The sequence below is a fragment of the Mucilaginibacter xinganensis genome, assembly GCF_002257585.1.
Classification (GTDB): Bacteria; Bacteroidota; Bacteroidia; order Sphingobacteriales; family Sphingobacteriaceae; genus Mucilaginibacter; species Mucilaginibacter xinganensis.
This window is the reverse complement of the sequence record NZ_CP022743.1, coordinates 4,951,799-5,182,484: the sequence shown is the minus strand read 5'-3', so window position 1 is coordinate 5,182,484 and position 230,686 is coordinate 4,951,799. Positions and strand designations below refer to the sequence as shown.

At 42.7% G+C, this 230,686-nt stretch carries 197 protein-coding genes and 1 tRNA gene (2 of these 198 cut by a window edge); 89 read left to right on the top strand and 109 right to left on the bottom strand.

Annotation, left to right across the window (positions count from 1 at the left end):
- The 12 genes from MuYL_RS22525 to MuYL_RS22470 form a co-directional block, all read left to right on the top strand.
- Positions 1-446, top strand: the 3' end of a protein-coding gene (locus MuYL_RS22525; RefSeq protein ID WP_094572693.1) for a glycosyltransferase family 1 protein. It extends 670 nt beyond the left edge of the window; the window shows 446 of its 1,116 coding nt (coding positions 671-1,116); its start codon lies off the left edge, out of view; its stop codon occupies positions 444-446.
- Between the two features lie 56 nt (positions 447-502).
- Positions 503-1,576: a CgeB family protein gene (locus tag MuYL_RS22520; RefSeq protein ID WP_094572692.1), complete on the top strand. Its 1,074-nt coding sequence runs from the start codon at positions 503-505 to the stop codon at positions 1,574-1,576.
- 103 nt (positions 1,577-1,679) lie between these two features.
- On the top strand, positions 1,680-3,194 hold the full coding sequence (locus MuYL_RS22515) for a hypothetical protein (RefSeq protein WP_157741065.1): 1,515 nt from the start codon (positions 1,680-1,682) through the stop codon (positions 3,192-3,194).
- Between the two features lie 40 nt (positions 3,195-3,234).
- Positions 3,235-4,407, top strand: coding sequence for a glycosyltransferase (locus MuYL_RS22510; RefSeq protein ID WP_094572690.1), 1,173 nt, complete (start codon positions 3,235-3,237; stop codon positions 4,405-4,407).
- Positions 4,408-4,425: 18 nt separating this feature from the next.
- The gene (locus MuYL_RS22505) at positions 4,426-5,583 is read left to right on the top strand and encodes a glycosyltransferase (protein ID WP_094572689.1); all 1,158 of its coding nucleotides are present in this window, start codon (positions 4,426-4,428) and stop codon (positions 5,581-5,583) included.
- Between the two features lie 56 nt (positions 5,584-5,639).
- Entirely contained in the window at positions 5,640-6,854 is a 1,215-nt protein-coding gene (locus MuYL_RS22500; RefSeq protein ID WP_094572688.1) for a glycosyltransferase, read from the top strand.
- 19 nt (positions 6,855-6,873) lie between these two features.
- A complete protein-coding gene (locus MuYL_RS22495; RefSeq protein ID WP_094572687.1) occupies positions 6,874-7,977 on the top strand; it encodes a glycosyltransferase family 4 protein in 1,104 nt (367 codons plus the stop codon).
- A gap of 7 nt (positions 7,978-7,984) precedes the next feature.
- Complete coding sequence (locus MuYL_RS22490) at positions 7,985-8,515, top strand: DapH/DapD/GlmU-related protein (protein ID WP_094573075.1); 531 nt, start codon at positions 7,985-7,987, stop codon at positions 8,513-8,515.
- A gap of 132 nt (positions 8,516-8,647) precedes the next feature.
- A complete protein-coding gene (locus MuYL_RS22485) occupies positions 8,648-9,466 on the top strand; it encodes a glycosyltransferase family 2 protein (RefSeq protein WP_094572686.1) in 819 nt (272 codons plus the stop codon).
- Positions 9,467-9,588: 122 nt separating this feature from the next.
- Positions 9,589-10,857 (top strand): WcaI family glycosyltransferase, encoded by a 1,269-nt coding sequence (locus MuYL_RS22480; protein WP_170309782.1) that lies wholly within the window; start codon positions 9,589-9,591, stop codon positions 10,855-10,857.
- 129 nt (positions 10,858-10,986) lie between these two features.
- Positions 10,987-12,381 (top strand): undecaprenyl-phosphate glucose phosphotransferase, encoded by a 1,395-nt coding sequence (locus MuYL_RS22475; RefSeq protein ID WP_094572685.1) that lies wholly within the window; start codon positions 10,987-10,989, stop codon positions 12,379-12,381.
- 151 nt (positions 12,382-12,532) lie between these two features.
- Positions 12,533-13,144: a hypothetical protein gene (locus MuYL_RS22470; RefSeq protein WP_157741063.1), complete on the top strand. Its 612-nt coding sequence runs from the start codon at positions 12,533-12,535 to the stop codon at positions 13,142-13,144.
- Positions 13,145-13,268: 124 nt separating this feature from the next.
- Here MuYL_RS22470 and MuYL_RS22465 read toward each other — a convergent pair whose 3' ends face one another.
- From MuYL_RS22465 to MuYL_RS22400, 14 genes are all read right to left on the bottom strand, one after another.
- Positions 13,269-13,958: a MarR family winged helix-turn-helix transcriptional regulator gene (locus tag MuYL_RS22465; RefSeq protein ID WP_094572683.1), complete on the bottom strand. Its 690-nt coding sequence runs from the start codon at positions 13,956-13,958 to the stop codon at positions 13,269-13,271.
- Positions 13,959-13,993: 35 nt separating this feature from the next.
- Positions 13,994-15,064, bottom strand: coding sequence for an oxygenase MpaB family protein (locus MuYL_RS22460; protein WP_094572682.1), 1,071 nt, complete (start codon positions 15,062-15,064; stop codon positions 13,994-13,996).
- On the bottom strand, positions 15,064-16,311 hold the full coding sequence (locus tag MuYL_RS22455; protein ID WP_094572681.1) for an NAD(P)/FAD-dependent oxidoreductase: 1,248 nt from the start codon (positions 16,309-16,311) through the stop codon (positions 15,064-15,066). Before MuYL_RS22455 ends, MuYL_RS22460 begins: the two co-directional genes overlap by 1 nt.
- Positions 16,312-16,314: 3 nt before the next feature.
- The gene (locus MuYL_RS22450) at positions 16,315-16,971 is read right to left on the bottom strand and encodes a flavin reductase family protein (RefSeq protein WP_094572680.1); all 657 of its coding nucleotides are present in this window, start codon (positions 16,969-16,971) and stop codon (positions 16,315-16,317) included.
- A gap of 1 nt (position 16,972) precedes the next feature.
- The gene (locus MuYL_RS22445; RefSeq protein WP_094572679.1) at positions 16,973-17,689 is read right to left on the bottom strand and encodes an SDR family NAD(P)-dependent oxidoreductase; all 717 of its coding nucleotides are present in this window, start codon (positions 17,687-17,689) and stop codon (positions 16,973-16,975) included.
- On the bottom strand, positions 17,686-18,369 hold the full coding sequence (gene folE, locus MuYL_RS22440; protein WP_094572678.1) for a GTP cyclohydrolase I FolE: 684 nt from the start codon (positions 18,367-18,369) through the stop codon (positions 17,686-17,688). The genes MuYL_RS22445 and folE overlap by 4 nt, the downstream gene beginning before the upstream one ends.
- Complete coding sequence (locus tag MuYL_RS22435; RefSeq protein WP_094572677.1) at positions 18,366-19,127, bottom strand: lycopene cyclase domain-containing protein; 762 nt, start codon at positions 19,125-19,127, stop codon at positions 18,366-18,368. The genes folE and MuYL_RS22435 overlap by 4 nt, the downstream gene beginning before the upstream one ends.
- Positions 19,124-19,594: a sterol desaturase family protein gene (locus tag MuYL_RS22430; protein ID WP_094572676.1), complete on the bottom strand. Its 471-nt coding sequence runs from the start codon at positions 19,592-19,594 to the stop codon at positions 19,124-19,126. Before MuYL_RS22430 ends, MuYL_RS22435 begins: the two co-directional genes overlap by 4 nt.
- 3 nt (positions 19,595-19,597) lie before the next feature.
- Positions 19,598-20,119, bottom strand: a complete 522-nt coding sequence (idi, locus tag MuYL_RS22425; protein ID WP_094572675.1) for an isopentenyl-diphosphate Delta-isomerase — start codon at positions 20,117-20,119, stop codon at positions 19,598-19,600.
- Complete coding sequence (locus tag MuYL_RS22420) at positions 20,116-20,607, bottom strand: hypothetical protein (protein ID WP_094572674.1); 492 nt, start codon at positions 20,605-20,607, stop codon at positions 20,116-20,118. Before MuYL_RS22420 ends, idi begins: the two co-directional genes overlap by 4 nt.
- Positions 20,604-21,440, bottom strand: coding sequence for a phytoene/squalene synthase family protein (locus MuYL_RS22415; protein WP_094572673.1), 837 nt, complete (start codon positions 21,438-21,440; stop codon positions 20,604-20,606). The genes MuYL_RS22420 and MuYL_RS22415 overlap by 4 nt, the downstream gene beginning before the upstream one ends.
- Positions 21,437-22,957 (bottom strand): phytoene desaturase family protein, encoded by a 1,521-nt coding sequence (locus tag MuYL_RS22410; protein ID WP_094572672.1) that lies wholly within the window; start codon positions 22,955-22,957, stop codon positions 21,437-21,439. The genes MuYL_RS22415 and MuYL_RS22410 overlap by 4 nt, the downstream gene beginning before the upstream one ends.
- A 145-nt stretch (positions 22,958-23,102) precedes the next feature.
- Positions 23,103-24,335 carry an RNA polymerase sigma factor gene (locus tag MuYL_RS22405; protein ID WP_094572671.1) on the bottom strand — a complete coding sequence of 411 codons (1,233 nt, stop codon included), beginning with the start codon at positions 24,333-24,335 and terminating at the stop codon, positions 23,103-23,105.
- A gap of 21 nt (positions 24,336-24,356) precedes the next feature.
- Positions 24,357-24,731, bottom strand: a complete 375-nt coding sequence (locus MuYL_RS22400; RefSeq protein ID WP_094572670.1) for a YciI family protein — start codon at positions 24,729-24,731, stop codon at positions 24,357-24,359.
- Between the two features lie 270 nt (positions 24,732-25,001).
- On the opposite strand from MuYL_RS22400, the gene MuYL_RS22395 reads away from it, so the two are divergent.
- The gene (locus MuYL_RS22395) at positions 25,002-26,129 is read left to right on the top strand and encodes a glycoside hydrolase family 76 protein (protein ID WP_094572669.1); all 1,128 of its coding nucleotides are present in this window, start codon (positions 25,002-25,004) and stop codon (positions 26,127-26,129) included.
- A gap of 96 nt (positions 26,130-26,225) precedes the next feature.
- On the opposite strand, the gene MuYL_RS22390 is transcribed toward MuYL_RS22395, so the two are convergent.
- Both MuYL_RS22390 and MuYL_RS22385 read right to left on the bottom strand, forming a co-directional pair.
- Positions 26,226-26,636 (bottom strand): VOC family protein, encoded by a 411-nt coding sequence (locus MuYL_RS22390; protein ID WP_157741061.1) that lies wholly within the window; start codon positions 26,634-26,636, stop codon positions 26,226-26,228.
- Positions 26,637-26,940: 304 nt separating this feature from the next.
- Positions 26,941-27,028 (bottom strand) — tRNA-Ser (locus tag MuYL_RS22385).
- Between the two features lie 353 nt (positions 27,029-27,381).
- Between MuYL_RS22385 and MuYL_RS22380 the strand changes: the two genes are divergently transcribed.
- The 5 genes from MuYL_RS22380 (at position 27,382) to MuYL_RS22360 (ending at position 31,735) form a co-directional block, all read left to right on the top strand.
- A complete protein-coding gene (locus MuYL_RS22380; protein ID WP_094573073.1) occupies positions 27,382-28,353 on the top strand; it encodes a polyprenyl synthetase family protein in 972 nt (323 codons plus the stop codon).
- Positions 28,353-29,411 carry a TerC/Alx family metal homeostasis membrane protein gene (locus tag MuYL_RS22375; RefSeq protein ID WP_094572667.1) on the top strand — a complete coding sequence of 353 codons (1,059 nt, stop codon included), beginning with the start codon at positions 28,353-28,355 and terminating at the stop codon, positions 29,409-29,411. The genes MuYL_RS22380 and MuYL_RS22375 overlap by 1 nt, the downstream gene beginning before the upstream one ends.
- Before the next feature lie 75 nt (positions 29,412-29,486).
- The gene (locus tag MuYL_RS22370) at positions 29,487-29,969 is read left to right on the top strand and encodes a group II truncated hemoglobin (protein ID WP_094572666.1); all 483 of its coding nucleotides are present in this window, start codon (positions 29,487-29,489) and stop codon (positions 29,967-29,969) included.
- Positions 29,970-30,072: 103 nt separating this feature from the next.
- Complete coding sequence (cdaA, locus tag MuYL_RS22365) at positions 30,073-30,864, top strand: diadenylate cyclase CdaA (RefSeq protein ID WP_094572665.1); 792 nt, start codon at positions 30,073-30,075, stop codon at positions 30,862-30,864.
- A 19-nt stretch (positions 30,865-30,883) separates the two neighbouring features.
- Positions 30,884-31,735: a sterol desaturase family protein gene (locus MuYL_RS22360; RefSeq protein ID WP_094572664.1), complete on the top strand. Its 852-nt coding sequence runs from the start codon at positions 30,884-30,886 to the stop codon at positions 31,733-31,735.
- A gap of 96 nt (positions 31,736-31,831) precedes the next feature.
- Here MuYL_RS22360 and MuYL_RS22355 read toward each other — a convergent pair whose 3' ends face one another.
- The gene (locus tag MuYL_RS22355; protein WP_094572663.1) at positions 31,832-34,624 is read right to left on the bottom strand and encodes a DNA gyrase/topoisomerase IV subunit A; all 2,793 of its coding nucleotides are present in this window, start codon (positions 34,622-34,624) and stop codon (positions 31,832-31,834) included.
- Positions 34,625-34,813: 189 nt separating this feature from the next.
- Here MuYL_RS22355 and MuYL_RS22350 point away from each other — a divergent pair, with 189 nt between their 5' ends.
- From MuYL_RS22350 to MuYL_RS22340, 3 genes are all read left to right on the top strand, one after another.
- Positions 34,814-35,542 (top strand): DUF4184 family protein, encoded by a 729-nt coding sequence (locus MuYL_RS22350; protein WP_094572662.1) that lies wholly within the window; start codon positions 34,814-34,816, stop codon positions 35,540-35,542.
- A 71-nt stretch (positions 35,543-35,613) separates the two neighbouring features.
- The gene (gene murB, locus MuYL_RS22345; protein WP_094572661.1) at positions 35,614-36,633 is read left to right on the top strand and encodes a UDP-N-acetylmuramate dehydrogenase; all 1,020 of its coding nucleotides are present in this window, start codon (positions 35,614-35,616) and stop codon (positions 36,631-36,633) included.
- Positions 36,634-36,899: 266 nt separating this feature from the next.
- Positions 36,900-37,436 carry an RNA polymerase sigma factor gene (locus tag MuYL_RS22340; protein ID WP_094572660.1) on the top strand — a complete coding sequence of 179 codons (537 nt, stop codon included), beginning with the start codon at positions 36,900-36,902 and terminating at the stop codon, positions 37,434-37,436.
- A gap of 148 nt (positions 37,437-37,584) precedes the next feature.
- Here MuYL_RS22340 and MuYL_RS22335 read toward each other — a convergent pair whose 3' ends face one another.
- Complete coding sequence (locus tag MuYL_RS22335; RefSeq protein ID WP_094572659.1) at positions 37,585-39,963, bottom strand: alpha-L-rhamnosidase-related protein; 2,379 nt, start codon at positions 39,961-39,963, stop codon at positions 37,585-37,587.
- 203 nt (positions 39,964-40,166) lie between these two features.
- On the opposite strand from MuYL_RS22335, the gene MuYL_RS23395 reads away from it, so the two are divergent.
- Positions 40,167-40,343: a hypothetical protein gene (locus MuYL_RS23395; RefSeq protein ID WP_157741059.1), complete on the top strand. Its 177-nt coding sequence runs from the start codon at positions 40,167-40,169 to the stop codon at positions 40,341-40,343.
- Between the two features lie 8 nt (positions 40,344-40,351).
- On the top strand, positions 40,352-40,537 hold the full coding sequence (locus MuYL_RS22330) for a hypothetical protein (RefSeq protein ID WP_157741057.1): 186 nt from the start codon (positions 40,352-40,354) through the stop codon (positions 40,535-40,537).
- 45 nt (positions 40,538-40,582) lie between these two features.
- On the opposite strand, the gene MuYL_RS22325 is transcribed toward MuYL_RS22330, so the two are convergent.
- Complete coding sequence (locus tag MuYL_RS22325; protein WP_094572657.1) at positions 40,583-43,222, bottom strand: ligase-associated DNA damage response DEXH box helicase; 2,640 nt, start codon at positions 43,220-43,222, stop codon at positions 40,583-40,585.
- Between the two features lie 103 nt (positions 43,223-43,325).
- Positions 43,326-44,021: a flavin reductase family protein gene (locus tag MuYL_RS22320; protein WP_245845696.1), complete on the bottom strand. Its 696-nt coding sequence runs from the start codon at positions 44,019-44,021 to the stop codon at positions 43,326-43,328.
- Positions 44,022-44,188: 167 nt separating this feature from the next.
- On the opposite strand from MuYL_RS22320, the gene MuYL_RS22315 reads away from it, so the two are divergent.
- Positions 44,189-44,812, top strand: coding sequence for a hypothetical protein (locus MuYL_RS22315; RefSeq protein ID WP_094572656.1), 624 nt, complete (start codon positions 44,189-44,191; stop codon positions 44,810-44,812).
- Here MuYL_RS22315 and MuYL_RS22310 read toward each other — a convergent pair.
- On the bottom strand, positions 44,809-45,330 hold the full coding sequence (locus MuYL_RS22310; RefSeq protein ID WP_094572655.1) for a YfiT family bacillithiol transferase: 522 nt from the start codon (positions 45,328-45,330) through the stop codon (positions 44,809-44,811). The genes MuYL_RS22315 and MuYL_RS22310 overlap by 4 nt on opposite strands.
- Before the next feature lie 89 nt (positions 45,331-45,419).
- Between MuYL_RS22310 and MuYL_RS22305 the strand changes: the two genes are divergently transcribed.
- Positions 45,420-46,754 carry an FAD-dependent oxidoreductase gene (locus MuYL_RS22305; protein WP_094572654.1) on the top strand — a complete coding sequence of 445 codons (1,335 nt, stop codon included), beginning with the start codon at positions 45,420-45,422 and terminating at the stop codon, positions 46,752-46,754.
- A gap of 450 nt (positions 46,755-47,204) precedes the next feature.
- Entirely contained in the window at positions 47,205-49,607 is a 2,403-nt protein-coding gene (locus tag MuYL_RS22300; protein ID WP_094572653.1) for a S9 family peptidase, read from the top strand.
- A 147-nt stretch (positions 49,608-49,754) separates the two neighbouring features.
- Here MuYL_RS22300 and MuYL_RS22295 read toward each other — a convergent pair whose 3' ends face one another.
- A complete protein-coding gene (locus MuYL_RS22295) occupies positions 49,755-51,323 on the bottom strand; it encodes a serine hydrolase (protein ID WP_094572652.1) in 1,569 nt (522 codons plus the stop codon).
- Positions 51,324-51,828: 505 nt separating this feature from the next.
- On the opposite strand from MuYL_RS22295, the gene MuYL_RS22285 reads away from it, so the two are divergent.
- From MuYL_RS22285 to MuYL_RS22235, 11 genes are all read left to right on the top strand, one after another.
- Complete coding sequence (locus MuYL_RS22285; RefSeq protein ID WP_094572650.1) at positions 51,829-52,251, top strand: hypothetical protein; 423 nt, start codon at positions 51,829-51,831, stop codon at positions 52,249-52,251.
- A 170-nt stretch (positions 52,252-52,421) separates the two neighbouring features.
- Entirely contained in the window at positions 52,422-52,886 is a 465-nt protein-coding gene (gene rimP, locus MuYL_RS22280; RefSeq protein WP_094572649.1) for a ribosome assembly cofactor RimP, read from the top strand.
- Between the two features lie 87 nt (positions 52,887-52,973).
- Entirely contained in the window at positions 52,974-54,209 is a 1,236-nt protein-coding gene (gene nusA, locus MuYL_RS22275; RefSeq protein WP_094572648.1) for a transcription termination factor NusA, read from the top strand.
- Positions 54,210-54,271: 62 nt separating this feature from the next.
- Complete coding sequence (gene infB, locus MuYL_RS22270; protein WP_094572647.1) at positions 54,272-57,328, top strand: translation initiation factor IF-2; 3,057 nt, start codon at positions 54,272-54,274, stop codon at positions 57,326-57,328.
- Between the two features lie 336 nt (positions 57,329-57,664).
- Entirely contained in the window at positions 57,665-58,417 is a 753-nt protein-coding gene (locus MuYL_RS22265; RefSeq protein ID WP_094572646.1) for a hypothetical protein, read from the top strand.
- Between the two features lies 1 nt (position 58,418).
- On the top strand, positions 58,419-61,184 hold the full coding sequence (locus MuYL_RS22260; RefSeq protein ID WP_094572645.1) for a TonB-dependent receptor: 2,766 nt from the start codon (positions 58,419-58,421) through the stop codon (positions 61,182-61,184).
- Positions 61,185-61,188: 4 nt separating this feature from the next.
- Positions 61,189-62,382: a DUF4249 domain-containing protein gene (locus tag MuYL_RS22255; protein WP_094572644.1), complete on the top strand. Its 1,194-nt coding sequence runs from the start codon at positions 61,189-61,191 to the stop codon at positions 62,380-62,382.
- Positions 62,383-62,390: 8 nt separating this feature from the next.
- The gene (locus MuYL_RS22250) at positions 62,391-63,545 is read left to right on the top strand and encodes a DUF4249 domain-containing protein (RefSeq protein ID WP_157741055.1); all 1,155 of its coding nucleotides are present in this window, start codon (positions 62,391-62,393) and stop codon (positions 63,543-63,545) included.
- Positions 63,546-63,632: 87 nt separating this feature from the next.
- A complete protein-coding gene (locus MuYL_RS22245; RefSeq protein WP_094572642.1) occupies positions 63,633-65,990 on the top strand; it encodes a hypothetical protein in 2,358 nt (785 codons plus the stop codon).
- A 64-nt stretch (positions 65,991-66,054) separates the two neighbouring features.
- The gene (locus tag MuYL_RS22240) at positions 66,055-67,260 is read left to right on the top strand and encodes a glycoside hydrolase family protein (protein ID WP_094572641.1); all 1,206 of its coding nucleotides are present in this window, start codon (positions 66,055-66,057) and stop codon (positions 67,258-67,260) included.
- On the top strand, positions 67,257-68,042 hold the full coding sequence (locus MuYL_RS22235) for a DUF4350 domain-containing protein (protein ID WP_094572640.1): 786 nt from the start codon (positions 67,257-67,259) through the stop codon (positions 68,040-68,042). The genes MuYL_RS22240 and MuYL_RS22235 overlap by 4 nt, the downstream gene beginning before the upstream one ends.
- A gap of 68 nt (positions 68,043-68,110) precedes the next feature.
- On the opposite strand, the gene pgl is transcribed toward MuYL_RS22235, so the two are convergent.
- From pgl to MuYL_RS22190, 9 genes are all read right to left on the bottom strand, one after another.
- Positions 68,111-68,833, bottom strand: a complete 723-nt coding sequence (gene pgl, locus MuYL_RS22230) for a 6-phosphogluconolactonase (RefSeq protein ID WP_094572639.1) — start codon at positions 68,831-68,833, stop codon at positions 68,111-68,113.
- A 97-nt stretch (positions 68,834-68,930) separates the two neighbouring features.
- On the bottom strand, positions 68,931-70,445 hold the full coding sequence (gene zwf, locus MuYL_RS22225) for a glucose-6-phosphate dehydrogenase (protein WP_094572638.1): 1,515 nt from the start codon (positions 70,443-70,445) through the stop codon (positions 68,931-68,933).
- A gap of 38 nt (positions 70,446-70,483) precedes the next feature.
- Positions 70,484-71,914 (bottom strand): NADP-dependent phosphogluconate dehydrogenase, encoded by a 1,431-nt coding sequence (gndA, locus tag MuYL_RS22220; RefSeq protein WP_094572637.1) that lies wholly within the window; start codon positions 71,912-71,914, stop codon positions 70,484-70,486.
- Positions 71,911-72,543 (bottom strand): HAD family hydrolase, encoded by a 633-nt coding sequence (locus tag MuYL_RS22215; protein WP_094572636.1) that lies wholly within the window; start codon positions 72,541-72,543, stop codon positions 71,911-71,913. The genes gndA and MuYL_RS22215 overlap by 4 nt, the downstream gene beginning before the upstream one ends.
- Positions 72,544-72,549: 6 nt before the next feature.
- Positions 72,550-73,644 carry a transaldolase gene (tal, locus tag MuYL_RS22210; RefSeq protein WP_094572635.1) on the bottom strand — a complete coding sequence of 365 codons (1,095 nt, stop codon included), beginning with the start codon at positions 73,642-73,644 and terminating at the stop codon, positions 72,550-72,552.
- A 109-nt stretch (positions 73,645-73,753) separates the two neighbouring features.
- Complete coding sequence (rpiA, locus tag MuYL_RS22205; RefSeq protein ID WP_094572634.1) at positions 73,754-74,452, bottom strand: ribose 5-phosphate isomerase A; 699 nt, start codon at positions 74,450-74,452, stop codon at positions 73,754-73,756.
- Positions 74,453-74,626: 174 nt separating this feature from the next.
- On the bottom strand, positions 74,627-76,636 hold the full coding sequence (gene tkt / locus MuYL_RS22200; RefSeq protein WP_094572633.1) for a transketolase: 2,010 nt from the start codon (positions 76,634-76,636) through the stop codon (positions 74,627-74,629).
- A gap of 10 nt (positions 76,637-76,646) precedes the next feature.
- Positions 76,647-77,402, bottom strand: coding sequence for an ROK family protein (locus tag MuYL_RS22195; protein WP_094572632.1), 756 nt, complete (start codon positions 77,400-77,402; stop codon positions 76,647-76,649).
- Positions 77,403-77,686: 284 nt separating this feature from the next.
- Positions 77,687-78,880 carry a TIGR03435 family protein gene (locus MuYL_RS22190; protein ID WP_094572631.1) on the bottom strand — a complete coding sequence of 398 codons (1,194 nt, stop codon included), beginning with the start codon at positions 78,878-78,880 and terminating at the stop codon, positions 77,687-77,689.
- Between the two features lie 120 nt (positions 78,881-79,000).
- On the opposite strand from MuYL_RS22190, the gene MuYL_RS22185 reads away from it, so the two are divergent.
- Entirely contained in the window at positions 79,001-80,503 is a 1,503-nt protein-coding gene (locus MuYL_RS22185) for a sensor histidine kinase (RefSeq protein ID WP_170309781.1), read from the top strand.
- Positions 80,475-81,155 carry a response regulator transcription factor gene (locus MuYL_RS22180; RefSeq protein ID WP_094572629.1) on the top strand — a complete coding sequence of 227 codons (681 nt, stop codon included), beginning with the start codon at positions 80,475-80,477 and terminating at the stop codon, positions 81,153-81,155. Before MuYL_RS22185 ends, MuYL_RS22180 begins: the two co-directional genes overlap by 29 nt.
- 131 nt (positions 81,156-81,286) lie before the next feature.
- On the opposite strand, the gene MuYL_RS22175 is transcribed toward MuYL_RS22180, so the two are convergent.
- The 3 genes from MuYL_RS22175 to MuYL_RS22165 form a co-directional block, all read right to left on the bottom strand.
- Positions 81,287-81,964 (bottom strand): metal-dependent hydrolase, encoded by a 678-nt coding sequence (locus MuYL_RS22175; RefSeq protein ID WP_094572628.1) that lies wholly within the window; start codon positions 81,962-81,964, stop codon positions 81,287-81,289.
- A gap of 116 nt (positions 81,965-82,080) precedes the next feature.
- A complete protein-coding gene (locus MuYL_RS22170) occupies positions 82,081-82,380 on the bottom strand; it encodes a YbaB/EbfC family nucleoid-associated protein (RefSeq protein ID WP_094572627.1) in 300 nt (99 codons plus the stop codon).
- Positions 82,381-82,474: 94 nt separating this feature from the next.
- On the bottom strand, positions 82,475-83,683 hold the full coding sequence (locus MuYL_RS22165) for a serine hydrolase domain-containing protein (RefSeq protein WP_094572626.1): 1,209 nt from the start codon (positions 83,681-83,683) through the stop codon (positions 82,475-82,477).
- A 115-nt stretch (positions 83,684-83,798) separates the two neighbouring features.
- On the opposite strand from MuYL_RS22165, the gene MuYL_RS22160 reads away from it, so the two are divergent.
- On the top strand, positions 83,799-84,716 hold the full coding sequence (locus tag MuYL_RS22160) for a tetratricopeptide repeat protein (RefSeq protein WP_094572625.1): 918 nt from the start codon (positions 83,799-83,801) through the stop codon (positions 84,714-84,716).
- 9 nt (positions 84,717-84,725) lie between these two features.
- Here the strand turns inward: MuYL_RS22160 and MuYL_RS22155 are convergent, their stop codons facing one another.
- Both MuYL_RS22155 and MuYL_RS22150 read right to left on the bottom strand, forming a co-directional pair.
- Positions 84,726-85,481: a LytR/AlgR family response regulator transcription factor gene (locus MuYL_RS22155; protein WP_094572624.1), complete on the bottom strand. Its 756-nt coding sequence runs from the start codon at positions 85,479-85,481 to the stop codon at positions 84,726-84,728.
- A gap of 3 nt (positions 85,482-85,484) precedes the next feature.
- On the bottom strand, positions 85,485-87,302 hold the full coding sequence (locus MuYL_RS22150) for a sensor histidine kinase (protein ID WP_211710202.1): 1,818 nt from the start codon (positions 87,300-87,302) through the stop codon (positions 85,485-85,487).
- 215 nt (positions 87,303-87,517) lie between these two features.
- Here MuYL_RS22150 and MuYL_RS22145 point away from each other — a divergent pair, with 215 nt between their 5' ends.
- The 5 genes from MuYL_RS22145 (at position 87,518) to MuYL_RS22125 (ending at position 91,586) form a co-directional block, all read left to right on the top strand.
- Positions 87,518-88,186, top strand: coding sequence for a hypothetical protein (locus MuYL_RS22145; RefSeq protein WP_094572623.1), 669 nt, complete (start codon positions 87,518-87,520; stop codon positions 88,184-88,186).
- Between the two features lie 84 nt (positions 88,187-88,270).
- The gene (fumC, locus tag MuYL_RS22140; protein ID WP_094572622.1) at positions 88,271-89,668 is read left to right on the top strand and encodes a class II fumarate hydratase; all 1,398 of its coding nucleotides are present in this window, start codon (positions 88,271-88,273) and stop codon (positions 89,666-89,668) included.
- Between the two features lie 62 nt (positions 89,669-89,730).
- Positions 89,731-90,252, top strand: coding sequence for a hypothetical protein (locus MuYL_RS22135; protein ID WP_094572621.1), 522 nt, complete (start codon positions 89,731-89,733; stop codon positions 90,250-90,252).
- A 1-nt stretch (position 90,253) separates the two neighbouring features.
- Entirely contained in the window at positions 90,254-91,048 is a 795-nt protein-coding gene (locus MuYL_RS22130) for a S1/P1 nuclease (protein ID WP_245845694.1), read from the top strand.
- A gap of 97 nt (positions 91,049-91,145) precedes the next feature.
- Complete coding sequence (locus tag MuYL_RS22125) at positions 91,146-91,586, top strand: low molecular weight protein-tyrosine-phosphatase (RefSeq protein ID WP_094572620.1); 441 nt, start codon at positions 91,146-91,148, stop codon at positions 91,584-91,586.
- Positions 91,587-91,607: 21 nt separating this feature from the next.
- Here the strand turns inward: MuYL_RS22125 and MuYL_RS22120 are convergent, their stop codons facing one another.
- Positions 91,608-92,102 carry a GNAT family N-acetyltransferase gene (locus tag MuYL_RS22120; protein WP_157741053.1) on the bottom strand — a complete coding sequence of 165 codons (495 nt, stop codon included), beginning with the start codon at positions 92,100-92,102 and terminating at the stop codon, positions 91,608-91,610.
- A 134-nt stretch (positions 92,103-92,236) separates the two neighbouring features.
- Here MuYL_RS22120 and hisS point away from each other — a divergent pair, with 134 nt between their 5' ends.
- Positions 92,237-93,622 carry a histidine--tRNA ligase gene (hisS, locus tag MuYL_RS22115; RefSeq protein ID WP_094572618.1) on the top strand — a complete coding sequence of 462 codons (1,386 nt, stop codon included), beginning with the start codon at positions 92,237-92,239 and terminating at the stop codon, positions 93,620-93,622.
- Positions 93,623-93,625: 3 nt separating this feature from the next.
- Here hisS and MuYL_RS22110 read toward each other — a convergent pair whose 3' ends face one another.
- A complete protein-coding gene (locus MuYL_RS22110) occupies positions 93,626-94,342 on the bottom strand; it encodes a hypothetical protein (protein ID WP_094572617.1) in 717 nt (238 codons plus the stop codon).
- 198 nt (positions 94,343-94,540) lie between these two features.
- On the opposite strand from MuYL_RS22110, the gene MuYL_RS22105 reads away from it, so the two are divergent.
- Both MuYL_RS22105 and MuYL_RS22100 read left to right on the top strand, forming a co-directional pair.
- Positions 94,541-95,254, top strand: a complete 714-nt coding sequence (locus MuYL_RS22105; RefSeq protein ID WP_094572616.1) for an SAM-dependent methyltransferase — start codon at positions 94,541-94,543, stop codon at positions 95,252-95,254.
- Complete coding sequence (locus MuYL_RS22100) at positions 95,255-96,862, top strand: FAD-dependent monooxygenase (protein WP_094572615.1); 1,608 nt, start codon at positions 95,255-95,257, stop codon at positions 96,860-96,862.
- A 174-nt stretch (positions 96,863-97,036) separates the two neighbouring features.
- Here MuYL_RS22100 and miaE read toward each other — a convergent pair whose 3' ends face one another.
- The 9 genes from miaE to MuYL_RS22055 form a co-directional block, all read right to left on the bottom strand.
- Positions 97,037-97,636: a tRNA-(ms[2]io[6]A)-hydroxylase gene (miaE, locus tag MuYL_RS22095; protein ID WP_211710200.1), complete on the bottom strand. Its 600-nt coding sequence runs from the start codon at positions 97,634-97,636 to the stop codon at positions 97,037-97,039.
- A 73-nt stretch (positions 97,637-97,709) separates the two neighbouring features.
- Entirely contained in the window at positions 97,710-98,282 is a 573-nt protein-coding gene (gene nadD / locus MuYL_RS22090; RefSeq protein ID WP_094572614.1) for a nicotinate (nicotinamide) nucleotide adenylyltransferase, read from the bottom strand.
- A gap of 83 nt (positions 98,283-98,365) precedes the next feature.
- On the bottom strand, positions 98,366-98,941 hold the full coding sequence (gene gmk, locus MuYL_RS22085) for a guanylate kinase (protein WP_094572613.1): 576 nt from the start codon (positions 98,939-98,941) through the stop codon (positions 98,366-98,368).
- A 95-nt stretch (positions 98,942-99,036) separates the two neighbouring features.
- A complete protein-coding gene (locus tag MuYL_RS22080; RefSeq protein ID WP_245845692.1) occupies positions 99,037-99,912 on the bottom strand; it encodes a YicC/YloC family endoribonuclease in 876 nt (291 codons plus the stop codon).
- A gap of 130 nt (positions 99,913-100,042) precedes the next feature.
- Positions 100,043-101,059 carry an LLM class flavin-dependent oxidoreductase gene (locus MuYL_RS22075; RefSeq protein ID WP_094572611.1) on the bottom strand — a complete coding sequence of 339 codons (1,017 nt, stop codon included), beginning with the start codon at positions 101,057-101,059 and terminating at the stop codon, positions 100,043-100,045.
- Between the two features lie 164 nt (positions 101,060-101,223).
- Complete coding sequence (locus MuYL_RS22070; RefSeq protein ID WP_094572610.1) at positions 101,224-101,685, bottom strand: MaoC family dehydratase; 462 nt, start codon at positions 101,683-101,685, stop codon at positions 101,224-101,226.
- Between the two features lie 154 nt (positions 101,686-101,839).
- Complete coding sequence (locus MuYL_RS22065; RefSeq protein WP_245845690.1) at positions 101,840-102,919, bottom strand: acyltransferase; 1,080 nt, start codon at positions 102,917-102,919, stop codon at positions 101,840-101,842.
- Between the two features lie 111 nt (positions 102,920-103,030).
- The gene (locus MuYL_RS22060) at positions 103,031-103,642 is read right to left on the bottom strand and encodes an outer membrane beta-barrel protein (protein ID WP_094572608.1); all 612 of its coding nucleotides are present in this window, start codon (positions 103,640-103,642) and stop codon (positions 103,031-103,033) included.
- 98 nt (positions 103,643-103,740) lie between these two features.
- Complete coding sequence (locus tag MuYL_RS22055) at positions 103,741-107,409, bottom strand: CheR family methyltransferase (protein ID WP_094572607.1); 3,669 nt, start codon at positions 107,407-107,409, stop codon at positions 103,741-103,743.
- Between the two features lie 272 nt (positions 107,410-107,681).
- On the opposite strand from MuYL_RS22055, the gene MuYL_RS22050 reads away from it, so the two are divergent.
- Positions 107,682-108,608: a Nif3-like dinuclear metal center hexameric protein gene (locus MuYL_RS22050; protein WP_094572606.1), complete on the top strand. Its 927-nt coding sequence runs from the start codon at positions 107,682-107,684 to the stop codon at positions 108,606-108,608.
- A 53-nt stretch (positions 108,609-108,661) separates the two neighbouring features.
- On the opposite strand, the gene MuYL_RS22045 is transcribed toward MuYL_RS22050, so the two are convergent.
- Together MuYL_RS22045 and MuYL_RS22040 are read right to left on the bottom strand one after the other, a co-directional pair.
- Positions 108,662-109,246, bottom strand: a complete 585-nt coding sequence (locus tag MuYL_RS22045) for a carboxymuconolactone decarboxylase family protein (protein ID WP_094573068.1) — start codon at positions 109,244-109,246, stop codon at positions 108,662-108,664.
- Positions 109,247-109,315: 69 nt separating this feature from the next.
- Positions 109,316-109,861 (bottom strand): peroxiredoxin, encoded by a 546-nt coding sequence (locus tag MuYL_RS22040; protein ID WP_094572605.1) that lies wholly within the window; start codon positions 109,859-109,861, stop codon positions 109,316-109,318.
- Between the two features lie 759 nt (positions 109,862-110,620).
- On the opposite strand from MuYL_RS22040, the gene MuYL_RS22035 reads away from it, so the two are divergent.
- From MuYL_RS22035 to MuYL_RS22025, 3 genes are all read left to right on the top strand, one after another.
- On the top strand, positions 110,621-112,285 hold the full coding sequence (locus MuYL_RS22035; protein WP_094572604.1) for an alpha-amylase family protein: 1,665 nt from the start codon (positions 110,621-110,623) through the stop codon (positions 112,283-112,285).
- A gap of 175 nt (positions 112,286-112,460) precedes the next feature.
- Positions 112,461-113,333 (top strand): ABC transporter ATP-binding protein, encoded by an 873-nt coding sequence (locus tag MuYL_RS22030; RefSeq protein ID WP_094572603.1) that lies wholly within the window; start codon positions 112,461-112,463, stop codon positions 113,331-113,333.
- A gap of 4 nt (positions 113,334-113,337) precedes the next feature.
- Positions 113,338-114,915, top strand: a complete 1,578-nt coding sequence (locus tag MuYL_RS22025; protein WP_094572602.1) for a hypothetical protein — start codon at positions 113,338-113,340, stop codon at positions 114,913-114,915.
- 1 nt (position 114,916) lies between these two features.
- Here the strand turns inward: MuYL_RS22025 and MuYL_RS22020 are convergent, their stop codons facing one another.
- The 4 genes from MuYL_RS22020 to MuYL_RS22005 all read right to left on the bottom strand — a co-directional run bounded on the left by MuYL_RS22020 (position 114,917) and on the right by MuYL_RS22005 (position 117,138).
- A complete protein-coding gene (locus tag MuYL_RS22020) occupies positions 114,917-115,273 on the bottom strand; it encodes a hypothetical protein (RefSeq protein ID WP_094572601.1) in 357 nt (118 codons plus the stop codon).
- A gap of 31 nt (positions 115,274-115,304) precedes the next feature.
- A complete protein-coding gene (locus tag MuYL_RS22015) occupies positions 115,305-116,126 on the bottom strand; it encodes an N-acetylmuramoyl-L-alanine amidase family protein (RefSeq protein ID WP_094572600.1) in 822 nt (273 codons plus the stop codon).
- A 46-nt stretch (positions 116,127-116,172) separates the two neighbouring features.
- A complete protein-coding gene (locus MuYL_RS22010; protein WP_094572599.1) occupies positions 116,173-116,607 on the bottom strand; it encodes a Fur family transcriptional regulator in 435 nt (144 codons plus the stop codon).
- Between the two features lie 102 nt (positions 116,608-116,709).
- The gene (locus MuYL_RS22005) at positions 116,710-117,138 is read right to left on the bottom strand and encodes a MerC domain-containing protein (RefSeq protein WP_094572598.1); all 429 of its coding nucleotides are present in this window, start codon (positions 117,136-117,138) and stop codon (positions 116,710-116,712) included.
- A gap of 141 nt (positions 117,139-117,279) precedes the next feature.
- Between MuYL_RS22005 and MuYL_RS22000 the strand changes: the two genes are divergently transcribed.
- Entirely contained in the window at positions 117,280-117,930 is a 651-nt protein-coding gene (locus MuYL_RS22000; protein WP_094572597.1) for a phosphatase PAP2-related protein, read from the top strand.
- Between the two features lie 60 nt (positions 117,931-117,990).
- Here MuYL_RS22000 and MuYL_RS21995 read toward each other — a convergent pair whose 3' ends face one another.
- The 3 genes from MuYL_RS21995 to MuYL_RS21985 form a co-directional block, all read right to left on the bottom strand.
- Complete coding sequence (locus MuYL_RS21995; RefSeq protein WP_245845688.1) at positions 117,991-118,743, bottom strand: NYN domain-containing protein; 753 nt, start codon at positions 118,741-118,743, stop codon at positions 117,991-117,993.
- Positions 118,744-118,900: 157 nt separating this feature from the next.
- On the bottom strand, positions 118,901-119,683 hold the full coding sequence (locus MuYL_RS21990; protein ID WP_157741051.1) for a DUF3108 domain-containing protein: 783 nt from the start codon (positions 119,681-119,683) through the stop codon (positions 118,901-118,903).
- Positions 119,684-119,726: 43 nt separating this feature from the next.
- On the bottom strand, positions 119,727-120,845 hold the full coding sequence (locus MuYL_RS21985) for a DUF2911 domain-containing protein (RefSeq protein ID WP_094573067.1): 1,119 nt from the start codon (positions 120,843-120,845) through the stop codon (positions 119,727-119,729).
- A 218-nt stretch (positions 120,846-121,063) separates the two neighbouring features.
- Between MuYL_RS21985 and MuYL_RS21980 the strand changes: the two genes are divergently transcribed.
- From MuYL_RS21980 to MuYL_RS21950, 7 genes are all read left to right on the top strand, one after another.
- Positions 121,064-122,083 carry a sensor histidine kinase gene (locus MuYL_RS21980; RefSeq protein ID WP_094572594.1) on the top strand — a complete coding sequence of 340 codons (1,020 nt, stop codon included), beginning with the start codon at positions 121,064-121,066 and terminating at the stop codon, positions 122,081-122,083.
- A complete protein-coding gene (locus MuYL_RS21975; RefSeq protein ID WP_094572593.1) occupies positions 122,080-122,790 on the top strand; it encodes a LytR/AlgR family response regulator transcription factor in 711 nt (236 codons plus the stop codon). Before MuYL_RS21980 ends, MuYL_RS21975 begins: the two co-directional genes overlap by 4 nt.
- Before the next feature lie 101 nt (positions 122,791-122,891).
- Positions 122,892-123,575 (top strand): response regulator transcription factor, encoded by a 684-nt coding sequence (locus MuYL_RS21970; protein WP_094572592.1) that lies wholly within the window; start codon positions 122,892-122,894, stop codon positions 123,573-123,575.
- A gap of 48 nt (positions 123,576-123,623) precedes the next feature.
- Positions 123,624-124,982, top strand: coding sequence for a HAMP domain-containing sensor histidine kinase (locus tag MuYL_RS21965; protein WP_094572591.1), 1,359 nt, complete (start codon positions 123,624-123,626; stop codon positions 124,980-124,982).
- Positions 124,983-125,058: 76 nt separating this feature from the next.
- The gene (locus MuYL_RS21960; protein WP_094572590.1) at positions 125,059-126,339 is read left to right on the top strand and encodes a TolC family protein; all 1,281 of its coding nucleotides are present in this window, start codon (positions 125,059-125,061) and stop codon (positions 126,337-126,339) included.
- Positions 126,336-127,448 (top strand): efflux RND transporter periplasmic adaptor subunit, encoded by a 1,113-nt coding sequence (locus tag MuYL_RS21955; RefSeq protein ID WP_245845686.1) that lies wholly within the window; start codon positions 126,336-126,338, stop codon positions 127,446-127,448. The genes MuYL_RS21960 and MuYL_RS21955 overlap by 4 nt, the downstream gene beginning before the upstream one ends.
- A 122-nt stretch (positions 127,449-127,570) precedes the next feature.
- Entirely contained in the window at positions 127,571-130,708 is a 3,138-nt protein-coding gene (locus MuYL_RS21950; protein ID WP_094572589.1) for an efflux RND transporter permease subunit, read from the top strand.
- Positions 130,709-130,863: 155 nt separating this feature from the next.
- Here MuYL_RS21950 and MuYL_RS21945 read toward each other — a convergent pair whose 3' ends face one another.
- A complete protein-coding gene (locus tag MuYL_RS21945; protein WP_094572588.1) occupies positions 130,864-131,145 on the bottom strand; it encodes an ATP-dependent Clp protease adaptor ClpS in 282 nt (93 codons plus the stop codon).
- 84 nt (positions 131,146-131,229) lie between these two features.
- Between MuYL_RS21945 and MuYL_RS23490 the strand changes: the two genes are divergently transcribed.
- Positions 131,230-132,066 carry a hypothetical protein gene (locus MuYL_RS23490; protein WP_094572587.1) on the top strand — a complete coding sequence of 279 codons (837 nt, stop codon included), beginning with the start codon at positions 131,230-131,232 and terminating at the stop codon, positions 132,064-132,066.
- 50 nt (positions 132,067-132,116) lie between these two features.
- Here the strand turns inward: MuYL_RS23490 and MuYL_RS21935 are convergent, their stop codons facing one another.
- Complete coding sequence (locus tag MuYL_RS21935) at positions 132,117-133,991, bottom strand: CocE/NonD family hydrolase (RefSeq protein WP_094572586.1); 1,875 nt, start codon at positions 133,989-133,991, stop codon at positions 132,117-132,119.
- Positions 133,992-134,224: 233 nt separating this feature from the next.
- Between MuYL_RS21935 and MuYL_RS21930 the strand changes: the two genes are divergently transcribed.
- The 3 genes from MuYL_RS21930 to MuYL_RS21920 all read left to right on the top strand — a co-directional run bounded on the left by MuYL_RS21930 (position 134,225) and on the right by MuYL_RS21920 (position 136,638).
- Entirely contained in the window at positions 134,225-134,974 is a 750-nt protein-coding gene (locus MuYL_RS21930; RefSeq protein ID WP_094573065.1) for an SDR family NAD(P)-dependent oxidoreductase, read from the top strand.
- Positions 134,975-135,072: 98 nt separating this feature from the next.
- The gene (locus MuYL_RS21925; protein WP_094572585.1) at positions 135,073-135,654 is read left to right on the top strand and encodes a TetR/AcrR family transcriptional regulator; all 582 of its coding nucleotides are present in this window, start codon (positions 135,073-135,075) and stop codon (positions 135,652-135,654) included.
- A 171-nt stretch (positions 135,655-135,825) separates the two neighbouring features.
- Positions 135,826-136,638: a sterol desaturase family protein gene (locus tag MuYL_RS21920; protein ID WP_094572584.1), complete on the top strand. Its 813-nt coding sequence runs from the start codon at positions 135,826-135,828 to the stop codon at positions 136,636-136,638.
- A gap of 34 nt (positions 136,639-136,672) precedes the next feature.
- On the opposite strand, the gene MuYL_RS21915 is transcribed toward MuYL_RS21920, so the two are convergent.
- The 10 genes from MuYL_RS21915 to MuYL_RS21865 form a co-directional block, all read right to left on the bottom strand.
- Positions 136,673-138,955: a GH92 family glycosyl hydrolase gene (locus MuYL_RS21915; RefSeq protein WP_094572583.1), complete on the bottom strand. Its 2,283-nt coding sequence runs from the start codon at positions 138,953-138,955 to the stop codon at positions 136,673-136,675.
- Positions 138,956-139,184: 229 nt separating this feature from the next.
- The gene (locus MuYL_RS21910) at positions 139,185-141,365 is read right to left on the bottom strand and encodes a hypothetical protein (RefSeq protein ID WP_094572582.1); all 2,181 of its coding nucleotides are present in this window, start codon (positions 141,363-141,365) and stop codon (positions 139,185-139,187) included.
- 109 nt (positions 141,366-141,474) lie between these two features.
- Positions 141,475-142,230: a DUF3823 domain-containing protein gene (locus MuYL_RS21905; protein ID WP_094572581.1), complete on the bottom strand. Its 756-nt coding sequence runs from the start codon at positions 142,228-142,230 to the stop codon at positions 141,475-141,477.
- Between the two features lie 10 nt (positions 142,231-142,240).
- Positions 142,241-144,151: a RagB/SusD family nutrient uptake outer membrane protein gene (locus tag MuYL_RS21900; RefSeq protein WP_094572580.1), complete on the bottom strand. Its 1,911-nt coding sequence runs from the start codon at positions 144,149-144,151 to the stop codon at positions 142,241-142,243.
- Positions 144,152-144,166: 15 nt separating this feature from the next.
- Positions 144,167-147,319 (bottom strand): SusC/RagA family TonB-linked outer membrane protein, encoded by a 3,153-nt coding sequence (locus MuYL_RS21895; protein WP_094572579.1) that lies wholly within the window; start codon positions 147,317-147,319, stop codon positions 144,167-144,169.
- Between the two features lie 384 nt (positions 147,320-147,703).
- On the bottom strand, positions 147,704-150,283 hold the full coding sequence (locus MuYL_RS21885; protein ID WP_094572577.1) for a Kelch repeat-containing protein: 2,580 nt from the start codon (positions 150,281-150,283) through the stop codon (positions 147,704-147,706).
- Positions 150,284-150,400: 117 nt separating this feature from the next.
- Positions 150,401-151,006, bottom strand: a complete 606-nt coding sequence (locus tag MuYL_RS21880) for an alpha-ketoglutarate-dependent dioxygenase AlkB family protein (RefSeq protein WP_094572576.1) — start codon at positions 151,004-151,006, stop codon at positions 150,401-150,403.
- Positions 150,993-151,238 carry an Ada metal-binding domain-containing protein gene (locus MuYL_RS21875; RefSeq protein WP_094572575.1) on the bottom strand — a complete coding sequence of 82 codons (246 nt, stop codon included), beginning with the start codon at positions 151,236-151,238 and terminating at the stop codon, positions 150,993-150,995. Before MuYL_RS21875 ends, MuYL_RS21880 begins: the two co-directional genes overlap by 14 nt.
- Positions 151,238-151,951 carry a 2OG-Fe(II) oxygenase gene (locus tag MuYL_RS21870; RefSeq protein WP_094572574.1) on the bottom strand — a complete coding sequence of 238 codons (714 nt, stop codon included), beginning with the start codon at positions 151,949-151,951 and terminating at the stop codon, positions 151,238-151,240. Before MuYL_RS21870 ends, MuYL_RS21875 begins: the two co-directional genes overlap by 1 nt.
- A gap of 65 nt (positions 151,952-152,016) precedes the next feature.
- Entirely contained in the window at positions 152,017-152,862 is an 846-nt protein-coding gene (locus MuYL_RS21865; RefSeq protein WP_094572573.1) for a methylated-DNA--[protein]-cysteine S-methyltransferase, read from the bottom strand.
- Positions 152,863-153,250: 388 nt separating this feature from the next.
- Between MuYL_RS21865 and MuYL_RS21860 the strand changes: the two genes are divergently transcribed.
- Positions 153,251-157,432, top strand: coding sequence for a cadherin-like beta sandwich domain-containing protein (locus tag MuYL_RS21860; protein ID WP_094572572.1), 4,182 nt, complete (start codon positions 153,251-153,253; stop codon positions 157,430-157,432).
- Between the two features lie 100 nt (positions 157,433-157,532).
- Here MuYL_RS21860 and MuYL_RS21855 read toward each other — a convergent pair whose 3' ends face one another.
- The 10 genes from MuYL_RS21855 to MuYL_RS21810 form a co-directional block, all read right to left on the bottom strand.
- Entirely contained in the window at positions 157,533-158,891 is a 1,359-nt protein-coding gene (locus tag MuYL_RS21855) for an OmpA family protein (RefSeq protein WP_094572571.1), read from the bottom strand.
- Positions 158,892-159,192: 301 nt separating this feature from the next.
- Positions 159,193-159,663: a phosphatidylglycerophosphatase A family protein gene (locus MuYL_RS21850; RefSeq protein WP_211710198.1), complete on the bottom strand. Its 471-nt coding sequence runs from the start codon at positions 159,661-159,663 to the stop codon at positions 159,193-159,195.
- An 11-nt stretch (positions 159,664-159,674) separates the two neighbouring features.
- The gene (locus MuYL_RS21845) at positions 159,675-160,637 is read right to left on the bottom strand and encodes a hypothetical protein (protein ID WP_094572570.1); all 963 of its coding nucleotides are present in this window, start codon (positions 160,635-160,637) and stop codon (positions 159,675-159,677) included.
- Between the two features lie 121 nt (positions 160,638-160,758).
- Entirely contained in the window at positions 160,759-161,886 is a 1,128-nt protein-coding gene (locus MuYL_RS21840) for a toxic anion resistance protein (protein WP_094572569.1), read from the bottom strand.
- 71 nt (positions 161,887-161,957) lie between these two features.
- Entirely contained in the window at positions 161,958-162,572 is a 615-nt protein-coding gene (locus MuYL_RS21835; protein WP_094572568.1) for a TerD family protein, read from the bottom strand.
- A gap of 3 nt (positions 162,573-162,575) precedes the next feature.
- Complete coding sequence (locus MuYL_RS21830; protein WP_094572567.1) at positions 162,576-163,130, bottom strand: TerD family protein; 555 nt, start codon at positions 163,128-163,130, stop codon at positions 162,576-162,578.
- On the bottom strand, positions 163,120-163,965 hold the full coding sequence (locus tag MuYL_RS21825) for a phosphoribosyltransferase family protein (protein ID WP_094572566.1): 846 nt from the start codon (positions 163,963-163,965) through the stop codon (positions 163,120-163,122). Before MuYL_RS21825 ends, MuYL_RS21830 begins: the two co-directional genes overlap by 11 nt.
- Positions 163,965-164,663, bottom strand: coding sequence for an HAD family hydrolase (locus tag MuYL_RS21820; RefSeq protein WP_094572565.1), 699 nt, complete (start codon positions 164,661-164,663; stop codon positions 163,965-163,967). Before MuYL_RS21820 ends, MuYL_RS21825 begins: the two co-directional genes overlap by 1 nt.
- Before the next feature lie 74 nt (positions 164,664-164,737).
- Positions 164,738-165,415: a TerD family protein gene (locus MuYL_RS21815; protein ID WP_094572564.1), complete on the bottom strand. Its 678-nt coding sequence runs from the start codon at positions 165,413-165,415 to the stop codon at positions 164,738-164,740.
- Positions 165,416-165,425: 10 nt separating this feature from the next.
- Positions 165,426-166,001, bottom strand: coding sequence for a TerD family protein (locus MuYL_RS21810; protein ID WP_094572563.1), 576 nt, complete (start codon positions 165,999-166,001; stop codon positions 165,426-165,428).
- A gap of 260 nt (positions 166,002-166,261) precedes the next feature.
- On the opposite strand from MuYL_RS21810, the gene MuYL_RS21805 reads away from it, so the two are divergent.
- On the top strand, positions 166,262-167,083 hold the full coding sequence (locus MuYL_RS21805; protein ID WP_094572562.1) for a TerC family protein: 822 nt from the start codon (positions 166,262-166,264) through the stop codon (positions 167,081-167,083).
- A 59-nt stretch (positions 167,084-167,142) separates the two neighbouring features.
- On the opposite strand, the gene MuYL_RS21800 is transcribed toward MuYL_RS21805, so the two are convergent.
- From MuYL_RS21800 to MuYL_RS23380, 6 genes are all read right to left on the bottom strand, one after another.
- Positions 167,143-168,309, bottom strand: a complete 1,167-nt coding sequence (locus MuYL_RS21800) for a TlpA family protein disulfide reductase (RefSeq protein ID WP_094572561.1) — start codon at positions 168,307-168,309, stop codon at positions 167,143-167,145.
- A gap of 34 nt (positions 168,310-168,343) precedes the next feature.
- A complete protein-coding gene (locus MuYL_RS23555) occupies positions 168,344-169,495 on the bottom strand; it encodes a TlpA family protein disulfide reductase (RefSeq protein WP_157741049.1) in 1,152 nt (383 codons plus the stop codon).
- Positions 169,496-170,366: 871 nt separating this feature from the next.
- The gene (locus tag MuYL_RS21785; RefSeq protein ID WP_094572558.1) at positions 170,367-172,046 is read right to left on the bottom strand and encodes a vitamin K epoxide reductase family protein; all 1,680 of its coding nucleotides are present in this window, start codon (positions 172,044-172,046) and stop codon (positions 170,367-170,369) included.
- A 244-nt stretch (positions 172,047-172,290) separates the two neighbouring features.
- On the bottom strand, positions 172,291-173,088 hold the full coding sequence (locus MuYL_RS21780) for an NIPSNAP family protein (RefSeq protein ID WP_094572557.1): 798 nt from the start codon (positions 173,086-173,088) through the stop codon (positions 172,291-172,293).
- A gap of 92 nt (positions 173,089-173,180) precedes the next feature.
- On the bottom strand, positions 173,181-174,284 hold the full coding sequence (locus tag MuYL_RS21775; protein ID WP_245845684.1) for an AI-2E family transporter: 1,104 nt from the start codon (positions 174,282-174,284) through the stop codon (positions 173,181-173,183).
- Positions 174,285-174,363: 79 nt separating this feature from the next.
- A complete protein-coding gene (locus MuYL_RS23380) occupies positions 174,364-174,456 on the bottom strand; it encodes a DUF4287 domain-containing protein (RefSeq protein WP_157741101.1) in 93 nt (30 codons plus the stop codon).
- A gap of 83 nt (positions 174,457-174,539) precedes the next feature.
- Between MuYL_RS23380 and MuYL_RS21770 the strand changes: the two genes are divergently transcribed.
- Positions 174,540-174,779, top strand: a complete 240-nt coding sequence (locus tag MuYL_RS21770; protein ID WP_094572556.1) for a hypothetical protein — start codon at positions 174,540-174,542, stop codon at positions 174,777-174,779.
- Positions 174,780-174,808: 29 nt separating this feature from the next.
- Positions 174,809-175,357, top strand: coding sequence for a lipocalin family protein (locus MuYL_RS21765; protein WP_094572555.1), 549 nt, complete (start codon positions 174,809-174,811; stop codon positions 175,355-175,357).
- Positions 175,358-175,394: 37 nt separating this feature from the next.
- On the opposite strand, the gene MuYL_RS21760 is transcribed toward MuYL_RS21765, so the two are convergent.
- Together MuYL_RS21760 and MuYL_RS21755 are read right to left on the bottom strand one after the other, a co-directional pair.
- A complete protein-coding gene (locus tag MuYL_RS21760; RefSeq protein ID WP_094572554.1) occupies positions 175,395-175,859 on the bottom strand; it encodes a hypothetical protein in 465 nt (154 codons plus the stop codon).
- 170 nt (positions 175,860-176,029) lie between these two features.
- A complete protein-coding gene (locus MuYL_RS21755) occupies positions 176,030-176,512 on the bottom strand; it encodes a hypothetical protein (protein WP_094572553.1) in 483 nt (160 codons plus the stop codon).
- 388 nt (positions 176,513-176,900) lie between these two features.
- Between MuYL_RS21755 and MuYL_RS21750 the strand changes: the two genes are divergently transcribed.
- On the top strand, positions 176,901-178,082 hold the full coding sequence (locus tag MuYL_RS21750) for a PAS domain-containing protein (protein WP_094572552.1): 1,182 nt from the start codon (positions 176,901-176,903) through the stop codon (positions 178,080-178,082).
- Between the two features lie 81 nt (positions 178,083-178,163).
- Here the strand turns inward: MuYL_RS21750 and MuYL_RS21745 are convergent, their stop codons facing one another.
- Positions 178,164-180,818, bottom strand: a complete 2,655-nt coding sequence (locus MuYL_RS21745) for a DUF5686 and carboxypeptidase-like regulatory domain-containing protein (RefSeq protein WP_094572551.1) — start codon at positions 180,816-180,818, stop codon at positions 178,164-178,166.
- 545 nt (positions 180,819-181,363) lie between these two features.
- On the opposite strand from MuYL_RS21745, the gene rplM reads away from it, so the two are divergent.
- The 7 genes from rplM (at position 181,364) to MuYL_RS21710 (ending at position 187,476) form a co-directional block, all read left to right on the top strand.
- Positions 181,364-181,801 carry a 50S ribosomal protein L13 gene (gene rplM, locus MuYL_RS21740; RefSeq protein WP_094572550.1) on the top strand — a complete coding sequence of 146 codons (438 nt, stop codon included), beginning with the start codon at positions 181,364-181,366 and terminating at the stop codon, positions 181,799-181,801.
- Positions 181,802-181,827: 26 nt separating this feature from the next.
- On the top strand, positions 181,828-182,214 hold the full coding sequence (gene rpsI / locus MuYL_RS21735; protein WP_094572549.1) for a 30S ribosomal protein S9: 387 nt from the start codon (positions 181,828-181,830) through the stop codon (positions 182,212-182,214).
- An 18-nt stretch (positions 182,215-182,232) separates the two neighbouring features.
- Positions 182,233-183,099, top strand: coding sequence for a 30S ribosomal protein S2 (gene rpsB / locus MuYL_RS21730; RefSeq protein ID WP_094572548.1), 867 nt, complete (start codon positions 182,233-182,235; stop codon positions 183,097-183,099).
- Positions 183,100-183,196: 97 nt separating this feature from the next.
- On the top strand, positions 183,197-184,048 hold the full coding sequence (gene tsf / locus MuYL_RS21725; RefSeq protein ID WP_094572547.1) for a translation elongation factor Ts: 852 nt from the start codon (positions 183,197-183,199) through the stop codon (positions 184,046-184,048).
- Between the two features lie 142 nt (positions 184,049-184,190).
- Positions 184,191-185,306, top strand: coding sequence for an N-acetylglucosamine-6-phosphate deacetylase (nagA, locus tag MuYL_RS21720; RefSeq protein ID WP_094572546.1), 1,116 nt, complete (start codon positions 184,191-184,193; stop codon positions 185,304-185,306).
- 206 nt (positions 185,307-185,512) lie between these two features.
- Positions 185,513-186,217 (top strand): UMP kinase, encoded by a 705-nt coding sequence (pyrH, locus tag MuYL_RS21715; protein ID WP_094572545.1) that lies wholly within the window; start codon positions 185,513-185,515, stop codon positions 186,215-186,217.
- 746 nt (positions 186,218-186,963) lie between these two features.
- Positions 186,964-187,476: a lipocalin family protein gene (locus MuYL_RS21710; protein ID WP_094572544.1), complete on the top strand. Its 513-nt coding sequence runs from the start codon at positions 186,964-186,966 to the stop codon at positions 187,474-187,476.
- Between the two features lie 163 nt (positions 187,477-187,639).
- Here the strand turns inward: MuYL_RS21710 and MuYL_RS21705 are convergent, their stop codons facing one another.
- The 7 genes from MuYL_RS21705 to MuYL_RS21675 all read right to left on the bottom strand — a co-directional run bounded on the left by MuYL_RS21705 (position 187,640) and on the right by MuYL_RS21675 (position 194,919).
- On the bottom strand, positions 187,640-187,879 hold the full coding sequence (locus MuYL_RS21705; RefSeq protein WP_094572543.1) for a hypothetical protein: 240 nt from the start codon (positions 187,877-187,879) through the stop codon (positions 187,640-187,642).
- A 343-nt stretch (positions 187,880-188,222) separates the two neighbouring features.
- Positions 188,223-189,374 (bottom strand): response regulator, encoded by a 1,152-nt coding sequence (locus MuYL_RS21700; protein WP_094572542.1) that lies wholly within the window; start codon positions 189,372-189,374, stop codon positions 188,223-188,225.
- A gap of 3 nt (positions 189,375-189,377) precedes the next feature.
- Positions 189,378-191,705 (bottom strand): ATP-binding protein, encoded by a 2,328-nt coding sequence (locus MuYL_RS21695; RefSeq protein WP_094572541.1) that lies wholly within the window; start codon positions 191,703-191,705, stop codon positions 189,378-189,380.
- A gap of 122 nt (positions 191,706-191,827) precedes the next feature.
- Positions 191,828-193,000, bottom strand: a complete 1,173-nt coding sequence (locus MuYL_RS21690; protein WP_094572540.1) for a type II restriction endonuclease — start codon at positions 192,998-193,000, stop codon at positions 191,828-191,830.
- On the bottom strand, positions 192,993-194,204 hold the full coding sequence (dcm, locus tag MuYL_RS21685; protein ID WP_094572539.1) for a DNA (cytosine-5-)-methyltransferase: 1,212 nt from the start codon (positions 194,202-194,204) through the stop codon (positions 192,993-192,995). The genes MuYL_RS21690 and dcm overlap by 8 nt, the downstream gene beginning before the upstream one ends.
- Positions 194,204-194,434, bottom strand: coding sequence for a helix-turn-helix domain-containing protein (locus MuYL_RS21680; RefSeq protein WP_094572538.1), 231 nt, complete (start codon positions 194,432-194,434; stop codon positions 194,204-194,206). Before MuYL_RS21680 ends, dcm begins: the two co-directional genes overlap by 1 nt.
- Before the next feature lie 62 nt (positions 194,435-194,496).
- A complete protein-coding gene (locus MuYL_RS21675) occupies positions 194,497-194,919 on the bottom strand; it encodes a very short patch repair endonuclease (RefSeq protein WP_094572537.1) in 423 nt (140 codons plus the stop codon).
- 484 nt (positions 194,920-195,403) lie between these two features.
- Here MuYL_RS21675 and frr point away from each other — a divergent pair, with 484 nt between their 5' ends.
- Together frr and MuYL_RS21665 are read left to right on the top strand one after the other, a co-directional pair.
- Positions 195,404-195,967 (top strand): ribosome recycling factor, encoded by a 564-nt coding sequence (gene frr / locus MuYL_RS21670; protein ID WP_094573062.1) that lies wholly within the window; start codon positions 195,404-195,406, stop codon positions 195,965-195,967.
- Between the two features lie 203 nt (positions 195,968-196,170).
- The gene (locus MuYL_RS21665) at positions 196,171-197,925 is read left to right on the top strand and encodes an ABC transporter ATP-binding protein (RefSeq protein ID WP_094572536.1); all 1,755 of its coding nucleotides are present in this window, start codon (positions 196,171-196,173) and stop codon (positions 197,923-197,925) included.
- Between the two features lie 9 nt (positions 197,926-197,934).
- On the opposite strand, the gene MuYL_RS21660 is transcribed toward MuYL_RS21665, so the two are convergent.
- The 6 genes from MuYL_RS21660 to MuYL_RS21635 all read right to left on the bottom strand — a co-directional run bounded on the left by MuYL_RS21660 (position 197,935) and on the right by MuYL_RS21635 (position 210,812).
- Complete coding sequence (locus MuYL_RS21660; RefSeq protein WP_094572535.1) at positions 197,935-198,585, bottom strand: response regulator transcription factor; 651 nt, start codon at positions 198,583-198,585, stop codon at positions 197,935-197,937.
- A 39-nt stretch (positions 198,586-198,624) separates the two neighbouring features.
- Positions 198,625-199,296, bottom strand: a complete 672-nt coding sequence (locus MuYL_RS21655) for a sensor histidine kinase (protein ID WP_157741045.1) — start codon at positions 199,294-199,296, stop codon at positions 198,625-198,627.
- 83 nt (positions 199,297-199,379) lie between these two features.
- On the bottom strand, positions 199,380-200,024 hold the full coding sequence (locus MuYL_RS21650; protein ID WP_094572533.1) for a hypothetical protein: 645 nt from the start codon (positions 200,022-200,024) through the stop codon (positions 199,380-199,382).
- A gap of 9 nt (positions 200,025-200,033) precedes the next feature.
- Positions 200,034-200,459: a hypothetical protein gene (locus MuYL_RS21645; RefSeq protein ID WP_094572532.1), complete on the bottom strand. Its 426-nt coding sequence runs from the start codon at positions 200,457-200,459 to the stop codon at positions 200,034-200,036.
- A 256-nt stretch (positions 200,460-200,715) separates the two neighbouring features.
- Positions 200,716-207,147 (bottom strand): alpha-2-macroglobulin family protein, encoded by a 6,432-nt coding sequence (locus MuYL_RS21640; protein ID WP_094572531.1) that lies wholly within the window; start codon positions 207,145-207,147, stop codon positions 200,716-200,718.
- A gap of 335 nt (positions 207,148-207,482) precedes the next feature.
- Complete coding sequence (locus tag MuYL_RS21635) at positions 207,483-210,812, bottom strand: vitamin B12-dependent ribonucleotide reductase (RefSeq protein ID WP_094572530.1); 3,330 nt, start codon at positions 210,810-210,812, stop codon at positions 207,483-207,485.
- A gap of 354 nt (positions 210,813-211,166) precedes the next feature.
- Here MuYL_RS21635 and MuYL_RS21630 point away from each other — a divergent pair, with 354 nt between their 5' ends.
- Positions 211,167-211,688 (top strand): thioredoxin family protein, encoded by a 522-nt coding sequence (locus MuYL_RS21630; protein ID WP_094572529.1) that lies wholly within the window; start codon positions 211,167-211,169, stop codon positions 211,686-211,688.
- Between the two features lie 393 nt (positions 211,689-212,081).
- Here the strand turns inward: MuYL_RS21630 and pyk are convergent, their stop codons facing one another.
- Together pyk and MuYL_RS21620 are read right to left on the bottom strand one after the other, a co-directional pair.
- Positions 212,082-213,518 (bottom strand): pyruvate kinase, encoded by a 1,437-nt coding sequence (pyk, locus tag MuYL_RS21625; RefSeq protein ID WP_094572528.1) that lies wholly within the window; start codon positions 213,516-213,518, stop codon positions 212,082-212,084.
- A 66-nt stretch (positions 213,519-213,584) separates the two neighbouring features.
- Positions 213,585-214,010, bottom strand: a complete 426-nt coding sequence (locus tag MuYL_RS21620; RefSeq protein WP_245845682.1) for an IPExxxVDY family protein — start codon at positions 214,008-214,010, stop codon at positions 213,585-213,587.
- Positions 214,011-214,157: 147 nt separating this feature from the next.
- Between MuYL_RS21620 and MuYL_RS21615 the strand changes: the two genes are divergently transcribed.
- Genes MuYL_RS21615 through rnc form a run of 3 tightly spaced genes read left to right on the top strand, consistent with a single transcriptional unit; the run spans position 214,158 to position 216,402 of the window.
- The gene (locus tag MuYL_RS21615; protein WP_031266521.1) at positions 214,158-214,394 is read left to right on the top strand and encodes an acyl carrier protein; all 237 of its coding nucleotides are present in this window, start codon (positions 214,158-214,160) and stop codon (positions 214,392-214,394) included.
- A 20-nt stretch (positions 214,395-214,414) separates the two neighbouring features.
- Positions 214,415-215,668: a beta-ketoacyl-ACP synthase II gene (gene fabF / locus MuYL_RS21610; RefSeq protein WP_094572527.1), complete on the top strand. Its 1,254-nt coding sequence runs from the start codon at positions 214,415-214,417 to the stop codon at positions 215,666-215,668.
- Positions 215,669-215,676: 8 nt separating this feature from the next.
- Positions 215,677-216,402: a ribonuclease III gene (rnc, locus tag MuYL_RS21605; RefSeq protein WP_094572526.1), complete on the top strand. Its 726-nt coding sequence runs from the start codon at positions 215,677-215,679 to the stop codon at positions 216,400-216,402.
- Positions 216,403-216,480: 78 nt separating this feature from the next.
- On the opposite strand, the gene MuYL_RS21600 is transcribed toward rnc, so the two are convergent.
- A complete protein-coding gene (locus MuYL_RS21600; RefSeq protein ID WP_094572525.1) occupies positions 216,481-217,239 on the bottom strand; it encodes a hypothetical protein in 759 nt (252 codons plus the stop codon).
- Positions 217,240-217,428: 189 nt separating this feature from the next.
- Between MuYL_RS21600 and MuYL_RS21595 the strand changes: the two genes are divergently transcribed.
- A complete protein-coding gene (locus MuYL_RS21595) occupies positions 217,429-217,887 on the top strand; it encodes a PA2169 family four-helix-bundle protein (RefSeq protein WP_094572524.1) in 459 nt (152 codons plus the stop codon).
- 215 nt (positions 217,888-218,102) lie between these two features.
- Positions 218,103-218,837, top strand: a complete 735-nt coding sequence (locus MuYL_RS21590) for an acyl-CoA desaturase (protein WP_094572523.1) — start codon at positions 218,103-218,105, stop codon at positions 218,835-218,837.
- 93 nt (positions 218,838-218,930) lie between these two features.
- On the opposite strand, the gene MuYL_RS21585 is transcribed toward MuYL_RS21590, so the two are convergent.
- From MuYL_RS21585 to MuYL_RS21565, 5 genes are all read right to left on the bottom strand, one after another.
- A complete protein-coding gene (locus MuYL_RS21585; protein WP_094572522.1) occupies positions 218,931-219,563 on the bottom strand; it encodes an ABC transporter ATP-binding protein in 633 nt (210 codons plus the stop codon).
- A 102-nt stretch (positions 219,564-219,665) separates the two neighbouring features.
- Complete coding sequence (gene lpxA / locus MuYL_RS21580; protein WP_094572521.1) at positions 219,666-220,451, bottom strand: acyl-ACP--UDP-N-acetylglucosamine O-acyltransferase; 786 nt, start codon at positions 220,449-220,451, stop codon at positions 219,666-219,668.
- Positions 220,448-221,857: a bifunctional UDP-3-O-[3-hydroxymyristoyl] N-acetylglucosamine deacetylase/3-hydroxyacyl-ACP dehydratase gene (locus MuYL_RS21575; protein WP_094572520.1), complete on the bottom strand. Its 1,410-nt coding sequence runs from the start codon at positions 221,855-221,857 to the stop codon at positions 220,448-220,450. The genes lpxA and MuYL_RS21575 overlap by 4 nt, the downstream gene beginning before the upstream one ends.
- Before the next feature lie 90 nt (positions 221,858-221,947).
- Positions 221,948-222,988 carry a UDP-3-O-(3-hydroxymyristoyl)glucosamine N-acyltransferase gene (gene lpxD, locus MuYL_RS21570; RefSeq protein WP_094572519.1) on the bottom strand — a complete coding sequence of 347 codons (1,041 nt, stop codon included), beginning with the start codon at positions 222,986-222,988 and terminating at the stop codon, positions 221,948-221,950.
- A 101-nt stretch (positions 222,989-223,089) separates the two neighbouring features.
- Positions 223,090-224,319, bottom strand: coding sequence for an HD domain-containing protein (locus MuYL_RS21565; protein WP_094572518.1), 1,230 nt, complete (start codon positions 224,317-224,319; stop codon positions 223,090-223,092).
- Positions 224,320-224,566: 247 nt separating this feature from the next.
- Between MuYL_RS21565 and porX the strand changes: the two genes are divergently transcribed.
- The 5 genes from porX to MuYL_RS21540 all read left to right on the top strand — a co-directional run bounded on the left by porX (position 224,567) and on the right by MuYL_RS21540 (position 229,716).
- Positions 224,567-226,120: a T9SS response regulator signal transducer PorX gene (gene porX / locus MuYL_RS21560; RefSeq protein WP_094572517.1), complete on the top strand. Its 1,554-nt coding sequence runs from the start codon at positions 224,567-224,569 to the stop codon at positions 226,118-226,120.
- Positions 226,121-226,237: 117 nt separating this feature from the next.
- Complete coding sequence (tsaE, locus tag MuYL_RS21555; RefSeq protein ID WP_094572516.1) at positions 226,238-226,654, top strand: tRNA (adenosine(37)-N6)-threonylcarbamoyltransferase complex ATPase subunit type 1 TsaE; 417 nt, start codon at positions 226,238-226,240, stop codon at positions 226,652-226,654.
- 53 nt (positions 226,655-226,707) lie between these two features.
- Positions 226,708-227,934, top strand: coding sequence for an alanine dehydrogenase (locus MuYL_RS21550; RefSeq protein WP_094572515.1), 1,227 nt, complete (start codon positions 226,708-226,710; stop codon positions 227,932-227,934).
- Between the two features lie 2 nt (positions 227,935-227,936).
- A complete protein-coding gene (locus MuYL_RS21545) occupies positions 227,937-228,617 on the top strand; it encodes a M15 family metallopeptidase (RefSeq protein WP_094572514.1) in 681 nt (226 codons plus the stop codon).
- Between the two features lie 94 nt (positions 228,618-228,711).
- A complete protein-coding gene (locus MuYL_RS21540; protein WP_245845680.1) occupies positions 228,712-229,716 on the top strand; it encodes a YihY/virulence factor BrkB family protein in 1,005 nt (334 codons plus the stop codon).
- A 25-nt stretch (positions 229,717-229,741) separates the two neighbouring features.
- On the opposite strand, the gene MuYL_RS21535 is transcribed toward MuYL_RS21540, so the two are convergent.
- On the bottom strand, positions 229,742-230,686 hold the 3' portion of the coding sequence (locus MuYL_RS21535) for a D-alanyl-D-alanine carboxypeptidase (RefSeq protein ID WP_170309779.1). It continues 375 nt past the right edge of the window; only the last 945 of its 1,320 coding nucleotides appear in the window; its start codon lies off the right edge, out of view; it ends in the stop codon at positions 229,742-229,744.

Genomic DNA, 230,686 nt, shown 5'->3' with positions numbered 1-230,686 from the left:
TGTTAGGTAACAGGTTTCAATCTATAGAAATCGTTATAGCAGGCAGCGGCCCGCAGCTTGATCAGCTGAAAGGGCTAACAGAAAAACTAGGTTTAAGGCATGTAGTCAGTTTTCCGGGATTTTTGAGCGATGCCGGGGTGGAAGATCAATATAATAAGACAGATCTTTTTTTAGTGCCGGCCCGGCAGGGATTCGGCTTACCTGTTTTGGAAGCATTGTATCGCCGGGTTCCGGTGGTGATCAATAAGGAATCGCGCATTTCCGAATTACTTACCGGTAATCCGTGGGTGGCAGTATCAGGCAACAGCGCGCTGGATTTTAAAAATGCAGTGATAAGTCATATTACACAACTCAATGCTTATTATCCCGCTGAAGCAGCGCTGGATAATTTACCTACCGAGCAGGGATGGGCTGCCGAAATAGGGAAAAAATGTAAATGGTGGTAATTGAAGTTCAATTACCGGTTATCCAGCTGCGATGAACCCGCAAAAAAAATATTTTGATGAAAATTGTATTTGTTGCAAATCTTAAAAATCCAAGCGCCTCCGGACGGCAGCGGTTATGGGCAATGCAGCAATGTAATGAAGAGGTATATATTTTAGATAAAAGCCGGTTTTTGCCAAAACTTGGGCGTTTTGCCGGACATGTAGCGAAAGTATTAAAACAGCCGGCTTTAATGCACAACAGCACTGCCGTTGGAAAAGCATTGATTGAACTTTGTACGGATCTTAAACCTGACATAATATGGATTGAATGGGCCACCGACTTAAAGCAGGATGTTTTAAATCAGTTGCATCAACTTAGTCCCCGCCCACTTTTAATCTCTTTTCAGGACGATAATCCATGGGGCGACAGACACGGCGATAAATGGCTTTGGAAAAATTATTTTAAAATAGTTCCGCTGTTTGATTTACACCTGGTAAAGCGCAAAAACGACATGGATAACCTGTCAGCACTTGGGGCAAACAATTTCAGGGTTTGGCGGCATGGGGTTTATAATCCGCTTTTTCATCCGCCAACTACACCTGCAGTCAAAAAATATCCTGTAAGTTTTGTAGGAACCTGTATTGATGAAAGAGCTGAATTGGTTGAATATCTTTTGGTAAATAAAATACCGCTGCATGTTTTCGGGAATCGCTGGCGTCAAAGAAGTAATTTGCCTGAACGATTCCCCGCAAACTTTCATCCAGCTGCAGAAGGCCGGGATTATGCAGAAGTTATTCAACAGTCGCAAGTATGCCTTGGCTTGGTTTCACATTCAAACAAGGATGAATGGACAATGCGCACCTACGAGGTTCCTGGATGCGCCGGAATGTTGCTGATTGAGCGAACGCCCACTCACGAGGTGTTATTTAATGATGATGAGGAGGCGGCTTTTTTTTCAAGTCCGCAAGAGTGCCTGGAGAAGTTGCAAAACTTACTTGCCAATCCCGTCCGCTGCGATGTTATGGGCAATGCGGCATATCAAAAATGTAAGGCAAACCATTGGATGCTGGAAGACGAGATGCAACGGTTACTCAATGAGATCAGGGTTAATAAAGATAAACAAACTTTAACAAGTAGTGCTGTACAATAAACAATATATTCAAAGCTTGGGCCTTGTTCGCAAAACGTTAGTAACAATAGCGATATGTGCTTTTGTTGGTCAAATGCTTTTGGATATAAGTCTTGAAAATATCTTGTCGAATCTACTTGCGCTTGGTGCATTTGTTACCGCCTGCCTGGTTGTTTTCAGCTACCGTAACGTCAGTGTTGGTTCGGCATTATCCGCAACTGTGGTATTTTTGATGATTTCAGCAAATAGCCTCGCACCTATGATTGGTACTTTGCTGGAAGGTAACCCGATAACTGAAACGCTAACAGTTCCGGTAACTGTTTTTACGCACCGTTTGACATTTGCAGTCTGCCTCCTGTTCGCTCATTATCTGGCGGCGTCCTCATCTTCCTTAGCCATTCGCGTAGCAATTAGTCAAATAAGCAGGCGGTTAAAGATAAAAGTATTAATACCTCCTGAAAGTCTTTGGGTTGTTGGTGCTATTGGTTTATTTGCCATCCTGTTAAAATTCTTTCACCCGCCTGTGGTTGTTTCTAAAATTTTAGATGGGTTTGCTTATTTAATGCCCGCCCCGTTTCTTTTAATGTTACCCCCCTATTACAGCAAGGCGCGGATAAAAAAAGAGAAAGTAAGGCTAATTTTATACTATCTGCTGCAGGTTGTTTTTTCGCTGGTTTACAATACCAGGATGGCAATGGTGCTGCCTATTGGAATTGTTGCCTCAGGCTGGTTGCTTACGCTGTTAACAGGTCAAACCATTGTTAATCAAAAAACCATTCAAACCGGGATTATAAGGGGCATCGTCGGGCTCTTTTTAATCGGGCAGTTCGCTGACTTCTCCACTGCCATTTTGATTGAACGGGCACAAAGGGATAACCGCTCCGGCATGGAGCAGCTATCCGCAACATTCAACCGTTTTTTGGATAAAAAAGCGCTGGCAAACTACCATGATGAGCAATTGGAGTTACTTAAGGGTGTTCTGGCCGAACAGGAATGGCAGGAGAATTATGTGAGAAACCCTTTCCTCGCTCGCTTTATCCAGGTAAAATTTGATGACAATTGCTTATACAGGATAGCGTCATTCAGCCAAACGGAACTTGATATTTTAAGGGAGGTAACTATTCAAAAGGTAATGATCCAGCTACCACAACCGGTACTTGATTTATTTGCAATTGATATTGATAAAAAATATATCAGCTCATTTTCCATCGGCGACGAAATTGATGCATTAAGTTCAGGAGCAGAAGGAGGGTTTAAAACGGGCTCAATCCCTTCACATGCATTTGCTTTGTTTTACTGGGCATATCCCGTTGTATTGGTGGTTTTATATTACCTTATTTTTAGTGTATATCATGGTTTTTTTAGCCCTTTTAAAGTAAGATCCATGAAAGGGCGTCAAATTCCTACATTGGCGCTTTTGCTGGGTTTTACAATTTACACTAACATTTCGTTAGACGGCGTTGATGTTTTGGTAGGGACATTGTTAAGAGGCATTATCCAGGTAATTTTAATTTATGCAATTGCATTATGGATAATTAAACAATTAAAATTTCCGGTAAATACTAAAATCAGTAAAACAAAAAGTCAGCCAGATACATCTTCACAGCCGGATGTGGAATTGGATCCATTGTTAACTTAATTGGCAACAAGTACCCGGCAATTTTCTTTAAAGCTTTTAAATGAATTCTACACTTTTGGTTTTTGATTCTCATCCGGTTCAATACCGGGCACCAATCTGGCAAGCTATTGAAAACCAACAGCCGGGTAGTTTGCATGTTGTTTATGCTTCTGATTGTTCGTTACGCGGGCACAGCGATCACGGGTTTGGAAAAACCTTTGCCTGGGATGAGCCGATGTTATCAGGCTACAACAATACAATCTTAAATTGTGAAAATGGAGTGCCGTTGTCTAACTGGCAATCATTAACCGGCAAAGGAGTGCGTAATGTATTAAAACTTCATAAACCGGCAGCAGTTTTACTAACTGGTCTGAATTATAAGTACGATTTGGTTGCTTATTTTAATGCTTTAATTTTAGGCATACCCGTTTGGCTAAGGTGCGAAACACAGGATGAGGCTATGTCACGCACAAAATTGAAAGCCGGTGTTCGCGGCCTGTTATACAGGCTTGCCTATTTGGGAATCGGCCGCTTTCTATTTATAGGCGAATTGAATAAAAAACATTATTTAACACATGGTGTACCGGCAAAAAAACTATCCCCTGCCTTATATGGTACCGTAAATCGCTTCGAATCTTTAAATGGCGAGATGAAACAGGCGTTAAGAAGTAACGCAAGACAGGATGCAAATATTCCGGATCAAAAAATTGTGATTGGCTTTTCGGGTAAGTTTATCAGTAAGAAAAATCCGGCAATATTATTTCAAATGCTTGATTTTTTGCCGGGAGCTACACTAAATAATATTAGTTTTTACTTTATTGGCAGTGGCCCCTTAGAACAGCAATTGCTTGATTTAGCCGATGAGGTATTAAAAAAATGGGGAATAAAAACATACTTTGCCGGTTTTGTTAACCAGTCGAAAATTGCGGCGCATTACCTGGCTATTGATGTATTTATATTACCTTCAAAAAAAATGGGCGAAACCTGGGGCCTCGTTGTTAATGAAGCCCTGCAGGCAGGCTGTTCGGTGATCGTAAGTAGTGCAGTAGGGTCGTCAGTGAATTTTAAGCCGTTACAGCGTTTCCGTATTTTTGAGGATGGTAATGCAAAGCAGCTTGCTCATCGTTTTGAAGAATTGCTGAATTTAAAAAGGGATTTTAATTGGGCTGAAAGCGCGTTAATACCTTATTCAATTGAAGTTACAGCGAAAAGTATAATTAATACACTTCAATAAATTGTTGATTCTCCTTAAATGAAGATTATATTATTCGCTCATCCGTCGTTCCTTGGCCAGCAAAGTATGCCCAGGTTTACCAATATGCTGGCAGAAGAGATGCGCAAACGGGGACATGAGGTGGATATTTACTCGCCTAAAGCACTTTTTTTTAGGGTGCAGTCACCTGCTGTATTAAAAAAGTGGTTGGGTTATATTGATCAGTTTGTCGTTTTTCCGGCAATGGTCAAAAAACTAATTAAACGCCATCATCATACACTCTATGTGTTTACCGATCACGCATTAGGGATGTGGGTGCCTGTTGTTAAACATTTACCGCATGTTGTAATTTGCCATGATTTCCTGGCACAGCGATCGGCAAAGGGTGAAATCGCTCAAAACCCAACAGGCTGGTCAGGTCGAAGGTACCAGCAATTTATTTATGAAGGTTATGCTACGGCCGCCAATTTTATTTCTGTCTCAAAAAAAACCCAGCTGGATTTACACCGGTTCCTGGGGCGCGTACCAGTACTGTCAAAAGTAGTGTATAATGGTTTGAATAAAACTTTTGTTCCTATAGCTTTAAAAACTGCCCGACAAATAATGAGTAAAAAAACCGGTGTTGACACTTCGGGCGGATATATATTGCATGTAGGTGGTAACCAGTGGTACAAAAACAGGGTTGGTGTTCTGGAAATTTACAATGCATGGCGCGCTTCCGGCAATAATAACCTGCCATTGTTACTTATAGGCGTACTCCCGTCGGCAACTTTGAAACTCGAAATCGAAAGATCAGCTTACCGGGAACAGATCCACGTGCTTGCCCAAATTGATGATGAGTATATTAATGCGGCTTATTCGGGAGCGACTGTGTTGCTTTTTCCCTCACTTGCTGAGGGCTTTGGCTGGCCAATAGCAGAGGCAATGGCCTCAGGATGCGTGGTTGTAACTACCGGCGAGGCACCTATGACGGAGGTTGGCGACAACGCTGCAATTTATATTCCGTCACAACCGCTAAGGGAAAGTGAAGGAGTTGCCTGGGCGCAAGGAGCTGCAAAGATTTTAAACCAGGTGATAGATTTGCCGGAAACTGACAGGGTAAAAATGGTACAAAAAGGGCTGGATAATTCACAGCGTTTTAATACTGAAAAAGCGCTGGATGAGTTCGAGAAAATATTCCTGGAAATCCTGGCATAATTAACATTCCCATATTACTATAGTACACTACGGTTTTAATAAAATACCAGATTTAAATGCATTTGCTCCACGTAATAAACAGTATGGACCCGGTGAGCGGGGGGCCTTCCCAGGGGATACGGAATCTTAATAAGGGCATGCAGTATATGGATGTAGTGCGGGAAGTGGTATGCCTGGACTCACCGGATTCGCCTTATTTAGGTAAAGATGATTTCAAAATTCATGCAATAGGGCCAAAAAAGGGTAAATGGAATTACAGTGCCCGGCTTATTCCCTGGCTAACTGACAACCTGGGCCGGTTTGACGTAGTTATTGTTAATGGCTTATGGCTTTACAGCAGTTATGCAGCATGGAAAGCAATCCGTACAATAAAAGGAAGAGGTCCGGGTATGAAGGTACCGCGTATGCTGGTGATGCCTCATGGTATGCTCGATCCGTATTTTCAACGAGCAGAAGCAAGAAAGCTGAAAGCAATAAGGAACTGGGCTTATTGGAAATTAATAGAAAGCAAAGTGGTTAATAGTGCCGACGGCTTGCTATTTACCTGTGAGACGGAATTACTTTTAGCGCGTCAGACTTTTAGCTCTTATCATCCTAAAAATGAATTTAATGTTGGATATGGGATAGAAGCCCCTCCTTTGTATAACCAGGCGATGTCGGTGGCTTTTAATAAACTTTGCCCTGAGTTGAATGGCGAGCCATATATGCTGTTTTTAAGCCGTATTCACCCCAAAAAAGGTGTCGATTTACTTTTGAAAGCTTATATCGATTTACATAAAGAAATTAAATTGGCTGATGGGAATATGCCGAAGCTGGTAATAGCTGGCCCGGGCATGGATACCAGGTTTGGGAAACTGATACAGCAGGAGCTTGTAAACGAAACCGGGGTTAAGGGTGATGTGTTTTTTCCAGGAATGCTTACCGGAGAGGCTAAATGGGGGGCTTTTTACGGATGCGACGCGTTTGTATTGCCAAGCCACCAGGAAAACTTTGGAATAGCAGTAGCAGAAGCGCTGGCCTGCCAAAAAACGGTATTGATAACAAACCAGGTAAACATCTGGCGGGAAATATTGAACGAAGGAGCCGGTATGGTTGATAACGATAATTTAAGTGGCGTGCAAAATATATTAAAGCAATGGGTCCGGCTGACTAAAGAAGAAAAAAAACAATTTAATAACAGGGCATTAATTGCATACCAAAATTATTTTACAATAGATGCAGCTGCTAAAAAGATGTTAGAGACATTTAGTAATTCAACGCCTTTAAACTAATTATTAAAAAAATACCGCATTGAAAATAGTAATTATTCAGGGGGCATTTTTGCCGGTACCACCAATATTAGGTGGAGCGGTTGAAAAAATGTGGTTTTTTTTAGGAAAGGAATTTGCAAAGATGGGTCACGAAGTAGTTCATATCTCCCGGAAAGTCGATTCGTTGCCAATGAATGAAACTATTGAGGGTGTAAACTATTTTCGGGTTGCTGGATTTGCAACTCCGAAATCAGGGCTGATCTTAAAAATCATGGATCTTATTTATACTTTACGCGTTAGGAAACTAATGCCGAAGGATTTTGATATTGTGGTAGGTAATACTTTTTGGACACCTTTGGTATTAAAAAGAAATGCCATTTCGGCTTGTATGGTTGACGTTCAGCGAATGCCAAAGGGACAAATGAAATTGTATAAAAATGCACGTTGCTTAAGGGCCAATTCCAATTCTGTTGTTGAGGCAATAAAAAACGAATTATCCGAAAAGCATCATCACAAAATAGCAATGGTTCCTAATCCATTGCCTTTTATCCCAAAGTATGAGATAGATTTTTCAAAAAAGGAAAAGATAATTCTTTACACCGGGCGTATTCACCCCGAGAAAGGGTTGGATTTATTGATACAAGCCTATAAAAAAACGTCGCAAAACTACAAATTACAAATAATCGGTCCCTGGGAGTTCTCTCAGGGCGGCGGTGGTGCAACTTATCTTGAATCGTTAAAAGTATTGGCAGAAGATGCTGCTGTAGAATTTTTAGAACCGATTTTTGACATTGAAAAATTAAACGACCATTACATAAAGGCATCAATTTTTATTTACCCTTCCATGGCTGAAAAAGGGGAAACATTTGGGTTAGCACCGCTGGAAGCCATGTCATGGGGTTGTGTGCCTATTGTTTCCGATCTGTTGTGCTTTAAAGATTTTATAACGCATGGAAAAAATGGGCTTGTATTTGATCACCGGTCTGACGATGCCATCAGCCACATCGTTAAGCTGGTGCATTTACTGGAGAGTGATAGCAGGTACACAAAAAAGCTGGCAAGTGAAGCCCTTGGTGTCAGAGAAACTCATTCTATTTCAAACATCGCAGGCTTGTTTATAAAACAATTTGAGCAAACTGTATAAATCAGCTATGGATAAAAAGATTTATCAACAAAATTCTCCTTACGACAGCCCCTGGAGTAAAACCCAACGTATTAAAATGGTGCTATGGGAGTATGTTTGGCTCCTGTTATGTTCGTGGACCCCTAAGCCAGCAAATTTTTGGCGATTATTTTGGTTGAGGATATTTGGAGCCCAACTTTTCGGACGTCCATTCGTACACCAAAGGGCACGCATTCAAATCCCATGGAATTTAACGATGCACGACAGGGCTTGCCTGGGCGACAGGTCAAATGCTTATTCTTTGGATAAGATAGAAATTCACGAACATGCCACGGTTGCACAGGAGGTATATATTTGCACCGGCACGCATGATTTTACGCAACCTGCAAAAAATTTGATCACTTCGCCTGTAATAATTGGTGCTCATGCTTTTATAGGTGCCCGCGCATTTATTATGCCTGGGGTTACTATAGGCAAGCATGCTATAATAGGTGCATGCAGTGTAGTTACAAAAAACGTTTTGGCACACACCGTTGTAAAAGGGAACCCTGCTAAATAATATCCAATTAACTAAAATTTCGCTGGCTGTCACCACCGTTATGCTGCACGTTAACTGAAAACAGCGTTAGCGCGGGCATTTGATACCCCTCTTTTTTACTATTATCCTTAATAATTACTATCGCAATTACCTATGGTTTCTGTCCTGATACTCACTAAAAACGAAGAGAATGATCTGCCTGGGTGTCTTCAAACGGTTTCGTGGTGCGACGATATTCATGTGTTTGATTCTTATAGCAACGATTCTACGGTGCAAATTGCCACACTTGCCGGGGCCAGGGTAACACAAAGAGAATTTGATGGCTATGCCACCCAAAGGAATGCGGCATTGGATACCATTGATTATAAACACGAGTGGTTATTGATTCTGGACGCGGACGAAAGAATACCTGAAACGCTCGTAAAGAACATTGAAGAGGCGGTTAGGGTCGCACAATCAGGGGTAAATGGCTACAGGATACAAAGAAGGGATTTTTTATGGGGTACATGGCTTAAGCACGCTCAAATTTCACCCTATTATATCCGGCTGATCCGAATCGGTAAAGCCAGGTACACCCGCGAGATTAACGAAGTATTGGAAGTGGATGGCGTAGTTAAGCCATTGCCCGGTTATTTTGATCACTATCCCTTTTCCAAGGGGATAGCTCATTGGTTGACTAAGCACAATACTTATTCAACCATGGAAGCTAAACGGTGGATAGAAGAAAATGCTGGTGGCGAGAAATTCTCCTTAAAGAAAGCGCTGTTTAGCCGTGATTTTACTTACAGGCGCTATCATCAAAAGGGACTGTTTTACAAGATTCCCGCCCGTCCTTTAATTAAGTGGATGTATATGGTGATCTGGCGGCGGGCATTTCTTGACGGTAAGGCGGGTTTTACCTACGCGGCGCTTCAGTCAATTTACGAGTTCTTTATCGTTATAAAAACCCGGGAGATGTTAAATAATAAGTAAATAATTAAATCAATATACTATATGAATAGAATTTTTTAATGTATCCGGATGTTTAACGGCTTTATAATCCAACCGTTTTTAAAATAATTCCCTAATAATTAAAACTAATTAAAATTAAACCCTTGACACATCCAACAGAATATCCAAAAAACAAAACGATACTGCTGATCAGTCATAATTTTTCTCCGGAGCCAACCGGTATCGGAAAATACAATGGCGAAATGATGAATTGGTTGGCTACCAATGGTTATGATTGTACCATTATTACTACTTTTCCGTATTACCCATACTGGAAAGTACAGGCCCCCCATACCAACCGATGGTTTAAAAAAGAGGTGATAAAATATGAAGAAAGTAACACCTCTATAACTATTCATCGTTGTCCGTCTTATGTCCCCTCCAACCCAACCGGAAAAAGGAGATTAATCCAGGACTTTTCTTTCTGGACTTCGATGTTTTGGAAAGTACTTAACCTAATTATAACCAAACAGAAATTTGATCTGATCATTACCATTGCGCCGCCTTTTCACCTGGCTTACCTTGGTTTGATGCTGAAAAAACGAAATGGCAGTAAATTGCTGTATCATATCCAGGATCTTCAAATAGAGGCTGCACAGGACTTAAACATACTGTCAAGTAAGAAGTTTTTCGACCGTATTTATAGGATAGAAAAAAATATAATAGAAAAGGCCGATTATGTGAGCAGTATCTCTGATGGCATGATCCGTAAAATAAAGGCAAAAGTTGACCGGGAAACTATTTTTTTTCCTAACTGGGTTGATACTTCTTTTTTTTTCCCGCTCCCTGAAAGTGATAAGCTCAAAAGCAACTGGGGCTACCAGCCCGACGACATCATCTTTTTATATTCTGGGGCTATAGGCGAAAAACAAGGGCTTGAAAGTATTCTTTTGGCAGCCGAGGGCCTTATGGATAATCACAGGATTAAATTTATTATTTGCGGATCGGGGCCATACAAGGAAAAACTGATGGAAACTACGCAGAGCAAAAAGTTATCCAACATAAAATTTTTCCCAATCCAGGATAAGGAATTATTTAATGAGTTTTTAAATATGGCTGATTATCATTTGGTGCTCCAAAAAGCCAATGCAAGTGACCTGGTGATGCCATCGAAATTGACGAATATCCTGGCTATAGGCGGCGTTTGTATTGCAACCTCTTCGCCAGGCACATCGTTGTATAATTTAATCAGTGAGCATGATTTAGGTTACATCACAGAGCCTGATAATCACTCATTATTGTCAAAATTGATAAGCGCTTTAAAACCGGACAAATCATTTCAAACCAAAAGAAATAATGCTCTTAACTATGCCAGGCAATACCTGGATATTAATAATGTAATGAATACTTTTTTGACTGATGTTTTTGTTTGATTGTTAACTATTTATGTCTGTTTATTCATAAATGAGCAGGCTAAAGCGGAGCTTATGGTAGCTTAAGGTAAAACTTAAGCTACTCAACTATTAAAAATATGTGTTTAATTCTACTAATAATATTATTTTATGTTTAGTCGCTACATTACGTTTGTAAAAGCTATTAATCAGACTTTTGACTACCTTGTTCTAAACATAAGTATGATGCTGGCGTACTATATGGAAAACGGGGAGCACATTTTATGGTTAAGCAATCATAGGTATTTTTCAATAGTTTTAATTTTTAATCTCACGTGGTACTTAGCAGCCAGCTTAATTGGCTTGTACGAACATACTTTGAATCGAAACTCAATAAAAAATATCGTAAAAACATATTTCTTATTTATCATTTTAATATGTGCCATCCTGATTATGATCGGTACAAAATCATACTTTATCACCGGTGACTTTATACTTTATTCCTCTATTTTGTTCGGAGTTTTGCTTTGCTTATGGAGGCTGATTTTCAGGTTCATAGGCGTTGGGGAAAAATCATTGTTGTTTGATGCCCGGAAGGTGGTAATTATTGGGAATGGAGGGAGCAGCAGTGCCATAGAAGATTTTATAAGCCGCAACCCAAATCACGGGTATCAGCTTGTTGGTTTTTTTTGCGATGATAGTGAAATGGCTAAGGAAAAGGAAATGTACCTGGGCCCGGCAGCTAATTGTATAGATTATGTATTGAATAATAAGATTGATGAGATTTTTTGCACATTAACACCTTCAGAAAATAGTGAAATTGAACGGTTGATGATTAATGCAGATAAACATCTTATTCGCTTTAGATTTGTTCCTGAGTACCATAATTATGGGGTGAAGAAACTGGCCGTGCAGAGTTTTGGGCCCGGTATAGCTGTTATACCTTTAAGGCCCGAGCCACAGGAAGTTATGCTTAACCGGTTTTTTAAACGGGCATTTGATATCATATTCTCGTTATTTGTTATAGTGTTTATTTTTAGCTGGTTTTTTCCATTATTGGCTATTTTAATAAGATTGGAATCAAAGGGACCTGTAATCTTTAAGCAGTCAAGATCCGGGCGCGATAATAAACCTTTCATGTGCTATAAATTCAGAAGCATGCGGGAAAACGATGATTCAGATAAAAGACAAGCACAGCGCTATGATCATCGTATCACCAAAATCGGAGCCTTTATCCGCCGAACAAGCATTGATGAGTTGCCCCAGTTTCTCAATGTTTTAATGGGAAATATGTCTGTAGTTGGGCCGAGGCCACACATGGTGCATCATACAGTGCAGTATGCCCAATTGATAGACAAATATATGACACGCCATTTTTTAAAGCCCGGCATTACAGGCTGGGCCCAGATCCAGGGGTATCGCGGAGAAACGCCAACTACTGAATCAATGTCGAAGCGGGTGGAAGCTGATGTTTGGTATTTGGAAAACTGGTCTTTCCTGCTAGATATTAAAATTATTTTTTCAACCATTTGGATCAGTGTAATGGGAGATGAAAACGCCTTTTAACAAGTATCATTTTGTTATTGTAAAATGATCCGATAAAGAAATTCGGAGCAAGATCACTAAGTTTAAATAAACTGCTAATTTAACAGTTAAATAAATGCTTATTATAAACACGAAAATAGTTCTTTGGAACAGGAAAAGCCTATTTATAGCAATGATGTTCATTGCACAGGGTTTAAAAGCTCAAAACCAATTTCTACAATTGACTTTAGGGGCTGGCGCAGGTATCGTAACAACATATGCCAGTCCAACAACCAAGCCAAATATTGCATTCAATGGTAATGCATGTTATTATCCTTTGTCATATATGAATGTAGAGGTTGAAGGTCAAATTGGAAAATTGGGTGGAGAAACTTTTAATCAATCAGGTAATAACTTTACTAACAAATACCAGGCGGGTATCGTAGTATTAAATTTACAACTCGGAAATTTTCTTGAACGGTCACGTGATCCATTTTCAACGTTCTTAAGAAATGCTTACGTAGGCGCAGGATTCGGTTTGATACATAACCGGGTAACCAGCACAATTAACACTGATTATTATTACCACAACATTATTCCTTTAATCCCTATAAAGTTAGGCTATGAATTTAATTTAAGTAGCGACTTTGGTGCGCCTATATTGAAAATGGATCTCTCCTACAGTTTTAATTCTACTTTAGGTCGAGGCTTGTATGGAGATTATGGCCCTGTTTCGCAACCCGTTAATTCATATGGATATTTCTCGGTAAATTTAAAATATGCAATAAACCTGGAACGGTATTAAATTTATAATCTGTTTATGTTTAATAACCTAAATACACCTATCCCGGCAGAATCGTTATCGGGTATATTAATAATTCTGAAAAGTTTACTCCACTATTTAAACGGTAAATTTCACAACATTACATTCAATTTGCCTGTAAATTTTCACTTGCAAAGTCCCTGAGGTCTGCTTTAGTTAGAATGGTCTTCTTTTCATAGTGTTCAAGATGGAAGTTTTCCAGTTTTTGCAGCAGGTATTGCAAGGTAAATTTTTCGGCGACAGTCAATTTACCTGTTATCATTTTGCCTACATGATTCATATCTACAAATACCCGGAATAGTAACTCCCTTCCCTCATCAGTAATTGCAATATGCTTACTTCTTTTATCCTTTATATCATCCCATTGCCTTACCAGTCCTGAAGCGATCAATCGCCTGATAACTTCTGTGCCGGATGTTTTTTCCTGCAAGTTATGATTAATTAGTTCGCTCTTTGATAATTGGTCATGAGTAAGCAAAATAGCCAGGGCAGTAAAATCCTCGGCGGTTTGTAAAGGTGTTCCGTCCAAAGCTTTTTTAATATAAGATTTTGCGTAACGGCTCATAAAAACAAATAATCGCCCAATGTTATTGTCAAGTTGATAGGCAATATCCAATGCTGCGGTATCGCTATTTCCAAATCTCACTTCATTGTTAACGGTGTGCCCGTTAGTATTACCAACTGTATTCAGCAAAAAACCTGTAAAGTCCTGAATAGAAACTTCCCGCCCCTGGTTTTCTCCTTCCAGTTGTTCTACAAGGTTTATTAATTGATGAATGAGCTGGTATGATTTCATATTTTTAAAAGTAACTACGGCGTAATTGTGCAAATTTAATTTCTTTTATTTAGTTCCGGGTTCTGAATTTTGAACGCGGCATAGGCCTTATGGTAAATTGCTTTACTATTGCCGTCCGGTTTAAAGCTTTTTAGCAAATTTATTGTCCTGATCAGGGTGAGTTTATAGGCCGGCAACTCCGGGGCATCTATAGCAAGCATATTGGCAATTTCTTTTCCAAGCAAATAGCGCATTAATCCCAGTATGTCATTTGCAGTGGCTTTGCTTTTATTAACGGCCAGGATATGTTCTTTCAAAGATTGGGTAAGTTCTTGCCCATGTGTTGATATTGAAAACTGACGTTTTTTAATAGCACTATCCAGTTGCTGCGCCATTTTTGTATTTTGGGGTATGAGGTCTTGATTCAATCCGGTCAAATAACCAATTACAGCCCAAGCGTGCATAAACGCGGCCTGGTCAGTTTGGCTAACACTGTAGCCAAGCATCCGCAACCCGCGAATCACGATCAGGGAGAAAGAAAGATTGGTTCCGGCCATATCTTCCTGGTTAACTGGTAAACCCCACGAGTAATCCCATTTATCCATTTGAAGCGTGTAATAGCGAACTGCAGCGTGCATAATACGCACTTTCAATGCCTCTTCAAATGCTTTTCCATCTTCGCTAAAGGCATCCGGTCCCATTACTTCCCAAACAAAAACAGCTGTATCATAAAGCCGTTTGGTTGTTTGCTTGCGAATTAGTTCAGATAGATACAACACCATTGCGCCGTTAGCGGCAGTATAACAATAGGGTAGTGACAGCAAACCCAGCAAACTCATGATGATCTCAGAATGCCTGGCAAAAAAAATAGAACCGGCGTTCATTAATTTTGGTTCAGCCCATGGTGGCAGCTCAGCAGCTTTATCTATAAAAGTAAAACCTGGAAACGTGGCTTTTAATAAGTTTAAATGTTCCGTTCCGGACTTACCGCTCATCCATTGCTGTAATTGCTTTTTTCTTTCAGGATCTGCAAAAACATGCTTTATAAATTCATCGGCAGGCACGTCGCCTAATAATCTTTTAGCGTCTAAAAATTCGTCATTATAAATTCTGTGGTCGGTCATCATTAACGCATTGTATTTATAATAGCCTCCGCAGCCAGTCTCCCGCTTTTCATAGCTGCATTAATCGAGCCATTCATCAAGTAATCGCCGCAAACAAAACATTGGGCGTCTAACCTCATCGCTTTATAGTCCGGCTCATTGCTCACCTGGTCATCATTTGGTAAGGCATATTTAATATGGTAGGTTTTCAAATGTTTCCAGCTAACAGCTTTCGGATACCAGAATTTTAGTTCCGAGATCACACTTTCCTGCAATTCTATTTCATCCGCTTTGGAATGATCACCGATAAGTGACAACGATATCAGTGCGTCACCATTTTTAGAATAGCCAGGCGAGATACGGTTCATTACCGCAATATTGTTCACCAGTTTTCCTGGTAAAGTATTTAACGTAATTAATGGCAACCTAAAAGGCATCTGCCTGGCAGTAAAATACATATTGCTTACGGAATGGTGCCCTTTAACCTGTTTTGTATCGCTAATGGGCGAATTCAACTGATCGGTAGCTATGAGGATAAAGTCAGCATTGTAAGTTGATCCGCTGGTAGTGGTCGCAACACCGTCTTCGACTGCAAATACGCGCTGGCTAAACAGGATTTCATCCGAAGAAAGGCACGCTGCTAATTGTTTAGGGATCATACCCATCCCTTTTGCTGGTATAGCAGCGTCGCCCCCGCTAAACATTTTAAACACAAATTCAAACATCCGGCTTGATGTACTTAACTGATCTTCCAAAAAAATGCCGGTCATGAAAGGGCGGAAAAACTGATTCATGATTGTTCCGCTAAACCCTTCTTTTTTCAGATAGGCTACGGTCGTGATTTCTTTGTCTGAAAATATATCTTCAATGCTTTTTTGGCCGAGTTTCAGCTTCAGACGTAACATGCGTAATTTATCCGTAAACGTTGCTGCTGATGATAATAGGGTACTCATCAGGGAGCTCGGCTGCCTGATCGGATCGCCTATTCTGGTAATGCCGCTCCTGTTCAGAATTAATGCGCCGGGGTCAAACCTGCAAAGGTCCAGTGCGTTGTAGTCTAAAAAACGCTTTGCTTCGGGGTAAGCAGTCAAGAAAACCTGGAAACCACGGTCAAGCAGGAAACCATCCACTTCATCTGTTCGTACCCTGCCGCCCACCTCGTTGGACGCTTCAAGTACCAAAACCGCTTTGCCAGCCTCCTTTAAGACTTTGGCGGCAGTTAAGCCGGCTAAACCTGCGCCAATGATAATTACTTCAGCATCTTTTTTCATAGCTTATATCAGCGACCTGGTATTATCTTTTAATAAATGAGGTTCAATGCCTGGTTTGGCATAAGCCAGGCGCCCAACGGGTTGCGGAAGAAAATACGTATCTAACCCGGCTGCAGTCATCGTTTCTGCTTTGCTGTGATCTACCGTTCCATCTTCGGCAATCAAAGAATCGTCGGTTAAGATTCGGACAATCTCACCTATAACTATGGTCGTACCATTGATTTCCATATCGATAACCTCGCGAAGTTCAAGACCTATCCGGACATTGGAATTACCAACAAAAGGTGCTTTAAAGTCTTTAACATATTGTTTTTTGAAACCACAGGCATCAAATTCAGACAACCCCGATGGATAACTTGCACTGGTTTGGTGCGCCTGCATGTACCATTCGGGCAGTACGTTGTTTAAAGTATATTGCCCGGTCGATTTTATGTTTCGTAGTGTATCATTATGTTCACGTTCCGGGCGTATCACCAGGCCAACAAGAGGCGGGTTTGCACCCAGGTGAAAAGTGGAGCTAATTAGGCATAAATTAGTGATGCCATCATTACTGGTGGTACCCAGCAGATTTAAAGACCTGTAACCAATTAAGCTGTTGATCAGGCTTATTCTGTATTGTTTTTCCATTTCAGCGATTTGCTCGCCTGTTAAACTGATCATATCAATTTGTTTTTAACTTACCCAAACCACCGTCTAATCCTATCACCTGGCCAGTCATCCAGCTACTTTCGTCTGACAATAAAAACGCGATCAGATTGCCTATATCTTCCGGTCGGCCTATCTTTCCCAAAGGATGTCGTTTGGCAGATACTTCCCGTTTTTCGGGTGAACTTAGCAGGTTTTGAGCCAATGGCGTATCGGTTAATGATGGCGCTACCACATTTACCCGGATCTGCTGAAAAGCCAGTTCGGCGGCCAGTGTGATTGCCATTCCTTCAACTGCCCCTTTTGCAGCGGCAATGCTGGCGTGGTAAGGCATCCCGGTTTTGGCCGCAACAGAACTGATCAAAACAATTGATGATCCGCCGGCATTTTTAAGGGATTTAATGGCTTGCTGAATTATCCGCGCTGCACCTAAAACATTCAGCTGATAATCATTCAGAAAATCTTCTATGGTCAAGCGGTTAAATGGTTTAAGGGTTATGCTGCCAACCGAGTACACCAGCCCGTGTAATTGCTGGGGTAAGAATGTTTCTACAGTATCAATATTACCGGTAACATCTGCCTGCAGGAATTTAACATCATCCGGCCATTCTTCAGAAGCGGACCGCGATATCACATACACGTTTGCATTTTGACGGTGAAGCAGCTTAACTAGTGACAGTCCGATGCCTGAACTGCCGCCCACTACCAGGATATTTTTTCCTTCAAAGTTCATGATGCTATGTGCTTTAAAAATTCATTTTTTGTTTCTGTAACTAAAAATTGCCCGCTGTACTCGGCAGTAAGGGTTGTACTGCCTGCATCCCTGATACCCCGGCTGGATACACAGTGATGGTGCGCATCAACAATCACCGCCACATCCTCCGTACCCAAAGCTTCTTTCAGCATATTGGCAATCTGCATGGTTAGCCTTTCCTGCACCTGCGGTCTTTGTGAGCAATATTGGACAATTCTGTTCAGTTTTGACAAGCCAATAACATGCCCATTGCTGATATAAGCTACATGCGCTTTTCCAACGATTGGCACAAAATGGTGCTCGCAATTGCTAAATACGGCAATGTTTCTTTCTACCAGCATTTGTTTGTATTGAAACGGGTTTTTAAATAATGTTGGCTCGGGCTTATTCGCAGGATTCAGGCCGCTGAATATTTCTTTTACGTACATTTTCGCTACCCGCTTCGGCGTGTCTTTCAAACTGTCGTCGTTCAAATCCATTCCCAGTACCTGCATTATACCTTTAAAGTGTTTAGCGATCATTTCCATTTTGGTATCGTCATCCATTTCAAATGCATCGGGCCGAATCGGGGTATTAAAGGCAGCGTTGTAGTGTTCGTGCTCAAAGTCAGTTATACCCTGCTCAATTGTTAAGTGATTTACTGCATTGTTATTTATCATGAAATTGTGTTAGCGTTAGTATATGATTGATTGGTAGCATTTATAAAAGATCTTCTCCGGCTTTTGCGCTTTTGATATACCCTTGCACTTAGCCCCGAGTAGATCATAATATTCAGCAAGATCAGACCCATCCCGTAAAATATATCTTCAAAAGGAATCGTTAAAATCCGCAGGTTAATAATGTGTGCTGTGTTATACCAAACGATCGGGCTTTCCAGACCTGTTCCTGTCAGTAAGCCATTTACAATTAAAAAAGGCAGCAGCAACACCAGATATGTTACATAAAACTTAAAAATCCAGGTTACCTTTAAAATGTATTGTGCCGTGAATATTAATATCGCCAATGCCGCAAAAGCAGCGCAGGTGTAATCAAGCGTATGAAAACGTATCGCCATAAAGACAGATAAACCTATTAAAGATAAGCTAATGATGGATTGTGCCTTTTTAGAAACACTCACTTTTATCATGCTATTTAAACAGGTATAGGTAAATAAGCACGAATAAGGGATACATAAAAAGAAGAGTACCTCTTCAACAGGCAGGTTTCCAATATATGCTCCGGTTAAATACGCGCTGTTAAATCCCCATATTTTTAAATGGGTAAAATACATGTCCCAGGCTATAAAAATTATACCCGTAGCAATCATAGCAGGAAAAAGCGCCTGCCAGCGTTGGTAGAATTTTAGCCGCGGGTGAAACGAGAATATGAAGGGAACCAATACCGAAAAAAGATCGATCAGGAGATATGTTGATTTCATGACGAACTGTTTTTTTGTGTATTACGGAAGTATTTCATGGAAACCCAAAGCATCCCAAAGCTTTCTCCATTATATTTCCCGGTGTGTTTATGGTGCATTTTATGGGCCCGTCTGATGCTTTTTAAATACCGGTTTTCTGAATTACGAAGCACCTTGATCCGTTGATGAATAAACAGGTCATGCACAAAAAAGTAACAGGCGCCGTAAAGGGTTATACCTGTGCCAATGCAGGTCCATACCGGCAAGTGATAAAAGGTGCCGGCGGCCAGCGAGGCAATACCAGGCACGGCAAATATCAGGAAGAAAAAGTCATTTCGTTCAAGGAAACCATAATGTTCCTTAAGATGATGATCTCTGTGCAGTGGCCAAAAAATGCCATGCATAATGTATTTATGTGTTAACCAGGCTACGCCTTCCATCCCGGTGAAGGTGACTAAAACAATAGCAATGTTAATAAGCAGATTCATATTTTAATTTATTTGATGATAACTTTCTATAACCTTATCCAGGCATAGTTTAAACCAGGCCGTATATTCATTGGGCCGTTCAATTAACTCAAGGACTAAAAGATCGGTATCCATGTATTTAAAACCGGCCACTTCAGCCGGGTCTGGCTGGGGAAGCGTGTCGCTTTTTCCAATGAATACATGATCGTACTCGTGTTCAATGAGCCCGTTATCGAATTCATGGCGGTAGGTAAACTGAAATAGTTCCGTCAGTTCACAATCCATTCCCATTTCTTCTTTTAAGCGGCGATGCGCAGCGTCAGGGGTTGTTTCGCCCAAACGCGGGTGACTGCAACAGGTATTAGTCCATAACCCGCCGGAATGATATTTATCAAGGGCTCTTTGTTGCAGCAACAATTGCCCTTTGCTGTTAAAAATAAATACCGAGAAAGCGCGATGAAGCGTTCCCGTTACGTGAGCGGCCATTTTATCCATTGTCCCCCATGCCTGGCCGTCGGCGTTCACAATCATTACACTTTCTTTCACTTTTTTAGTTGTTTTAATTCTTCCTGTTTAATAACCGGCAGTATGGCCAAATAGTTAAAAATTATCTCTTTCAGTTTAGTGTCTTTATTTTCCCTGGTATTGTCCAGCAAAAAGCGTTTATCCGTGTCAAGTTCATCATTATAGCCTAAAAAAGAAGGCAGGTTGATTTGAATTGAGTAGCGAATAAAACGCATTTCCAAATTCAGTGAATCGCGGCTGAAGGCTTTTTTTATCAGCTCTTTTCCCCTGTTAAATTTTTCGAATTTAGCGAAGGGGTTCAGCGTATATTTTGCCTGGATCATTTCATTTGCACCTTTATAACAAATAAGAACAGGGGCATCCAGGCTATCAACCCGCAGCATTAACTGGTTTAGTTGAAGCGCATCTTTTTTAACCTTTGGTGCTCGCTGGTAAAGGTTACGTATCTCGCCCATGTCAATTGTTTGCACTCCCAATTGCATCAGGCAAAGCCAAAACATAACTTTCATAGTACATTTAATTTGTACCTGATTAGAGAATCAAACATTAAATAAAATTTGTGGCCGTTAGATACCCGTATCCGTTCTGACATCACCCTTTCAGCAGGCACCCTGGCAATCTTTCGAAAAAGCTGTTTGTAATATACATAAGCCAGGTAAACCCCTTTACGGCATGAGCGCGGCAATAGCCTTATTCCGTTTAACGCCTCATTTAGTTCTGTTAAGATATCCTGTTCAATAGCACGCTTGTTTTCATCAGAAAACGCCGAGAGATTAACACCTGGAAAATATGTTCGGTTTAATTCCTGGTAATCCGCATTAACATCCCTAAGGAAATTCACTTTTTGGAACGCCGACCCCAGTTTCATTGCCGGTATTTTTAAGCGTTCAAATTCCTCATTATTTCCATTAGTAAAAACATGAAGGCACATTAAGCCCACAACCTGTGCTGATCCCATAATGTATTCCTCATATTTCTCCGACGTGTATGACTGCTCTCCCAGATCCATTTCCATACTGCTTAAGAACTGACTGATCAAATCGTGCTGTATGCCGTATTGATTTACTACCTGCTGAAACGAATTGAGTACCGGGTTGATACTAATGCCCCGTTCAATAGCCGTAAAGCAATCTTTCTTTAGTTCCGCAAGCATTTGCGATTTTGGATAATTATGAAAGCTATCCACTATCTCGTCTGCAAGCCTCACAAAGCCATAGATAGCATGTATGGGTTGACGGACTTCTTTATTGAAAAAAAATATCCCCAGTGAAAAGCTGGTACTGTATAGCCGGGTAGTTTCCCTGCTGCAGGTAGCAGATAAAGTGTCAAATTTTTTTTTCATTTTTTATTTAGGTATTGTATAAGTAATTGAGCGGATACTTTACCAGATATAATAGAAGGAGGCACTCCCGGTCCTGGTACGGTGAGTTGCCCTGCATAAAAAAGATTTTTTACTTTCTTGTTTTTGATGGATGGTTTCAAATGAGCTGTTTGCATCAGCGTATTGGCTAAACCATACGCGTTCCCTTTAAAAGAATTATAATCGGTTGTGAAATCCTTAACGCAATAGCTTTTTTTATAGTCAAGTGCCGCTCTGATATCCATGCTGCAATAATCCTCCAGGCGGTCCATGATCAGTCCGAAATATTCTTCACGCAGCGCTTCGGTATCTTCAATACCGGGTGCCAGCGGCATGAGTATAAATAAATTTTCGTGCCCTTCCGGTGCCAGGCCATCGTCTGACTTTGAGGGACAGCAAACATAAAAAAGCGGCTTGGTTGGCCATTGAGGATCTTTGTAGATCTCTATAGCATGCAACTTTAAATCGGCGTCGAAAAACAAAGTGTGATGTTCGAGCTTTTCAATCTTACGGGTTACGCCCAGGTAAAAGATCAGGCTTGACGGAGCCATCACCCGTTTATCCCAGTAACCTTCATCATAATTTCTAAGTTCAGCGTCAAGTAGTTGTGATTCAACGTGGTGATAATCTGCAGCAGCAATTACGCCGTCATAACTGCTATCTCCGTATCTGGTACTGATTTTATTGATTTGCCGGTTTTCGACGTGAAGATGGTTCACCGGGGAATTGGTATGGAAAACTACCCCTTGTGCCTCACATACTTTCTTCATGCCATCAATAACTTTACCAAAGCCGCCTTTAGGATACCAGGTGCCAAGTTTTAGCCCGGCATAGTTCATCAGGCTATATAAGGCAGGGGTATCTTCAGGCATAGCGCCAAGAAAGAGAACCGGAAACTCCATTAAAGTGATCAGTCGCGGATCTTTAAAAAAACGCCGCACGTGTTTGCTGAAAGATGTGAATACCTGCAATTTAAATACGCCCCTGATCAAATCCCAGTCAGCAAATTCCAATAGCGAAAGACCTGGTTTGTGAACCAGTTTATTCATGCCCGTTTGGTATTTATAACCAGCTTCATCTAAAAAAAGCGAAAGTTGCCGGGCACTTCCATGTTCAATGGATTCAAACAGGGCTTCCAAAGCGGTATAATCTGCAGGTACATTCATAACATCATCTTTACCAAAGACGATGGTAAATCCCGGATCAAGCTGTTCTAATTCATAAAAGTCTGCCGCCTTATAACCGAAGTCATTAAAGAAATGCTCAAATACTTCGGGCATCCAATACCAGCTTGGGCCCATATCGAAAGTATAACCGTTGTCAATCAGTTGCCGTGCGCGACCGCCTGCTTCAGCGTTCTTTTCATAAACATTTACGCCGTAACCTGCTTTGGCTAGGTATGCTGCGGCACTCAGGCCGGAAAAGCCGGAACCGATTACAGCTACCGACGACTTAGCAGCATCAGGAAAATTAGTAGGAGTTTTATAGGGCTTTGGCATCAACCGCTTGTGGAAACCAGGATAATTTAATTTCCGAAGCAAATATAATGCAATATTGTATTGAATTTAACTTTATAGTATAATATTGCATTAATTTGAAAAATTGCAATCATACTCCCTGGTACATAGTAAATATAGCGGTTGATTATTCCCCTAGCGCATCTATCTTTTTCAGAATGATTTTTTTATCTGCCGGGGTTTTTGAGATAGCGAGTGCTTTTTGGAAATTCGTTTTCGCTTTCTGGTCATCAATGCCTGTATAAAGCTCACCCAACAGGGCAAAATAAAATTGATTGCCTGTCAGGTTCAATTTCTCAGCTTCAACAATCGCTTGCTGCTTACCTTTTGCTTTCGCCAGGGCATAGGTGCGGTTAAGTGCCGCCACCGGCGAATAAGCGATCTGCAAATAACGATTATACAGCTGCAATATACTTTCCCATTTCTCTTTAGTATCAGTCTTTTGGGTGCTCCAGTAGGCGATGGAGGCCTCCAGGTGGTATTTTGAAAGTGTATCGCCACTTGCTGATCTGTGTAAATAATAGCCACCCTTGAAGATCATCTCGGCGTTCCACAAGCTGGTGTCCTGATCGTCATATAAAATAATCCCGCCGGTTTCATTTACCCGCGCATCAAACCGCGATGCGTGAAAATACATCAACGCAAGCAAGGCATTAACCGGGGGCTTGTTCGTGTGCTTATTGGCTGCCAGCATTTGACAGAGCCTGATGGCCTCGAAACAAAGATCCTGGCGAAGAACTTGATTTTGGCTAACCGAATAGTAGCCCTCGTTAAACAGCAGGTAAATTGTTGTCAGTACTGCGTCCAGCCGCTTGTCAATTTCTGCTCTACCCGGAAGTTCTATTTTTATTTGTTCCGTACGAAGTTTTTCCCGGGCCCGGTATAAGCGCTTGTTGATCGTTTCCCTGTTGCTTAGAAAAGCCTCGGAAATCTCATCAATGCCAAACCCGCAAAGGATGCGAAGTGATAAACCTATCTGCGCCTCGGGTGGGATGGAAGGATGGCAAATGGCGAACATCATTTGTAACTGGCTGTCGCTGATGTTTTGCGGCGATAAGTCTATGTCACTTTCATAGCGTTCTGTAAAATTGCTCCTGACTTGCGGCGCTACTTTAGTTTGGAAGGTTAAATCGCGCTGCAGATGATTTTTTGCTTTGTTTTTGGCGACGCCATACAACCACGCAACAGGGTTTTCGGGCAGGCCCTTGCAGCCCCAGGTTTGCGCGGCGGTAAGGAAGGTTTCGCTGGTAATATCCTCAGCTATCTCCAATTGGTCGAATCCAAAGCGCCTGCACAATACAGAGACAATTTTTCGGTATTCCGACCTGAATAAATGTGGTATTAATTCCTGTTGATCCATAAACTAAAAGCCTCCGTGAAGCTACAGCGGCCTTTTAAACTTTTGGTGTGTTCCATCATTTTTGGCGATGCGGCGCACTTCCATCGTGTTCCCTTCGCCTTGCAAAACCGGGCAGCCTTTTGCAAATTCAGCCGCTTCATGTGCAGATTCGGCTTTAACTATAACAAACCCGCCTATCGTTTCCTTGATCTCGCCAAAAGGACCGTTGGTAACCATATTATTTGAGTGTACCACAAGGGCGTCGTCAAAAGGCAGTCCCGTGCCACTAACAAACTTGTTTTGGGCGGCAATACTGCCTATCCAGTCCATTGTTTGTTTCATCCAGATTTGCATTTGTTCCGGCGAGGCGATCTTCGTGCCATCCTCGTGCCTCATAATTAAAGCGTACTCGTTCATTTTCTTAAGTTTTAAGTGTTACTGAATTTATGAATTATAACCCGATAACAATTAAGCTTTTTAAAATTGGACAGGATCCTGGAAATTTATGTTAGTATGCTGTAATCCATAGCAGCAAAGGCAATTTATCGGGTAAATCACAAAGAATAATTATTAAAGGTTAATGAATTTAATTGGGTGTTAATCGCTTTTTTAACCTTGTTTTTAAGAGCTTAAATCTATCATTGCGATACCAGTTACATACTAACCCAATTCAATACTAACTTTACTATGAGAAATTTTTTTTACACTTTATTTTTTATTTTAGGTTTGGCCTTCATAGGCTGTACCAAACCTTATCACTTACCGGCGCCACAATCATTAAAGCCGGTGCCGGTGGTTCAATCAGCAAATTTCACACTTAAGGATGCTGATACCGCATACACCGCTTTCAATAGCTATTTCTACAACCCAACAGCCAGGTTATATTACAATGCCACCGACAAGAGCGGAATTGGTGCAATATGGACCCAGGCCATTTACTGGGATTTAGCCATGGATGTTTACGAACGTACAAAAAGCCCGTCCCAGTTAACAATGGTAAACGATATGTATGCGGGAGGGGCAAACCAGTATGATAATTATAACTGGAACAATCAAACTACCTGGTTTATTTACGACGATATGATGTGGTGGGTAACAGCGTTAGCAAGAGCGAACCAACTTACCGGGAATACAGCTTATCTGCAAAACGCTGTTGCGGGCTTTAACCATGTTTGGGCCGGCTCCTATGATTCCGTTGATGGTGGGATGTTTTGGGATTTTCAACACAGCGGTAAAAATGCATGCATTAATTATCCTACTGTTATTGCAGCGGTACGCCTGTACCAAATTACTAAGGATACGAGTTATCTTGCTAAAGCAAAATCAATTTATGCATGGTCAAAAGCAAATTTGTTTAATGCAACCAGCGGCGAAGTGGCCGATCATAAAATAGGCAATAATCCTCCGGGCTACCAGGATTATACTTATAATCAGGGTACAGCTATCGGCGCCGGTGTGATGCTTTATCAGGTAACAAACGACGCCACCTACCTGGCTGATGCCAAATTGGCCGCCGACTATACCCAAAACAAGATGTGCGTTAATGGGATATTGCCCGCCGAAGGCGATTTTAATGAACAGGGCGTGCTGAAAGCTATATTTGCACAATACCTAATGATGCTGATTAATGACGGCGGACAAAAGCAATATTTGGCCTGGATCCAAAAAAATGTTAATTCAGGCTGGGCAAATCGTGATAAGGCCCGCAATTTAACTTACCGCAACTACGCGGTAGCCTGCCCAACTGGTATCATACAATCCTACGAAGCGAGTAGTGTTGTAACGTTAATGCAGATTTGCCCGCCATCGCAATAAGGTATCATTAACTCACGCATGGCCATTATAGCAGCCAGGCAGATTAAAAAACTTTATAAGTGAAACACAATCCGGTATCCTGTCGGATTGTTTCACTTATAAGATCTGGTTAAACTCCAGCCGCTCACCGTCGGGGCCTGAAATATTAAAGTATTTACATCCGTTTTTCCAAAAGGGAAGAAAAACCGGTGCATCTTCAATAATGAGGAAAGAGGCGTTTTTCAATTCGCTAAATGCCAGATCAATATCATCCACATCAAAAGCAACATGGTCTATATGGCCATCTGCACGGTTTCTTATTTCGTCAAGCACTGTATCCGGCAACTGATAAATTTCAATGATCATTTCGCCTTTTTGCATCATTGCCATTTTACCCCTGCCTCCATTGTGATCAAACCCGGATGCCATTACGTTTTCAAATCCCAGTTTCTTATAAAATGTTTCTGATCTGTTTAAATCAGTTACGGGGATTCCGATATGCTGGATATGGTTGATTTTAAAATTCATAAATAATAGATAACTGGTGTAAAGGTGTAAAGTAATTAAACGTGTAAGGTGCATTTTGAAGAATGCAACCCCTGTGTTAATGCAATTTAAGAAGGCTGACATCCGTTCATAAACCGGGCTGGTTATAAACAACAACCTCAACCATCCGGTTTAATACTTGCGGCGTTTCTTTAAACATTAACGCTACGATGTTGGTTGGCTAGCAGTCTTTCATAATTAAAAGTAGAGAAAGGGCAGAGATATGGCAATAAGAAAGCCTGATATATTGCTAATAAGCTAACTATCAGGCTTTATAAATATTGTGCGGAGAGGGAGGGATTCGAACCCTCGATACCCTTTTGAAGTATACACACTTTCCAGGCGTGCTCTTTCGACCACTCAGACACCTCTCCGTAATTTGGATTGCAAAGGTAAAATAATATTGCTTTTAACAGCAATAAAAAAGCGCCGGGATAAAATGTCCGCGGCGCTTCATGAAAACTTAACTTACACAAAACTATAATCACTCGTCTTTCCAATTTGACGTTGTTAAAGTAATAGAGTGTTTTTAGAGTAAAAGGTTTAATGGCTAATCTTTGACCTGACAGGAAGGGGGACCTCATAAAAGGTCGCGGAATTTTTGCCTGGCAGACAATCGTCATTTTAGCATAATACTATTATACACCACCTGCGAACCAGCAACTTTTTACTTATGTTTGTGCGTAAAGCCCGAAAACAGGCTTCAAATTTTAAAAGCGGTAATTTAATGCTGAGCATCAACGAGATTAAAAAACCTATTGCGGCGGATATAGATGTTTTTGAGGGGAAATTTAAAGCTTCTATGCAAAGCTCGGTTCCTCTGCTTGATCGTATCACCCACTATATCGTTAAGCGTAAGGGAAAGCAAATCAGGCCCATGTTTGTATTTTTTTCGGCCAGCATTTGCGGGGGCATCAATGAGTCAACGCATCGCGGTGCCGCGCTTGTTGAACTGTTGCATACCGCCACACTGATTCATGACGACGTGGTTGATAACTCCTATCAGCGCCGCAGTTTTTTCTCTATCAACGCTTTATGGAAAAATAAAATTGCCGTTTTGGTTGGCGATTTCCTGCTGTCGAAAGGCTTGCTGCTCTCCATGAAGAATGATGACTACAGGTTCCTTAAAATAGTATCTACAGCAATGGAGCAGATGATTGAAGGCGAATTGCTGCAGGTGGAAAAAGTGCGCCGGATGGATATTGAAGAAAAGGTTTATTACGAAGTGATCAGGCAGAAAACGGCCAGCTTGATAGCCAGTTGCTGCGAATGCGGGGCCGCGTCAGCCGGGGCCGCTGATGAAATAATCGAAAAAATGCGCCTGTTTGGCGAAAAGATAGGCATCGCCTTCCAGATAAAGGATGATATGTTTGATTTTGGCACCGATGATGTAGGCAAGCCGCTAGGTATTGATATCAAAGAAAAGAAGGTTACGCTACCGCTCATCTACGCACTTAACAACAGCAAGCCTGATGTTAAAAAGAAAATGATCAACCTGGTTAAAAACCACAATGATGATCCCGCAAAAATTGCGCAGATCATCAGCTTTGTAAAAGAAACCGGCGGACTGCAGTATGCAGAAACCCAGATGAAGAAATATCAGGACGAAGCCTTTGAAATATTAAATACCTTCCCGGCGGGCGAGGCCCGTACCGGGCTGGAACAACTGGTACGCTTTACCACCGAACGCAATAAATAATGAGCAGCGAACTGATCTTTATATCAGGTTTTATCGTTTTCATTTTAATAATGCTCGCCCTTGATTTGGGCCTTTTTGCCACTCCCGAAAAACCTGTTAGCCTTAAGCGGGCCGGCATAATGAGCGCTGTATGGGTGATTTTAGCGCTTGGGTTTTATGTGCTGATATTAAACTGGGGGCACTTGCTTCACCATATCAATAGTTTGGCCGTTCTGCAGAAAGTTAATGCCGCTCATTTTCATAAACTTAAGCTTAATCCTAATGATTTTGCCGGCAGCCTGCAACTTTATCGAAATGCCCTCGGGTTAGAGTTTATTACCGGTTATGTTGTTGAATATGCTTTATCAGTAGATAATATATTTGTTATCGTACTGATTTTTACAGCTTTTAGTGTTAGCCCCAGGCATTATCATAAAGTGCTTTTTTGGGGTATTGCCGGTGCCGTTGTAATGCGGTTTGCTTTTATTTTCCTGGGTTCAACACTTATTGAACATTTCCATTGGATCCTTTACCTTTTCGGTGCGTTTTTGGTTTATACAGGCGTAAGCATGTTCATTAACCGCAACAAAGACGAAAACATTGACCCTGAGAATCACAAGGTGGTTAAACTGGCATCCCGGTATTTTTCGGTGCATCCCCAATTTGAAGGCGACAGGTTTTTTGTAAATATAAATGGCAAAAAAATGATGACGCCGCTTTTCCTGGTTTTGCTCATTATTGAGCTTACCGACCTGGTGTTTGCTGTAGATTCCATCCCCGCTATATTTTCGATCACCAAAGATCCTTATATCGTCTTCTTCTCTAATATATTTGCCATACTGGGTTTGCGCTCCATGTTCTTTTTGTTGGTTAATATTATTGACAAGTTCCATTATCTGAAGGTAGGGCTTGCGGCCTTGCTGGCATTTATCGGTCTTAAAATGCTGTTGGCTGAATATGCTGAACTAGTCGGCCTCAACACCGCGCGGTCGCTGCTGATAATTTTAGCTATCCTGTTAATAAGTGTGGCCGCCTCGTTGTTGTTCCCAAAGAACAAAGAGGAAATAAAAAGAGGCTAGAGCCAGCGAAAAAACGTTGATCTTTCGAAATAACTTTCCAATCTTTAAACATTACAACTATCCAAAGCTAAAATCATGGCAGCAAACCATCACGCAAAAATCCCAACGCTTTATGAATGGGCTGGCGGAATGCCTGTATTTGTAACCCTTTTCGATAATTTTTATGATAAAGTTTTAGCGGACGGGATCCTGGAGCCGGTTTTTAAACATATGTCTGCAGCGCACCGGTTACACGTGGCGCATTTTGTTGCTGAAGTGCTTGGCGGTCCAAAAGTTTATAGTGAATCAGAGGGCAGCCATTTTTTGATGATAAAAAAGCATCTTAAAAAACACCTTACCGAAACCCACCGCAAACGCTGGATGGAATTGCTGCTGGAAACTGCCGACGAACTGGCGCTACCGCCGGACCCGGAGTTTCGCTCTGCGTTTTTAGCCTACCTGGAATGGGGAACCCGGATAGCAGTGATTAACTCAAACACGGATGAAGTAACCGAAGATCCCGATGTGCCAATGCCCAGGTGGGGCTGGGGCGTGCCCGGGGGGCCATTTCAGGGATAGGGGGAGCGTATGTGCGGAAATTTGGAAGAGGCCCCAATAAGTTATTCTGATTTCTGACATCCGGGTTTTTCCGACTTTGGGACTAAAAACCTACCTTAGCTAAATGCAAGCGTTTGATTTCGGCCTTTTAAAAATTACTCCTTTTTCTGTACTGGATATTTTATTGCTGGCCATTATTATATACCAGCTATATAACCTTATAAGGGGAACCATCGCTGCTAATATATTTATAGGGCTTACCCTGATCTATATTCTTTACTTCATTGTTCCGGAAGAAAAGATGCCGCTACTCGCCGGGATCCTTAAAAAGGTGGCCGATGTAGGTATTATAGCGGTTATAGTTTTATTTCAGCAGGAGATCAGGCGGTTTTTGCTGCTGGTAGGTAAAAATGCTTCGTTACAGCGTAACAAGGCATGGTGGCAGTACTTTTTTGGTAAGGCACAAATTGAAAAGGATAACTACGCCCGCATAAAGCCAATAATTGATGCCTGTAAAAGCCTTAAGCAAACCCGTACCGGCGCCCTGATTGTTTTTGCAAAATATTACGACGAACAGTTTTACCAGAATAGTTGTGAAGTAATTGAGGCTAAGATCTCGAAACGTTTGCTGGAGAGTATCTTTCAAAAGAACAGTCCGCTGCATGATGGTGCAGTAGTTATTGCCGAGAATAAAATAAAATCGGCCAGCTGCATATTACCACTTACTGAAAAGACGGACCTTCCCACGCAATTCGGTTTGCGCCACCGGGCCGGTATTGGTGTAACTGAAGCTAATGACGCTACTGCTATAATAGTATCTGAAGAAACGGGAGAAATCTCTTATGCCAAACAGGGCCGCGTTAAAATGAACATCAGCTTTGCCGAGCTTGAGAAATTGCTGAATAAGGATTTTTGATTTTTAACGTTACTACTGTATGCAAGCGCTTTATTCATACGACACTTTAAACGTACTGTTCAATATAAGCATCCGCTACTTGTTGTTTACTGGTTTATTTTACCTGTTTTTTTATGTTTGGAAGAACAAGAAGTACTGGTACTCAAAAATTCAGCAGAAATACCCGGATAAACAGCACATCTTCCGCGAAATAAAGTATTCGTTTTTTACAGTGCTGATATTTGGTTTAATTATAACGCTTACCATAATAGCTGGTGCCAAAGGGTTGACACTGGTATATGCGCCTATAAATAAATATGGCTATGTGTATTATTTTATCAGTATTTTGCTAATGATCCTGTTACATGATACCTATTTTTATTGGACACACCGGTTAATGCACTGGAAGCCACTATTTAAATATGTGCATAAAACGCACCACCTCTCTATTAATCCAACACCATTTGCGGCTTACGCTTTTCACCCGCTCGAAGCGGTGGTTGAAGTCAGTATTATCCCGCTTATTTCGTTTACCATTCCTCACCACGCTTCGGCAATAGTGGTATTCGGATTCTATAGTTTATTGTTAAATGTCGCCGGACATCTCGGCTATGAACTGTTCCCAAAAGGGTTTGCCAGCCATAAAATATTTAAGTGGCATAACACATCAACCCATCATAACATGCACCACCGGCTTGTTAAATGTAATTATGGGCTGTACCTGAATTTTTGGGACAGGATAATGCATACCAATCACCCTGAATATGAAGACAGCTTTAACAGGATTGTTGAACAACGGGAGGAAGGTAAAATTATCCGTGACCAGCTTAAAGAATCCAAAAAAACCGGATTAACTTTTGCCGGGCGGGATGAAGCGCTGCCGGAGCTATAAAGCGATTAACGGATATCTTTGAATTGCTTTACCTGCTAAAATTGCCATTTCAAAACAGGGCCGACGATTTGCCGCCCCGTTTGTATTAAAATTAACTTAAAACAATCCCAACTGCCCGGTATCGTCTATATCAATATCATCAGGGTTTGTTATTTCAAAATCTATTTTTTTTGGCTGCGGTTCCGTTGGTTTTTTGGGCGATTCTGTCAATTGATCAGCTGGTTTTTTATCTTGTTCAGATGAATGGTTAGGTTCTGCTATTTTTATTTCCCGTTTTTCAACCTCAATATCTTTTGTTTCTTCAATGGTAGCTTCAACCTCTTCTTTTTCGCCGGCAGTAGTATCTGCCTCAGCTGGTATTACAGCTTCTTCTTCCGCCTCTATTTCAGCCATCAGGTCAACTGATTTTATGGGATGCTGTGATAAACGGTTACCCATGGCTTTCATTCCCTTAACATCAATCAAAGCGGAAAGATCCAGTTCAAGGGTTTCGGGCGTTTGTTCCTTACCTTTTAGCTGCTGCACTTTTACAATTGGCTGTGCCGCACGCGAGATCATTACTAATTTTGAACCGTTCTCATCGCTAATAATGCTAACCTGTTTACCTATGGCCAGGTTTTCAAATACAAACCTTTTAACCATATAGTTTTTCGATTTGCCATCAATATGAATAACCGAAAATATCCTGGCAGGATCGTATTTTTCAATCACAATCATTTTATCATCAAAGTGATTATTAAGGTCGAAGCTGGTGAGTTCATAAATGCCATTGCTTAACACCGTTAATATTTTATCGTCGCCATCAAATTCACCCAGGTATTTTCCGCGGCCGTCAGCATTCAGTCGTTTCAAAATATCATCATACCAAATCTTTCTTCCTGCCAGTGTTGAAATGCCTTTGCTCTTCAGCAGGATTTTTTTAACAGGATATTTGGTGATGATGTTACCCATAGAGCCACGGCCCTTAATGGTCAATGCGGCAAAGTCTTCGTCAAACTGTAGTTTTTTGAGCTTGCTGTGCGGCTTTAACTGCACATTAACAATTTCAGCCTCGCCGTTCGGATTAGCTGAGAAGTATAATACCCTTGTTCCTTTGGTACCCTTGGTTAAATCGTATTCTTTGTCGCGGGTAACGCCTACAACCGAAAAACGCTTTACGTAACTCACCCCGCTCTGTCCGTCTTTATAAATCATGTTGTAAACGGTACGTTCGTCATTCTTTTTAAATACCGCTACGTGGATGATCTCTTTCCCAACAAAAACTTTATCCTGTACCTTGGTGATCAGGCAGCGTCCATCCTCACGAAAAACAATGATCTCGTCGATATCTGAGCAATCAGTTACAAATTCGTCCTTTTTTAAGCCCGCACCAATAAATCCATCCACACGGTTAACATACAGTTTGGCATTTGCCAGGGCTACCTGGGCTGCTTCTACTTTATCAAAGGTGCGCAGCTCTGTTTTACGTTCGCGGCCCTTGCCATATTTTTCTTTCAGTTTAAGGAACCAGGCAATAGTATAATCTGTTAAATGTTTGAGGTGATGTTTTACCTCTTTTATTTCAGCCTCCAGGCCTTTTATCTGCTCATCCGTTTTCTTTACATCAAAACGGGTGATACTGCTCATTGGCTTATCAATCAGCTTCTTGTAATCTTCGGGTAAAATAGCCCTGTAAAACATTGGGAAGAATGGCTCAAACAGCCTGTTCAAAACTTCAAGCACCATTTCGAAGTTGCTGGAAGTTTCGTAGTCAGGATGCTTGTACATGCCTTCCTGGATAAAAATCTTAAGCAGCGAGCTGAAAAAGATCTTTTCCATTAGCTCTTTCAGCCTGATCTCCAGCTCCATTTTAAGCAGCTGGCGGGTATAATGCGTGCTTTCGGTAAGCATGTCATTAACGCTCATAAAGCGCGGCTTATCGTGCTGAATTACGCAGGTGTTTGGTGAGATAGAAACTTCACAGTCAGTAAAGGCATACAAGGCATCAATAGTTACATCCGGTGAAATTCCGGGTGCCAGGTGCACCACAATTTCCACGCTGCTGGATGTATTGTCCTCTATCTTCTTGATCTTTATTTTACCTTTTTCGTTAGCCGCTACTATACTTTCCATCAGTCCACCGGTAGTGGTGCTAAACGGAATTTCGGTTATGGCCAGCGTTTTTTTATCCCGTTCCTCAATTTTTGCCCTGATCCTAACTTTACCTCCCCGTTGTCCGTCGTTATAGGCGGAGGCGTCAGCCATTCCCCCGGTGGGGAAATCGGGCATTAAATTAGGTAAGTTGCCTTTTAGCACTTCAATTGATGCATCTATCAGCTCAATAAAGTTATGCGGCATTATCTTGGTTGCCAGTCCTACGGCAATACCATCGGCACCTTGTGCAAGCAGTAAAGGGAATTTAACCGGCAAGGTGATCGGTTCGCGGTTACGGCCGTCGTAGCTGGCCTGCCAGTCGGTAGTATCCGGGTTAAAAACAACTTCGAGTGCAAATTTTGAAAGACGGGCCTCAATATAACGCGGCGCAGCAGCGGAGTCGCCGGTTACCGGGTCGCCCCAGTTTCCCTGGCAGTCAATCAACAGGTTTTTTTGTCCTATTTGTACCATGGCATCACCGATGGAAGCATCCCCGTGCGGGTGATATTTCATGGTGTTACCAATAACGTTGGCGGCTTTGTTAAAACGCCCGTCGTCCATCTCCTTTAATGAGTGAAGAATACGGCGCTGCACGGGCTTTAAACCATCGTTAATGTGCGGAACAGCACGGTCAAGAATTACGTAAGAGGCGTAATCCAGGAACCAGTTTTCGTACAGCCCGTCGAGTGAGGTAATGTTGTGGAGTTTTTCTTCGCTATTGGCAGGTATCTCGTCTTGATTTAAATCTTCACTCATTATTAGCTAAAAAATTTTGGATGGGTAAAGATAGCTTAATTTGGAGATTTTGGAATTTGAAGATTTGAAAATATTAAGACGAATTATTAATAACTGAAATACTCTGAACCTGCTGAATTAAAATTTAAGCTTACCCCATAAAAGAATGTCCGTTTAAAAAAAATACCCGGCTAGATTGTATATTTGGGAATGCCTTTCACTTTTTCACATCCTGCTGTTGTTTTACCATTAGGGAGGCTGGCGAAAGGTTTGTCACTTACCGGTTTGGTTATTGGCAGCATGGTGCCCGATTTTGAATACCTTATCCGCATGCGGATGTTGAGCCGCTACAGTCATACCTGGCAGGGCTTTATTTGGTTTGATATTCCATTAGCCTATATCCTGGTTATTTTATACGAGATCTTTGTTAAGGATAAACTTATTACCCATTTGCCCGCAGGTATAAACCGGAGGTTTTTTAGCTTAAGGGGCTTTATAACTTATTACACACTAAAATACTTTTTGGCTATCCTGATCTCCGTTGCCATAGGTGCTGCAACGCATATTTTATGGGATGGCTTTACACATCCCGGCGGTATGTTTGTAAAGCGTTTTGCTTATTTATCGCGTATTGTTAAGGTGCATGGTTACCGGTTCTATATCTATACCCTTTTACAACATGCCAGTACGGCGGCGGGGGCATTAATTATTTTAATAAGTTATTATATGCTGCCCAGGGGCAAACTTACCAGGGCTACAAGCATTGCCGGTTATTGGCTGCAAATAATATTGGTGATGGTAGTGGTGGTAGCTATAAAGCTTGCTACGGGAATGCCATTGCATCAGTACGGAACGTTAATTGTAACGGTTGTTTCAGGGGGAGTGATTGGGCTTATTGTGGCAACGATGCTTGCAGAGCGGGTTCAACCTATGGTATAACTATCTGCAATTTGCACATCTGCACATCAATCCGCACATTTGCACATCCGCATGTGCGCACATCAATAACTATGCTTCAAATCCAGGAAAACATATCGCTTAAAAATTTCAATTCTTTTGGCATTGACGCGAAAGCCCGTTTTTTTGTTGAAATAAACCATAAGGACGATTTGGTTGAGCTTTTTATGGATCCGCAATGGAAGGCTCTTTCGCGCCTGGTATTAGGCGGTGGAAGCAATATGCTGTTTTTGAATGATTACAACGGACTGGTAATCCGCATGAATATCCGCGGCATTGAACACCGCATCAGTAAGGATGAGGTATTTGTTGAGGCCGGTGCCGGCGAAGTGTGGAATGACCTGGTGAACTTTTGTATAGCCCGCGAATATGCAGGTATGGAAAACCTGAGTTTGATCCCGGGCTCAGTAGGTGCATCGCCCATACAAAATATCGGCGCTTACGGCGTTGAACTTAAAGACGTTTTTTTTAGCTGCTGCGCTTTTGAAATAGAAACCGGTACTTTTAAAACATTTACCAAAGCCGACTGTAATTTTGAATACCGGGAAAGTGTTTTTAAAAGTGAGCTTAAAGGCCAATATATTATTGTATCGGTAAAGTTCCAATTGTCACTTACGCCTCGATTTAATTTAAAATACGGCGCTATTGAACAGGAACTGACCAACCGAGGTATTACTGAACCAACTTTAAAAGATGTTTCGCAGGTGGTGTCTCACATTCGCGTGTCAAAGCTTCCCGACCCATCAACCATTGGAAATGCAGGCAGTTTCTTTAAAAACCCCATCATAACCACCAAACAATTTACCCGGCTGCAGGCTAACTTCCCGGAGGTGGTAAACTATCCTGCGGGTGAAGGATTGGTTAAACTAGCCGCCGGATGGCTCATTGAACAATGCGGCTGGAAGGGAAAAACAGTTGGCAACACCGGAACATGGCACAACCAGGCGCTTGTTTTAGTTAACCATGGCGGAGCCAACGGAGCGGAGGTATACAACTTTTCGTCGCAAATCATAGACAGTGTGTACACTAAATTTGGCGTTATGTTGCAACGTGAGGTTAATATTATTAGTTAAATAATTTTATTAAAAATAAATTTCAACACCTTTTCCTAACCCTATAAATAACATTTTTGTTACAGTTTTAAAGTCATCCCAAAGCGTTTGTCTGTGAATTGTTATCCATAACATATTTGTTTTTCAGGTAGTTAAGTTCAATCTAAGTGTGTTTTTTACACTGTCATTTTTTTAAGCAAGGTGTTACAAATTGACAAGGGGTTGCTATTATAAAAGCCGTAAGTGGCACTATGCTTGCCTAAGTGTTAATATAAAACTTTAACATTATGACTAAGATTGAGTTTAACACCCTAGTACTACGTCAGGCAACCTCACTAAGGTCTTATGCCTTACATTTTACCCATGACGCAGATGATGCTAACGACCTTGTTCAGGATACAATGTTGAAGGCCATAACTTATTATAATAAGTTTAAAGAAGGAACAAATTTAAAAGGGTGGTTATACACAATAATGAAAAACACCTTTATTAATAACTACCGCAGGTTTATAAAAATGAACACTTTTGTTACCAAAAGTGATGAGATAAGCTCACCTAACCTGGTATTCAGTTCAACTAAAAACCAGGGCGAAGCTAAGTTTGTAATGGACGATTTGAAAAAAGCTTTAGACAGACTGCCTGCAGATTATTATATACCATTTACTATGTATTTTGAAGGCCATAAATATCACGAAATTGCCGATCATTTAGAGATTCCGATTGGCACTGTGAAAACCCGAATCCACGTTGCACGTAAGCTATTGAAGAAAAGTTTAAAAGCTTATGATAACGGCATTGCGAAACCGGTTTACGCCGAAAATTAAACGCATTTCAGTTACATCTATCTATATAAAAACAGGGCCCGGATTAATCATCCGGGCTTTTTTTGTGCCCGCCTGGCATGTGTTAACGTAAGCACAAGCATAGAATAACGCAGCCTTAAGGAAATAATCTCTTACTTTCAACGCTGTTTCAGATGCTGAACAAGTTTTCGCCGGCCTTCAATAAATAAGTTTTTCCTTTCCAGACTAATATGCCGGGCGTTTTTTGCGGCAGGCTAATCTTTACCTTCCATTGATTGCTATTCAGGGTATAGGCAACCGTCACCTTACCGTTAGGGTGGGGGATTTCGCCGGACGCTGTTTTAAGTTCGCCTAAATGCGGTTCAATTTTCACTTTTGTAAAACCCGGTGCATAGCTGTCAATCCCCAATATGGTCCTGAAAAATTCAATGTTAGGGCTTGATCCCCAGGCGTGGCAATCGGAGCGGCTGTTGGGCAGGTCGCTGATTTCGGCCCAGGTGGTAAGACCCATTTTTATGTTGTCGCGCCAAACGTTTAGCCACTTCAAATAATCGTTGCCTAAGCCGCCGCGCACCAACGCCAGGTGCATATAATATTTAAAGTAAATGGTACATTGGGTTAAAGTGGTATCCGCTAAAATGTTTTTGCTCAATGCCGTGGCTACGGTACCCTTTACCACGCCGGTTAAAATAGCCAGGGAGTTGGCATGCTGCGAAAAAATATTCTTGTCTTCCGTATCGGCATATAACTTTTTAGCCGGGTCCCAATACTTGTTTTGAATGGTTTGTTTTAACTGCGCCGCTTTGGCCCGGTATAAAGCAGCAAATACAGGCATCCCTAATTTACTTTCCATTTCGGCGGCCTGCTGATAAGCGATAAGTAATTGCAGATCGAGAATGGAAGAACCCCCTTTGCTGCCAATAGGCGGCATGCCATAGCCCCAGCTTGATGCCCAATCCACAAACGTCCAGTAAGGCGTATTTTTTAATGATCCGTCGGCTTGCTGGTATTTACTGAAAAAATCAAGCACGGTGCGGGCGCCCTGCAGCTTGTCCCTCACAAAATTGCTGTCGGGCCGGTACATCCAGTAATCGTGCAATACGCCAATATACCACAACGAAAACGTAGAAATGATCTGCGGGCTGTAGGAAGGGTGCCTGCTCAGCGTTAGCCCCTCTGCAATACGCGAATGATCCATCAGGTTAATGGCATTGCGGGCCAGCCTGTCGTCGCCGCTGTTGTAATACGATACCATCATCTGGATGCGCCCGTCGCCAATGTATTGCAGCTGTTCATAATAGGGGCAATCCATATAAGTTTCAATGGCATCCATCCGGGCGGTGCGCCAGCCAATCTCCAGCATTTTCTGCATTTCCGGGTCATCGGTTTTAAGTTTGGCATTTAGCTGAAAAGGGTAGCCTGTGGCCGTGCCATACAGATCATCAATTACCAGTGGTTCGTCTTTAGTGTGTACTATCACCCGTACGTAACGATAGGTGCGCCAGTAAAGGGTGGTAAAGGTTTGTCCGCCGGTGCCATCTGAAATAAGACTGTCTTTTCTCCCGGCAAAATCCTTACCGTCCACATCGTTCCGGTTGCCTTTTCGGGCGTGGTATTTTTTTAGGTTATCAAACAGGGCCTCGGCGTAGGTAAGCGAGATGCCGGCATCTTTTCCTTTACTGAAATTCAGTGTTACGTAAGCATTGGTTAAATAAGTTTGATCAAGCAGCAACGTCGCCGTGGTGTTTGCCGGGATAGTTACGCTTGTTGCTGCTGCCGGGAATGACGGGGGCACCGTAACGCCATCGGCCCTGCGCAATACCGGGATGCGCTGGGCGGTACGTTCCATTTGCGGCAATGAAGACGGTACCAGCATCCAGCCGAAAGCATCGGCCATGCCTTTGGGTTTACCATGATCCATCATGCCGGCATCCGGCCAGTCGGCATCTTTAAAATCGGCGGACATCCAGCCTTTTATCGTTTTACTTTCATCTACCAGCTCGCCGGGGCCGGCAACGTAATAAGCCGGGTAACCAACTCCGGTATTAAGCGGTTGATAAGCTTTATCACGGATGCATTTCCAGGAGCTGTTGGTATTTAAAATTTCTTCAGATGTTGTGTTGCCCTGCAAAATAAAGCCTGTGCGTAACGAGATCTGTGCCTCGGGCCTTAGTTCCGCCTCGTTCCATACAATGGCTGATAACGTGTTTTTTCCTGCAACCAGGTACGGTGCAAGGTCAATTTTTTCATAGTTCCAGTAATAGGTATCCCCGCGGGCAGGGCCAACAGACACCAGGGTGCCGTTTACAAATAATTTATACCGGTTATCTGCCGATACATTAACCAAAAAAGCGGTTGGTTTAGCAACCAGGTCAATACTTTTGCGAAAATAGAAAACGCCATAGTCTCTGCCCGTTTCATTTTTAGCAGCTATCCAGTAAGCGTTCCATTGTTTGGTAAGTACAACCTGACCGGAAGTTTGCGCGGTAACTGTTTTTACCAACAGCAAGCTGCAAATTAATAGTGTGGCAGTAAAAAATGATCTCATTTATATTGGTTTATAAACTACTAAATTAACTTAGTTTAGATTAAATCCATCCTGTTCCGTCCTTTAATTTTTTATGGAATTTAAACGGAAACAATACCGGCTTTTTGAAAAAAAAGGTCCCCAATACTATTTAAAAACTGTACTATTAAATCACCATGTTTTTGAATTAATTTCGCAACGGAATTGAATTAAAAAGAGTCTTAATGAGAAAAGTTTATTTATACCTGTTTATAGGCATAACGGCGATAGCACTGATGACGGTGATCGTATTTAATTTTGATCCGAACACTGAAACATGGGGCAGCTTGTTATTGGGTGCCGCCTTTGGTTACTTATTCGTCAGGATGATCAGAAACAGGAGACAAAAAAACGTAAAATAGATTTGCTCATGTTTTTTAATTTCAGGAATCCTGTAATCCTTTTTATGCTGAGCATCGTCGGCTTAATGATAGGGTTGGCGTTTAAAGTAATGCATTGGCCCGGCGGAAAACTCATAACGGGCAGCATGATTATGGTGCAGGCGATCTCAATCATATGGCTGATCATTATTGTTGTAAAATCGCCAAAGCAGTGAGGGGCTTAAGTCAGGCAGCTTTCATTAAAAACAAACCACTTTTTATTAAAACCCTTTCTTCCTCGTAACTCCCGGCTTCCGTGCCCGCGGGCTTTTTGGACGGTCGGATTTTTCAGCCTCTTCCCACACTTCATCTGCGCCATATTGCCGCGCCATTTTGGCTATCCTTTCTTCCAGTGTTTCAGTGGTTAGCTTTTCGCGGCCCAGGCTGTCAACCATAATCGGGAAGGCAAAGGGGGTTGGGCGGTCAATGGTTTTCAGGATGATGTTTTGTTTAACGATCCGTTGCAGGGCCATCCGCAGCCTGAACTCTTCCAGTTGAAATGCCAGGGCTTCGTTATAAGCCTGCCTCACCAGCAGGTTATCGGGCTCATACTCGCTGAACACGTCGAACAACAGCGAGGTGGAGGCCTGCAGGTGTTTGTTTTTTATTTGCTGCCCGGGATAGCCGGTAAATACCAGGCCGCCAATATGGGCGATATCCCTGAAACGCCGGCGGGCCATTTCATTGGCGTTAAGGCTATGCTGGATGTCTTCCAACAAGTGATCTATCGAAAAAAAAGAAGTATCCTCCAATGCCTGCTCAATAGGAATTTCTTCGTCTGTCAGCAGTTCGAAACCGTAATCATTCATGGCGATAGAGAAGGTGGCCGTTTTTATTTTGCTGAAGCGATAGGCCAGCAGCGATGCCATTCCCTCATGTACCAGCCGGCCCTCGAACGGATAGAATAACAGGTGGTGCCCCTGGCGTGACTTAAACGATTCGATCAAAAATTCGTGGCTTTGCGGTAAGTGCGAGAGCTGCGCCTGCAGTGCGAACAAAGGTTTTAAGGCCACCACTTCTTCGTCCTGCTCAATTCCGTGGGCCACTTCGTCCAGCTTGTCGCGAAATACGGCGGCCAGTTGAGATGACAGCGGCATCCGCCCGCCATTCCAGCTGGGGATCAGGCCCTTTTTTGCGTTAGATTTTTTAACATAAGCCGACATTTCCTTTATCCGGATAAACTCCAGGCTGCGTCCTGCAAACCAAAAGGTATTGCCAGGCTTAAGCTTCGAAATAAAAGACTCTTCGAGTGTTCCCAGGCTGCCGCCGCTCAGCCACTTCACCCTGATGCTCATTTCGCTGGTGATGGTGCCTATACTCAGCCTGTGGCGCATGGCTACACGGCGGCTGTTTACTTTAAATAGCCCGTTCTCTACCTCCACTTTTAAAAATTCATCATATTCTGCCAGTGTTTTACCGCCGGTGGTAATAAAGTCAAGCAGCTGGTTAAACTCATTCCAGGTCAGATCGGCAAAGGCAAAGGTGCCTTTTACCTCTTTAAACAATTCATCGGCGCGAAATCCGTCAGAAACTGCCAGCGTCACCATGTACTGAATAAGCACATCCATGGCCAGCAGCATCGGGTCGCGGCTTTCAAAAATACCTTCCTTTATCGCTTGCTTAAGCGCAGCACCTTCCAGCAACTCCAGTGAATGGGTGGGCACAAAATAAGCTTTGGAAACCTCGCCGGGAGCATGCCCGCTACGACCGGCGCGTTGCATAAATCGCGCCACGCCTTTGGGGCTGCCCACCTGGATCACCGTATCAACCGGGCGAAAATCGACGCCGAGGTCGAGGCTCGACGTGCAAACCACAACTTTCAGGGCTTCGGCATGCAGGGCCTGTTCAACCCAGTTGCGCAGCTCGTTATCCAGCGAGCCGTGGTGCATCGCCATTATGCCTGCATATTCGGGGTAATTATCTAAAATGGCATGGTACCAGATCTCTGACTGCGAGCGGGTATTGGTAAATATGAGCGTGGTTTTGCTGCGGGCCACCAGCTCCATTACCTGTGGCAGCAGTTTCAGGCCGATATGCCCTGCCCAGGAGTAATTTTCAATATTTTCGGGAATGATGGATTTGATCAATAGCTTTTTATTAAGATTGGCCCGCACCATCTTCACCCTTTCGGGCGGGAAAGTGTTGCCTAACAGCACCTCGGCCGCCTGCTCCAGGTTGCCAATGGTTGCGCTGATCCCCCAGATTTTCAGCTGGCGGTTTTCCGTTGGCAGCGGGCAGTCCTCCGCGGGCTGTTTTTTATTTCCGGTACTTTCATCTTTACTGTCTGCAAGCTGCTCGCTGCCAACTGTTGAAAGCGCTTTTAGTCTTGATAAACCCAACTCCACCTGCACACCGCGTTTGGTGCCCAGCAGCTCGTGCCATTCGTCAATTACCACTACCTGCAAACCCTTAAATATTTTAGGATACTCCTTTTGAGCCAGCATCAGGTGCAAACTCTCGGGAGTTGTTAGTAGCACTTCGGGCAGTTTTTTCTTTAACGCCTGCTTTTCAGCGGCTGACGTGTCGCCGGTGCGGGTCATAATGCGCCAGGGAAGGCCGAGTTCGTCGCACACTTCCTGCATGGCCTTGCGGATATCATTTGTTAATGCCCGCAGCGGGGTTATCCAAAGCATTAACAAGCCGTTGTTGCCCTGGGTGGTATACGTATCGGGGTGTTTGTTAATAAAATCAGCCAAAAAAGGCAGGAACAAGGCAAATGTTTTTCCGCTGCCGGTAGGGGCGTTCAGCAAGCCGGAAAAGCCATTTAGGTAAGCCGATTCCATTTCGCGCTGAAAGGCGAATTGCTCCCAGTTTTTTTTCCGGTACCAGTCACGGATAACTTGCTGCCCCTTTGTAATCATGCCAATAATATACAACGGAAAAAGCAATAAGTTAGGGTGGGAATAAAATTAATAAAGGAATTTGCCTGGTTGCTATCACTGCGCAGCCTCTCGCGCAACTGTTCTATCGTTCATCATCCCCGCTCAATTCATAACTTTTTATTGCCCGTTCCCGGTCTAACGTATTATACAATCGTTCGGGGATCTCTGAGAGCGTTGATGCGTGAACTTTATCCCCAAGGCTGTAAAACTGCTGAAAACTCATGATGAGCGGTTTCCATTTGTCCGGGTCAACGCGATTGGGGTGCCCGTCCATCAGGATTGCTTCATGCAGGTAAACTCTTTGAATCCGCAATTCAAACGTTATAATCTTGCCCCGCTGGCCGGCATCATCCGCTGCTAAACCATGGATGGCTTCAACCACGGCTTCCATTTGCACAGGACATTCCTTTACCCGGGGTGCTTTTACAGTTGCTGCATGTTGTTTGGTTAATCCAGCAATAGCGAATTTATCCGCTTCGTACCGGTATCCCTTCAATAATTTACCATCGGGCACAGGGTTTGATCCTGTAGTTTTGGCTAAACGGTTTACCGCAGCCACTTCATTTACAGATGCCAAATTTAAAACACATTGGCGGTTCAATAACAGGTTTTCAGTGGTTTTTGAGGCGGCAGCCAGGCCAATTATGCAGCGCCAGCCGAGCCAGAATATGGACGACATGGGCGCCAGGTTATCGGTACCGTTTGGGTTTTTTGTGCCGATGAGTACCACCGGTGTGCCGAAATATAAAATGGATGGTTCGCTTGCTATATGCATCATATAAGGATGAATGTTGTGATTTGATATAGCAAAACTAAGGTGGTGGGTGGAGCGGAAGAACCCGTTTCTTGCGCAGATTTTTTGGTTTACTTTGGCACGAAGGATTAATTTAAAAACAATTAAGCCGGGTTTTTGCTATAAGATAGGAGCACGAAAGTAAAATACCAATGAAAAAACGCATCATCAAATACGCGCTGTTAACTGCTTTGTCCGGCAGCTTATATAGTTGCGGGCAGCATTCGGGATCAGAAAATACAGCCAATGAAACTGCCGTACCTGCAGGTGAAGATGCTGTTGATACCAGTAAAATTGTACCCGCCGATAAATTGATAGTACCCGGGAAAAGCGCCGGAAAAATTGTGTTGAACGGTAGTGCCGACAGTTTAGTGTCGGTGTTCGGTAAACCCGATTTTTCTGATGCGGGAATGGGCAGCGTAGTGATAACCTGGTATGCAAAGCACGATACCTCGGGGTATAAAATCAGTATTTTTGCAGGCCATAATTTTGGTGCTAAGGATGAATCAGTTGCACACATCCGAAAGGTCCTGGTGACTTCGCCCGATTTTAAAACGGCAGAGGGATTAAACACCGGCCTGGATTTAACCAAATACCAGGAACACTACAAGCTAAAACAAATAAGCAGCTATACGGACAAAGGCAAAAAAGTTAAAGTTTATGAAGCAACCGGCAAAGGAATTGCCTTTGAGGTTGACTCATTATCTAACAAAGGGGTAGCCATAGTGGTTCATCAGCCAAATGACTCACGGGCTACCTACATCAACATGCATTAAAACTTTTTAATGGTTTCGGTTACGTGCGCCAGGTGGTGTTTGCTGTGCCATGCATATAAGGCGAGCGCTTTCTTTAACTGGATGGTTTCGCCGGAAGGGCGTTTAAATGATCGCTCCCATTCGTTTTCGGTAAAGCTTTCAAGCAGGGCAACCCAGTGCTGGTGCATCCCTTCCAGCATTTTTAAAGACGACTCTACGGGCATGCGGTAGTCTGGTAACAACGCCCAATCTGCCTCCTCATAAGGTTTTACCACCGGGCTATCCTCGGTTAAGGCCCATTTAAAACGGAGCAATGAATTCATGTGGCTATCGGCACAATGGTGCACCACTTGTCTTATGGTCCATCCGCCGGTACGGTAAGGTGTATCGAGTTGTTTTTCGTTAAGGTTGATGATGGCCTGGCGTAAACGACCAGGAAATTCTTTAATAGTGGTGATCCATTTACGCAGATCTTCGGCAGTGTACGACACCGGGGCTTTGAAGTCCCCGATCGGAAATTTCATTTGTTCGTCAGTCATGGGCTTAAAAAAAATTTAAATTAGGTATATTTTTAATCATCAACAAGGTTTTGGACTAATTTAGCGTTTTGTACCTTTTACCCCAATCCATGATAAAAAAACTGACGCTGCTGTTACTTATCTGCCATAGCACGATTATATATGCCCAAACTATAAAAACCGATGTGCTGGTGGTAGGCAGCGGCGCAAGCGGAATTGCAGCGGCTATACAATGCGGGCGCAGCAAGGTAAAAACCGTATTGGCTGATGGCGGCTTTAAAATAGGCGGCGGCACTGCCGAAGGGCAAATGCTGGCCGTTGATGCCGGTAACAATATCGCCTCTGGCATCTGGGGCGAATTTCGTAAACATGTAAGGGAGTTCTATCACGAAACCGCAGGTTATGACACCGTTCAAAATCATACTTTGAGGTCTGATCCGGCCACCGCAACCGCAATCCTGAAAAAGATCAGCGACACCGTAAAAAATCTGGCTGTATATCATGATGCTGTGTTTGGCAGTATAAAAAAAGATGGCGACCGCTGGGAAGTAATGCTCACCCAAAATGGCAGGAAACTGATTGTTAAGGCAAGGGTAGTGATTGATGCTACGGAGGCAGGCATTGTTGCCGCCGGTGCGGATGCGAAATTTTACGACGGATTTGACAGCCAGGCGGACAACGGCAATTTGAAATTATACCGTACTTCAATAGCCACCGGCGAATACATCCCGGACCAATCTACCGGGGATCCGGGTGCGGTAAAAAGCAATTATCCGCCATACCCGGCATTTTGCATCCCGGTGCACGCGGTTTTGGTACAGCAGGCAGAGAATATTTTGGTGACTGAAAAAGCGCTGCCCGGTGATAAGAATATCCAGTATTTACCGCTGCAGCTTCAGTTGGGGCAGGGTGTTGCAACGGTTGCTGCATATTGCGCTTTTTTTAAAACCACTACCAAACATTTAAATGTGCGGATAATACAGGGCGAGCTGCTGGATTTTAAAGGTTACCTGCTACCCTTTACCGACATTAGCCAACAGGACCGGGCCTGGCGCGCCATCCAGCAGGTTTGTTCAACCGGGATGTTGAGGGGCGGTGTGCAAAAAGCAAAATTTGTGTTTATGCCGGATTCGGCGGTGAATACGGCCGAAATACAGCCCGTTTTAACCGAGATTTACACCCGGGCGTTTTTATGGTTCAATAAAGAAAAAACGGGTGAAAAGTTTACGGTAGGCAATGCTATTTCATTTATAAGCGACTATACCCTTACCGAACCGCAGTTGCTGACCAGGAGTATGCAGAAGGCATGGAAAACGCAGTATAAATTTAAAGCAGACTTTGATATAAACCGCCCCATAACACGCTATGAGTTTGCGGTGCTGGCTAACCGGTTTTTAAACCCTTTTGCCCGAACGGTTGATTTGAGCGGGCGGCTGGTGAATTAGAAAACAGCACACCACTCCGAAGGCCGTTTTAATGCAGGATAAGGTAGATGTTTACCCTGCATAAGGATTGCGGCTAATTCCTTTATTTAATATTTTCATGAACGCCCTGCCTGTTCACCAAATCTTTAAATTTCCTGACGGTAAAAGTATGGTTGTAGCTTTTAGGCTGCAAGCGTAAAACTACCTGAGCTGTACCGGGCTTTTACGGTATTTGTTGAATGACGTAAGAGCGGGAAGGAAAAAGCGATAATGGGGCAATAGTTCTGCCAAACAATTATGGTGTTCATTCAAAATAAACTGCGGCCTTAAACTTCAATTTTGTAACAAAACAATGCGAAAATTACGAATGATTGCTGAAACCGCTATATTGGTGGTTGATTAAGCCGCATGGATGAACTCCCGTGATTACAGCCGGGAACAACTGTATCAGGCGGGTACTAAAAAAACGATATGAAAAAAATATTTACCCTGTTACTCCTAACTTATTGCACGGGTGCTTTTGCCCAAAAGCTGGGCGCTTTGTCTATTGAAAAAATAATGCGCGACCCAAAATGGATTGGCACCTCTCCCTCCAACATCCGCTGGACCGACGACAGTAAGAAAATCCTTTTTAAATGGAATCCAGCTAATGCCGATCGCGACGAGCTGTTTGCCATAACGCCCGGTAACATTAAGCCTGTAAAAGTTAGTATAGATGAACAAAAGGCCCTGGTGCCTGAGTATGGCAGCTGGAATAAAAAGCGCACGCTAAAGGTTTTTGAAAAAAATGGCGACATCTGGCTTTCTGACCTCAAAACAGGAAAAATTCAACATTTAACCAGTACTGCCGACCAGGAGAACAGCCCTGTTTTTAGTGGTGACGAAAGCAGGATAATATTTACTAAGGGTGATAACCTGTATTCGATAAAGATTAACAGCGGTGAATTGATTCAGTTGACCAACTTTACCCGGGCCGCAGCCGCTACTCCTGTAGCTGCTGCGGGCGCTGGCAGAAGAGGCGGTGCCCGAAAAGCAGCAGCTGAGCCGGTTGCCGGGAACGAACAGGAGCGCTGGCTTAAAAGCGAGCAGTTGGAACTATTTGATATTATTAAAGTAAAGGATAAAGACCGGAAGCTCGACTCGATAGAAAGCAAAGCATTTGAAACTAAGAAACTAAAGGAAATTGCAACCAGCGACCGCTCTGTAGGTGGAGTCCAGCTTAGTCCGGATGGTCGCTATATTACCTATCGGCTTGCAAAATACCCCGACGGTGTAAAAAACGCGATCGTTCCTAATTATGTAACGGCATCGGGCTTTACTGAGGATATTCCGAACCGCACCAAGGTTGGCGGCCCGCAGACAACGTTTGAATCATTTGTTTTTGATACGCAAAAGGATACCGTTTATAAAATTGTAACTGCTGCCATTCCGGGAATTAAAGATGTGCCCGCTTATGTAAAAGACTACCCGGCAGAACTGGAAAAACTTACTAAAAATAACGAGGACCGGCAGGTAAGGATCAGCGGCCCATACTGGAGCGAGGATAGTAAATATGCCGTGGTTGAAGTTAGCGCCCAGGATAATAAGGACAAATGGATTATGAAACTTGACCCGGCCACCGGTGCTTTAAGCCTGCTTGACCGCGAACATAACGATGCCTGGGTTGGCGGCGCCGGCCAGGGGAACTTGGGCTGGGCAGACAACAGTCATTTTTATTTTGAGAGTGAAGCCAGTGGCTATGCACATATTTATATGCTGGATTTGGCAAGCGGAATAAAAAAGCAGCTAACCAGCGGCAAGTGGGAGGTGCAAACGCTGCAATTATCAAACGATAAAAAAACATTTTACTTTACCGCCAATGCGGAGCATCCTGGTATTACGCATTTTTACCGGATCCCGGTAAGTGGTGGGGAGCCTGTAAAAATAACCGGTATGAAAGGTGGTAATGAGGTAACCCTGTCGCCTGACGAAAAATGGCTGGCCATCAGGTATTCCTACTCAAATAAACCCTGGGAACTTTACTTACAGGCAAATAAGCCGGGAGCAAAAGCCGTGCAGGTAACCAATTCGGTTAGCGAAGAATTTAAATCGTACCCGTGGCGCGAGCCGCAGGTGATCACCTTTAAAAACAGGTATGGCAGCGATGTTTATGCACGCCTGTATGTACCGGAGAAACAGGACCCGGCCAAGCCGGCGGTGGTGTTTGTGCACGGTGCGGGTTACCTGCAAAATGTACATTATTGGTGGAGCTCGTACTTTCGTGAGTATATGTTTAACAATATGCTGGCTGATGCCGGATACACCGTGTTGGACGTTGACTACTCAGGGAGTGCAGGCTATGGCCGCGACTGGCGCACCGCTATTTACCGCCATATGGGGGGAAAAGACCTTACCGACCAGGAAGACGGTGTAAAAATGCTGGTTGATAAATACGGTGTTAATCCTAAACATGTGGGGTTATACGGCGGATCGTACGGCGGTTTTATTACGCTGATGGCAATGTTTACTGAACCGGATACCTGGGCGGCGGGCGGCGCTATCCGTTCAGTAACTGACTGGGCACATTATAATCACGGTTATACCAGCGATATTTTGAATGAGCCTTATACTGATGAAAAGGCTTATCGCCTGAGTTCGCCCATTTATTTTGCCGATGGACTAAAGGGTAACCTGCTGATGCTGCATGGCATGGTTGACCAGAACGTGAATTACCAGGACATCATTCGCTTAACACAGCGTTTGATTGAACTGCATAAAGAAAATTGGGAGCTTGCGTCCTACCCGGTAGAGGACCATGGTTTTGTGCAGCCAAGCAGCTGGACGGATGAATATAAACGGATTTTTAAGCTGTTTGAAACTACACTAAGAAAATAAAATAAACAGAGCCTGCTGACCAACAGCAGGCTTTTGTTTTAGCTTATTCTTTAAAATTAGATGGTTATGCACAAAAACGCGCGACTGATTTGTTTTACGGTCACGCATCGGTTACGTTTTACCCACTCCGGCAATCCAAAATAATCTTTATTTCAACAACTCGCCATGTAAGGCTATTTTGTTATTGCCATAATTGAAACTGTACTCCACCTCAGCATTTAATCCACTCCCGTTAAAGTGGCAAATAATTGTTTCGGTGTGCGGGCTTTCTATATAGCGCAGTTTCAACTGCAAATCCTGGCTATCGTTCCATCCGTAACTGCCTACTACTTTATAAGGCTGCAGTATAGAGAAATCTTCGTGTGCGGCGGCAACTAAACCCGGGCCCTGCAGTTCCGTTTGGCCCGGCAGCCATTTTCCGTTTGCAAAATCAAGGTTATAGGTAACAGAATCCTTTTTTAGGGTGAGGTGGCATACACCATTGGCCGAATTAAAAGCAATTGAACGAATGTTTAAAGCGTTCGGCTTAACAGTGTATGTTTTATTGAATATGCCATTGGTGCTATTGCTTGCCCCGGCTGCCGGCGGCAGGGTTAATGCCGCCAAATGTTTGGCCAGCCTATCGTCTGCCGTTGCATTTGCAGGCAACGATTTACGCTGCATGGCTGGCAATAGGTATTTCCATACCAGGTTAAGCTCTCCCTGCATATCGCTTGTTTCGGAGGTTATGGCAATAACAGCATCCTGTTTGGGCATCACAATAATGTATTGCCCAAAAGCGCCGTCTGCCCGGAAGGCATTATTGCGGCAACGCCAAAACTGGTAACAATAACCCTGCATCCAGTCGCTCGAATCTTTTTTACTTTGTGGCGCACCTGGTGCCTGGTCTATCTTAAACGTGGTGGCTTCCGCAACCCAGGCCGCCGGCAGTAATTGTTTGCCCTCCCATTTTCCTTGTTGCAGATACAGTTGCCCCATTTTTGCCAGTGCTTCGGTCTGCACACGCAATCCCCAGCCGCCGGTGTTAATACCTTGTTTGTTTATTTCCCAGTCCATACCGGTGATGCCGAGCGGTGCAAAGAGGCGCGGCTTAAGGTAATCCACCACTTTTTGCCCGGTAACCTTTTGCACAATGGCCGACAGCATAAACGTGGCCAGCGAGTTGTATAAGAACTGGCTGCCCGGTTTATAAGTTATCGGCAGGGCCAGGAAAGCTTTTACCCAATCATCTTTTGCAGATGCGACAGCGAAGGTGGGATCACTGGATTGCCCTACCGACATGGTCAGCAGATCCTTAACGGTAAGTGCAGCTAAATAAGGTTTTATGGTGTCTGGTAAACTGCCCGGGAAAAATGAAACCACCTTGTCACTTACCGAAAGACGCCCCTCGCTCACCGCGAAGCCAATGGCGGTGGAGGTGAAGCTTTTACTGCAGCTGTAAAGGCTGTGCCTTAACTTAGGTTGGTAAGGGTTCCACCAGCCCTGGGCAACTACCTTGCCGTGCCGCAAAAACATAAAACTATGAAAATCGTGTTTGCTTTGCGCCGTTGCATTCAAAAAGCTATCAATCGCGGCAGCTGAAACACCTTCTGCCTCCGGTTTGCTTACCGGCAGGCTGTTTTTTGTTTGCGCGTAAAGCGTAACGTTAGCGAATAAAAGAAAAGCAACTGCGAGCCGCTTATTGGCGCGCAAAAATGATGAAATAAAGGTTTGCATTCAGGTAATTATTAGGCTGATAAACGGAGTGAAAATAAATATTTTTTGGTATAAAACATTTTATTAATAGAATTGAATTGAAAGGGATTGAGACTGCAAAAAATGAAACCCCGGGGTCATAGAAAATCTTTTCCATACCCGAGATAAAAGACCAAGTGTAAACTCAAACCCGGCTTAATCAGTAAAAAGTGTAAACTTTTGCAAAGCTAGACGGTTAAAACCATCAATTTTAATCAGTCAAAAAAATGAAACCCGCTGATTATAAGTAAAATAAGCGAAAAAGCTTAAAAAATACAAATTGTAAAACAGCTGATTATCAGTTACTTGCAATTTTTCTAAAATGGAAACATCTGATAATGAGCATGTTTCACAGCGTTCCACCCGTTCCGTGTGCAGAAATGGAACGCTTGCAGCCCGTTTCGGAAGAAAAAAAACAATTTTAGCCACTGCCACCACTGGTTTTTTATGACATAGAAAGTCAGCCATTATTTTATGATATTTAACCATGAAAAAAAATGGCTGGATTTTACTGTTATTTTGTTTTGCATGTACACAAAAGCCTAAGGGGCCTGTAGTAACTGTCAGCGCGTCAGATAACAACCGCTCGGTTAAATTTAAAGGGCTTGATTACGCCATTCTGAGCGAAATTAACCGCGACACAACGCGTGGGATCTGGGAAAATCTGTTGCCTGTTTACCGGATGCCTGCCGATACAGACCTGAAAAATTATCAGCCTGTTCAGCATGGTTTATATACTGTAATAGATAGTGCGGTGGTATTTACCCCTGATACGCCCTTAATAAAAGGCAAAACTTACTTTATGCGTTATTACCGGTTTAAAGGTGAAAATATTTGGGATTACATTAAAGGTAAAAAAAGGCTGGGCGGGGTAGGGCATACCGATCTGGTAATTAAATTGCAGCGGTAAAAATAAGCAGCGTTACAGTTGGGGGCTTGGCAGTAACTTCAACATTTTCAATCAACAAGTAAAAATACACTTGAGTTTTCCAAATAAAATACCTATATTTGCATTTGAATTAAAAAAGAGGGGGCGATTGTCCCCTCTTTTATTTTATCAATCAAATTATTTGAGAGATAATGAATATTGAGAAAAGAGTAAAGCAACTGGTTGAAGAAAAGATAGCCGATAAGCCAAACCTGTTTTTAGTGGATGTAAAAATGCACAGTAACGGGAAGCTGATGATATTGGTTGATGGTGATAATGGTATTGGCATTGATGAATGTGTGGCCATAAGCAGGCATGTAGGCTTCCATTTGGAAGAGGAGAATGTAATAGAAACTGCTTATAATCTTGAGGTTTCATCGCCAGGAGTTGATTTTCCGCTGGCTTCGGTCAGGCAATATGCCAAAAACATTGGCCGTACATTAGCTATAAAAATGGCTGACGGCGGCAAACGGGAAGGCAAGCTTACCGGCATTACGGAAGACGCAATTATAATTGAAGAAAAAATAAAAGAAAAAGGGAAAAAAGCTGAAACTGTTGAAAGCGTGATCCCTATTGATAAAATAACAGAGGCAAAAGTTTTAATATCATTCAAGTAGGAACCATCATGAGCTGCAGCTTAAAAAACAACTAACAAGCTCATGATAGCTTCATTGCCTTAAATGAAAAAACAATTTTAATGAAAAATGAGCAATATTAATTTAATTGATTCTTTTCAGGAATTTAAAGATTTCAAGAACATCGATCGCCCAACGATGATGAGTGTGCTGGAAGACGTTTTCAGAAGCATGATCAGGAAAAAATATGGCACCGACGAAAATTGCGACGTAATTGTCAATACGGACAACGGTGACTTAGAGATCTGGCGTACCCGAAAGGTTATGGAAGATGGTTTTAGTGAGGATGATGACCTGGAGATTGAGCTTGCGGAAGCGAAATTATTAGACCCAACCCTGGAAGTTGGCGACGAACATATTGAGCAGATAACTTTAGAAAGCTTTGGCCGCCGCGCTATATTAGCAGCACGCCAAACCCTTGTATCTAAAATTTTAGAGCTTGAGAAAGATGAGATCTTTAAAAAATATAAAGACCGCGTTGGTGAAATTGTTACCGGTGAAGTTTACCAGGTTTGGAAAAAAGAAACACTGGTGCTTGATGATGAAGGCAATGAGTTATTACTGCCAAAATCAGAACAGATCCCGGCAGACTACTTTAAAAAGGGCGACAGCGTAAAAGCTGTTGTTGATAAGGTAGATATGATGAACAGCAACCCAAAGATCATTATATCCCGCACCGCACCTGAATTCTTGCAGCGTTTGTTTGAGCAGGAAGTGCCGGAGATTTTTGACGGACTGATCACCATTAAAAAAATTGTACGCGAACCGGGCGAGCGCGCTAAGGTTGCAGTTGAATCATACGATGATCGTATTGATCCGGTTGGAGCCTGTGTGGGTATGAAAGGATCGCGCATACATGGTATTGTACGTGAGTTGAAAAACGAAAATATTGATGTTATAAACTACACCAATAATTTACAATTGTATATTCAGCGTGCATTATCCCCGGCCAAAATCACTTCTATTAAATTAGATGATGAGAAAAAAACGGCCGCTGTTTATTTAAAACCCGACCAGGTTTCGCTAGCAATTGGCCGTGGCGGACACAATATTAAACTTGCAGGGAAACTTACGGGTTATGAAATTGATGTTTACCGCGAAGCGGACGAAACTGATGAAGATGTTGATATTGAGGAATTTACTGACGAAATTGACAGCTGGATTATTGATGAATTTAAGCGTATTGGCTTAGATACTGCAAAATCTGTACTGGCATTAACAGTAGGTGAACTGGTAAAACGCACAGACCTGGAAGAAGAAACTGTAAAAGAAGTGTTATCAATTCTGCAGGCGGAGTTTGAATAAGCGTAATAACCAAAATTAAAATTGTATTTTTGCACAAAATAGCAGAGAAAGAAGTATAATAAATGTCAGAAGACAAATCCATAAAATTATTTACAGCAGCAAAAGAGCTGAATATCGGTACAGGTACTATCGTTGACTTTTTGGCAACGAAAGGGTATAAGGTACAAAAACACCCTACTACCCTGCTTGATGGCGATATGTACGGCGCACTTTTGAAAGAATTTGCTGTAGATAAAATTATTAAGGAGGAAGCTAAGCAGATCAGTATCGGCAAGATACGGAAGGAAGAGCCTGTACAGTTTCCCGAAAAACCAGCAGAGAACCGCCGTTCGCGCGATTTTGAAAATGAAGAGATCCTTATTAAAGGTATCGGCAGTCATTACAACGCGCCGCCACAAACTGAAAAGCCAAAACCTGTTGAGCCGCCAAAGCAACCTGAAAAGGTCGAAGAGCAGCATAACGGTGTTTTGCCTGGCGTTAAGATAGTTGGCAAGATAGACCTTGATAACCTGAATGCTAAACCCGCACCGGTTGAAAAACCTGTTGCTAAAATAGCTGACGAGGTTGTTAAGTCAGAGCCAATAGCAGTTCCTGAACCACCCCAGCCAGAGCCGGTAAAAGAAGTTCAAAAGGAAGTAATTCCTGAAGTTCCTAAAGCTGAAGAGGTTAAGGTAGCTGAAGTTAAGGTGCCGGAGGTTAAGCCGGAGGAGGTTAAAAAGGAAGAGGCACCCGTTGTTGCTGCGCCGGTTGAACCCGTTGCAGTCGCAGTTGAGCCTGCTCCTGTAACTGAAGCACCTGTTGCAAGCGGTGAGCCGCAGGAACCGGAAGTGATTCGTGCAAAGGCCGAACGCTTAACAGGGCCTAACGTTATTGGTAAGATCCAGTTGCCGGTTAATGCGCCAAAACGCAACCCGGTAGCCTCGTCATCAAATACCAATAGTGCAGCAGACCATAAACGCAAACGAAAACGTAAAGATAACCAGGGACCAGGGTTTAATAACCAGGGAAGCCAGCAAAATAATACCGCCAGTCTCCCGCCAAATCCTCCGGGATCGCAGCAGGCGCACGGTGGTAATCGTCCGGATTTCAGGAACAGGGGTAACAACCCAGGTGCCGGCGGCCCTAACCAGGGTGGCGGCGGTAATCGTCCGGATTTCAGGAATAACCGTAATACAACACCAAGTACAGGTCCGAAGGAAGAACCTTCAGAAAAAGATATCCAGGATCAAATTAAGGCAACGTTAGCGCGCCTTAGTGGAGCCGGTAAATCGGGCAAGTTTGCTCAGCGTGCAAAATTCCGTCGTCAAAAACGTGATGATGTAGCTGCAACTGCCGAAGAACTGGCAATGGAGAATGAACTGCAATCAAAAGTATTAAAGGTTACAGAGTTTGTAACTGCTAATGAGTTGGCCTCTATGATGGATGTATCTGTAACGCAGATTATATCTACCTGTATGAGCCTGGGCATGTTCGTTTCCATTAACCAAAGGCTTGATGCGGAAACACTGAGCATTGTTGCCGATGAATTTGGTTACCAGATTGAATTTGTAAAACCACAGGATGAGGAAGGCAGTCTTGACCAGCCGGATGATCCGGAAGATTTGGTTCCAAGGGCACCGATCGTTACCATTATGGGTCACGTTGACCACGGTAAAACATCATTGCTCGATTTTATCCGTAAAACCAACGTTATAGGCGGCGAGGCCGGGGGGATTACCCAGCACATTGGCGCTTATGAGGTAACTTTGCCAGATGATAAAGGAAAAATAACATTCTTGGATACACCGGGTCACGAGGCGTTTACCGCTATGCGTGCCAGGGGAGCCCAGGTAACAGATATTGTAATTATAGTAATTGCAGCCGATGACAGCGTGATGCCGCAAACCCGTGAGGCCATAAACCACGCGCAGGCAGCCGGTGCGCCAATCATCTTTGCTTTCAATAAAATTGACAAACCAGGTGCAAACGCGGATAAGGTGCGCGAGCAATTATCAGCAATGAATATTTTGGTTGAAGAATGGGGCGGTAAATACCAGTCGCAGGAAATTTCAGCTAAAACCGGTTTAAATGTTGACCTGTTGTTAGAGAAAGTATTACTTGAAGCGGAGTTGCTTGAACTTAAAGCTAACCCGAATAAACGTGCAGTAGGTACGGTTATAGAGGCTGCTTTAGATAAAGGCCGTGGTATTGTTACTACTATATTGGTACAGGCTGGAAGGTTAAAAGTGGGAGACCCTATACTTGCAGGCTGTTACAGCGGGCGCGTTAAGGCGTTAACCAACGAACGCGGACAACGCGTTGAATCTGCAGGCCCGTCAACACCGGTACAGGTGTTGGGTATGCAGGGGGCACCAACCGCCGGTGATAAATTTAACGTACTTGAAAGTGAAGTGGAAGCCCGTGAAATTGCGAACAAACGTTTACAATTACAACGCGAGCAAGGGTTACGTACACAAAAACACATTACACTTGATGAAATTGGCCGCCGTTTGGCAGTTGGTAACTTTAAGGAACTTAATATTATTGTTAAGGGTGATGTGGATGGATCAATTGAAGCATTGTCGGATTCGTTATTGAAACTTTCAACCGAACAGATCCAGGTTAACGTGATTTCGAAGGCTGTAGGTCAAATCTCTGAATCAGATGTGTTATTGGCATCGGCTTCTGATGCGATTATTATCGGCTTTCAGGTTCGTCCTTCCGGTGGTGCCCGTAAGCTTGCCGAGGCAGAGCAGATAGACATCAGGCTTTACTCGATCATTTACGACGCGATAAATGAAATTAAGGCTGCAATGGAAGGAATGCTTGCACCAACTTTTGAAGAGAAGATTGTTGCGAATGTTGAGATCCGTGAAACGTTCAAGATCAGTAAGGTGGGCACTATTGCCGGCTGTATGGTTCTTGATGGTAAGATTACACGTAACAGCAAGATCCGCATTGTTCGCGAAGGTGTTGTAATTTATACAGGTGAACTTGCTTCTTTAAAACGCTTTAAAGATGACGTTAAAGAGGTTTCGGCCAATTACGAGTGCGGTTTAAATATCCAGAACTTTAATAACATTGAAGTTGGCGATATTGTTGAAGCCTACGAGAACGTAGAAGTTAAGCGTAAGCTGTAATTTAAAATACTATAACTGAAAGCCCTGTAATTTTATTGCAGGGCTTTTTTATTGGATGGTATTTTTATTAAAACAGTTTAAATACCCGGTAAACCCGGGTGAGGCGCCATGCATTAATAGTTCAATGTCCAACTATCCCGCCCGCCCCGAAAATCTATAAAATACAATCTTCGTTTGTAACATTGTTATAACAATGGCCGTAACTATAGTGTTGGTTGACTAAGATTTTAAACTATAATTATAGTTTTTTTGAAATTTCCAATTTAACTGTTTGTTTATTAAGATAATCTGGCGTAAATTTCAACTTTAACCATTAAACCACTATAACCTAAATTCATGAACAAACTTACCAGCCTGTTTTTAGCAGTATTGGCTTTTTGCGTATTTTTTTGCCAAAATGTGTGTGCACAAGTCGCTTTGGGCGATAGCAGTTCGCAGCAAAATGCCTTAAACAATGCGGTAAATCTTTTTAAAACCTCATTAGGCAATCAACAAGCTATTTATACAGGTCCTGAATACTATTTCTATGATCCGCATATAAAGGGCAATGCTTATTTTAAGGAAGTAAATGGATTTACAAAAGGCTCAATTTATTACGATGGTAGTTTATATAACAACATATCAATGTTGTATGACCTAAATATTGACCAAGTTGTGATTTTGCTTCCTAGTCATGTCTCCAAATTTTCAGTTATAAAAGAGCGTGTAAAAAGCTTTGACTTTTTAGGGAATCACTTTGTAAATATCAATGCTGACTCCGTGAGCAACAACACGATATTAAAATCAGGGTATTATAACCAGTTATATAATGGCAAATGTGAGGTGCTGGGCAAATATTCAAAAAGTATCCAAACCACCACGAGCAGTATTTCAGGGCTGGAGAATTATTTCAGCTTATCAAAAGACTATTACATTAAGAAAGATAACATTTATCGCAGTGTAGGCGGGCAGGGTGCTTTGCTTGATATCCTGAAAGATAAAAAGAAGGAGTTAAAGAAATATATTAAGACCAACAATATAGTGTACCGCGACAACCCCGAAGAAGCGATGGTAAAAATAGCAGCTTATTACGACCAATTATCAAATTAATATGAGAAAAATTTACCTCGCAAGTATTTGCTTCCTGGTTTTTTTACAAGCATTGTCGGCGCAGCAGCGGAATACAAAGGTGTTTAGTGTAAACTTTCAGCAGGCAACCATTGCCCAGGTTGTGAATGAGCTGGAGTCAAAAAGTACTTATCATTTTTACTATGATCCGATGCAATTTGACAGCCTGAGGGTTACCCTTCAACTGGCTGACAAGCCACTTGAAAATATATTAGACCAGGCCTTTAAAAATACAAATTTTGTATATGCTGTTAACCAGCAGCAGGTTTTCTTAACCAGGGGGCGGCAAATAAAAAATGAACTGGCAATGGGATACTCCCGGGTGCAGACAAATACACAATCGCCGCAAACTGAGCCGGTTGCCGATTATACAGCAGAGGCGGATAAGAAAGTTCCCGACGCCACCACCGAGAACAAACTTTATGAAATAGGTATAAAAACCAATAATATAAAACCGGGCAAATCAATATTGAGTGGATATATCAGGGATATCAAGTCGGGCGAGGCCGTTACCGGGGCAAGTATATATGTCGCTAATACAAAAACAGGCGCAGCTACAGATCAGTTTGGATATTTCTCGATAACGCTGCCGCGCGGAAGGCAAACGCTGCTGGTGAGGGGGCTGGGAATGCGCGATAGCAGGCGGCAGATTATCCTTTATTCCGACGGCAAGCTGAACATTGAGATGCAGGAACAGATCAACAGTTTAAAGGAAGTTAAGATCTCTGCAGATAAAGTGGCAAACGTGCGGAGTACCGATTTAGGGGTAACGAGGCTTGATATCAAGAATATTAAACAAATCCCCACAGCATTTGGGGAGGCTGATGTGTTAAAAGTTGTATTAACGCTGCCGGGGGTAACATCAGTAGGCGAAGCTACTACCGGGTTTAACGTTAGGGGTGGGGCTGCCGATCAGAATTTGATATTGCTTGATGGGAATACCATTTATAATCCGGCACACTTTTTTGGCTTTTTTGCCGCCTTTAACCCCGATATTGTGAAGGATATAGAGCTTTATAAAAGCAGTATTCCTGAAAAATTCGGCGGACGCTTATCGTCAGTGCTGGATATTACCAACAGGGAGGGAAACAAAAAGAAGTTTACCGGATCAGCAGGGATTGGTCTGCTCACCAGCAGGTTAAATGTAGAGGGACCGCTAATTAAAGATAAAACTTCGTTTATCTTTGGTGGGCGTACTACCTACTCCGACTGGCTGCTGAAGTTGCTGCCTGAATCGTATAAGCATAGCCAGGCATCTTTTTATGATTTTAATTTGGGCATCAGTCATCAAATTAATGAAAAAAACAACCTGTATCTGAGCGGCTACCTGAGCCAGGATAAGTTTAAGCTGAATAGCGATACCGCTTATTCCTACAGTAACCGTAACATTAATCTAAAATGGAAGCATAATTTCAACAATAAGTTATACAGCTTAATATCTGCCGGTATTGACAGGTACCAGTATGATGTGTCGAGCAGTGCAAACCCTGTTAATGCTTACGACCTGGGATTCAAGGTCAACCAGTCAAACTTCAAAACAGACTTTACGTACTACCTAAGCAATAAACATACTTTAAACTTTGGCTTAAGTTCAATCCTTTATAAAATTAACCCTGGTACATTTGAGCCCAATGGGCCAAAGTCGTTGATATTACCAGATGCGGTACCTGCCGAGAAAGCTTTGGAAAGCGCTTTATATTTAGGTGATAAATATGATGTTTCAGATAATTTAACCATTAGTGCCGGCGTAAGGTTTAATATTTATAATTACCTGGGCCCGCAAACGGTGAACAACTACGCGCCTGAGTTGCCAAGAGAACCCGCCAATATACTTGACAGTACAAAATACGGAAGCGGTAGTTTTATTAAAACCTATATGGCACCCGATATCAGGGTTTCGGCCCGGTACTTGTTAAGCGATAATTTATCAATAAAAGCAGGTTATAATACGCTGCATCAATATATTCACCTGTTATCAAATTCAACTTCAATATCGCCAACAGATATTTATAAGTTAAGTGACCCTAACATTAAGCCCGAACATGGCGACCAGGTATCATTGGGACTTTTCAAGAATGCCAGCGCTAATACCATTGAAATGTCGGTAGAGGTGTATTACAAAAGGTTGAGGAATTATCTTGACTATAAAAGTGGTGCGGTACTGCTGTTGAACCATCACATTGAACAGGATGTAATTAATACAGAGGGCAAGGCATACGGAGCTGAGTTTTTACTTAAAAAAACAGCTGGTAAATTAAATGGCTGGGTAAGCTATACCTATTCGCGTACTTTCCTGCGGCAGGATGACCCATATGCCGGGGAGTTTATAAACAGCGGGAAATACTATTCTGCCAATTACGACAAGCCACATTCCGTTAATTTTAATGGCAATTACCGCTTTACACATCGCTACAGTGTTTCGTTTGATGTTTCATACAGTACAGGCAGGCCTATAACACTGCCAATTGCCAAATATGAATATGCGGGATCGGAACGGGTGTTTTACTCAGACCGGAATGTGTACCGAATCCCGGATTACTTCAGGTCTGATTTTTCGATAATTATTGAAGGAAACCACAAGGTGCACCAGTTAACCCATAATTCATGGACCATTGGTGTTTATAACATAACGGGGAGGCAAAATGCGTATTCCACATTTTTTACAGAGCAAAGCGGCGTGATCAGTGGTTATAAACTCTCGATTTTTGCCGCGCCAATTCCATTTATTAACTATAACATAAGGTTTTGATAGGATGAAATACCAAAACTTTTATATTGTCTTTTACGCATCTGTAGTGTTGGTGTTGAGCTGTAAAAAGCCATATTCACCACCGGTTACTGACACGGCCAACAATTACCTCGTTGTGGAAGGCTTTATAAATAGCGGTGCAGATTCAACCATGATAAAACTAAACCGCACAGTTAAACTTTCGGGTAATGTCAATGTAAACCCTGAACTAAATGCTGTAGTAACAGTTGAAGGGGATGATAATACCACATCCGCTTTGAGAGAAATGCCCAACGGGGTGTATGTATCGGCAGGTTTAAACCTTAACACAACGCATAAATACCGTTTAAGAATAAAAGCTGCCGGTGGCAGAGAATACCTGTCGGATTTTGTACCTGTGGTAAAAGCCCCACCAATTGACAGTATCACCTACAAAGTACAAAGTGACGGTGTAGATATCAATTTAAATACCCATGACGTGGTTACCAACACGCGCTATTACAGGTGGGAGTATGACGAAACCTGGATATTTGTATCAGCTTTTCAATCAGAATACAAATCAAATGGAGATACAGTTTTGCGGCGCGATTTAATAAACGATGAAATTTACACCTGCTGGCGAACCGAACACTCAACTGTGATTACGTTGGGGTCGTCCGCTAAATTATCAGCAAATTTGATCAGCGACGGGCCCATCACTTTTATATCCCGCCACTCTGAAAAAATAAAGCATAAGTACAGTATTTTAATAAGGCAATATGCTTTGACGAAAGAAGCTTATGATTTTTGGCAGATACTTAAAAAGAATACCGAGCAGCTGGGAAGTATTTTTGACGCACAGCCGTCGCAGTTAAAAGGCAATATTCATGCCGTTGATAACGCGCTTGAGCCGGTGATCGGCTTTGTAAGTATAGGTAGCTTTTCGGTGAAACGAGCTTTTGTTGACCAGAGGAATCTGCCTGCCTGGATTGATCCGGACGACAGCGGCTGTAAGGTTAATGCCTATTTGTACGAATATAGGGACCCGGTTACAGGAACGACTGTTAACCAGGTTGATCAATACATTAATTTTAATAAAGCCACGCGCGGGCCTATAATACCGGTTGAAGGAATTCAGCCGCCGGGGGCACCTAAACTTCAGGGTTTTTCAGGCTCGACACCTGAATGTGTTGATTGCACACTGCGGGGCACAAATAAACAACCAGGCTTTTGGCAATGAAACGATATATGAAAAATTGGAAGATATTATTAGCAGGAATCATACTATCTGTGGGGTGTAAAAAGCCATATAACCCACAGGTTATAAACTCGCCTAAAAGTTACCTGGTGGTTGAAGGGGTTATTAACACGAATGATGTAAGCACCATTAAAGTAAGCAAAACGGTTAATCTAACCAGTAGTGTAACAACTAACCCTGTACAGGCTGCCCTGACCATTGAATGTGATAACGGCAATAGTTACAGTTTAACCGAAATTAATGAGGGTGTGTACCAATTATCAGGCGTGATACTGGATAATACCCGCAAATTCAGGCTGCGGATTACAACAATTGATGACCATAAACAGTACCTTTCTGACTACGAACAGGCAAAGACCGCGCCGCCTATTGATAGTATTGGCTTTATTGTGGGGAACAATAAGCTCCAGCTTTATGCCAATACACATGACGCAAATAACGCGACACACTACTATCGCTTTGATTACGTGGAAACTTGGAAGTTCCATTCAAAATATGATTCAGGGTATATTTCTGATGGCTCAGCTATCGTTCCGCGTACCGCAGATCAGCAGATTTATTTTTGCTTTGCAAACAATGCATCAAGCACCATCCTTTTAGGATCATCGGCTAAATTAACGCAAGATGTGATCTTCCAGGCGCCGCTAACTTCCGTTGAGTCAACCTCTGAGAAAATTGAATTAAGATACAGCATACTTGTTCATGAATATGCCCTAACAGAGAAAGCGTACAAATTTTGGGATAACCTGAAAAAGAATACTGAACAATTAGGAAGTATTTTTGATGCGGAGCCAACCCAGCTTATTGGGAATATACATAACACTGCAGACGCAGCGGAGCCGGTTATTGGCTATATAAGCGCAGGCACTGTTACGTCGAAACGGATATTTATTTCCAGCGAACAGCTACCGCAAACATGGTTGCCGGCTTACCCTTATGATTGTGCGCTGGATTCAGCATGGTACGATAATCCTAAAAGCCATTTAAACCAGGTTGCAGCCTATTTGATTCCCCGGATAGAAATACCGGTGACCCCATACTTTGCAAACGGGAGTATATCGCCGGTTGGTTACCTGGCAACGGGAATTGAGTGCGTTGACTGTACGCTTAGGGGCAGCAAGCAACAGCCGGTATTTTGGAAATAGTAGTAATTAAATGTAGCTGTGTGGGCAAATGTCAGCCTGATTCAGCGTAATAATAAGCTTGTTTTTTGAACAATAAATTATTTAATAATGATAAAACCTATACAGTCAATTAAGGCTATGCTGTTAACTTCGGCACTTTTGCTGCTGATGTTAAACAGCAGGGCGCAAGTTATACAGGAAGTGCAAAATAGCTTTAATGCCTATAAGCAAACTGCCTTACAGGAGAAAGTATTTGTTCATACCGATAAAAGCACTTATTTGCCGGGCGAAATTATATGGTTTAAAATTTATTGCGTTGACGGTAATGACCATAAGCCTTTAAACTTGAGTAAAGTGGTGTACGTGGAGGTTTTGGATAACAGCCAGAACCCTATAGCCCAGGCCAAAATTGCTGTTAAATATGGCGTTGGCGACGGCTCTATCTATGTACCTGTTACTGTAAATAGCGGGAATTATAAAATAAGGGCTTATACGAGCTGGATGAAGAATTTTAGCCCGGATTATTATTTTGAGAAAAAGATAACATTGCTTAATCCACTAAAATCACCTGAAAACCTGGGGAAAGATAACGCAAATAGCTACGAGATAGGCTTTTTTCCGGAAGGCGGCAACTTAGTTAGCGGAATTGAGAGTAAGGTTGCTTTTAAAGCGGTTGGCAAAAATGGTCATGGTGTGGCTGTTACAGGCGCAATAGTTAATAATGTTAACGATACTGTAGCAAGGTTTAAGGCATTGAAATTTGGGATGGGCAGTTTTTCATTCACTCCAGCCGCCAACAATACCTACAAAGCCATTATAAAATTCAATGGGGCTTCAGCAACAAAAAGCCTGCCTGAGGTTAACAGCCAGGGATATGTAATGAAACTTACTGACAAAGGTGATCAACTGGAAGTAACTGTAAAGGGAGCCGATGGCAATGTTTATCTTTTTGCCCACACGCGGCAGGTAGTGAAAGCCGCTGAAAGCATGACCATTAATAACGGCATGGCCCGTTTTATGGTGAATAAGAGTTTGCTTGGTGATGGTATTTCAAGCATCACCATATTTAACAGTGCCAAACAAGCGGTTTGTGAACGTTTGTATTTTAAGCGCCCGCCTCAAAAGCTTTTTATCGATGCCGGGTCCGATCAGCAGCAATATGCTTTGCGTAAAAAGGTTAACGTAAACGTTTCGCCAAAAGACCAGGCGGGTAAGCCGGTTTATGCGAATATGTCAATGGCGGTTTACCGTATTGATTCGTTACAGGACATTGATCGCAGTAATATTTTTGACTACTTATGGCTTGGGTCTGATTTGAAGGGAAACATAGAATCAGCAGATTACTATTTGAAAAACACAAACGCCGAAGCTGATGAAGCGTTGGATAACCTGATGCTCACCCAGGGCTGGCGCAGGTTTGATTGGAACCGGGTGCTTGAAAATAAACCGTTGGAGTTTAATTATTTACCCGAGTATAACGGACATATTGTTACCGCAAAAATCACCAATACGTTAACCAATACCCCGGCTGCGGGCATAATGACCTATATTGGTGTACCCGGTAAAAGAGTACAGGTATATGCGTCCCAGAGTGATTCGCTGGGCCATTTATTGTATAGTACAAAGGACTTTTACGGCCCGGGCGAAATAGTAGCGCAAACCAATACCACGTTGGATACTACTTACCGGATAGACGTGCAGAGCCCGTTTTCGGAGCAGTATTCAAAAGTAACGTTACCGAAATTTGAATTTTTGAACGGTTCGCAAAGCGCACTGCAGGCACATAGTGTAGGTGTGCAGGTGCTTAATATCTATTCAGCCAATAATCTAAAGCGTTTTTTCACGCCGGTAGTTGATAGCAGCGCATTTTACGGCAAGCCGTATAAGACCTATAAACTGGATGATTTTACCCGTTTTACCACCATGGAGGAAGACCTGCGCGAATATGTATCCGAAGATAATATCGTACGGTCGAAAGGTAAATTTCATATAAAAGTGCTTAATGATCATGGCTTTTTAGATGGCGATCCGCTGGTGCTGATTGACGGGGTTCCCGTGTTCGACGTCAATAAAATATTTACTGTTGATCCCTTAAAAGTGAGAAAATTAGAAGTTATCCGGGACCGGTTTTACTATGGGCAATCAGCACATGAGGGCATCTTTAGCTTTACTACTTACAAAGGCGACCTTGGCGGCGTTGAACTTGACCCCAAAGCTGTTGTGATTGATTATGAAGGGCTGCAGTTGCACAGGCAATTTTATTCGCCGGTTTATGATTCTGAAACGCAGGCTGCCAGCAGGATCCCCGATTTCAGGAACCTTTTGTTTTGGGCACCATCCGTAAACAATGGGGGTAAGCTGTCATTTTACACATCAGACCAGGCCGGTAAATATGTCGGTGTTGTGCAGGGAATTACCGCTAACGGCGATGCCGGAAGTCAGTACTTTACATTTGAAGTTAAGTAGAACAAGTTTTTTGATTGACGGTATTTAAGCGCATCACTGTAAATTAGCGGAAAGAATACATCTTATGAAAGTAAAGAGCTTGTTTATAATTATTGGCTCCTGTTTGGTGCAATATTGTTTTGCGCAGCCTGTACAGTATTTAAAGCCACAACCGCAACTGCTTAATACCATAAAAAAAAATTTTGCAGATGCAGCCCGGCAATATAAAGCTATAGGGGCCAATTTTCAGCCAGGTCAGTTTCCGCGGAGCTATGATCCTGCGGCCGGTAAATTAATTACCAGCAATTCTGGCTGGTGGTGCAGTGGGTTTTATGCCGGAACTTTATTAAACCTGTATGAGCAGGAGCATGATCCGGCTTTACTAACCGAAGCAAACCGGTCAATGGATAGTTTGGCGAAAGAGCAATACAACACACATACGCACGATTTGGGCTTTATGATGTATTGCAGTTTTGGTAATGCATACAGACTAGATCCCAAGCCCGGCTACAGGCAGATCCTGCTTAATAGTGCTAAATCATTGGCAAGTCGCTTTAATCCTAAAACCGGCTGTATTAAGTCATGGGACTCAAAGCCTTCTGATTTTTTAGTGATCATTGATAACATGATGAACCTTGAGCTGCTTTTTTGGGCAACAAAGGAGACCGGCGATTCCACCTTTTATAAAATTGCGGTAACACATGCCAATACCACCATGAAAAACCATTACCGGGCTGATTACAGCTCTTATCACGTGGTAAACTACAATGCGCAAACCGGCGAAGTGTTGCAGCGTAAAACAGCGCAGGGCTACGCCGATGAATCTGCATGGGTGCGCGGTCAAACCTGGGGGCTTTATGGCTTCACGGTAATGTACCGTGAAACAAAAGATAAGAGGTACCTGCAGCAGGCACAGCATATCGCGGGGTTCATCTTAAACAACCCCAATCTGCCGCCCAATAAAATTCCATATTGGGATTTTAATGCACCCAATATTCCCAATGCTTTGCGCGACGCATCCGCCGGTGCTATTATGGCGTCCGCTTTACTGGAGCTATGTCGCTATACTGATAAAAGAGAGGCCATAAGCTATTTTAACGCTGCGCAAACCATTTTAAGGACCTTATCATCCCCCGAGTACCTGGCAGTACCGGGCGCCAATGGCGGTTTTATTTTGATGCACAGCGTTGGGCATTTTCCGCAAAAAAGTGAAATAGACGTGCCGCTAACATATGCCGATTACTATTTTGTGGAGGCAATGAAAAGATACCAGCAATTTTCGGATAAATGAAACATTGGATTGTAGTCGTCTCTTTTTTTAGTTTATTGGGCTTATGCGGCAGCGCAAATGCACAAAAGGTTACGCTCGACTATTACTTTAACCATGAAGTTCACAAAGGCGCTTCGGGTAACACGGAGCGGTTCCATTATTTGTGGGATGAAAAGGGAAATTCCGGGTTTTCGGTATTTGGCGATGCATTTAAAAAGACAAGAGCAACGCTTGATACGTTGGGTGCCCCGCCAACAACCGCCAACTTAAAAGGTACTGCCATATATATTATTGTTGACCCGGATACAAAAAAGGAAAGCCCGAATCCCAATTATATCAATCGAGATGACATCAATGAAATTGCAGCCTGGGTAAAAAAAGGAGGTGTATTATTAATGATGGCCAACGACAGCGCCAATGTGGAGTTGCCGCATTTTAATAACCTGGCTGGCAAATTCGGGATGCATTTTAACGATGACCTGCAAAACCACGTAACAGACGACAATCATTTTGAAGAAGGTGCCGTTGTTACAGCAGGCAACCCTATGTTTAAAACGGCAAGCAAAATATTTATGAAGGATGTCTGCTCCATAAGTCTGACAGGCCCGACTGGGGCTGCACTTAAAAACAGCGGCGGCGCAGTAATAATCGCTACAACAAAATATGGCAAAGGCACAGTGGTTGCCGTGGGCGACCCCTGGTTATATAATGAATATACAAATGGACGCCTGCCCGCAGGTTTCGAAAATGATAAAGCGGCGAACGATATAGTGGCCTGGTTGATAAAGCAGGTAAAAAAATAAGGTTGTCGGGTCGTTGATCCGGCAACCTTATTATATCGTTTTTGCGCTTTAAAAGACCCGCTTGTTGATTATTTATGCCTTAACAGGGAAGCTGCCGCTTCATCCAAAAACCATTGGATATCGCCAACTATTGGCTCAATCAGCTGGGCCGGATATTCTTCAATATCTTCATCATCTTCTATAACATGGTGTACAGCAATCGCTTTCCCTTCGCCATATACTAAAAAGGCAATGTTTTGTGCCTCGTTAATTAAAGGTGCATTAAGCGTAATGCGGTAAACCTGCTGATCCTGTAAAAAAACTTCACTTACACCGGGAACCCTATCGTGTAATACCGGCGTGTGTGGGAATAGAGAGGCTGTATGAGAATTATCCCCCAGTCCGAGTAGGATCAGGTCGAAGCTTTGTTCATCTTCATCAAAAAACTCCTCAATTTCCTCCTGGTATTTTTTTGCAGCTTCCTTAGGTTCAAGGCTGGTATCAACCGGGAAAATGTTTGCAGGTTCAATCATTAATGGCGCAAATAAGGCTTTTTTTGCCATCAGGTAATTGCTATCCGGGTGATCCTGCGGAACATTGCGTTCGTCGCCAAAAAAGAAATATACTTTTTCCCATTCCACCTGGTCGTGGTAGGATGTGGCCAGCAATTCATAAAGCTTTTTAGGCGAACTGCCGCCTGAAAGCGCAACTGAGAACTTCTTGTTCTTTTTGATAGCCTCGTTGGCCAGGATCACAAAATATTCTGCAAGTGCGGTCAGCACATCATCGGCAGTGTTGAAAACGTTTAGCATTTTTTATTAATTTATTAGCGTTTGGAGGTTAGAGCCTGGTTTGATCAGCTATTTTTTATAAAAAACAACTCATAGCCGGGCGCTAACCTCTGATTAACTATTTTTTTCCGTTAACGGGTATGGTAAACCATGTGAATCCGTCGCGGGCTATTAATGCCTCGGCAGCTTCAGGACCCCATGAGTCAGCAGAGTAATTTGGAAAATTAAGGCTCTTCTTATTTTGCCATGTGCTCAGGATCGGCATTACCAATTCCCACGCCGCTTCTACCTGGTCGCCACGCATAAACAATGTTTGATCACCCAGCATGGTATCCAATATCAGTGTTTCATAAGCTTCCGGGGCCTGGCTGGTATAAGTGCCTTTATAATCAAAAACCATATCAACCGTGTTTAAAACCATATCCAGTCCGGGGCGTTTAGCCTGTACTTGTAAACGGATACTCATTTCTGGCTGAATGCTTATGATGAGCCTGTTTTGTTGCCAGCTTTCGGCGGCTTCAGTAGGGAAGATCAAATGTGGAACATCCTTAAATTGTATGGTAATCACAGACGAAGACTGGTGCATTCTTTTACCGGTACGTAAGTAGAATGGAACACCCTGCCAGCGCCAATTATCAACAAAAAATTTAATGGCGGCAAACGTTTCTGTATTTGAATCAGGGTCAACTTTCGGCTCCTCACGGTAACCGGGAACTTCTTTGCCCTTCATCCATCCGCTGCCATACTGGCCTCTTACGGCAGAGTTTCGTACATCTTCAGGGCTGAATTTGCGCATGGCTTTCAATACGTCAACCTTGCGGTCGCGCACTTCATCAGCATTAAAGCTTACCGGTGGCTCCATAGCTACGTGGCACAGTAACTGTAGCAAATGGTTTTGGATCATATCGCGCATCGCGCCTGAGCCATCGTAGTAATCACCACGCTCCTCTACGCCCAGTTGCTCTGTAACCGAAATCTGCACGTGCTCAATATAGTTCCGGTTCCACAAAGGCTCCATTATAGAATTGGCAAAACGGAATGCCATAATGTTCTGCACAGTTTCTTTCCCCAGGTAATGATCAATGCGGTAGATCTGGCATTCATCAAAAATATTTGAAAGCAGGCTGTTGAGTTCTTTTGCGGTTTCCAGATCGTGGCCAAACGGTTTTTCTATAATGATCCGGACCCTCTTCTTATCTTCGGCCAGCTTGGCTTTTGATATATTGGCGGCTATAATAGGGAAGAAATTAGGCGATACTGCAAGGTAAAAAAGTACGTTTGATTTAGTCTTCCACTCTGCATTGTGTTTTTCAACACGCTTGCCAAATTCTTTATAAGTTTCAAAATCATTAATATCAGAAACCTGGTAATAGATGTTTTTTGAAAATTCTTCCCATTTCTTTTCATCGGCCTTGCCGCTGCGCGAAAACTGGTTGATATCATTATGCAGATTATCCCTGAACTGCTCGTCGGTAAACTTGGTGCGGCCTGTCCCGATAATTGAGAACTGGGCAGGCAGCCAGCCGTCTAAAAATAGATTATATAGGGCTGGTGCAATTTTCCGGGAATTTAAATCGCCGGTGCCACCAAAAATCACGAATATGGTAGGGTCTGATTTAATACTTGTGCTCATCTTAATAAAATTGTAATGGCTAATTAAGTAAAGTAAAATTAATCTTCGCTTTTGGGCGTCCACTGCGTATGGAACACGCCTTCTTTGCCAATAAGCTCGTAAGTATGCGCCCCGAAGTAATCACGCTGTGCCTGGGTTAAGTTCGATGGCATACGTTTGCTGCGGAACGCATCAAAATAACTTAATGACGACGCATAGGCCGGTGTTGCTACACCGGCAGCAACTGTAGCCGAAAGAACTGTTCTTGCGCCAGGTACGGCAGCTTTTATTAATTCTGCAACGCTGCTATCCAATAACAGATGGACCAGTTTGGCATCCTTTTGATAAGCGTTGAAAATGTCATTTAAAAATTCAGACCGGATGATACAACCACCGCGCCAGATTTTGGCGATATCTCCCAAATCGAGCTCGTATTTATATTCTGCCGAAGCCAGTGACAGCAGGTGCATACCCTGTGCATAACTAATGATCATGTTGAAATAAAATGCCTGCTCCAGTGCAATCAGGAACTCATCAGTATTAACGTCTAATTTAATTTCGTCCTTGCTGTAAATGTCGCCGGCCTGTACGCGTAGCGCCTTGTATTTCGACAAATCACGCATGGCCACCGCGGTATCAACTGTTGGAATTGGCGCTTGCAAGTCCATCGCTACCTGCGATGTCCATTTACCGGTGCCTTTTGCTTTAGCTTCGTCTTTAATGTCATCCAAAAGCAGGTGATCTGTTCCCGGCGCTTTGTATTTGAAAATATCTTTGGTAATATCCAGCAGGAATGATTTCAGCCTGCCTTCGTTCCATTTTGCAAATACTTCACCAATGGCTGCATTGTCAAGCTTTAAGCCTGTTTTCATTATCTCATAGGTTTCAGCTATTAGCTGCATAATACCATATTCGATACCATTGTGCACCATTTTAACAAAATGGCCGGATGCACCGGGGCCAATGTAAGTAACGCATGGCGCGCCATCAACTTTGGCGGCAATAGCTTCAAATATGGGTTTCATTACCGCGTAGGCGTCTTTATCGCCACCCGGCATCATGCTCGGGCCGCGACGCGCTCCCTCTTCACCGCCAGAAACACCCATGCCGAAGAAGTGCAACCCTTTAGCTTCGAGTTCCTCAACGCGGCGGTTGGTGTCAGTAAAGTGTGAGTTACCTCCGTCAATCAAAATATCACCTTTGTCCAGCAATGGCGTTAGTTCTTCAATCACGCTGTCAACAATTTTACCTGCCGGCACCAGCATCATGATGGCACGCGGAGTGGTAAGACTTTGAATAAATTCTTTAACATCGCCAAATCCTTTAACATTCTTCTCTTTTCCCTCATCATTCAGCGATGCTACTTTAGCGGCATCTTTATCATGCCCTGCAACAGCAAAGCCATGGTCGGCCATGTTAAGCAGCAAGCTGCGGCCCATGGTTCCAAGGCCTATCATGCCAAAAGCATATTTATCGGTAGTTGCACTCATTTTTTTTGGGGTTGATTTTCTTTTTTTAATTTTTCTAAGATCTTTTTTGTCGATTCGAAATCAGTATGCTGGTAAGCCTGGATGCCCATTTTTTTGGCAGCGTTTACAAACATTATCCTGTCGTCAAAATAAACACACTGGCTCGGCTGTGCCAAAGCAACACCCATCGCCAGGTTAAAGATACCCGGGTCTGGTTTGCGCATTTTAACCTCGCAGGAGGAGATAAAGGCATCAAACAATTCATGCAGTTTGAATTTTTTCACCCTGTAATCATTCAGTTCTTTGCCCTCGTTATTGATGGAGATGATGCGGAAGCCGCAATCTTTTTTCCACTCCTTTAGCCATTTAAGGGTATCAGGCAGTTCAACGCTCTGGCGGAAAATGAATTCTTTGAAGTCTTCGCGGGCAAAATCACGCGGATGGTTAAATACCACGGTATCCAGGTATTCGTCCAATGTAATACTGCCCATCTCATACACATTAAATATGAAAGTGTGGAGCTCTTTTACTTCTTCATAATCCAGGCCGAACTTTTCAGCCGCTTCCCTGCGCGCTTCGTGCCCCCAGCCATTAGTAAGCAAAACGCCCCCAATGTCAAAAAACAGAATTTTTACTGATGTTGCTTCCACGTTTATTTAAACTTTGCTTTTTTGATCTTCAATGGCTTGCAGCAGTTTTTCAAAAGGCTTATTGAATTTCTCAATGCCTTCGTCCTCTAATTGCTGGGTAAGTTTGTCGATGTCTATTCCGGCTGTTTTTAGTTTTTCTAAAATAGCAGTGGCGTTTTCCAAATCTTCTTCTAAAGTATTTGCTGCAACACCATGGTCGCGGAATGCTTCTATCGTTTCTAATGGAACGGTATCAACAGTTGCAGGGCCAATAAGGGCTTCAACGTATTTGGTATCTTTAAAAGCAGGGTTTTTGCTGCTTGTGCTGGCCCAAAGTAAACGTTGTGGCTGTGCGCCTTGTGCCGCCAGTTTTTCCCAGCGCGGGCCGCTGAATACCCTCTTATAAATTTCGTAAGCTTTTTTGGCTGATGCAATTGCAACTTCGCCTTTCAGCTCGCCTAAACCTTTTTCATCAAGCAATGGATCAACCAGCACATCGATACGGCTTAAAAAGAAACTTGCTACAGACGAGATATGGCCAATTTTGTGGCCTGCCGCCAAATGATCTTCCAGACCTGAAATGTAGGCTTCGGTAACTTCTTCATAACGCGGTAAACCAAACAGCAGGGTAACATTAATATTTATTCCTTTGCCAATTGATTCCCTGATGGCCTGTAAACCCGGTTTGGTACCAGGAATTTTGATCATCACGTTTTTGCGGTCAACTTTTTTCCAAAGCTCTTCGGCCTGTTTTGCAGTACCTTCGGCGTCAAGGGCCAAAAATGGCGATACTTCTAAACTCACGTAACCATCTACACTTTTCGAGTCGTTATAGACGCCTTCAAAAAGTTTGGCCGCATTTTGAATGTCGCTAATAGCTAAACCAAAAAACAATTCCTCATTGGTCTTGCTTTCTTTGGCCAATGTGCGGATATCATTGTCATAATCCGAGCTGCTGGTAATTGCCTTTTCAAAAATAGCCGGGTTTGAGGTTACCCCTCTTACACCATCTTCATCCACCAGTTTTTGTAATTTTCCTGATGAAATGATCGCGCGGTCAATAAAATCAAGCCAGATGCTTTGGCCAAAGCTGTGTATTTGTTTTACTTTATTAGTTTCCATTAGTGCGTTATTTTATAATAAATTACCTTACTCAAAATCGAGTGTTATTTGTCCTTGTTGCGACAATAAGCATACCACTTACGGTCAGTTTAATGTAGTATTAAACGGCTTAAGCCATTAAAATTTCCACGTTGTAATTGATGAATAACCCGCTTTCAATTACGCCTGTTATTGATTTTATCCTAAGTTCCATATCCGTTGAGATACTGTCAAACCAGGCGTCTACAACCAGGTTGCCATTTTCTGTAATCACAGGGCCGTCTTTGCCTTTGGCCGGTCGCAAAATAAGTTCCCTGGTCCCCAGTTTTTTCAATTCCCCCTCCACATGCAACAAAGCCTGCGGAAACACTTCAATCGGCACAGGGAACTTGCTCCCCAATTTATCTACCAGCTTCGAGTCGTCCACTATGATATAATTTACCGGGCTGCTGCTGATCAATAATTTCTCTTTGAACATTGCTCCGCCCCGGCCTTTTATCAAGCTGCGGTTTGGGTCCACCTCGTCGGCACCGTCAAACAGCCAGTCGGGCCGGTGCTCGTAAAGGCTGGTCATAGGTATCCCCAGGTTGGTTAACGCCATGCTGATTTCAACCGAAGTTGGAATTGCCTTAATGTTCAGGTTTTCCGCTTTTATTCTTTTCGCTATAGCAAACAGTGCCATAAAAACGGTTGAACCGGAACCAACACCCAGCACATCGCCATCCTTTACTTTTTCAGCAATTTTAGCGGCAACACGTTCCTTACCTTCTTTATTTATGATGGTATCAGACCAGTGCAGGTTGTTTATAAAATCACTTTGCCAGTTCATTTGCTATCTAAACTTTTTTTTTTAAGGCTTTTTTAGTGCTGGCGTATCGCCGGTCTTCTAAAAAATGACAGACTATAAAGTCTTACGCGTTCATAAACTGCTTCTTTACTTTTTATTTAATAGGCTAAACCTCACGGAGTTGTTTAAATTCCGTAAGGTTTGTTTGCTCAATATCTATTTTAACAGGGCCTTCGCTTTGGCCACCACGTTTTCAACCGTAAAGCCGAAGTGCTTGTATAGCTCTTCTGCCGGGGCCGATTCACCAAAGGTGGTCATACCCAGCATATCACCTTCATCGGTAGTGTATTTATGCCAGCCCATAGGGGATGCCATTTCAACTGCTAAACGTTTCCTGCTTGCTTTAGGAAATACAGATTCTTTGTAAGCGGCATCCTGTTTTTCAAACAGCTCCCAGCTTGGCATACTTACCACGCGGGTTGAAATACCGTCGGCTTCCAGTTGTTTCTGCGCGTCCATTATCAATGCAACTTCAGAACCTGTGGCCATCAGGATCAGGTCAGGGCCTTTGCTTCCTTCTGAAAGGATGTAAGCACCTTTTTCAAGATTAGATGCTTTGCCATATTTATCCTGGTCAAGAATAGGTAATCCCTGGCGGGTAAACACCAATACAACAGGGCCATCTTTATGCTCAACGGCAACACGCCATGCATGTGCAGTTTCGTTTGCGTCAGCCGGGCGGATAACTGTAATCCTTGGGATAGAACGTAAAGACGCCAGCTGCTCAACAGGCTGGTGGGTTGTACCATCTTCGCCTAAACCAATACTGTCATGCGTATAAACAAATATCGGGCTGATCTTCATAATGGAAGCCAGGCGGATTGGTGGCCGCATATATTCGGAGAACATGAGGAATGTTGCGCCAAAAGGAATAACCCCCTTTGTTAACGCCATGCCGTTCATTGCTGAGCCCATAGCATGCTCGCGGATACCGAAATGGAAATTGCGGCCTGCCCTGTTTTCAGAAGTGAATGAATCGTATTCTTTTAGGTTTGTTTCTGTTGATGGAGAAAGATCTGCCGAGCCGCCTATCAGGTTCGGTAGTTTTGCCGCAATAGCATTCAGCACTTTGCCTGATGCTTGTCGCGTTGCCATTTTAGGGTCAGAACCTTTAAATACCGGCAACGCATCTTTCCAGCCTTCAGGGAGGCGGCCGCTGCTTAATAGTTCATATTCTGCAGCTAACTCAGGATATTTCGCCTTGTAATCGCTGAATAATTTATTCCATTTTTCTTCAGTTCCGGCACCTTTTGCGCCCGCTTTATGGTAAAAGTCTAATACTTCAGCAGGTACGTTGAATGATTTTTCAGGATCAAATCCGAAGAAATTCTTAACCAGTTTTAACTCGTCAGCACCAAGCGGCGCACCATGTGAACCTGCAGTACCGGATTTGTTAGGGCTTCCATACGCTATTAACGAGCGAACCCTGATCAAGGATGGTTTTTGCGATTCGGATTTTGCATTTATGATAGCCAGTTCCAGCGCGTGGGTATCGTTAACGTCAGGAACTTCCTGTACGTGCCATCCATAGGCTCTGAAACGTGCGCTCACATCTTCGTTAAAGGTAATGTCAGTGCTGCCTTCAATAGAGATGTGGTTATCGTCATATAAATATATAAGGTTGCCTAATTCCAAATGGCCGGCCAGTGAAGCCGCTTCTGATGTTACACCTTCCATCATGTCGCCATCGCTGCAAATAACATATACTTTATAATCAAAAAGGTTAAAGCCAGGCTTGTTATAACGGGCTGCTAAATGCTTTTGAGCAATTGCAAAACCTACGCCATTGGCAAATCCCTGGCCCAGTGGGCCAGTTGTAACATCAATGCCGGGTGCCAGGCCATATTCAGGGTGGCCGGCAGTTTTGCTGTTCATCTGGCGGAAATTCTTTATATCATCTAAACTCAGGTCATATCCTGTTAAATACAAAAAGCTGTACTGCAGCATACAAGCGTGCCCAGCCGAAAGGATAAACCTGTCGCGGTTAGCCCAATCTGGGTTTTTAGGATTGTAATTCATGAACTTTGTCCAAAGCACATGGCCCATGGGCGCCAATGCCATTGCCGTTCCCGGGTGGCCTGAATTTGCTTTTTGTACTGCATCAGCAGATAAGATCCTTACCGTATCAATGGCAAGCGTTTCAATGTCCTGTGTATTTGAGCTCATTGTAGTGTAGTTATTTCTTTTGAATTTTTACTGGTTTGATAGTTTCGGGTGCATTGGTATTTACCCACAGTCTTGCCCCGCCTTTTATCCCGTCCACATTCGAAACAATTTTCATGTTCTTATCAAGCTTAAATGTGAGTTTGTCGGAGTTGCCGCCTCCTATATATAAATAATCATAATTGAATACAGTCTTTAAAACATCAAAAACTTTTTTCATTCGTTTATTCCATTTCTTGTCGCCCACTTTTTCAAGTGCAGCTTCACCAATATATTTATCGTATGAGTCTTCCTTGCCAAAAGGCTGGTGCGAAAATTCCAGGTGCGGTAATAAATTGCCATCCAGCAGCACTGCGGTGCCAAAACCCGTACCCAGGGTAATCACCAGCTCCAGCCCTTTTCCGTCAACTACCCCCAGGCCCTGCATATCGGCATCGTTAACCACTTTTGTTTCCTGGCCCAAAACTTCTTTCAGTTTATTGGCCAGGTCAAAGTCTTTCCAAAGCTCGTTGCTCAAATTGGGTGCAGTTTTAATTACCCCGTTCTTTACAAATCCCGGAAATCCAACCGAAATCTTGTTGTACTCAGGAAAGTCCTTCACCAATGTTTTTATTGAATTTATAACATTCTCCGGGCTTGCCGGAACAGGGGTAGGGGTCTTTTCATATTTTTTTTGCAGTTCCCCTTTTTCGTTAAGGATGGTTCCTTTTATGTTAGAACCCCCAATATCAATGGAGAGTACTTTTAATGGTTGAGGGGTTAATTTCATTAAAATTTGGTATGGCAGAGATGTATGGATAAATGAATTACAGTTTTTCGAGGTGTAAATATCATAATTATATAATAGAAATTATTAATTATGCACACAAATATCGAAGTCAAATTAACAACATTAACCTTAAGGCATTGTTTTTTTTATGTCATGCTTTGGTGGTTTTGACAATGATATTGCAAAAAAGGGTTTAAAACCGAAAAAGGGCAAAAAAGCCCTTTAATTGTTTTAAGATAGAGGTGAAAGTTATTTCCAGACTGTTAATTATCTGATAAAGCTGTTTAGCTTGTCTTTTGATTATAAATCAGCAGTACACCAATTTTGCGCTCCTGTTTTTCCACTCCAAGGCCCATGTCAGTTAGCACCTGTATCAAACTTGCAGGATTTTCGGGTTGGAATGAGAAGTTGATATCAAACTTTTCGGTGTTGCCGGTTTCATCAACTACAGGTAGTTTTCCTAGTCCGTACGATTCCAGGTAGTCAGCAAAATCTGACATCGTTATATTTTGCTCATCTATTGCACCATGGCTGGCGCTGTAGGTTCTTTTACCTGATGTATTACGCAGGTTCTTTTTAAATTTTTCGGGGTCGGTAATTTTTAAAACCCAGGCTGTTTTGCTTTGCTGTTCCACTTGTGCCTGCAGGTCAAATCTTTTTGCCAGCTCTTTTTGCAGCGTGGGTAGCAAGTCTTCTTTTTTAGCTACAATAATGTCAAGGCAATAGGGACGGTCGTTTTTGCTTTTTACGGTTTTATCAAGGATTCTTGAATAAGGAAAATCATTGTTGGCCAACCGGTAAAGAGAGGTAAGTCCAAGATTTAAACAGGTTAACCTCCGGCCGTTAAATGTGCTGTCCATTAGCCAGGTGGTACTGAGCCCTGGTGCACCTTTAATTTCGGGTAGCATGCTAAACCTGCTTTTAACAGTGTCGGCAGCAAAAAAATATTTTTTAATGATCTCCTGATAATCCATCACAACATCCTTCTTTTCAGCAAGGTGTATTTCTTTGTTGTTCAATACACTGTCAATAACTTTTTCGGTAACCAGTTCAGGGCTGGTATTTGCAATTAATTTGCCATCAGCACCAATAAGCACGCTGTGCGGAATGAGCTGGTGCGGGAAAAGGCTGGCAATATCCCTTCCGGTATCTATGGCAAACCATAGGTTTGATGGTTTAACAGCTAAAAACTGGGCGGTGCGCTTAGGTGTTTCGTCGGTTATGGTGATGATCTGTAGCTTACCGGGGAATTTTTGTTGCAGTTGTTTGAGGTGCGGCATGGCTTCAATGCACGATCCGCACCAGGTTGCCCAAAAATCAAGTAAAACAACTTTGCCTTTTAAATTATGTAGCATTGTATTCTTTACAGGGGCATTTAAAATGGTCTGAAAATTTATATCGGGAACTGGTTCGCCATTTTTAACCTGGGCAACTGCGAAGCTGGTTGCCAGGACGAGTAAAAGGGTTATTTTTTTCATGCTGATTTTTTCTTCAAAACAAGGTATAAAATCACAACGTGGAAGTTAACGCGGGTTAAGCACCGTTAATTAGTGTTAACACTTTCTTTATTAAATAGCAGAGGTGTTACTTTTATGCCAATGAAAAAACGGATCGTTTTAATTTTGATACTAATGTCAGCCTGTGTTACAGGTATTACCTTTTTGCAGCTGTACTGGAACTATCAGAATTATAAGAGTACAGTTAAAACTTTTAAGCACGATATTAATGAGGCCCTGGATAAAGCAATTGAGCGGGAAATGGACGCAAGGGAGCGCAAAATAGTTGCCCGGTTTAAAGGCTGGCTGGCTGATACAACTTTTGTAACCATTACCTGTAATAACAAAAACCGCGACAGCAATACTGTTTTTACACTTGCAGATACGCATCCTTACTTTAAAAAGGATCGTGGCGTTAGCTTCAGCATTAATGCTTTTACAGAAAAACTAAGCCATATTACCCCGAAAGCCAAAGCGGTATTTATAAACCACATGGGCGATTCTACGTTGCGGCACGATTTGAAAAACGGGTTTGTGTATTTTTACACGCAGCGGCTGGGCGATAGCCTGGTAAAGGTGGTAGACAAAAGCAGGTGCAATGCAGCGGCGCTGGGTAAATTTTATAAAGACGAACTTTTATTAAGGGATATTGATGCTCCTTTCGTTATCAACCCCAAAAAGCAAAATAATCCCCGCCCTTTCTTAACACGTACACTTAACGCGGGCTTACAAAGGCCGGCACAAAAAGATATGGTATTTGCCGGGTTTGAAAGCCCCAACCTGTATTTTTTAAGGGTGATGAAGTGGCTGATCGTAACTTCGCTGCTATTGATTAGCATCACCATATTTTGTTTTGCCTATACCGTTAAAACGCTGCTATCACAACAAAAACTGGCTGAACTGAAGAACGATTTTGTAAACAACATGACCCATGAGCTGAAAACCCCGGTTGCAACTATTAATATAGCTGCCGAGGCTATCCAGGATTTTAACCTGAGCAAGGCATCGGCTGATGAATACCTTGGCATCATCCGCTACCAGGCCGGCAACCTAACTAATCTTATCGACCAGATACTTAAAAGTGTAATTTCAGAACAGGACAGCGTTAGTCTAAATTTGTCCAAGGTAAATATTGACCAGCTAATAAACGGGATAGTACAGGAATATAAGCCGCAGTCTGATAAGGCCAACGTGATTGTTAACTATAATAATGAAGATGAAGTTTTGCAGGCGATAGCTGATAAACCGCTGCTGAAAAATGCGATAGCCAATTTACTGGATAATGCTATAAAATATGGTGGTCCGGGCTCTGTAATCAATATTGGCCGGCACATTGAAAATGGCAGCATTATAATCTCGGTAACCGATAATGGCCCCGGGATCCCGGCCCAATATCAGGATAAAGTGTTCGACAGGTTTTTTCGCGTCCCCTCCGGCGATATTCATAATGTTAAAGGCTACGGCCTGGGTTTAAGCTATGCCAAAAGTATTATTGAAAAACACAAAGGCACCCTATCATTAACAAGCAAAGAGGGCCGCGGCACAAAATTTATGATCAGCATACCATTTATATACCATGAAACAAGCCAAAGTTCTGTTGCTTGAGGACGAGTTGCAGCTTGCAAAAATAGTAACTGAAACCCTGCGAAAGCGCGATTTCACAGTTACTCATGTACTTAATGGCGTTTTGGGGCTGGAGGCAATTCGTAAAAATGATTTCGACATTTGTATTGTTGATGTGATGATGCCTTTTATGGACGGCTTTACCTTTGTTGAGGAAATTCGTAAGACAGATAAGCAGCTTCCCGTTTTATTTTTAACAGCAAAATCACAAACAGAAGATGTTGTGAAGGGCTACGATTCTGGCGGGAATGATTACCTGAAGAAACCGTTTAGTCTGGAGGAACTGATCCTGCGGCTTAATGAATTGTTGCGCCGCAGGGCCACGGGCAAGGCTCCATCAGCAGTGGCGTTAGGGCGATACACATTTGACATGAACAAGCAGGAGTTATGGTTCGGCGGGCAGTTGTCATGCAAGTTGTCGCACCGTGAAAACGAACTTCTAACGCTGCTGGTACAGCACAAAAACGAGGTGCTTGACCGTAAAGCGGTATTGTTAAAGCTGTGGGGGGATGATAGTTTTTTTAATACCCGCACCATGGATGTTTTTATCACCAGGCTGCGCAAACACCTTCAGCAGGACCTATCGGTAGAGATTATTAATATCAGGGGCGTAGGGTATAAGTTGATTGACTAAAGGTCGTTTAGTAAGTCACGCCGAACTTGCTTTAGCACCTCACAGGACCTACCGAATGGCAGGCCTAAACCTTTCACGTGATTAATTGGCTATGGGGTGCCGAAACAAGTTCAGCATGACGTTTCTTTAAATTACAGCTCTATGCTTTCGCCAATTTGAGGCAGCTTGATATTAATGCCCGCTTTGATGAATTTTTCTTCTGCCGCTTTTTTATCTATAGCAATTACCGGGAACGTGTCATAGTGCATGCCAATTACATTTTTACAGTTGATGAAGCTGGTTGCTTTAATTGCATCATCAACGCCCATAGTGTAGTTGTCGCCTATTGGCAGGTAAGCCCAGTCAAGGTTATCATCAGCAAGCAGTTTCATATCATAGGTAAGCGCGGTGTCGCCGGCATAATAAATGGTTTTTCCATCGGCGTAAATAACAAAACCGGCAGGATTTCCCCCCGGCGAACCGTCAGGCAAGGTGCTGGAATGGATGGCGTTTACCATTTTCACTCGGCCGAAATCAAAATCAAATCCGCCGCCAATGTTCATGCCGTGTGCATTGTTTATACCGTGCTTGCCAAGCCAGTTGGCTATTTCGGCAATGCAGATAATGATGGCGTCGCTGCTTTTCTGGATTGCGAGCAAATCGGCCACATGATCGCCATGCCCGTGTGAAACTAAAATATAATCAGGCTTAAGGCTATCAATATCGATGTCTTTTGCCATCGGGTTTGGGGTAATAAACGGATCAAATAACAGCTTTTTTCCGCCTGTCTCGATCATAAAAGTCGATTGTCCGTAATAGGTAGTTTTCATAGGTCAGTTTTTGTTTTTACAGGTAACCGCTGGTGGAAATACAGTCGGCTTCCTTACATAATCGTCCAAAATTCGGCATTTGGCGTTCTATAATAAAACATCCTAATGTCAATATTCTAAAAAAGGCCACCCATGCCACCAAACATATCTTTGGTTACAGCGGCCATTTCGCTTTGGCTTGCGGTATCTGCCTGGGTCATGGCCTTATTTATGGCAATAACCATGAGCTCTTCCAGCTGCTCTTTATCTGCCTCCTTTAAAAACCCCTCATCAATAGTTACAGACTGGATAACTTTGCTTGCATTAGCGGTAACTGTGATTTTGCCACCTTCGGCAGTGCCCGTTACGGTAATAGCGTCTAATTTTTGTTTCATTGCGCCCGCCATTTGCTGGGCTTGCATTAGTTTATCGAACATAGTTTATTAGTTTATTATGTAGATTTAGTGAGTTGTTGCAAAATTAAAAAACGTAATCAACCTAATCCAGCCCAATCAACCACTCACTTAAATCTTAATCATCACTTGTGTCGCCATTACCGTTGTAGGCACTTTTGCGCACTATTGGCATTCCAGCCGCTTTAAACAAATCATCAAGCTTTAATAAACTGCCGTTTGAAAGATTTGAAAGCAGCACAATGGTAATATCATCTTTAATGTCACGTAAATAAATATGCCTGAAACCATGCCACCAGCCGGTATGGTAAATTACCTGCTTGCCAGGCGCCTCAAATATCCGCCAGCCATAGCCGTAGCTAAAGTGACCATGAACCATAGGGTTGCGGGGCACGTATGCCGAATCCATAGTAGCCTGTTTTAACAAACGGCCGGCGCGCAACGCACGGTCATACAGCCAAAGGTCACCTACTGTACTGTAAATGCCTTTGTCGCCAACCGGCCCGTCTAAAAAGTTTTGTGCGACAGAATATTTCCACTGCCCCCTGTCGTGCCCAACCACATCCACAGGGATCTTATCATAAACCGCCTTTGAATAAACTGCTGTATTCAGCATTTTGGAAGGTTTAAAAATGTGGGTTTGCATAAAATCGGCATAAGACTGGCCGGTAACTTTTTCAATAATGGACCCCAGCACCATAAAATTTGAGTTGTTATACAAAAACCTTACGTTAGGTTTGTTAAACGGGCGGGGTTTGTATTGGGCTATCAAAGCCATTTCTTCCTGGTTGGAGATGCCCTTCCGCTGGTTAAGGTGTTGGGCGCGGTACAAATCGTCGGTAAAATAAACATAATTCATCATGCCCGAACGGTGTGTAAGCAGCAGGCGAATAGTTACCCCATCATACGGAAAATCAGGAAAAAACTTTTTTACATCATCATCCAGCTTAAGCTTTCCTTGCTCCATCAACATCAATATGGCAGTGCTCGTCATAGTTTTGGTAACTGAAGCCAGCTCAAACTTCGAGCTTAACTTGAGGCTGTCGCGGTGAAGGTAATCAGCCCAGCCAATTGCCTTTTCGTAAATTATTTTGCCATTTTTTGCCACCAGCACGTTCCCGTTAAAACCGCGGGTTTTATGCAGTTGCTGCATCACTTCATCAATTTTTTTATCGGCATGCTTGGGGTCGTAACTTAAAAAAGCTTTGGTATCAAACGGTGCCTCGGGGCCGGGCAGCTTGGCGCTGGTATCTTTTTGTTTGGATGAGCAGGCAGTTAAAATAAAAAGAAAAAAAGTAAATATGATGGGGGTGTACACTAATTTCATAAAGTAAAATTCACACTTTGTTAACGGTGGCAAAAGTCAGAAATTATACAGGAGTTATAAAGTAATGTTTTAATTATTTTTTCTTTTAGTTAATAGGTCTTCCTAATTTTAGCAGATGAAATACTTTCAATACCTGCTTATTGGCCTTTTTATAATTGCAGCCAGCCGCAAAACATTAGCCCAGGACAATGATGATGCCCGTGCGCTGGTTAAGCAGGGGGTAAAGCTAAATGATGAAAAGAAATACGCTGAAGCTATTGAAAAATATCAACAAGCACTAAAGCTTGACACCGGAAATTTATATGCCAATTACCAGTTGGCGTATTCTTTATTTTTATCAGATAAAGGAAAAGATGGGATTCCTTATCTTGAAAAAGTAGTGAAGGGCGACGGTAAACTCAACGCTGCCGCTTATGACCTTTTGGGACTGATCCATTTTAAAAGCAAGCAATATACCGAAGCAGAGAAAAATGCAATTGAAGCCATAAAGCTTGATCCAAAACATGCCGGCACACAAAGGATGTATGCCCTGGTTAGTTTTCATCAAAATAAACGGGCACAGGCATTACTTGGTTTCTGCAGCTTTATATTGCTGGAACCCAATACTGCCCGCAGTACTGAAGCCTTTGCAAACATTCAGCATATACTGCAAGGTGGGGCGCTTAAGCCCGAACCGGGCGAATTGGCTCCGGGTGCTATTGATGCAAATACCAGCGCCCTCAACCAGGCAATAACACAGGCCGTTGCTGATTTTAGCAAAAGAAGGTATGCCTCCGCAGCGGACCTGTTAGCGGCAGAACTGACAGCTATTTTTACAAATGTTGGACAGCTTGCAGAAAAGCAAACCGGGAATTATTTTTTCAGAACATATTTAGCCGCTTATTTTTATCGGCTGGCACAATCGCCAAATATGCCGGCAATGGCCAGGCTGGTTAGCAGCAGCACACCCGAAAGCACCAAATGGATAAAAGACAACCAGCAGCCGGTAGCTGATCTGGAAGCCTGGGTTAAGGGAGCCGAGCGGGCCTTTTAAATTTGCGTTTTACAGCTTAAACTGCGAAGCCAGTAATTCCTTAACTTTTTCCCGGTTTAGTTTTGATACCGGCACTTTTACGCCATCAGTTAGCAGCAAGCTGCCGCCATCCTCGCGCAGCCAGCTTTTTATAAACGCGGTATTAACCAGGTGTGATTGATGCGAACGCAAAAAACCATAATTGAGCAACAGCGCGGCGTATTCCTTTAAGGTTTTTGATACCAGGATCTGTTCGCCGCTGTTTAGCAAAAAACGGGTGTAGCTATTGTCGGCTTCGCAACGAATAATATCATTGATATTTACATACCGTGTTTCGCTGAATAGGGGCAAGGCAATACGGGGCTTGCTTTTATTGTCATCCTTTAAATACTCCAGCAGGTAGCCCAAACGCTCGTTTTTTTGTTTTTGATGGATAGCCTTGCGGGCTTTTTCAATTGCCCACCTAAGCTCATCAATGTCAATAGGTTTCAGCAGGTAATCAAGCGCAGCGAACTTTACAGCCTGGATGCCGTACTGATCATACGCTGTTACGAATATGATCTCGAAGTTTATTTCGCTTAATTGTTTAAGCAGGTCGAAACCGGACTGCTGATGCAGCTGGATATCCAGGAAAACTAATTGAGGGCTGTGCGTTGTTATCGCTTTTATACTCTCGTCAACATTCCCTGCGGCAGCGCATACCACTATATCGGGCGCATAGGTTTGCAATAAGTGCAGCAGATTTTCCCGGTTAGAGGCTTCATCATCAACAATAAGCGCTTTCATTTTCTACAGCCAGTTTTTCAGTTCAATGGTTATTAGGGTGCCGTTGTTGCTTTGCACGTTTTTATGCAGCAAGATACTGCTATTTTTATAGATGCCGTTGAGCAGCTTAATCCGCTCTTTGCAAAGTTTTATCCCCATACCGGTTGTGGTTTCCCCGATAAAGCCTCCGCCATTGTCGGCAACGGTCAGAATCAGGTCGGCATTGTTTTTAGCAATGCCAACGGTTATTTTCCCTTTATCTTTTAAGGTTGATACCCCATGTTTAACTGCATTTTCAACAAATGGCTGCAGCAGCATGGCGGGAATCTCAATTTGCTGGTCAATATCATCCACGTTAATATCAAACGCGAAGCCAAAACGCAGTTGCTCCATTTGAAGGTAATCGTTAAGCAGGTCGGTTTCATGCTCAATTGAAGTTAGTTCTTTATTACCGTCGTCAAGTACGTTGCGGGTAATGCGGGCAAAGCGGGCCAGGTATTTATTAGCCAGTTCAATTTCATTTTTATTCATCAGGTTTTGAATGCCAGCCAGCGCATTGAACATAAAATGCGGGTTTAGCTGTGAGCGCACCGATTGCAATTGCAGCGTTGCGATCTGCCTGTTTTGTGCTTCCGCTTCCAAAGTTCGTTTTTGCCGTTGCCGGTAGTAAGTAAACAGCAGAACGATGATAAAAGCGGTGATAAAAGCCATTAATATCACAGCGCGTAAGGGGATGCTGTGCGTAGTATCCAACGCTGGAAGTGTCGTAAAACTGATGGAGGTCGCGAGGTTGTGTAACAGCAGTATAGGTTCGCCGCCATGCTTATGGATCTTAGGCGTAAAGGTGATACTATACTTGCCCGGGTTTTTCCAAAACTCCTTATATAGAACAAGTTTGTCATTTGTTTCGCCGAAGTCTATACTGTCTGTATAACCATCAATCTCCCTTTTCAGGCTGATCCTGTAATTATAAAGCCTTTGGCCGTTTCCTATATCAAAGGATATATTTTGCAGCGAATCGCCGAGCCTTAATTTTATATCATTTGAAGCTGTGGTTTCAATAAAGTTTAGCGAGGCTGGGCGCGTAAAAACCCGTTCTTTTCCAAAGAAGAATGATTTCTTTTTAACAGACCCATGTTTAACCATATTCATAGGATAGCTTATTAGCCCGTTATCCGGAATGTGAAAGTTTCGGCTAATATATTGTATGGTGGCACCTACTTTAGCGGCTTCAACCTTGCGCCAGTCAATTAGCATGGCATCCTGTTGTTTAAAGTTTTTTACATTATAAATTTCAACCTTTAGCACCTGGCCCGGCGCATATTTAAACTGGCCTAAATAAGCATACTTAAACCGCTTATCGCTTGTGTTTTTAAAGGTTGCAGGTACCTTCCAAGTTGTTAGCTCCTGGTTGTCATTTTGTACCACCCGGTAACGATAATCAGCCGCATTTTTTTCAGTAATATCCAGTGCAGCCAGCTCAATTGAGCAGTCGCCATCAATAATTATGCTTTTATAAAACTTGTCGTCGCCCCAGTCCCGGCCTTCGTAAACTTCGCTTTTTGTTTTTCCATCATTGTTAAACCTGATACCCAGGTTACGTGCGTACGGAAAATCATAATAGTAATGATCTTTTGTGAGCTGCTTTATTTTTTGCAGCTGGTGAACTTTTGCCAGTTGATCCGGCGTGGCATGCAGCGTGTCTATCAATTTATAATGATCATACACCTCCAATTTATTATTATGCTCCATGGTGGTTATCTGACCTGCGGCGGCTATACTCATAGCTACCAGGGTGGTAATCAAAGCGATCTTTTGTATCAGCAGTTTCATTGTTTTCATATTTAAATTTCGTTTGCTGATATAAAACTGCATATCCTGCTAAATATACACAAGCAACAAACAGTAAACAATCACTGCCGATTAGTATCCGGAAGCATCGCTTAATAAAAAGGTAATGTATTAATTATATGGCAATTCAACTCAATTGACATAAATCCTTAAATTTACAAAGCCGAATCCTTAACAACATCGGCAAAGCAAACTTAAACCGGCACATGGCATTTATAATAGGCACCATATTTCTTGGGAAGGTACACGAAGTAAAGGATCAATGGATTGAAACTAAATTTATTATTATCGGGGTACCTTTGATGCCGGTTGCGTCAATGCTGGTAACTTCTTCAGCGTTTCGGGGAAGAAAAGGCTTTTCGGTGCCACTCCATCAAACAAGTATTATAGCAGGTTATGCAAGGGTATATGCCGCGATACTTGCAGTAGTTTTTCTTTTTTTAGGGACAAGGAGTGGTGGAGCGCTGTTAACAGGTATCTTATTTTTAGCTGTATGGATTTATTTCTTTTTTGTTTTTGGGCAGGAAAAAAACGAAGGAGTTGAAAGCCGGAATAAAATAGGGAACATAACCGGCTTATTCGCTCCGCCGGAGTGGCTGGATTCGTATGATGCCTATGCGATATACGAAAAAATTGAAAAGAAATATACGCTATTATTTATGGGAAGCGACTGGCTAAATGACTTGCAGCAAGGCGAGATCCCCAGAGAAAAAATACCGCTGCTCTATGCCTTGTCAAGGTATAATTATGCGCTTGGGCCAACAGATGAAAATCGCGAACTGTTTGAAAAGGCGGATGGATTGTACATTGAAGCCGATCATGTAAATCCAAAAAGGAGGGAAACTAATGGTGTAAGATCGCAAACGGAAGACTAGTTTTTGTACCAAAAAGTTTACCCGTTTACGTTTACAAACATTAGATAAAACCCTACCTTTGCGCTGCAAAAAAACATAAATTCCATGAGTTTCAGAACCGAACACGATACCATGGGCGAGGTACAGGTACCTGCCGATAAATACTGGGGAGCACAAACCGAAAGATCACGCAATAACTTTAAAATTGGGCCGGAGGCATCCATGCCAAAGGAAATTATTGCTGCTTTTGCTTACCTTAAAAAGGCTGCTGCATACACCAATACGGATTGCGGCGTATTGCCTGCCGAAAAACGCGACCAGATTGCACAGGTTTGCGATGAAATTCTTGAAGGCGGATTAGCCGGCGAATTTCCGCTGGTGATCTGGCAAACAGGGTCGGGCACACAATCAAACATGAACGTGAACGAGGTTGTTGCCAACCGTGCACACGTGGTTGCCGGCAATAAACTGGGCGAGGGTAAAACTTTCATCCACCCTAATGATGATGTAAATAAATCGCAATCATCAAACGATACGTACCCAACAGCCATGCACATTGCTGCCTATAAAATGGTGATTGATGTAACTATCCCGGGTGTTGAAAAGCTGCGTGATACCTTAAAGGCGAAGTCTGAAGCATTTAAAAGTGTCGTTAAAATTGGCCGTACTCATTTAATGGATGCAACGCCGCTTACTTTGGGCCAGGAATTTTCTGGATACGTATCTCAGCTGGATCATGGCTTAAGAGCATTAAGGAATACGCTTGATCACCTCGCTGAGCTTGCTTTAGGCGGCACAGCCGTAGGTACAGGCATCAATACACCCAAAGGTTACGATGTAAAGGTGGCCGAATACATTGCCAAATTTACCGGCCTGCCTTTTCGCACTGCCGAAAATAAATTTGAAGCACTTGCTGCGCATGATGCTATTGTTGAAAGCCATGGTGCATTAAAACAAATAGCAGTATCATTAATGAAAATTGCCAATGATATCCGCATGCTGGCTTCCGGTCCGCGTTCTGGTATCGGCGAGATCCATATTCCCGATAATGAGCCGGGTTCGTCAATTATGCCGGGTAAGGTTAACCCAACCCAAAATGAAGCTGTTACCATGGTAGCTGCGCAGGTTATGGGTAACGATGTAACCATATCTATAGGCGGTTCAAACGGGCATTATGAGCTTAATGTGTTTAAGCCGGTTATGGCAGCCAACTTTTTACAGTCGGCCCGCTTAATAGGTGATGCATGCACCTCATTCAATGATCATTGTGCGGTTGGTATTGAGCCAAACTATGCCGGGATAAAGAAACACCTTGAAAATTCATTAATGCTGGTGACTGCCTTAAACCCGCATATCGGTTATGAAAATGCGGCTAAAATCGCCAAAAAAGCGTTAAAAGAAAATCTGTCGCTCCGCGAAGCCGCCCTTGGCCTCGGCCTGCTCACCAATGAGCAGTTTGATGAGTGGGTTCGCCCGGAAGACATGATCGGCAGTTTAAAATAAGCGAACTATTACGCCTCACCCTAAATCCCTCTCCTTTGGAGAGGGGCTTTACAATATATTTCATGCAAAAGCCCTTTCGCCTTTCGCTTTTTACTGTTCGCCTGCTGGCTTTCATTCTTTTGCTTTCAGCTTTCAGCTGCCATTTTAATCCCGACATGCAAACGCCGGGGCAGGCTTACTTGCAGGGCGAGTGGCAGCAGGATTCGATAGCCGGGCAAAAGCAATTGCTGAACTATTCATTATATCACCTGAAGTTTAGCTGCGACTCGTTTGTTATGACGATCCATTCCTACAGCAAAGTAAATAGCGGTGGCGATTCATGTACCAGTAAAGGCCAGTGGATTGAATATTGCAAAGGTACCTACATCCAAAAACACGACACCCTGCATATGAAAGGCCTGTTCTGTAATGCTGATTTAACCATAAAGGATGAAAAAAGCTGTTTCCGCTATGGCGATTATGACGAGTATTTTAAGATCAGAAAAAAGGCAGATTCGCTTATCCAGTTTGCCGGCGCCACAAACGTTATCCCTATCAACGCACATTTAATTAAAAGAACCTCCTGTGTTCCAAAACCATTGTAACATGAAAATGAATTTCTTAAAAAAATTAGCTTTAGGTATCGCTATGATGTATGCTCCCCTGCAATCAATGGCATGGGGTACGCAGGGGCACCGCATTTGCGGGCAGATTGCAGATAGTTATTTAACCCCACAGGCCCGGAAAGCTATCAAAGAGATCCTCGGCGATGAGTCGATAGCCATGGCCAGCAATTGGGCTGATTTTATAAAATCGGACCCTGACTATAGTTACCTGTATAACTGGCACTTTATTGATTTTGATAAGGCATATACTTATCCTGAAATGCAGGAGTACCTGGTGCACGATACAAGTGTGGATGCCTACACCAAAATAACTTTTATGATTGCCGAGTTAAAAAAGAAAGACCTGGCAAAAGATAAAAAGCTGCTTTACCTGAGGATGCTGATCCATGTGATTGAGGATGTTCATCAGCCCATGCATACCGCACATACAGATGATAAAGGCGGGAACGACTTTAAAGTGAATTGGTTTAGTACCCCCACAAACCTGCATTCAATATGGGATTCTCAACTGATAGATTTTCAGCAGTTAAGTTACACCGAATATACCAGCGCAATTAACCATACCACGCTGGCGCAGCGTAAAGAATTACAAAAAGCACCTATTGCTCAATGGTTATTTGAATCGAACCAAATTGCTGAAAAATTATACACCGAAATAAAGCCCGGCGACACCCTTAATTATAAATACAACTTTAACCATATTGATACGCTGAACAAGCAATTGTTAAAGGCAGGCATCAGACTGGCCGGGGTATTGAATCAATTATTTAGTTGATTAGGTCGATTAAGTGAATGGTTGATTAAGTTAAAAAACTTAGCCGCCTTCAACTTAGTCAACCTGATCAACCACTCACTCCATCAACTAACTCACAATGAAACTACTAATGGTTTGCCTCGGCAATATTTGCCGTTCGCCGCTGGCGCATGGCATAATGGAGTACCTGGCCAATGAGCGGGGGCTTAATTGGGAAATAGAGTCTGCAGGTACAGGCAACTGGCATGTTGGCCAGGGGCCTGACCGGCGGTCAACCCGCACCGCCCGTGAGCACGGGATAGATATCAGCAATCAGATCTGCCGCGTGTTCAGGATCGGTGATTTCGATTACTATGATCATATTTTTGTGATGGATAAAAGCAACCTAAGTGATGTGCTTGCAATGGCGCGCAATGAGGAAGACAGGAAAAAGGTAAGCTTACTGCTGGGCGATAAAATAGTACCCGATCCGTACTATGACGATACCCAGTTTGAACCGGTTTTTCAAATGATTGAGAAAGGGTGCAAGGAGATATTAAAAAGCCTTACAGAAAGATAAAATAGTTTAGTAACACGCTGTTCAAAGCCTGAACATCGCCAGCTCAATTCCGTTTCTGAAATAATTGCCGTCGCGTTTCATGCCGATTTTTTCCAGCACACGCTGGGATGCTGTGTTTTCAAGATCGGTTACCGCAACAAATTTTGCAGCCGGGTTTACTGTTAGCATGCAGGATAAAAGGGTATCTGTCATTTCTGAAGCTATGCCTTTGCCCCAGTACTCATACCTGAAAGCGTAACCCAACTCAATGTTGTCGCTGCCATCATCAAATAAACGCAGCAGGCACATGCCAATAAAGTCATTATCCTCCGTGTTGAATAATCCCCAGCGACCGGTAACGTCGCCTGCTGGTGCAGCGTTAAGGTGCTCCCTGAATATTTGAATATGGTCCTCCCGGCTGCGGAAAGGCAGGTATTGCATAACCCGGTCATCGTCATAAAGGCTCAGGTACATTTCTTCTTCTGCGGCTTTGAACCGCCTGATGATGAGACGAGGTGTTTGGGTAAGGATATTCATTATCCAAAAATAACTAAGATTAATATATTTTTTTTTGATTTTGCGATTAAAGGCAAGCTGGGTTTTCATCATAGCCATCCGCTAATCCTAAAAATCATGGTTCAGACAATCTTACTTTTGTATCTTTGCGCCCTATGGCATCCATTAAACCATCTGTACCAAAAGGCACCCGTGATTTTTCACCCACCGAAATGGTGAAGCGTAATTTTATTTTTGATACCATTAAAGGTGTGTTTCGTAAATATGGCTATCAACAGATAGAAACACCATCTATGGAAAATCTGTCAACCCTAACCGGCAAGTATGGTGACGAAGGAGATAAGCTGATGTTTAAAATATTAAATAGCGGGGATTTTTGGAATGATGCTGAAAATAAAAAACTAAAAGAAGAGAACTTTGAATTCAATTCAAAGAACCTGGTTCCCATAATTTCCGAAAAAGCCCTTCGTTATGATCTTACAGTGCCTTTCGCCCGCTACGTTGTGCAGCATCAAAACGAGATCACTTTCCCTTTCAAGCGGTTTCAGGTGCAGCCGGTTTGGCGCGCAGACAGGCCGCAGAAAGGCCGCTATCGCGAGTTTTACCAATGCGATGCCGATGTGGTCGGCTCTGATAGTTTGCTTAACGAGGCTGAGTTTGTATTGATTTATGACGAGGCTTTAAGCAAGCTGGGATTAAAAGATTTCACCATAAAGATTAACAATAGAAAAATACTATCGGGTATTGCCGAAATTATAGATAAATCTGATAATATAATTGACCTTACGGTTGCTATTGACAAGCTGGATAAAATTGGCCTCGATGGGGTGATCAAAGAACTGATGGATCGCGGCTTTACTGCGGATGATATCGAAAAAATAAAGCCGGTGATCCTGCTTGAAGGATCAAACGCTGAAAAGCTGGAAAGCCTGCGCAGTGCATTAGCCAATTCGGCTACCGGCTTAAAAGGGTGTGATGAACTGGAAACGGTGTTCAATTATATTGCCGGTTGCCAACTCATAACTGCCAGATTAGAACTTGATATAACTTTAGCAAGAGGATTGAACTATTATACCGGCGCTATCTTCGAAGTGAAGACCAATGAAGTTGCCATGGGCAGTATAGGCGGGGGTGGCCGGTATGATGACCTTACCGGCATGTTCGGGCTAAAAGGATTAACAGGCGTGGGGATTTCCTTTGGTGCAGACAGGATCTACGATGTAATGGACGAACTAAATCTGTTCCCCCAGGCAACAAGCCAATCCACCCAATTACTGATCTGTTGCTTTGATAAGGAAGGTGAACAATTTGCCCTGCCGATATTACAGCAGTTGCGCCGAAATGAGATTAATGCGGAACTTTACCCTGCAGGCGCCAAACTAAAAAAACAACTGGACTACGCCAATAACAAAAATATCCCGTTCACCATTATCATCGGCAGCGATGAAATTGAAAGCGGTTTATTAACCATTAAAAATATGCAAACCGGGGTACAGGAAAAATGTACCGCAAATCAAATCCTTACCGTTATCAGTAAATAAGCATCAGGCGGCATGGCTGATGTACTTTACCAGGCTCCTCTTTGCAACGGGCAATAAGGTTTGTTCCAAAGGGAATGTAATATCGCTTTGCACATAATAAACGGCAGGGTTGGGCAGGTGTTTATTTCGGCGGATCAGGTCGAGTTTTAAAGCTTCAGGGGTATTAGTAATGCTCTGCTCCCAGGTGTCGACATAATTAATGTTAATACCGCGATACTTGTCGTCCTTATTTTCAAAAATGGTGATCTGGAACTCATAAATAAAATTGGTGCGTTCCCCTCCGTTCCTGAGCGAGAAATAGCCATGATAGGGCAATAGCGGCACAATACCTACCGGATCGATATTCAGCCGGCTTTCCACAAAATCATAAATCTCTTTCCCGGTTTGAATAGCCGGATCCATTTTTTGCAGGGCATAGCTAATGATCTGCTCAATTTCGCGCATAGAGTTGTCGTCGTCCACAATTTTCTGATAGGTTAGCTTAACCGCTTCAATATCCGCTTTGGTTAACCGCTGCGGAAATGCCTGCTGCAGCATGGTTTTGTTCTTTTTAAAATACAGCAGGTTGTTGAAATGGAAGATCAGGTCGGTAATCGTTGGATACAGTTTGCTCTTGTCAAAGTGGCGGTTAATCTGCTGCAGGTAATCCAGCAGTACGTATTTTTTATGCTCAAAATCTATCGAGCCTTCTATAAACCAGTTGATACCTAATGACTTCATTATTTCAAACTCCTTTCAAATAATTTTTACCATATAAACCAAACACATTTATTACCTCTCAAAATCTCCTCTTGCGGAGCGGACGCTGTCTTCGCGCTTCCTTTAGAATCCCTCTACTTTGGAGAGCGCTCTGAGTGAGGCTAATAATTCCAAAATCAAACCCACGGTAAATTAAACAAAAAACAGCAATTTTGCAATATGCCTTTAGGAACCCTTTATTTAATCCCCGTGCCGCTTGCAGACGAAGCTGCCGCTAAGTCATTTACGCCTTACCTGGTTGATACTATCAATAGCATTAAGGAGTATATTGTTGAAAATGAAAAAACCGCGCGCCGGTTTTTAAAAGAAGCAGGGCTTAAAACCCCGCAAAGCGAACTGCTGATCCACGATTATGGCAAACACAACCGGGCAGATGGCACCGCTGAGTTTTTTAAAGGATTGCAGACCGGTAACGATGTGGGAATAATGAGCGAAGCCGGATGCCCCGGTATTGCCGACCCGGGTGCGGAGCTTGTTGAAAAAGCGCACCGCATGGGTATAAAAGTGGTGCCGCTGGTTGGCCCAAGCTCAATTTTGCTGGCGCTGATGGCCTCGGGCTTTAGCGGACAAAGTTTCACCTTTAACGGCTACCTGCCTATTGATAAGGTTTTACGCAGCAAAAAGATCAAAGAATTGGAAAATTTGTCGGAACGGAACGATCAGACGCAGATCTTTATTGAAACGCCTTTTCGTAATAACCCCATGCTGGAAGAAATTTTAAAAACAGCAAACCCGAAAACGAGGTTATGTATTGCATGTGATATTACGGCGCCGACGGAATTTATTCAAACCAAAACTGTAGGCGAATGGCAAAAGAAAGTGCCTGAACTGCATAAACGGCCAACCATATTTTTAATTTTCCATAAGTTGTAAGTGACGATCAGCGAAACGCATACCAGGGTATTAATAGTTGGGGCGGGGCCGTCCGGCCTGATGATGGCTGCCCAATTATTGCGGCACGGTGTTTTACCCATAATTATTGATATTAAACAAGGGCCTACCGACGAGTCAAAAGCCCTGGCTGTACAGGCGCGTTCACTGGAAATCTACCGGCAAATGGGGGTTGTTGAACGCGTTATTGAAAACGGGCAACAGGCCGGCGGGATTATTTTTAATGATAATGGCAGCCAGGTTGCCGAATTGCCACTTGACCATTTGGGTGGTGAACAAACGCCTTTTCCATACGTTTTGATGTACCAGCAAAGCAAAAACGAACGCCTGCTGCTGGATTACCTTACGCTTAACTGCTGCCCGGTTTATTGGGAAACTACGTTAACCGCACTAACGCAAACCGCAGAAAGGGTTGAAGTTCAATTAAAAACGGTTGACACCGTTACTAATCTTACCTGCGATTGGGTTGTAGGCGCCGATGGGGCACACAGCGTAGTCCGTAAGCAATTGCAAATCCCTTTTAACGGTGAAACGTACGGGCACAATTTTTACCTGGCCGACGTTGAACTGGCGAATGATGAACTGCGGGATAAAAAGATCCACCTTTATCTGGCGAAAAAGGGGTTTTCTGCATTTTTTCCAATGCCGGAGCTCAACCGCTACCGCGCTTTGGGCAACCTGCCCGACGAGCTGAGCAATAAAGAAGGTTTAACCGTTAATGACATATTGCCGGGCCTGGATAAAACGAGCGGGCTAAACATAAATATAGCGGAGACCTTTTGGTTCACCACCTATAGACTGCATCACCGCATGGCTGATAACTTTAGGGCTCAGCGCTGTTTTTTAATTGGCGATGCCGCGCATATCCATTCCCCGGTAGGCGGACAGGGCATGAATACCGGCCTGCAGGATGCCTATAACCTGGGCTGGAAACTAGCCGGTGTTGCGAACGGAACGCTGGCTCCTAAAATATTGAGTAGCTATGCGGATGAAAGAATACCGGTGGCTAAAAGACTGTTAAGTACCACCGATAGGGTTTTTAGCATGATCATGTCTGACAGCTGGATGGCGGGCCTTATAAAAAGATGGGTAATGCCTGTTGTATTGAAACTGGCCTGGGGCAACGCAAACATCAGGGCGTTTTTTTTAAAACAGGTATCGCAAATCGGGATCAATTACCGCGACAGTAGCATTAACCTGCACGTTAGCCAATCTACCCGGATAAAAGCAGGTGACAGACTACCTTACTTTAAAGTATTCGACGAAAAGAAACAGGCGGAAACCGACCTGCACGAGTGGTGCAGCAAGCCAGGCTTTACACTCATTATACTGGGCAAGCTTGCTGAAATGGACCTGTTCTCGCTGGCCAAATGGATTAGCCAAAAATACCCGGGTATGCTTAACTTCTTCTACCTGCCCAAATCAATCAAAAATCAGGCAATTTTTGATGCATTCGAGGTAAATGAAAATCAGGGTAAATCGCTTATTGTTCGGCCTGACATGTACATTGGTTTTATCAACGATAAAATTGATATGGTGCTGATGGATAATTACATGGGGAATGTAGTCGGTGTAACCCAAGGCCGATAGTATAGTTAGAATAGCCCGAAGCAACTGATTTTATCACAGTCTGCATCCGCCGATTAAGTATTTTCCTGCCTTCCTACCAGCACCAACCGGTTGGTGTCAAAGTTTCCCTTTCATCCGTCCAGGCCGCGTGGAATATAGAATTGAGTGACTATGTGTGCTGGCACTGCGCATCCACTACCCGTGGATCATTTCAGCTTTGCCATAATTTTTTACTACTTGTGCTTCGTAAGCTAAAAATTCGGTCCAGCGTTTTTCAACGTCAATTCCATCTGCGTATTTTTTTGCCAGGCGAATGAACATGGCGTAATGGGTAGCCTCGCTGATCATCAGTTCATGATAAAATGCCGAAAGCTGCCCGTCATTTATATTTTCAGACAATACCTTAAAGCGCTCACAGCTGCGGGCCTCTATCATGGCCGAAAACAAAAGCCTGTCTATTAATTGTACGATGCGGCCGCCTCCTATGATAATGAATTTGCGCAGCTCGTTTACATAATTGTCTTTACGCTCGCGGCCCAAAACAAAGCCCCGTTGTAAAATAATATCGTGAACCCGTTTAAAATGGTCCATTTCTTCCTGTACCAGCATGGTCATTTCCTGCACCAGATCCGATAGGTTGGGGTTTTGTACAATTAAAGTAATGGCGTTGCTGGCTGCTTTTTGCTCGCAAAATGCATGGTCGGTTAAAAGCTCTTCGATATTGCTTTCAACAACGTTTTTTACCCAAAGCGGGTCGGTAGGTAATTGCAGCTTAAGAATTGTTTTTTCGCTCACGCTTGCAAAGATAGTTATTGCTTGTTTGAGTTGGAGCAGCTAGATTTAATTGAAACAATGTTTCCCAAACAAACTACCGGTATAAATTTTTACTGTCAATAAAGTCGAGCACAATATCGGGTACAAAATATTGCACGTTCTTTTTTTGTGCGATAGACTGGCGGATAAATGTTGCGGAGAGCTCCATGAGTGGTGTCATGGTTATGGTTACTGACGGGTGGCTGGCCAAGTCGGTATTTTCATAGCCAGGGCGGGGATAAACATAAATCTGGTAATCGCGCAGGATCAGTTTATAGTTCTTCCACTTGGGTAACGATACCAGGTTGTCAGAACCCATAATGAGGGCAAACTCATGCTGCGGGTATTTCTCTTTCAGGTGGGCCAGGGTGTCAATGGTGTAAGATGGCTGGGGCAATTTCAGTTCCACATCGCTTACTTCCAGGTTGGTTGAATTATCAGTAGCCAGCTTCGCCATTTCAAGCCGGTCATACGTGTTAATAAGGTCGCCGTATTTTTTCAAAGGGTTTTGGGGAGATACCACCAGCCACACTTTATCGAGTGTGGTGTAATTTGCCATGTAATTTGCTATAATTAAATGGCCGACGTGTATGGGGTTAAATGAACCGAATAGTAGTCCTATTTTCATTCGTTAGTTCATGGTTAATAGTTTATGGATCATGGTACTTTTGAATGTTTTAAAATGTTTCGGCTACGAGTACGAACCTTAAACTAAGAAGCTGTCATGAAATTCTTTACTAAATCTTCAGCTTCTGCGCATGCCGTTTGAAGATCGTAATTTTTTAGGATAATATCAAATTGAGGTGCATAATTCAGTTCTTTTTCTGCTTTTATGAAACGTTCAGCCAGTTTTTCCTTACTGTCAGTGCCGCGGCCGGCCAGGCGCTCTTTTAGCACCTCTAATGATGGCGGTTGTACAAATATGGCCAGGGCCTGGTCTTCATACTTGCGTTTCAGGTGCATGCCGCCTTCCACATCAATATCAAATATTACCGTTTTTCCAGATTTCCAGATGCGCTCAATTTCAGTGCGTAGCGTACCATAAAAGGTGCCGGTGTAAACTTCTTCAAATTCGACAAACTGTTTTTTAGCAATGCGGTGTAAAAATTCTTCTTTGCTGATAAAGTAGTAGTCTTTGGCGTGAACCTCTTCTCCGCGTGCTTTACGGGTTGTTGCCGAAATGGAAAATTCAAGCCCGGGGACTGTTTTTAACAGGTGATGTACAATAGTGGTTTTGCCCGCTCCTGAGGGTGCCGAAAATATGATGAGTTTGCCTTCTTTGGTCATTAGTTGTTGTAAAGGTTGTAAGCGTTATAAAGGTTTGAAAGGGTTATAATTTGAATAGCTTTTAACTACTGCAACGTTTACAACCTCTTCAACAATTACAACACATTTAATAACTGTTCTTTAATTTTTTCCAGCTCTTCTTTCATGCCTACAACCAGTTTCTGCATGTTGGCATCATTAGCTTTCGAGCCGATGGTGTTTACCTCGCGGCCAATTTCCTGTGATATAAAGCTGAGCTTTTTGCCATTGGCATCCGCATTTTTCAACGTTTCAATAAAATAGTTGCAATGCGTTCTCAGGCGGATCTTTTCTTCTGTAATGTCAAGCTTATCAATAAAATAGATCAGTTCCTGCTCAAAACGGTTTTGATCTATCGCTTCACGGCCAACTGCATCACTTAAAAATTGGTTAAGGCGTTCTTTTATAACCGGCACGCGCTTAGGTTCTTCAATTTCAACAAGGTCAAGGTTTTTAAGGATAATGCCGATGCGGTACTTTACGTCCTGCTCCAGCACATTCCCTTCGTCGCTCCTGAACTGCTGAAACGCAGCCAGTGCCTGCTGGTAAGCTTTTTCAGCAACTTTCCACTCTTCTTCTGATGCGGTTTCCTCTTCGTATTTTACAACCTCAGGCAGGCCCAGGGCAAGTTGTAATAAATTATTGGTGGGTTCGTTCAAATCAACGCTAACAGCTTTAAGCTGTTGGTAGTAATGTTTAAGCAGTGTAGTGTCAATACCGGCGGCATTTACTTTCGCGCTTGCTTTTTCAACGTTTATTGAAAGATTCACTTTGCCGCGTTCAATTTGCTTGCTGCAATCATTGCGCAGCTGAAATTCTTTTTCGGCAAATGTTTTGGGCAGGCGGAGCGAAAGTTCCAGGAATTTACTGTTGAGCGATTTTATTTCAACGGTATATTTTGTTCCTTCGGAATCAATACTGGCAATTCCATAGCCTGTCATGGATTTTATCATGTGCAAAGATAAGGATTAGAGATTAGAGATCAGAGGCTAGAGGTTAGGTTTTTTAAAGGGGGTGGATCGGACGTTAGAGGTTAGCTTTTTAATAGCTATAAATTCCTAACTAACCTCTGATCACTCGTCTCTAATCTCTAAGCCCAAACTGTTCGGCAAGCAGGCTATAGGAATTGAGCCTGTCTTCAAAATCCTCGGTTATGGTTATAGCAATTATTTCATCAACCTTATAATCTTCGGCCAACCAGGTTAGTTTTAGTTTTATTTCTGAGGGCGTCCCGGCTATTACCCTTGCGCGGTTGTATTTAATGCGATCCATCTCTGCTGCGGAATATTCAACATCTTTTATATCATCGTAGCTTACGGGACTGAGGCCGCCGCCTTTTTCAAACTGGTTAAATCGGTAATCCATTAATGCCTGGTGTTGCCGTATTTTTTCCTTGTCCTCCGAACAAAAAACAAATATGGCCACGTTTGCCTGCGCGGTCGCCTTGTCTGCCGAAGGCTGGAATTTGTCGCGGTACATGGCAACCGCTTCCGGCCCGCCAAACGGATTAATAAAATGAGCGAAAGAAAGGCCCATGCCAAAATGGGCTGCAAACAAGCCGCTTTGCCCGCTTGAGCTCAGCAGCCACATGTCGGGAACGGTTTGCACCTGCGGGATAGCCCTGATCTTTAACTGTGGCGTACCGGGGTCGCCGCGGTCGTGAAAGTAATTGTTGAGTTCGTAAAGCTGTTCAATAAAATCCTGTTCGCGAAACTGGTTCGAAGGATTAAGCATGGATGCGGTGATCCTGTCGGTGCCGGGTGCGCGGCCCATCCCCAAGTCTATTCGTCCGGGTGCCAGCGCTTCAAGCATACGGAAGTTTTCGGCCACTTTTAAAGCGCTGTGGTTGGGCATCATTACACCACCCGAGCCGATGCGGATATTTTTTGTCTGCGATGCCAGGTAGGCCAGCAGCACCTCGGGTGTTGAGCCTGCCAGGCTGCCGGTGTTATGATGCTCAGAAACCCAAAAACGGGTATAGCCTAACTGATCGGTATGTTTTGCCAAAGCGATGGTTTCCTGTATGGCTTGTTCGGCTGTAACACCTTTGCGAATGGGCGATTGGTCCAATACGCTGAGGCGGATGTTGTTTGTGTTCATAGTAAATTAAAACACAAAATTACGGAAGGGGATGTGGAGCGATTGTAAAGTTTTCAGGTAACTCAATCATCGCTTTTCAACCGGTTAATTACCTGTAAAAAACAGATCATTAACAAAACAGAGACGCGAACCATCGCGTCTCTGTTTTGTTATCCTTGAAACTATTAGGCGTTAAAGTGGTACAGGAAAACCACCTCGCCTGTATAGGCAGGTTTTTTCTCATTCTCAATTTCCATGGTTACGCCAATGGTGGCTTTGGTAATGCCTCTTAGGTTAACTATGGCAACAAGTTTTGCGATCAGCCTTACTTTGCTGTTAACTATAACCGGCTGGGCAAACCTGATATTTTCAATACTGTAATTGATCTGCATTTTCAAATTCTGCACGTCGGCTATCTGGTGCCAGAAATACGGCAGCAGTGATACGGTTAAATAGCCATGCGCTATGGTTGCCTTAAAAGGGCTCTCGGTTGCCGCCCTTTGCGGGTCGGTATGGATCCATTGGTGGTCAATGGTTGCCTCGGCAAACATGTTTATTTGTTCCTGGGTTATGGTATGCCAGCCCGAGGTTCCGATCTCTTTACCAAGGTGGGTCTCAAATTCGGCATGGTTTCTTATGATTATCATGTAAGTAAAGTTTGTTAGTGATTGATGCAATTGGTCTGTAAAAATAGTAAACTGCGGGATATTGCAAAATGTTTAAGTTTCGCAGTTTTTTCGAAGGCTTAAACAGGGTGAATCCTGCTTAATCCTAAAATCCTTTAATCCCGGTTCAGACAATTTACCCCACAATCCATTTACTTTTTGGCAGTAAAGACAATAATTTAACCACTATAAAAGTGAGGATGAAAGCGCAAAGGCCCATCAGCGGAATTTTAACCGCGGCGCTGGCAAAGCGATGGTCGAGCAAGGAATGCACTGCGTTTAAAATAAGGATATGAGCCAGATAAATGCCATAGCTTTTGGCGGCAATATCCAGCAGTAACCGTGTAAAAGGACTATCAGGATTTTTTATTTTGAGGTTTTTGAACATCAGGAAGGCCCCGGTTGTCATCATGGCAACGTTTATGGTTTCAAAGCCCCAGGTAAGCGCAAGCTTATTGATAAACTTTTCTGTATCCAGGCGGTGGATAAAGCCATAGGTAGTTATAGCGTAGCCCGCAATTATCAAAATGACACCGGCAGTGTAATTCCAGGGGCGGGGTTCCATGTGGTAACGTTTAATATAGTTTGCCAGCACCACATAGCCTAAAAAGCCTGAAAAATAATACAGCATTGGCGTGCGGTTCCAAAAGGTTTCGCCCCAAATGTCGGGAATCACCAGGTGGATATATGGGATAGTTAGCGTAACGGCCCATAGTACAAGGTAAAACTCCATGCTTTTTCGGCTGGCTGTTTGGATCCAGGGCGATATAATGGGGGCAAACAGGTAAATGCCCAGCAGCATATATACAAACCAGAGGTGTCCAATACGCGCCCCGTAATTGAGCGGGATATTAGCGATATTGGTAAGTGTGGTATTCAAATCTACGTAGCCTTTTGCATAATAATATAGGGCGTAAAATATACACCACAAAACAAAAGGTACCAGGATACGGCTGAACCGCTTTTTAAAAAAAGCCGGGATGTCAGTTACCGGGAAAAGAAAAAGCCCCGAGATCATTACAAACAATGGAACGGATATGATACAAATGGGATTGTACCAGCCTACCCAATAAGCATCCAAAGTATTGGTGATTTTTCCGCCATTGCCTATATAATAAAATTCGCCGGCGTGTGCCTGGATCACCATGTAACAGGCAATCACCCTTAAAATATCAAAGCCGTAATTACGCATTGCTGCAGCGTTGGTCATGCTCATTTAAATAGTAATTGTGAAAGGTACTATTTTTTTAAATATAGGAAAACACGATACCCCCGGGATAGCTGGCTTTATTAACCCATTACCGGGGCTTTGAGGGTATAATTAATTTTAAAATAAGGTAGTGGTGAACCCAATGCTGTAACTCACGTAATCCGGGTTTAAAATATAAGTTCGGCTGTGCTCAAATAAATGGTAATAGCCCGTTTCCATTACTAATGCAAAATGCGGGGCCAGATAATATTCAATCCCTGCAGATATTTTTAACGCCGGGTAGTTTCTGCTGATGCTGTTAACAGCAACGCCTGACGAGTTATTGGTAACCGCATCGTACCCCGAGCTGTTATATCCCGGCTGTATCAGCCCGTAAACACTTATTCCATTTAACTTGCGCCTGTAGCCCGCGCCCACCATGAAAAATGCAGCAGAGAGCTTTCCGCTCGTTACATTTGTGGGGAGCTGGCTTAAAATACTTTTGTAATGGTTGGTTAGGGCATCGTAATTAAATCTGAAAAATATCGCATTGGTATATTGAGGACGGTATTCCATCGCGGTATTAAGCGTAAAGCCTGATCTAATGCTCGTTTGCTGATCTCCCGACGGAATGTTGATCCCTATGGCGCCGGGAAAATAAAGGCGCGACGTGAACTTTTCTGTTTGACAGTTGGCGTTTATTAAAAAAGCCAGTAAACATAATGCAGTTAAAAAATATTTTTTGATCAAAGCCGCTTTTCAAACAGTTTTTCTACCTGTTTTGAAACTAAATTAAGGCCTAATTCTGTAGGTATTATGAAGTACGGTTTATTTCACTCATATCAAGTTCACAAAGGCAGTGTAAACCAAAAAGTGGAACCCTTTCCAACTTCGCTTTGGACGCCAATTTTGCCGCCATGTCTTTTAATAATTTCCGATGAAATATATAAACCAAGGCCCATACCTGAATATTGTCCGCCGCCGTAATCTGCGCGGTAATACCGGTCAAACAAATGTGGGATCTTATCAGCAGATATCCCTAATCCGGTATCTTTAACAGACACTTTAGCCGTATTGCCCTCTTTTTCAACTATAAAATAAATGTTTTTACTTTCGGGGGCATATTTAACAACGTTGTTTACCAGGTTTACCACCACCTGCTCAATTCTGTCTTCATCAGCATCAACCTTGAGTGTTTCATCGCCTTGCACAACAAGTTCATGAACGCCGGCGGCCCTCACATGACCGCAGCAGTCTTTAAGCATACCGGCAATTACAAAAACACTTTTGTTCAACCGCAGCTGTCCTTCTTTCATGCTGTTTACATTCAGTAACTCATCAATAAGGTGGGTTATTTTTAACATACTCCTGTTGGCCTGGTCTAAAAATCTCGGCAACATGGGCGACGGGTCATTTTTCATTCTGTCCAGTAATTGCAACGAGGCTTTAAGGCTTGTAACCGGTGTTTTTAATTCATGGCTGGCAATACTGATAAACTCATCTTTTTTGCGCAACATTTCTATCGTACTTTGTTCCGCATCTTTTTCAATTGAAACATCAAGTACGGTGCCTATAAAACGCGTAGCTTTATTATCCTTGTCAAAATAGGCTTTCCCTTTTGATTTTATCCAGCGCAGCTTTTGGTCGTTTTTGCCTATTGTCCGGTATTCCTCGTTAAACTCTCCGCGGTTTGCACCTTTTAATGTTTTATTGATTGAATTATCCGTAGCGGAGCGGTCATCGGTATGAATATAGCTTAAAAAACCTGCATAGTCAATACTGTCTGCCGGCGCAAGTCCGTATAATTCTTTGCAGCGGTTGTCCCAGATCAGCTCTTTGGTTATCGGGTTAAAATCCCAGGCCCCTATCCCTGCTGATTCAATAGCGAAATGCAGCCTTTCCTTGCTCTCTGCAAGCAGGCGTTCTGCTTCGGCAAGGCCTTCTTCAACTTTACGCTTGTCCGTTATATCATGAATAGCAAGCAGTGTAAGTTTTTCATCGGTGTAGGTATCAAACTGCCTGGCTGTTAATTGCATTATCCGCCGGCCAATGGTCGAAAATATGTGATCTACTTCAAAAGCCTTAAAAAAGCCTTGTTGAGGCAAAGTTTTTTCCAATTGTTCGCGCAAGGCGGGAATATCCCATTGTTTATTACCCAGGTCATATATAAATTTCCCCTCTGTATCCTCTTCATTCACCCTGAACATATTGTAAAAACCATCGGTAGCCCGCAATACCACAAGGTCCTTATCCAAAATAACCAACGGGTCGTGAATGGTGTTAAATATTTCCTCGGTATATTTCCGGGAATTGTTCAGTTGTTCATTCCTGTCAAGCAGCTCATTATTTACAATAGTTATTTCTTCATTGCTACTTTGCAGTTCCTCTGTTGATGTCTCAAGCTCCTCGTTCAGGCTTCGCAGTTCCTCACTTCCTGACAGCAGCTCTTCATTTGCACTTTGCAATTCTTCATTGGCGGCTTCCTGGGTTTCAGTTATTGATCGCATGTCCTCGCGCGTTTGCGTTAACTCCTTCTCCAGCTGGTCAATTTGCTGCACCCAGGCATTAATATTTTCAGGCGTATGCCTTGAGTTTAGTTTACTGCTATCAGTTAATGACGAAGGCTCTGAAAGCATACTATTTTGAAAAAGAATTAAATAGTAATTGTCTTCGGTATCTGACAGTGGCACTACTTCAATATTTACGTAGTGCCTTTCATTATCTATTTTAAATGAAATGCCCTCTTTGCGCATAGCTTCCTGCTTGGTTTTTGCTAAATGCAGCAAACTCCTAATCTCAAAACTCAGGCCTTCACGGGCCATCTTTAATACATTAAAGCTCGGCTTTCCAGGTGATACCGCCAGCCATGGGTCTGTTTTTCCCCGAAACTGTGTGATGTCGAAAGATTGATTTACCATAACCCCGGCAGGTGTGTATTTTGAAAGTAATAAGGCATCAGCCACTTTATTAATATCATTTTCACTGCTATTTTCAGGTATTATCTGGTCTATTGCTTTTAAAGTTTGCTCGCTTCTTTCGGATGTTACGGCCCTTACGCGCCCATGGGGCCCCTTTGACTGGTAAATTTTTTGAGTTTTATTTACGTGTGTAAAAATATCAGTACTTGTTCCAATAGTTTCTGATTTACCCAGCATTAAATAGCCTCGCTCATTCAAAGCGTAATGAAACGTGGAAAGTGCCCTTTTTTGCAAAACGGGCTCCAGGTATATCATCACATTACGACAACTTACTAGGTCTATTCTTGAAAAAGGAGGGTCTTTTAATAAATTATGGTGTGCAAAAACACACATATCTCTAATCGTTTTATTTACCTGGTAACTGCCGTCCAGCTTATTAAAAAATTGTTGGATCTGAAGGGTCGAAAGGCCCCCAAGGTCGTTTTGCCGATAGATCCCGGTGCGTGCCCTGGCGATAGCAATCTCTGACACATCCGTTGCGAAAATCTGTATTTTACGAGCTGATGCTTTGTCTCCAAGGTATTCCTGCAGGCAAATAGCTATTGAATAAGCTTCTTCGCCGGTGGCGCAGCCTGCCACCCAGATCCTTATCGCTTCGTTTGGTGTTTTGTGGATCAAGATGGCCGGAAGTATGCTTTCGCAAAGCACTTCAAAGCTTTGGGGGTCCCGGAAGAAATTTGTAACTGAAATCAGCATATCATTATAAAGCGCATCCTGTTCAGGCTTGTTTTCCCGCAAAAAATTGAGATACTCTTTGGGCTTCTCTATTTTAACGAGTGCCATCCGGCGCACAATGCGGCGCTTAATGGTGCTTTGTTTATAATTAACAAAGTCAACCCCTCTGCGGATCCGTAAAACCGTAAGCAGTTGCTTGAAGATTTCCTCATCATGTTCAGGTTCATTTTTTCCGATTTGCCCTTCAATAGTACCATCGTTAAAAGGCTGATTGATGGAAATTAGTTTTGACATGATTTGTTCAGCAGGCAAAATAAAGTCAACTGCGCCTGATCTGATGGCACTCCGGGGCATACTGTCAAAAGTGGCTGAGTCCTCGCTTTGCGCAAAGGTTAAACCGCCGTAAGCCTTAATCACCTGTAAGCCTACTGTGCCATCATCCAATGCTCCTGATAATACTATTCCAATAGCAAAACTTTGATGCACCACGGCCAGGGAGGAAAAGAAAATATCAATGGTTTTAACCTTTTTATTTTTTATGGGTTCCAGTTTAAGAATGCCATCTGTTGCGGTAAGTATATATCCCGGGGGAATTATATAAACATGATCGGGTTCCAGATGGATATTGTCTGCGATCAATAAAACTGGTATTTTGGTGCTTTTCTTAAAAATCTCCGGTAAATAACTATTGTAGTCGGGGCTTAAATGCTGAACAAACACATAGGCCATTCCCGATTTTTCAGGAACGGACTGCAAAAAAAGTTTAAATGCTTCTATCCCGCCCGCAGAAGCTCCTATACCCACAACAGGAAACTGATTATCTGATAATACAAGATCTTTATCTACTAAATTGGGTAACGGCATTTTAAATGATTAACAGAAGTGAGGGTAGTAGTGGGCGGTAGTGTTATTTAAACAAAAATAAGATATAATTGTTTAAATAAACGTGAAGGGCTATTTATTTAGCTTGTCACACAGTTTGGGCTCAACATCCTTCTCTTTTTCTTAAAAAACGCTCTCCTGTATTTCATTTCAGCCTTTTGGTATTAGCCGCGCGCAAATCTGTACAGATAAATGAATGTTCGAAAATAAAGGCCTATCAAAGATATTTTTTACATTTAAACTAAAAAATAGAAATGAATGATAAACCCGCCCTGTTAAATTATCCCGCACTTAACCGGAGAAAGTTTTTTGTTAATACAGTAAAAGCAACCGGAGTGCTGCTGCTTTCACCGCTTGTAAATAACGCGTCGGTCATTATTAATGTGGACGAAGGTTACACCGCAGGCCAAATAATGGACCTGTTTATAAATCAGGTGCCTGGCGGGGCTATAACCGGAACTGTTGATACCCTAAAATCCGGCAACCGGGATATTAAGGTGACGGGAGTGGTAACGGCCATGTTTGCCACAATAGATGTAATCAGGAAGGCTATAGCCCTGGGGGCTAATTTTATCATTGCCCATGAACCGACTTTCTACAATCATGCCGATGATACCGTATGGCTGGCTAATGATGAAGTTTACCATTACAAAGCCGACCTGCTTAAACAACACAATATAGCCGTATGGCGCAATCATGATTATATTCACAGTGTAGTGCCCGATGGCGTTATACAGGGTGTGCTTGATCAACTGCAATGGGAAAAATATGCCGATCAAAAAATTCCGGAGATTATTACGCTGCCTGCAACCTCGCTGGCCAACCTGGTAGGTTATGTAAAAGAAAAACTGGGTATTGAAAAGGTGAGATACATAGGCGACCCGGCGCAAAGCTGCGCCCGTGTACTGTTTATGCCGGGAGCTGCAGGCGGCCGGCAACAGATCCTGGGAATTGGACAGGTAAAGCCTGATGTGCTGATCTGTGGCGAGATATCGGAATGGGAAACTGCAGAGTATGTACGCGATGCCAGGGCAAAGGGAGACAAGATAGCGTTAGTGGTGCTTGGGCACATTGCGAGTGAAGACGCCGGATCAGAATTTATGCTCAGCTGGATTAAAAAAAACATTCCATCCCTGAAAGTGACGCGGGTTAAGCCGGGTAATTCTTTGTCGTTTATGTAGGATAGCAATTCTTTATCATTCTGAGCGCGCTCAGAATGATAAAGAAGAAGGGGTTAAAAAACTATTTTTCCGGTTGCGGTTACCAATGATGCTATTCTAACCGCATCAAAAATACGCTCCTCGGCAGTGCCTAATTTTATCAGGGAATCTTCGTGGGCATTTACGCACATTTCGCAGCCGTTAACTGCCGAGATGGCCAGGCTCATCAATTCAAAAAATTCCTTCCCGGTAACAGGCTTCATCATCAGCTGCATGCGGATCCGCGCAGGAATCTGGGTGTATTTTTCCTTTTGCGTAAAATGACGGAAGCGATAAAATACATTATTTGAGGCCAGTAATGACGCACAACCTACTGCTTCTGCTATGTCAGCAGCGTTGGCTTCCTGCTCTTCAGCATATTTGGTGAAAAATGTTGTTAAAAGGGCATTGTTGTTATTAATAGCTGTGGACAACCCAAGCAGGGCACACTCTTTTGTGCTCAAATGTTCAGATGTCAGGATGCTTGTAAAATTCAGTTTGAGGTCGCGCAGGTAGCGAGATTCGCCATTTTCAAGCAGGGTAAGGCTTTGGTTGCGGTAAGCCGCATCAATGCCCAGGCTTTGTAATAATTCGGTTATTATTTCGGTAGATTCGTTCATTATTTCTACATTAAATGGTATAAAAAATCCCCGCATCCTGTAAATGCGGGGACCTTGTATTTTAATAAATTAAACAGTAATTGTGTCTTCGCCTTTAACCCAGTTGCAAGGGCAAAGTTCGTCAGTTTGTAAACCATCAAGTACACGTAATACTTCTTTAACGTTGCGGCCAACACTCAGGTCATTTACTGATACCCAACGGATGATGCCGGTAGGGTCAACTATAAATGTAGCGCGGTAAGCAATTTTTTCATTTGGCTCTAATATACCCAGTTCTTCAGCTAATGATTTTGAAGTATCAGCAAGCATTGGGAATTTCAAATCGCGCAGGTCTGCGTGGTCTCTTCTCCATGCTGCGTGTACAAACTCAGTATCGGTTGAAGCGCCGATCAAACGGGTGTCGCGGTCGCGGAACTCACCGTAGCTTTTGTTAAACTCGGCAATTTCGGTTGGGCAAACAAAGGTGAAATCTTTTGGCCACCAGAACATTACAGTCCAAACGTTATCTTCATTCACCAAAAAGTCCGAAGTGATAGTTTCAAACTCTTTTCCTTTTTCAATACTTACAACAGCTGTTTTAGAAAACTGAGGGAATTTTTGACCTATAGTTAGCATATTTATATTGTTTTTTAATTTGCGTTACAAATATATCAATTTTACAGTGATGGTTTTATCTAAAGAATTTATATCATATAGTTTATATCTATAAATTTGTACGAATTTAATTGCTTTTATCAATATGATAAAAGTAGACTGCATATGCGTAGTCGCCTGAGCAATTTTGCAAAAGCAAGCCCTTAGAATTATGAAAAGCACAATATCCTTTTTGTCAGATCAATAATTTGTTCACCCCAAGTACAACAGTTGCTTTAATTAGAGGCGTGACTTTTAACCTTTATAAATTCATGTAAAAACTTAATTTTCAAAGCTATGCATGGAAATTTATTTTAAAACAAATGTTTTTTTAACAAACAATTCGCATCTTTGAATAACTGCCAATTATTAGCCATCTATTTGAGAAGATACTAACTTTTGTTTTACCCTATAAAACGAATTTTATGTCTATGAACTCTTCTTTAGAAAATCCAGGCACCGACCCGCTATGCCCCTGTGGAAAAGGAAATCAGTCAGACTTAGAAAGGATCCGTCGCGGGTTATTTGTTAAGACTTTTTTTTCATGGTTGCCCCTGAAGAGATACAAGTGTTACAAATGCACACGTACCAGGTGGGTGTTAAGCAAATAACGTTTTTTTTTCACCAACATAACCCATAGCTGTTTTTTATGGTTTATAAAGTAATAAAAACATACTTTTACTTTATAAACCGTTAATTTAACAGTTAACTAATTTTTCAGGAGATTTCCAATATAACTTTATGTACAGACGTAATTTTGTAAAACTTTCCGCCACAGCCGTGGCTGCTTTATTGTTTAGCCGTGTAACTTATGCCGGCGGAAGTGCTGCATTAATGAACACTCCTGATGAAGTTTGGGGACAGGCTGGGGGCGATTGGTTCCGGCTCACACGCTCAGGAGGGAAATTTAATTATAACGACGTTGAAGTGAGCATACAACCTAACAGTAACGCCAGCGGCGTTTATGTCAGGTCGCCATCAACAGCACTAACCGGGATCCGCCTTAAATGGAAACACCAAACCAATACCTCTGCGAAAGTATTGGGTGACCACTGGGAACGCACCTACGGTGATGTGGGCTGGAAGACCCCTGATGGCAATGTTAAAAACCCATGGTATGTGTTATTGAATGATGATAAACACACAGCCTGCTTTGGCGTTAAAACCGGGGCAAATACCATTTGCTGGTGGGCGGTTAACGCGGGTAGTATTGAATTGACGCTTGACACCCATTCCGGTGGATCTGGCGTTCAACTGGGTACACGCAAATTACATGCCGCCGATATTGTTACAACCGAAAGCGCTGCAACAGAAAATGCATTTGCTACTGCAACGCGGTTTTGTAAGCTGATGTGCGATAAACCCCGGTTGCCCAAACAGCCGGTATATGGAATAAATGACTGGTACTTTGCTTATGGCAACAATTCGGCAAAGCTGATAAAGGAAACAACCGCACTAATGGCTGAATTAGTAACCGATACAGGTAACCGTCCGTTTTCGGTGATAGATGCCGGCTGGGCCCAATATTCACCTTTACTGCCAGGCGACGGTGGCTGGAACGAAGACTTTTCAAAACCAAATGATAAGTTTAAGGATATGCACCAGCTTGGCGACGACATAAAGAAACTGGGGATGCGCCCCGGTTTGTGGATGCGGCCATTGTGCGCAAGGCACGATGAAAAAGCCAGCCTTTTAGCACCTAAAATCCCGGGCCGCGATGATCCCAAAAGTCCGGTGCTCGATCCCACCATCCCGGAAAATATTGAGCGGATCAAACATTATTTCGACGTTTATAAACAATGGGGCTACGAGATGGTGAAGCATGATTTTTCCACCGATGATATCACCGGTCGCTGGGGCTTCCAGATGAGGGAAAGCATTACTTCGCCCGGATGGAGCTTTTACGATAAAACTAAAACCACAGCCGAGATCATCAATCACCTTTACAGTGCCATTCGTAACGCAGCCGGCGACGATATTTACGTGATAGGCTGTAATACCATGAGCCACCTTTCGGCAGGGCAATTTGAACTCAACCGCATCGGCGATGATACCAGTGGCAAAGAATGGGCGCGCGTAAAAAAAATGGGGGTAAATACCATGGGTTTCCGCTTGCCACAACACAATAATTTTTATGCTGTTGACGGCGATTGCGTGGGATTAACTACTGATATTTCGTGGGAGAGGAACAAACAATGGATGCAGCTGCTTACCGAAAGCGGAGCCCCGTTATTCATATCTGCCCAACCGGAAGCCACAGGTGCAGCTCAAAAGAGTTTTATAAAAGAATGCTTTGCCAAAGCAGCAAAAGTACAGCCGACCGGCGAGCCGCTCGATTGGCTGACCAACCCGTTCCCTTCCAAATGGAAATTAAACAACCGGGAGGTGGATTTTAACTGGGACTAAAGAATCAAAGATAAATACCGGGAGCGGATAAATAGGGCTACGCCTTTTTATCACGCTCCCGGTTTTATTGCCCCGGGCTCAACTCTTAACTTTTACGGCAGTTTATTAGGGTTATTTTTTCCAAAACATGTAACCTTATGCGGTATTTGGCATCTCACTGGGATATATCATTTTTATGTCTTTAGTAATTACCGGCCTCACAAAACAATATAATAAACATAAAACAGGATTATCTAATTATTCCATTACCATAGAGAAAGGAATACTAGGCTTGCTTGGTCCTAATGGCGCCGGCAAATCAACCCTGATGAAAATTATTGCTACTATTAGCAAGCCAACAGCCGGCACGCTGTTTTTAGATGGCGAGGATATTGTAAATAGCCCTGACAAGATTCGTAAAATCCTTGGCTATCTGCCACAGGATTTTGGCGTTTATCCAAATCTTAATGCATACGAGTTTCTGGAATATATTGCGGCGCTAAAAGGCGTTGGTGGCGATGGTTTACGCAAGCGGATTGATATGCTGCTTGACGGCGTTAACTTAACAGCCGATGCGAAACGGCCCATAGGCACCTATTCAGGCGGTATGAAACAGCGAATAGGCATTGCCCAGGCACTGCTTAATGACCCAAAAGTATTGATATTTGATGAGCCAACAGTCGGACTCGATCCCGAAGAACGGGTAAGGTTTCGCCAGCTGATCTCAGATCTTGCTAACGATTGTATTATAATCCTGTCATCGCACATCGTATCTGATATTGAAGCTATTGCCGATGAAGTAGCCATTATGCAGAACGGTGCTCTGCTTGAAAAAGGGATGCAGCCTGATATCGTTAAACTGGTTGAGGGTAAAGTATTTGAAGCCGTTTTAAACAGTGACGACCTCGTAGTTTTAAAGGCCAAACACCTGGTTATTGATACCAGCCGCCAAAAGGAACTTACTAAAGTAAGGTATATTATCAAAGGCAATACTCCTGAACCTGCTTCACTTCCGGTTAACGCTACGTTAGAAGATGCTTACCTGTATTTAACACAAAACAAAGCCTAAACCCGTGAAATACATTTACAGTATCATCAAAGCCGACTATCTGCAGCGTACCCGCAGCTACTCCTTTTTAATAACCCTTGCAATTACAGTTTACGGTGCTTACTCTTTTGTGCCGCCGCCAACAGCTTCTTATACCACTTTAAATATAGTGGGCTATAAAGGTGTTTATAATTCGGCCTGGGTAGGATATGTTTCAGCAATGATGACAACTATCATGCTTTCTTTATATGGCTTTTTCCTGGTAAACAGCGGCATAAAAAAAGATATTGATACCGAAGTAGGGCTAATTATAGCCACCACGCCCATAACCAATTTTGAATACCTGCTCAGCAAAATGCTCAGTAACTTCCTGGTGTTGCTTACCATTACAGGTATTACGTTTTCGGTTAGCATTGTAATGTTTTTTATACGCACCAGCGGCTACCCGTTTATTATCGCAAATTTTATGCTTCCCTACCTGCTGTTTGCAATACCCGCTCTGCTCACTATTTCGGCACTGGCAGTAGTTGCCGAGGTTTTCCTGGGAAAACGGAACATTTTGCAATACATTATTTTCATATTTCTGTTCGGTGTAATAATGGCCAACGTAACAAATGCCCGCAATAACACCGTCGCTGTTTTTATCGACCCGTTTGGTGTGCGTACCATGACACACAGCATTACAGATAAAGTAAATGCACAGTTTCACGAAAGCGTCCCGGCAGTTAACCTTGGCTTTACATTTAACGCCAAACACGCGTTTAAAACGTTTGTATGGGATGGTATCAGTTGGTCAGGCATTTTCTTTTTAAGCCGTTTGGTGTGGATCTGCTTCGCATTTGGAATAGTGTACATTTCATCGTTTTTCTTTCACCGTTTTGATTTCAAACAGTCCATTAGCAAAAAGAAAAAGGGTTCAATATTTGCAGGAGCGCCCGAAATGTCGGTAAGCCCTGCTAAAAGTATCAACATAGCATTGCTGCCACCGGTTATTACGGATTATAGCATTTTTCCTTTTGTAAAAACTGAAATACTGCTCCTGATCCGCAAGGGGTCCAAATGGTTCTGGCTTATTAATGGTGCGCTTTGGTTAAGCATGTTTTTTGCTCCTTTAAATATTACTCACGCTTATTTATTGCCCGTATTATTGTTTTTGCAGGTTACCCGCTGGTCGGACCTGGCGACAAAAGAGAAAACAAACCGCCTGCACTATTTCACTTTTTCATCGTATAAACCATTGCAGCGCATGCTGCCGGCACAATTGCTGGCGGGTATTATCATGGCGCTGGCATTAACACTCCCGGTATTGGTGCGATATATTTTTGCCTCAGATATTTACCATGTTATCACCATTATTAACGGCGGTATATTTGTTGTGATGCTGGCCGTTTGCCTGGGTATTTTAAGCGATGGGAAAAAACTGTACGAGATTATGTTTTTTATGCTGACTTATTGCATAGTTGAAAAGATACCTATTGCAGACTATTTGGGCGCGATGCAGCACGATTCACGAACCGGATTTATAATAACCATGTTGCTGTTTAATTTATTCTTTGGTGCAGTAAGCTTTACGGTAAGGGGGTACCAGGTAAGGCATTTGTAGATCAGTTGCTGCTTAAGGTCTTATTGATCTGCTCCGGCTCTGAAACCTGAATTTCGGGGCGGTTTTTATACATTAAAAAAACACCGGTTACACAAAGTGGCTTGCCCTTGAGTTTGGTGTAGTCAAGGGTTACTTTATTGCCCTTTATGGCAACTGTATATTTTTGATTGGGGTAAGCACCACCCATATTCAGCAGCGTAAGGGTGTCACTAACAACACGCAGGGAATATACGGTATCGCAAAGCGTGCCTGTTTTACCCAGTTTCCTGTTGAACTCTGCCTCAGAAAAAGTGCTTTGTGCCAATGCAGCGCCTGCAAAAAACAGTGAAATAAAGGCGGAGAGTAACAGTGTTTTCATATATCAATTACGCTTAACGTGCGTGAATGTTTTACCTGGCGCTGATCTCTTTACGATAAATTTTAATAGCCCTTACGATAGAAGCAGCAATGGCATTTTGCCCTTCTTCTGAATTTAGGTACTTTTCCTCGGCATTATTGTTGATATAACCTGTTTCAACTAATACGGCAGGCATTGCACTATGCGCTAAAACCAAAACACCTTGTTCCTTAACCCCACGACTCCTGCGCCCGTCATTATTTTTAAACTGATCGTTTAGCAAATCGCCAAAAAGGATACTCTGTTTGCGATATTTTTGCATAAAGGTGTTTAAAATGATCATTGATGCAGGGTCTTTTTCATCGTATCCCGCGTAATTCTTTTTATAATCCTTTTCAATATAGATAGAAGCATTTTCACGCAGTGCTTCTATTTGCTCCTCTTTACGGTGAAAGCCATATACCAAAAGCATCACCCCTTTTTCTTTATGCGCTATTTTAGCGGTTCCTTCGGGCGAGGAATTGCAGTGGATAGAAACAAAAAGATTGGCGTTGATGCTATTGGCAATGTCAGCACGTTTGTTTAACTGAACAAATTTATCGCTTGTGCGGGTCATTACAACGTTTACATCGTCCATGGTCTTTTTCAGCAGGTGTTCCACCTTTTTTGCAATAGCCAGTGTTACGTTTTTTTCCAGCGAATAAGAGCCATGTGCACCGGGATCTTTTCCGCCATGTCCTGCATCAATCACTATAGTTTTAAACTTAAACGATGATTTGGGTACATCGTCATCAATAGTGAATGAGGTTAAAATAAAAAACAATAACAGGGTAAGGGGTACAAATACTTTTAAGCTGTTGGTGTTCGTGGTCATTTAGGTAGATAAGTACATAAATAATAAATTGTTTCAATCAATTTAATTATGCCGTTTTGCTGCACTTGGGGCATAAGCCCGTAGCGTATAAGGTGAATCCTTCGGGTTTAAATCCCTTCGGAAGTTTTATAGGGGGCAAGTTAAGCTCGTCCAGGCAGTACACATTTTTACAATTGGTGCAATTAAAATGAAGGTGCTCATCATGATGATGATCTTCGCCACAGCCCGATGAACACATGGCATAATTTGCCGTACCATTTAAATCAAAAACTTTATGGATAATGCCCTTTTCTTCAAACGCGCTCAATATGCGGTATAAAGTTACGCGGTCAATATCGCTCATTACGCTTTCCAGATCGGGCTGAGACGTCGCCACATTTTTTGCAGACAACATGGATAGCACCTTAAGGCGCGGCCCTGTTTTCTTTAAATGATGCTTTTCAAGCAGTCCTTCAAAATTGTTGTTATGCGTGTGAACCATCAGAATATTAAATAAATTACAGCTGCAAAGGTAAAAAGAATAAATGTACAACAGCAAACAGTGTGAGTTGTGTTTGATAATAAGGCGAATACATTAAATGGGCTAGCCTTTATGAGGGTGGCTGTGTTTCAAGTGAAATAAGGTGTTGGCATTCCTGCAAATAGCGGTGTACTTGTAATTAAAAAAGTGCGCTGTAGCAATCAATAAACCTCCAAAAGGCACAATAATAGCCTCGCGCCAGTTGGTGATATATAAATGGCCGGTTATAATTATTAAAAACCCGCCAAAAAGTAAAATCAGCGGTAAAACACGACGATGAGAACGAAAATAGGAGAGGCCGATAGCATAAAAGCCAATCAATAATGCAAATAGGATCATACTCCATTCTACCCAGGGATTGGCTAAAAAGCCTAAGCCCAATAAAGGCAAACTGGTAATTAAAAAGGGCACCACGGCGCAATGCACAGCACACAATATAGAGGCTGTCATCCCCACATTATCCAGCTTTGAAGAGTGCTTTGAATGATCCATGTTGCAAATATAGAAATAAATGCAACACAATTGCGTTTAAGATTGTTTGATTTTAGTCATGTTAATTTAATATTATTTTATGGTTTTCTAATAGTTTAGCAATTGTTACTTTTGCCAGCGCTAAAGTTAAGCTTTGCCCCTATGCCAACTACAACAGTAAAAAACGTCTGGAAAGAAACCTGGAGATTAACGTATAAACGCCGGCTTATCATCATTGGTACAATAATAATGCTTTCGGTAGTTTTCACCATGCCGCTTTTTTTCGGTCATATTGAAAAAAGACCGGGAACCCTTATAAACGACCCTGTTTTGGCGGCGGTTCCGCCGCACAATGTTTCGGTGCTTATTTTCGCTATCATCTGGGGTATGGTGCTGCTTACGCTATCGCGGGCGTTATATAAACCATCAATTTACATTATTTATTGCTGGGCGCTTATCCCAATCACCATTACCCGCTTTATCACTATCAGTATTGTGCCATTGGCTCCCCCCGTTGGGCTCATACCCCTGGCCGACCCTTTAACCGGAATATTTTATGGACAAGCACTTATAACCAAAGATCTGTTCTTTTCGGGCCACATAGCTACGTTAACCTTAATGTTTTTATGCCTTGAACGGAGGAACGATAAAATAATCGGCTTTTTAGCCACTATTATTGTGGCCGGTTTATTGGTAGTGCAGCATATCCATTACTCCATAGATATTTTGGCATCCCCGGGCATTACTTATATCTGTTACCGTTTAACACGCAAGTTCCTGGATAAGGATTTGGTTATAAACGTACTTACGTAAAGTATTGATATAACTTTATAGGGTTATATTCTTGAAATGCCAGATAACCATACTTTAAGCTTATTTTATTTTAACATACACGTGTTTGATATTACCCTTGCCTGATTCCCTTTCGTCAAATTCAAATTTATTGAGGCTTTTTATAAGCGGAAGCATTTTAGGATAACCGTAATTGCGCGAATCAAAATCGGGCTTCTTTTTTAATATTTGAGTACCCAGGTTACCTAAATAAGCCCACCCGTTTTCGTCGCCAAGATCCGTAATGCTGTCTTTTACCAGTTTTAGCAATTCTTGCCCCACTTTATCTATGGGCGTATTTTTAGGCGGATTTCTTTTTTTCGAAGATCTTACTTTCCTTTCCTCGTCAGCCGCAGCTTCCTCGGCTTTCAAAATTTCGATGTAGATAAACTTATCGCACGCTGTAATAAAAGGAATCAGTGTTTTCTTTTCGCCAATCCCTATCACTTTCATCCCTGCCTCTCTCAATCTTATGGCAAGCCGTGTAAAATCGCTATCGCTTGATACGATACAAAAGCCATCCACCTTTCCTGAATATAAGATATCCATCGCATCAATGATCATGGCGCTATCGCTGGAGTTTTTCCCTGTTGAGTAGCTATACTGCTGGATAGGCGTTATTGCGTTTTCCAGCAATACGGTTTTCCAGCCCGATACAGTTGGCTTCGTCCAGTCGGCATAAATTCTTTTAAAAGTTGGGGTTCCATACTTTGTGATCTCCTCAAACATTTGCTTCACGTTTGCATACGGAACGTTATCCGCATCAATTAGAACAGCGAGCCTCAGATCTTTCATATCCATGTTATGATGGTAAGTGGTTTACGGTAGTGATATTTACAACCGGGGATTCGCGGGCCGGGTAAACGTCTCCGATGGTTTATGTAAAGATATAAAAAAAACAGCCCCCACAGAATTTGCAGATGGCTGTTGTGGAATATAGCTGGTTGTTGGTTTATTTTTTGAAACGGGGCATAAGATCAATCGCCCCCTGCGCCATTTTAACTTTATAACGATAGCCGCCGTTAAAGGCATCCTCTTCTTTTAAAAACTCATGGCCTTTTTTGCTGATCCAGAAAGTTTGTGAAAAATGGCCTCCGGAATAATCTCCCTCTGTTAGAAGTTTCCAGCAGTCAATTTTTTCATCATTTAAAGTAGCTACTATTTCGCTGCCGCTTACTTTGTAAAGAATGTATTTCGGTGGATCGAGCCCAGCATCGTAAAAGTTGATTGCAAATGTTTTGCCGGCTGCCAGCGGCAGCATTTCAAACGTTTCTATATCCAGGTTCCAGTTAAAGTTTGGGGTGTTAAACGCCAGGGAGAAGTCTTTTTTAGCGTTCCCTTTCACCGTGTCGGCACCTGTAATTTTGTCGCTGTGCCAGTTATAGGCGCTCTTGATGTTTTTTACTGTTTCGGAATGATATACGGGCGCAAAGTCAGCGGCTTTATTTACCGAATATACTTCACGGTAACTGGTGGTATCGTTTCCATACCAATGCTGTGTTATGGTGAAAACTTTTTCACCGCCGCGGCTTTCAGTTTTAATGTCGCGTAACCAAAACCAAAATCGTAATGTTTTTGGCGAGGCCGGTGTTTGAAAATATACCAGGTACTGTTTAAGTCCCGGTTTTAGTACCGATGTAAGTAACCGTTTATCTTTTAAACGGATAGTATCTGTTTGCGCAAATGCTAAATTTACGGCAAAACACATTATAATGATGTAAATGAACTTCTTCATACTTGCTGATAGTTATTAATTTGATGACTGGTTACGGTCCTGGTCAATTAATGTCTTTACCCTCCTGTAATGCTTTCGCCAGTTTTTCCATCGCGTCTTTGTTGTTTTTGTTGGGTGCTATGGCTCCTGCTTTTCGAATATAGGTCAGCGCTTTTTTATAATCGCCCAGGGCTGAATACGCGCGGCCCATGCCTGCATTGGTGATGAATTCGTTAGGGTGCTTATCGTAACTCATTTTCAAAATTGCCAAGGCTTCCTTCGCCTTTTTAGCAGCAATCAGGGTGCGCGCATATCGGTAGAGCTCGTTTGAGGTGCCAAACGGCAATGCTGTTTTCATTGCTGCTTCTGCCTCGGTATAGCGCCCGAGGCTATCTAATACCATTGCTTTGGTGCTCCAGGCCTGGAAACTTTGGCTTCCGCCAAATATTTTGCTGGTTGCTGTATCCGTCCATAACAATGCCTCGTCCAGGTTTATCTTATGTTGCGCACAAAATGTGGCTGCCTGGTCAAACCCCTCCCAGGCAAATCCTTTCTCGCCCCGCAACTCCCGCTTGAACGATGCTAGCTGATTGTTTATCAAGTCGGTTTCAATCTTAAAAGGGATAATCAGTTTTTCCCATTGCAGCTGTACTATGGCACTTCCCTGTGTTTGCCCGGTAAATTCGTACTTCAGCCTTTCAACGCTTTTTTCTGCGGCAACAGGCTTAACTTTAACACGCAAAGCATCTTCTTCTGGTTTGTAAAAAAAAGCACCCCATGAGGTGGAGTTTTTTGAAAAAATAAGTGTGCATTCGTCTGCTCCGTAGGCAACAAAAAAGCCATATTTACCCGCAGGTAAAGGCTGACCCTCTATTTTAACGCCGGTTGAAAATTCAATACTGGTGCATTCATTTGCACCGGCCCGCCACGGTGCTGATTTTGACGGGCCAAATCCCTGGTAAACAAAGCCAGCGGGCACTAGTTCGCCCCAAATATGCCCCTCCCTGTTTTTAACGGCGGGCCGGCTGTAGCGGATTTCAACATCAGTAAGTCCAATTTGCTCGCTAACTGCCGCTCTTTTATTATCGCCATCAGGAAGAGCGGTTAGCTGTGCTTTAACGAGGCCGGTAAGGCCCAGCTGAATAAGGGCCATGATAATACAGGCATTAAAATTTTTTTTCATATCAAAGAAAATTAGCATGTAGTGAAAATTAATGTTGCTTAAAGATGGTTGCATAAGCATTTCTCTACAAATCATTTAAACCTTATGGCTTGTATTTTAAACGATTTGATCAATTATATCAATAGCCTGTATTTGTAAAAAGCGATGGTTTGATTGAATAAAAAAGGTGATTTATTGAAAACAGGATACCGGAATGAAAAAGCTTCGTAACTTTAAAAATGAAATTTTTAAAGTGGCAGGCAAGCATTGAGCAGTTACAATGGTTGATTTGGACGGCCGTTTTGTTTATTGTGTTTTTTACCTATTTACCTGAAGATGGTTTTTACCAGGCAGGCACGTTCGCAATTATAAACGTTGCTTTTTATGTTCTGCTTATTTATGGAAACATCAATTTCCTGTTTCCTCGCTTTTACCAGGAGGGAAAAAAGGTTCAATATCTAATTTATGTGGTGATTTTCCTGGTGGGCGGTGGTATGCTGCGTGGATACCTGATCATGTATATGGATATTCATTTTTTTGCGCAAAAGCCCACACCGATGACCATCCAAATGTTCATCTATTTTATAGTAGCCGGCTTTTTAACGTTTTTGCTCAGCTTTGTTTTCCGGATAGCCATTGCCTACTTTGCGTTAAAGCAACAGTCTGAAAAAATACTGGCACAAAAGAGCCAGGCCGAGCTTAACCTGCTAAAATCGCAGGTGCAGCCACATTTTTTATTCAACACGTTAAATAATATCTATTATGAGGCTTACCGGGAAGCACCGCGTACGGCAAAACTAATTGAGCGATTGTCAGACATTATGCGGTATTTTGTTGATGAAAGCCCAAAAGAGGAGGTTTCGGTGGCAACCGAAGTGCAGTTTCTTGAAAACTACATCGCGCTCGAAAAGATCCGGATCAGGCACGAAATTCAACTCAATTTTATTAAAGACTGTAATGCCGAACTCCGCATTCCGCCCATGCTGCTCATGACCTTTGTGGAAAATATATTTAAACATGGAATTGATAAATCAAGCAGCGAAAACGAGATCCATATTTCCCTGATTCAAAAAGACGGGTATTTATTTTTTGAAACCCGCAACAGGATCCATGACAAAACCGGCACAGGAGAGCCAAATGGTTTCGGCATTGAGAACCTGCGCAAGCGTTTAACACTATTGTATGGATCAAATTTTGAACTGGCCATTAATAACCAGGGCAATTACTTCAATGCTTTTTTGAAAGTTCCTTTAGCATGAATTTAACCTGTATAATTATTGATGATGAGCCCAACGCAGTAAGCCTGCTTGAGATATTGGTAGCCCAAAACACCAAATGGCAATTGTTATCCAAGTGTTACGATGCGTTAGAAGCTATTGCATTTTTAAAAGAGAATAAGGCCGATTTTATTTTTTTAGACATTAACATGCCGCAATTAAGTGGTATGGAGCTGGCCGGTTTACTTTCAAGGGATACCAAAATTATTTTTACTACAGCCTATTCAGAATACGCGGCCGAAAGCTACTCCTTTCAAACTATTGATTACCTGTTAAAGCCCATTACGCTTAAGCGTTTTTTAGAAGCCATGCAAAAAATAGAAGCTTATTTCAACCTGCATCCGGCTAATCAAATTGCAATTGAGGCAACAGGGAATGAGTATTTCTTCGTAAAATCGGGCAAGGTGCTCAGGAAAATACTGCTTGGAGAAATCCAGTATTTTGAAGGCGAAAAGGAATATGTACGCATGGTGACACCAACTGAACAATTACTTATTTACCGCCGGCTAAAAGAAATTGAGGAGCAGCTTAGCCCGCCTTTTGTAAGGGTACATAACTCCTATATTGTAAACTGCAAACAGATCGTAAAGATCCAGGACAACCATATTTATATCGCCAACAAACAGATTCCCATCAGTGAAAAGTTCAGGGATAAATTTATGGCGGTAATCAGCCAGCGAATTTTTTAACCGGAATTTCAGGATTAAAACATTTTTTAACACGGAAAATTCAATAGCAAGAATCCTGAAATCCTTTAATCCAATAAATCTTAGTTTATATTTGCTTCACTATGGCCAATATCTGCTTAGTTGAGGACGAACAAAAGGTTGCTGCATTTATCAGCAAGGGGTTGGAAGAACAGGGTTATAAGATCAGCCTTGCCAACGATGGCATCACGGCAAAATCTCTTTTACAAAAAGCCAGCTTTGATCTGCTGATCCTTGATGTTATGCTGCCGGACATAAACGGCATTGAGCTTTGCCGGCAGATTCGTTTTACCGACACCAAAACGCCGATTTTAATGTTAACCGCGCTTGACCAGATCCAAAATAAGGTATCAGGCTTAAAAGCCGGGGCCGACGATTACCTGGTAAAACCGTTCCATTTTATTGAATTGTTAGCCCGGATTGAAGCGCTGCTGCGCCGCCAGAAAGCAGGAGAAACAGCAGATCATTTGCTGGTTTTTGATGATCTTAAACTTGATACATGGAGCAACGTTGCTGAACGCGACGGGCAACAGATAGCGCTCACCGCCAAAGAGTACACCCTGCTTGAGCTATTTATGAGCCACCCCAATAAGGTTTTATCCCGTGAATATATTGCGGAACAGGTATGGAAAATTGATTTTGATACCGGTACAAATTTTATTGATGTGTATGTAAACTATCTGCGAAAAAAAATAGAAAAGGGTTTTAAAGGCAAACTGATCCATACCGTTATTGGCATGGGTTATATATTAAAAAGCGATAACTAAGTTTCTCCCGTACCTTAAAACCATGAAGGAGCTGGAAGCAATTAAACCATGAAAATAAAGAACCGGCTTTCACTTTATTTTACAGCTATCAGCGCCATTGTGCTGTTGATTGTGCAGGTGGTTATTTGTATCACTTTCAATTCCCTGATCCGGTCGAATTTTTATGATCAGCTTATGGACAGGGCTAATGTCGCCGCCAAATTGTACCTGGAAGCTGATGAAATTTCGGAAGACTCATTAAATCGCGTAAAAGAACATTACCTCAAGGGTTTACATAGCGAAGTAGTTCGTATTTATGATGAAAAAAATGCAGCTTCATTTATAAAGGACAAGAACCAGTTTTGGTCCAGCCCGATCATTAACCAGGTGCGCAAAAACAAAAGGGTGCAGTTTGATGAGGGGCAGCGGCAAACAGTTGGGATTTATTACAACGATAACCAGGGCAACTTTGTGATATTGGTTTCGGCAATTGATAAACCGGGGGCTAAAAGGATGCAGGACCTCATCAAATCAATGGCGGTGTTGCTGATTTGCGTTACTGCCGGCCTTTTTTTAATAAGCCGCTGGTTTGCCAAAAAAACACTGGAGCCTCTTGACCAGGTCGTTAGCCAAATGCGCCTGGTACGTGCAGGTGATTTAAGTTTACGCGTGGATGAAGGGAACGGCAAGGATGAAATAAGTGCACTCGCCTATAACTTTAACAGGCTTTTGGCGCACCTGCAAAATACCTTTGAATTGCAGCAAACTTTTGTGGTAAATGCCTCACATGAACTGCGCACGCCAATTACATCAATAATCGGCGAGATCGAAATTACCCTTAACAAACTGCGTTCTCAGCCTGAATACGAAGAGACACTAAAGTCGGTATTGGTTGATGCCGGGCGTCTTAATGAAACAATCAGCAGCCTGCTCGAATTGGCAAATGCGGATAAGGATTATACGCATCCTGCTTATAAAAATGTAGCTGTTGATGAACTGATATGGGAACTGAGCGATTACTGGACAGAGAAAACCGGAAAGGGGATGTTTGTTGTAAATATTTTGCAGTTGCCTGATGACCAGGAAAAACTACAGCTATTTGCAAACAAATCATTGTTAACCATAGCGTTTAATAACATTATTGGTAATGCCTATAAATTTTCCAAAAACCAACGGGTTCAATGCGATCTCTACGCCGATGAGGAAACCATTATTATAAAGATAATAGACCATGGTGTTGGAATAATGCCCGGCGAACTTGAAAAAGTTTTCGACTCATTTTACCGCGGCACTAATGTAAAAAACTACCAGGGCAGTGGTGTGGGTCTGTATGTAACGGCTAAAATCATCCAGCTATTTAACGGCAGCATCACCATTGATTCTATACCCGGACAAACCACCACTTTTACCATTACGTTTAACAGGTAAATTCTAATCGAATTCTAATCCCGCTTTAATTTCACTTTAACCTGGGCAGTATAATTTTGTGGTATCAAATTATACTATGTTCAAGAGGTTTGTTCTTATTATTATATTACTGCAGGCTGGGTTTTTTATCGCAACAAAGGCACAGGCGCAATCTGCCGCCAGTGATACCCTTAAGCTAAGCATTAAGCAGGCTGAAGATTTGTTTTTGAAAAACAACCTGCAGCTCATCATTCAGCGTTATAACATTGATAACGCTAATGCCCAGGTAATTACCGCGCGTTTATTCCCAAATCCTGATTTTAATTTCTCAAACGGTATCCATTCCAACGATGTAACCGACGGGCCGGCCTATAAAGATCATTCTATGGGCATTTCGCAGCTTTTTACTACCGCCGGTAAGCGGAATAAAAACATTCAATTGGCGAAAATTAGCGTAGAGCAGTCAAAATATCAATTCTTTGATTTACTAAGGACATTGAAATTTACGCTGCGGAATGATTTTTACACCATTTACTTCCAGCAGCAATCAGCCAGCGTTTATAACCAGGAGATAACTTCCTTGTCCAAAGCCTTAACAGTTTTTAAAGCGCAATATGCAAAAGGCAACATTGCGCAAAAGGAGGTTTTGCGTATTCAGTCGCAACTATATACCCTGCAGGCCGAGTACAACAATTTGCAAACGGGTATTGATACTGTACAAAGTGAACTTAAGCTTTTAATCAAAACGCCGGTGGCAACTGTTATCCAGCCACAAGCGGACAATGAATTTGAAGGTAAGGCTATAGTAGCATCAGTGCCATACCAAACAATGCTTGATTCGGCTTATGTTAATCGTTACGATCTGAAACTGGCTAAATCGGCTGTTGATTACAATAACGTGAACTTGCAGCTGCAAAAAGCAACGGCTGTTCCCGATTTCTCTCTTTCATTAAATTATGACAGGCTGGGAAGTTATGGCACCAATTTTCTGGGTGCCGGGATTGGGTTTAGCCTGCCATTTTTTAACCGCAACCAGGGCGGCATCAAGCAGGCCAGGATTGCAATTGACCAAAGCAAGGTGCAGTTGCAAAGCCAGCAGGATCACGTTGAAAGTGACGTGGCTTCCAATTACAAAAGCGCACTGCGGCTGGAGAACTTATACAACAGTTTTGACCCTGCTTTTAAAAGCGATTTTAATCACCTGATCCAGGAAGTGTTTAAGAATTACGAGAAACGCAATATCAGTTTGCTTGAGTTTCTTGATTTTTATGATTCATACAAAACTAATACCCTGCAATTAAATACACTTCAGCTTAACCGGGTAACATCACTGGAGCAGCTTAACTATGTTACCGGCACACCATTCTTCAATAAATGATTAACAATAACATGCACACCAAATATAAAATACTTACACTTTCTGTTGCTTTTGCTGTTTCAGGTATGGCTTTGCAAAGTTGCCATCATGCTGATGAAAGCCAGGAAAAGGATACCCGTTTTCAGGTTACCGATAGTCTTATTCACAGCCTGCTTATTGACACCGTTAAAGAGGCTAGCGCGCTCTCGCAAATTACCTTAACCGGCAGCATCGCTCCTGATGAAAATAAAATGGTGAAAGTTTTTCCGCTGGTAAGCGGCGTGGCGCAGGATGTAAATGTACAGTTGGGCGATGTGGTACACAAAGGCCAAACGCTTGCCATTATGAAAAGCGCGGAAATGGCAGGGTTTACCCGCGACTACGTTTCGTCCGAAGCTGATGTGCGAAACACCAAAAGGGTTTACGAGTCAACGCAGGATCTGTACAAGAGTGGCCTTGCATCACAAAAAGACCTTGAACAGGCACAGTCCGACTACCAAAAAGCCCAGGCCGAAGGTAAACGTGCTGGTGCTGTTATCTCCATCAACAAAAGCAATGCAAATGGCTACGAGGTTAAAACACCACTGTCAGGCTATGTGGTTGAGAAGAATTTGACCAATAATACCCAGGTAAGGGCCGATAACAGCCAAAACCTGTTCACCATAGCTGATCTGTCAACTGTTTATGTACTGGTTAATGTTTATGAATCAGACATCTCGAAGATCCAGACCGGCGACCCGGTGAAAATTACCACACTATCTTATCCGGATAAAATATTTGAAGGTAAAATTGACCGGATAGATAACATACTTGACCCTGACAATAAAGTAATGCATGCCCGTATAAAAATCGAAAACCCGGGCAATTTGCTTAAGCCAGGCATGTTCGCCAATGTGCTGATAAAGGCAAAATCAGGCGAGAACTTGCCCGAAGTGAGCGCCAATTCCCTTGTTTTTGATAATGATAAAAACTATGTGATAGTGGTTGACGGTAAAGCAAAGGTGCACATTCAACCGGTTACGGTTGCCAAAACAGTTGAAGACCGAGCTTACATCAGCCAGGGTTTAAAGCCCGGCGACAGGGTAATCGCATCAAGGCAGGTGTATTTGTATGAATCACTTAAGGACTGATTTTGAGGAGTTTCGGAATTCGGATGTTCGATTTCGGAATTGGTAAAATATATAGCTAAAAGATCAAATAAAAGCGGAATCGAAAATTCGACTCGATTATCCGGCATCCGAAATAATAACACATGAATAAGTTCATAAAAAATATTCTTTCATTCGCGCTCAGGAACAGGTTTTTCGTGTTTTTTGTGACTGCCCTGCTTGCTGTTGCCGGGTATATCAGCTTTAAAACCATCAGTATTGACGCCTTTCCTGACGTTACCAATACGTCAGTTACCATCATAACCCAATGGCCCGGTCGCAGCGCTGAGGAAGTGGAGAAATTTGTAACCCGGCCCATTGAAATTGCAATGAATCCGGCCGAAAAGAAGACCAGTATCCGGTCATCTTCCTTATTCGGCCTCTCCGTAGTGAAAGTTACATTTGATGATGAGGTGGACTATAACTCCGCCCGTTTACAGATCAATAACCATATTGGCGATGCCAGTTTGCCCGATAACGTAAACCCTTCCATAGAGCCGCCTTATGGCCCTACCGGCGAGATTTACCGGTTTACCCTCACCAGCAACCGCAGAACGGTAAAAGAACTAAAAACTATTGAGGACTGGGTGGTTGACCGGGAATTAAAAGCTGTACCGGGTGTTGCCGATGTAAACAGCTTTGGCGGCCAGGTGAAAACGTACCAGATCACCATTAACCCTCAAAAAGCGGTTCAATATAACGTTACACCCTTACAGCTATACGAGGCAGTTTCTAAAAGCAACGTTAATGTTGGCGGCGATGTTATTGATCAGAATGGCCAGGCTTATGTGGTACGTGGGATAGGCCTTTTGAATAATATTGACGAGATAAAAAACATAGTTATAAACAATATTAAAGGTACGCCGATATATGTGAAAACCATTTCGGAGGTTACAGAATCATCATTGCCCCGTTTAGGGCAGGTAGGCCGTGATAAAGACCCCGACGTGGTTGAAGGAATTGTGGTGATGCGAAAGGGCGAAAACCCCAGCGAGGTTATCAAGAACCTGAAGTTAAAGATAAGTGAGCTAAATAAAAAAATATTACCTGATGACGTTAAGCTGAGCACATTTTACGACCGCGAAACCCTGGTGGATTTTGCCACCGAAACCGTGTTGCACAACATGGCCGAAGGGATAATTTTTGTAACCGTAATCGTGTTCCTCTTCATGGCCGACTGGCGCACTACCCTAATCGTGTCGCTTATCATCCCGCTTGCATTGCTGTTCGCCTTTATCTGTTTAAAACTGAAGGGCATGTCGGCCAACCTTTTATCAATGGGGGCAATAGATTTCGGGATCATTATTGACGGGGCCGTTGTGATGGTTGAAGGAATTTTTGTGGTGCTTGACCTTAAGGCCAAAGAAGTTGGCATGGAAAACTATAATAAAATGAGCAAGCTTGGCCTTATCAAAAAGGCTTGTTTGGTTAACGGTAAAGGTATTTTCTTCGCCAAACTAATTATTATTACCGGTTTGCTGCCCATTTTTAGCTTTCAAAAGGTTGAAGGCAAAATGTTCTCGCCCCTGGCCTGGACACTCGGCTTTGCCTTGCTTGGTGCCGTTATCCTGACATTTACATTTGTACCCGCTTTAGCCAGCTTCCTGCTTCGTAAAGATGTTAAAGAAAAGCACAACGTATTTGTTGAGTTTATAACCAACGGTGCCATGCGGTTTTATTCGGTTTGTTTTAAGGCCCGTAAACTGGTGTTCCCTATAGCTATTGCGGCATTGGTGGTAAGCCTTGGCTGCTTTAAGTTTTTAGGAACAGAGTTTTTGCCCGAATTGAATGAAGGGGCCATCTATGTACGTGCCACCGGCCCCTTAAGTATCTCGCTAAAGGAATCGGTTAAAATGGCTAACGAGATGCGCAATATCTTCCTGAGCTTTGACGAAGTAAAACAGGTGATGTCGCAAACAGGCCGACCGAATGACGGTACCGACGCCACTGGTTTTTATAACATTGAGTTCCATGTTGATATATATCCCGAAGGCCAGTGGAAGCGAAAGGAAACCAAAGAGGAACTGATACAGCGGATGCAGGAAAAGCTCAAATTTTTCCCAGGTGTTGATATCAACTTTTCGCAGCCTATTTCTGACAACGTTGAAGAAGCTGTATCGGGTGTAAAAGGTTCCATCGTTGTGAAAATGTTTGGCGATGATTACAGGTACATTGAACAGCAGGAAGTAAGCATCTACGCTATACTAAAAGGCGTAAACGGTATCCAGGATCTTGGAATTTTGCACAACGTTGGCCAGCCCGAGCTGCAGATAGACCTTAACCAGGATGAAATGGCGCAATACGGGGTAACCGCCGCCGATGCCAATGCTGTAATTGAAATGGCCATTGGCGGTAAAGCGGTAACACAGATATATGAAGGTGAGAAAAAGTTCGACCTGCGGATCCGTTACCCTGAAGATTTCAGAAACAATGAATTATCGATAGGCGACCTTCGGGTACCTACCCTTAGTGGCAATACTGTCCCCCTGCGCGAGATAGCAAATATTAAAAAAACCACGGGTATTAGTATGATTTACCGGGACGATCATCAACGCTATGGCGCGATAAAGTTTTCTATCCGCGGCAGGGATATGGGCAGCACTGTTAAAGAAGCACAGGATAAGGTAAATTCACAGATTAAATTGCCAAAAGGCTACTCCCTGCAATGGGCTGGCGACTTTGAGAACCAGCAACGGGCGACCAAAAGATTAAGCCAGGTAGTGCCGATAAGCTTACTGGTTATCTTCTTCATACTGTTTATCCTGTTTGGGAATTTCCGCGATTCGCTGCTGGTATTAAACAACGTACCGTTTGCTATTATGGGCGGAATACTAGCCCTGCTGATAACCGGGGTTAATTTCAATATCTCGGCGGGTATCGGCTTTATTGCGCTGTTTGGTATTTGTGTGCAAAACGGGGTGATCCTGATCAGCAAGTTCAAAAGCAACATCACCGAGCTAAAACATCACACCACGTGGACATCATTCGCTGTGGCCCTGAAGGCTGGCGTTGCCGACAGGCTTCGCCCGGTGGTAATGACCGCTATGATGGCAGCCATCGGCTTGTTGCCGGCAGCTATGTCACATGGCATCGGCTCCGAGGCATCAAAACCGTTGGCTATTGTAGTTATTGGCGGTTTAATTACCAATACCATATTTAACCTGTTTGTTTTCCCTATCGTATTTTTCTGGTCGTACCGCAAAAGAGTAGAAAGCGGCGTAGTGATCAGGAATAAAAATTGACATTAATACCCCTAGTTTATATTGATGGTACCGAAGGTGGTGCAGCAAAGGCTGCACTATCCTGAGGTGTTTTTTTGACGAAGGCGGAAAGTTGGGAGACTAAGTATAGCCCGCAAGAGTTTAAAAGGGAATCTTATTACATCAACTACCAATAACTATTCAACACTCACTGTCAAACCTTCCTGCTGAAGAATTTTGCGATATACTTCTACTTCGGTAAATGAACCCTCTAATACCGCGCATTTACCTTCGTTATGTACCTTCCAGGCTATCTTTTCGGCCTGTGCTTCGGAGTAATCCAGGTATTTCATCATGCAAAAAATTACATGGTCAAATGTATTATGGTCATCATTCCATAAAATCAGGCGGTGCATTTCTTTAAGCCCCGCCAATATCTCCTCAAGGGTGAGGGTTTCTTCCTGTATTTCAGTTGGCATACGTAACTACAAAATTACTCAAAAACAATAATAAAGCACGTATAAATATGTTTTAAAGCGGTTTAAAGCCATAATTTTACATTCATGAAAGCATATCTCCCCTACTTTGCCTTTACTATACTTATTCAAATAAGTGCCATCAAGTTAAGCAACGCTCAATCAACCGCCACAGGTACATTACAAGCACCGCCCAATAATATTACTATAAATGGCTCAATTAAGGAATGGGGCGATAGCCTGCGTTATTTTAATACCGAAAAACATATAAACTATGCCCTTGCCAACGATAAAGAGAACCTGTACATGGCTATCCGGGTTAACGACCGATCAGAACAAGCCCGCATAATAAAAGCAGGCGTTACTTTAAGCATTAACACCAGGGGCAAGAAAAAGGAAAGCTTCAGCATAACTTTTCCTCTTAATACAGGAGAAGGCGGTCCCATTCTTAATCCGCTAAAAGACGATGGCGGAGATATTACAAAAGAAGAACGCGATGAACTAAAGCAGGCGGTGTTAACATCCCTGAGAGGGATCAAGGTAGTTGGTTTTAAAGATATCGAAGGCGATATGATTACTACCAGTAACACCTACGGTATCAAAACCGCCATTGACTATGACGATAAGGGTTACCTGATCTGCGAGGCGGCCATTCCCTTAAAATTACTGCATTCTGAAGATGCCATAAAAACAGAATGGGCCTTTAATTTAAAAATCAACGGGATTATCCGGCCTGCTGCACCCGAGGGAGAGGGCAGGGAGAACGGCGGCGGTCGTGGTGAGAGAGGTGGCGGCGGTCGCGGCGGGCATGGCGGCGGCAGAGGCAGCCGTGGAGGTAATATCGGCGGCGGCGCAGACCAGGCAGACCGTAATTCGCTTTCTAAATCAGAAGACTTTTGGGAAAAGTTTTATTTGGCGAAGTGATTTTGATGTGCGGATAATTTAGCCGCACATCAAAACCGCATCCTTGCCAATTATTGCACAACCCGCACTTTCAAAAAACTTGGATTAGTTTTGGAGGTGTAAATCCTTTGCGTAGCTTTCTTAAAAGCTGTACTATCACATTTCATAATATCAACAAAGGTTTGCGGGTTCCGGTCAATCAGCGGGAACCAGGTGCTTTGTACCTGTACCATTATTTTGTGTCCCTTTTTAAAGGTGTGCAGTACGTCCTGCAGCTCCCAGTTTACGGGAGTAACTTTGCCCGGGGTAAACGGCTCGGGCTTTTCAATGGAGTTACGGTATTTGCCGCGCATAGGTTCGCTGCGTACCATTTGCTGGTAGCCCGCCATCTTTACATCCTTACCCGTAAATTTATTATTTGAAGCAGTGTCCGGGTAAACGTCCAATATTTTTACCACGAAATCAGCATCGGTGCCGGTGGTTGAAACTTTCAGGTTTGCCCAGATATTGCCTGCGATGGTAACGTCATTAGCAAGTACATCGGTAGTATAGCTTAGCACATCTTTACGGTCAGCTAAAAACCGCTGATCGGCTGTCATGTATTCACGGTCCATATCCATGCTTTTATGATTTAGAAACGGAACAGGATTATTTGGGTCAGATACGTACTCATCATAGCTGTCTTTACCGGCAGCAGGAGCCGCAAATGATAATTTACCGCCCGGCAGCAAATATAGTTGCCTGTCCTCAACCTCTTTTGGTGGCCAGCTTTTATATTCGTTCCATTTGTTTACCCCGGTTTCAAAAGCGTTGACCTTAGCAATATTCATATCAGTGCCTTTAAGGTAGTGGCTAAAGAATTTAAATTCAATATCGTCCCGGTAGTGCGGACCTGTAGGCCCTCCAAAGTCAACGTCCCCCAGGTGGTCGCCCGCACCTCGTGCCCAGCCGCCATGTACCCATGGGCCCATAGTGAAATAAATAGGCGTATTAGCGTTTTCTTTAACAAGGGTTTTATACGTGTTTATGGCACCATACAGATCCTCGGCATCATACCATCCGCCGGTAACCAGCACTGCTGTTTTTATATCGTGCAGGTGAGACAGTACGTTGCGGTCTTTCCAATGCTGATCATAGTTGGGATGATCCATCATCTCGTTCCACAAGCGGATCGGATCTTTATAATACTTATCGTTTGTGTTTTTCATGGGGCCCATCTTCATGAAAAAGTCGTAACCATCATTAGTACCCGGATCAAAACGACCGCCCCGGCGCTGTGTCGGCTTGTCGTCCTGGCGATTGGTAAAGCCGGGATAAAAACCAAAATTAGCCACTAAAAAGAATGCGCCGTTGTGCCAGCCATCATCCCGCCATAAGTCGGCTATGGGGGCCTGCGGAGATGCGGCCACCAACGCCGGGTGGCGGCTTAGCAGCGCTGTTGTGGTGTAAAAGCCGGGATAGGAAATTCCCCATACGCCTACTTTCCCATTGTTATTGGGAACGTTTTTCAGCAGCCAGTCTATCGTGTCGTAAGTGTCTGTACCTTCATCAACATCATTATTGGTTTTATGAACTTCCTTTTCAGGCGTCATTTCTTCGTAAATGCCTTCGCTCATCCAGCGGCCACGGACGTCCTGGTAAACAAAAATATACCCGTCATGTAAAAACGAAGGTGAAGGGCCAAGGCTGCCTTTGTATTTATCAGTACCGTACGGAGCTACACTGTAGCAGGTGCGATCCATCATAAACGGATATTTTTTCGACTGATCCTTTGGTACATAAACCGAAGTAAATAATTTTTTGCCATCCCGCATCGGCACCTGGTACTCATATTTGGTGTATTGCTCCTTAACATAAGCAGCATCCGGATTGATCCCGCCAGGCTGGGCAAAAGTTACTGAAACTAAAAGCAGAAGGCTAAAAGCAAAAAGCAGCTGTTTTTTCATTTAAACAATTTTAAGGTTTAAAAGTAAGCATTAAAACAAAAAAAGCCATTGGTTACAGGGAGATCACAAAATAGTTACCTGATTTAGAGCGGGCTATAGTTTAAGAGACTGCCATGTGTCGTCGCTGTATGTCATCCCTGCCTAATATTTTAATAAATCGGAACGTTCGTTCCGTTTATGATATACATTTGCGGAACGATTATTCCAAATATAGAAAATTAATCATTCAAAAAATGAAAAAGTTAGCAAACAAAGTAGCAGTTATAACAGGCGCGTCAAAAGGTATTGGCGCAGGCATAGCAAAAAGCCTGGCCGCCGAAGGCGCAGCTGTAGTAGTAAATTATTCATCCTCAAAAGAGGGGGCTGATAAGGTAGTTGCCGAAATCGAGCGCAATGGTGGCAAGGCTATAGCCGTACAGGGTAACGTTTCAAATTTAGCTGATGTAACCCGTTTATTCGCGGAAACCACCAAAGCATTTGGCCCGGTTGATGTACTGGTGAATAACGCCGGGGTTTACCAGTTTGGTTCAATAGAACAGCTTACCGCTGAAGAATTTCACACCCAGTTTGACACCAATGTACTGGGATTATTACTGGCAACCCAAGGCGCGGTAAAAACATTTAATGAAAACGGCGGCAGCATCATCAACATCGGTTCTGTGGTGAGCAGCATAGCACCTGTTGGAAGTTCGATTTATACGGCAACCAAAAGCGCAGTTGACGGTATTACCCATGTATTATCAAAAGAGCTTGGGCCTAAGAAAATCAGGGTAAACTCTATCAATCCCGGTATGGTTGAAACTGAAGGCACACACACCGCCGGGTTTATCGGTAGTGATTTTCAATCGGAACAGGAGCGCACAGCCCCATTAGGCAGGATAGGACAGCCGGAAGATATCGGATTAGTTGCCGTGTTCCTTGCTTCTGAAGATTCACGCTGGTTAACCGGCGAAACATTACTGGCCGGTGGCGGTGTAAGGTAATGAGTGCCCCTGGAGTTTCAACTCCACAATCGCTTTAATTTTAATAACACTTTTAAAATGAATAGCTTTGCTTAATTATAGGCAAAGCTATTCCTGTTATGGCAAGAACGAAAGATTTTGATGAAAAAGAGGTGCTGAACAAAGCGATAGCTATTTTTTGGTACAAAGGATACAACGGCACTTCTATGCAGGACCTGGTAGATGGGTTGGGCATTAGCCGTTCAAGCCTGTATGATACATATGGCGACAAGCATACCCTATATATAAAAGCGCTAGAAAGTTATAAAACTGAGGGTGCCCTTAAAGTTTGCGCCATAGCGAATAGCCCCGGACCGGCTAAGGAGACATTTAAAAAACTGCTGGAACTGGCAGTAGGTGAATTACTTGAAGATAAAAAGCAAAAAGGCTGCTTTATGGTAAACGCCGAAGTTGAAAATGCCCCGCATGATGCCGAAGTAAGCAAAATGGTATGTGAAAACGACCAGCAGGTAGAAGATGCTTTTTACACCGTAATTAAAAAGGGGCAAGAGAGCGGGGAGATAAAAAACAGCCAGGATGCAAGGGCTTTGGCCCGATTTACATTCAACACAGTAAAAGGCATCCGCGTAACAGCCAAATCAACCACCGACCAAACCGTATTTGACGACATCATCAAACTGACCTTAGCTGCGCTCGACTAATCTTTTTGTCAGCATTCTCCCAATTAAGGACCACTATATTCCTGCTATCTGATATTTCCAGCCTTTCCTTCGTAACGGAGCTACCGGATTTTTTTTAAAAAAATCCCGGAATTCATCATATCTACAGAATTGTAATGTAATATTGGTGTTACCTAATTTAATTTAAATATTATGGGATTTAAAGGCTCCTATTTTGTAACCCATGCAACTGAATTCCAGTTGTATATTTATGCGGGTTTACTCGTGTCGCTTTGGCTTGCGGAAGGCCTCTTTTTAAACTCGCCATTTCGCAACAAGTGGAAACACTCTTTCACCAATTTGCTTTTTATTTTAACGGCGCTGCCTGTTCAGCTGTTTATGACAATTTTTCTGTTACTGGTATCCGCCTGGGTTGTACAGCACAATTGGGGATTGCTTAACATAATTCCTTATCATGGTACTTTTTTTGTGAAATATGTTGTAGGGTTTATCGTACTTGATTTTTGCGAGTATCTGTACCACGTTATTATGCACAAAGCAAAACCGTTGTGGAAATTCCACCTTGTTCATCACACCGATTTTCAACTGGACGTGTCAACAACGGTAAGGGAGCATCCGGGCGAAACGTTTGTCAGAATGTGCTTTTTAATTCTTTGGGTGTTTTTATCAGGGGCGTCTTTTGGGGTATTGTTATTAAGGCAAACTTTTCAAACAATAACTAATATTACCTCACATACAAAATTCAGGTTGCATGGATTTAGCGAAACGTTTATCGGCTGGATTTTTATAACTCCCAATATGCACCATGTACACCATCATTACCAATTGCCTTATACTGACTGCAACTACGGGGATGTATTAAGTATTTGGGACCGGATATTTGGCACGTTCGGCAAACTTGATGCCGACAAAACCGTGTACGGCCTGGATACCCATATGGATAAACAGGTTAGCAGCAGCTTTACCCGGATATTAAAAATACCGTTTGCAAAAAAGATCGGGTAGTATTTGCAAACGGTACCAGGGATATTGTGATTTCTTATTTTTCGTTTGACATGGAATAAGGAACGGCTGCTTTATCTGCTCCCCTTTGCTTATTTGGCGACGCCGACATATCGAAATTCAGGTCGGAACCGCCGAGCAGTGCTTTATGGCTCAGCCAATTGAACAGGTATGGCTTGCCGTTAACTTTCAGGCTGTTTACATACTTGTTTTCTGCATTGTTTTTTGGGGCATTTATGGTGATGGTTTTACCATTCTCCAGATTGATGGTTAACTTTTTAAATAACGGAGCGCCCAGTACGTACTGATCGCTTGCGGGGGTTACCGGGTAAAAACCCATTGCTGAAAATACATACCAAGCCGATGTTTGCCCGTTATCCTCATCGCCGCAATAACCATCGGGCGTTGCCTTATAGAGTTTGTTCATAGTTTCGCGGGCCCAGTATTGGGTTTTCCAGGGTTCGCCGGCATAATTGTACAAGTATATCATGTGCTGAATAGGCTGGTTGCCGTGCGCATACTGCCCCATATTGGCTATCTGCATTTCGCGGATCTCGTGAATTACCGTTCCGTAGTAGCTATCATCAAATGCAGGGGGTAGGGTAAATACTGAGTCCAGCTTAGCCACAAATTGTTGCTTCCCGCCCATCATGTTAATTAACCCTTGGATATCGTGAAATACGCCCCAGCTGTAATGCCAGGCGTTCCCTTCGGTAAAAGCGTCGCCCCATTTAAAAGGGTTAAAAGGCGTTTCAAATGAACCGTCTTTGTTTTTCCCGCGCATCAAACCGGTTTGCTTGTCGTAAAGGTTGCGGTAGTTTTGGCTTCGTTTTTTGTAGATGTCAATTTCGGCAGCCGGGCGGCCCAGCGCTTTACCAAGCTGGTAAATAGCAAAATCGTCATAGGCATACTCCAACGTACGGGCAGCGTTTTCGTTAATTTTAACATCATAAGGTACATATCCTAATGTGTTATAATAATTTACACCCCGGCGGCCGGTAGCATTTGGCCCCTCGTTATTAGCGCCATGTTTTAAAGCGTCGTACAGTGTTTTAATGTCATAACCGCGCAGACCCTTTAAATAAGCTTCAGCAACCACAGAGGCGGAATTATTTCCGATCATACAATCCGCATAGCCCGGGCTCGACCATTCGGGTAGCCAGCCGCCTTCTTTATAATCGTTGATAAGGCCTTCCTGCATTTCTTTGTTCATTGACGGATAAACCAAATTCAGGAACGGGTAAAGTGCCCTGAATGTATCCCAAAAGCCCGTTCCGGCAAACAGGTAGCCGGGCATTATTTCCCCGTTGTAGGGGCTATAGTGCATTTTTTGGCCTTTGGCGTCTATCTCGTACATTTTGTTGGGGAAAAACAGCATGCGGTACAGGCACGAATAAAAGGTGCGGGTTTGATCGGTTGTGCCCCCTTCCACATTTAAGCGGCTCAGGGTGTTGTTCCAGGTGGCTTTAGCCTTCTGTTTTGTTGCGTCGAAACTGTCATTGGCCAGTTCGCGTTTTAAGTTAAGTTCGGCCTGCTCAATGCTGATGAATGACGATGCTACCCGCATGTGAACCTGTTCGCCTTTTTTTGTTTTAAAGCTGATGACAGCGCCGGCGTGGTCGCCGGTGTATTCAAGCTTACCCTCATCAACCTGTTTATCATGCCAGGCTGATGCCAATTCAAAGGGCTTATCAATGTAAATAACAAGATAATTTTTGAAGTTATCGGTTACGGCACCGCTGTTTTTGGTGCTGTAGCCCACTATTTTTTGTTCGCCGGGGATAATCTTTATGTACGATCCTTTATCAAAGGCATCAATTAAAATATGTGAGCTGTCGCTTTTTGGGAAGGTGAATCTGAAGCTGGCGGCCCGCTCGGTTGGGGCAATTTCGGTGGTAACGTCATAGTCGGCCAGATAAACGCTGTAATAATAAGGTTTTGAAATTTCGGCTTTATGCGAAAACCAGCTGGCGCGTTTACTTTCGTCAATTACCAGCTTACCTGTTTCGGGAAATACCGAAAACATGCCGTAATCATTCATCCATGGCGAGGGCTGATGGGTTTGTTTAAAACCCAGGATCTTGTCGGCATCATAAGTATATTGCCAGCCATCACCCATTTTGCCGGTTTGGGGGGTCCAGAAATTCATGCCCCAGGGCAACGCAATTGCGGGATAGGTATTGCCGTTGGAGAGGGCGGGTTTTGACGCTGAACCCATCAGCGGGTTGATGAGCTCGACCGGGTCACCGACACCTGTGGGTGATTGAGCAAACAGCGAAAGCGGGAAAAGTAATGCAGCTAGTAGCGTGGCTTTTTTCATGTATTATCGTATTCTTAAGTATAAAGGCCTTGTTTTATATTATCAAATTAAATTTTTTTGTAACAGATTAGTTAAGCGGCTTACGGTGGTGTTACCTTTTTTGGAAGGAGATACGAAGCAATGCTATTGCCAGGCATCAATAATAAATGTGATCTTCTTCATAAAAAAAACTCCCGCACACAATTGCTTGTGCACGGAAGTAACCAACTTTTCCTCAAAAAAGCTCTTATCACCATTTCAAATCAACCTTTATGCCGTCGGGACTGTTGGCATAACCTAGGTACAGGGTGTTTGATGATGGGTCCCACGATGTTTTAACATCTGTAAGGGGTTGACCTTTGCTATCACTAACCACGGTCGTTTTGGGTTGCGATGGTAACAGTACACGTACACTGTTTAATGTTTTCGCAGGGCTTTTAGCCACAAATGAGTAGCTCCCGTTTTGGATATTTTCCTGATATATGCGGGATGCCGATGCCAATACCTGCGGTTTAGATTTGTCGGCAACCCGGTTCACAACGTACAGTAAAGATTGCTCGCCCGGGTTCACTGTTTTTTCGGCAAGTACGGGTAATTGCGGATCAAACAGATCAATAACCGGCCCTTTTATAGTATATGGTTTGGAGTCGGTATTTTCATCCATCACGGAAACAATATCGTAAGGACCGCGCTCCAGATACAGGCTGTTTTTAAATTCAAGGTTGCCGGCTTTTGCATTTTTTTCGTGACCCCGTTTTACAAGGTTTACAAAAGTGCTGTCGTTACCAGGCTTCATAACAAATTCTTTTGGGTTTTGCCTCACTACATATACGGCTCCGTTGCCCACCTTAAATTCCTGGTTTTGTTTGGTTGGCCTGATGCCGAGCAGCTTAAATAAATGCTGCGATGGTGCGGTGAATTTATTGCCCTTAGTGTCCCACCATTCCATAACTGATTGGTAAGGATCATCATCGCGGCCGCAATAAATTAGTACACCGCCTTTTTTTACCCATGCTGCCAGCTGGCTATGAATATCGGCAGATACCGGTTTCATGTTTGAATAACTCATCACTAAAACCTTGATATCCTTTAAGGAAGCGGCGTAGCTGAGGTTTTCCATATGTACGGTTTGTACGGGTATGCCGCGTTTTAACAATGGCAGGGTTTGTCCGTAAAAATTGGAGAACTGTGGGTCGTCAAAACCGTTATGAGTAGGAAAGCGCTGAAACATTAAGGTATTGCTCATTAACACACCTATGCTGTTTACGCCCGATACCCGGTTATCAGACTTGGGCATGCTGTTTAAAGCATTTACCATAATCTGCATCTGGGTTGAATAAAACTGCGGGATTAGTACTTTCTGATCGGTACCGGCAACTTTGTAAGGGTGGGTATAAATCCTTTCAGGCCAGGGCATAACCTCGTAGTCGGCAACCATTGGGTATAAAAGTTTGGCGGTAAACGTAGCCTGGTAATTGCGTTTATAATCGCTCCAGTCGCGGGGCCAGTCTTCAATAGGATCTGTCAGCAAAAACATTTTGCGTTTGGTAGGAGCGGTCATTGAAACGGCTGAGCCATATTCAAGGAAGGCATTTTCAAAAACCCGTTCTTTTCTTAGTCCGTTAAAATAAGTGGGTTCGCGGGCGGTGCCCGTCCATACCTGTGCTATGTAACCATCAATGCTTGGTAATGAAGCCAGGCTGGCTTCTGGGCTTACAATTTGCCATGATGAATAATTAACCAGAGAGTGTGTGGCTATAAAAACTTTAACGTTTACCCCCTTGCTTTTGCCGTATGATTTGGCGTATTCAGATACTTGTTTTATGGCATCGTAATATAAGTGGTATTTGAGTTTGCTTGAAAGGTAGGTGTTTTCGGCTGATGCATCCTGTGGTTTCCAAGGAAAGCCATAGTACTTTTGCCATTCCTGTTTAAATGGTGCGCTGTACCCCGCACGTGCCCAAAATTCAGGTTCTTCTAAAAATATTGTGCTGATGTTGGCATCAATAACCCTTTTTACAACTGCTGTTTTCATATAATCAATAAACGATTGCACGGGCACTACGTAGGGCATATTGTGGCCATGCATAATGGTATCGCCTTTAATAGTTACCTGGCCCACGCCAAGATGGTTTTTACCGTCCCACTTGCCCAAAAAATAATCAAAGTACTCGCCCCATGCTATGCCGGTCATAAAGTTTACCTGGTAGCCATGGTCGCGCCATGATTGCACGCGCTGTTCAAACGTCATCCCTGCGCGGTCATTGGCACCATAAACAATGGCGATGTCTGAGCGCACATCAATTTCGGGCATCCATGGGCTGCTGGTTTGGAAAGCCGTTTTTTCGGGCAGGGCACCGGTTGTTTGATTTTGCGCTTTTACTGTAAACGCCAGCGCAATGAGGGCGAAGAAAAATAAAATGTTTTTCATAGGTAGATTGTAGTTAGCGTCATGAACCAGGGAGCCAAAAATCAAGAGAAGCATTCAACTGTTAATTTATCTTGATTCCTGACTTCCGGGTTATGCATATTTTGTATTCTTAAGGAACGGTTACTGTTTTTACGTCCGTATAGTTGTAATAATTAAGGCCGTACGAGATCCGGGCACCAACCCTGATAAAATACGCTCTTTGGCCGGGCAATTTGCCGCCGGTGGTGGTTAACGTAATGGTTTGCCCTATAGCATCGTTACCGTCGGTGCCGTTATACCCCACATGGTTTGAGTACCGGTTGTCATAATTATTGTTGCCCACATATTTGGTGGCATTCACAAACAGAAACAGGTCGCTCACATTTTGCTGAAAAGCAGGATTGGCAGTGCCCCTGTTAAATTTAATGGTTGCGGTTATAGTGCCATCTGCGTTTAAAACCGGTTCACCTATCCATTGAATATCAAGGAAAGGTTCAACCGTAAATTTAAGGGTGGTTACACCTTTTATTTGCACGGTTTGGCTTTTATCAACAATGGTAGCGCCGTTATTGTCGGTTTGCACCAGTGGCACAAAAGGGCCCTCAACGCTCACCTTGTCAGTACCTGCAAACAGCTTGGTATAGTTAAACGTACCGTCCTGCATGGAATAGAAATAAAACGGAGTGGGGTTTGAACTCCAGCTTGTTTCAAGCATTTTTATTCTGGTACCGCCGCTGCCGGTTTCGGTTTGTACGGTTTTGCCGCCGGCATCAACCACGCTGCCGGTTAATGTTTCAGAAGGAGCGTCGTAATTATCCAGTTTTTTACATGAACTGCCGGCTCCAACAATCATGGTTATTGCTATGTAATAAAAGATCTTTTTCATTTTTTTGGTATTAATATCCGGGGTTTTGAATTAAATTCTGACTTTTTGCGATTTCGCCCTGTGGTATTTGTTCGTAATACCAGCGGCTGTCAAACGTATAGCGGGCATTTCTTTCATCCGGCCTTGCATCAAAAAAGTACTTTTTATCGATTGCAGAATAGAAAGGCATTAACACCCTGTAAATAGTTGAGTTTTGCTCCTTGTCAATGGTTCTCCATCTCCTAAGATCCCACCAGGTTTTGTTTTCGAAACCAAGCTCTTTTTTTCGTTCTTTTCTAACAATGTTGATGTCAGTTAGTGCGGCTGCGCTGGTGAGCAAATCTGCACCCGCTCTTTCACGGATCTGGTTAATTGCTATAAACGCATCCTGTAAATAGCCTGCGCTTTGATCGCCTAAAGCGTTTAATTCAACGGCAGCTTCTGCACGGTTCAATAAAACCTCGGCATAACGCAGTTCTATCCATGTTTCGTCCGAATGGTTTTCCAGCACTTCAGAAGTTGGCTTGTTAGGGTCAAGGTTTTTGCGGATAGAGAAACCCGATATGGCGCAAGTGCCATCAGCGGTAAATACACCGCTTAAGCCGGCTGGGTTCATGGTAGTTCCGTCAGGCAGTTTATAAGGGGTTTGCGCTCCGTTTGATGAAATAACCAGGTTGTCGGTTGGGTAATTGGAGGTTGAACCGGCAGGTAAAAGCCTGTTGATACCACCTGCCGTATTACCGGTATAAATACCCCGGCGAATCTCAATGCTTTGTCCTTTAAACACATCTCCGGGAAGTATAACAGTAGCCCTTAGCCTTGGCTCGGCATTGGCAAACAAATCCATTGTGTTGGTATATTCAAGGTATTTGCCACCTGCATCCAAGGTTTTTATAGTACCGTCAGCATTTTTCGGCAGGCCGTCAAACATCTCAACAAAGTCAAGCGTAGGGTTAATTTCAGACGAGTAACCGTTTGCTCCCATTAACTGGCGGGGTACGTTGTAAGCGTCGTAACCGTGTACAGACTCAGGGTAGTGATACTGGCGTACGAAGATATTTTCAGGGCTTGAAGCATCGCCAAAAAGGTTCACATAGTTTTGGTATTGGGCTGCTTTGTCGCCTGCTGCCCATGCTTTTTTGTAAAGGCTGTAGTGGCCATCTAATAAAACAGCGGCATCATAGGCTGCTTTAAAGTAGGTTACCGCTTTGCTTGCAGGTATGCCGCAAAGCCGGTTGCCGGTATTGTCAACCAGGGTAATATTATTGTATTTTGCTATGGCGCCAGCATAAAGCATGGCGCGAGATTTAAATGCAGCTGCCACGTATTTGTTGGCGCGGCCCACCTGATTTGATTCGCTCAGGTTGGCGTAAGCATAGTCGAGATCAGCAGCAACAAAGTCATATACCTTTTCTTCGGATGCACGCGGGATATTTAATTCCTCAATGCTGGTGCCGGGGTATTGCAATACCTTGTCAACCAAGGGCACGCCGCCGTAACGCTTTGCCAACGCAAAATAAGTAGCACCACGGATAAAGCGCGCTTCGCCCATCCATGATTTTACCTGGTCAGCAGAGTAGGTGCCTGCATATTTAGGCAGCGTTTCCATAAAATAATTTGCCTCGCGGATCAGTTTGTAAGCATCGCTCCAGTAGCCAAAGGTTTCCTGTGTTGCGCTGGTTTGGTCGCGGCTTAAGCCTTCACCGCTGATACAGCTGAAAGGGCTGATGATCCAGAAGAAATTTAATCCCCGGGTGGGCGAATATCTGAAATCTTCAATTGGCAGTTCGCTATAGATCCTGGCCATATAAGCCTGGATGCCGCCCTGGCTGCCAAAAACGTCCTTATCCTGGATGATATTTAAAGGCGCTACATTGAGCTTTTTACATGCCGACGTCCAGCAGATGAGAACGGACAGTATGATATATGTATATTTTTTCATGATTTTTGCGGATTACTATAATTTAACATTTACGCCTACAGAGAAGGTTTTGTCCAGCGGGTACAGGTAACCATACGTGCTTGATGGGTGCTCCGGATCAAGGTATTTCAGCTTGGTAATGGTTAAAATGTTGTAACCGTTAACAAAGATCCTGGCTCCTTTTATGCCGATGGTTTTTGCAAAACTGGCAGGAATACTGTAACCAAGTTCGGCTGATTTTAGCCTGATGTAAGAGGCGCTTTGAATATTAAACAATGAATTCTGATCAGGCACAGAACCGGTGTATGCAAAATGACCTGGTACCCATACGGTACTTGGCGCATACGGATCAGCATTCGGATCGGCAGGGTGATACCTGTCTAAAAACTGGCTTAATGCGCTGCCGCCGCCCCAAAGCGGGGTGTTTAGCTGCTCAAAGTATGAAACATCAACATCAGCAGCTCCCTGCCATAACATATTGAAATCAAAACCTTTATATGAACCACCCACAGTTAAGCCATAGGTTACCATTGGCGCGCCTGTATATGCTACCGGGTGCACATCGTTGCCGTCTATCTGCCCGTCGCCATTCCAGTCTTCGTACTTATAATCGCCTACCAGTGTGCCACGCGGTACAAAAACATTCCTGTTCAGGATATCCTGGTATGAAGTATATTGGCCGTCGGCGCCGTAACCCCAATAAGTATTGTTGTAGCGGTTGTTGCCGTTGTTGTGCCAGTTTAGTTGCGAGTTACCGGCCCTTGCCTGCACTAACGTTCTGTTTTGGGTGCGGGTGTATGAAAAAGTACCTTTCAGGTAATAATTGAAATTACCGATGTGGTTTTTGTGGTTCAGTTCAAAGTCAAAACCTTGTGAAAGGTCGCTGTTCAGGTTTTCCTGTGGCAGGTCGGCACCTACCACGCTTGGCAAGCTTAATACTTCTGTAGCCAGCAAGCCACTGCGGTTGCGCCTGAAAACATCAAACGTAACGCCTAACAAGCCGCGCCATGCGCTTACATCAATACCGGCGTCATAGGTTTCAGAGGTGTACCAGGTAAGGTTAGTGTTGGCTATGCCTTTGCTTTGAACGCCGTTAACGAATGTTCCGTCGAATACTGAACCCGGAGGAAGCTGGTTGTTCGAGCCGCCTGCAGGGTAAGTATAGCCAGTAAGGAACTGGTAGCTTGAGGCGGAGTCGTCACCCAGTTTACCGTAAGAGAAACGCAGTTTTAAGTTATCAATAAACGACAGGGCAGCCGAGTTTTTCCAGAAATTTTCTTCAGAAACCCTCCAGCCCAATGAGGCCGACGGGAAGAAACCCCATTGCTTACCCGGTGCAAATTTTGATGAACCATCATTCCTGAAACTGAATTCAGCCAGGTATTTTGATTTGTAGTTATACGTTACACGACCAACAAGGCCCCTGTTAACATTGTCATAAAGCACTCCCGGGTCAATATACCCCTGCTGGTTTAAGCTGTTACCTGCCAGTAACTGGTCAACACCTAATGAAAGTTCGCGCTGTGCGTAAAAGTTATCGCCTTTGTTTTCGCTTTCTTCGTAAAGTAATAATGCTGTCAGGTTATGGCCGCCTTTAAATGAACGGTCGTAATTAAGCGAGATTTGGGATAGGGTTGCCGGTTTGTTATAAAACTGCCTTAAAATTGTTGCCGGGGTTTGGTTGGGTACCGGGTTATAGGTGTCGCTACTGGCATCGTAGTTATACTGGTTGTATGATTTTTGATAGATCTTGTTGTCAGACATATAATAATCATAACTGTACAATGCTTTGGCGGTAAGGCCGGTTACAAATGGAACGGTATATGTAAGCGATGCTGACGACTGAAACCACTTGTTGTTATAGGTTTTATAACCATCAATATTCTGGTCGGCAAGAGCCACCGGGTTGCTGCCGTCAACCTGGCCGTTGTTTAGATAAGCGGGGTTGTTGTTGGCGTAAATTGTTTGGGTGGGTACCTGTCTCCAAAACGAACGGATGATCCACCAGGCATCCTGGTAAGGCTGGTTCTTTTGGTCCATTATACCGGTCATGTTTAAATCAACGGTAAGGTTCTTTGAAATTTTGCTGGTAACGTTTGAACGTACATTATACCTTTTATAGTTCAGGTCGCCGCTGCGCAGGAAACCGTCCTGGTTGGTAAGGCCCATGCTGATGAAATAATTGGTGGTTTCATTACCGCCGCTTGCACTCAAATTGTGCTGACTTTGCGGCGCGTTGTTACGAATAACAGGCGTGTACCAGTCGGTGCTTTTTTTGGTGCCGTTAAGATAAGGCGCCATATCGGCAGCGGTATAACCCAGGTGGCCGCCGTTTACATTATGCATCAATATTTCATTGGCCAGTGTCATGTAATCAAGTGCGCCGACAGCCTGTGGCAGGCCCGACGGCTGCTGCCAGCCATAGGTGCCAGAGTAGTTTAGCTCAAGGGTGCCTTTTTTACCGCGTTTGGTGGTAATCAGCACAACGCCGTTTGCCGCGCGCACACCGTATATAGCGGCTGCACCATCTTTTAGTACAGATAAGCTTTCAATATCATTAGGGTCAAGGCGGGTAATGTTATCACGCGGAATCCCGTCAATAACCACCAGCGGCGAGCCAAGGCCACGAATATCAAACGAGTTATCGAACGAGCCGGGCTCGCTGCTGTTTTGTACCACACGTAAGCCTGCAACTTTACCGGTTAGCATATTTTGCACGTTCTCGTTTTTAGTGGTAACAATTTCAGTTGCGTTTATTGATGAAACCGCACTGGTTAATGATACTTTTTTCTGCGTGCCATAACCAACCACCACCACTTCGTTCATGTTGGTTGCGTTTGCAGCCAGGCTCACATTAATAGTTTTAAGATCTTTTATGGTTACTTCCTGTGTGGTGTAACCCAAAAAGCTAAATACAAGCGTTTGCCCCAGAGTGGCGTTGATGGAGAATTGCCCGTCAACCCCGGTTATTGTACCTGAACTTGTGCCTTTTAATTTAACGGTTACCCCCGGCATGGGCGATTTTTGTTCATCCAGTACTACGCCTTTAATGCTGCTTGTTTGCGCAACTGCCGAAGTGTACAGGAGTAAAAACAGAAAGGATGCCATACAATACTGCAGCAACCTTTTGAATTTAGCCGGATAATGAATGCCGGGGCATCCACCATAATTGGTAAAATTTTCCTTCATAAATAAAATGGTTAATTGGTTTATAATAACTGTCCAGCAGCAGGAGCCAGGCGATAGTAAGGCTGGTTATACCTTTTGGGAATATCTTAGGCGCTGCAATTGGTGGAGCAATAATAGAGCTAACAGTATTAAAGGATGGGTTAAAAAAAGGGTTAATAACGTTAAAATTTTATTAACCGTGACGAATTAACCCATTTTTTAAGCGGGATGGGGAGGGAGAGTCAGCAAAATCGGGAGCCAGGAAAGCCTGGAAGTAAATAATTTGGAAAATGTTATAGAGATGGTAGCATAATATGCTCTGGAATCATCCAATTTACGAGATAGGCAAAAGCGCTCGTGAATTGTCTTGTAAATTTATGGACGGATATGTTTCTAGGCAATCACTCACTTCACAGTGCAAATCTTCTCAAATGGCACAGGATAATGCTCGCCCAGTGATTTTTCATACTCAGCAACAAAATCATTATAGATTTTATGAGCGTACTCAATACCTTTAATGCGGCGAAGTGCCTTCAACTTGTACTTTATAGCGCCATCGCTAAAGGGGTCGATATTTAAAATGATGCGTGCTATTTCAATGGTTCTGCGGTAGTCACCACCTTCGTAGATCTTTTTTACTTCGGGCAACAGCAAAGGCATCAACGCCTCTTCGTAACCCAGCTTTATGTCATCAAGCCATATTTCGGCTATCTGTTGCAATAGACCTCCGCGGGCTATCAGCTCCAGGTGGGGCAGGATGCCTTCACCTGCCGGTTTTGTACCGGCGTTTAGTCCTTCAATGGCATCAGCAACCACAAAATAGTCGCAAAATAGCGCGTCGCTTATTTTAAAGCAGTAGGTGTCGTTTAAAAAAGTAAGTTCCAGGCCTTCAATATCGGCAACTATGTTGCGCAAGTGGTTAATTGTAACGCCCTTAATGTTTTTTGTTTTGGCTACATCCTTATCGGGCCATAGCGTGGTGGAGATCTTTTTTGATACTACCCCATTTCCGTTCTTACTGTTTAACAGCACCAGGATAAACAACTGCTTTATTTTGGGGCTAAACATATAGGTGATGTCGCGGCTGTTTTTATCGTACACGGTAAACTCACCCAGCAGGTAAATGGCATTGGGCTTTTTTTCGTCGTCTTTTTTACTGCTGCCTGTTGCAGGTGAATCTATTTCAAAATCTCCCGGGATTATCTCAGATTTGTTTTTTTTTCGTTTTAGATATAAAAAGGCTGATATAACAATAGTAATTACTGTTAAAATAATTATCCAGCCCGGGGCCACGAATTTAAAATACCAGCCAGATACAATGGGTTGCTGTGATGCTAAATAATCTTGTTCGGTAACCGGGGGTGATGCCAGCGAATACACCCGCACTGTGGAATAATCAGGCGTTGTAAATTCCTGTATGGCGCAGTAAAAGGTTTCCAGTTTGGAGTTAAAAAAAAGATTGATATCGCTTTCAATCCGCTCGCCTTTGGCGGCAATGTTGCCGCTTACCGCCTGGTAGCTGCCATCTTTAATTGCAAACTTGTAAAGCTTTATGCTGGTTTTAGGTTTATCATGTGCGTAACACAGGGCATAAAAATACTGTTTGTCGTTTGAGATGATGAGGTTATTGGCGGCTACAAAATCTTCGGCAGGGGGTTTTATCTCCCAGCATTTTTTTATGGTGCGGGTTGTTAAATTAACCCGGTACAAATCGTAAAAGTGTTGCCCGCCAACTACCTGGTTGCCCGATTGATTGCCATATCCGCCAAAAATATAAACGTCGTTATTTTCATCGGCAGCACTGTAGCCGGAGAAAAAGCGTGGGGTGATCTTATCGCCTGTAAATTCAACTTTCTCCCATTTATCTGCAGCTTTGTTATACGCGAAAAAGTCTTTATAATACGAGTATGACCCGTAGCCGCCAAAGAGGTAAAACTGGTCCTGATTTTTATCGTAAAATATATTGTGGTGATGCCGTTGCTCGGTTATAGTACTTTTGCCAGTTACTTCCCATTTAAGGGTGGTTAAATCCAGTGCGGCAATACTGTTAGCGGGTTGTTTTTGAGCTTTTAGCGTTTCGTAAGCGTAAAGCTTATTTTCTTTTGTATTGATGATGCTTTTACCCAGGTGCAGCGGCACAGGGCAGTTGTTTTGGTAAGCCTGCGCCGATAAATTATTGTGCTGAACATCGTACGTTAGCAGCGAATCACTTTTAAAGAGGAGCAATTTTTGAGCAGCTATATCAAAATTAACGCCGGCTACTTCCTTAAACTCTTTTACAAATTTTGGCGCCCAGAAATACGATTCGTTGATGAGCCAAACGGGGTTGTCCACCATCCCCAAATCATCGCCGTTGCTATTATATACATCCTTGCCACTCCACTCATTTAGTTTAAAGGAGTAGCTTTTATTGGCATCACTCACCACCAGGTTGCGGATGGCCATTTTAGGCACATCAAAATAATGTTCGTTTTTACCGAAGTAAATTTTAGGGGTGATGGTGCCATCAAAGCTAAACCCGCCTGCCTTATACCGGGTACCGTTTATTAAAATGCCAACGGTATTTGCTTTCAGGTCCAGATCGATTTTTACAGGTATCCAATGCCGCTTTTTTAGCTGACTTGACGCAAGGGGAATCTTTATTTTATTGCTCTTGCTATCAATATTGAAATTTAAGAAAGGCGTAACATTATAGATGGAGCTGAGGCTGTAGGAATTGTTTTTGGTATCGGTGATGTTTAAAATATAGCCTAAATGCTCATTATCCCACAGCGACAGGTCAAAGCTGACCAACAAGTGACCGGAAAACGTTGGCGGATCTGTTTTGAAAACTGAGTAAGAGGTACGTTTACTTAACAGGCTATCGTTCGAGTTGAATTGCAGCCCCTGGCTTTTGCTGTTAAGCGCGGATAACAGCAAAATAAAAAGAAACACAATCTTATATACCTCAAACCGCAGTAATAAAACCTTATTTTCACTTATCATTTAATAACACAAAAACTAAAGGGGACGGTCCGCATATTTAACCTGACTAAATTATAACTTTTTTAGCAGGTTGCGTGATACGAAATTAAGTATAAAAAAACGGAAGTTAACCCTGTTTTAAGGGTTAACCATGGTGCGGAAAGTAAGGTTGATCCGCGGGCGGTTTACCCGTATTGATTTTGGCAGGCTGTGCAGCCAGTAAGTTTGGGTAACATCCTTCATTACCAGCAGGCTGCCGTTTTCCAGCATGGCTGACACGGTTTGTTTGCTGGTTTTGTGTTTGAGGCTGAATTTTCTTTCGGCCCCAAAGCTTAGTGAGGCTATGGTAGTGTTTTTTCCCAGGGACGACTCGTCATCGCTGTGCCAGGCCATTCCTTCATCGCCGTTATGGTACAGGTTCAAAAGGCAGGAGTTAAATACCGTTCCGGTAATTGTTTCAACCTGCTGCTTAAGCGCAAGCAGTTCAGCTGTCCAGGGCAGCGCCTTTTTGGTAGTACCCGAGTAGGTATATAAATAACCATCATCACCGTACCAGGCTGCCTTTCGTTTAGTAATGATGTGTTTGCCAAAAATAACGGCCTCATCATTTTTCCAGGCTATGGTATTTAGTAAAACATCGCAATAATGCAGCGCCTCCTTTAGGTTTATAATTTTACCGTGGTAGTTTACAATGCCATCATAAGGCAACAGGTTTTCGATGCTATTTTTGCTAAACAGATCCATTTTTCCATTTTTTATATTCGGCGGCCAAACAGTTTCCGCAGGGCCTGTAGCCGTGATCAATAGCTTCATTTACGCCGTAAAAGAAGATCCGGTTTTCCCGCTTCATCCGCCTGCCTGACCGGCAGCTGAGCAGCCCATAAATTTTAAGCCTGCTGTTGCCACCAAGTGTTATCTTTTTGTACCTGATGAGGTTTCTTAACTCCGGGTCGCTAATATTGCTATGGGTAACCATCAGCTTAACGCATCGTGAAATATAACCCCTAACGTATAACGGCCACCAGTGTGGAGGGCGCTTACGCCATGTTTCATGTTTACGCGGTAATACCCTTTGGTGCCTTTTACCGGGCGAAAGTTAGTGGTAAATATTAATACATCACCTTTGCGGGGTTTTAATACGATAGCTTTTGATTGCGCTCTTGGAACCTGTTCTGTTAATACAAACTCGCCGCCGGTGTAATCTTCACCCGGCTCACTTAAAAATACAACCATTTGCATCGGGAAGTAAACGTCGCCGTACAAATCCTGGTGCAGCGTGTTAAACCCGCCGGGGCCATATTTAAGGATGAGTGCGGTAGGCTTATCCTGCGTGTTATCATGGCAAAGTTGCTGCAGTGCCGCAAATGAATCCGGAAAAGTGGTTTGAATGTTCAGCACACGCATCCAGTTATTGGCAATAGGTGCAAGTTTGGGGTAAACCTGCACTCTTAACTGCTGGATGATTTGAGGCAGCGGGTATAAAAAGTATTTATACTCGCCCTGGCCAAAGCGGTGCCTTTCCATTACCACTGTTTTTCGGTAGCTGCCGGTTGCACCGTAGTTTTCAATGAGTGTATTGCATTCGTCGAGGTGAACCAGGCCGGGTATAATTGCGTAGCCATTGGTGTTCATGGTATTGGTAACTAACGGCCAATTTATGGCTTCAATTCTGGTATCTATGCTGTTCATTTTTTATGGGCCTCACCTAAATCCTCTCCAAAAGAGAGGACTTTAACTTCTAGCTTTGGCAGATATTAATTTAGTGCTTCCGACTGTGCTGCTTCCCAGCCTATTATTGCAGTTTTGCGGTTGCTGCCCCAGTGGTACTGGCCAAATTGTCCGCTCGACTGGATCACCCTGTGGCAGGGGATTAAAAATGCAACGGGATTAGCGCCCACAGCGGTGCCCACCGCCCTTGATGCGGAAGGGTGGTTGAGTTTGCCGGCAATATTGCCATAAGTTGATAACTTTCCCGTCGGGATCTTTAGCAGGGTTTCCCAAACTTTTATCTGGAAGTCGGTGCCTTTCAGGTGCAGCTTAATTTCTTCCGGTTTGCTCCAATCGTGCTTAAATACGTACAACGCATTTTGCTGGATGAGATCGACCATGGGCTGATAGGAAGCATTGGGAAATGCCCTTTTCAAGGCGGTTAAACCCTCAGCTTCGTTATTTGCAAATGCAATATGGCAGATGCCTTTTTCGGTTGATGCCACCATGATGTTGCCAAAAAGGCTTTCGGCATAACTGTAATTGATGGATAAGTTTTCCCCGCCGTTTTTATATTCACCGGGTGTCATGCCTTCAATGTTTACAAACAGATCGTGAAGGCGGCTGGTACCCGAAAGGCCGGTTTCAAACGCGGTATCGAAAAGCGTAGCCTGGTTTGCCAGCATTTTCTTGGCGTGGTCAAGGCTAATGTATTGTAAAAACTTCTTTGGGCTAACGCCTGCCCAGTCGGTAAAAATGCGTTGAAAATGGAAAGGGCTCAGGTTAACCTTTTCGGCAATATCATCAAGCGCAGGCTGATTTTTAAAGTTATCCCTTATGTATCCTATTGCATCTTCAATGCGGCTGTAATTTGTTATTTCCTGGTCTTTCATTTTAATTTTCCTTAATTGTACATAACAAAAGTACAGCGCTGAGAAAGGCAATCCTACCCGAATATTGCGGAGTTTGCCAATTTAATTTTATAAATATAGCGTACTAAAAGGTTGTTTGTAAAAGTTTTTGCAAGCGATTAAAACTGCCCGAAATCTTGTTTGATAATTGTAACTTTTATGATACCTGTTCGTATAAAGGCTAAAACGGTTTTATTGAAAATAGAAATTGCCTAAGCCTGTCATCTCTCACAATACGCGATAAAGTAATCTCCAAATTAAAACCGTAGCCATAAAAAACCATTTGAACTCAAATAAATATGCAGGCAATGGTATTTGCTGTTAATGAATATGAGCTTTTAAAATATATTTCTTACTTACTCAAACGCTGATGAAAAGATCACTACTATTAACACTTTTATTTGCATCTTTTTTTTATTTAAACGTGCAAAATGTGTGTGCACAAAGCTGGAGCACTCAAAGCCTGAGCTCAAGCTACTACCTGAACGGGATTTCGTCCGGTGCCGCCAATCAGGCCTGTGCAGTTGGGTTATTTGGTGCTATTATTACTACCAATGATGGAGGTACAACCTGGACAACGCAAACCTCTGGCACCACCAATAATTTATGGAGTACTTCCTTTGTTAGCGCTACCCAGGGGTGGGCGACAGGAAATGGGGGGATGATACTAACCACTACTGACGGGGGCGCTTCCTGGTCCACTCAAACCTCGGCTGTTACTTCGCAGTTATATGGCGTTTACTTTTTTAATGCAAATTATGGATGGGCAGTTGGTAACCAGGGAAAAGTTGAGGCCACTACCAATGGGGGAGTTACCTGGACGGCGCAAAATTCAAACTTACCAACTACAGGTCGGCCGCCACATACAACAATAGCAGCCTTACAAGCCGTTTACTTTGCCAGTTCTACCCAGGGATGGGCCGTAGGCGGATCGGGATCGATAATTGCTACCAGCGATGGGGGGACCACCTGGGCTACCCAAACATCAGGTACCACCCAAACATTAACCGGGGTTTATTTTATAAGTGCAACCACAGGGTGGGCTGTTGGCGGATCTGGAACCATATTGTTCACCAGTAACGGCGGCAGCACCTGGACCAGCCAAACATCGGGGACTACAAATTCATTAACCAGCGTTTATTTCAAAAATGCCACCCAGGGATGGGCCGTAGGCGGTTCCGGTACCATACTAACTACTAGTGATGCCGGGGCTACCTGGACGAGCCAGACCTCGGGTACTACAACCTCAATTCAAGGTGTGCGGTTTACCAGCAATGGGCGTGGATTTGGAGTGCTATACGGATCTTCGACCATCCTAACCCTGGCGCCGCCCGCGGCTACTACCATTACTTCCATCACCGGGAGCAGTGCTTATTCAAGTGCCGCTGCTGTAAATTACAACGTTACCTTCGGGGGGGCGGTTACAGGGGTTACAGCAAGTAATTTTTCATTAACAACTACGGGAGTAACTGACGCGAGTGTTGGTACCCCAACAACCGCTGATAATTTAACCTGGACCGTGCCCGTTAATACAGGAACTGGAGATGGAACAATTGGTTTAAACCTGTCTAATGCAACGGGTTTGTCACTTGCTATAAGTGACGCTTTGCCTTTTAACGGAGGAAGCGTGGTTATAGATAAAACGGCACCGGTGGTTACTATAGGTAGCCCCTCTGTGGCATCGTTAGCGGCAGGAACAGCCGATGTAACCTATAATGTTGCCTATAACGATGCGAACTTTAATGCAAGTACACTGTCAACCGGCGACATTACTTTAAATACAACAGGCACAGCAACGGGAACAGCTGCAGTAACCGGTACGGGTGCTGCACAAACAGTTACCATTACAGGCATAACCGGACAAGGCACAATCGGGATCTCAATAGCAGCAGGAACAGCCTCAGATAAAGCAGGCAATACAGCTGCGGCTACCGGCCCTTCAACAACCTTCAGTGTAATGCTGGCCGAGCAAATAACTTTTAGTGCGCTTTCTGCAAAAAACTATGGCGACATTGATTTTTCGCCCGGTGCCACCAGTAACAACAACAGCATCCCAATTACCTATAGTAGTGATAACCTTTCAGTAGCCAGTATTGTAAATGGCAGTATTCATATTAAAGGAGCAGGTACCGCAAATATTACTGCCTCGCAGGCCGGTGATGATTCAAACATAGCTGCACCGGATGTTGTACAGCAATTAACGGTTGGCAAAGCAGCATTAACAATTACTGCAGACGACCAGGTGAAAGCTTACGGCGCAGCCGTGCCGGCATTGACAGCCAGTTACAATGGTTTTGTAAATGGTGACACTCCTGATAGCTTAAGCACGCAGCCAACGCTGGGAACAACTGCAACTGCTGCATCTCATGTGTTAGGGTCGCCTTACGCAATTACAGCAGACGGGGCCGCAAGCTTAAATTATACCATTAGCTACCTGGCGGGCGCACTAACCGTAAATGCTGCACCATTAACAATAACCGCAGCTGATCAAACCAAACAATACGGAGCGGAACTTCCTGTTTTAACAGCAAGCTATACAGGATTTGTGAACGGAGATACTGCGGACAATTTAACTACTGCACCAACGCTCAGTACCACAGCTACGGCGTCCTCGCCATTAGCGGGAAATCCATATGCGATAACGGCAAGCGGAGCTGTTGACGCAGATTATAGCATTAGTTATGTGTCAGGCGTATTGACCATTATAGCAGGAAGTGACGCTACATTATCGGCCCTGGGCACCCCTGGGAATAATTTGACCCCCGTTTTTAATAGTGGTACACTTAGTTATACAGCAACCGTAACCAATGGCACCACAACCACTACGGTAACACCAACTGCCACAGATGCAAATGCGGCTATAGCGGTACAGGTAAACAACGGCGGTTATACCGCAGTAAGCAGCGGCAGCGCTTCAACCCCGTTAGCCTTAAATTTAGGCGAAAATGCAATTGACGTTAATGTAACCGCGCAGGATGGTGTGACAACAAAAACCTACACGATAACTGTGACCAGAACACCATTAACCAATGCCCTTTTAAGCGGGCTTGCTTTTGACCCATATTTTAAAGCAACTACAGTACCGGGACCCGATTATAAAAATTATTCAGGAATGGTAGCTAATTCAGTAAGTTCGATAACATTAAAACCGGTAACGCAGGATCCAACTGCTACGGTAACAGTAAATGGTACGGTGGTAAGTTCGGGCTTATCATCGGCACCAATAGCGCTGAATATCGGAGCAAATGTTATTACCACGGTGGTAAAAGCTCAGGATGGTATAACCACTAAAACCTACAGCACCACGGTAATGCGCCAGGGTAACGCGTTGCTAAGCACACTTAAGTTTAGTACGCCATTTACCATTAACACGGTAACCGGGCCAGGGTATAAGAATTATACAGCATCTGTAAACAGTTCAATAAGTTCGGTACAGGTAATCCCTTCAACAGAGGATCCAACATCGACGATAAAGGTTAACGGTGTTACGGTAGTCTCCGGCACTGCTTCTGATCCTATTGCCCTTACCATAGGCGCTAACACGATAAATACAGTAGTAACCGCTACGGATGGAACCACCACCAAAACGTACACCATAGTAATCACCCGGACCTATAGTACCCTGCTTACTTCGCTGAAGTTTAGTCCGACGATACCCGTTACAACGGTGTCTGGCCCGAATTATAAGGATTACGCAGCGACAGTTAAAAATACAGTGAGCTCGGTAACAATAATCCCGCTGGCTCAGGACCCAAGCGCAACCATTACTGTAAATGGAATAACAGTAGCTTCCGGCACCGCATCCATGCCTATACCGTTGAATGTAGGTGACAACGCGATCACAACTGTTGTAACAGCGGGAGATGGTATAGCAACCCGAACCTACAGTGTAACGATAAACCGGGGAGTGAATGCGCTGTTGTCATCGCTAACGTTTAGTCCGCGGATAACCTTAGCGACAGTAGCGGGGGTAAACTATAAAGATTACACGGCAACTGTAAACAGTACAGTAAGTTCAGTAACGTTAAAACCGGTAACCCAGGACGCTACCTCAACGATCACCGTAAATGGTACGCCTGTAATTTCGGGAACTGCATCTGCAGCTATTCCGCTGAATGTGGGTGACAATACAATTGCGGCGATAGTAACAGCAAAGGACGGCACCACCACCAATACGTATAGCAGTGTCATCACCAGGCTGGCGCCGGCGGTAGTAGCCTCCAATTATAATGCAACGCTGGTAGCCATGGCCCCGGTAAGTACGCCTGAGATATTGGTACACCAGAACGTATCGCCCAATGGTGACGGTAACGGTGATGTGCTAAAGATAGATGGCATAGCCGCTTACCCTGAAAATACGCTACAGATCATGAGCCGAAACGGAGCATTGGTTTACGAGGCGAAAGGTTATGACAATGCCACAAAAGCATTTGACGGGCATGCCAGCACCAACGGCAAGCTACAGGAGCCAGGTACTTACTTTTACGCATTAACCTATAAGGCGGGTACTGAAACTATTTATAAAACGGGCTATTTTGTAATTAAATATTAAGAGATACTAAATTATTTATAAAATAAAAGAAGCCGTTCCATAATTTTATTTATGAGACGGCTTCTTTAAATGTATTGATTACTTTTAATTTAAAGCGCTATTAAAACATTGAAAATTCAACACGACGGTTTATCTGGCGTCCTTTTTCTGTTTTGTTTGTTGCGATAGGATTTGATTTACCATAGCCTTCAGCCTGTATTTTAGATGCATCGGCACCCTGGGTTGCAAGGTAAGTTTTAACTGCTTCAGCACGTTCACGGGATAGTTTTAGGTTGGCTTCAGTCGATCCAACATTATCTGTGTAACCAGCTAATTTCAGGTTAAAACCTTTACTAACCAATAGTTGAGCAAGTTTATTTAAACTTTCAAATGAATGATCACGAATGGTTGATTTACCAAAATCAAATTCCAGGTTTTTAACAGCTTCGCTAACTACTTTTCTATCTTCCTGTGTTACATAAACCTTAACGTCGGGTTTTTTAACAGGAAGCGGGCAACCGGCACCGTCAACTTGTGTACCTGCAGGTGTATTAGGGCACTTGTCAAACATATCAATTACACCGTCGCCGTCGGAGTCAACTGTAAGCTTATCAAGTTTGGCATTGGTATTAGCCAGGTCACTAGCCAGTTGTTGGTTTTTAGCTTTTTGCTGATCAACCTGAATCTGCAGGCGTTGCTCATCCATTAAATATTCGGTACGCATTGAAGCTACCGGGTTGTGTGTCGCCAATTGTGGTTTTGAACGGCTACCCAGGGCAAACTCTAAACCAATGTGTCCATAAGAAAACCTGTCATTGGTTGAACCTGTAACTATCCCGTCAAAATTATCCGCATTAACAAAGTTAACCTGGTAACCCAGGTCAAGATTTACACCTTTAGCGAGGTCAATTTTAAACCCGGCACCTACCGGTAAATAAAACTCGTGGGTACGGGCCTGGGTTACTTCTGTTCCGTTGTTGTTTACCACGGCTGAGTAACCAACCACACCACCACCTACGGTTAAATAAGGCTGGATGGCTGATTTATTGTGCCTCCAGTTAATGTTTGCCAGTGTGAAATTTGCTGCAAGATCTACCGCATAATTAAGTTTGGTATTAAAAGATGTGTAACCGCCCGTAGCTTCATTAAAAGAAGTTACAGCACCACCAACGTTACCTGTAAGGAAATTGGCCTGAATCCCAAATGAGGGAAGGATCTGGTCTTTGATAAAACCACCATATCCAATTTTTTCGTGGGGGGAGTGAACGTCCTGGTTTTTAATGCCGAAAATAGAGTAAGGGGTTAATACGCCGCCTTCAAAACCTACAGACCAGGTACGGAATGCGCTGCCATCAGAAAACGGCTGCACGTAATCTTTAGTCATTATTTTTGTGCTATCCGGAGTTTGGGCAAATAACCTGCCGCCAATAACAAGCCCTGTTAGTAATAATGAGGCTTTTTTAAGTTGTAAATGTTTCATTTGAATTATTCTTATATAATTGATTTTATTGTTAAAATCAATTGTTCATTGGCAATAGCAGTGCCATGGGTTAAAAAAATATTCAGTTGAAAATCCGTTGGTGCAGTAAATGTGCTGAAACTGAAGTTAATGCAGGTTGTGAGGGTATTGGCTTTTGATTAGGTAAGCCGGATTTTGGATAAAAGACGTTATGTGGTAATTTGTCCTTTTTTTAATACATAATTCGTAGCTGGCTACAAAAATGATTGTACCAGGTGTGGCATTAAGTCAATACCACTGTATTTAAACGGAATCAATTATTTTAATGCCCGAACTTCATCCAAACAAAATAGCCAAGCCACAAAACTATATTTGAATATATGCCCGCTAACACATCGTCCATCATTACACCTGTGCCGCTGGGTAGGGCCTCCATTTTGCGGATAAATAATGGTTTTACAATATCAAAAAACCGGAACAGCACAAAACCTGCTAATAAGAAATAGATATTGGCAGGGATAAATAACATGGTAATCAACATCCCGGCAACTTCATCAATCACCACCCGCGAACTGTCTTCGCCCCAATCGGGTTCTACCTTATTGCTCACGTAAACGCCCCAAAGGGTTATTATCACAGTGATGATAAGCAGGTATAAGGGGTTTTGAAAAAAGGGTTGTTGCCACAACAACCAAATGAAACCGCAGGTTACTAACGCTGCATAAGTGCCGCCTCCCTTAAGAAATCCAATTCCAAAAATTGATGCTATTATTTTGTTGAACTTAAGTATCACTGTGTTCTTGTTTAGTTAAGGTCGGTATTTAACATGGTTTTTAAAATGTTGGCCTGCACATCAATATTGCTCATGTTTTGCAGGAAGTTGATGTCCTCCAGCTTTTTTAGGTCCTCTATTAACAGGGTTTTTATATCGGCAGGCATATTTGATTTCATGGCGCCGGCGCTGCTTAATAATTTGTCGTTCTTGTCATTCAACTCATGGATCAGCTTTTCTTTCTTTGAAAGATTGTTTGACCAGTCGATCCCGCTGATCCTCGCTACATCTAAAAAGATGAACAGGTTGCGCGCCGGGAAATATAAAAAGTGCCGCTCAGTATCAGTAAATTTATAAACTTCAATAACCTGGCTGCCCGATTTTAACCCGCAAAAAAACTCGGTTTTAAAATCATACTTACAAAGCAGGCCCATTAATTTTTTCTGGATAATGGCGCGGCTGTTGGTATAAACCTCGTTGTCCTTGTAAGTCACCAGTTCGTCAAAGAGCTTATTATCTATGGCATAGAAAAAATCAGGTGCAAAGCGTGAGCTGAAAGCATTGATGTTTTTGGAGAGGGGATCGTCCGGAGAATCGTCCGACAACACCTGGAACAGCTTTCGCAGGGACAGGTTGATCTTGAGCGACTGTCGCTGTTTATCGATGTTGAAATTATTTTCAGTGTAAACCGAATCGGTCAATTTCTCAACCATCTCTTTATTTACCTGGATCTCATCAAATAAGATGCTGATGTTATTCTCGTTGTTCTTTTTTATTTTCCTTAGCAGCTCAATCAGGCTGGCGGTAAATTGAAGGTGAAAAAGCTCCAGCTTGTTGATATCAAGCTCTGAATTATTCTCAAAAAGCTTGTGGATCACCTGGCTGCGTAAATAAATTTTATAAATAATATCTTCTCCAAAATAAACAGAAAGCAATTGCAGCTTACTCAGCATCCGGTTGGATTCATTTAAAATATTTATTCGGTTTTCATCCATTAATGGGCAGCCAATATTTTTTTATGCAAAATTACAAAATTACAGGGGCATTAATGCAAAAAGCCGGCATTGCGCTGTATTTAGCAATGCCGGCTTTAACAAAGGTTTATGACCTGACTAATTATTGGTTAGTCACTGTCTTTTTTAACTCGGTTTCCAGGGTTTGCAATTCGGTGTTTAACGTTTTGCGGTTTTGGGTGCCTTCTTCGTGGATCCGTTTTACTTCTGTCAACGTTTCAATAAGCGATGCCGTTGTTTTCTTCAGGGTATCCAGTGACACTACAGTTTTTTCATTTTCGCGGGCCACATCAATGCTGTTCTGTTTTAGCAGTTCGGCATTTTTTTGAAGGATGGTATTGGTGGTGTCCGAGATCTTTTTCTGCATTTCCACGTTTTCCTTTTGCCTGTTCAATGCAACGGCAATGGTAAGCTGATTTTTCCAAACCGGGATGGTGGTGGATACGATGGACTGTGCTTTTTCGGCAATGCTGGTATTGTTGTTTTGCACCACCCTGATCTGCGCCAGCGACTGTAGCATAATAAAGCGCACCACCTTTAGGTCTGCCAGCCGCTTATCAAGCCTGTTGGTGAAATCGCGCATATCGGCTATTTCATAATCGTTGTAGGCCGATGGGTTGGCATCCATTTGCGCAAGCTGCTCATTAAGTTCGGTAAGCTTTAACTGGCCGGAGATGATCAGTTCCTCCATCTGGTGGATGTAGCTTACATTGCTGTCGAACATAGTTTGCAGCGATGCGTTATCTTTAATGGAATTGATCCTGCCGGCTTTGATCTTATTGGTGATCTTATCGATGTTGTTAATTACTGTATCATACTTCTGAAATAACTTTTTGGCATCAAATACCAGTTTTTTTACAAAAGGGATATGTGAAATGAACGAGGTGAACGCATTTTGGTTCAGTTCATCCACGTCAATATAATTCAGCTCGGTCAGCAACTCATTAATGAGGCCGCCAACTTCACCAGCGTTATAGGTACGCACTGAGGTTAAAAACGTGTTACTGTACTTTTCCATTGAACTTTGCACTTCGGTGCCATAGTTCAGTATAGAGTTCACATCTTTAGGATCAATAGCTTTGCTTATTTCGCTGTACTTTTTTACTTCATCCGGGCTGATATTGGCAAGGTCAACGTTGCCTTCCTTATCCAGTTTTACCGGGGTAGTGTTGCTGATATCCAGCTTAACCGGGGTAATGTTAAGCTCGTCGTTATTTAATGTGCTGTCCATAATTTGTTTCTTTAAAATATATTGTTGTAAGCGCCCGGATCACCATTAAATAAAACCCCGGCGCTTTTTTATTATAAATAGTTTTGGCTAACAGTTTTTACGGTTTCTTCCAGCTTCCTGTCGCGGGTGGGCTCGCCAATGGCATTGAATTTCCACTCGGCGTTCTTTTTGTAAAACACGCCCATTACCATGGATACATGACCAGCAAAATCTTTACTATGCCCTATATCATAGGTAGCGTAAACTTCGTTCACCCTTTTTGGCGTGCCTTCATAAATACGGATAGAGGCAAAGGGAATAGTCCCAAAATCCTGTCCGCGAAAACTGTTTAGTACAAAGGCGACGTAATTTACCGCCGGGTTTAACCGCGAAAGATCAAGCGTTATTACTTCATTATCCAGGCCGTCATCACCATCCATATCGCCGGTAAGGTCATCGCCGCTGTGCTGTACCGCGCCATCTTTTGAACGCAGGTTGCCAAAGTAAACCACATCTATCAGGTTTTTGGCGTCGTCAAATAAAGCGCAGCTGGCATCAAGGTCAACGGCTTCTTTGGTTACCCCAAAGCCAAACAGGCCTTTTTTTTCAATAGCACCCCAGTTAATGCCTACGCAAACGCTTTGCAGCTTGCTGCCATTGCTTTTCTCCAGGCTAATGCGCTGGCCTTTTTGAAGATTGATAGCCATGGCTTATTGGTATTTGTTTAAATAATCCTGCAGGCCGCCTTTCATGCCTGCGCCAACGGCCTCAAACTTCCAGTTGTTATCGCGTTTGTAGATCCTGCCGAACTCAACAGCAGTTTCAATAGAAAAATCTTCTTCCAGTTCGTAATTTAAAAGATCAGCATTGGTTGCAGTATCAAAAATGCGGATGAACGAGTTACGTACCTGGCCAAAGTTTTGCCTGCGGTTTTCAGCTTCGTGAATGGTAACCACTACGCAGATCTCGGTAGCTTTAGGATCTATTTTTGAAAGATCGATCTTTATTTGCTCATCGTCACCATCGCCTTCGCCGGTCAGGTTATCGCCAGTGTGTTCAACAGCGCCATCCGGTGATTTAAGGTTGTTATAAAATACAAAATATTCGTCGGCCAGTAATCTCTTGTTTTCTCCTAGTACAAAAACAGATGCGTCCAAATCAAAAGCGCTGCCTGTTGATGAACTGTTGGTATCCCATCCTAAACCAATGGTAAATTTGGGAGCGCCGATATTTTCACGCTGCCCTTTTTGCAAATTAATTGCCATGTTTAATTAAGTTTTTATTGTTTATAAATAGGTTGTCCGTAATAAAGTTAAGGTTTTTGGCGTAGGCATCAATCGTATGATAGCCGTTGCCAAGCGCCATGTCATAAAGCAAATTAACAAAACTTTGGTCCTGGTTTTCAATAAAAATGCGGAAGCATTCAAAATTGTAATTCAGGATGTATTTCACTATCCGGGTATTAATGATAAACTGCCCGCTTTTGATGATCGGTTCCAGGTCAAATATAGTTTTTACCTGGTGGTAGTTCAGCAGGTTCTCAATATTAGGGTGAATGCTTTTGTTTACAAGCTCTGCAAAGTAAAGCATATAAATATCATTTTGCAGGCCGTAGGCATTAACCATTTTCATAATCATGCGCTCGTGGCTGCCGGTAATTTTTATATCATCTAAAAATAGCAGTGTTTTGCCCGCCAAAAAATGTTTATCAATATGGAACGAATCGTTACCGATGAGGTTGATCCTTTCCTCTGCATTCAACTCGCCATAATCCTCCTTATAGGTAATGGTGCGGTGTACTTTTGTTTCCTGCACCACGGGATATCCATTTTGTGCCAGCCAGCGGTTAAGCCGGTAAACAAACCATGTTTTCATGGCAAAGGTGGCCGTAGGGATAAAGGAGTAGGGGCTGGAGATCACTGCAATTTGCTGCAAAATAGGCTCCTGCTCCAGATGCGACCGGATAAAGCCGTCGGCAAGGGTGGTGCCAAAATGTTTTGCAACGGCATCATCACCAAACTTAAAGCGGCTGTAATCATCAGGGTTAAAACCAAATAATGCCGGGTTATCTATATGATGTAATGAAAAGGTGGTGTTCATTAATTTTTTAAATTAGTTATATCCAGCCCGTTTGAATTAATAAGCATGGTTTTTATGCCCGCAGCCTGAGCGCCCGCTATATCAGCCACCGGGTTATCACCCACGTGTATAATATCATTTAAATCAATTTGTTTGGGATGATTTACCTGCGCTATATGTTGAAGCATTAATTGAAAAAAGGCCGGGTTAGGCTTTGACATTCCGGCTTCGTCAGAGTAAAGCTGAAAATCAAAATATTGATCTATTTTTAATTCCACCAGTACTTTTTTTAATGTTATGCCTTTAATAAAGCCGGTATTGCTGAGTAAGCCGAATGTGCCGCCGCTTTTAGTTTTTAGATGATCGAGCACCTCAATTGTTACAGGGGAATATATTACGGGCAGGTAATCAAAAAGTAACAGTTCCATATCGGCGTAGAGCTTTGCGATATCGATGTCGCTTAGGTTTAACCGGTTATCGTTTATTAAACTGATCACCATCAGGTACATTTCCTCAGCATCAATATTCTGCCCGGTATTTTCATTAACCGCATTGCACATCAGGTCAACCTGCCTGAAAACCTGTATCACCTCTTCCAAGCTTTTATGGTATGGGTTAAAATCGCGGTGAAAGATCTCTGCCCGCCGGGCTTTAAAGCCGGGGTTTGATTTTATAAGCGTTAGCCAAAGATCAAAAGAATAATGCCGGTAATACTGCATAGGGGTAAGCTGTAGTTTTTGAATGGTTGTATTTGCCAGGTTACTAATGATCTTCGGCGTAAAGCAGCTTCAAATTAAGCTTTATAGTTCTTTAAAATCTCCAGGAAATTATCAGTGGGATGCGGATCGCCAATTGCCCTGAACTTCCACGAACCATCCCTGCGATAAACTTCGGCAAAGGTCATGGAGCACATGCCATTATAGGTGGCATCGCCGGAGAGGCTGAATTTTGCAATCTCTTTGCCCCGGTTGTCAACCGCCCGTATAAATGCATTATCAACCATGCCAAAATGCTGGTTGTTTTTGCGGCCCTGGTAAATGGCCACAATAAAAAGGATCCTGTCGAACTTTGGGTCAAGCGCGTCAAGCTTTACAATTATCTGCTCATCATCACCATCACCGGCACCTGTGCGGTTATCGCCTGTAAGCCAGATATTACCTGAGGGATGTTTCATGGAGTTGAAATAGATCACGTCACCTTCATAAAGGCTGATGGTTTTGCCGCTGCTGGTTTGGGTAGTACGGCCCATGTTGGCCACTTTGCCGTTTTTATCAAGAAGGAAAGCAATAGCATCCAAATCATACTCGGTTTCTTCCTCTCCGCCGCCAAAAAGTTTGCCTAAAAAGCCGCTGCTTTTGGTTTGCCTAACGTCCCATCCCAAGCCAATAGTAACCGACGACAGGTCGTAATTTTCGCCGCCGTCATTTTTCCTAAGGTCAATAGTTTGACCTTTTACCAGGTTTATAGCCATAATATTTTTCTTATTTTATAATTTGTCCTTTAAAATACTTGCTTAAAAAGAAGGCAAGATCCTCTTTATAACCCACGCCGGAAGCTTCGAACTTCCACTGGCCATTGCGCCTGTATAAACGGCCAAACTCAATGGCAGTTTCAATTGAAAAATCTTCGCCGAGCTCATACTTGCAAACTTCGTTGCCGGTAAGATCGTCGATGATGCGGATATAGGAATCGCGCACCTGCCCAAAGTTTTGCCGGCGGGGCTGCGCTTCATGAATGGTAACCACGAAAAGTATTTCCTGGATCTTCGAATCCACCTTAGTAAGATCGATATTAATGGATTCGTCATCGCCGCCATCGCTGTTGCCGCCTGACGGGTCATCGCCGGTATGGTGAACAGCCGCGTCGGGCGAATCGACATTATTATAAAAAACAAAGAATTCATCTGCAGGAACAAAGCGGTTGGCATCTATCATTATTGCCGACACATCCAGGTCAAATTCGTATCCTGTACCTTCGTTCGGGTTCCAGCCCAAACCCACTGTCATTTTAGATAAGCCGATATCTATTTTCTGTCCTTTTTGTAAATTGATAGCCATTGTAGTAGTATATATCTTTTATTACGGATGCGCCTGTTGTGAATTTGACGCAGTGATTTGATTTAAATTGTTGAACTAAGTTACAGTATTTAACAACTACCGATATAAATAAATTATTGTAATAATTTAATGATTTTGGCATCAAATAGCTGTTGTGCTACTTAATATAACGGTAAACAGGGGCCGGAATATTTTTAATTTATATCTTAGGGGACTTTTGAAATACCCCTGATAACGGCTTTATAACTATAATTGTAACTATGGACTTATTACACAAATTACTGGGGGAAGATATACAGGCGGGCTTGCTGGTGATACTCAACTTAATATTGATAGAAAGCCTGCTTTCTGTTGACAATGCCGCTGTGCTGGCTACTATGGTATTGGATTTGCCAAAGCACCAGCGCAATAAAGCGCTGCGTTATGGAATTATAGGTGCTTATGTGCTGCGGGGCGTTTGTTTGTTTTTGGCAGCGTGGCTTGTTAAGATCTGGTGGCTAAAACCAATAGGCGGCTTTTACCTGCTTTACCTTAGCTTTAACTATTTTAAAGGAAAAATTCAGGCGGCCAATAATGGCGGCGAGGCTGAATCGATAGACAAGAGCCAGAACTGGCTTTACCGCTCAACGGTAGGCATGTTTGGGGTATTTTGGTCAACAGTGGCGCTTGTGGAATTGATGGACCTTGCCTTTTCTATTGACAACGTGTTTGCAGCGGTAGCATTTACCGATCACGTATTTTTAATATATACCGGTGTTTTTATAGGCATCCTGGCTATGCGTTTTGTAGCGCAGGCTTTTGTAAAGCTGATGGAGAAATTTACCTTTTTAGAAACGGTTGCTTTTATAGTGATCGGGGTATTGGGCATTAAGCTTTCGGTTTCATTATACACCCATTTTTATCCCGGCACACCGGCGGCCGAAATGCTTGAAGGTAAACATGTGGATGTTTTTGTATCCATATTTACGGTAGCTATTTTCGTGATCCCGGTGCTTACTTCTATCCTGTTCAATTTCCCGAAACGGAATATAATGAAACCGGAAATAGCTGAAGAAGCAGAGGACGTGCTGGACAGGAGCTAAGGGTTCTGAAAAATTATGATCGTAAACGCCCGGCTTTATTTAAATAGAGCCGGGCGTTGTTATTCTAACACTTTTTTAACTGTTTTGAGTTCCTTTTCCCACAGTTTAATGGCTTTTTTCTCTGCTGCGATAGCCTTTACTTTATCGCCTCCCCGTCTGTACCAGTCCGCCATTTCGTGGTGCAGCTTTGCCATATCATCAATTGATGAATACGGCGGCGAGCGGTCGATTTTAGCCTGATAGCATTCAGCGCCTAACAGGTAAATTTCCTTCGGAGTAGTCAATTTGCGCGAATCGTCCTTTATGTCGTCAATAATGCTGGTGTAAGCGTACCATGCGTATGGAGATGCCATGGCCTGCTTGCCGAACTCATAAGCCTTGTTGGGGTCGGCTCTGAGTAGCGCAGTAAAAGTATATTTAGCCGTCCAAGGCGCATATTTCAACTTCGGTTCCTGTTTAACCATCTTTTCAACTACCATCAGGGTAGAATCGGGGAAACCCAAATCATTCAGGTCGGAATACTTTCCCTTATAATGGCGCACCAGGGACGCTACCGTATCATCCAAAATTTCTAAATATTTCTGACTGCTATCTGCATATTTTCTTCTTGACGATTCCGCTTCAATATCCCATGTGTTCTTTATTATTTTCTTTAAAACGGTATCGAGTTTGAGCGGGTGGCCGATCCAGGCGACTCTTCCCTGGCCATCTACCACAAAGGTAGCGGGAATATAGTCCCGATGATACGCTTCCAACCAGTCACGTACGGTAAAACTGGTGTCTTGCGAAGCTACATTGAAATCCATTTTATTACCCATTCCCTCAACAAAAGCCTTGAGTTTTTCTGCGGTAGCGCCTCTGGTTCCTCGATCTTCATGCACACTGACGGCTGAAAAAGTGACCCTGCCTTTATATTTGCGGGCTAAAGCCGAAAGATGGGGCATGGAGGCAACACAGGGAGCGCACCAGGTTGCCCAAAACTCAACTACGTACACCTTGCCTTTTTCAAAACTTGTAACAGGTGTTCCTTTAATCCACTCCCGAACGCGCAAAGGTGGGGCGGGGTCACCTAAGTTGCGGACAGCTGAAGTGTCTTTTTTTACACTGTCAACTTTAACGGACGAGTCTTTTTGCAAGTCGGTAAATTTAAGCGTTGTATCGTTTTGCGCCCGTGCAATGAGCGCTATCATACAGAAAAGGAGCAACAATAGAATTTTTGATTGCATAAATATATCTGATGCTTTGTCATGCCGCTGAGCTTTATCTGTTTGTTTTTAATTCATCTTCGTTAAATTCATTTAATGAGGCTGCCTTTTCATCAATCATTTCGCCTTCTTTAGTAAAAAGAAAATGATGCGGAAACTCTTGTGCCCAATTAAAACTTTTGGCAAATTCATTAATAAACCCCTTATCGAGTATGATAAAACAATTCTCTTTTTTTAGATGATACTTTTCTATAACAGCTATCCATTTCGTTTTATCGTTTTCAAAAAACAGCCATATTGGTTTTACTTTTGCAGAATTATCTAAATGTTGATTTTGGGAATATTGGGCGATTTCGTCTAAACAAGGTTTGCACCAGGTACCACAAAAATCAAATAAAATGTAGGATTGAGTACTGGTTTTGAATACATCTAAGTATTGAAGCTTCTTATCGTTGGTGTCAAATATTTCTGTGTTTCTTAATGTGCTGTTTAAATTACGGGAAATCTGGCTGCCTAAATTGGGGTCACTCAGATATTTTAAAGCGGCTTCCTTAAAAGGCGGGTACGTAAATTTTTCCAAGGCATAGCTGAATGATCCATTAACTTTTTGCATGCCAGTGATCCCATCTCTGAAGCAACGGAGTATTATGTATTGTTTGACTGTATCATTACAATGATCGAATTTTTCGATTATTCCGTTGTAATCTAATTTCAAAGCATCTTTATAAAAAAAATAAGCCCTGGAATAGGGCATCCAGTAATCAGGTGAACTGAACAAGTCTTTTTGTGAATGATATCCTGTAATGATCCTGTTGACATTTGTTGCGATGTTGTTTTTAATTTCAGGGTTTTTGGTGGGTTTTTTGTAAGATAGACAGAGGTCGTAAATCAGGAACCGGGTAACGTTTATGTAACAGTATTTTTTTATTTCATTTGACAGTTTTTCATCAGCTTTAATGTTTGGAAATTCCTTTAAGATTAATCTGGCGTACGAATCGGCGAGTTGATGAATATGCTTTTCTGATAAAAAAATGTCCAGGCCGTTTCGGGTGCCTATATGATTTAAAGCTGCAGAAAAATTAGCCCGGTAGGCGTCGATCTGAGGTTGAGGATGCCCGTTGTAGAGCGTAAAAAAGACGTTGCCGGAATTGATGTGGGTGGAATCTTTATAATCAAATTTAGTTTGTATTAATGTTTCAAAATTCATATTGACACTATCCCCCGGTGCTATATAAAATTCGCTAAAGCCTATTGTCAGTAATTTGGGATTATTTATATTAAATCTTATAACTTTTTTGAGATCATCGGCTGTGTCAGTTGTATTAACCGGCGGTGCAATCAAATTGTCTGTTAATCTATAGGGGTCATATTGGCCAAACGAGGTAAAAAAGCGGTCTGATTTTTTTTTTAGATTGATGACAATTACGGTATTATAACTGTTTTTCCCGATTGATTTTTTCGAAGAACTTGTCCCTTGCGAATTACAAGTTGTAATCATGGAAGATAGAGATAAAAATGTCAATAATTTTAATAAACCCATAATGATAGCTATATTGAAAATGAAGATTTCATTTAGGGCCTGTACTTACCCTTCCAATTTATTGTTGAGGAATGTGTACAAGCCCAATTTAAATTATTAACACCAATATGTTGCCTGAGTTGCAGCATTTGCACAGCAATAATTGTGACATGTTGTTCCTCCGGTAGAGGAAGAGCATGAGCCGTAACTATTATATGTGTCACCGCCAGATGAAGTACTGCTGCATATGGTAGAACAGCCTCCATTAGCGCAAGGGTTTCCATTGTTTCCACCAGGTGATCCTGCTGGTGGAACCGGCATGTAGCCACCCAATACATTTTTCATATGTGCTCTTGTAAGTACTTCTGCACCGCCTATCGCAAGCGCTTTTAATCTTAACTCTTTCATAGTCTTTTTAAATTTAATGGTTTTAAGTAATAGTTTTATTAGCTGCACGAATATCAGCCACGCAGTATGTGGCTTTGTTAAATGATTACATGGTGTATTTTGCGTTACCTCCTTTTTTATTGCCCGGGGAATTCCTGGCATGGGCGTTTTTCTACACGGTGAAAAAGTACTTTAGATCACTTACGCTGTACATTTCGGGTAACTGATAATATGTTGCCTGTCCGTTGCTTTCGTCACTGGCAAGGGCGACGAAAAAGGTTGGGGTAAATTCTATTTTTGTGCTGTCGCACCACGCCTTCATTTCGGCTATCTTGGGGGCTTGCCGGTTCAGTTCGCCATTCATCGGGTACTTGCCCGCAAACTGCCCGTAGTCTTTCGTTTCTGCAAAATACCAATCGTCCAGCGCGTGCTTGGTGACGGTTTCGTTACCTGTTTCGGCAATGGCCAGTAAGTGCTTAACCGGCGGAGTTCTATTATCGTGTTCGTCATTGGTTGCAACAAACAATATCTGCACCTGCACGTCGGGGTTGTTATCTAACAAGTCCTCCATGGGTTGGTGCGCCTTTGCGCAGGGGGTGCAGTAGGGATTGCACACCTTAATCAACTTATAGGCGGCATTGGGGTTGCCCAAAGTAATGCCCAGGCCTGCCGGAACTGCGGTTACTTCTTTCTGTTTTGGCAGCAGGGCTTCAAATACCTGCCTGTTGTGCTTCAGTTTTTGTAGCTTGATAGTAAGTTCTTTGCTTTCTTTCGCCTTTTGCAGTGCAGGCAATAGTATGGCGCTTACTATAAGCGGTATGGCAAAAGCCGCAAGGGCTTGCAAAAATACTACGGGTGTAAACAGTGTGCTAAACGGCATGATACCGTGCCAGCCGCCGATAAGCGCAGCTGCAAATTGCAAGGCAAGCAGCCCCTGTACGCCGAGGCACAGCATGCACCATTGTTTGACAATGTGCCATTGATAATAAATGGAAAAAAAAATATAGGGCAGCGCCAGTGCATTGCCCCAGCTTGCCGTAAATAGCGTTACCGGGCTGGCCAGTCCCAAAAACAGCGGCAGCAATAACAACCCCATAAAATAGCTGAATCCAACAACACTCCAACTGATGCCTGCAATTTTAGCCGCTTTTGATTGCAGCACCGCCCCGCAATTTACCTTGGTTCCGGAACTGCATATTTGATGCAAAGCCGGGTTGTACTGATCGACTTCATACCATAGCAACAAGGTACTGATGGCGCAGCCCGCCAACGTAAAGACTGAAAATATGAAGGGTAGCACGGCACCGCTGCCAACTTGCGCAAACGCCAATATCCCGGCGGAAAGCAGCAGTGCGGGTAAGCATAAAGTTAAAATATATTGCCCCAGGCGCACCCTTTTTTCCGTTTTTATTTTCTCTGCATAGTCCTTTTCGCCCGCCTTTTCCCCGGCTTGAGCCAGTAACACAATTTCCGAAAATCTGCTTGCAAAATCATCTTTGGCAATGGCTGTCCACTGGTGCTTTTCCGAATCGAAAAACCGCACCTGGCTGTCGGTTATCTCCTTCACTACGGTAAAGTACTTGAAGTCGGCTCCGGTTGCCTGTATCTGGGTTATGCACGGAAGCGGAATCTCGGACAGCTTACCGGCATCAGTCTTTATAGCCAGGTTTTCAATGCCGTAACTGTTCAGCACATCACTGATGCTTAGCAGGCTTGGGTTGTCGGGATGTTCTTCAATATCTTTTCTGAGTGTCGTAGCCGATACATCTACGCTGAGTAAAGCAGCAAGCAGTGCAGCTGTTTCGGGGCCGTTGGTCTTCGGTTCAAATAGATTAGAGATAAAGCGTTGCATTGATATGGGTTAGGTTGTTGCCTCTAAATTATAAAATTAATCACTTAAAGAAATTTTTTTTTTAAAATTTCTTTAAGGAAATATTTTTAATGATTTGCGATAAATTACATTAAGCTTTGGAGCTGCGTCGCTATCAAACACAAAAAAGCCCCGGATCGGTTAAATCGGGGCGTTCATTTTTCCGTAGCGCTGCATGAATACAATCAGCGCAATAAGGAAACTTGAAAACAGTTCTGCCGCTTAATCAGATCTGCGAAAAATCAGCTGGCACCAGCATGGTTGAGGTTATTTTGTTCACCAGCAGGGCATCGGCATAATCAGGTACTGCGCTTATTTCGTGCCACTGGGTATCGTTCACAAAATCTTTCCAGTGCGATTCTTTTGCAGCCAAGTCATCAAACGTGATCATATAGGTCAGGTTGGGCCTTTGCGCACCAATTATAGTTTCGCCCCAAAAAACCGGGTTAAAACCCAGGCGCTTAAAAATGTCAATCTCGCCCTGGTCGTTAAACATTTCAATCTTTTTTTTGCCGGCAGCTTCGCTGGCGCTCTGGTATTGGCGCAATTCAAAAATTCGCGTCTTTTTTTGAGGAGCGGTAAGGGCAGGGAAGTGTTTAAATGCCTTTAATAACGAACTTTCAATGCGCTCGTAAGCAGGTTGTGTTGCCGGGGCATTTAGATAAGCGGCGCCGCGGGCCTTAAACTGCGCGTCCTTTTCCAGTCCGTCGGTAGCCTTGCTGAAATGATCGAGGCTATTGTAGGCTGTAAGTGTAAAGATCTTTGTTTGCCCGGTGGGTTTCATTTCGGTGAACACCCCAACGTGTTTTACACCCTGGCGGTTTAACGCGGGGATGGCCGCGTCTTTTAAATAAGTTTCAACCAGTTTTTGCTGTGCATCGTCTTTTAAATTATAAACCCGCAGTTCATAATATTCTGTTTCGGTTACCGGATTATTCATAGCGTTGGCAGTACTTAAAGCGGGCAGGGCTGCAGCAGCCGCGCCGCCAATAATTGAGGACTTTACAAACGAACGTCTTTTCATGATGGGGGTTAAATTTGGTTAGCTAAGATGCTATTAAAATTTAATATTTACACCAGGGTCACGTTTGTGGCACCGCTGATTTTACCTGTATGTTATGATGAAACAATACTTTTAGTTCTCCTGTTCCGCCACTTTTCGCCGAGATGCCGGGTGGGGATGTTGTCGCCCAGTAAACGTCCCCAGGGTTTGAGGTCGTCTATCCGGTCAAAAATTATTTTTAAGACCGCAATAAAAGGGATGGATAAAAACATGCCCGACAATCCCCACAACTGGTTGCCAAGTAATACTACTATAATGGACATTAATGCATTGATCTGCACTTTTGAGGATACGATACGCGGGACAAGGATATTGTTGTCAATAAACTGGATCACTATGTAGGCTATAATTACGCCCAGCTGCGATGAGTACCCATCCTTTGTTACGGTTGCCATTAAAACCGGTAAGGCAATAGCTATGATGCCGCCCAGGTAGGGGATAAGGTTCAATATGGCACCAATGCAGCCAATAAGGATGCCGTATTTAATACCGAGCAATACCAGCGCCGTTGAATTTAAAATGGCTACAATGGTTGTTTCAATTAAAAGCCCCACAATATAGCTTTGGATAGCGCCTTTGGTTTCGCTTAAAATTTCGCCTACTTTTTTTGAGTTCTCTTCAGAGAATACTTCGTACAAAAAATTAAGGATCAGTGTTTTATACAGCAGCATAAAGAAAATATAAACCGGCAGCAGGAAAATGATGCCCAGCGTGCCTAAAACGCCGTTTAAAGTTTTACCTACTATGGCCTGGCTGTTGTTCAGGGTGTCTTTAATCATCTGATCCTGCTTTTCAACGGAGATCTTAAAGCTGCCGGCCACCCACTCTTTAAAGTGAATAGTGATAAGGGAGAACTTTTTCTCGAGCATGGGCAGCGCCTCGCCGAATTGAATAACCTGTGTGGAAAGGAAGTAAAATACGCCGGCTACCACGAAAATAGCCAGCAGCATGGCCATAACAATTGATAATGCCCGGTTTATTTTATGCTGTTGTAACCAATTGCAAAGCGGGTTGAGCAGGATGGCAAAAAAAGCAGCAAACGCCAGTGGCACCAAAATATCTGTAAGCAGCGACATGATATAGATCAATAACACAATCCCGAGCAAAACTGCTGTGCTTTGGATATAGAAAGGCTGATCTTTGATTTTTATAGACATGAAAATATTTTATGAGTGAATACGTTTGAAGGCGTATTTGTTTTAAAAATAATTTATCGCTTTGCTTTAAGTACCGTTATTAATTACTGTCGTCGTTCTTTATGCCTTTTAACAAAGCATAAATTGCCATTGCGTGGCCGTGTCCGAGCGCAAAATCATGCTTAAGGCAAATACCCCGGAGCTATTGCCGGATAATTTTTGCACCACAATAAAACCAAAATACAGGGTATAAGGTTATACTAAAAAAACTCAATTATGTTCCCGGCCAAAACAGCTATACTGTTTGCTACGGCTTATGTGGTAATATACGCCGTAGTTATTAATCTTGACGTACCGGTAATACTGGCTCCTATAGGTGCGGTGTTATGGTTGTTTGTTTTTTTATGGATGGTGTATTGCATATTAAAAGACACGCGCCGCCCTTATCCTAAATTAAAGGAAAATGAGGAGTGGGGCTATCTGGATAAAAACAAGAATGAATTGGGAATGTTCTGACCGGTAATGAGGGTAACGATAAAAAAGATATGAAAATAAAAAACTGGCAATTGGCATTGGCCCTGGGCGTTGGAGCGGCGGCTATCGCAATTAATTTTACTTCGTGTGTCTCTATCCCCAAGGGAGCAAAAGCAGTAAGGCCTTTTAACAAAGACAAATACCTTGGGAAGTGGTATGAAATAGCCAGGCTCGACTTTAAATTTGAAAAGAACCTGGATAATGTTACAGCGACTTATTCGCTTAGGGATGACGGGTTAATTAAAGTTGATAACCGTGGCTACGATTATGTTAAAAATAAATGGAAGCAAAGCGTTGGGAAGGCAAACCTGGCAGGCGACTTAAAAGAAGGGCGGCTAAAGGTTTCGTTTTTTGGCCCTTTTTATGCAGGGTATAACGTTATCGCTATTGACAAACGATACCAATATGCGCTGGTAGCCGGCAATAATCTTGATTACTTGTGGATCCTGTCGCGCGAAAAAACTATCCCGGAGGAAGTGAAAAAAGATTACCTTGAAAAAGCGACGGGCCTTGGGTATGATACCAGTAAACTGGTTTGGGGTAATCAAGACCGCGACTAATCGCATATGAGCATCTCGGAATATACTTGCTGTTTCATTAAAAAGCCCTGAAAAGCGGGCGGCTTATCAATGGAGAAAATGACCAGGGAATAGACGAAAGAATAAGTAAAAGGGCTATGATAAACCAAATAGCCATTGTTTTAAACTTTTCATGACTGGTTGCCTTCTGTTTTGCCTTTGCTGAGCCAATGGTAATAAGTACAATGGCCGTTAACATCACTGTGATATGCTCCATGCCAAAAAAGCGGATCTGCCGTTCATGTACGGCACTCTTAAAGTTATGCAGAAAGTAATTTACAACCGGGCTGATGAAATACAGCCACAGGCCTAATACCAGCTGGATGTGTGCAATAGTGGCAGTAACAATCCTGGTTTTTTCATCAGTATTTGTATAACTTTTTTTGCCAAACAAGCCCCGGCAGGCACGGTAAACAGCAAAAAGCAGGCTTGCTAAAACAAACCAGCGCACCAGTGAATGAAAGGCAAGCAGAATAAGATACATACGATCAGTTTATGCAGGGAGGACGATTGCCACTTCAAAATATTTTAAATTTTCTTCTTTATTTGGGATGAATTTAAAAACCCGGTTTTGGGGCAGGAAACCACCTAATGTGAGCAACCTTTAGGTTGCCATTGAGGCGAATGAAAAACAGTTGCGGCAACAAAGAAGTATTAATAACGGAATATGAGAGAAGCCTGGTTAAGGAACACAAGAAAGTTGCGGTAATTTAAGATGGTAGCCAGATGGCCAAGTTTTGTTACCGCGTCAATATCATTTTTTTCGATGGTTTTGAGGTAAACTATTAAAGCGAGGTAGCTTTTATTGACATCGTTCTTCATTAATTTGGAGATAAATGTCTCCATCAGGTTCATATCCATCCCCGGCGACTGGCCTAGCTGGATGTCTTCATCAGCCAGGCCGGAAAGGCGTTCCAACAGTCGTATTTGAGTTGTTAGCTTCGCCCCGGCTTTTAGCAACTGCATTTTTGCCGGGAAAAACGCATCCATATTGTATAAGAGGTCAAAAAAATTGATCAGTTTTTTTTTGCGGTAATAAAGGCCGTTTAACTCCCCCTGGAAATTCATCTTCAACAAATCCCATTCAGTGGTTTTTAGTGTATTTGTCTGGCTTTCAATTTGCTGAGCTGACGTCATTTGCGTTCTTTTTAGAATAAATTGAATTTACAAGTAAATAACCCGTACGAAAACCTGTAAAAGGTCTGATTGTACCTGTTGAGGGTCATTTTTTTTATTAAAGGATATATGGCGATGAAGCGGGCTGTCAGGAGGCGCAGTTTGGAATAAGAGACGGGCGGCATAAAAGTATTGAGCCTTTAGCGTAAAGCGGATGTGTTGACCCGGATTTGTTTTTTTAGAAATGACAGACCTTTTACAGGCATAAATTGACCGGGAACAGGGTGAACATTAATTGTTTGCTTGGTACCTTACAGTACCCTAATAGCATAACAGCCGGTTTTATATTTTGTTGAAGTAGTAATACTATAATGAATGCTGACATTTTATTTACCAAAAGCTTAATCTAGTGCCATTAAACCAAAAATTAACCCTGTTTACTTTAAAGTATAAAGTAATTGATGCTGAACATTCAATTATTGGTTATTGCGATGCGGAGCTTTCCTATTGCTATGCCAATGATGCACATTGGTACTGGTTTGGGAAGATGCCGGATCAGATAGTCGGAAAAATGTCATTACAAAACCTTCTGGGTCCTTTTCTTTATGGCACCAGCCGTGAATACATAGACAGGGTTCTGCTGGGCAGGCTGCAGGAGTTTGAGTGTCTGGTTGTATTACCCTCGGGCGAGGTGAAGAAGGTGAGAACCAAATATGTCCCGGATATAGAGGACGGCATTGTTATTGGTTTTTTTATATATAGTTTTGACGTAAGGCGATCAGATATATTAGTAAACCAAAACAAACTGCAGCCGCTAAGTAATGAAAATGCGTATGATCATTCTTCTGTTGACTACATTTTAGAGGCGGTTTTACGAGCCCTGAGGGCCAGTATATTAACCGGTTTTCCCGGGATTGTAAAGCTGGCAAAAAGATATTTTATTTCAGAAACTAAACTTAAAACTGAATTTAAGAAAGCATACCACACCACTATTTTTATTTACTATCGCAATTTGCAAATGGAGGTTGCTCACGATTATATTTCGCGGCGATTGGCCAATAAAGGGCAGATGGCGATGAAGTTTAATTTTTCAAATCCTTCTAATTTCAGTGCCTGCTATAAAAGGTTTTTAAGGGAAAAGGAACAACAGGCAGAAGAGGAGGTGAATAGTTTAAACCCACAAAATGCAATTAACCCCGGGCAATACGTGAAATTTATTGAAGAACTCCCCACCGCTGCGGCAGTAGTAAACGCAGATTTTGTATTCTTAGGTGCCAGTCAATTGTGGTATTCCGTGTTTAAACTGGGCACCTGTGATATAAAAGGGAAAAGCCTTTTTGATATTTCGCCGGATCTTAAAGTAATGTATAAGAAAGTATTTACGGAGTGTTTAAACAAAACGGTTACCCATTTGGAGGAAGAATGCCTTGAAAAAGTAGATGGCTCATACGGATGGCTGCGGTGGGACATAAAGCCATGGTACCAAAGCAAGGGTAAAGTTGGCGGGCTTTTGATCTTTGCGACAGACATTTCATCCTTTAAAATCAATACAGGCAAGGCTAAGTATTTTAATCACCTGAATGCAAGTTAGGCGTTAATATTAAGCTTTCATCCTTTAGTGTAGCTCTGCGTAACTCTTCAGGGTAACAAAAACTTGATCCAATGTCTTCCCCTAAAAGTCAGGGCTAAAGCTAAACTTGATGCCATAAGGCGAAGTGCCTGGATGGTTGAGGTAGTTAAACCTTTTGATCACATCAACCCGTAATATTTTAAAGATGTTACCAATGCCTGCGCCTGCCTCAATGTAAGGTGTACTGCCGAGGGCATAGGTGCCGGTGGCGCCGTTGGCTGCTGCCGGGAACTTATACAGGTTTGCGGAGTATAAAGGATTATTCTCATTTCGTAAGCCGCCGTATAGAATTTTAAGCGAAAGATATTCGCGCCATTTCAGATGCTCTACCAGGGGGATCTTATTCAGGAAAAAACCGTTGAATGCCTGAGTAATGTTTAATCCTACGTAATGATCGCTCACAAACTCCAGGTAGTTCATTCGGTTGTAAGCATCCGGATCATAAGCGATAGACTGGTTGGCCGTGCTAATATTAAGCAGCGGGAACGGCACCTTGCCGCTCAGGTAACCGCCCATCAGCGTTACATCGGCATAACCCAGCTGCGAAAAGTAAAAACGCTTGTAAATATTTGCACCGATATTTGTATAGGCGTAGCTGCCGTTCATTATGCCGGTAAAGCCATGGTTAATATCAACATCAAAAATGGGATATTTGCTGTATATGGTGTGGCGCTCCTGGGTACCCTGTAAAATTTGCTCGTGCGGGGCGTATCGTAAATGCAGGTCGGCCTCGGTGGTGGTTAAGTTGTGTACAACGGTGTTATTTGCATCGTTAAACTGGTAAACAAGGGTGCCTGCGGCCTGCTGGTTCCAGTTGCGGAAAGTAAGGTTATATGAAAAATGATTTTCAAAATCCTTTACATAACTTACCCTGAAAATGCGGCTGTAAAGCCAGTAATCCGTTTTGCCGGTATGGAACGAAGATAGTGCAGCCTGCCGGTTGTTGATCACAAAACTGTGCCCCGGTACATCAACGTCGTACAGGTAACTTACCCTGATATAATCATTTGGAAAACGGTAAGGAGGCGTTTTATTTAATGAAAAGTAGGTAATAAGATTATACTTTGCCAGCTTGTCTTTAGTGCCCACAGCACCGTACCCTTCCAGGTAAACGGAGGGGTTAAATTGAGGTGTGGTACGGCCGCCCAGCTGTAAACGGAGACCCTCCTGACTGTTAAACGAGAAGAACCGGCCAATAGGCCCAACCTGCAGCCCGCCAAAGGTGGCGTATCCGCCGGTAAAGGTGGAGGCTAACCACATGGTGCGCTTAAACGACGCCATTTGCTCCAGTCGGCTGATCTTTGAATAAACTTGTGCCTGCTGTCCGCTAAGTGTGTCGGTACGGTGGCTGGCCCAGTAGGCAGTATCATTCTGGTTAACGTTTGGTGCAATCTGCAGGCTTTTGCCCTCGTAAAACTGGGCAGACTGCGGCGCGTTTAGCTTGTAATTGGTGTAAAATACAGTTCGCTCACCAATAACACCCAGCCCTTTAGTTTTTGAGAGGCCAAAATCAGCAGTTACATCACTTTTATTAAGGTAATAGCGCCCGCCTGGATACTGCCCAAAATCAAGCCTGATCTTTAGGCTGCGCATAAAGTTAATGTTGATCTGCTTATTTACATTCAGCTCACAGGCTTGTACGGCGTAGCGGCCATCCATGGTAACCAGCAGTTTTCCCTCAAACAAAAGGTCGCCTTTGTTGCGGGGGGTAAAGCTTACTTCAACCAGTTTGCCGGTGGCGGTTTTTATGGTGTCGGTAATAAAAAACTTATAAAAATCAGGCGCGTGGTTGGCTATGGGGCTCAGGAACTGGTTGGTGATGATGAAAATATTGTTGGAGTAGATATCGAGGTTGTCGCCATAGAGCCGGTTAAGGTAAACGTCCAGCCCGGCGGTATCTACAAATTTGATGATGTTGATCTGCTTTTGAGCATTCAGCACCTGGATAGTTTTTGAAGGCTCTTTGCGGTAATAGTTTTGCGAAAGCTTTTCGCTGAAATAAACGGGGAGCGAGGTTTGTGCCTGCCCGTTAATCTTCAGCGTGGTATCCAGCATGAATTTATATTTGCTGAAAAAGCTGCCATTGATGAACTTTTGCGACAGGTTAAAAAAGCTTAACCCGATGCGCTCATACTGATCGTATTGCAGGTAGTCTGAGCTTTCCATTCGGTTTTCATCCTTATGGTTGATGATCTGCTGGATGAGCGAAACCGCAGGGTTGCCCTTGTTGCGGTAGCGCTGCCTTTTGGCCGATGTTATGGCAACTTCTTTTAACTGGGTTTGGCTGCTGTGCAGTTTAACCTCCAGCTCATTCAGTTGCGCGGGCTGGATGGTTTTTGTAATGCTTAGGTAACCGAGATGCGAAAAGGTTACCTGGCTGAAATTGCCCTGTGCACTTAGCCTAAAATTGCCCAGCTTATCGGTATTGACGCCTTGGCGGCTACCGGTAAAGGTTATACTGATATAAGGCAGCGGCAGACCGGTTGCTGCATCTGTAACCTGGCCGGTAACCTGTGTAACGCCGCCGGCCTTTTTAACACTGTCGGTTTGCTGCGCAGCAACGTTTAATGCCGCCAGCAATAGCCAAAGGCAGCTTAATATTTTTAGTGGCTTTCCGTTTAAAACAGTCAGCGACCCGATAATCCTTTTCGCCTGAAAAGTTAATACGCCCGCACAGATCCAAAAAATGAGTAGCAATTTATAAGTAGCGTTAAAAGTAAATTAGAAATAAAGAAACGTAATAATAAAGCGGTAAAGTATTAAAAGCTTGATTTTTACAGATTTGCAAAGATAAACTTTGATTCTGATTTGTTTTTGAAGAAGCCGCCTTTAAAATATCAGCACACATCCTGTTAATATACAAATGATTAAACCGGGATTTTTGTTTTATTTACTGCTATTATTAGCTGTATGCCGCGGAGTGATCAGGTAGCCCCTCTAAATTTCTTGCGGCAGGGGGGGGGTAGGCCCCGGCTCCACTCAGGCGGTTGTAAGCCATCATCTGTATAAAGGTGCCGATTGCCACTGATGGCGGTTGCTTCATTCGTAACGACGCTTATTTAGCTTGCCCGGTACTTCAGGTTACCCACATCTACGCCTGCAAAAAAACGGCCACTTAATCAACCTTATTAAACGCAATCATAAAACTTAAAATCTATTTGCAAATGAAACAATTAAGCGTATCTTTGCAGTCCCGAAAATGCGGGGTATAATAAACGTTTAATTAATTTAATTTAAAGCAAGTGAATACGTTAAGTTACAAAACTGTCTCAGCCAACAAAAAAACCGTTAACAAACAATGGGTTGTTGTTGACGCACAAGGCGAGATTTTGGGGCGCTTGTCTACGAAGATCGCCATGATCATCCGTGGAAAAACCAAGCCTGATTTCACCCCGAACGTAGACTGCGGCGATAATGTTATAGTTATCAATGCAGACAAGGTAAAACTGACCGGAAACAAATTCAGCGATAAGCGGTATGTTTCTTACACTGGTTACCCAGGTGGTCAGCGTTTCATTTCTCCTAAGGAGTTAATGGCAAAGCATCCAACACGCGTAATTGAAAAAGCGGTGCGTGGTATGTTACCTAAAAGTCGTTTGGGCAAAGCATTGTTTGGCAATTTGCATGTATATGCAGGCGCTGAGCATCCTCATGAAGCACAAAACCCAACAACCATTTAACTTTTAATTTAAGGAGAAAAGAAAAAATGCCAACAACAAACACTTCGGGCAGAAGAAAAACAGCTGTTGCACGCATCTACTTAACAGATGGCAGCGGTGCTATTACCGTTAACGGTAAAGATTACAAAGAATACTTCCCAACATTGCCTTTACAATACATCGTTACCCAAAGCACTGAAGTTTCAGGCTCGGCCGGTAAATTTGATGTAAAAGCAAACGTTGCTGGTGGTGGTGTTAAAGGACAGGCTGAGGCCGTTCGTTTAGCTATTGCGAAAGCTATTGTTGAACTCGATCCTGAAAAGAAACCTTCACTGCGCGCTAAAGGCCTGATGACACGTGATGACCGTATGGTTGAGCGTAAAAAACCAGGACGCAAGAAAGCACGTAAGAGATTCCAATTCAGTAAACGATAATTTAAGGAGGACAACAAAATGGCAAGAACAACATATCAGGATTTACTGGATGCAGGTGTACACTTTGGTCACCTTACCCGCAAATGGGATCCGAAAATGTCACAGTACATTTTCATGGAGCGTAACGGTATCCACATCATCGATTTAAATAAAACCTTAACTAAGGTTGAAGAAGCTGCTGCAGCTATAAAACAGATTGTAAAATCAGGACGTAAAGTATTATTCGTAGCGACAAAGAAACAAGCGAAAGATATTGTTGCTGAGTACGCAAAAACAGTGAACATGCCTTTCATAACCGAACGTTGGTTAGGTGGTATGTTAACCAACTTTGCTACGGTTCGCAAGTCGATCAAAAAGATGTCAAACATCGATAAATTGACTAAAGACGGTACTTACAGCAACCTTTCTAAAAAAGAAAGACTGATGATACAGCGTGAGCGTATTAAATTAGAAACTTTGTTAGGTGGTATTGCGGACTTAAACCGTTTACCTGCTGCATTGTTCCTGATTGACGTTAAGAAAGAACACATCGCGGTTTCAGAAGCGTTAAAGTTGAACATCCCTACATTTGCTATGGTTGATACCAACTCTGATCCTTCAAACATCGACTTCCCTATCCCTGCGAATGATGACGCTACCAAATCAATCTCATTAATTACCGGTATTATTATACAGGCAATTGTTGAAGGTTTGGACGAGCGCAAACGCGAGAAAGAAGACGAAGCTGAAAAAGAAGCAGCCGTTGCGAAAGCAAAAGCTGATGCTCCGGAAGCTATTGTTGACCGCTCTGGCGCTGCCGAAGGCAAAAGAACCCGCAAAGTAGCTGTTGAAGCTGATGCTGCGGTTGAAGATGCTACCCCGACTGCTGAATCAACAGAAGAATAATTTTTAGGTTGTAAGGGTTGTAGATGTTATAAGTGTTAAAACCTTTATAACTTTTACAACCTTTACAACTTTTACAACCCTTTAAAACATACAAAGAATGTCTACAGTACAAATATCTGCAGCCGACGTAAACAAACTGCGCCAGCAAACTGGTGCCGGTATGATGGATTGCAAAAAAGCTTTAACTGAAACCAATGGCGACTTTGAAGCTGCTATTGATTTTTTAAGAAAAAAAGGTGCTAAAGTTGCGGCAAGCCGCCAGGACCGTGAAAGCAATGAAGGTGTAGTTATTGCACGTTCATCTGCCGATGGCAAGTTCGGTGTAATTATCGAGCTTAACTGCGAAACTGACTTTGTGGCTAAAAACGCTGAGTTTATTGCTTTTGCCAACCTGATAGCTAATACAGCTGTTGAAGCCAAGCCGGCTTCTATCGAAGCACTTTACGATTTGACTATTGATGTTGACAGCACCACCGCTAAAATTGGTGACGTTATTATTGACAAAACCGGTAAAATTGGCGAAAAAATTGGTGTATCTAAATACGCAGTTGTTGAAGGCGAAAAAGTTGTTGCTTACATCCACGGTAACTTCCGTTTAGGTGTATTGGTAGGCTTAAGCGCTGCTGTTGCCGGTGCTGATGAAGCAGGTAAAGACGTTGCCATGCAAATTGCAGCGATGAACCCGATTGCTATTGATAAAGACGGTATTGATTCAACCACTATTGAGCGCGAGCTTGAGATTGCGAAAGATCAGATCCGTGCAGAAGGCAAACCTGAAGAAATGGTTGAAAAGATCTCTTTAGGCAAGCTGAATAAATTCTACAAAGACTCAACCTTATTAAACCAGGAGTTTGTTAAGGATCCTTCTAAAAACGTTGCCCAGTTTTTGAGCACCGTTGAAAAAGGCCTAACCGTTACCGCCTTTAAGCGGGTTGCATTAGGAGCTTAAATATTTAATCCCCTTCGTGAAAACGAAGGGGATTTTTTTTTGCCTCACCCTGCCCTCTTCAAAGAGAGGGTTCAGCGATGAGGCTTTTTCAAGTCCTCCCGTTTGGAGAGGATTTAGGTGAGGCGTCCAAAGATTTATTTATATGATAACAGCCCTTCACAATCTTCAACTCATTTCTGATGGCCGCATTACCGCCGGCAAGGTGGTTTTAATTTCAGGCCGGCAAATTGTTGCCATTACCGATGAAAGCGCCATGCCTGATGGTGTTGAGCAGATTGACCTTAAGGGCGCATACCTTGCACCCGGCTTAATTGACCTGCAGATTTATGGCAGCGGCGGCAAACTGTTTGCGGGAACACCGGAAGTGGATGCGCTGGAACGCATGGAAAACGACCTGCTTAATCAGGGAACCACCGGCTTTTTCGCTACCATAGGCACCAATACCAATGACATTGTGGAGCAAGGGATTGAATCGGCTAAGATTTACCGCGAACGCTGTAGAGGGAATTTCTGGGGACTGCACCTGGAAGGGCCGTATCTTAACCCGGTGAAAAAAGGGGCCCATCCGGCAAACCTCATCAAAAAAGGCACCCTTGCCGAAGTGAAACGGTGGGTGGAGCAGGCTGATGGTGTTATTAAAATGATGACCATAGCCCCCGAACTGCAGGACCAGGAAGTGATTGACTATTTGCAAGCACAGGGGATCATCCTTTCTTCGGGCCATAGCAATGCTACTTACGCCGAGGGGAAGGCATTTCTTAACAAGCCCATCCCCGCGGTAACGCACCTTTTTAACGCCATGCCGCAAATGCATCACCGCGAGCCGGGCTACATTCCCGCTATTTTTGAGGAACGCCCTTACACAAGCATTGTTGCCGACGGCATCCATGTTGATTTTGCCATGGTGCGACTGGCGAAGCGCGAACTGGGCGACAAACTGTTTTTAATTACCGATGCGGTTACAGCCGCTACCGAAGGCACCTATCAGCACCAGTTTACCGGCGACCGCTACGTAATGCCGGATGGCACACTTTCAGGGTCGTGCCTTACGATGTTAAAGGCGGTGCAAAACTGCGTGGAAAAAGTGGGCATAGAACTGGCCGAAGCCCTTAACATGGCATCGTTATACCCAGCCCAGCTAGCCGGACTGCCCCAAAAAGGAAAGGTTGCTGCCGGCTGTGACGCCGACATGGTTGTTTTTGATGCTGATTTCCGGGTGCTGGGAACAGTGTTTAGAGGGGAATATTTAAAAAAATAACTAACAGAAAAAATAACAAGAATTGCCGCTCACCCTCTCTTCCGCAAGCGGGAAAGAGGGCGAAACAGATTAAAAGCTCAACATGGGCACACTTACCCATGCGGCAATAATGGTTTAGCCTTTTTAAAGCACTATTACTTAACAAAGTAGATATAAAATTTTAACACTGATTATATTTCTATATTTTTGACCAATTTAACTACCTCATGGCATATAAAAGGATCCTACTAAAACTTAGCGGCGAATCGCTGATGGGCGATAAGCAATACGGAATTGATAACAAGCAGGTTTTACAATATGCCCAGGACATAAAAGCGGTAAAAGACAAAGGCATTGAAATAGCCATTGTTGTTGGCGGCGGGAATATTTTCCGCGGTTTAAGTGCCGAAAAATCGGGTATGGAACGCGCCCAGGCCGATTATATGGGCATGCTGGCTACCGTAATCAACTGTATGGCCCTGCAAAATGCCCTTGAAAGCATTGGCGTTGAAACCCGGCTGCAGTCGGCCATAAAAATGGAGCAGATCTGCGAGCCTTACATCCGCCGCCGTGCCATGCACCATTTGGAAGTGGGCAAAATTGTGATCTTTGGTGCCGGCACCGGTAACCCTTATTTTACTACAGATACAGCCGCATCCCTGCGGGCTATCGAGATAAAAGCGGACGTTGTACTGAAAGGTACCCGCGTTGACGGCATCTATACCGCCGATCCGGAAAAAGACCCTGCAGCAACCCGCTACGACGAAATTTCTTTCCAGGAGGTGTATGACAAAGGCCTTAACGTGATGGACATGACCGCCATTACCCTTTGCCAGGAAAACAACCTGCCCATTATTGTATTTGATATGAACAAGCCGGGTAACTTTATGAAAATTGCCGATGGCGAAGCTATTGGTACTTTAGTGAAGTAAGGGAAGGAAAAAGTATTACCTTATCCTCACCATCACACGGGGTCGGCTGGCTGTAAGGTCACCATCAACATAAAGGTTCGTTATTATCCTCACCATCGCGTCATTGCGAGGCTGGTTGCTTGCAACAGCTTCGAAGCAATCTCTACGCTATCGATGCATGGGAGTAAAAAAGGATGTGGTAGCTAATCAGGCTGGCTGCAAGGTCACCAACAGCAAAAAGGTTCGTGATTGTCCTCAGTAGAGATTGCTTCGTTCCTCGCAATGACGCGTGGAATGGGCTGGCTGCAAGGTCACCATTAGCATAAAGGTTCCTCATTTCCCTCACCATCACGTCATTGCGAGGCTGGTTGCTTGCAACAGCTTCGAAGCAATCTCTACGCTATCCACGCATGGGAGTAAAAAGCAGGTGGTAACCAATCGGGCTGGCTGCAAGGTCACCATCAGCATAAAGGTTCCCGATTGTCCTCAGTAGAGGTTGCTTCGTTCCTCGCAATGACGCGCGGGATGGGCTGGCTGAAAGGTCCCCATCAACATAAAGGTTCGTGATTGTCCTTAGTAGAGGGTTGCTTCGTTCCTCGCAATGATGCGCGGGATGGGCTGGCTGTGAGGTCACCACTAGCATAAAGGTTCGTGATTGTCCTCAGCAGCGTTTGCTTCGTTTCCCTGCAATCAAGCCGTAAAAATACCTCGTCCAAAATCCCTCTTTTTTAAAATTTCGTAATTGCACGTAACCAACCATTAATTAAATGAAGGCTGTTTGCATTTTACTGATCAGTTTTTTTACGCTTTTTACCACTTTGCCTAATAAAACAGTGGCCTACGTAGATAGCAAACGCTTTGGCGGTACCTGGTATTCTTTATACTCAATCCCCACCATGTTTGATAAAGGCAGCAGGGAAACCACTACACATTATACCTTAAACAAGGATGGCTATTACGATGTGGTGACCACCTGCATCAAAAATGAGAAAGGCGAGCTCCGCACGGTAAAATCAAAGATCTTCCGCGTTGACGGCACTACCGACGGTCAAATGAAAGCACAGTTCATCTGGCCTATAAAAATAGACTATTGGGTGGTAGATCTCGCTCCCGACTATTCCTGGGCAGTGGTGGGGCACCCTGACCACCGGTTTTTGTTTATCATGAGCCGCAAGCCCGAAATGGATAAAGCCCTGCATGAACAGATCGTAGCCAAATGCAAGGCCATGGGCTACCCGGTAGAAAAATTGGTTTCGCAGGGGTTTAAAGGGGCGGAATAAGGCTCCCTGTCATCCTGAGCGCGAGCGAAGAGTCTTCTCCTCCGGACAGGTATGCGCCTGATAAGCAGCACGCAGACCTGCCACCGTTAATATTGCTTGCAGAAGATCGTTCACTGCGTTCAGGATGACAAAAGAAGTTCCTGTCATCCTGAACAGTCTTAAATTACAGCAGATTTTTCTGCATAAACTCTTCCGTAAACTGGGCGACGTATCGGTCCACATTATTCCGAATCTCTTCCAGGTCGCGGTTTTCCAGTTTGGCGAGGATCTGCATCAGCAGCAGGTTGTTTATTTTGTTATAGGCATAGGTTGACGCAGCACTGTTGATGATGGTGGCGTTCAGGTTTGCCGGGCCATTCTGCAGGCCGGCATTTAATTTGTCGTTTTCCAGTTGATCGTTCATAACGGTTTTGGGGTATTAAATTTATGTGTTGTTAAGGAACGGGGAAGATGCAGAAAAGTTTTGTGATGAGGAGTGAAAAATTCGCTGGCGAAAAAGTTTGGAGGTTTTCTGGGTGATTTTTGGTTGCGAGGTAAAGTAAAGTACTTTATATGGAATTTTGGGGAATGGGCAAGGTTTAATTGTGGCGAATTTGCCATAATTAGAAATATGAATATTGGGTGTTTATAATTTTTGTCTTTTTATAGAGTTTGCGGCGAAGTGAAAAAATGAGGAGGCATGAAATTAACTTTGAAATTAATTGGATGCCCTCTCAGTCACAACCAGTGACACGAATATAATAAAGTCAAGCCACTTTTATAGTTTTTTCACCTTCAACTTTAGCGTAGTATAATGCCTCTGTGATATCAGATTGCGAAATACCTGACCTTAACATATAAGATGCATATTTTCTAACTACGTCATTAGTTAATTCATCACTTAATGAAATACAATATTCATAGTTGGAGTCTTCACCTAATAAAGAATTCTCCTCGATGGTTGAATAACTTGTTAGATCGATTTTGCCGCCATGAAAAGAAGGCGTAGGAATTAAAAATCTATATTTATGCCCTGTATTCTGCGGATTATCATTAATATAATTATAAACAGTCTTAGTGTCTTTACTTAGATCGCTGATGTTTCTTTCTGCCAAGGGATCAATGTTGCAAACCAAATATTTACCGCCGTTATTACCATTGTTGATATCGCATCGTGGAGTGATTACAATTAGGCTGTTTTTACTTCCCTTTTCCTTAAAAATATCCCCTGTCCAAACGGAAAAGTCACTCTTTCGTCTGTAATAATGTTCTACGGCATTGATTTGTATTTCTTCAATTTTATTAGACGCCTCTGTTTTTTTTGCAGATAATAGATTTTGATACAAAGAGCGAATAGCTATTCTTTCAAAGACAGATCGCGTTCTTTGTTTAAAATTCTCATTATTAGCACTTTTTATAGACTCAATGATTAGACTTATTTCGTCACCTCTAAACTGATCAATAAATGCTTTATGAATTTGAACAAACATTTCGCTTTCTATAAATCCATTCGGTGAGAATATGTCTAAAAATCCAGATTCATAAAATAAAAAAATCTTGTTAACAATATTTTCTAAAGAATTATGGCTTTTATCAATTTTAAAAAGTGTTCCTAAATCATCATAACCTTCAACTGTATGTGCAAAAGCACTATGAATAAAAATAGGAATTGGATATTTTTTATAATTTTCCTTTATATCGTCTAAAATGTCAAAATTAAGAGATTCGGCTTCTTCTTTCGAAACCGATAAGTCGAAAATTAGGACTTTAACTTGACTCATAATATTAGGGTCTTTTAGGGCTTTCCTAACTTCCCCCTTAGTCGCGCACTCAACAACTTTTATATCGACACCCATTTTACTAAGGGTCTCCTGATAAGATTTTCTGATGGCAGCATCATCATCGAAAGCAATAATCATATTTTAAGGTTTTAAAGGTTTAAGTATAAAAGCGGGGCCATAATCATAGTTTTCACACCATATTTCCCAATTATTTGTGCTAAGTAAACTTCTGGTATAAGCCAATCCTAAACCAGTAGCGTTTTTAACTTTCTTATGTGTTACTCCGTAATTAAAAATATTCTCTAATTCACCAATTTCTATTTTGGGACCATTATTGGATATTATCAATTCATTATCTATTCCTTTCTTGAATAGAATTTTTCTTTCATCATTCTCTACAGATTTTAACCAGTATATTGAATTATTTAAAATATTTAGAAATGAAATCCATAAATGATATTCGTGATCATTTATTTTAAACTCTCTTATATTATCATCTATATCAACGGAAATATTATAAGTTATAAAATCTTTGGTCAATAAATAACAAACTTTATCAAAAGTATCAACTGGCTTAAAATTGCTTTTTCTTGAAATTCCAATTGCCGGTTGAAGAGACTCTTTTAAATGGTCCAATGTGGCAATGGCGCTTTTGATGCCTGTCATTTCAGATAATATTTCATTTCGATCTTCAAGCTTGTTGATTCGACCAACAGGAAATTTCATTGAAAATAAACATTTGCCAATAAGCATTATTGGCTGTGACATCTCATGGTAAACTAACTCAAGTCCGCTGCCAAGAGTTGCTAACCGTTGTGAAAAACTCAATGAGTTTTCTAAGTTATCCAATGTAGTTGAAATTTCATTAAGATAAACTTCAGCTTGACTAATGACAGTTTCATCTTGCGTTATTTTTTTTATAAAATCTAAAAATCTCGAAGAATCGGGTCTATCATGTTTACTTATAGCTTTTCTTCCCAGCCCGTGCTTTTGTCTATAATTATATCTTTTTTTGCCAACTTCCAACAAAATAGATCGGAGCATTTTTTTGAACGTGATAAAGGCCTCATTTTCAAAAAATCCCTCGCGATTTGTCTTTTCGCTTAACGAATCATTTTCAGGTGAAAAAAGAAATATGTTGCCGATCAATTGATTAGTACCGATGACTGCAGTAGGATTTTGAACACGCATTTGCCCCAATTCCATCCAATCATTACCTTCATCCCCATAGGGCTTAACGCCAAAACCATCCTTTGAAACCCTCAATCCTACAATGTCGTCTAGTAAATACCCAGCGCTTCTCCTATTTGGGGCACCTAGAAGCTTCGCAAGTTTATCCAACGCATCTGGATCCCGGTCAAAAACACGTATGTCAAAATAAAACTCACCTACCTTGTTGGTGTTATTTATATCTTGGAGCACGTCGATATTTCTAGTTCTTAAATATTCCGTTGAAAAAACGTCGTCTCTTGATAACACAAACGAATCGTTGAACGAATCTTCAATTAGTCGATTACAATAATATAATCCATTAATAGATCCATCTTTTGAAACTTTTCCTAAAACTCTATAGTCGAAATTTGACAAAATGGAATATTCTTCGATTTTTATGAAGTTCCGGGTATCTCCTGCAGATCTTATTAGATTACATCCAAAGAATAATTCAAACGTACTTTCTGGAGTTGCTATCTCATACTTTTTTTCTAAGATATTTTTATTAATAAGTTCATCTTGAATAACAGAATTTAATATTAATGGCGTAATCAGAATTTTCAACGATTGTATTAAATCAATATTTTGAATTTCTGTATCTCCATTCAAAAATTCATCTTCGACTATAGTTTTGATGGAATCGTCTAATTCTTCAACGATTATTATTGTTCCCTCTTTAAAATTAGTTAGTTTATTATCAAGTAAATATTTACTTAAATCATTGTTGGAGATTCCATTTTTCTTTTTAATAACCCGTTCATCTGCAAGTAAAGCATTTGCTGAGTTAGAACTGCCGCCAGGAAATTCGATGTGACTCAGTAATGCTTCTGCTTTAAAATCCTGTCTGTCAATCACAAGCCAATTGTAATCAGACTCGTCAGATGTTTTTGTTATAACAGTAAGATATCTACCTAACGCCATAGCAGCTAATCTTCCAATCCCTTTAGATCCTAGAAAATTTCTTTGAAATATTTTACTTTTTGAATTCCCTAACCTTTTATGGCTAACCGAAGGTTGTAACCAATCGCCAAATAGCGTTTTACTATTCATTCCTAATCCGTTATCCGAAATAGCAACAAAACTCTTTGAATTGTCTTTATGGTAATTCACGTAGACTTTACAATCAGTAGCATCTGCATCATATCCATTTTTAACAAGCTCGTTGATAGCGGTTGTTGGATGACCTATTAGTTCTTCGCCCATCTGAATTATTGAGCGCGCCCCCGGTTCAAACTTATAATTATTTAGATTTTCCATTAAAATTTGCTTTTAATTGGCTTGTTTTATGCTCTATCTGTTAGTTTTAAGGATTAGATTTTGTGATTAGTCAAGTTTAGGATTTTTATATTACAATTTAAATTTAAGAATAGAAACCATAATTACGTCTGTTTAATGGAAGTAAAATTTATAAAATTTTCTAGTGAAAGTATTTTTGGCTGATACTCTTCGGGAAAACTTCCTATGTAAGGCTTGGGAACGACTAGTCTTACGCCCTCTTTATACATCTCATTCAACTGGTTTTTAGATATTCCCTGCTGTAACGTAAATAAATGTTTTATCTCAATTCTATTCGCCTCATTTATAATTTGTCGCCATCTGTCTTTGCACGTAGTCTTTGAGGCAAGGAAAATTAATTTCTGAGAATCATAATTTGAGTCATGATAATATTTCCCACCCGGGAATATGAAATCAGGTTTTTTATTATCTTCAGTGATTACTTGGGGATCATATAGTAATTCAAATTTATTGAATACTTCTGCCAAGTGAAGTTCCAAAGATTTTCCGGCGCGACTTTTCCTTCTGTTCAATATTGTATTAGCTATTTCAACTAATTCCTCTACACTTTTAAAAGGTGTTTTTATCTTTTCAGAATATACTTTAAATTCGATCGACTTAAATAATTGATATTCCGTGTCCAACCATTTTAATAGATATTTATCTGGTTCGCTTTTAATATTGTTATCTGTAATTTTATAGGATATATTATAACAATCTCTCGCATTTTTAGACAGGCTGTTAGTTGAGGGAAAATCGGTTATAAATGACTTATTGTAGGATAGGAAGCATTCCAACAAGCTATCCTCAGCATTAAAAGATTCCGTTTTTTCTATTAGTTTGTTCGTTTCGTTTGATGAAATATTAAATACAGTAAAAAAATTTTCTATGTCGTCGTCTAAAGTTAAAACAAACCCTTCGTAATAGCCCACATTGATTTGGGAAATTATCAGTAAATCTCCCACGTTATCTTCTCCTAAAAATGGAAAGCCCTTACCAAATCGCGTCAATCTGTATTCATTTCTCGTGCCGGTCCCATAGTAAATAAATCTGCTTGTGGTTTCAAACTCATTCTGCCACCTGATTGTTACAAATCGATCTTTATTGCTGCCTTTTACTCCTGCTGTTTCAAATAACAGTGAAAAAGAGTTTTTGGGGATGTAAAAGCCACTTTGGTGAGCGCCCGTCCCTCCTGCATCATTTGCCGAAATAAACTTGCAAAATGACTTGAGAGATTTTTGAACAGATAAAATGGCTTGTTCTGCAATGCTATTCATGCTGTAGTAAGTTTACAATTTCTTTTCCAACTGCCTGGATAAGTGGTGTTACAACCGAATTACCAAACTGTTTATAAGCTTGATTATCCGAAACAGGTATTCTGAAACTTTTCTTTCCTTTATTTACAGGATAACCCTGCAATGCTGCACACTCATCAGGTGTTAATCTTCTTGGGGCAGATCCGTTCTGTGGAATAAGAATTTCTGCACCATCTTTATAATAACGGGCACTCATTGTTCTGCTTATTCCATCCAAATTGACAAGGCCAAATCCAAAACCATTACCTTTTAGTTTATGCTTCTTAGCATACTCCTGCAGGTAATTCCATAAGTGATCTGACAGTGTATATTTAGGATCGACATCTTCTTTAAGAATGGATTTTATTTTTTTGTTGGCTTCAGGAAGTTTAACTAAGTTAAAGTCAAATGAAATATCCTCGCCAAAAACTTTCTTATCGAAGCCTACCATTATAGTTCTGTCACGATGTTGAGGAACAAAGTGTTTTCCATTTAGAACCCTATGATCAAATGAGTATCCCAAATCCAACAGCGTTTGTCTTATTACTTTGAAAGTATTGCCTTTATCATGAGATACAAGATTTTTTACATTCTCAAGAAAAAATGCCTTGGGCCTGTGTTTCTCAATAATTTCAGCAACATGAAAAAATAAGTTTCCCTGTTTTTCATCCTCAAAACCGTGTTTTCTTCCAAGGCTATTTTTTTTAGACACACCAGCGATTGAAAACGGTTGGCAGGGAAAACCTCCACACAGAACATCAAATGTCTTCGGGATATAAGATTTTGTTTCTTCTTTAGTTATGTCACCGAAGGGGGTTTCACCGAAATTAGCCAAATATGTTTTTTGAGCATATTTATCATATTCAGAACTGTAAAGACAAAGGCCACCTAAATTTTGTAGCGCTAATCTAAAGCCACCTATGCCCGCAAACAGATCAATAAAAGTGAATTTTTCTGCTCCCGGTTTTGGACCGGGGAACGGTATATCATTAACGTCAAATAGTTCTTTTTGTATTGCCTGATATAATACTTCTGGCTCCTGAAAATTTCCATAACTATTTTCAGTTATATCATAAGCTTTCTCTTTGTATACATCGTTTTTAGTTACCACATAATGAGTAAGCACTGCCGAGTCAAGTTCATTATTAACAATGTTTGACTTTGCCTGGGATGGTTTTGCTGCCATTAGTTAATCCCCCCTTCAAAAACTTCACTGTCGAAAAAATCTCTGATAGTCGCGTCTAGCGCACAGATTATTTTTTCAAGATTTATTACAGAAACGTTTCTTTTCCCGTTCTCTACCTCATTGACATACGTCTTATCTATCTCTGCCTTAAAGGCTAAAGCTTCCTGGGTGAGTTTTAAATTTGTTCGGTATTCCTTTATGCGCAGGCCGATTTTCTTACGAATATCCATAGCTGCAAGCTATCTCGTATTCGACTATAAGTCAATCGGATATAAGTGAACTTTGGGGATTGTTAAGAAGTTTTATGAAGCGAATTTATCAGGTTTTCAAGTGTAGCTTCGAGCGAAGATTTTTTTAATTCACATTCCCAAATGGTAATAATATTCCAGCCGGCTGCTTTTAACAAGACTTCCGCATTGTTATCATTTAAAATATTTCCGCCTATTTTATTCAACCACCATTCCGTTCTCGTTTTCGGCACTACATAATATTTGCACCCCTCGTGTCCGTGCCAAAAACAGCCATGGATAAAAATTACGGTTTTGTACTTCGGTAAAACAATATCAGGTTTGCCGGGCAGGGTTTTTACATGCAGGCGGTAGCGGAAACCATTTTTATGCAGAAACTTACGCACCAGCATTTCGGGTCTGGTATCCTTACTCCTGATGCGTGACATGTTATAACTCCGGGTTTCTTTTGAATGTACATCAGCCATAGTGCAAAAATACTACAAACTTCCACCGGCAATAGTTTCCCATGCCCCTCAAAAAACCAAATAAACCTGTTCCACTTTTGTTCCACAGTGTAAACATAGGGCAGGATTAGCGGCAAAAACAGGGGCTTTTTGAAGGTAAAAAAGCCGTGTTCCATCTTGTTCCATCTTGTTCCACCTGTTCCACTTGTTCCGCATGCAGGCGGCGGAATTGCAAAAAGGCTGTTTTTGGCGCAATTTCGCATAAACGTAAATTTCGGAATAAAAAATCTTGTTCCACTTGTTCCGCCTGTTCCGCTTGTGCACACTTGTTCCGCGGAACAGGAACAGGGATGCAGCTGCGTGGTATGGCAAGGGATTTGCGCCTTTAACTAATAGTGCTGCCACAGGTTTAGCGCCCGCCAACGGACGTTTAGGATATTACTGTATTTCCGGACTTTCGGACTCATTAATTTTTATTATTTTTGGCAGCAAAACACACAAACCGATGAGCGAACTCATTAAAAAACAAGTCACAGACGCCAAAGCACACATGGACAAAGCTATTGACCATTGCGACGGCGAGTTACAAAAGATCCGCGCCGGAAAGGCCAGTCCTTCCATGCTTGATGATATAATGGTTGATTACTATGGCAGCCCAACGCCGTTGAGCCAGGTGGGCAGCGTTAACACGCCCGATGCGCGTACCATTGTGGTGCAGCCCTGGGAAAAGTCGATGCTGAGCGCTATTGAAAAGGCCATTATGGAAGCTAACCTTGGTGTTAACCCGCAAAATGACGGGGTGATCATCCGCATCAACGTACCACCGCTAACCGAAGAACGCCGCCGCGATCTTGCCAAAAAGGCAAAAGCTGAAGCTGAAAGCGGTAAAATAGCGATCCGTAACATCCGCAAGGATGCCAATGAGAAGATCAGGAAGCTGAAAACTGAAGGTGTGTCGGAAGATGAGATGAAAGCCGGCGAAGCCGAGATCCAGAAGCTTACTGATGCCTACATCATTAAGGTTGATGTGCTTTCTGACGCAAAGGAAAAAGATATCATGACGGTTTAATCCGCCATTGCCATACTATATTAAAGGGCCATCTGCTGCTGAGCGGGTGGCTTTTTGGTTTTATTGCTATTCTTCGTGTTGGTCCGGCGTACGTCTGTCGGGTAAAGCCGCTTATTCCCTAAAATACGCTGAATGTCAAATTAAGGATAATGAGGTGCTTAGCGGTTCCCTTTTTTTATTTTTGCAAAAATAGTTACTTACTAATGAAGATCTTATTATCCTACCTGTCAAAGCACCGCTGGGTTGTTGCACTTGCACTGCTTATGGCAGCCTTAAATATCGGCTTTTCCCTGCTTGATCCTTATATCACCGGCCGCATTGTTGATGGCGTTATTGAAAAACGCAGCATACTGGCTTATGATCAGTATATCCACAACATTATCGTACTGGTAAGCATGGCCATAGGCGTTGCCATGGTATCGCGTATAGCTAAAAACTTCCAGGATTATTTCACCAATATTATTACCCAAAAGGTGGGCGCCGAAATGTACGCCGACGGGTTAACCCACTCTTTAGAGTTACCCTACCAGGTATTTGAAGACCAGCGCAGCGGCGAAACTTTGGGCATATTGCAAAAGGTGCGGCTGGATTGCGAAAAGTTTATCACCTCGTTCATCAGTATCTTGTTCGTGAGCCTTATCGGAATGGTGTTTGTGATCGTATATTCTGTACATGTGAGCTATAAGGTTACACTGGTGTATTTCGCTGCTATTCCCATCATCACGTTTGTGAGTATGGCCATGAGCCGTAAAATAAAGACCATCCAAAAGCGCATCGTATCAGAAACCACAGCCCTTGCCGGCTCCACTACGGAGTCGTTACGGAATATTGAGCTGGTTAAGAGTTTGGGTTTGGTGAAACAGGAAATTGCTAGGTTGAACAATACCACTTACAAGATCCTGGGGCTGGAACTTAAAAAGGTAAAATATGTCCGCAGTATGAGCTTTGTGCAGGGCACAACGGTAAACTTTGTGCGCAGTGTAATGGTGGTGGTGTTGCTGCTGCTCATCTTCCACGGCACCATTTCGCCGGGGCAATATTTCAGCTTCCTGTTTTACTCGTTCTTTCTGTTTAATCCTTTGCAGGAGCTGGGTAATGTGATCCTGTCATGGCGCGAGGCCGAGGTATCTTTGGGCAACTTTAAGGGAATCCTGAATACACCGATAGATAAGAAACCGGAGAAACCGGTATTACTTGAAAAGGTTAAAACCCTCACTTTTGATAACGTGAGCTTTAAGCACTTAACGGCTAACCGCAACGCGCTTAACAACATCAGCTTTGAAACCAATACCGGCGAAACCATTGCCTTTGTTGGCCCCTCAGGTTCAGGAAAAACCACGCTGGTGAAGCTGTTGGTAGGCTTGTACCAGCCGCTGGAAGGTGATATTTTATATAACAACATCCTGAGCAAGGAAATTGACCTCGACCAGCTGCGTGAGAAGATTGGCTTTGTAACTCAGGATACCCAGCTGTTCTCGGGCTCAATCAGGGAGAACCTGTTATTTGTGCGCCCCGGCGCTACGGATGAGGAATGCCTTGATGTGCTGGAACGTGCCGCCTGCCAAACACTAATGGCCCGCGCCGATAATGGCTTAAGCACCGTAATTGGCGAGGGTGGGGTAAAGGTGTCGGGAGGGGAGAAGCAGCGCCTGTCAATAGCGCGCGCTTTGTTACGCAAACCGGATATCCTGGTGTTTGATGAGGCTACGTCATCGCTTGATTCGATAACCGAAGAGGAGATCACAGAAACCATTCGCGATGTTTCGGTGCTTGATAATCACATTACTATATTGATAGCCCACCGCTTGTCAACCATTATGCATGCCGATAACATTTACGTGCTTGAAAAAGGTAAGATCATTGAATCGGGCAAACACCTTGACCTGATCGCCCAAAAAGGACTGTACTATGCCATGTGGCGTCAGCAGATAGGGGAGAAGATTAGTGTGGAAGCTTAAGGAAGAGTGTTAAACATTGATAATCCCCGTCTTAATGGCGAAGATTACAAGGCCGACCAGGTTCTTTGAGCGTGTTTTTTCAAATAATCGTGCACGATAGCCTTCAACGGTACGGATGCTGAGGCAGATTTTATCCGCAATTTCCTGATTGGAGTACTCCTGGCATACCAGGCGCAGCACCTCAATTTCGCGTTCGTTAAAGTCGGCCAGCGATTGCGTGGAACCGGGCTGGTTATTACCGGCCAGCTGCTTGATCAGGGTTATGGAAAGATGCTCGTTAAAGTAATAGTCTTTATTATAAACGGTTGAGATAGCCTCAATGATCTCTTCGGGTTCCGCATTCTTGAGCAGATAGCCTGATGCACCGGCTTTCATCATATCTACAATATACTTGTCTTCGTTAAACATGGAAAGCGCAAGTACCTTAATGTTTTTGTATTTCTGTTTAACTGCGGTTGTGGTTTGGATACCGTCCATTTCGGGCATTTTAATATCCATTAATATTACGTCCGGCGTAACATCGTTCAGCATCCCCATCAGCTGTTTGCCGTTTGATGCTTCAAGTACCAAATCAAAGTCGGCACAGTCTTCCAGCGTAGCTTTTAAACCGTTCCTGAAAATCTTATGGTCATCCGCAATAGCTAGTTTGATCCTTCCCATAATTAAGTAAATGTCGATAAATATAATTAAAATCAGTTATTATCCCATTACTCTTATAATAGTGATGGTGCCGTTTCTGGGTTTAGTATATACATTTATCTCCCCATTTATAAGCTGAACGCGGCTTTCGAGGTTTTTAAGTCCGAAACCGTGTTTAACCTCTTTTATATTAAATCCCTTACCATTGTCCTTAAATTCCATCACCAGGCCTTCAGTGTCTTTCGATACGGTTAAATGAATTATGGTAGCATCTGAATGTTTAATGGCATTGCTAAACAGCTCCTGGGCTATCCGGTAAAAGGCCAGCTCAATTTCGGGGGGTAACCGTACCTCGTCAAGCTGGATCTTATATTCCACCTGCACATTGGTACCCTTCTCAATCTTTAAGCAAAGGCCTTCCAATGCTTCTTTTAATCCGTAATCAGTAAGTACGGGCGGTAACACGTTATGAATGATGTTGCGGATTTCCTGGATACATTCGTCAGTTAACTTGCGGGTATCAGCCAGTAAAGGGTCTTTGGTTTGGCCAATTGGGCTTTTGTCAAGCCGGTGCAGGTTAAGCTTTATAGCGGATAATACCTGGCCAACACTGTCATGCAGGTCTTCGGCCAGCCGCTTTCGCTCGCTTTCCTGGGTCTCAAAAACAGCATTCAGTAAATCAGTTTGCTTTTCATCATGCAGCTTGCGCAACTCCACCTGGTTCCTGATCATTTTCCGCTGATAGATGATCACGAAAAAAAATAAAAAAATCAAAAGTATTACAATTACAAGCGTACCTGTAACTAATACCGGGATCAGGTCGTTTTCTGGAGTTGGGGCTTGCAAAGTATTCCTACGGTAAATAAAACGTTAGCAATAATGTTAGTTACATTGTGGATTATATAATAATCTTCCTGGTGCGAATTAATGATCCGCCTGAAAAGCATAAACAAAAATATATTAACCGAATAATAAAACAATACCCCGGCATTTATCCAGAATAAGCCCTGCTTTTCAATATGTATAAACTCTTGCCTGGTTAATATCTGGTAAAAATACACCAGTGAAAAAAAAATGAGCAATACGCTTAACACCGTATTTGACATGGATGGATATTCCCATATCCCCTCATTAAATATCAGGTTAAATATTAACAGCATAAATGCCAATATACTTAATATTAAAGTTGCCTTTTTTAGCAGGGGACTAAAAAAGGCAGTGTAGTAAATTGCGGCAAAAAAAACCAGGGTTAGTACAATAAATAGATGTATTGCCGGGAAATTATTAGTGACATGATAATGGCTTGCTATTTCAAAACCCGAATCGAATAATACCGAGATCAGTAAAAAGCCTGCTACAATTTTCAGTGTCTTATCCAAATTCCTGTAATTGTACAAAGCCGAAATAACCGGAAAAAAACCGGATATAATGGACAGGTACAAAATGTAAGTTACAGACATACAATTATTTTATGATAACTCTGTTGGATGCTCAGACATTAAACTTTTAGGGCAGCCGGGAGAGCCCGGGCATGGCATAGACTGTTGTCCTACCACGTCAAAAGCAGTAACCGTTTTCATTTCAGCTTTTGATAATTTCTTTTGGGCGCTGAGTGTATTCAGCATGTCATGTCCTTCTGCTGTTACACCGGTAATTATCAGGTGTCTTTCGCCACCAGCCTCACCATGTGATTTGCTGTGGGCGTGATGAAAACGCAAACCTACACATCCCGGCTGACTCAATATTTTTTCCAATATTTCCTTACCGAAAAAATGAGAATGCGGTTCGTGCGGATTCCTGTCTCTGTGATTTTTTGTCCAGCTTGCAGATAAATCTAAATCGAATTCTTCACCTTCCTTACCGGTAAGGTGAACAGGAGCCTTTGGTTTTTCCATTTTGTTTAAATAATCAGGGTTAATAAAAGTTGCAATAAAACTAATATATATAAGTTACTATTTCAATTAGTGCAAGAAGTACTGCTAAATAATTTTGCAATCAGTAATTTCACAACAAATTCATTATCAGTTATAAATGAACCTGTTTGCGGGTGGTGCTTAAAAATAATGCGTAGTTTTACGTATCAAATTCAGTGTTATTACGGCTGCTAAAAGAAGGCGTTTCGGGTAGTTCAAACGCCTTCTTTATACCATGTCAAGGCTTTATAGTTATTCTGCCGCCGTTTGAGTGGGCATTAAATTCAGGTGCGTACACACTTTGTACCGTGGTTATACCGGTTGAGAAATCGCCCGGCTGGGCTACCCGCAGTTGGTATTCAAATACATAGCTGCCTTTAGCAAGGTAGCTGATAAAGAAATTGGTGGACACATCTTTAGTAACCTGGTAATAATATAAGCCGTCCTGGTATTTATAAGCAGATAAGGCTTCCAAGGGTTCGGTGCCTGAGGGCCGCAGATCTTTCAACTGCACATATTCAAAATCGCGGTCGGCTTTCAGGTTCACTACCACTTTTAGCAAGTCGCCGGTTTTAGGCTTGTGAGCAGCATCAATGGCAATCAATACGGTCCCGGCGCCGGTCTGTTTTTGGATAAAGTATTTCCGTTCCAGCTGTATGTTTGTTTGTGCAGATGTTATCTTATCTAAATTTTCGAGATACTGCCAGTGCAGTGCACCCCAGCTGATATTGGTGCTGTTGTTTTTTATTTCGACGTTTCCCAAAGCGGGTTTAACCTGCTCATCAACCCAGTTGGTTTTCAGGTAGCCTGTTCCGGCATCTGCTTTGATGGCGGGCTTTAATTCATCCAGTGCCTTTCCATCAAGTTTTATGACTGATGCACCGTTAGCTGCGAGCAGATCATTTTCCTTTAATAACAAAGCGTAACAGGCTGCAGCGGTAGCGGTGGTGGTTTTCCAGTTGTTGGTTTGTTTATTGCGCAGCAGCCAGATCTTCATTTCGTCAACCGCTTTGGTGTTATTGCCTGCTTCTGTAAACAATTCAATCATTAGGCTCTGCGTTGCTACAGGGTCCTGGTACCAGTAATAACCGCGCTGGTTTTTTGCCCAATACATCCCCAGGTCGTTACTTTGTTGTGCGGTTTCCAGAATGGAACGCGTTATCTGCATAGTTATATTGGCCTTTTTATACCGCTGCATGGTTAAGGCAATCATTCCCTGCTCATAAACATTTTGATGCGTCCATTGATCCGATGCGCGGGTTAGGTAATCATTCAGCAGCTTTTGCATGGCGTTGCTTACAGGTTTGTTTAAAAAGTAGCTGCGGGTAAACCAGGCCTGGATCTCTATGGCATCAAGCTGCCGGGTTGCATAGCCTTTGTTTTTATTTTGCTGTTTATCAGTTACTATTAAGTGCTCATCCGCATATTTTAGTGCGTTGTTCGCTATTGCCTCCAGGTTCTTGTCGTTATTACTATTTAAATGTTCCAACTCGCCAATTCCCTGCAAAATGTGCTGTGTTATAAAACGGTCAGACCTGTCGCCGCCAAACCATGGGAAACCACCATCAGGCAATTGCATTTTTTGCAGTTTATCCAAATTAGTCTGTAGTTCATCGCTCATTTTATTAAGGTCGAACAAAAGGGCTATTCTTTTTTTCTGTTCTGATTCATTTGCGGCATCCTGCAGCCAGGGAGTTTCTTCAAGCAGTGTAGCCTTCAGTTCCTGGTTCTTTTCCAGGTTTGAGAGCAGTTCAGTGCTGTTTGTGCTTTTCCATTGATTAAACACCTGTTTAATGGCCGGTAGCCTGTTAACCAGGCTGGCCGCTAAACTATTTGCGTAGTACCTGCTAAACGTTTGCTCTGAACACTCATACGGAAACTCCATCATATAGGGCAATGCCTGCACTGCATACCAGGCTGGGTTTTGCGTGTACTCCAGTGTTAAGGTTTTGTTCTGCAGCGTCGTGCTGGTTTGATTTACAAGCCTATCAAAAGTAAAATTGCGGGTTTGCCCGGCGCGCACCATCATCGGCATTGATTCAGTAACCAGCATCCGGTTGGGCAGTACCGGCAGGGTATTCTCTTCGCCATCGGTAAATTGTCCGGCATCAGCAGTGAGGCGATAGGTCAGTGCGTCCAATCCGGCGGGAATAGCCAAACGAAAAGTAACCGCCTTATTGGTGCTGCCTGCAATTTCAAATTGCTGCGCTGCATCTGTTTGATTTGCAAATAAATTTACCGGCTGCATACTCAGGCCATTAAAAAGCTGCATTTTAACAGTGCCTTTTAATGTCTTCTCTGTTAAATTAGCCAACCGGGCCGATACTTCAATGGTATCACCCTCCCGAAAAAAGCGGGGCATATTGGCGCTGATGTTCAGTTGTTTTTGGGTAACAACTTCATTTTCAATATAGCCGGTTTGCAGCTGTTTGGTATGGGCCAATGCTTTAAAACGCCATTTGGTCAACGATTCAGGAATGGTAAATTCAACCAGGATCTCCCCTTTTTCATTTGTAAGTAGCTGCGGGTAAAAGAATGCAGTTTCGTTAAAGTTTTTGCGGATGGTAATGGGTTTGGCAGAACCTGGTTTTGGAATGGAAAGCTCCCTCAATGTCTCTTTATCGGCAGCAACTGCCATACTGGAATCAGCCATTACCTGTACCCCTGCAGCTACACCAGCCAATTCTGTATTTAAATATCCGCTGGAATTTCCTCTTATCGATACAACAGATGCAGAGAACGAAACAGATCTTTTTTGTGTGCCATAACCCATAACTACCACTTCGTTTAAGCTGTTTTTATCGGCCTCCAGCTTTACCGTTACGTTTTCGCTTTTGGTGGTAGCCAGTTCCTTGGGCAGATAGCCCAAAAAGCTAAATGCCAGTTTGCCGTTAACTGGCACCTTTATTTTAAAATAGCCATAGGTATTGGTTGTAGTAGCAATGTTAAAGCCTTTTATGGCAACAATAACACCGGGTAAGGCCAATCCGTCTTTGGCATCCTTAATCCTGCCGCTAACAACATAGCCGCTTTTAACCTTTACGGCGTTTTGCAGGTATTCTGCCTCCAGCCGTTTATCGTTAACCGCATTCACCGCGTTTTTCTTTGCTTTTTGCAGATATTCGCTATACCCGTTATTATAGCCGCCATAATAGCTGTATCCAAATAGGTTTAACCTTTCATAATCACGGGTAAGTGGGGTAAAGTAACGGTTACTGCTCATTAAAGGATAGGTTTCTGCTGCGTTTAAAAAATCGTAGCTGTTCCAGGCAAAATAATTGGGCTGGTAGTTTTCCTGCTGATCCAATTTTGCTGTCCAGTTTTGCGCAGGGGCGATATCATTTAATGATGCATCATACAGTTCAGCCAGCAGTTCGGCTGCTTGTTTTTCATTCGCCCCGTTAGTTATGCGCAGTTTCCATTGTTCCTTTTCGCCCGGCTGCAGCTTATTGCGGAAGGTCAGGAAGCTGATCTTTAAGTTTTGATCAGGGTCCGAAATAAAGATTTTTTGATAACTGCTGTATAGCCTGTTCTGGTAAATCATCATAAACTGTACGGCTACATTCTTGTCGGTATCTGCAATAGGTATTTTTATATTTTGCTGCCCTTTGTCAATAGTAATCCATTTGGACGAAATGAGCCTCGCAGCGTTATACCGCTCCATCAAAACATTTATTTTTTCATTCACCCCAACAAAAAATTCAGCCTTCTCACCCGGCTTTACGGCATTCACCACGGGAATAACCCAATTATTAAACGACGCTGGTTTTGCTTCTGCACCAACAAGATTCACATATTTTGTTACCAATGTGGTATCGCCTTTCTCATTGTGTGCGCTTATAATTACCCGGTAAGTTCCCGGTTGCTGTTTCCGCAGCTCGCCCATGTCAATTATACCGGCTGTATCCGCATTTATTTTCAGGCTATAGTTTGCTATCCTGGCAAGGCGCGGCCATTTGGCAACTTCGTCTTCATTTGCGTAAGCATAAAAAGGGAAATCATTTTCAAAATCCGTTTTGCTCATTATATGCTGATCCGGCTTTTCCCACAAACGCTTATTAAACGGGTGATCAATATTTTGCAAAGGATAAACTTCAACCGTTACCACGCCCTTTTGCGGCTGGCCGTTTAGATTATTAATTTTTACACCCATTTTTATAGGGCCTTTGGTTAATAATTGAAAAGGCAAATCATTAACTATTATAATATCATTGTTGCCTACCGTAACCATTGTTTGGGCCGAATGAGTTTCGCCGCTGGCATCGGTTACATCGGCACTTAAATTATAGTTGTAAATTTCCGTGCCTCTCCCGGGGCTTTCTCCAGCAATCGCCCTGAATTTTATAGTATAGTTGCCCTGGTTATCCGTTATAAGGGTATCTGTTTTTATTTCGGCAATAACCGGGTTATAGTTGTAACGGTTTCTCCCGCTATAATTATAGTTATCAAAAATCCTGTTTTGGGAACGTGTAATATGGTAAGCAACTTTAGCCTGTGATAAACCATAACCTGAAAATGCCATTACTGTCCCTTTTACAGCAACCGTGTCGTTTATTTTGTAGCTCTCCTTAACAGGTAAAAACGTTACCTGGAAGGTTGGCCGTTTATATTCCTCTACCTTAACACTAATGCTCCCGTATTCAGTTTCCAGTTCAACATCGCCGTTAAGCATGGCTTGCGGGATAATAAAGCTGCCGGTCACTGTGCCAAATTCATTGGTTTTTAACTTTAAGGAGCTTACTGTTTTATCGTTTACGTCCTTAAAATCCACGTTCAGCTCCTTATCGGTAATGATTTTGCTTTTTCCTTTAAAGGTTTGGATTTGTAGGCCTTTAAAATAAATGGTTTGCCCCGGGCGATAGATCTGCCTGTCGGTAAATAAAATGGTTTTATCCTCCGGGTCATCATAATTATCCGGCTCATTTGCACCCTCAAATCTTTTATTATCATTACGCAACGTATCGCCCTTAATTTGCAGGCTAATTGAAACATTGTTATTTGACGTGATCTTTTTTGCAAGATATTGTCCTTCTTTATTTGATGTGCCGCTTTCTGAGGTCTCGTTCCATTCGGATTTTTTCAGTGTAGCGTTATAAGTATAGGTACGGCCGGTCAGGTTTATTTGAACGCCGCTCAAAGGTTTGCCTGTTTCGCGCTCCATCACTCTTACTTCATCAGTTCCGTCGGGGTTAGCCCTTAAATTAAAAGCTAAGGCGCTAATCTTAAATTCGGTCATTTCTGTTAAGGATTCATCATTGCTTGCCTTATCTCTGGCTATTAATACATAGTTACCGGGTGCAAGCGCAGCTATTTTAAACTCAAAACTGTGTGTGCGGTAGTCCCCGGCATCGGCCCAGTTTATTTCATCAGTTTTTGTGGGCTTTAGCGTCCTTAGGAAGTTGAATTTGCGTTTCGTGATGTCTGCATAATTTACATCGGGCGTGGTGCTTAAGGTATTGTATTTTTTGAGCTGATCTTCAGATAGCCGGTAAATTGCGATGCCCGCCGAAGTGAGATTCCTGTAAGTAAGCAGCGCAAGAATAGGTTTGTTGGGAATATTAACTTCTTCGACCTTGGCCGAGATTTCCTTTGCCTTGATATTTTCTATTAAAGCAGCCGCATTTTTACCGCCTAAACTTTCAGGGTAGGCCCCTTCTGCTTTTTTAAAATAGTTATAAGCGGTTTTCAGGCTGTCCTGCTCTTTATAATAAGTGCCCTGTAATACCAAAGCTTCGCTGCTGATTGGATTATCGGCGAAAGTTTTTGCCGTTTTATCCAGGGCTGCCAGGTAAAGGGAGTCTTTATTGGGAACACTTGCCTTTGAATATAAAAACTTAAGCCTTTGCAGGTCGATATCCGCGAGCGCTTCCTGCTGGTTTGCCTGCAAATGAAAAGCCGTAGCCTGTTGTAAATATTTTATCCCCTGGTACCAGGTTGATGCCGTATCGGTGGTATTGATGGTTAAGTTTATAAAACCCCGGCTGTCGCCAAAAAGGGCAGGATCATTTAACAAAAAAGGCAATTTGGGCCGGGTTAGTCCCGGCTCATCGGTTAGGTAAAAATCAAGGGCGCGCTGTACCAGCAGGTCATATAAAGTTGGCCTCAAATAACGGGTGGAAGTATCGCCGTCCAAAACCCCATTAAGCATCGCTAAAGGCGTATCCTGTTCCCTTTTGGCATCAGCCAGTGATAACCCATATAGATTACCGGTTTCGGCAATTATGGTTTGCAGGTCCCATTTGGTAAAATCGGTATCCGCCTGTAAAAGCCGGCTCCGCTGGTTAAATTTATAGCGGTTTTGCTGGTAATATTTCCAGTATGTTTCGGCAAGTAAGGATTGCAATACAGGTTGCACCGGAAACTTAGCCTGCGCAATATCAGCTTTTAACCGGCTTATAATAGCTACTAACGCGTCTTCCTCCAAATACGACTGAAAGGTCATCCTGTAAATAACCGCCCTGATCTGCTGCGGTGCATTTTTATCAGCACGCGCCATTGCGTCAAGTCTATCCACTTCTTTAAGCGCTGATTTGGGTAAGCCAACATTCGCTAATGAGTCAATCCGGAAGCCAAGCCTTTCGTACTTCACCTGCGCATTTACCGCGGTAAAACAAACAACAAAACATACAACGGATAGGTATTTCAGTGTTTTAAAAGGTAGAATGGTCATAAATGTTCAGGTTAACTGTGGATGTTAGCATTGCTTAAATTTAATTACTTAACCTGTAGATGCATAACAGCTCATTATTCCACAATAAAAGTAATTTTTTTTCGGACAGACTTGCGTATCAGCAAAATTTAAAAGCAATCAGCAGCGGGTTGATCCCCGTGGCCGTGATTTTTTCGCATAAAAAAGCCCCGGTAAACTACTCCGGGGCTAACTAAAATTAAACTATAAAACTGAACACAAAACGCCTTTTTCAGAAGGTCATTGGTCATCCGTCATTAGTCATTACCTTTCGCTTCTTTGCCTTTCGCCTTTAACCTTTATCCTTTCACCTCTCCTTAACTGCATCCCATCGAAGTGCCGCAATTCAAACATTTATAACAAGTGCCTGAGCGGATGGTGGTATGTCCGCAGTTATTGCAGGCCGGGGCGTCGCTTTGTACCCCCATACTTACATCAACGCTAAATTGCTTTTTACTGCCACCGCTGCTACTCCCCGCCACCGGCTGATAAACGTTGCTTTCATCCGGGTTAACATCATTGTCGTCCATTTGCGAGTTGCCAACAATGCCCTGCTGTTCTGTTATTACGTGAACAAGGTCCGTACGGTTTTGGTATTCGTAGCCAAGCATCCTGAAAATGTAATCAATTATGGATGTAGCGCTTTTTATGTTGGCATGGCCAACCACCATACCCGCCGGTTCAAAGCGGGTAAAAGTAAATTTCTCCACGTATTCTTCAAGCGGTACACCATATTGCAAGCCAACTGAAACAGCAATAGCAAAGCAGTTCATCAGCGAGCGGAAAGTGGCGCCTTCCTTGTGCATATCTACAAATATTTCACCCAGTGTGCCATCTTCGTATTCGCCTGTACGTACAAATACCGTTTGCCCGTCAATACTTGCCTTTTGTGTATATCCCCTGCGTTTAAACGGCAGGCTCTTCTTTTGCACCACGCGCGATAGCTGGCGCATAAAGTTGGTGTCTTTTGATTTTTCCATGATCGCCATGGCCGCCTCTATCACTTGTTCGCTGGTTAAATCGCTTAGTTTCACATTGGCGGCTTGTCCTAAAACTTCTTCCACGGTTTCCAGCTTTTCATCACTTACAGCCTCTTTCTCTTCTTTAGTGTCTGATTTGGTCGATAGCGGCTGCGATAATTTACAACCATCACGGTAAAGCGCATTTGCCTTTAAGCCCAGCTGCCATGATAGCTCATAACAATCTTTTATCTCATCAACATTAGCCTCATTAGGCAGGTTAATGGTTTTTGAAATAGCACCCGATAGGAACGGTTGCGCCGCCGCCATCATTTTTATATGCCCGTGCGAGTGGATATAACGTTCGCCTTTTAAACCGCATTTATTGGCACAGTCAAATATGGGGTAATGTTCGGTTTTTAAATAAGGGGCGCCCTCAATGGTCATGGTGCCGCAGATGTACTCATTAGCTTCGGCTATTTCCTTGCGGCTAAAACCCAATGCCCGCAGTACATTAAAGTCTGGCGCATTATATTGTTCGGGCTTAAAGCCAAGGCGTTTAAAGCAATCCTCGCCAATTGTCCAGATGTTGAAAGCAAAGCCGATCTCAAAAGCAGCTAACAGCCCTTTGTCCAGTTTCTCCAGCTCGTCATCGGTAAAGCCTTTACCTTTTAAAGTTTCAATATTAATATGAGGGGAACCTTTTAACGTAGCGGCACCCTTAGCATAGTTTACAATGGTAGTAACCTCGTGTTCGGTATAACCCAAATTGCTTAAAGCTTCGGGCACCGCCTGGTTTATTATTTTAAAATAACCGCCACCCGATAGTTTTTTAAACTTAACCAAAGCAAAATCAGGCTCAATGCCGGTAGTATCGCAATCCATCACCAGGCCTATAGTGCCGGTGGGGGCAATTACGGTAGTTTGCGCGTTGCGGTAGCCATACTGCTCACCCATTTCAACAGCCTTATCCCAGGCGTTACAAGCTGCAGATAACAGGTAATCCGGGCAGTCGGCCTGCTCAATTCCCGGAGGGGCAATTTCCAGCCCTTCATAGTTCCCGGTTGAGTTATAGGCGGCATAGCGGTGGTTGCGCATTACCCGCAGCATGTGTTGTTTATTATCTTCGTACCGGCTAAAGGTGCCCAACTCCCTTGCCATTTCGGCCGAGGTTGCATAAGCGGTACCCGTCATAATAGCGGTAATGGCACCGCCGATCGCGCGGGCTTTTTTACTGTCGTAGGGGATGCCGTTAACCATTAACGCCGAGCCAAGGTTGGCAAAGCCCAAACCCAGGGTACGGTAATCGTATGATAACTGCGCCACTTCTTTGGATGGGAACTGCGCCATCAGCACCGAGATCTCCAAAACAATTGTCCAGATGCGGCAGGCATGTTCAAATCCTTTAACATCAAATATGCGTGTTTTGGGATCAAAAAAATGAGCAAGGTTGATAGATGCCAGGTTACAGGCAGTGTTATCCAAAAACATATATTCCGAACAAGGGTTGGATGCATTGATCCTTCCGCCTTCGGGGCAAGTATGCCATTCATTTATGGTGCTGTCAAATTGTACACCCGGATCGGCACAGGCCCAGGCTGCAAAAGCAATATCGTCCCAAAGTTTTTGCGACGAAACTGATTTGATGGCTTTGCCGGTCATCCTGCTGGTTAAATCCCATGGTTTACCCTCTTTTAATGCTTTAAAAAAGCTGTTGGGGATGCGCACCGAGTTGTTTGAGTTTTGCCCCGATACGGTTTTGTAAGCCTCGCCTTCATAGTCGGAGGAGTATCCGGCGGCTATAAGTGCTGCAACTTTCTTTTCTTCTTCTACCTTCCAGTTTACAAAGTCTTCAATCTCTGGGTGGTCCAGATCCAGGCAAACCATTTTGGCTGCCCTGCGGGTTGTTCCACCCGATTTTATTGCCCCTGCTGCACGGTCGCCTATTTTCAGGAACGACATTAGGCCTGACGAATAACCACCTCCCGAAAGTTTTTCGTTATCGCCCCTGATCTTTGAATAATTGGTGCCAACGCCCGATCCGTATTTAAAGATCCTGGCCTCGCGTACCCACAGATCCATTATTCCGCCTTCGTTCACCAGATCATCATCTACAGAAAGTATAAAACAGGCATGCGGCTGCGGGCGTTCATAGGCAGAAGTTGATTTGCTCAGCTCTTTCGTTGTTGGGTCAACATAATAATGACCCTGTGGCTTGCCCGTTATGCCGTAAGAGTTGTGCAGCCCCGTATTGAACCATTGCGGCGAGTTTGGCGCTGCCAGCTGCCCGGCAATGGTATAAACTATTTCATCATAAAAAATTTCGGCATCTTTTGGGCTGGCGAAGTATCCGTAGCGCATACCCCATTCCTTCCAGCACTTAGCCATGCGGTTGGCAACTTGTTTAATACTTCTTTCAGACCCGGTGCTACCATCAGATAATGGTACGCCGGCTTTGCGGAAATATTTTTGTGCAAGTATGTCAGTAGCTACCTGGCTCCAGGTTGCCGGCACTTCCACATCGTTCATTTCAAAAACGGCATCGCCCGAGGGGTTCCTGATTACCGACGATCGCTTTTCATATTTAAACAGATCAAAAACACTGATCCCTTCTTTAGTAAAATACCTCTCAATTTTTAATCCTTTGTCGTTTTCGGTAGTGGTTTTTTTGTCGATGTCGTTTCCCATTTCAATGCGTGTGAAGTAAGCAGAATTCAGTTAAGAAAAACTTTTTGGGGTTTTACGTAAATCTATTGTACATCATCATGGAATTCAATGCAGAGTTTTCCACAACCTGTGCAGAAGGTGTTCTTTTATAGTGCTGTTTATTCCAAATAACTAACATTCAATTGGTTAATGGTGTTGAAAAGTGATTTTGGGTGCTATTTTGCATGCTAATAATAATCGCTCCAAATAACAGGGGTCGATAAATTAGGTTCAGACCGAAAAAGGTAGATTTTTAGTACTTCCCGGGGTTGAAACTGACGCTGGTTTGTAGAAATCGTTAATAATTCAGACTTTAGTAAAAACGTAACACTAAACATGAAAAAACTAGTATTGATCGCATCGTTCATTATAATAGGCTATGGTGTAAAGGCACAAACGGCTGCCGCCCCCGTTAAGCTAACCGACACGGCCAAACTATATCACCCTAATGCAGACGCCAGGGCCGATATTGCCAATGCTGTAAAAAAAGCAGCAGCCGAACACAAAAATGTACTATTGCAAATAGGGGGAAACTGGTGTATCTGGTGCATCCGTTTCAACGACCTGGTTATTCATGATGCCGACCTGAATAAATATGTGCGTGATAATTATGTGATTGTACACGTAAATTACAGTAAAGAGAACATGAACGAAAAACTGCTTGCCGACCTTGGCTACCCGCAGCGTTTCGGCTTTCCGGTATTCATAGTGCTGGACGATAAAGGCAACCGGCTGCACACGCAAAACTCGAGCTACCTGGAAGAAGGCAAAGGCCACGGTAAGGATAAAGTAATGGGCTTTTTCCATGATTGGGCACCGTCTGCAATGGATCCAAAGAACTACGTGAGCACCAAATGATGCGATAGTTATTTAATGCAGCAGGAAGGTAATTTTAAAACTACATGTAGATTTTAAACGTATTTATTAATAACGGGTTAATACTAATTAAACTTTGCCCCCGTTATGGTAGTCCAAACTGATGTATAACAAAAAAGTTACAGTATGAAAACGTTAAGAATTTGCTGGGATTATTACTTCGCCAATTTAGATAAACTAAAAGGTAAAGCCTGCCAGGCGGAAGTGTATTAATTTAAATTGTAAGAGTTGTAGGGCTGTAAATATTGCAGTTTAAAAAGAAAAGGTTTTAATGAGCGGATATTTAGATAACCCGCTCATTAAAACCTTTATTTATTTAAAAAGTTGTCTGGTTTAACCCTTCCAACCTTTAATCGCATTTTCACTACTATAACCTTAGTCAATAACAGTAACCTTAAGCATATTTGTTTTGGCCTTTTTTGAAATTGGTACTGATGCTGTATTAATTACCACATCGCCTTCACTTATCAGGTTTGCCGCTTTTAGAATTGCATTAACGTCGCTTATGGTTTGATCAGTGCTTTCGTCGCGATCATAATAAAACGTGCGTACACCCCATAATAAACTCAATGCATTAAGCAGGTGTTTGTTAGCTGTAAAAATAAAAGTACCGGCTTTTGGCCTGTAGCTCGAAATTTCAAAAGCAGTGTAGCCCGAAGTTGTCATTGAAACAATACCAACGGCGTTGGTGTGCTCAGCTAAATAAACAGCAGAACCGCAAACGGCATCGCTCAGGTAATCCGGAGATGAAGAATCAGTGTTGGCATCTTTATTAGCGTTAAACGGATAACCAAGATCTTCAACGTTGCGGATAATCTTAGCCATGGTTTCAATAACTATCACAGGGAATTCACCAACTGATGTTTCACCGCTAAGCATCACTGCATCAGCGCCGTCAAGCACAGAGTTGGCAACGTCATTCACCTCGGCGCGTGTCGGGCGTGGGGTAGTGATCATTGATTCCAGCATCTGGGTAGCCACAATTACCGGTTTTGACGCCTCGCGGCATTTACGGGCAATCATTTTTTGTAAAAGCGGAACTTCTTCAAGCGGCATTTCAACGCCAAGGTCGCCACGGGCAACCATTACGCCGTCAGTTGCAGCAATAATTTCGTCAATATTATCGATAGCCTCCGGCTTTTCAACCTTTGCAATTACTTTAGCAGCTTTCCCGCTTTCAGCAATTATTTTCTTTAATTCAAGTATGTCCTGTCCGGTACGTACAAATGAAAGGCCAACCCAATCAACATCCCAGTCCAATGCATATTGAAGGTTTTCAAGATCTTCTTCTGTTAAGCTTGGGATAGATACTTTAGTGTTTGGAAGGTTAACCCCTTTACGCGACGTTAAAATACCACCGTGTACCACTTCGCAAACAACGGTATCCTGCCTGTTGGTTTCAATAACCCTCATTTGGATCTTTCCGTCATCCAGCAAAATAATTTCATCCGGCTGTACGTCCTGCGGAAAAGTAGGATAAGTGATGTAGATCTGGTTATCATCACCAATCAGCTCATGAGTAGTAATATTAATACGGGTTTTGTTAACCAGGTTAATACCGCCATCTTTTACCAGGCCTATGCGGATCTTGGGGCCCTGAAGGTCGGCAAGGATCCCTACATTGGTTTTATATTCAGCATTTATTTCACGAATGGTATCAATTACTGCTTTATGATCCTGGGCTTTTCCATGTGAAAAGTTTAAGCGGCAAATGTTTACGCCAGCTTTAATCATGGCCAGTAAAACTTCTTTTTTTGCCGAAGCGGGGCCCATTGTGGCAACAATTTTAGTTCGGTTATAATATAATTTCATACTTATCTGGTTAATTCGGCTTATAAGGTAACGTTTAGTGTACCCTTAACACTTTTAAAATTTGCGCTAAAATAAGAGATTTTCACGTGATTTTATTTTTTTAGGATCAATCTTTACTGCGGCCACAATTTCATTTACTTTATTTAAAGCAGAAACAAGGCTGTCAAGGTCATTTTCGTCGATATAATTTTTTATCAACAAAAAATAATCTGCCTTTTTCATCTCCGGTATCAGGTAACCATCGGAGCCTTTGTTGGCAATAAAGTAGAAATCCGTTTCCGTTGCCTCCCAATTATAGTGATATATTGAAAATAATACAGGTTCAGGCCCATGATGTATGTCAACTTCAAGGTCCTGAATTTTGGTCAAATTAAAGCTTAAAGCCTTGTTAATCAAATAACAAACCCTGTAATCTTTCAACGAAGTTGTAACCGCTATGAGAACAAAATCAAGATCGATCTCAAACTTTAAAAATTTCCTGTTCAAAATCATTACTTTTGCACCGGTAAAAATACAAAATCGAAACACTTGCAATAATATATTGTTGCATATAATGCAAAAGTTTTTAGATTTGATATTTATCAGAATTTATTTTTCCTTTGCACAGAATTTTTATTTAATCATTTAAACTATAAGACTATGTCTGATATCGCTTCAAGAGTAAAAGCTATTATCGTAGAAAAATTAGGTGTTGACGAAAGTGAAGTTACACCCGAAGCTAGCTTCACCAATGATCTTGGTGCTGACTCGTTAGACACCGTGGAATTAATCATGGAGTTTGAAAAAGAATTTAACGTGGCTATTCCTGATGATCAGGCCGAAACCATCGGTACTGTAGGTCAGGCTGTTGCTTACCTTGAAAAAAACGTTAAGTAAGAACTCCCCAACGCTATTAAATGGAGTTTAAAAGAGTTGTTGTAACCGGGCTTGGAGCACTCACCCCAATTGGTAATACAGTTCCTGAATATTGGAATTCGTTACTTAATGGTGTGAGTGGCGCTGCCTTGATTAAGAGTTTTGATACTGAGAAGTTCAAAACCAAATTTGCGTGCGAAGTGAAAGGCTTCGACGCTGATGCCTTTTTAGGCCGTAAAGACGCACGTAAGCTTGATCCCTTTGTTCAGTATGCCTTATTTTCAACAGAAGAAGCGGTAAAAGATGCAGGGTTAAACTTTGATTTGCTTGATACTAATCGTATCGGCGTAATCTGGGGATCGGGTATTGGTGGTTTGAAAACGTTTTTGGATGAGGTTGTTAACTTTGCCAAAGGTGATGGAACGCCACGTTTTAATCCGTTCTTTATTCCAAAAATGATAGCTGATATTGCCCCTGGCCATATCTCTATTAAATATGGTTTACGCGGACCTAATTTTTCAACCGTTTCTGCCTGCGCATCCTCAAATAATTCGCTGATTGACTCATTTAACTATATCCGTTTGGGTAAAGCTAATATGTTCATCAGCGGAGGATCTGAAGCAATTATTAATGAAGCCGGTATAGGCGGATTTAACGCCATGCATGCCTTATCAACCCGAAACGATGATCCGGCAACGGCGTCGCGTCCGTTTGATCTGGACAGGGATGGTTTTGTGGCCGGAGAAGGTGCAGGTACCATTATTTTGGAAGAACTGGAGCACGCAAAAAAACGCGGTGCAAAAATTTATGCTGAAATGATTGGCGGCGGTATGAGTGCTGATGCTTATCACATGACAGCCCCGCATCCTGATGGATTAGGTGCTGCGCTGGTAATGAGGCATGCTTTGGAAGATGCAGGTATTACACCGGCAGATATTGACTACGTGAACGTTCATGGTACTTCGACACCAATAGGCGATCCGCAGGAGGTTAAAGCAATCCAGGATGTTTATGGTGACGAAATTTACAGGATAAATATCAGTTCAACCAAATCAATGACCGGGCACTTGTTAGGTGCTGCAGGTGCTGTTGAGGCAATTGCTGCTATTTTAGCTTTAAAGAATGATATTGTTCCACCAACAATCAATCATTTTACTGACGATCCGGCTTTTGATCCAAAAATTAATTTCACGTTCAATAAAGCACAAAAACGCGTAGTGAGAATAGCACAAAGCAATGGATTTGGGTTTGGCGGGCACAATGCTTCTGTGATATTTAAAAAGTACGAAGAATAATACACTGGATGCCTATAAGTCGGTTTTACAAGCTCTATCTTTCACCAAATAGAAAATACGTAAAGGTTTTGAAAAATTTGCTCGGTTTTGTACCGGGCAATTTGTCGTTATACAAACTCGCATTCCGGCATAAATCTGTTGCGCAGAATATTAAAAAGGGGGTAAAGAACAGTAATGAGCGGCTCGAATTTTTAGGCGATGCCGTATTAGGCAGTGTAGTAGCCGAGGTGCTTTTTAAACTTTACCCGTATGAGGACGAAGGCTTTTTAACCGAGCTACGTTCAAAAATTGTAAGCCGCAATAACCTTAACCAGTTGGCCCGCAAACTTGGTTTCGATAAGTTGATTGAGTATGATAGCCGCATGTTAAATTCCTCAAGGCAGGGCTCGTTATTGGGCGATGCTTTTGAGGCTTTGGTAGGCGCTGTATATTTAGATAAGGGTTATGATTTTACCCGCAGCTTTTTGGTGAACCACATCATCAAGTCGCATGTGGATATTCACACGCTTGAGCAAACGGAAAGCAATTTTAAAAGTAAATTAATTGAGTGGTGCCAGCGCCATGGAAAAGATATTTCTTTTGACCTGGTTGGCAACGAGGAAGGCGAGAGTATGAAATTGTTTACCGTTCAGGCACTTATTGATGGTGAGGTGATGGGGCAGGGAAAAGAATTCAGTAAAAAGAATGCTGAAAAACTTGCTGCCGAAAAAGCCTGCGAAAACCTTGGGATTTAATCCCTCGACGTCCTGATTAACATTCTTGCTATTCTGAATAATTTTTAAACTACGGGAATTACGAAACGACGTGATGATTTATGGCTGATCTTGTTTCGGCTTTATAAAGGTTGGCTGGTTTAGTTGCTCCAGTTTTGTTTTGTTTTCTGATTTGTCGTAAAAATCATACGATTTCCTGATCTGTCTGATCAACTCATAATCATTCCATCCTTTAAGATCCTCGAAGGACGGCGTGTAGTACTCCATGAATTTTTTTGCAACGGTATCGGTGGTATTCGTGACCCTCATTACTAGCGCTACATTGTATCTTCGCCTTAATTCGGCATACTCAAGTTCGCCTTTTGAGAAATTTGCAAAACGGCGCGCATTGCCCGGTCCTTTTCCAAAAAGCTCGTATAGGCCGGTTAAAGGAGATGTTAAAAAAGAAGTTACAGGTGGTTTTCCGTTATAATAAATCCCCTGTTTGCGGTAATCGCTCATTATTTCGTTTAGTTCCTGTCGTTTGGTCTGGCCTTTAATAGTCACCTGGTCAAGCTGAATAACCGGCTGCATATAAACAGGAATATCTGCCTTCGCTGTTATAATTACCTTTTGATCGGTATAGTTTAATTTGCTGAAAAGCAGGGTGTCGCCAATCGCTGCATCAACTGAAAACCAGCCCAGCTCATCGCTCATTTTAATGTCTCTGCTCCGTAAATTGGTTATTAGCACCTGAGCTATTCGCTCAGTGCTTACACTTCTTGAAATAACACCCTTAACAACAAATGTTTGCTGTGCACTTGCCTGTAACCAAAGGCCGAAGCAAAGCATAGTTATTGTAACAAATTTATAGCGCATCCGGGCAAAGTTAAAGATTGTAAGCCACAGTAAATGTAAAAAAGTGTTAAAGTGGGCCACTAAGGCGCGGGCGATGCCATTTTAACGCATATGCCCGACCTTCCTCTTTTTTACAGATATGTTGGGGGCCGAACATTAATTATTGGCAGGATAGTTGTTTGGTAATCATTACACTACAAAACCGCCATTATGGAAACCACTGAAAAATCAATTGAAGTACTGAACGACCTGATAGAAATTAATAACGATCGTGTTGCCGGTTTTACCCATGCAGCGAAAGAACTGGGTGACCAGGACCCGCAGTTGAGTACCATTTTTATCGACTTTAAGAATCAAAGCCGCGAAAATGTTCACCAATTGGGCACTACCATAAATAAAAACGGGGGCGAGATAGAAATGGGAATGAGCGGTAGCGGTGCTATTCATCGCATGTGGCTCGATGTAAAAACTGCATTCAGCGGCCACGACAGAAAAAGCATACTGGAAGAATGTGAACGCGGTGAAGACGCGATAAAAAAGGCTTATGAAAGAGCATTGGATACTCAAAATGCTTTACCGCCTCATTTTATCGAAATTATACTGAACCAACAGCAAGGAATTATTGCCGCACATAACCGGATAAAAGCATTACGCGACAGTGAAGACTGAGCCTGATTGAAAGCACAAACACTTTAGACCCTTGTTATCCATAGTTATTTTATTCTTTGTGGCTATTTGCTTTCTGCAGGTATAATTAAATCTGTAGAATATTAGTTTGCGTATGTATTTAACAAGAGATGCTAATATAGATAGAAGCAATTTATATTAATCGTATCTTTGCGGTCGATTAAAAGAAATTCAATTACCAATTATATTATATCCTCGTGATCATACTCATATTTTTTCTTGCACACTGGTTTTTATCGCTCTTCTTTCAAACATTTTTTTTGCATCGTTACGCATCACACAAAATGTTTAGTACGCATAAAGTTAATGAGCGCATTTTTCACCTGTTAACTTTTATTTGCCAGGGGTCATCATTTTTAAATCCAAGGGCCTACGCTATAATGCACCGCGAGCACCACGCTTATAGTGATACTGAAAAAGATCCGCATTCACCTTATTTTTTCAGGGATGTGTTTCAAATGATGTGGCGTACAGCACAAAGCTATAAGCTTTATGAAAAACGTTTAAAAGAGCCGGACGCCCAGTTTAAAGGCAACTACCCGGAGTGGCGCCTCTTGGACTACTGGGGCTCTACTTACACCTCGCGCATTCTTTTCGGTGTTTTTTATGTAGTATTTTACATATTCTTCGCTACCCATTGGTGGATGTTCCTGTTGTTGCCAATTCATTTTATGATGGGGCCTATTCACGGCGCTATTGTTAATTGGTGCGGTCACAAATATGGTTACTCCAATTTTGATAACGGAGATAAATCTAAAAATTCAACCCCGTTCGATCTGCTTATGCTGGGCGAGTTGTTCCAGAATAATCATCATAAACGTCCTAACAATGCAAATTTTGCAGCTAAATGGTTCGAGTTTGACCCGGTTTACCCGGTGATGAAATTTATGCACTGGATAAGACTTATAAAACTTAGGGAAGCTTATATTTAACCTTGAATAAAGTTTTTAGCAATAAAAAGGCCCTGCTAAGTTCCAAACCTGGCAGGGCCTTTTCTATAGTGCCATTTTTTTTAGATAAAGCTTTTAATACTTTGCCTTGCCTTTATAATCTGAAATGCTCAGCTTTTCATTGCAAAAGCTGTATTCATGTTCCTGGTTTGAGCAGATGATTGTTAACCTGTTGGCAGCGTACTTTTCTACAAGGCTTAAATACCAGTCAACCCCTTGGGTATCTAAATTGGAAGTTGGTTCGTCAAGCATCAGCATAGGGGTGTCTGAGCAAAAGGCAAGGGCCAGCTTAAGCCGCTGCTTCATCCCTGACGAAAAATACCGGATCATTTTGTTTTTATTGCTTGCCATGCCAAGCAATTCTATCACTCCGTTTTTGTCTATCCCGGTTTTGTAGCCTTTAAATTGAAAATGGAAATCAACCACCTCGCTTAACGTAAATTCTTCAATCAATTCAAGATAAGGGGCAGCCAAACTGAGATGCTGGTAAACTTCGCTGATCTCTACAGCTTTATCGTCATGAAAATATTCAAGTTTTCCGGCAGAGGGGGCGAGGCTGCCATTTAATACCTGTAGCAGGGTTGACTTTCCAGATCCGTTTGGCCCAAGAATAGCATAGGCTTTATCATCTGTAAAGGAATGGTCAATCCCCCGGAAGATCCAGTCGCGGTTAAAACGGCGGCCAATGTTTTGAAGGGAGATTTTCATAGTCCTTAGTCCATGGTAGATGGCCCATGGTTATTTGTTAGCAGGTGAATTAATTATGCGATTTTGACAATGGTCCATGGATTACCGACCATGGACTATCAACTAACTATTTCCGAATCCCTTCATGATCCCGCGTTGTGAGTTTTGCACGAAATTAATGATCTCGTCGCGCTCAACAGTCGGGTTAAATTCGGCCTCAATAATGTCCAGCGCCTTTGTCATGTTGTATTTTTTCAGGAAAATAATGCGATATATTTCTTGGATCTCGTTAATAGTTGCTGCCGAGAACCCCCGGCGGCGTAAGCCAACAGAGTTTATCCCAATGTACGATAATGGCTCACGGCCAGCTTTGGTAAAGGGAGGTACGTCCTTACGTACCAGCGAGCCACCCGAGATCATGCTGTGTGCACCTATCTCAACAAACTGATGGACGGCCGATGTGCCGCCAATAAAAGCATAATCATATACATTTATGTGCCCTGCGAGCTGTACCGAATTGGCAATAATCACGTTGTCGCCAATAACACAATCATGTGCAACATGCACATATGCCATTAGCAGGCAGTTGCTTCCTATAGTGGTGGTGTTTTTATCAAGGGCAGTACCCCGGTTCAGCGTAACACATTCGCGGATCACGGTGTTGTCACCTACAGAAACAGTACTTTGCTCGCCTTTATATTTAAGGTCCTGCGGTGGTGCTGATATTACAGCTCCGGGGAATATGCGACAGTTTTTCCCGATCCGGGCGCCGTCCATAATGGTGCTGTTTGAACCTACCCAGGTACCTTCACCAATTTCCACATCTTTATGTATGGTAACAAAAGGTTCAATTACAACATTGTCGGCTATTTTTGCCTGCGGATGTATGTATGCCAGGGGCTGGATCATTCTTCTTCAGTTTTAGTTCTTTTAACTATTTGTGCCATTAATTCGGCTTCAACAACCACGCGGTCGCCAACCATTCCTATTCCTTTCATCTGCGCAATTCCACGCCTTATAGGGGCAATCAGGCTGCAATGAAATATAACGGTATCACCGGGCACTACAGGCGATTTAAACCGGGCATTTTCTATTTTCAGGAACAAGGTAATATAATTTTCAGGATCAGGCACAGTATTTAATACTAATATGCCGCCTGTTTGTGCCATGGCTTCAATTTGCAGCACGCCCGGAAACAGAGGTGTACCCGGAAAATGCCCGCGAAACAGATCCTCGTTCATAGTCACATTTTTTAACCCCACCACGTGGCTTTTTGTTAATTCAAGAATCTTGTCTATCATTAACATAGGCTGCCTGTGCGGCAGTATCTTCATGATCTGAACGGTATCATATACCGGTTTAGCGTTGGGGTCGTAAATTTTAATATGTTTACGGCTTCGTTCTTTTTTTATAAGGGCCTTTATTTTTTTAGCAAAGGCAACGTTTGCTGCGTGGCCTGGCCTGGCCGCCATTATATGTCCCCGTAATGGAACGCCTACCAGTGCAAGGTCACCGATCATATCAAGTAGCTTATGCCTGGCTGGCTCGTTTTGATGCCTGAGCTCAATGTTATTAAGAATCCCCTGCGGCGCTACTTTAATGTCTTTACGGTTAAAGATTTTGGCAAGATGCGCAAGTTCTTCTTCATCAACTTCCTTATCAACCACAACAATGGCGTTGTTTAGGTCGCCTCCCTTTATCAGGTCATGCTTTAGCAGCATTTCCAGTTCATGTAAAAAGCAAAAGGTACGGCATGATGCAATTTCCTTGTTAAACTCTGATATAGTTGAAATGCTGGCATGCTGGCTGCCCAATACCTGCGAATTATAATCAACCATACAGGTAAAACGGTAATCATCCAAAGGCATGGCTACCATCTCCACCTTTCGGTCAGGTTCAGAGTAATGAATGTTATAGGGAATGTGGTAATATTCGCGGTCTGCGTCCTGTTCAACCAGGCCCATGTCTTTAATAGCATCAACAAACTGGATAGAACTGCCATCCATAATTGGTGTTTCGGGGCCGTCCATATCAATCAGCACGTTATCTACCTCTAAACCAACCAGTGCTGCCAAAACATGTTCTATAGTGCTTACGCTTGCGCCGTTTTGCGAGATAGTAGTTCCGCGCGATGTATCGGTTACGTTATCACAATCGGCATCAATTACCGGTGATCCCTCAATATCAACCCGCCTGAACTTGTACCCATGATTTTCAGGAGCAGGATTAAACGTCATGGTTACGCTTTGCCCTGTATGTAAACCGGTACCCGAAACCGAAACCGGCGCTTTAATAGTTTTTTGTTTTACATTCATCTTATGAGTCATTGGGGCATTATATCATTGAGTCATTCGTCCTGGTGTGTGCTTATTGTCAAATAGCCCAATGACATAATGACTCAATGATTAATGACCTTTCTTCAATTCCGTAATTATTTTTTCAAGTTCGTTAATCTTTTTTTCCAATTCGGGCAAACGGTTAATTACAATTTGCGACCGCATGTGATTTGAATAAGGCTGCGCTGGCGAACCCATCCATTTTTTACCCTCCTCAGTTAATGACCGGCTTATGCCCGATTGTGCCTGTACCTGTGTGCCTTTGGCAACGGTTATGTGCCCCACAATACCAACCTGGCCGCCAATAATGCAATTTTCGCCAATCTTGGTGCTGCCTGAGATGCCGGTTTGCGCGGCAACCACAGTATTAGCCATTATTTCAACATTATGCGCAACCTGTATCAGGTTATCCAGTTTTACCCCTTTACGTATAATAGTGGAGCCCATGGTCGCCCTGTCAATTGTGGTGTTTGAGCCAATTTCTACATCATCCTCAATAACAACATTGCCTATCTGGCTTATTTTGCTGTAGGTACCATCGCCAACAGGCGCAAACCCAAAACCGTCGGCGCCAATTATTGTTCCTGAATGGATAATCACGTTATTGCCTATTTTACAGTCGAAATAAATTTTCACGCCTGCATACAAAGTAACATTATCGGCAAGCTCAACATCGTCAGCAATATACGTCTGCGGGTAAATTTTGCAGTTGTCGCCAATTTTAACATTAGGCCCAATATAAGCAAATGCCCCTATATAAACGTTTTCGCCTATCGTTGCCGAAGGATGGATAAAGCTGGGCTGTTCAATGCCTTTTTTATTCAGTTTAAGGGTGTTATACATCTCCAGCAAAACTGTAATGGCACTGTAAGCGTTTTCAACCCTTATAAGCGTTGCTTTAACCGGCAAGGCCAATATTTGGTCGTTATTAACAATTACAACAGAAGCAGCTGTTGTGTAGAGGTATTGCTCATATTTTGGGTTAGCCAAAAATGAAAGTGAACCGTGCTGGGCTTCCTCTATCTTGCCAAGTTGATTTACCTGCACTAAAGGATCACCTTCAACTGTTCCGTTAAGCATCAAAGCTAATTGCTGTGCGGTAAATTGCATCGGGCAAATTTAAATGTTAATAGTATAGTAACAAAATAAGTTGATTAGGTTGCTTAAGTAAGTGGTTGGTGGAGTTGCATACTTATTTTACCCAGTCCTAATCAGTCAATTAATTCTTTCTTGTAACAAAGTATGTATTTTTCCACGGTTTTTGCCAATGCCTCTAAATTCGAGTTATCGCTGGCTGCTGTTATATCTTTTATTGACCCGTTTTTCATCAAAATCTGGATGTTGCCATCGCCCGGTTTATAAGCCTTGTTTCTAATGGTGTCACAAAAAACAAAATAGGAGGCTTCGTGTGCTGTAATGCCATATTTTTTAACAGCATTTTGCGTTAAACGGATCATAAATGCGTCGTCAGGCGCTTCGTTGGTAATGTCAACCTTGTACAGGTTACGCTGAACAAGATCGGTACATAACTTTGATAAAATAAAATCAGGGTGCGTTTCCCACACCTTTACCGCCGCCATAATATCTGTATCATCCAGGCTGGCAAATGTCTCCAGGTAATGATCCTCGTTCATAAAGGCGTCACGGCTGATAGGCTTTTTCAAAAATTTGCTCAGTGCCGGGGTGGTAAAAACTTCTGTGCCCTGCAAGGCAAGTTCCCTGCTGCGTTTTAATATTTTCACCAGCGTTTGTTCTGCGGCTATTACCGTTTTATGCAGGTAAACCTGCCAATACATTAGCCTGCGTGCTATTAAAAATTTTTCGATGGAGTAAATACCTTTCTCTTCAACCACTATCTGGTCATTAACAACGTTTAGCATTTTAATAATCCGGTCAGAACTGATCACACCTTCAGATACGCCGGTAAAAAAGCTGTCGCGGTTTAAATAATCCATTCGATCCATATCCAGTTGGCTTGATACCAGTTGATGCAGGAAACGGTGGGGGTAATTATCTTCAAAAATATTAATGGCCGTGCTAAGCCTGCCATTAAACTGCAGGTTAAGCCGCTGCATTATCATGGTTGAAATATCCTCGTGCGAAATGTTTTCAACTATACTTTCTTCCAGCGCATGCGAGAACGGGCCGTGGCCAATATCATGCAGCAATATGGCAATGGTTACTGCTTCTTCTTCTTCGTTGCTTATTTCATGTCCTTTGTTCCGCAGCGTTTCAATTGCCAGTCCCATTAAATGCATGGCACCAAGTGCATGGTGAAAGCGGGTATGAAGCGCGCCCGGATACACCAGGTGAGTCATGCCAACCTGTTTAATATAGCGCAACCGCTGAAAGTAAGGGTGTTCAATAAGGTCAAATATCAGTTCCGTTGGAATGCTGATGAATCCGTAAACCGGGTCGTTTATTATTTTCTTTTTATTCAATGTAATATTAGCTGTGCAAAAATGTTAAATAAAGGTAAAAGGCGGGTCTTTTAATTGTTAATTTTTGTTAATCTCTTTTATAATCGACAACAAAACCCGTGCTTTGGGGTTTAATGTCTTTGTCTGGACCCCGATTCCTCAGATTTTAAGGATTTGCTGATTAAAATGCTTAATTTTATATAACCGGTCAATCTGTAATTTTCCTTAATCCCGGTTCAGAACGCACATACTACTTAAAAAATATACCATGCAGGATACCACTATATTATGGGCCGATGACGAAATTGACCTTTTAAAACCCCACGTACTTTTTTTGACTGAAAAAGGCTACAAGCTTACTACCGTAACTAACGGTAATGATGCTGTTGAAGCGTTCAAAAATAACCATTTCGATCTTGTTTTTTTAGATGAAAATATGCCGGGGCTAACGGGACTGGAAACACTCTCGCAAATAAAGAATATTAATAACGATGTACCTATTGTTTTGATCACCAAAAATGAGGAAGAATACCTTATGGAAGATGCGATAGGTTCAAAGATTGACGACTACCTGATAAAACCGGTAAACCCTAAACAGATTCAGCTTACCATAAAAAAGCTTACCGAAAATAAACGGCTGGTTACCGAAAAAACCACCATGGCTTACCAGCAGGATTTCAGGAACCTGGGTATGACATTGAATGAAAACCTTAGCTACCAGGAATGGGTTGATGTTTACAAAAAATTAATTTACTGGGAACTGGAACTGGAGCAACTGGAAGATGCCGGGATGCACGAGATATTGACACTTCAGAAGGCCGAAGCCAACGTTCAGTTCTGCAAGTTTATTGAACGTAATTATGTAAGGTGGCTTAAAGAGCCGGAGAACGCGCCAGTAAATTCATCGCAGTTAATAAAAAAGAAAGTTCTCCCGCTGCTTGACGGTAAAGGCCCGGTATTTTTTATACTGATTGATAATTTAAGGTATGATCAGTTTAAGATCATCAACCCCATATTGACTGAATATTTCAGGCTGGAAGAAGAAGATGTTTATTACAGCATACTTCCAACAGCTACGCAATACGCGCGTAATGCTATATTCTCAGGCCTGATGCCTTTGGATATGGAAAAGCGCTACCCTGAAATGTGGCAGAATGACGAAGATGAAGGCGGAAAGAATTTGTTTGAAGGTCAGTTTTTAACTGATCAGCTTAAACGTGTTTTGCGAAAGGACATCAAACACTCTTATCACAAAATTTTGAACATTGACGAAGGGCGAGCTTTAAATGAATCGGTAAGTAACCTGATGCAAAACGAGCTTAACGTGGTGGTTTATAACTTTGTGGATATGTTATCGCATGCCCGTACAGACATGCAGATGATCCGCGAACTGGCAAGTGACGATGCCGCTTATCGCTCATTAACCTTATCCTGGTTTGAACACTCGCCTTTGTTTGACCTGCTTAAGTTTTTGGCTTCGAAACAGGTTCGCGTTGTTATCACAACTGATCACGGCACCATAAGGGTACGTAACCCAAGTAAAATTGTGGGCGACAGGAACACAAATACCAATTTGCGGTACAAGCAAGGTAAAAATCTTAACTTTAATCCAAAGGAAGTGTTCCACATCCGCAACCCGCACGATGCCATGCTGCCAAAGCTGCATGTTAGCTCAAGCTTTGTATTTGCCAAGGAGGATAGTTATTTTGTTTATCCTAACAACTACAACCATTTTGTGAATTTCTATAATGAAACCTTTCAGCACGGCGGGATTTCGTTAGAGGAAGTTTTGATCCCGATTGCGGTTTACGGGCCCAAATAAAAAATATTATTTTTGAAAAATAATTCTGTGCGTCATTGTGCCGGAGAAGAGTAAAACTGATTTTTACAACTAGGTATTACTGCTTCTCCGGCAATTTGCGCACAAAAAATAGTATTTATGCTTTTAACCGCCACATCACCCACTCAGCTTCCAGCCGTTGCCGCTGAAATAATTTCTTTTGCAAAAGATCTCCGTATTTTTCTTTTTTACGGCGATATGGGCGCTGGCAAAACTACGCTCATCAAATCCCTGTGTGAAAGCCTCGGAACTATTGAGCCCGTAACAAGCCCCACCTTCTCTATAGTAAACGAATATATCGGTGCTAAAAACCAGATTTTTCACTTTGATTTTTATCGCCTTAAAAACCAGTCTGAAGCATTGGATATGGGATACGAGGAATATTTTTATTCGGATGCGTACTGCTTTATTGAATGGCCCGAAAAGATTCCTGAGCTATTGCCTCAGCACTACATGAAAATCAGTATCTCTGTACGCAGTGATAATTCCCGGCAGATAATGATTGAGCAAATTTAATTTAAACTTAACCCGTTTTTTGCTTAACTTCATCAGCCAGAAATTAATTCATAATGAGCTCAGGGAAATATAGTGGATTTTCGGATATAGCCAGGCAGGCGTTGATGCAACCCCAGGAATCAATGCTTGAGGTAAAAAATAAAAAACACAAACTTTATATAGGCATCCCGAAAGAGGTGTCTTTCCAGGAAAACAGGATCCCCTTAACGCCGCTATCGGTTGCTTTGCTGGTAAATAATGGTCACGAGGTAATGCTGGAGAGCAACGCCGGGCAGGCAGCCAACTTTTCGGATAAGGATTACAGCGAGCAAGGTGCCCATATTGTATATGACACCAAAAAGGTATATGAGGCTGATATCATTATAAAAATAGCCCCGCCAACCCTTGCAGAAATAGAGCTGATGAAGCCGGGGCAAACGCTTATTTCAGCATTGCAGCTATCTTCCCTCAAAGCCGAATCAATTCAAGCAATGATCAACAAAAAGATCACGGCGCTTTGTTTTGAACATTTACGCGACGAGGGTAACTCATTAAGCGTTGTAAGAGCAATGAGCGAGATCGTCGGCGCTACTTCTATACTTATAGCAGCCGAATACCTAAGTAATATTTTTGATGGTAAAGGCCTGATGCTTGGGGGGATAACCGGTGTGCCGCCTACCGAGATCGTGATTTTGGGCGCTGGTACCGTAGGCGAATACGCCGCCCGAACCGCTATATCGCTGGGGGCCGAAGTAAAAGTATTTGATCCGTCTATTTATAAACTACGCCGGCTGCAGAATAATATTGGCGCCCGGGTGTTTACTTCGGTAGTACAACCTATTGTGCTTGAAAAAGCCATCACCACATGCGATGTAGCCATTGGTGCCATGCGTGCCCAGGATGGCCGCAGCCCCTGCATTGTATCAGAAGCTACCGTGAGCCGGATGAAACCCAATTCGGTGATAATTGATGTGAGTATTGACCAGGGCGGATGCTTTGAAACCTCTGAAATTACTAACCATACGCATCCGGTTTTCCGTAAATACGACGTTATACATTATTGTGTGCCTAACATAGCGTCGCGCGTTGCACGTACGGCCACCTATGCCCTTACCAATATTTTTGCGCCTATTTTGCTGGATATTGGCGAACATGGTAGTTTAAAAGACCTGATATGGGCAAAATCAGGCATGCGTGAGTCTGTTTATATTTATAAAGGACAGCTCACCAATAAATACATTGGCGAGCGTTTCTCCATCCCTTGTAAAGACCTGGACCTTTTGATTGTTTCTCATCAATAAATATGAAGCGCGGTTCCCTGTTTATTTTTTTTGCACTCGTATTTAATATAGCTTTCGCACAGCATTATGAATATATTGACAGCTCAAAAGTGATGGGGCCTAAAAGCTACGCAGCCCGGGTAAAACAGCAGCCTGAGTTACGTCTTGTAGAAATTAAAAAATATATCCCCGCAATTGTGCTGGATATCAGGTATGCCACCACAAATAACTTTATGCACCGCAAAATGTATGAACAGGGCAGGGCATTTGCGCGCCTGCCGGTTGTGCTGGCTTTAAAAGAGATGGAGGAAGATTTAAAAAACCGCGGGCTTGGGCTAAAGATCTATGATGCTTACCGTCCTTATTCAGTAACCGTTAAATTTTATAAGGAAACACCGGATACCAATTTTGTTGCCGATCCGCGTAAGGGCTCAAAACATAACCGCGGCTGCGCTATTGATCTTAGTTTAATCGATTTAAAAACAGGTAAAGAGTTGGAGATGCCAACCGGATTTGACAGTTTTAGCCGTAAGGCTGCAGCAAATTATCCTGATTTGCCGGCACAGCAGTTAGCTAACAGGGAACTTTTGAAAAGCATTATGCAGGCACATGGGTTTAAAGTGATAGCTACCGAATGGTGGCATTATGATTTTAACGGGTGGGCAAAATTCCCCCTGCTCGATATTCCGTTCGAAACAATTTGATAATGATGATTTAAAATTGCCTGCAAACATTTTCAGCTATTAAATATTGTTATATAGATTAATAGTTGGAGGTTAAACCGTATTTTATTTTTCAATGGCATTTAAACCCGGAATGAAAGTTTTAAGCAAAGCATATTTTAAAGAGTTGTGGAAGATATTGGCGGCAACCTTTATGGGTTTTATCAATGATAATGGCCTGAAACTTAGTGCATCTTTAGCCTATTACACCATTTTTTCCATAGCGCCGCTGCTTATTTTAATGATATCTATCGCCGGGGTGGTTTGGGGTCCCGAAGCAGCATCCAATAAGCTGTATCCTCAAATTGCGCATTATGTAGGTTCGCAGGCGGCTATTCAAATCCAGGATGTGTTAAAAAATCTCCAGCTTTCCGGCAAGTCAACCACCGCAGTTGTTATTGGAGTAGTTACCCTGTTAATTGGTGCAAGCAGTATTTTTGTGGAAATTCAGGATTCGTTAAATATTATCTGGCGGGTAAAGGCCAAACCTAAAAAGGGTTGGGTAAAGCTTATTCAAAATCGTTTTATCTCCTTCTCGCTAATCATCAGCCTCGGCTTTTTACTCCTTGCGTCCCTTGTAATCAGCGTAATTATGAACGCCCTTAGCCAGTGGATAACACATTTTTTACCTGTTGTTACTACGTTGTTGCTAAACCTTATCAATTTAGGCATCACGCTCGTCATCATTTCCGTACTGTTCGGTATAATATTTAAGTTTTTGCCCGATGTAAAGATCAGGTGGAAGGATGTAAGGTCAGGTGCTTTTTTCACGTCGGTTCTTTTTATGGTGGGCCAGTCGCTGATTACTCTTTATATTCAATACACCGCAAAAAACTCCGCCTATGGCGCAGCAGGTTCCATCCTGGTTATTTTAGTATGGATTTATTACACCGCAGCTATTTTATATATCGGAGCAGAGTTTACACAAGTGTATGCCGAAGCAATTGGCAGCCACATTGAACCTGCGGACTATGCCGTAAGTGTACAGCAAACCGAAGTGTTAAAGGAGGTAGCGGTATTGCCTGCCCAAAACCCCGAACTCAAAGGCACCTTAAAGCCGGATACTAAAGGAAGTTCATAACTAATATTAATTGTGATATATTGAACTAATATGTGTCATGGATAAAAGTAATTATGCGCACCATTTCGTCCCTTACCTCGGCAACCGGGCGCGTAAAATTATTGTTCATAAATGAAAAGGCAAGTCGTTTTCCTTGCTTGGTAACAAGGTAGCCGCTTTGGTTATAGTTGTTGGAGAACGATCCGGTTTTGGCCCAGACAAATGGCTGGCCATTATCGGTTTTATAGCTTTTTTTAAGCGAACCCGTCGCCCCGCCTGCCGGAAGTAAACTGTGCACTAACGTTTCGTTTTTTATTTCAAGGATCTTGCACAGAAGCGCGATGATACTGCGTGGCGTAATAAGATTGTAGCGTGAAAGCCCTGATCCATCAACCCATTCCGGGGCATCAGGCAGGTCATTCAGGAAATGTGCCTTCGAATAATTAATTACGGAATCTGCGTTAAGCGTTTGGAATCTTGTTGATGCGCAAACCAGTAAAAGCTGTCCGGCAATAAAGTTATCACTGACCTGCAGCATCCGCTTGTAAGCAGTATCAGCATTGCAATTATAAATGGTTTTCGCATCTGTCGCAAGGGGCAGGTTTACCAAGCTTATGCGTTGCTTTAAGGTGTCCTGCAGTAAATCTCTTGTTAATTCCCCGCTTGTTTTAAATGGAATTTCCTGCCTGAAATTTTTTGGCAGCGCCATAAACGGGTAAACAAAGGTGTTGCTAAAAAAATCGCGCTTAACACTAAACCTGCCGGGGAGGTAAAGTGTATCGCATTTTAAATATCTTTTAAGGTAAGCCGGGCTTATTTGCAACGAATCGTTTGGGTCCGCATATAAAACAGCTATATTGTCTTCTATGGGCAGCCCGGTTAATTCGGGTTGGTAGTAATCGTTATAATCGTCCCAGGCCCAGCCAGGGACATAAAATTCGCCGGTATAGTTGCCGTCCGAAAAGAAAAGCTTTTTACCGCTGTTCTTTAA

Excerpts from the sequence above, each read along its gene's own strand:
- MuYL_RS22520 (WP_094572692.1), top strand. The coding sequence starts at position 503 with ATGAAAATTGTATTTGTTGCAAATCTTAAAAATCCAAGCGCCTCCGGA.
- MuYL_RS22510 (WP_094572690.1), top strand. The coding sequence starts at position 3,235 with ATGAATTCTACACTTTTGGTTTTTGATTCTCATCCGGTTCAATACCGG.
- MuYL_RS22505 (WP_094572689.1), top strand. The coding sequence starts at position 4,426 with ATGAAGATTATATTATTCGCTCATCCGTCGTTCCTTGGCCAGCAAAGT.
- MuYL_RS22500 (WP_094572688.1), top strand. The coding sequence starts at position 5,640 with ATGCATTTGCTCCACGTAATAAACAGTATGGACCCGGTGAGCGGGGGG.
- MuYL_RS22490 (WP_094573075.1), top strand. The coding sequence starts at position 7,985 with ATGGATAAAAAGATTTATCAACAAAATTCTCCTTACGACAGCCCCTGG.
- MuYL_RS22485 (WP_094572686.1), top strand. The coding sequence starts at position 8,648 with ATGGTTTCTGTCCTGATACTCACTAAAAACGAAGAGAATGATCTGCCT.
- MuYL_RS22475 (WP_094572685.1), top strand. The coding sequence starts at position 10,987 with ATGTTTAGTCGCTACATTACGTTTGTAAAAGCTATTAATCAGACTTTT.
- MuYL_RS22470 (WP_157741063.1), top strand. The coding sequence starts at position 12,533 with ATGATGTTCATTGCACAGGGTTTAAAAGCTCAAAACCAATTTCTACAA.
- MuYL_RS22465 (WP_094572683.1), bottom strand. The coding sequence starts at position 13,958 with ATGAAATCATACCAGCTCATTCATCAATTAATAAACCTTGTAGAACAA.
- MuYL_RS22460 (WP_094572682.1), bottom strand. The coding sequence starts at position 15,064 with ATGATGACCGACCACAGAATTTATAATGACGAATTTTTAGACGCTAAA.
- MuYL_RS22455 (WP_094572681.1), bottom strand. The coding sequence starts at position 16,311 with ATGAAAAAAGATGCTGAAGTAATTATCATTGGCGCAGGTTTAGCCGGC.
- MuYL_RS22450 (WP_094572680.1), bottom strand. The coding sequence starts at position 16,971 with ATGATCAGTTTAACAGGCGAGCAAATCGCTGAAATGGAAAAACAATAC.
- MuYL_RS22445 (WP_094572679.1), bottom strand. The coding sequence starts at position 17,689 with ATGAACTTTGAAGGAAAAAATATCCTGGTAGTGGGCGGCAGTTCAGGC.
- folE (WP_094572678.1), bottom strand. The coding sequence starts at position 18,369 with ATGATAAATAACAATGCAGTAAATCACTTAACAATTGAGCAGGGTATA.
- MuYL_RS22435 (WP_094572677.1), bottom strand. The coding sequence starts at position 19,127 with ATGAAATCAACATATCTCCTGATCGATCTTTTTTCGGTATTGGTTCCC.
- MuYL_RS22430 (WP_094572676.1), bottom strand. The coding sequence starts at position 19,594 with ATGAATCTGCTTATTAACATTGCTATTGTTTTAGTCACCTTCACCGGG.
- MuYL_RS22420 (WP_094572674.1), bottom strand. The coding sequence starts at position 20,607 with ATGAAAGTTATGTTTTGGCTTTGCCTGATGCAATTGGGAGTGCAAACA.
- MuYL_RS22415 (WP_094572673.1), bottom strand. The coding sequence starts at position 21,440 with ATGAAAAAAAAATTTGACACTTTATCTGCTACCTGCAGCAGGGAAACT.
- MuYL_RS22410 (WP_094572672.1), bottom strand. The coding sequence starts at position 22,957 with ATGCCAAAGCCCTATAAAACTCCTACTAATTTTCCTGATGCTGCTAAG.
- MuYL_RS22405 (WP_094572671.1), bottom strand. The coding sequence starts at position 24,335 with ATGGATCAACAGGAATTAATACCACATTTATTCAGGTCGGAATACCGA.
- MuYL_RS22400 (WP_094572670.1), bottom strand. The coding sequence starts at position 24,731 with ATGAACGAGTACGCTTTAATTATGAGGCACGAGGATGGCACGAAGATC.
- MuYL_RS22395 (WP_094572669.1), top strand. The coding sequence starts at position 25,002 with ATGAGAAATTTTTTTTACACTTTATTTTTTATTTTAGGTTTGGCCTTC.
- MuYL_RS22390 (WP_157741061.1), bottom strand. The coding sequence starts at position 26,636 with ATGAATTTTAAAATCAACCATATCCAGCATATCGGAATCCCCGTAACT.
- MuYL_RS22380 (WP_094573073.1), top strand. The coding sequence starts at position 27,382 with ATGCTGAGCATCAACGAGATTAAAAAACCTATTGCGGCGGATATAGAT.
- MuYL_RS22375 (WP_094572667.1), top strand. The coding sequence starts at position 28,353 with ATGAGCAGCGAACTGATCTTTATATCAGGTTTTATCGTTTTCATTTTA.
- MuYL_RS22370 (WP_094572666.1), top strand. The coding sequence starts at position 29,487 with ATGGCAGCAAACCATCACGCAAAAATCCCAACGCTTTATGAATGGGCT.
- cdaA (WP_094572665.1), top strand. The coding sequence starts at position 30,073 with ATGCAAGCGTTTGATTTCGGCCTTTTAAAAATTACTCCTTTTTCTGTA.
- MuYL_RS22360 (WP_094572664.1), top strand. The coding sequence starts at position 30,884 with ATGCAAGCGCTTTATTCATACGACACTTTAAACGTACTGTTCAATATA.
- MuYL_RS22355 (WP_094572663.1), bottom strand. The coding sequence starts at position 34,624 with ATGAGTGAAGATTTAAATCAAGACGAGATACCTGCCAATAGCGAAGAA.
- MuYL_RS22350 (WP_094572662.1), top strand. The coding sequence starts at position 34,814 with ATGCCTTTCACTTTTTCACATCCTGCTGTTGTTTTACCATTAGGGAGG.
- murB (WP_094572661.1), top strand. The coding sequence starts at position 35,614 with ATGCTTCAAATCCAGGAAAACATATCGCTTAAAAATTTCAATTCTTTT.
- MuYL_RS22340 (WP_094572660.1), top strand. The coding sequence starts at position 36,900 with ATGACTAAGATTGAGTTTAACACCCTAGTACTACGTCAGGCAACCTCA.
- MuYL_RS22335 (WP_094572659.1), bottom strand. The coding sequence starts at position 39,963 with ATGAGATCATTTTTTACTGCCACACTATTAATTTGCAGCTTGCTGTTG.
- MuYL_RS23395 (WP_157741059.1), top strand. The coding sequence starts at position 40,167 with ATGAGAAAAGTTTATTTATACCTGTTTATAGGCATAACGGCGATAGCA.
- MuYL_RS22330 (WP_157741057.1), top strand. The coding sequence starts at position 40,352 with ATGTTTTTTAATTTCAGGAATCCTGTAATCCTTTTTATGCTGAGCATC.
- MuYL_RS22325 (WP_094572657.1), bottom strand. The coding sequence starts at position 43,222 with ATGATTACAAAGGGGCAGCAAGTTATCCGTGACTGGTACCGGAAAAAA.
- MuYL_RS22320 (WP_245845696.1), bottom strand. The coding sequence starts at position 44,021 with ATGATGCATATAGCAAGCGAACCATCCATTTTATATTTCGGCACACCG.
- MuYL_RS22315 (WP_094572656.1), top strand. The coding sequence starts at position 44,189 with ATGAAAAAACGCATCATCAAATACGCGCTGTTAACTGCTTTGTCCGGC.
- MuYL_RS22310 (WP_094572655.1), bottom strand. The coding sequence starts at position 45,330 with ATGACTGACGAACAAATGAAATTTCCGATCGGGGACTTCAAAGCCCCG.
- MuYL_RS22305 (WP_094572654.1), top strand. The coding sequence starts at position 45,420 with ATGATAAAAAAACTGACGCTGCTGTTACTTATCTGCCATAGCACGATT.
- MuYL_RS22300 (WP_094572653.1), top strand. The coding sequence starts at position 47,205 with ATGAAAAAAATATTTACCCTGTTACTCCTAACTTATTGCACGGGTGCT.
- MuYL_RS22295 (WP_094572652.1), bottom strand. The coding sequence starts at position 51,323 with ATGCAAACCTTTATTTCATCATTTTTGCGCGCCAATAAGCGGCTCGCA.
- MuYL_RS22285 (WP_094572650.1), top strand. The coding sequence starts at position 51,829 with ATGAAAAAAAATGGCTGGATTTTACTGTTATTTTGTTTTGCATGTACA.
- rimP (WP_094572649.1), top strand. The coding sequence starts at position 52,422 with ATGAATATTGAGAAAAGAGTAAAGCAACTGGTTGAAGAAAAGATAGCC.
- nusA (WP_094572648.1), top strand. The coding sequence starts at position 52,974 with ATGAGCAATATTAATTTAATTGATTCTTTTCAGGAATTTAAAGATTTC.
- infB (WP_094572647.1), top strand. The coding sequence starts at position 54,272 with ATGTCAGAAGACAAATCCATAAAATTATTTACAGCAGCAAAAGAGCTG.
- MuYL_RS22265 (WP_094572646.1), top strand. The coding sequence starts at position 57,665 with ATGAACAAACTTACCAGCCTGTTTTTAGCAGTATTGGCTTTTTGCGTA.
- MuYL_RS22260 (WP_094572645.1), top strand. The coding sequence starts at position 58,419 with ATGAGAAAAATTTACCTCGCAAGTATTTGCTTCCTGGTTTTTTTACAA.
- MuYL_RS22255 (WP_094572644.1), top strand. The coding sequence starts at position 61,189 with ATGAAATACCAAAACTTTTATATTGTCTTTTACGCATCTGTAGTGTTG.
- MuYL_RS22250 (WP_157741055.1), top strand. The coding sequence starts at position 62,391 with ATGAAAAATTGGAAGATATTATTAGCAGGAATCATACTATCTGTGGGG.
- MuYL_RS22245 (WP_094572642.1), top strand. The coding sequence starts at position 63,633 with ATGATAAAACCTATACAGTCAATTAAGGCTATGCTGTTAACTTCGGCA.
- MuYL_RS22240 (WP_094572641.1), top strand. The coding sequence starts at position 66,055 with ATGAAAGTAAAGAGCTTGTTTATAATTATTGGCTCCTGTTTGGTGCAA.
- MuYL_RS22235 (WP_094572640.1), top strand. The coding sequence starts at position 67,257 with ATGAAACATTGGATTGTAGTCGTCTCTTTTTTTAGTTTATTGGGCTTA.
- pgl (WP_094572639.1), bottom strand. The coding sequence starts at position 68,833 with ATGCTAAACGTTTTCAACACTGCCGATGATGTGCTGACCGCACTTGCA.
- zwf (WP_094572638.1), bottom strand. The coding sequence starts at position 70,445 with ATGAGCACAAGTATTAAATCAGACCCTACCATATTCGTGATTTTTGGT.
- gndA (WP_094572637.1), bottom strand. The coding sequence starts at position 71,914 with ATGAGTGCAACTACCGATAAATATGCTTTTGGCATGATAGGCCTTGGA.
- tal (WP_094572635.1), bottom strand. The coding sequence starts at position 73,644 with ATGGAAACTAATAAAGTAAAACAAATACACAGCTTTGGCCAAAGCATC.
- rpiA (WP_094572634.1), bottom strand. The coding sequence starts at position 74,452 with ATGAACTGGCAAAGTGATTTTATAAACAACCTGCACTGGTCTGATACC.
- tkt (WP_094572633.1), bottom strand. The coding sequence starts at position 76,636 with ATGAGCTCAAATACACAGGACATTGAAACGCTTGCCATTGATACGGTA.
- MuYL_RS22195 (WP_094572632.1), bottom strand. The coding sequence starts at position 77,402 with ATGAAATTAACCCCTCAACCATTAAAAGTACTCTCCATTGATATTGGG.
- MuYL_RS22190 (WP_094572631.1), bottom strand. The coding sequence starts at position 78,880 with ATGAAAAAAATAACCCTTTTACTCGTCCTGGCAACCAGCTTCGCAGTT.
- MuYL_RS22185 (WP_170309781.1), top strand. The coding sequence starts at position 79,001 with ATGAAAAAACGGATCGTTTTAATTTTGATACTAATGTCAGCCTGTGTT.
- MuYL_RS22180 (WP_094572629.1), top strand. The coding sequence starts at position 80,475 with ATGAAACAAGCCAAAGTTCTGTTGCTTGAGGACGAGTTGCAGCTTGCA.
- MuYL_RS22175 (WP_094572628.1), bottom strand. The coding sequence starts at position 81,964 with ATGAAAACTACCTATTACGGACAATCGACTTTTATGATCGAGACAGGC.
- MuYL_RS22170 (WP_094572627.1), bottom strand. The coding sequence starts at position 82,380 with ATGTTCGATAAACTAATGCAAGCCCAGCAAATGGCGGGCGCAATGAAA.
- MuYL_RS22165 (WP_094572626.1), bottom strand. The coding sequence starts at position 83,683 with ATGAAATTAGTGTACACCCCCATCATATTTACTTTTTTTCTTTTTATT.
- MuYL_RS22160 (WP_094572625.1), top strand. The coding sequence starts at position 83,799 with ATGAAATACTTTCAATACCTGCTTATTGGCCTTTTTATAATTGCAGCC.
- MuYL_RS22155 (WP_094572624.1), bottom strand. The coding sequence starts at position 85,481 with ATGAAAGCGCTTATTGTTGATGATGAAGCCTCTAACCGGGAAAATCTG.
- MuYL_RS22150 (WP_211710202.1), bottom strand. The coding sequence starts at position 87,302 with ATGAAAACAATGAAACTGCTGATACAAAAGATCGCTTTGATTACCACC.
- MuYL_RS22145 (WP_094572623.1), top strand. The coding sequence starts at position 87,518 with ATGGCATTTATAATAGGCACCATATTTCTTGGGAAGGTACACGAAGTA.
- fumC (WP_094572622.1), top strand. The coding sequence starts at position 88,271 with ATGAGTTTCAGAACCGAACACGATACCATGGGCGAGGTACAGGTACCT.
- MuYL_RS22135 (WP_094572621.1), top strand. The coding sequence starts at position 89,731 with ATGCAAAAGCCCTTTCGCCTTTCGCTTTTTACTGTTCGCCTGCTGGCT.
- MuYL_RS22130 (WP_245845694.1), top strand. The coding sequence starts at position 90,254 with ATGAAAATGAATTTCTTAAAAAAATTAGCTTTAGGTATCGCTATGATG.
- MuYL_RS22125 (WP_094572620.1), top strand. The coding sequence starts at position 91,146 with ATGAAACTACTAATGGTTTGCCTCGGCAATATTTGCCGTTCGCCGCTG.
- MuYL_RS22120 (WP_157741053.1), bottom strand. The coding sequence starts at position 92,102 with ATGAATATCCTTACCCAAACACCTCGTCTCATCATCAGGCGGTTCAAA.
- hisS (WP_094572618.1), top strand. The coding sequence starts at position 92,237 with ATGGCATCCATTAAACCATCTGTACCAAAAGGCACCCGTGATTTTTCA.
- MuYL_RS22110 (WP_094572617.1), bottom strand. The coding sequence starts at position 94,342 with ATGAAGTCATTAGGTATCAACTGGTTTATAGAAGGCTCGATAGATTTT.
- MuYL_RS22105 (WP_094572616.1), top strand. The coding sequence starts at position 94,541 with ATGCCTTTAGGAACCCTTTATTTAATCCCCGTGCCGCTTGCAGACGAA.
- nadD (WP_094572614.1), bottom strand. The coding sequence starts at position 98,282 with ATGAAAATAGGACTACTATTCGGTTCATTTAACCCCATACACGTCGGC.
- gmk (WP_094572613.1), bottom strand. The coding sequence starts at position 98,941 with ATGACCAAAGAAGGCAAACTCATCATATTTTCGGCACCCTCAGGAGCG.
- MuYL_RS22080 (WP_245845692.1), bottom strand. The coding sequence starts at position 99,912 with ATGATAAAATCCATGACAGGCTATGGAATTGCCAGTATTGATTCCGAA.
- MuYL_RS22075 (WP_094572611.1), bottom strand. The coding sequence starts at position 101,059 with ATGAACACAAACAACATCCGCCTCAGCGTATTGGACCAATCGCCCATT.
- MuYL_RS22070 (WP_094572610.1), bottom strand. The coding sequence starts at position 101,685 with ATGATAATCATAAGAAACCATGCCGAATTTGAGACCCACCTTGGTAAA.
- MuYL_RS22065 (WP_245845690.1), bottom strand. The coding sequence starts at position 102,919 with ATGAGCATGACCAACGCTGCAGCAATGCGTAATTACGGCTTTGATATT.
- MuYL_RS22055 (WP_094572607.1), bottom strand. The coding sequence starts at position 107,409 with ATGCCGTTACCCAATTTAGTAGATAAAGATCTTGTATTATCAGATAAT.
- MuYL_RS22050 (WP_094572606.1), top strand. The coding sequence starts at position 107,682 with ATGAATGATAAACCCGCCCTGTTAAATTATCCCGCACTTAACCGGAGA.
- MuYL_RS22045 (WP_094573068.1), bottom strand. The coding sequence starts at position 109,246 with ATGAACGAATCTACCGAAATAATAACCGAATTATTACAAAGCCTGGGC.
- MuYL_RS22040 (WP_094572605.1), bottom strand. The coding sequence starts at position 109,861 with ATGCTAACTATAGGTCAAAAATTCCCTCAGTTTTCTAAAACAGCTGTT.
- MuYL_RS22035 (WP_094572604.1), top strand. The coding sequence starts at position 110,621 with ATGTACAGACGTAATTTTGTAAAACTTTCCGCCACAGCCGTGGCTGCT.
- MuYL_RS22030 (WP_094572603.1), top strand. The coding sequence starts at position 112,461 with ATGTCTTTAGTAATTACCGGCCTCACAAAACAATATAATAAACATAAA.
- MuYL_RS22020 (WP_094572601.1), bottom strand. The coding sequence starts at position 115,273 with ATGAAAACACTGTTACTCTCCGCCTTTATTTCACTGTTTTTTGCAGGC.
- MuYL_RS22015 (WP_094572600.1), bottom strand. The coding sequence starts at position 116,126 with ATGACCACGAACACCAACAGCTTAAAAGTATTTGTACCCCTTACCCTG.
- MuYL_RS22010 (WP_094572599.1), bottom strand. The coding sequence starts at position 116,607 with ATGGTTCACACGCATAACAACAATTTTGAAGGACTGCTTGAAAAGCAT.
- MuYL_RS22005 (WP_094572598.1), bottom strand. The coding sequence starts at position 117,138 with ATGGATCATTCAAAGCACTCTTCAAAGCTGGATAATGTGGGGATGACA.
- MuYL_RS22000 (WP_094572597.1), top strand. The coding sequence starts at position 117,280 with ATGCCAACTACAACAGTAAAAAACGTCTGGAAAGAAACCTGGAGATTA.
- MuYL_RS21995 (WP_245845688.1), bottom strand. The coding sequence starts at position 118,743 with ATGAAAGATCTGAGGCTCGCTGTTCTAATTGATGCGGATAACGTTCCG.
- MuYL_RS21990 (WP_157741051.1), bottom strand. The coding sequence starts at position 119,683 with ATGAAGAAGTTCATTTACATCATTATAATGTGTTTTGCCGTAAATTTA.
- MuYL_RS21985 (WP_094573067.1), bottom strand. The coding sequence starts at position 120,845 with ATGAAAAAAAATTTTAATGCCTGTATTATCATGGCCCTTATTCAGCTG.
- MuYL_RS21980 (WP_094572594.1), top strand. The coding sequence starts at position 121,064 with ATGAAATTTTTAAAGTGGCAGGCAAGCATTGAGCAGTTACAATGGTTG.
- MuYL_RS21975 (WP_094572593.1), top strand. The coding sequence starts at position 122,080 with ATGAATTTAACCTGTATAATTATTGATGATGAGCCCAACGCAGTAAGC.
- MuYL_RS21970 (WP_094572592.1), top strand. The coding sequence starts at position 122,892 with ATGGCCAATATCTGCTTAGTTGAGGACGAACAAAAGGTTGCTGCATTT.
- MuYL_RS21965 (WP_094572591.1), top strand. The coding sequence starts at position 123,624 with ATGAAAATAAAGAACCGGCTTTCACTTTATTTTACAGCTATCAGCGCC.
- MuYL_RS21960 (WP_094572590.1), top strand. The coding sequence starts at position 125,059 with ATGTTCAAGAGGTTTGTTCTTATTATTATATTACTGCAGGCTGGGTTT.
- MuYL_RS21955 (WP_245845686.1), top strand. The coding sequence starts at position 126,336 with ATGATTAACAATAACATGCACACCAAATATAAAATACTTACACTTTCT.
- MuYL_RS21950 (WP_094572589.1), top strand. The coding sequence starts at position 127,571 with ATGAATAAGTTCATAAAAAATATTCTTTCATTCGCGCTCAGGAACAGG.
- MuYL_RS21945 (WP_094572588.1), bottom strand. The coding sequence starts at position 131,145 with ATGCCAACTGAAATACAGGAAGAAACCCTCACCCTTGAGGAGATATTG.
- MuYL_RS23490 (WP_094572587.1), top strand. The coding sequence starts at position 131,230 with ATGAAAGCATATCTCCCCTACTTTGCCTTTACTATACTTATTCAAATA.
- MuYL_RS21935 (WP_094572586.1), bottom strand. The coding sequence starts at position 133,991 with ATGAAAAAACAGCTGCTTTTTGCTTTTAGCCTTCTGCTTTTAGTTTCA.
- MuYL_RS21930 (WP_094573065.1), top strand. The coding sequence starts at position 134,225 with ATGAAAAAGTTAGCAAACAAAGTAGCAGTTATAACAGGCGCGTCAAAA.
- MuYL_RS21925 (WP_094572585.1), top strand. The coding sequence starts at position 135,073 with ATGGCAAGAACGAAAGATTTTGATGAAAAAGAGGTGCTGAACAAAGCG.
- MuYL_RS21920 (WP_094572584.1), top strand. The coding sequence starts at position 135,826 with ATGGGATTTAAAGGCTCCTATTTTGTAACCCATGCAACTGAATTCCAG.
- MuYL_RS21915 (WP_094572583.1), bottom strand. The coding sequence starts at position 138,955 with ATGAAAAAAGCCACGCTACTAGCTGCATTACTTTTCCCGCTTTCGCTG.
- MuYL_RS21910 (WP_094572582.1), bottom strand. The coding sequence starts at position 141,365 with ATGAAAAACATTTTATTTTTCTTCGCCCTCATTGCGCTGGCGTTTACA.
- MuYL_RS21905 (WP_094572581.1), bottom strand. The coding sequence starts at position 142,230 with ATGAAAAAGATCTTTTATTACATAGCAATAACCATGATTGTTGGAGCC.
- MuYL_RS21900 (WP_094572580.1), bottom strand. The coding sequence starts at position 144,151 with ATGAAAAAATATACATATATCATACTGTCCGTTCTCATCTGCTGGACG.
- MuYL_RS21895 (WP_094572579.1), bottom strand. The coding sequence starts at position 147,319 with ATGAAGGAAAATTTTACCAATTATGGTGGATGCCCCGGCATTCATTAT.
- MuYL_RS21885 (WP_094572577.1), bottom strand. The coding sequence starts at position 150,283 with ATGATAAGTGAAAATAAGGTTTTATTACTGCGGTTTGAGGTATATAAG.
- MuYL_RS21880 (WP_094572576.1), bottom strand. The coding sequence starts at position 151,006 with ATGGATCTGTTTAGCAAAAATAGCATCGAAAACCTGTTGCCTTATGAT.
- MuYL_RS21875 (WP_094572575.1), bottom strand. The coding sequence starts at position 151,238 with ATGGTTACCCATAGCAATATTAGCGACCCGGAGTTAAGAAACCTCATC.
- MuYL_RS21870 (WP_094572574.1), bottom strand. The coding sequence starts at position 151,951 with ATGAACAGCATAGATACCAGAATTGAAGCCATAAATTGGCCGTTAGTT.
- MuYL_RS21865 (WP_094572573.1), bottom strand. The coding sequence starts at position 152,862 with ATGAAAGACCAGGAAATAACAAATTACAGCCGCATTGAAGATGCAATA.
- MuYL_RS21860 (WP_094572572.1), top strand. The coding sequence starts at position 153,251 with ATGAAAAGATCACTACTATTAACACTTTTATTTGCATCTTTTTTTTAT.
- MuYL_RS21855 (WP_094572571.1), bottom strand. The coding sequence starts at position 158,891 with ATGAAACATTTACAACTTAAAAAAGCCTCATTATTACTAACAGGGCTT.
- MuYL_RS21845 (WP_094572570.1), bottom strand. The coding sequence starts at position 160,637 with ATGGATGAAAACCGAATAAATATTTTAAATGAATCCAACCGGATGCTG.
- MuYL_RS21840 (WP_094572569.1), bottom strand. The coding sequence starts at position 161,886 with ATGGACAGCACATTAAATAACGACGAGCTTAACATTACCCCGGTTAAG.
- MuYL_RS21835 (WP_094572568.1), bottom strand. The coding sequence starts at position 162,572 with ATGGCTATCAATCTTCAAAAAGGCCAGCGCATTAGCCTGGAGAAAAGC.
- MuYL_RS21830 (WP_094572567.1), bottom strand. The coding sequence starts at position 163,130 with ATGGCAATTAATTTGCAAAAAGGGCAGCGTGAAAATATCGGCGCTCCC.
- MuYL_RS21825 (WP_094572566.1), bottom strand. The coding sequence starts at position 163,965 with ATGAACACCACCTTTTCATTACATCATATAGATAACCCGGCATTATTT.
- MuYL_RS21820 (WP_094572565.1), bottom strand. The coding sequence starts at position 164,663 with ATGCAGTATTACCGGCATTATTCTTTTGATCTTTGGCTAACGCTTATA.
- MuYL_RS21815 (WP_094572564.1), bottom strand. The coding sequence starts at position 165,415 with ATGGCTATAAACCTGGTAAAAGGTCAAACTATTGACCTTAGGAAAAAT.
- MuYL_RS21810 (WP_094572563.1), bottom strand. The coding sequence starts at position 166,001 with ATGGCTATCAATTTACAAAAAGGACAGAAAATAGATATCGGCTTATCT.
- MuYL_RS21805 (WP_094572562.1), top strand. The coding sequence starts at position 166,262 with ATGGACTTATTACACAAATTACTGGGGGAAGATATACAGGCGGGCTTG.
- MuYL_RS21800 (WP_094572561.1), bottom strand. The coding sequence starts at position 168,309 with ATGCAATCAAAAATTCTATTGTTGCTCCTTTTCTGTATGATAGCGCTC.
- MuYL_RS23555 (WP_157741049.1), bottom strand. The coding sequence starts at position 169,495 with ATGAATTTTGAAACATTAATACAAACTAAATTTGATTATAAAGATTCC.
- MuYL_RS21785 (WP_094572558.1), bottom strand. The coding sequence starts at position 172,046 with ATGCAACGCTTTATCTCTAATCTATTTGAACCGAAGACCAACGGCCCC.
- MuYL_RS21780 (WP_094572557.1), bottom strand. The coding sequence starts at position 173,088 with ATGAAAAGACGTTCGTTTGTAAAGTCCTCAATTATTGGCGGCGCGGCT.
- MuYL_RS21775 (WP_245845684.1), bottom strand. The coding sequence starts at position 174,284 with ATGTCTATAAAAATCAAAGATCAGCCTTTCTATATCCAAAGCACAGCA.
- MuYL_RS21770 (WP_094572556.1), top strand. The coding sequence starts at position 174,540 with ATGTTCCCGGCCAAAACAGCTATACTGTTTGCTACGGCTTATGTGGTA.
- MuYL_RS21765 (WP_094572555.1), top strand. The coding sequence starts at position 174,809 with ATGAAAATAAAAAACTGGCAATTGGCATTGGCCCTGGGCGTTGGAGCG.
- MuYL_RS21760 (WP_094572554.1), bottom strand. The coding sequence starts at position 175,859 with ATGTATCTTATTCTGCTTGCCTTTCATTCACTGGTGCGCTGGTTTGTT.
- MuYL_RS21755 (WP_094572553.1), bottom strand. The coding sequence starts at position 176,512 with ATGACGTCAGCTCAGCAAATTGAAAGCCAGACAAATACACTAAAAACC.
- rpsI (WP_094572549.1), top strand. The coding sequence starts at position 181,828 with ATGCCAACAACAAACACTTCGGGCAGAAGAAAAACAGCTGTTGCACGC.
- rpsB (WP_094572548.1), top strand. The coding sequence starts at position 182,233 with ATGGCAAGAACAACATATCAGGATTTACTGGATGCAGGTGTACACTTT.
- tsf (WP_094572547.1), top strand. The coding sequence starts at position 183,197 with ATGTCTACAGTACAAATATCTGCAGCCGACGTAAACAAACTGCGCCAG.
- nagA (WP_094572546.1), top strand. The coding sequence starts at position 184,191 with ATGATAACAGCCCTTCACAATCTTCAACTCATTTCTGATGGCCGCATT.
- pyrH (WP_094572545.1), top strand. The coding sequence starts at position 185,513 with ATGGCATATAAAAGGATCCTACTAAAACTTAGCGGCGAATCGCTGATG.
- MuYL_RS21710 (WP_094572544.1), top strand. The coding sequence starts at position 186,964 with ATGAAGGCTGTTTGCATTTTACTGATCAGTTTTTTTACGCTTTTTACC.
- MuYL_RS21705 (WP_094572543.1), bottom strand. The coding sequence starts at position 187,879 with ATGAACGATCAACTGGAAAACGACAAATTAAATGCCGGCCTGCAGAAT.
- MuYL_RS21700 (WP_094572542.1), bottom strand. The coding sequence starts at position 189,374 with ATGATTATTGCTTTCGATGATGATGCTGCCATCAGAAAATCTTATCAG.
- MuYL_RS21695 (WP_094572541.1), bottom strand. The coding sequence starts at position 191,705 with ATGGAAAATCTAAATAATTATAAGTTTGAACCGGGGGCGCGCTCAATA.
- MuYL_RS21690 (WP_094572540.1), bottom strand. The coding sequence starts at position 193,000 with ATGAATAGCATTGCAGAACAAGCCATTTTATCTGTTCAAAAATCTCTC.
- dcm (WP_094572539.1), bottom strand. The coding sequence starts at position 194,204 with ATGGCAGCAAAACCATCCCAGGCAAAGTCAAACATTGTTAATAATGAA.
- MuYL_RS21680 (WP_094572538.1), bottom strand. The coding sequence starts at position 194,434 with ATGGATATTCGTAAGAAAATCGGCCTGCGCATAAAGGAATACCGAACA.
- MuYL_RS21675 (WP_094572537.1), bottom strand. The coding sequence starts at position 194,919 with ATGGCTGATGTACATTCAAAAGAAACCCGGAGTTATAACATGTCACGC.
- frr (WP_094573062.1), top strand. The coding sequence starts at position 195,404 with ATGAGCGAACTCATTAAAAAACAAGTCACAGACGCCAAAGCACACATG.
- MuYL_RS21665 (WP_094572536.1), top strand. The coding sequence starts at position 196,171 with ATGAAGATCTTATTATCCTACCTGTCAAAGCACCGCTGGGTTGTTGCA.
- MuYL_RS21660 (WP_094572535.1), bottom strand. The coding sequence starts at position 198,585 with ATGGGAAGGATCAAACTAGCTATTGCGGATGACCATAAGATTTTCAGG.
- MuYL_RS21655 (WP_157741045.1), bottom strand. The coding sequence starts at position 199,296 with ATGATCAGGAACCAGGTGGAGTTGCGCAAGCTGCATGATGAAAAGCAA.
- MuYL_RS21650 (WP_094572533.1), bottom strand. The coding sequence starts at position 200,024 with ATGTCTGTAACTTACATTTTGTACCTGTCCATTATATCCGGTTTTTTT.
- MuYL_RS21645 (WP_094572532.1), bottom strand. The coding sequence starts at position 200,459 with ATGGAAAAACCAAAGGCTCCTGTTCACCTTACCGGTAAGGAAGGTGAA.
- MuYL_RS21640 (WP_094572531.1), bottom strand. The coding sequence starts at position 207,147 with ATGACCATTCTACCTTTTAAAACACTGAAATACCTATCCGTTGTATGT.
- MuYL_RS21635 (WP_094572530.1), bottom strand. The coding sequence starts at position 210,812 with ATGGGAAACGACATCGACAAAAAAACCACTACCGAAAACGACAAAGGA.
- MuYL_RS21630 (WP_094572529.1), top strand. The coding sequence starts at position 211,167 with ATGAAAAAACTAGTATTGATCGCATCGTTCATTATAATAGGCTATGGT.
- pyk (WP_094572528.1), bottom strand. The coding sequence starts at position 213,518 with ATGAAATTATATTATAACCGAACTAAAATTGTTGCCACAATGGGCCCC.
- MuYL_RS21620 (WP_245845682.1), bottom strand. The coding sequence starts at position 214,010 with ATGATTTTGAACAGGAAATTTTTAAAGTTTGAGATCGATCTTGATTTT.
- MuYL_RS21615 (WP_031266521.1), top strand. The coding sequence starts at position 214,158 with ATGTCTGATATCGCTTCAAGAGTAAAAGCTATTATCGTAGAAAAATTA.
- fabF (WP_094572527.1), top strand. The coding sequence starts at position 214,415 with ATGGAGTTTAAAAGAGTTGTTGTAACCGGGCTTGGAGCACTCACCCCA.
- rnc (WP_094572526.1), top strand. The coding sequence starts at position 215,677 with ATGCCTATAAGTCGGTTTTACAAGCTCTATCTTTCACCAAATAGAAAA.
- MuYL_RS21600 (WP_094572525.1), bottom strand. The coding sequence starts at position 217,239 with ATGCGCTATAAATTTGTTACAATAACTATGCTTTGCTTCGGCCTTTGG.
- MuYL_RS21595 (WP_094572524.1), top strand. The coding sequence starts at position 217,429 with ATGGAAACCACTGAAAAATCAATTGAAGTACTGAACGACCTGATAGAA.
- MuYL_RS21585 (WP_094572522.1), bottom strand. The coding sequence starts at position 219,563 with ATGAAAATCTCCCTTCAAAACATTGGCCGCCGTTTTAACCGCGACTGG.
- lpxA (WP_094572521.1), bottom strand. The coding sequence starts at position 220,451 with ATGATCCAGCCCCTGGCATACATACATCCGCAGGCAAAAATAGCCGAC.
- MuYL_RS21575 (WP_094572520.1), bottom strand. The coding sequence starts at position 221,857 with ATGAATGTAAAACAAAAAACTATTAAAGCGCCGGTTTCGGTTTCGGGT.
- lpxD (WP_094572519.1), bottom strand. The coding sequence starts at position 222,988 with ATGCAATTTACCGCACAGCAATTAGCTTTGATGCTTAACGGAACAGTT.
- porX (WP_094572517.1), top strand. The coding sequence starts at position 224,567 with ATGCAGGATACCACTATATTATGGGCCGATGACGAAATTGACCTTTTA.
- tsaE (WP_094572516.1), top strand. The coding sequence starts at position 226,238 with ATGCTTTTAACCGCCACATCACCCACTCAGCTTCCAGCCGTTGCCGCT.
- MuYL_RS21550 (WP_094572515.1), top strand. The coding sequence starts at position 226,708 with ATGAGCTCAGGGAAATATAGTGGATTTTCGGATATAGCCAGGCAGGCG.
- MuYL_RS21545 (WP_094572514.1), top strand. The coding sequence starts at position 227,937 with ATGAAGCGCGGTTCCCTGTTTATTTTTTTTGCACTCGTATTTAATATA.
- MuYL_RS21540 (WP_245845680.1), top strand. The coding sequence starts at position 228,712 with ATGGCATTTAAACCCGGAATGAAAGTTTTAAGCAAAGCATATTTTAAA.